We start from the raw sequence: 230,686 nt of genomic DNA, 5'->3' as shown, positions 1-230,686 counted from the left end.
GCCGATTCCGGTTCCGTGGCAGTGGAAGTGAGTTTGAAAATGGCGCTGCAATACTGGCACGCCAAAGGAGAACAGCGCCCAAAATTCCTCACCCTGCGTCACGGCTATCATGGGGATACCTTTGCTGCGATGTCGGTCACTGATCCGGATAACTCAATGCACACGCTGTACAAAGGATTTCTCCCTGAGCATCTGTTTGCCGAATCACCCAACACCGGCTTTTGGGAAGAGTGGAATGAACGCGATATCGAAGATTTTCGCCATCAACTAACCGAGAATCATCGCCAGATCGCAGCCGTCATTCTAGAGCCGATTGTGCAGGGTGCGGGTGGCATGCGCATTTATCACCCAGAGTTTTTGCGTCAGGTACGCGCGCTGTGTGATGAGTTTGGCGTGCTGCTGATCCTCGATGAGATCGCCACGGGCTTTGGTCGCACCGGCAAATTGTTTGCGTGTGAACATGCGAACATTCAGCCGGACATTTTATGTGTCGGGAAAGCGCTCACCAGCGGCTACATGACCTTATCGGCCGCACTGACCACCAAGGAAGTCGCTGATACGGTCTGCGGCGGCGAAGCGGGCTGCTTTATGCATGGTCCAACCTTTATGGGCAACCCGCTAGCGTGTGCGGTCGCCTCGGCCAGTCTGAGCCTGATTGAAGAAGGACATTGGCAGCAACAGGTGAAGCAGATTGAGTTGGGCTTTGCCGAGCGCTTGCCGCTGCTCAATCGCTACCCGCAAGTCAAAGCCACGCGCTGGCTCGGGGCGATTGGTGTGGTTGAGACGCATCAACCGGTCAACATGGAAGCGATTCAGGCGCTGTTTGTGCAGCATGGCGTGTGGATTCGTCCATTTGGTCGCTTGATTTACATGATGCCGCCATTTATCAGTGAGCCACAGCATCTGGATCAACTGATTCAAGCGGTGGAAGCGGCGCTCCAATCCCCAGAATGTTTTTTGAGTGATACCGACTGATTGAGTCAGATTCAATGGCGCGTTTGAGCGGTGTTTTTTGAGAAAAGATCCCGTCATTCGTAGAAACAACAAAAACCTGGCGACTGAGGCCAGGTTTTTGAGTTAACTGTTTGATTTGTCAAGCGAGCGCCGTTTCACTCAGCAGCACGTACACCTGCCCCTCTTCCACCAACACACGCCAGGTCTTCAGCGCCACATCCGGTTTTTCCACACACTGCCCTGTCAGTAAGCTGAAATGTTGTTTGTAGAGCGGCGAGGCAACGCACGGCTCTCCTTTCACATCACCGACAATGCCGCGAGCCATCACATAAGCCTTGCCAATGGGGTCCCAGTTTTGCAGCGCATACACGTGCGGCTCATCACCGGGCAGATAAAATAGCGCTGCTTGTTGATCGCCAATCCACGCGCCACATCCTTGAAATGGCGTCAGCTCGCTCAAATGACACACTTGTTGTTTCATGATGATATCTCCTCGCTAACCGGAATACGCTGCCCACGCAGGCGCTGATATGGCAGGCTCACGCTGCCCTGTTCGTGATTAATGAACGGACGGAACTTACGCAGTTTGTCCTCATTTTCAAGCGTACTTTTCCACTCGCATTGATAGGTATCGACCACACGCTGCATCTGGTTTTCCAGTTGTTCACCCAGTCCGAGCGAATCCTCCAGCACCACCTGTTTGAGATAATCCAGACCGCCCTCCAGATTGTCGAGCCACACCGATGTGCGTTGTAGCTTGTCAGCAGTGCGGACATAGAACATCAACACCCGATCAATCAAGGTCACAAGCTGCGATTTGGTTAAGTCAGAAGCCAGCAGGTCGGCATGACGGGGGCGCATACCGCCATTACCGCACACATACAGGTTCCAACCCTTTTCGGTCGCAATGACACCGATATCTTTGCTCTGCGCTTCAGCACATTCGCGTGTACAACCCGAGACGGCAAACTTGAGTTTGTGCGGTGCGCGCAAGCCTTTGTAGCGATTCTCCAGCTCAATCGCCAGCCCAACCGAGTCATCCACGCCATAGCGGCACCAGGTTGAACCGACACACGATTTCACCGTTCGCACCGACTTACCGTACGCATGGCCGGTCTCAAAGCCGGCGTTAATCAAGGTGCGCCAGATCTCAGGAAGTTGCTCCATTTGCGCGCCGAACAAGTCAACCCGCTGACCACCGGTGATCTTGGTGTACAGATCGTACTGCTTCGCCACTTCCCCCAGCACGATCAGTTTTTCCGGCGTTATTTCGCCGCCCGGCACGCGTGGCACCACAGAATAAGAGCCGTCTTTTTGCAGATTCGCCATAAAGGCATCGTTGGAGTCCTGCAGCGCACTCAGCTTCGGCTCCATAATGTGCTCGTTCCACAAAGAGGCAAATACCGAAGCCGCGGTCGGTTTACACAAATCACAACCCAAGCCGTGGCCGTGTTTCTCCAGCAAGGTGTCGAAATCTTTGATTTCTTCAACCTGGCAAATGTGGAACAGCTCCTGACGGGAGTATTCAAAGTGTTCACAAATATGATTGTTCACTTCCACGCCCATGGCCACCAGTTCAGCGTCCAGCACCGATTTCACCATGCTGGAACAGCCGCCACAGCCCGTGCCCGCTTTGGTGACGGATTTGAGTTCATTGAGCTCGGTCGCGCCAGCATGAATCGCAGCCACCAGCGCGCCTTTGGTGACGTTGTGGCACGAACAGATCATGGTGTCGTCCGATACTTCGCCGCTCAGCATCGACGTATCAAACAACAGGTGCGCCGGATGATCAGGCAGCACGGTTTGGTTGAGATACGCCTGCAGTAACGCATCGTAGTCGCTGTTGTCACCCACCAGAATCGCGCCGAGTAATTGGGTACCACTCGCATCGACTATCAGTTTTTTGTAGGTTCCCTGTACCGTGTCCTGCAACACCAGTTCCTGCGCGCCCGCGGTTTGCATCTGCGCGTCACCAATTGAGGCCACATCCACCCCCAACAGTTTGAGTTTGGTACTCATGTCCGCCCCCGTGAAACTGCCGCTATGTCCCATCAACTGGTCAGCCACGGCGCGCGCCATGGCGTACCCCGGTGCCACCAGGCCAAAAATCCGTTGTTGCCACAGCGCACATTCGCCAATGGCGTAGATGTTCTCGTCGCTGGTTTGGCAACTGTCGGAAATGACAATGCCGCCACGTTCGCCCACCGCTAAACCGGACTGACGCGCCAACGCATCCTGCGGGCGAATGCCGGCAGAAAACACAATCACGTCCACTTCCAGCGGCTCTGCATCTTTGAATACCATGCGATGCTTGGCGCTTTCGCCGTCAATGATGCGCTCAGTACCCGTTGAGGTATGCACCGTCAGACCAAGCTGCTCAATTTTCTGTTTCAGCACACCACCCGCACCATCATCGAGCTGAACCGGCATGAGTCGCGGCGCGAATTCGATTACGTGCGTTTCTAATCCCAGCAGACGCAGCGCGTTGGCCGCTTCTAATCCCAGCAGACCACCACCGATCACCGCCCCCGTGCGAGCATGTTCACACGCATTGCGAATCGCAGACAGGTCGTCCAAAGTCCGGTAGACAAAGACGTTGTCACGCTCTGAACCCGGTACGGGGGGCACAAACGGATAAGAACCGGTTGCCAGCACGAGGGAGTCGTAACCCAGCACATCTTCGTCATCCAGAATAATGCTTTTCTGCACTCGGTTAATGGCCGTGACCTGGCTACCCAGAATCAGATTGATCCCGTGTTTTTGATACCACTCTTCGCTGCTCAGCATCAGATCATCATGCGATTTACCGGAGAACAGCGACGAGAGTTGTACGCGGTCGTAAGCGATAAAACGCTCCTCGCCAATCACGGTAATCCGTTTTTCAAGGTGGGCTTGTTTTTCCACCAGCTTAGCAACCAGATGGTGACCGACCATTCCGTTGCCGATAATGACAATATGTTCCATCATTTTGCGTTTCCTTATGCAGTTTTGGCGACCGTTGCAGTAGCAGGTTGACGACCTTCAGATTTCGATTGTTTCTCATACAAAAAGCGCAGTACCGACTGACGATATTTCTGATACGTCGGGTCATCCGCCAATTGAACGCGATTGCGTGGGCGCGGCAGTTCAATGTTGAGCACTTCGCCGACCGTCGCAGCCGGGCCGTTGGTCATCATGACGATTTTGTCCGACAGCAGCACCGCTTCGTCCACGTCATGGGTGATCATGATGACGGTGTTATTCAGATCGGCTTGAATCTCCATCAGCGCATCCTGCAAACGAGCACGGGTTAAGGCGTCGAGTGCGCCGAACGGTTCATCCATCAACAACACTTTCGGTTGCAGTGCCAGCGCGCGGGCAATACCGACGCGCTGCTTCATCCCACCCGAGATCTCATCCGGCTTCTTATCCGAGGCGTGCGCCATTTGGATCAGGTCGAGATAATGTTCAACCTGCTGTTTAATTTGGGCTTTACTTTGTCCTTTGGCGACCTGTTTCACCGCCAGCTCAACGTTTTGGTACACCGTCAGCCACGGCAGCAGCGAATGGTTCTGAAATACCACCGCGCGCTCTGGCCCAGGGCCATCGACTTCGCGTCCATCCACAATCACTCCGCCGTCGGTGGGCATGTGAAGGCCCGCGACCAGGTTAAGCACGGTTGACTTGCCGCAACCTGAGTGGCCAATCAGTGAAATGAACTCGCCTTTTTGGATCTGCAGGTCGACGTTTTTCAGCGCGACAAACTCACCTTGTGGCGTGGGAAAGCGCATGCCGAGTTGGGTTAAATCTAAAAATGCTTTGGACATATGCCGTTCTCCTTAACGCAGCGCTTGCTGTTTGTTCCAAGACAGATGTTTTTGCAGTTGCAGCATGCCGCGATCCAACAGCAGCCCGATAAAGCCAATCGCAATCACCGCCACCATAATTCGCCCCAGCGACGCAGAGCTGCCATTTTGAAATTCATCCCACACGAACTTGCCGAGGCCCGGGTTCTGCGCCAGCATCTCTGCGGCAATCAGCACCATCCAGGCAATCCCGAGCGACAACCGCAGCCCGGTGAAGATCATCGGAATCGCTGAGGGCAACACGATGGTGCGAATATGTTGCCACCACGACAGGCGCAGCACCTTGCTCACGTTAATCAGGTCTTTATCCACACTGGTGACGCCAACCGCGGTATTGATCAGCGTGGGCCACAAGCTGCACAGCGCCACGGTAAACAGCGAGTTGACGAACGATTTGGCAAACATCGGGTCATCGCTGACGTAAGTCGCACTCACCACCATGGTGACAATCGGTAGCCAAGCCAGTGGCGATACCGGTTTCAGCAGTTGAATGATGGGGTTGAATGCCTGATACAGTCCGTGGTTGAGCCCCAGTACAATACCAAGCGGTATCGCAATCAAAGACGCCAGCGCAAACCCCGCCGCCACCGTGACCAGGCTGGTCCCGATCTGATCAAAGAATGTCGGTTTACCGGTGTACGGACGAATGCGGACATCCGCATTGGGGTCTTTGGCCAATTTGGCAGCGTTACGCTTCTCCTGGCGTTCAATAAAAGCGTGCTCTTTTTCTCGCTCTTTGAAGTGTTCATTAACCAAGTTGCTGAACTGGGCGAACGTCTGCACCGGTCCTGGCAGCGTACCGAGTGACGTTTCGACTTGTCTGGCGGCGAGGTGCCAGAACATCAGAAAGATAAGGATTCCAATCAGTGGCATCAGCATCACTTTACTGCGGCTGACCACTTTTTCGCGACTGGGGATCAGTGAAATTACATTGCTCGACATAGCAAACTCCTTGCGCTATTGCGTCTCGTCCCTGTGAAGGCTGGTCTGGTGCAGCCGTGTGGCATTGACCCAAAGCACCAGACCCCGTGTTTTATACTTTGTCGTTACCCTTCAGACCGATAGCGAACTTGTTGAGGTAAGCGTTCGGTTGATGGCCGTCGTAGACGATGTCATCGATGAAGTGTTTCTGTGGCGCACGGAAACCGTCTTCATGGTTGAAATCCGGAAAGTCTTTCGCGCTCATCACACCATCTTCAATCAGAGATTCCGCCGCCTGCTGATAGATATCCGGACGGTAGACCTCTTTGGCGATATTCATGTACCAGTCGTCCGATTTGGCATCCGCAATCTGGCCCCAGCGGCGCATCTGAGTCAGATACCAAATCGCATCGCTGTAGTACGGATAGGTTGCGTTATGACGGAAGAACACGTTGAAATCCGGCACCTCACGTTTGTCACCTTTTTCGTACTCAAAGGTGCCTGTCATGGAGTTGGCAATCACTTCTTTATCGGCACCGACATACTGACTTTTCGACAGCATCGCCACGGCTTCGCTGCGGTTGGCGTTGTTGTTTTCATCCAGCCAGTGCGCAGCACGAATCAAGGCTTTCACCACGCGAATGTGCGTATTCGGATATTTCTCCGCCCACGCTTTTGATACGCCAAACACTTTTTCCGGGTTGTTTTTCCAGATCTCGTAATCCGTGACCACCGGAACGCCGATGCCTTTGAACACCGCCTGCTGGTTCCACGGTTCACCCACGCAGTAGCCTTTGATGGTGCCCGCTTCCATGGTCGCTGGCATTTGTGGTGGTGGGGTGACGCTGAGCAGGACGTCGGCTTTCAACTGACCGCTGTTGTCCCCCGATTGCGGTGCGTAGTAGCCCGGATTGATACCGCCTGCCGCCAGCCAGTAACGCAGCTCGTAGTTGTGCGTCGAGACCGGAAACACCATACCCATGTTGAAAGGTTTGCCTTGGTCGCGATATTGCTGCACCACAGGTTTCAGAGCATCCGCTTTAATGGGGTGAACGATTTTGCCGTCGCTCTCTTTGCTCAAAAACGGCTTCATCTGCTCCCAGGTATCATTGGAAACGGTGATGGCGTTGCCGTTAAGATCCATACTGAACGCCGTGATGACTTCTGCTTTGGTGCCGATACCAATCGTCGCACCCAGCGGCTGGCCCGCCAGCATATGCGCGCCATCCAGTTCGCCGTCAATCACGCGATCAAGCAGCACTTTCCAGTTCGCCTGTGCTTCGAGCGTGACGTACAGTCCTTCGTCTTCAAAAAAGCCTTTTTCATAAGCGACGGCAAGTGGTGCCATATCCGTCAGTTTGATAAAGCCGAACTTCAAATCTTCCAACTCTGGCTCACCCACCTGAGCATAGGCTCCGGCGCTCAGCAGTGAAGCGCTCAACAGTAAGCTGCGCATCCATGGTGTTTTCGATTGCATCGCAATACTCCCTTTCCTTGATTACAAATCCTGTCTGATTCCAAAACTTGCTTGATTCAAAAAGCCACAAAAAAGGCGCTACTGCTTCTCAGAGCAGTAGCGCCTTTGCTATTTCCGTCATCACCGCCGTTGATGATGTGGGTCAGCAGCCTTGCGGCTTATTCCAAATTGTCGGATGTACTTCATTTCCGTTACTGAAGATGACAATCCAAGTTACATGCCAGTTTTTATAGTTATTATTTATCAATAGGTTAAGTTGAACTTCTGAGATATTTACTGTTTTCGTGCTTTGTTTATGTGCAAAGTGCACCAGTGATAAGAATTCCGCCTAACCCCAAAGTATTATCAAACACCCAGACCTTCCATAGTGTGAATCACGTTCTTCGCCACCTGCGCCAGTGACAGGCTCGATTGCATCGCGCTACTGCGCAGTGCGCGATACGCTTTATCTTCATCCAAACCATGCAGACGCATCAGTATCCCTTTGGCCTTTTCGACCCATTTACGCTCTTCCAGTTTTTGCGTCAACGACTCGATTTCCTGCGCCATCGCCATACTGGTCTCACGCACCTGCTTGGCATAATCAATCCAGGGCTTGAGCTCAAACGCCGAGTCAAAAGGCAACAAAACGAAATCGTGATGTTGCGGTAAGCGATTGATATCGTTCACCTGAAGCTGTTTAAGAATCACCAGAAGCGGCACCTTGCGCTGGGAACAAAACTCAACAATGAGCCGCAGCTCTGCACTCGGTTGACGCCACGACACCACCACGGTGGGTGAAGATTCTTTGTCGATCATGCGCTCCAACTGAGCCAGTTGGCAGAGCAGGATCTGGTCGTAGTGCAACGCAAGTTTGGCACTGATCCCGGCCTGATCGCTGACGCTGTCACAGCACACCACAATGGATTGAGAAGAGTGAGAAAGAGACATAGCCATTCCTTGTTGTGTTCAAACTCTATGGAATGAAACTGCAAGGAGTGCGCCATGTTGAAGGCGCGAAATTTAGCTCAATAAAAACAATAAGATAAAGTTAATATCTGACAATTTATAACTCTTTAGGGCTAGATTGGTCGGTGCACCCAAAAGTGCTCACGACCTTCCCGGCGCCCTCTTGTTACAGAGAAGCGCTCAGGAACGGTGACACATGTTGACTTCACGATGTGATAGTTTAATGACTTAGTCGCTTTGTTGCGTCAATCCGCCATTTGATGTGGCAGAGGAGAAAAACGCAGGGGTGAATCAGTGCGTATCGACATAGGTTTGCCAATAGCGAAAGGCCGTCGCCATCGCGGTATCGCGGTCGAGCGTTTTCGCAAACAGCACAGCGGTCATGGTCGCAACGACACTGTTCGCCATCTGGACCCACTCTTCTTGCGGTGTACCCAGTGGGCAAGTGTTAGGCAGCGCGATGTCTGAGACAAACTGCTCAGGCCAATAGTAAGAGTGCACGCCATCGGTCTGGCTGAGCCACACCGTCTGGCTCACCTTCGGATTGTACTCCGACTCACCGGACTGGCCTTTAAATGAGACAACCGCATGGGCAGTTTTGCCAATCACGTGCTCAACTTCTGCGTGCAGTTGTTGAAAACCCGGATGGAAACTGCCTCGCAGACCAATTTCACCGCCGCCAGGATTCAGCGCCCGCACTACCGTGTTGATCGGCGTGCGCAGGCCGTAGCGGTTTTTCCAGCCAATCATCACCTCGGCTTGCGGCGCAAAATGACGCAGCGGCAGATACGCAATGTTGCCTTGTTGCAGCAGCGCTTTGGCCTGCTCTGCATCCTTGGCAAGCGGAACCTCACACGCGGCCAAATAAGCTTCTGCATGCTCACGTGACGCCGGTTTGTCGTTGTAGCCGTGCATCAGTACTTTGTGTCCGTTGTCAGCCATGATTTTGGCGGCCAGCAGATGCCAGGGTTTACCCGCCGCGGCACGTTTTCCGGCGTAACACGGCCAGTCAATCTCCGCGCCAATACTCGGCACTCGGGACTGAAACGCTTTCACAAATCCGGCGATCTCAGCATTGGTTTCGTTTTGCACTCGGATCAGCATCAGCAGCATCGCCATCTGATCATCGCCCACGTCTCCGTTCAGGTAGTCATCCATCACCTGAAATGCCTGCTCAAAACTGAGCGGTTTGCGGCCGCGTTCACCGCGGCCGACAGTACGAATACAGTCCAGAATTGTGCTCATTGAGTCCTCTTAATAAGCCGGGGCGCGTGCAGGTTGCGAATGTGACTGGGTCACCGCGTGCGCCGTTTGCATCAGTTGCTCCCGAAGTTTTACCACGTCTCCCATAATGATCAATGCCGGACTGAGACCTTTGAGTGCATTTGCTGTTTGTGTGAGCTGATTGAGCTCAAAGGTCACGACCGTTTGCTGCTCAGAACAGCCTTGGCCGACCACAGCAACCGGCGTTGAACCACTGAGACCCGCGGACATTAAACCCTGTTCAATCGCGTCTGCTTTTTCCAGCCCCATGTAGAACACCAGCGTCTGACCGCTGCTCACCAAACCCGCCCAGGCAGGCAATGCACCCGTGACGACTTGGCCGGTGATTAACGTCACGCTGCGCGAGACCTCTCGATGTGTCAGCGGAATCAACGCGCTTGACGCACAACCGATAGCGGCTGTAATGCCCGGTACCACTTGATAAGCAATGTTATGTTTGACCAGCGCCAGCGCCTCTTCACCACCGCGGCCAAAGATGAACGGATCGCCGCCTTTCAGCCGCACTACCTGTTTACCTTGCTGAGCGAAATCGACCAGCAGCGCGCTGATGGCTTCCTGTTTCATACTCGGCTGTCCGCAACGTTTACCCACATACACCATCTGCGTATCGGGATTGGCGAGTTCGAGAATATCGCGGCCGACTAAGCGGTCATAGACCACCACATCAGCGTGTTGCAGGACTTTCACGGCTTTGACGGTGAGTAAGTCCGGATCGCTCGGCCCCGCGCCGACCAGAAACACAAAGCCTTTTTGACCAGCAGGTTGGCTTGTCTTCGGCGCGCTTGGGCTGTTCTGATAGAAGCGATCATGCACCGTAAAGGAGGTCGCGTCAGAGCGGGGACTGCGCGCAAATCGTGGGGTTGAATCGGTTTTCATGGCTCGACTCCTGAGATTAAGGTTTCGCCATCACCAGCACAGAACGGCTGGCCAGCAATTTGTTGACTTCCGGCAGGCAGGAACCGCAGTTCGTGCCGCACTTCAATTTGCTCTGTAACTGGTTGAGCGTCACGCAGCCATCCTGCGCCATCGCGTGTTGAATCTGTTTGTCCGTGACGCGAAAGCAGCTGCACACCAACTGGCTGGTTACGGTTTCCCCGGCAAGTGCGAGCACAGAACCCAGCTGCAATGGCTTGCCAATCAGCGCCACCATCGCGGTGTACTCCTGCTCGACGGGTTGGGTGGAGACCATCAGGATGCCAGTCACTTCCATCGCAGGTGTATCAGCTTTTGCGCGCCCGATGACCATCATCCAGCCTTGCGGCAGATCCCAACGCAGCACCTGCTCGCCGCTGAGCAATTCAAACTGACCTTTGCCCAGCTCCGTTAGTGAGGCGAAACGCGTCACACCAAGGCGTTCTTCCTGCTGATAGCTGACATAATCACATTCTGGTAGCGTGCGGGACGCGCCGACATACAGGCCGTAACTTTGCATGGTGACGGGCGCAAGATGCACGTGAGCCGACTTAAACGCAGGCTGACCGGAGATGGGGTCGGCCGCGCGCAGCACGGCACGATTGACCTGAGAGTGCGCGCTGTAACGCCCGGCCCAGTGCATGGACATAAATAGCTGCTTTCCTTTCAGCCCCTCATCAAACGCCACGCGCGCGAACACGCACTGAGTTTGGCTGTCACTGCGCAGCGCGGCGATTTCCCCTTCCTTGAGGCCAATCGACTGGCCCGCAAGTTTGTTGACGTAGAGCGTCGGTTCGACTTCTGCCGCTGCCAGTTTGGCAATGTGTCCGGTGCGGGTCATGGTGTGCCATTGATCGCGCTGACGCCCGGTATTGAGCCACCACTCACCGCTTGGCACCTCATGAGGCTCAACGGCGATAAAATTGGCACGTCCGGATGGCGTTGAAAACTGGCCGTCGCGATATGGCGCACTGCGTGTCAGCGGCCATTGCACCGGCGTCCAGCGCTCATACTCATCGTCACTCATCGTTGCAAACATCGACAGATCGAGCAGATAGGGCGTACCCCGGTTGATGCCCGTCAGCCCCGCGTATTCGCGAAACACATCCGCTACGCTTTGAAACGCAAACCCGTCAGCGATGTTCAGGCGTGAACATAACGCACTCCCGACTTGGCTCACCGCCCACCAATCCGGTTTGGCTTCTCCGGGCGCGGCAAGAAAGGCGCGCTGACGCGACAAACGGCGCTCGGAGTTGGTGACCATGCCCTGTTTTTCACCCCAACCTGCGGCAGGCAGCAACAGATCCGCATACTCGGCAACATCGCTGCTGGCGGTAATATCCGACACAATCACAAAGTCGCAGTGTTTCAAAGCTCTACGGATACGATCGCTGTCTGGCAACGAGACAACCGGGTTGGTGGCCATGATCCACAGCACCTTAATGTGCCCAGCTTCGACGGCATCAAACAGATCCAGCGCTTTCAAGCCCGGTTTATCCGCGATGGTTGGCGATTGCCAGAACGTCTGTACTTGCTGGCAGGCGATGTCATCAAAACCGCGGTGCACAGCGAGTTGATTCGCCAGCCCGCCGACTTCGCGTCCGCCCATCGCATTGGGCTGACCAGTGAGCGAGAATGGCCCGCAGCCTTCGCGACCGATTTTACCGCTCGCCAGATGTGCATTGATGATAGCGTTGCCTTTATCCACCCCCGATACGGACTGGTTCACACCCTGGCAAAACAGCGTCAACGCCGTCGGGCTGGAAGCAAACCAGCGGTAAAAAGTGCGCAGCGCCTCATCGTCAACATCCAGCGCTCGGCTGACGTGACTGAGCTGGTAACGCTCATCGGAAATTTCCGTTAATAAGGCCTCAAAACCCTGCGTGTGCTCGTCGATATACGTCTGATGGAGCGTGCCACTGTCTTTCATAAAGCGCAGCAGGCCGTTATACAGCAAGACATCACCATCATTTGCGATCGCCAGATGCAAATCGGCCTGCTCAGCGGTGACGGTGCGCCGCGGGTCAATCACCACCAGCTTGAGTCTGGGATTTTGTTCGCGCGCCTGCTGAATACGACGAAACAGCACCGGATGCGTCCAGGCACTGTTGGCCCCCACCAGCACCAGTAGGTCCGTTTGATCGATGTCATCGTAATTAACGGGAACCACATCTTCGCCAAAAGCGCGAACATGCGCGGCCACCGCCGACGACATGCACAGACGGGAGTTGGTATCGATGTTGGCGCTGCCCACGTAGCCTTTCATCAGCTTGTTGGCGACGTAGTAATCCTCAGTCAGGATCTGACCTGAGACATACATCGCCACCGAATCCGGTCCGTGCTGCTCAATTGCCTGATGAATACGAGTGGCAATATCGTCAATTGCCGCATCCCACTGGATTTCTTGGCCTCTGAGTTTGGGATACAGCAAACGGCTGGGCATATTGAGGCTTTCAGCTAATGCAGAACCTTTGACGCACAGCGCGCCCTGGTTCGCCGGGTGTGTTTTGTCCCCAACGGTCGTCTCGCGGTTGGCTGACACGCCACACCCGACACCACAGTATGGACACGTTGTGAGAATATTGGCTTGAGTCATCATCACTTCCTTGTGCTCAAGGCAAATAAAAAGCGCCTTACTTCCGAGAAGTAAGGCGCCTTTGCCTAGGTATTAACAAATATCTTTAATCGATATAGACAGAGCAAACCTTATACCAACTTTTGCGCTTTTATCTTTCAATAAGTTAGCAACATACGTCTGTTTTCGTTGCACCAGTGAAGTGCAGACTGCCCTGAAATTCAACACCAATTCGAGCAACCAACTAACTACGGGTTTGACAATAACGGACAACGCTTAACCAGCCATTTAGACGTCTAGACGTTGACATTCATCAGCGAGGCGATTAGTCTTCACGCCTTTCTATATTTAAGTTTGTCGTTTACATGTCCGGTTCCCAGCACACTACGAAAACAGTTGCACCGTCCGCGGTCGCGCTGATCCCACTGATTATCTTTCTTGCACTGTTTATTGGTGTAGGTACTTACTTGTCTTTGCAAGGCGTTGAGTTTGCCTTTTATCAATTACCTGCACCGATTGCGATTCTGCCTGCTATCATCATCGCTTTTCTGTTGAGCAAAGATAAGCTCAGCCGCTCTATTGAGCACTTTATGCATGGCGTCGGCCATCAAGACATCATCGCGATGTGCATGATCTATTTACTGGCGGGTGCCTTTGCCGCCGTTGCTAAGGCTTCTGGAGGTGTGGATGCGACCGTCAACCTCGGTTTGTCAGCCATTCCAACCAACATGATTCTGCCTGGTTTGTTTCTGATCTCCGCCTTCATCGCCACCTCAATGGGTACCTCGATGGGGACCATCGCTGCGGTAGCACCGGTTGCACTTGGCATTGCGCAATCGGCCGGAATGAGCTTACCAATAACTGCCGGCGTCGTCCTGAGCGGCGCGATGTTTGGTGACAACCTGTCGATCATCTCGGACACCACGATTGCGGCAACGCGCTCGCAAGGCTGCGAAATGAAAGACAAGTTCAAAGAGAACGTTCGCATCGCATTACCAGCCGCGCTGATTGCGTTGGTCGTGTTCGCTTACCACAGCACCGCGACACAAGTGCCGCAAGCCGGCCCGATTGAGTGGCTGAAAGTGCTGCCGTACATCACGATTCTGGTGTTGGCTGTCTCTGGGATGAACGTCTTTGTGGTCCTGACTATCGGTATTTTGCTTGCAGGCGGTGTGGGTCTGGCGTCGGTCGATGGCTACGCGCTCACCAATCTGGCTCAGGATATCTACGCCGGATTTGGCAACATGCAGGAGATCTTCCTGCTGTCTATGCTGATTGGTGGATTGAGCGAACTGATGCGTCGTCAAGGCGGACTGGCTTTTCTGACTAATCTGGTCAGCCGTTTGATCAATACCTTTGGCTCACGCCACTCAAAACACGCGAACAGCCGTGCGAGTGAACTGGGTATTGCCGGACTGGTTTCGCTGGTGAACGGCTGCACCGCGAACAACACCGTCGCGATTATTGTCTCAGGCAGCGTGGCTCGTCAGTTAGCTGAGGAGAACGATGTCTCACCCCGCCGCTCAGCAAGTTTGTTGGATATCTTCTCGTGCGTGGTACAAGGCATTCTGCCTTATGGCGCTCAGGTACTGCTGCTTGGCTCTGTGTTTAAGCTGTCACCGCTGGAAATCGTCGCAAACTCCTACTACTGTTTTGCACTGGCGATTGCTGCCATCGTTGCCGTGTTCCTCAAACACCAGCCGCGACAAGCCACAGTGAAAGCAGAGAGCTAACAAGCGCTCTCAGCCCCGCCTGCCCGACCATTGATTGGGCAACGCGGCTGAAAGTAACGTTGCCTTGCTGTGTTCAGCACATAAAAAAACGGAGTGTTTACACACTCCGTTTTTTTGTACCTGTTCACTCAGACTGGCTTAGCCGATGTGAGTCACGCCGCCCATGTACTTTTGCAGTACCGCTGGGATTGCGATGCGACCGTCAGCTTGCTGGTAGTTTTCCAGAATCGCAACCATGGTACGACCAACCGCCAGACCAGAGCCGTTCAGCGTGTGAACCAGTTCAGGTTTTTTCTCGCCTTTACGACGGAAGCGTGCTTGCATGCGACGAGCCTGGAAATCCCACATGTTTGAACAAGAAGAGATTTCACGGTAAGTCTTCTGAGCCGGAACCCAAACTTCCAAGTCGTAAGTCTTGCATGCGCCAAAGCCCATGTCGCCAGTACACAGAACCACTTTGCGGTATGGCAGCTCAAGCAGTTGCAGAACTTTCTCAGCGTGGCCCGTCAGTTCTTCCAGTGCTGCCATTGAGTCTTCAGGCTTAGTGATCTGAACCAGCTCAACTTTGTCAAACTGGTGCATACGAATCAAACCACGCGTGTCACGACCGTATGAACCCGCTTCAGAACGGAAACATGGTGTGTGCGCTGTCATTTTCAGTGGCAAATCCGCTTCTTCAGTGATGGTGTCACGAACCAGGTTCGTTACCGGCACTTCAGCAGTTGGGATCAGAGACAGGCGACGAGGTTCTTCATCGCTGGCTTTTTCTGCCAAAGGTTCAGTATGGAACAGATCTTTACCAAATTTTGGTAGCTGGCCAGTACCAAACAGCGTGTCTGAGTTGACCAGATAAGGCACGTACAGTTCAGTGTAACCGTGTTGCTCTGTGTGCAGATCCAACATGAATTGCGCGATTGCACGGTGCAGACGAGCAAACTGACCTTTCATGATCACAAAACGTGCACCAGTAATTTTGGTTGCGCTCGCAAAGTCCAGACCGTCGCCCATTTCACCCAGGTCAACGTGATCTTTCACATCGAAATCGTACTCTTTGGGTGTACCCCAACGAGACACTTCAACGTTGTCGTTTTCGTCTTTACCGTCTGGCACAGAATCGTCAGGCAGGTTTGGCACGCTTTGAGTGATCGCGTCAAGCTGGCTTTGAATCGCATCCAGTTCCACTTTCTTCGCGTCCAGATCGTCACCCAGAGTACCGATCTGTTTCTTCACTTCTTCCGCGCCTTCTTTGTCGCCTTTCGACATCAGTTGGCCAATTTGCTTGGAGATGGAGTTACGCGTGGATTGTAAATTTTCAACTTCTACTTGAATGGACTTACGTTGTTCTTCAAGTGTACGAATTGTGTCCACGTCGAGTTTAAAACCGCGACGCGCCAGTTTTGCAGCTGTTTCATCCAGCTCAGTACGAAGTAATTTAGAATCCAGCATTGCTAATCCTATGCTTTAAGAGTTGCGAAAAAACGCGTGTGCTTCCTTTTTAATCAAAGCCACGCGTATAGAAATTTAACCCGTCAACGATAACGAAAAGCCGCTAATTTTCATAGCGCTTTTGTGGGCTTTTTGCGTCTAAATCCGCCAGATAATCTAACTTTTCACCAATCTTGGTTTCTAAACCCCGATTCGTCGGCTGATAATAGCGAGTTCCTGTCATTTCAGGAGGGAGATAGCGTTCACCCGCCGCATACGCGCCGGGTTCATCATGGGCATAACGATACTCTGCGCCATAGCCAAGATCTTTCATCAAACTGGTTGGTGCATTACGCAGGTGCACGGGCACTTCATACTCGGGCAAATTCTGTGCATCACTCAGTGCCTGCTTCCAGGCGGTATAGACCGCATTGCTTTTTGGCGCGCAAGCGAGATAGACAATGGCCTGGGCAATCGCGCGATTGCCTTCTGCCGGACCAACCCGAGTGAAACAGTCCCACGCCGACATCGCCACTTGCATGGCGCGCGGGTCGGCATTACCGACATCTTCAGAAGCAATCGCCAGCAGGCGACGTGCGATATAGAGCGGATCGCAGCCCGCTGAGATCATGCGCGCGGCCCAATACAGTGCACCATCCGGATTCGAACCACGAATCGACTTGTGTACCGCTGAGATTAAGTCGTACCAAATGTCGCCTTTGTTATCAAAACGCGCCACTTTTTCGCCCGCGACTTCCGCCAGCAGGCTGAGCGTGATCTGCTTTTCGCCCTGCTCGTTCTCTTCTGCCATGTCATACAGCAGTTCAAGATAGTTGAGCGACATGCGCGCATCACCATTGACCAACTCGGACAGGCGATCCAGAACATTGTCATGAAACTGCGCGGCTTGTTTACCCAAACCCCGCTCGGTGTCTTCAATGGCCTGATCCAACGCCTGACGAATTTCCGTCTGGCTGAGTGACGTCAGTTTGTACACGCGCGCACGGGACAGCAGTGCGTTATTGAGTTCAAAAGAGGGGTTTTCAGTAGTGGCGCCAATGAAAGTCACCGTGCCGTCTTCGATGTGTGGCAGAAAAGCATCCTGCTGCGATTTGTTGAAGCGGTGGACCTCATCGACAAACAGTATGGTGCGCCGGCCTGCAAGCTTGTTTTCACGTGCTTTCTCTATCGCGGCGCGTATCTCTTTCACGCCTGAAGTGACTGCCGAGACACGCTCCACTTCAGCATTGGCGTAGTTCGCGGCAACTTCTGCCAGAGTGGTTTTGCCTGTGCCGGGCGGGCCCCACAGAATCATCGAATGAATGTGGCCAGCTTCCAGCGCCCGGCGCAGCGGTTTACCGGGGCCAAGAACGTGTTGCTGACCAATATATTGTTCAACGGTTTGTGGGCGCATTCGCGCAGCAAGGGGACGAAAATCTTCGTCCCCGGCAAAATCAAAACTGTAGTTGCTCACGGTACTCACTTACCGGGTATGTGTAACCCGATTTAATTACGTTGGTCGTCGACTTCCACACCGTCAGGAACATCGAACTTAAAGCGGCTTGCCTGCGGCTTTTGTTGTTTCACATCATTAAACGTGAACAGACTCTTCTGTCCATCCTGCTCAATAACATTAAAACCTTTTACCACACCTTTGCTGTCGATGGTGATTTGGAACTGACCCTGATTCGAATCGACCGCTGTTGGCGTCAGAGTAAAAACATCGCCTTTCTCTTCAACCTGGTAGGCATCCCAGTCACTGGCGCGATTACGGGTCAGCAGGACAAACGGCGTTTGCTCGGTCGCTTGTTCCTGATTGTAAATGGTCACCTGTTCAATAAAAGGGCTGTAATACCACAGCGATTTACCATCCGACACCAGCAGATTCTCGTCCGGCGCCAGTGTCTCCCAGCGGAACAGACTCGGGCGAGCAATATCGACCAGACCATTGCCTTCCATGACGACGTCACCGTCGGGGCTGACAACCTGCTGCTCAAACTTGGCACTGAAGCCATCGGCCAGCGCCAAACGCTCGCTGAGCGTCTCTTTTGGCGTCGCGAATACGGAAAAACTACAAAAAAACAGTGCGAACCATTTCTTCATTCTGTTACTGCTCCTAGCAATTGGGGATAAGGAAGTTATAGGCTTTTCGCTTCCTTATTGTGTCAATCCTGTGTGGGAAAAGTTCGATTATTTGCCGGAAAAGTTACTGCCCGCAGCACTGTTTGAACTTTTTACCGCTACCGCACGGGCAAATGTCGTTACGGCCAATCTCCTTGAACGGGTTGACGCTTTGCGCTTTGTTACCCAACATCGCTTCGTCTGCCGCCAACGCGACCTCATGCACCATCAAATCGAGCTGTTCGATCATATTAGCCAGCATTGGCAGTGATTCATAACCGGCTTCTCTCATCTGAGCGTGCGTCTGCTCTTCGTCGATCGCCAACATCAGCGTGGTCAGCAGAGCTTGAAGCATACGCATAGAACCATCGGAAAGACTGACCGACTGCCATTGTGATTCGACTTGCGGCCACACACTCATAAAGCCTTCAGCGAAATCGGCCAACGCCGCTTCACGCGACATCTCCTGATGGGCAAGCAAAGCCAACAAAGCATACTCATTGCGTTTGAGCTGGTGATATTGGGCATGAATCTGAGCCACGATGACCGCTTCCAACGCGGGTGCCTGTTCACCGAATACCACCGGGATCCACATCTCTGGATCCAGCGGCTGAGTCGCCAGATTGGCCGCGTACACGGCACCTTCAATAAACAACGGGGATTCATTGCACTCAATCTGAGCCAAATTCACTAGCTGGTAACTCATGAAATCTCTTTTATCATAATGACTGGTTAGCCGAGCATTATACCCCAGCCTGCCGATTTGGCGAGTTTGACGGGGAAAATCATCGGGGCAACATATTTTTCTTTTAAAAATTTATTCATAAGAGCATTATTTCAGAATAATTCAAATAACAACCCATAACTCACTATGAAACGTCACTTTGGCTTTACTTTAATCGAGTTGATTGTCGTCATTGTTATTCTCGGCATTCTGGCCGTTACGGCGGCGCCTCGCTTCTTTAACCTTCAGAGAGATGCGCACGAAAAACGCGCCGCCGCGGCTTTTGCCAGTTTCCGCACCTCGGTGACTATGTACAATGCCCAATGGCTGGTTGACGGTGAACCCGCTATTTCTCAAGCCGTTGGTTATGGTCAAGGCGACATCTATCCTTCAACAACGGGCTATCCGATTTCCGTTAATCAAATCCCGTACAACGAAGGCAACTCGATTCGCGGCGAGGATTGCGTGGCACTCTGGCCAGCGCTCCTCAATACCGACCTGACGATTCGTTCGCAAATGGATACGGGCTATGTGTTGCCTTCCGATAGCGACATCGTGAGTTGGTACACTGGCAGTAACGAATGTTATTACTACTACACCTCCGGTTACGGCGCAGAAGATAATCTGCCGATACTCTATTACTCCCCTCTGACTGGCGAGATCAGTGTCACAACCGAGAGTCCTACCGTCACGCCATAAGCCTTCGTGACATTGCGCCCGCTTCCAACTACAATCTCGCCTCAATTTTATTTGGCGAAGACAAAAACAGAATATGCGAGTCATTTTAGGCCCGATGGAGGGCGTGCTGGATCACCTGATGCGTGAAATGCTGACACAGATTAACGATTACGATTTCTGTGTCACCGAGTTTGTTCGTGTGATCAATCTGCCGCTTCCGGATCATGTGTTTTACCGTCTTTGCCCAGAGCTGAAACAAGACTCGCGCACCAAAGCGGGTGTTCCCGTGAAAGTTCAGTTGCTGGGTCAAGAGCCACACTGGATGGCGGAAAATGCGGTACGCGCCGCTGAACTTGGCGCATGTGGGGTTGATCTGAACTTCGGCTGCCCAGCTAAAATGGTTAACCAAAGCAAAGGTGGCGCGGCACTGCTGCAACACCCTGAACTGATTTATCAGGTGATCAAAGCGTGCCGCGATGCAGTTCCTTCTGATATTCCGGTCACCGCTAAAATTCGCCTTGGCTGGGAAAACCCGGATGACTGTTTTGAGATTGTCGACGCCGTACAACAAGCCGGTGCGGATGAACTGACCGTACACGCCCGAACCAAAGCGGGCGGCTACAAAGCCAGTGAGATCAAATGGGATTACATTGATCAGATTCGCCAGAAAACCACCGTTCCTCTTATTGCAAACGGTGAAATCTGGAATTATGCCGACGGTCAGGCGTGCATTGAAACGACTGGCGTGGATTCTTTGATGGTGTGTCGCGGCGCATTGAACGTGCCCAACTTGGGCAACATGGTCAAACACAACCACAGCGCAATGCCATGGCATGAGGTGGTGGATCTGCTGCTGGAATACTCAGCGTATGAAGTGCGTGGTGACAAAGGTAAATACTACCCGAATCGTGTAAAACAATGGTTCTCTTACCTACGCCAATCTTACCCACAAGCAGCCGATCTGTTCCGTGAAATCCGCACTATGACAGAAGTCGACCCTATCGTGAGCCATTTTCAGCGTTACCGCGACACGCTTGCTTAAATCTAACAGCTGGTGTCAAAACACCAGCTTATCTTTCCCTGTGGTTTTCGCCTCATACAACTTCTCGTCTGCCAGTTTGAACAGCTCATCGAAACTCCAGTCCGGGTCGCTTTCAATGACTTCTACTCCGCCTGAAATGGTGAAGCCGTTCGACACAACCTGCTTGGAATCTTTGGTAATGGCATCTTTGATTCGCTGCATGACGGTTTTCAATTGGGCTGCATCTTCGCCGGTCAGATACACAACAAATTCCTCGCCGCCAAAACGTGCAACGGCATCGGTATCACGCATGCTGTGTTCAATCCGTTCGCCCATGTAACAGATCACGTCATCTCCTACGTCATGGCCGTGAGTATCGTTAATAGACTTGAAATTATCGATGTCCAGCACCGCAATAGACAGATAACGACGATGTTTTTGCGATGTCAGGAACTCTTTCATTCCCCGTCTATTCAGCAACCCTGTCATCGGATCTCGAGACGCCAGATTCTCGTAGTAGGATTTCTCGATGCGGGTGTTGAAGTAGAACAGAGCCACCACTGACACCATGTAAGCCAGCAGCAGCGCAATCAACGCTGACTGTTTCTCCGCTAAAAACTGCTTCGCTTCCGCAGCCCAATTCCACTCGTAGTAAAGATAGTGATCGAGATTGACGTAGTTGGCTTCCAGACGATAAGGCTGATACGCCGTGCCATCGGCGGGAAGGTCTGCCGTTCTCACCAACTGAATTTTACCCTGCAAACGTGAGTCGCTACCGATGAGCTTGTCGACACTGACGTCCAGCACAACCACTCCCTGAAATTCATTACCCTGAAAGACGGGCATGGTTAGGGTCATATTGTTGCGCTGGTGCAGCACCTCACTGAACGCACTTGGCCCAACCACACTGATGACATCGGGGTGGCTTGACGCTTCCTGCCAGAATTCCCGTAACTTGACGGTGACCAGCTGCTCTTTAGAGATGTCTTTGATCACGCTATCCGGAGCTGAGATGACATAACCGTGGTTATCAATGTAGTGCACGCCAATAATGTAATCATCGAGGTCATGCAAAAACGAGATGATTGGCGCAAGCGACACTTTGCGCAGCATCGAACGATACAGGGGATGGTGTTCATCACATAAGGACTCATCCCCGACCAACATGTAGCTGATACTGATAGGCGGTGAAGAGTTCGCTTTCTTATTGGAAATGATCAGCGACTCTTTCGGGGTGATACGACACAGGCCATCGCTCACCCCTTGGTTGAAACCGGAGGACAGAATTGGCGGCGATTCAAAGTAATTGGTGAAGCCGTAATCAAGAGCCACCACTATTTTGCTCGCGCGCTGCAGCATGGCTCCCACACTGTGATACTCATCGTCAATATCGTTGTTCAAGACTTGCATGTAGGAGTAAATCATGGCAGCAAGCATCACCAATACGACGAGAAACGGTCCCAAGATTGCGTTTTTTTTACTGTAGTTCTTCTTTGGCTTCATTTGAGTAATCTGAGATTGAGCGGAGAGCGACCTGCTCACTATATACACATGGGTGGATATGATACAGCAGAATCACAGCAATACTATAAACCAATCATTGCTTCTTCAGCGCTTCCATCAGTGACAGTTATCAAATGCTGGCTAGCGGATAGATGCAGACATGCAGCTACCCACAGTGGCTATGGACCAAAACAAAATAAAAAACCTCCCGTTGATTGAACACCAAACGGGAGGCTCGCTTTATGTTGTACGCGTTGATTAACTCAGCAACAGACTATCATCGCTCAGCTCTTCGCCACGCACTTTAGAGAACATTTCAAGCAAGTCAGGCACCTGCATATTGGCACGCTGCTCACCTGCCACATCAAGAACGATTTGTCCTTGGTGCAGCATAACGGTGCGATCGCCACAGGCTAACGCATCTTTCATCGAGTGCGTGACCATCATGACGGTCAGGTTAAACTCTTTCACGATCTTTTTAGTCAGGTCGATGATGAAAGCCGCCATACGCGGATCCAGTGCCGCTGTATGTTCATCAAGTAATAACAGTTTGCTGTCTGATAGCGTTGCCATCACCAGACTCACGGCCTGACGCTGGCCACCGGAAAGCAGGCCAATGCTGTCACCTAAACGGTCTTCCAACCCAAGCCCGAGGATACTGATACGTTCCTGAAACAGCTTACGGCGATTGGAAGAGAGTGCATGCGTCCAGCTGCGGCGTTTGCCTCGCATATAGGCCAACGCCATATTTTCTTCGATGGTCAGAGCGCCACAAGTCCCCGCCAACGGGTCCTGGAAAACGCGCGCACATAAACTGGCGCGTTGGTCCACACTCTGGCGAGTTACGTCCGTTTCATCAATCAGGACTTTGCCACCTACCATTGGCGTTTCCCCGGTAACGGCGCCCAACAGTGTCGATTTACCCGCTCCGTTCGAACCGATAACGGTCAGGAACTGATGCTCAGGCACCTCCAGGCATACGCCTCTCAACGCTCGGTTTTCCAGAATAGTGCCAGGGTTAAACGTAACTTGAATATCTTCTAAACGGATCATACTGCTTCTCCTGACGACTTACCCTGCTTAGATACCTCTATCTTCTGAGCAGGTGCACTACCCTTTTTTAATTTCAGATTCCTTTTCATTTTCGGCATGATCAGCGCCAGTGCTACCAGCACCGCGGTTACCAGGTTGAGATCCGATGCCTGCAAACCAAACATGCCAGTACTCAGCGCAAAAGCCACCGCAAGACGGTACAACACCGAGCCTACAATCACCGCCGTGACTGCAACCCAAATTTTTCGCCCCGGGATCAGTGTCTGACCCAGAATTACCGCAGCCAGACCGACCACGATCGTACCGACACCAGAGGTTACGTCAGCGAAACTGTTGGTTTGTGCAAACAGAGCACCGGCAAAGCCAACGAAACCGTTCGACAAAGCAAGACAGAAATAAGTGTAAAACGCGGTGCTGGCACCTTGCGCCGCAACCATACGCGCGTTGACGCCCGTGGCACGAAGACCCAGACCGAAATCACTGTTCAACAGACGAACGACAAACAGCGCCGAAATCAATACCAGTACCGCGACCACTAACGGGCGAATATACATGGAATCGCCCATGGCTTCGAACGGCGTGAGAATCGTGTCATCCCCGAGAAGCGCCAGGTTTGGTCGGCCCATAATGCGGATATTGATGGAAAACGCAGCAATCATAGTAAGAATCGATGCGAGAAGATGCAGGATGCCACATCGAACGGTGAGGAAAGCGGTTACCCAGCCTGTCGCAGCGCCGGCTAAAATCGCCATGCCCGTTGCCACCCAAGGGTTAATGCCTGAAACAATAGCGGTTGCGGCGACCGCAGCTCCCATCGGGAAACTACCGTCCACACTCAAATCGGGAAAATCAAGAACTCGGAATGTCAGATAAACACCCAGAGCAACCAACCCGTAAATAAGGCCTACTTCCAAAGCCCCAAAAAATGCAAAAGCAGACATACAAACTCCCTTTCTGCTTAACAATGCCGGCATGGCGTCATACCGGCATGATTAATCTATTATTTTACGCTGGTCGCACGGTCCAGAACGGACTGAGGAATGGTCATGCCTAACTTGTCAGCCGCCGTCTTATTGATGACGAGATCAGAACCTTTCGCTACTTTCACATCCAGAGTACCTGGATCAGCACCTTCAAGGATCGCCGCTACGTAATCCGCAGTCTGTACACCAATCTGGTAGTAGTCGAAGCCCAAGCTCGCAACCGCGCCACGTTCAACGTATGACGTTGCGGCACCAAATACCGGCGTTTTCGCCTGATTTGCGGCCACAATCATGCCTTCGATGGCACTCGCAACTGTGTTGTCAATCAGTGCATAGATGATGTCAGATTTTGCAGCAATCGCTTGAGTCGCTGATTGTACATCCGCACTTTTCAGCGCTGTTGCTTCAACCAGCTGCACGCCATTTTTCTTCGCGGCCACTTTCAGAAGCTCCATCAGGCTAACCGCGTTCGCTTCACCCGGGTTGTAAACGACACCAATCGATTTCACATTTGGCATCAGTTCTTTGATCAACTCAACGTGTTGTTCAACCGGAGAAAGGTCAGACAGACCCGTAACGTTTTTGCCCGGCTGTTCCATCTTCTTCACCAGTTTTGCGCCGACAGGATCAGTGACTGCTGTGAAAACGACGGGAATAGATTTGGTCGCAGCGACTAATGCCTGAGCAGTTGGTGTGGCAATGCCCACCAATACATCTGGGTTTTCACCCACAAATTGACGTGCAATCTGTACGGCAATCGCTGGGTTACCTTGAGCGGTTTTGAAGTCAAATTCTAGGTTTTTGCCTTCTTCATAGCCTTTCGCTTTCAAACCGTCCAGAAGCCCTTGACGAGCCGCATCCAAAGCAGGATGTTCAACGATTTGCGATACAGCCACTTTAGCGACATTGGCCAGAACAGTGTGTGAAGAGAGTAATGCAGCTCCGGCTAGAACGGCGGTAGCTATAGCTTTGCCTGCTTTCATCTTAACTCCTTGATTTAAGCATTATTATTTTGGATGTTGTGTTGTGTTGTGTTTGTTTTTATCGCGCACAGAGTGTGCAGCTAACGACATTATTACCAGTAAGTTTGGGGAAAGGGAAGCAAGAGTTAACAGGAAAGTAACAAAAAGAGAGATGGGAATATGGTATACAGCGCAAAATCAAGAGGAGTTCACTATTTGCACTTTTTCACTTGAAGAAAAGGCCGTCTTGAACTAGTCAAAACGACCTCTCAGAGGAACTAGAACCAGCGTTCGAGCGCGGCCTTATCCAACTGACGGAACGCTCGGTTGAGCACCATCGCCAGCTCTTTATAACGTGGTTGAGACTTAATGGGTTCGAGTGCAAATCCGGTTTCAACGATTTTCTGATACAGTTCGCGATACCAACTCGCGAGCGCTGGCGGCAATTGTGTGTTGGCGCGGTTGCCCAACCACCAGATACCTTGCAGCGGCAAACTGATTGCAAACAGGGCGATGATGATGGATTGTGGCATCGCCTGCACATTGTGGAATGTCATCTGGGTCAGCACACTGATTGCGGCAACCGCAGGCATCACTTTAATACCAAAGCGGGTTGCTTTAATGATGCGCTGCTCCGGGAACAGAAGGTTCAACTCTTTTCGCATCGGCCAGGTATCCATGTACTTCTGACCATCTTTTAGGCTGTGAACGATTCCGGCTCTATTACTCATACCATTTCCCCTCACTGTCTGGCGATCATTTCACTAAAAAATAGTTGAATGATTCAACAAATGGCGTAAAAATTTGACAAAAGCTAATATTGTTTCAAATTTTTTTTGTTATATTGGCCCATTATCGCTATCCTTTGCGGACTCTCAATCTCATTGTTGCCGTTATTTACAATTTAGGCAACTCCGAGGCGAATGCTGCACGGAACGCACCGACGATTTCACTGACACTGTCACGTCTTACTATACGGAAATTGAAGTTTTATTGACCAAGATTAGTACGCACTCTTTGGTGGGTCGTCTATTCTTGTGATTAATTTTTATCCTAACCGATTATTACAGGTAGTTACTCATGTCTAAGCTAGTTTTAGTTTTAAACTGCGGTAGTTCTTCACTGAAGTTCGCTATTGTCGATGCACAAAATGGCGACGAGTTCCTTTCAGGCCTTGCTGAATGTCTACACCTTCCAGAAGCACGAATCAAGTGGAAACTTGATGGTAAGCACGAAGCACAATTGGGTGAAGGCGCTGCACACGATGAAGCTCTGACTTTCATCGTTGAAACTATTCTTGCTTCTAAGCCAGAACTGGCAGAGCAACTGAAAGCCATCGGTCACCGTGTTGTACACGGCGGTGAGCAGTTCACTCAATCAGCACTGATCGACGAAACCGTTCTGAAAGGTATCGAAGACGCAGCAAGCTTTGCACCTCTGCACAACCCAGCACACATCGTGGGTATCAAAGCAGCACAAAAAGCATTCCCTGCTCTGCAGAACGTTGCGGTATTCGACACGGCTTTCCACCAAACTATGCCAGAAGAAGCGTACCTGTACGCTCTGCCATACAAACTGTACAAAGAGCACGGTATCCGTCGCTACGGTGCACACGGTACTTCTCACCTGTTCATCGCTCGTGAAGCGGCTGAGCGTCTGGGTAAACCAGCAAACGAACTGAACATCATCAACTGCCACCTGGGCAACGGTGCTTCTGTTTGTGCCATCAAGAACGGCCAATCTGTAGACACTTCTATGGGTCTGACTCCGCTTGAAGGTCTGGTTATGGGCACTCGTTGTGGTGACATCGATCCTGCGATCATTTTCCACCTGCACGACACTCTGGGTTACTCAGTTGACGACATCAATAAGATGCTGACTAAAGAGTCTGGTCTGCTGGGTCTGACTGAAGTGACTTCTGACTGCCGCTTTGTTGAAGACAACTACGGCGCTAAAGAAGAAGCAACTCGTGCGATGGATGTATTCTGTCACCGTCTGGCAAAATACGTTGCTGGTTACACTGCGAGCATGGACGGCCGTCTGGACGCTATCGTGTTCACTGGTGGTATCGGTGAAAACTCTGCACCAATCCGTGAAATGGTTCTGAACCGTCTGGCTATCTTCGGTATCGAAGTAGACGGCGACGCAAACCTGAAAGCACGCTTCGGTGGTGAAGGTGTAATCACCACAGCAAACAGCCGTATTCCAGCGATGGTAATTTCTACCAACGAAGAGCTGGTTATTGCTGAAGACACTGCACGTCTGACTAACATCTAATCATATTCATCTGGCTAACTGCGAAGTTAGCCAGTGTTTTATAGGGGCTCAACTCCTATTCATTCTGAATACGCAGTTGGGCTTTGTTCCTTTCAATCTAAGTCCCTTAGATTGCAATCAATAGTGTTGAGGTACTTTACGAATGTCCCGTACTATTATGCTTATCCCAATCAGTGCTGGCGTTGGTTTGACCAGCGTGAGCATGGGTCTTCTGCGCGCTATGGAGCGCAAAGGTGTAAGCGTTTCTTTCTATAAACCAATCGCACAACCTCGCAGCGGCGGTGACCAACCAGATCTGACGTCCACTATCGTGGGTCGTAACAGCGACATGAAAATTGGTGAGCCAATGTCTATGTCGTCTGCAGAAACTCTGATCGGTAGCGAAAAAATGGACGTTCTGCTGGAAACAGTGGTTGAGCGTTACAACCAAATCAACACTGCAGAGGTCACTCTGGTTGAAGGTCTGGTTCCAACTCGCAAACACCCATTTGCTAACCAAGTGAACGCGGAAATCGCGAAAACTCTGGGCGCAGAAATTGTGTTCGTTGCGACACCTGGTACGGACAACCCAACGCAGTTGAAAGAGCGCATTGAAGTTGCGTGTTCTAACTTCGGCGGCACTAAGAATAAGAACATTTCAGGCGTCATCATCAACAAGCTGAATGCACCGGTTGATGAAGCTGGCCGTACTCGTCCAGACCTGTCTGAAATCTTCGATGATGCAGATGGCGCAAAACAAGCCAATGTTGAAGTGATGCAGATCTTCAACACCAGCCCAATCCGTGTTCTGGGTTGCGTGCCTTGGAACGTTGATCTGATTGCAACTCGTGCCATCGACATGGCGAAACACTTGAACGCTGAAGTGATCAACCAAGGCGACATCAACACTCGTCGTATCAAGAGCATCACTTTCTGTGCGCGTTCAATCCCGCACATGATTGAACACTTCCGCCCAGGTTCTCTGCTTGTGACATCTGCAGACCGTCCTGACGTTATCGTTGCAGCCTCTCTGGCAGCAATGAACGGCGTTGAAATCGGTGCTGTACTGCTGACTGGCGGTTACGATATCCCTAAAGAAATCGTGAGCCTGTGTAAACCAGCGTTCGACACTGGTCTGCCAATCTTCAAAGCTCAAGGTAACACCTGGCAAACGTCTCTGAACCTGCAAAGCTTCAGCCTGGAAGTACCGGCAGACGACCGAGAGCGTATCGAATTTGTTTGCGACCACGTTGCAAGCCACATCGACGGTCCTTGGATTGATACTCTGACTGAAGGTACTCAAGGTACTCGTCGTCTGAGCCCACCAGCGTTCCGTTACCAACTGACTGAGTTTGCACGTCGTGCCAACAAACGTATCGTTCTGCCGGAAGGTGACGAACCACGTACAGTGAAAGCGGCAGCCATCTGTGCTGAACGCGGTATCGCGACCTGTGTACTACTGGGTAACCCAGATGAAATCCGTCGTGTTGCAGCACAGCAAGGTGTTGAGCTGGGCGCTGGCGTTGAAATCATCGATGCAGATTCAGTTCGTGAAAACTACGTTGCTCGCCTGGTTGAACTGCGCGGCGCGAAAGGCATGACTGAAGTTGTGGCACGTGAAAAACTGGAAGACTCCGTATTCCTTGGCACCATGATGCTGGAAGCGAACGAAGTTGACGGTCTGGTTTCTGGTGCGGTTCATACCACAGCAAACACCATCGTACCTCCGTTCCAGATCATCAAAACAGCACCGAATGCATCGATTGTATCGTCTGTATTCTTCATGCTGCTGCCTGATCAAGTACTGGTTTACGGTGACTGTGCAATCAACCCGGATCCAACCGCTGAACAACTGGCTGAAATCGCAATCCAGTCTGCAGACTCTGCAGCGGCATTCGGTATCGACCCACGCGTAGCGATGATCTCTTACTCTACCGGTACATCTGGTAAGGGTGCAGACGTTGATAAAGTACGCGAAGCAACACGTCTTGCTCAGGAAAAACGTCCTGATCTGATCATCGACGGTCCTCTGCAGTACGACGCAGCAATCATGGAAAACGTAGCGGCTTCTAAAGCACCTAACTCTCCAGTTGCGGGTAAAGCGACCGTATTCGTGTTCCCAGACCTGAACACAGGTAACACCACTTACAAAGCGGTACAACGTTCAGCTGACTTGGTATCAATCGGTCCAATGCTGCAAGGCATGCGCAAGCCGGTTAACGACCTGTCTCGTGGCGCGCTGGTTGACGACATCGTCTACACCATCGCTCTGACTGCGATTCAGGCAGACCAAGAGCAGAAATAATCGCTCTTAGTGCTAAGCAAAAAGCCTTCGGACTCCGAAGGCTTTTTTGTATCTCTTACCCTGTCAATCGCCATCTCACACTCAATGCAGTATCAATAGCGTCACCGCGCCCGCGACAACCGACAGCACCATCGCTGGTGCAACCCTAACCCACAAGCCTCGATCCCCGATACTGATCACCATCCCCATTTTTACCAACGTATTGACCGAAGCAGCGATAATGATCCCCATCGCAGCGGTATAAGCATCCAGCGAGTGAGTACTTTGCCGGCCTAAAGCCAGCGTGATCGCATCAACATCCGTAATACCGGAGACCGCAGACAGTGCTAGTGTCCCCGCCTGCCCAAACCAATCTGACAGCGCATGTGCGAGCAACATGATAATGGCCAGAATGACACCAAACCAGAGTGCAGATTGCAGCGCTAACGGGTTTTTATGATTGGCCGACTGGTCTTCATTAAAATCCACATCCGTCGAGCGCCAGATAAACCAGGCCGGAATATAGAGCCCAATCATCATCACGACGATGACAGGCCAGAGAATCGGGGTTAATTCGGTATTGATCAGAGAAGCCACAATCAATAAACGCGGAAACATGGTACCGCAACAAAGCAGAATACCCGAAGCAAGGAGTGGGCTGATAGTGGGCTGATCGCGCGACAGATTGGAAAATTGTAAAGTCAGAGCGGTTGAAGAGCTGAAACCAGCAAACACGGATGTAAATAACACCCCGCGTTTCGCACCACCAATTTTAATCGCAAAGTAGCCGAGAAAGGAAATGCTGGCGATTAGCACCACCATCCACCAAATCTCATACGGATTGAGTGCCTGCCAAGGCCCGTAGCTTTGATTGGGTAGAAGCGGCAACATGACAATAGAAATCAACATCAGACGCAGCGCCGCGTCTAACTCGTACTCTTGCAGTTTTTGCAACGCTTCGTGCAGCTCTTTCTTGTTATCCAATACCACGGCCGTGATCACCGCCGCTGCGGCCGCAAGCACAGGTTCCCCAGACACAGCCAGACTACCAAGCACAAACGTCACCAGCAAACTGACCACCCCGGTGATACTGATGTCCTGACTTTTGCGTTGCTTGAGTACAAACGCGATGCTGGCTAATACCACCAGCGCCAGTAACGCAAAGCCAAGCAACAGCGGAGAATAATGAGCAGCCAGTATCGCAGACAAGCCACCGTAAAGACCGACCAACGAGAAGGTGCGAATACCCGCGACCCGACTGCCTTCAACATTGTTGCGAGCCACCCAACCACGTTGCGTGCCGACGATCGCTCCAAGTAGCAGTGCGACGAGAAGATTCCAGACAACACTCTGGCCGCTGACAATTTCGTTTAAGTCCATCGCCCTCTCCTTATCTCATCACTTACCTTCAGTGTATGCGATTTACCCGGTTAATCCGTGAGCGAGGCAAAATTGTGGTTATCTTTCAGTGCACTGAAAAAGGGGTATAAAAAAGCGCAGCCAGATGCTGCGCTTTTCTTCACGTAATGCGGGTTACATTTTTTCCCGGCCATGTGGCGATTCCAGATCCAGTTCAGGACCAACCGGCACCACTTGTGTTGGGTTGATGGTTGTGTGACTGAAGTAGTAATGTCGCTTAATGTGGTAGAAATCCGTGGTCTCTTTCACACCCGCTACCTGATAGAGCTCTTTCATGTAGCCATTCAGATTCGGGTAGTCGGCGATACGCTTCTTGTTACATTTGAAATGGCCAACGTAAACCGCATCAAAACGAATAAGCGTGGTAAACAAACGCCAGTCGGCTTCAGTAATTACACTTCCCGCCAGATAACGATGAGTAGCCAAATGCGCTTCCACTTTATCCAACGCATCAAACAGGGAATCATATGCTTCTTCATACGCTTCTTGTGTGGTAGCAAAGCCGCAGCGATAAACCCCATTGTTGATGTTTGGATAAATGAACGTATTCCATTCATCGATCAACGGGCGCAGATGCTGCGGATAGTAATCGTCATCGTTGCCAGTCAGCTCGTTGAATGCAGAGTTGAACATGCGAATGATTTCTGAGGATTCGTTACTCACGATGGTCTGAGTTTTCTTATCCCACAACACCGGGACAGTTACACGGCCTGTATAATCTGATTTAGCCTGAGTATAAATCTGGTGCATTTTTGTATGACCAAACAACGGCTCTGGGATGCCAAATTTCCAGCCTTCGCTCATCATATCCGGACAGACGATGGTCACATCAATATGTTCCTGAAGCTGCTTCAATGAGCGGAAGATCAGGGTACGATGCGCCCATGGGCAAGCCAAAGACACGTACAGATGATAACGACCTGATTCCGGAGCAAACTGTGCATCTGCTTTGTTTTCGATCCACCCACGAAAGCCCGCATCCTCACGCACAAAGCGTCCGCTGCTGCTTTTCGTGTCGTACCAAACGTCTTGCCACACGCCTTCGATCAGTTTACCCATGACTCACCTCGTTCTAATTCAAGTAATGCTTTAATTAAGTCCATTATAGATATTGAAAAATAGGATATAACCGGAGAGTTCTGGCTTAGTTATTCGAAAAATTTGAACTAGGTGCAACACCAGCCTTTAAGGCATATCAGGGTTCTCTAAGCAGTTAAAACCGACCCAAAACTGGGTCTTCATCCCGATCGATTTTACATCAACAATCTCACCGGGCTGTTGAGGGTAATGCACCCATCGGTCATAAAGACGATAGCTACAGGTTGTGATGACGCCTAACGCCAACATCACCGCTATCACGTGACTGAGTAGCGATGGTGCTACTGCGGACAACTTAGGCTTTAACGATGCCCAAAATGCCGCCAATGAGATAATGGCCAGCAGTTGGCTCATCGGCGAATCCAATACACCGGAAACCAGACTGTACAGTAAGCCTGTCAATACACTCGCGCCCAGCACTTTAGTGACGCGGGAAGCAGCCGTAGCAACCTTAAACAACAGTAAAAAGCACAACGCAACATAGCAAACAGCCGATATCCAACCCCAATGGACTAACACGTTTAACACTGAATTATGGGGGCGACCAAACGCAAAATTCTGACAGACAAACGCTCCTCCTCCGTTTCCCCAAAACGTTGTCATACTCCAGGCATCTTGCCATAACGCAATCCTACCGGATGAAGTTGTTCTAAATAAGAAAGCTTCGGTTTCAATATCCAGTAGGTACGACGGCAGTGGATTCAAAAATGCAAATGAAATACACGCTCCAAAAAAGGCGGCGATTAACAGCGTCTTGATCCATTGGCGCCACAGCGCCCTGTCCACCAGAGACATCAGAATAAAACCGGACAATACGGCCAGAACGACTCCCCTGCCGTTGAGGGTAAAGCAGACTGAAAACGCCATTGAAACCGAAAGCAATGGCAAGAAGGCAGATTTTTTTCTTCTCAGAGCGCGCACGGCCAAATATGCCATGGGCAAAATTAACCAGACTTGCACCTGATTAATAAATCGGGGATTAGAAAATCCGTAGAAGGTTGTCGTACCAACTGGAACTCGATGATAGAGAAGCGTCCAGAACGCCACTGCGACACTCAAAAATAGCAAGACATTAAGCAACATCGCTAAATTGAATAACACTGAGCGAGAAGACTGAAAATAGGAATTGAACAGTCCTAGCAGTAAAAACAAGCCCATCAGATAAAACCATTGGGTTGGCGCACTGATACTATAGTGGCTCAATGCAGTGGCAATCATACTGGATACGATAAACACCACTGCCAATCCTTTAACTGGCTGTTCAAGCGATTGATAAACTTTGATCACAGGCTGACGAATACGTGCCGACACAACCAATCCTGCCGCAAATAAAATGAGCAACAGACTGACAACTAGACGTTTAGAGTCATAGATAAACAACAGTTGGTTGCGCGGAATAAAGACATTAAAACTAAAGACAATCAGCGACCACAAAGTCAGTTTGACGATTAAGGTTTCCCATAACGAATTACGATTCACCGTTTGCGCCTTTCATTATTATTTTCAATAACCTGAGTATTGTTGATATTTTACAAATGGCAAACTTGGCTTGGCGTTTTGAAAATTGAGAGCAACGAAGAACTTGGAGCGAGAAATAAAGACAAAAAAAGCGCGACCCAATTAAGGAGCCGCGCTTAAGCCCGTCACAGGCTGAATTTACGCACTAACGTGCAAGCAGGATACGGAATGCGTATCGGTGCCTTCGATTTGTGGTTTGGTCTTCGCACATTCCGCGGTTGCTTGCGGGCAACGAGTACGGAATACACAACCTGATGGTGGATTGATTGGCGACGGCAAATCACCTTCCAACATCTGAATTACTTTGGCGCGCTCCAGGTTTGGATCCGGAATGGGTACCGCTGACATCAACGCTTTGGTGTATGGATGCAGAGGGTTAGCAAACAGTTCATCGGCTTCGCCCAGTTCCACCGCATTGCCCAAGTACATCACCAATACGCGGTCAGAAATGTGTTTTACCACTGATAAATCGTGCGCGATGAACACCAGGCTGAGGCCCAGTTCTTTCTGTAGCTCTTTCAGCAGGTTGACCACCTGAGCCTGAATTGAGACGTCCAACGCTGATACAGGTTCGTCACAGATGATCATCTTAGGTTTCAGAATCAACGCGCGAGCGATACCGATACGCTGACACTGGCCACCTGAGAACTCGTGCGGGTAGCGGTTAATCACGTTAGGCAACAGGCCTACTTTAGCCATCATTTCCTTAACGCGATCTTTGACTTCCTGCTTAGACAGCTCTGGATAGAACGTCTGCAATGGTTCAGCAATGATGTCGCCCACCGTCATACGCGGGTTCAGAGAAGCCAGCGGATCCTGGAAAATCATCTGAATTTCTTTACGCGTATTGCGGCGTTTCACTTCCTGCATGCGAGTCAGATCCTGACCCAGCCACACCACTTCACCTTCGGTTGACTGAACCAGACCGATGATCGCGCGGGCAAAGGTGGATTTACCACAGCCGGACTCACCCACAACGCCCAATGTTTCGCCTTCGTAAAGACGCACGTTAACGCCGTCTACCGCTTTCAGGGTAGATGGTTTAGTCCATGGCCAGCCCGATTTAGCCGCGATGCTGAAGTGAACTTTCAGGTTTTTTACATCTAACAGTAATGGTTTATCTGCGCTCATTTTGTCCAAGTCTCCCAATCAGAAAAACAAGCACGCTGACGACCATCACCAAATGGAGTCAGAATCGGTGCTTCACGCTTACAACGGTCCATCACACGATGGCAGCGCTCTTGATAAGGGCAGCCAACAGGCAGACGCAGTAAGTTTGGCGGGTTGCCAGGAATGGTTGGCAGAATTTCGCCTTCTGTATCCAGACGAGGAATCGCTTTGAGCAGACCTTCCGCGTATGGGTGACTTGGGTTATAGAAAATCTCGTTAACGCTGCCGTACTCCATGGTACGACCCGCGTACATCACCAGCACTTTGTCACACGATCCTGCAACCACACCGAGGTCGTGAGTGATCATGATGATTGCCGTGTTGAATTCGCGCTTCAGCTCGTTCAGCAGATCCATGATCTGCGCCTGCACGGTCACATCCAGTGCAGTGGTTGGTTCGTCGGCGATCAGCAGTTTCGGACGACACAGCAGTGCCATCGCGATCATCACACGCTGACGCATACCGCCCGAGAATTCGTGTGGATACATGGTGATACGTTTACGTGCTTCAGGGATTTTCACCGCTTCCAGCATGCGTACTGATTCTTCAAACGCTTCCGCCTTGCCCATGCCTTTGTGCAGCATCAATACTTCCATCAGCTGATCGCTGACTTTCATATATGGGTTCAGAGACGTCATCGGGTCTTGGAAGATCATCGCGATCTGCTCGGAACGAACTTTGTTCAGTTCTTTCTCAGGCAGGTTAAGAATCTCTTTACCTTCGAATTTTGCACTGCCCGAAATCTTACCGTTTTTCGCCAGCAGGCCCATGATCGCGAATACCGTCTGAGATTTACCCGAACCGGACTCACCGACAATACCCAGTGTCTCACCTTGTTTAAGTGAGAAGTTCAAATCGTTGACTGCGGTTACGATACCATCTTGCGTGGTAAATTCGACGCGCAGATCTTTGACATCTAATAAGCTCATCATTGCTTCCTTAATCTTGCTCTTTTCTGATTATCTGTCTTTTGGATCCAGCGCGTCGCGCAGGCCGTCACCGACGTAGTTAAAACAGAACAGGGTAATCACCATGAATGCGGCTGGGAAGAGAAGCTGCCAAATCGCGACTTCCATTGTGTTCGCACCTTCTTGTAGCAGTGCACCCCAGCTGGTCATTGGTTCCTGTACACCCAGACCAAGGAATGAGAGGAAAGATTCTGTCAGAATCATGCTTGGGATCAGCAGCGTTGAGTAAACGGCTACGATACCCAGTACGTTAGGCACGATATGACGGGTAATGATTCTCCATTTGCTAACACCACATACGTGGGCCGCTTCGATAAATTCTTTGCTGCGCAGGCTCAGCGTCTGGCCACGCACGATACGCGCCATATCCAGCCAGGCAATAGCGCCGATAGCAACGAAAATCAGAATGATATTACGACCGAAGAATGTCACCAGTACGATAACCAGGAACATGAACGGAATTGCGTACAAAATTTCCAGAATACGCATCATGACACGGTCAGTACGGCCGCCGATGAAACCAGAAGCAGCGCCATACAGCGTACCAATCAGAACCGCCACCAGCGCGCCCATGATACCGACCATCAGAGAGATACGGCCACCCACCAGAGTTCGCACCAACAGGTCACGACCCAAAGCATCGGTACCAAACCAGTGCTCAGCCGTTGGCGCTGCGTGCATTGCGTACCAGTCCGTATCTTCGTAGGTGTAAGCAGAGAACATCGGCACAAAAATAACGGCCAGTGTAATTAAAGACAGAATGAACAAGCTGACCATCGCCGCTTTGTTGCGCATGAAACGAATGCGAGCATCCTGCCATAGGCTGCGACCTTCAATTTCCAGGTTCTCAGTGAACTTTTCGATCGCTTCTAAGTTTTCTTTTTTGGTTAACATAATATCCGTGTCCAATTAGTAGCGAATTTTAGGGTCGATATACGCGAGCAGAATATCCACAACCGCATTGAAGAGAATGAATAGGAAACCGATAAGGATCGTTACACCCATAACCAGAGAGTAATCACGGTTAAAGGCAGCGTTAACGAACAGTTTACCAATCCCTGGCAGACCAAAAATCGTCTCGATAACCACTGAACCTGTAATGATGCCGACGAATGCCGGGCCCATGTATGATACAACAGGCAACATTGCTGGTTTCAGCGCGTGTTTAATCACGATGTAGCTGTAGCTCAGGCCTTTCGCACGTGCGGTACGAATAAAGTTACTGTTCAGTGTTTCAATCATTGAACCACGGGTAATACGCGCAAAAGTTGCAACGTACAATAGCGACATACCAATCACAGGCAGCGCCATATAGTGGAAGGAGCCATCTTGCCAACCACCCGCCGGGAACCAGCCAAGGTTGATGGAGAAGATGTAAATCAGCACCGGCGCTAATACGAAGGATGGCATGACCACCCCGAGCATGGCCGTCGACATGATCGTGTAGTCTATCCAGGTGTTGTGCCTTAGTGCCGCAATGGTGCCAACCGCTACCCCCATAATGACGGTAAAGATGAACGCCGCAAAACCCACTTTGGCAGACACGGGCAGCGCACTCGCGATAAGCTCGTTCACCGAATAGTCTTTGTATTTGAATGACGGACCAAAGTCACCCTGCAGGATGTTGGTCAGATACGTTAAATACTGTTCAGATACTGGTTTATCCAAACCGTATTTCGCGTTGATGTTGGCCATTACCTCTGGCGGCAAAGGACGCTCAGAAGAAAATGGGTTACCTGGTGCAAAACGCATCAGAAAGAAAGATATTGTGATCAGCACCAACAAGGTTGGAATCGCTTCAAATATCCTTTTTGCAATGAATTTAATCATAAACTCACTCTTTCAGTCTGTGACAATAGAAAATGAAAAGACGCTGTATGTGCGCTGCACATACAGCGTCTATATATTTATAGTTTTAAATGCTCAGGAATTACTGAGCTTTGATGTAAAGATCTTTTGCGTAGATCTTATCTTCCGCGTTACCAGCTGGGTAGCCGCCAACAGTCGGAGATACTAGACGTGATTTAACGTACTGGTAGATAGGCGCGAGTGGCATATCACGAGCCAGCAGTTTCTCAGCATCAACGTACAACCCTTCACGTTCAGCGTCTGAAGTAGTATTCATCGCTTTTTCCATCACTGCATCGTATTCTGCACTGTGGTATTTCTGGTCGTTTGAGCTGTTGTTAGACTGCATCAGTGACAGGAAGCTTGATGCTTCGTTGTAGTCACCACACCAACCTGCACGAGTCACGTCGTAGTTACCTTGACGACGAGTATCCAGGAAGGTTTTCCACTCTTGGTTTTCTAGCGCTACGTCAACACCCAGTGTGGTTTTCCACATTGATTGGATCGCAGTTGCAATCTTCTTGTGGTTTTCTGAAGTGTTGTACAGCAGTGTGAATTTCAGAGGGTTTGATTTGTCGTAACCCGCTTCAGCCAGAAGTTTCTTCGCTTCAGCAATGCGCTCTTTCTGAGTCATCTTGCCGTAAGCTGGCATTTCTGGGTGGAATCCTGCCGTGATTTCTGGCGTCAGGAAGTAAGCAGGTTTCTGGCCTTGGCCAAGAATCGCGTCGGTGATGATGTTACGGTCAATCGCGTAAGACAGTGCTTTACGGATACGAACATCGTTGAAAGGCGCTTTCTGGTTATTGAAACCGTAGTAGTAAGTACACAGGTTACCTTGTACTTGAACTGACTCTGGGTGCTCTTTCTGCAGACGTTTGAAGTGCTCAAGTGGCAGTTCGTTGGTGATCTGGATTTCGCCAGATAGGAAACGGTTCATTTCCGCAACTTGGTTTTCAATCGGCAGGTAAGTCACTTTGTTGATGACTGTGTGCTCGTTGTCCCAGTAGTTCGGGTTACGTTTCAGCTCCATGCGTTCGTTCACAACCCATTTGTCTAGAACGTATGCACCGTTACCGACGAAGTGATCAGGTTTAGTCCACTGATCGCCCCATTTTTCAACCGTTGCACGGTGAACTGGCTTCACAGTAGTGTGGCCCATCATTTTCACAAAGTATGGAACCGCTGATTCAAGTTTGATCTCCAGCGTGTTTGCATCCAATGCTTTCACACCCAGAGTTTCTTTGTCTTTTTTCCCTGCGATGATGTCAGCAGCGTTTTCCATCGTCGTCATCTCTAGGTACCAAGAGTATGGCGACGCGGTTGCTGGATCAACTGCACGTTTAAAGCTGTATACGAAGTCTTCAGCAGTCACAGGATCGCCGTTAGACCATTTCGCATTTTTGCGCAGGTGGAAAATAAAGGTTTTGTTGTCTGTCGTTTCCCAGCTTTCAGCCACACCTGGAATAGTGTTGCCAGCTGCATCCTGGTTCACCAAGCCTTCTAGCAAATCGCGGATAACGTTTGACTCAGGCACACCTTCCGTTTTGTGCGGATCGATAGACGCAACTTCAGTACCGTTACCGCGTACGAGTTCTTGTACATCCGCCAATTTGGTGCCTGCTGGAACGTTAGCAGCGATGGTTGAGAAAGAAGTGGTTGCCACTGCAAGGCTAGCGCCTAGAAGAAGGGCTTGTGTGATTTTATTTTTATACATGCATAAACTCCAAGTTTTCATTTTGCATCCATGACTTCTCTGGAGAGCATCTAGAACGAAACGGCTAGCACTCAGGTTGCTTAGTGCAAAAACTAAACTAAAAAAACCTAAACCCTCACAGAGAATGCGGCACACATTAGCAATCATCGAAGTAATTTGCCATAAATTTGTAGCAAAAACTGAATATATTCTGAGCCAACTTCAATAATTAGCGTAATACTTCAAGCTTGTTCTATAGGCTAGATTATTAGAACAAAGAACAACTTACGCGTAGACCATAGTGCCATTTCATCTAACTAAGATTGCATTTATAGAATCTTATGCTAGAAATTACTCAAAAATTTAACATTTAGTGTACAAGGCGTCTAATTGAAAGTGATGATCCACTCGTCAGATGACAGGATTTGTGAAGATAATCACCTCTTGCACTAGGATGATCAGGACTGCACTTCTTCGGCGCAGCCAGTGCATAAATATTGAAAGGATACTTCGGCAGGAAACGGGAATATGCAGCGACCCACTTTTGTATCAGTGGGCGCTGCAATTAAGCATTATTGAGCGTCGCGAATCAGTTCAGCGAGGCTGGTTAAACGGCGGCGGGAATCTTTCACATACGGATTTTGAGTATCCCAGGCATAGCCAGCCAAAATAGAACAGATCATCTGTTTGATACGCTGATTGGGCTTGTCATAGTAGATAACATCCTGAAGCGAACCGTCATACCACCCTTCTACATAAGTGCGGAACGTATTCACGCCCACCATCAACGGCTCGGCATATTCTTGCTGCCAATCAACGGTTTCACCGCTCAGTTGACGCTGCACGCAGCGCACCGCAAATTGCGCAGATTTCATGGCAATTGTTACACCGGATGAAAAGACCGGATCCAAAAATTCGCCGGCGTTGCCAAGCAAAGCATAATGGCGGGTAGCAAGGTGCTTCACGTTCGCAGAGTAACCACGCAATTCACCAGCCGCATTTGGGTATTCCGCCTGCTTGAGCAGCTCTGCCAGGCCAGGCTCTTCACTCACCAGTTGTTGCAGTGCGGTGAGTTTGTCCTGCGGATAACGTTCAAAGAACGCGGGCTCACCAACCACACCTAAAGAGCATGTACCGTTAGAGAATGGGATCAACCAGTACCATACGTCGCTGTTCTCCGGATGAACGGAAATCAGAATTTTATTGCGGTCATAAGGCAGGCTTTCGGACTGAATATGATCAACCACGTGAGTAAAAATCGCTTTACGTGGCGGCAAGCAAGATGGTTCTTCCAACTCGAGCAATTTTGGCAATACTCGGCCAAATCCACTGGCGTCCAATACATAGTCCGCTTCTACCTGATAGGGTTGGCCCAACTCGTCTGCAATCGTCAACCAAGATTTTGAACCTTCAAAAGCTACCGCCAGCACTTCATGACCGTAACGAATCTCAACACCCTGTTCTGCCGCGCTGTCAGCCAGTACTTTATCAAAGCTGGCGCGTTGGACCTGAAACGTCGTGCCCGGTCCTGGCGTAAATTTATCGGTGAAATCAAACTCGGTATACACGCCTTGCTTGCGAAACGCCGCCCCATTTTTAAATTGGAATCCCTCAGCTTGCACCGCGTCGGTCATACCCGCTTCTTCAACCACTTCCATACACGCTGGAAGCAAACTTTCGCCGATGGAAAAACGCGGAAACTGCGCTTTTTCGACCACCAGCACATCAATTCCTTGCTTGAGCAACAGTGCTGCAGCCGTCGAACCTGACGGGCCTGCACCGATAATAACCACTTGACGCTGCTGAATATTCATTGTTTTTACTGTCATTCTGACTTTGCTTTGAGTTTAAGTAAGGTATGGCCTAAACCAATATTGTCGGTACGTTCTTCAATGACCAACCCCGCCGCTTCGATAAGTTCAAGGAAGTCATCACTGCGGTAGAAACGGCTGTTGCCGTTGGCAAGGCAGGTGAAATAGAGTGAAGTCGCATTCAGACTGTATGACGCCGCATCATATTTCTGTGCATCCCAAAACAGTTCGAGAATATACACCACGGCATCTTCGGTTAACTGAGCTCGTACCCGTTGCAGGATACTGAGAATTTCCATTGGTGAAAAGCAGTCAAGAAACTGGCTCATCCACCATACGTCGGCTTTCTCCGGCAGCGCTTGCGCTTTGTCGAGCATATTGGCCGGATACGGATGAATACGCTCGGCAAATCCTTGCTCGGACGCATTACGCATCGCCATTTCCAGTTGCTGTGGTAAGTCGACAATCGTTACCTGCACCTCTGAATCATAACGGCAGCATTGCAGTGCCCATTTTCCGGTGTTGCCGCCAATGTCGACCAGATGTTTCGGCTTGTCGGCAAACACCCGTTCCAACAGAACCGGGAACGAGCGATCGGAGTAAAAATGGTCGAACTGGAACCAGCTCTGTTTGGCTTGTTCCGGCAGGCGTGACAACCCTTGGTAAATAGTTTCCCAATCCCCCAGCTCTTTCAGCCCCGCAGGCTTTCCCTCTTCTATCGCCTCCGTTAAGTGCATCATCGCGGCGTAACAGACGTCAGCGGTGAAATCCATATTGGCGCGGGTCATGCCGTCATGCAGCAGGAAAAAGCCCAAATTAGCAAGACGATAGTGCGGTTTAGTCCACAAGACGATGTTGGCGCTAATCGCCATGTCGAGCAGCACTTTTACGCCGTACTCGGATACGCCTGTCTGCTGATGAATTGCCTGCGCGGACAAACCAGTGTCACCCGCCTCATCCAGTGCTTTTAAAATCCCCAAATCACGCAATGTTCTTGCGGTATGGAATACGATCGGGGCAAATGAAAGTTTTTGGGCTTCAGTCTTCGCTTCGAGAGCGTTAAAGGGGTCAAGTTGTTCCATCAAGAGAACCTAGCTGTTATTAGTGTGTTCGGAAATTCACCTATTGAGCCGCCGCAGCTTGCGCAAGCTGTTTCTTAATATCGACGTTTAAGTTGTTGACCCAACGGTTATAATTGCGGTGAATGCTACCATCGTCCGCTTTTAAGTTTTCTGACCTAACGTAAAGAATTGAGTAGTATTTTTCGTTATAAGGAATATGAATTTCAGCGAAATGGTTACGCACACTAATTTTGGCATCCAAAAGGCCGGGCTCTATCTCTTGAATAACCCAGCCGCGTTGAAGTGCTGCTTGAGTAATTGCTAATTTAATTTGATCACTTTGAAGATTATAAGCAACTGGAGTATTCTCCACATTCAGAACAGGCTGGACGCGACCACAAGCAGCTAACAAAAATATTAATAAAACTGATAGGGTTAATTTAATTACCTTCATGGCTTATCCTTATTTTCAGGAAAATGAAAAGTCGGCCATAGTATTTAATCCCCTCGGCAACAAATCAATCGTTTATGTCAAATCAATTGCAATTCATGTCGTTCAATATCGACGCCTGGTCAGCCAGCGCGCAGGGAATTCATCAATGCGATGAATGGAAATCATGGAGTCAGGATGGAATCTGGCCAGAAGGGCCGATTGAAGCCGGACTCATTCCACCAATGATGCGCCGCCGCATGAGTCCGCTCAGTAAATTAGCGGTTCAAACGGCACTCTCTTTAATGAATGAGCATGCGGTTGATTATCTGGTATTTTCCAGCCGTCATGGTGAACTGCATCGCAGTGCCGAGTTGGTGAAAGAGATTCTACACGGCGAAGAAGCCTCTCCGATGAACTTTTCGCAGTCGGTGCACAACACCGCAGCCGGACTATCAACCATCGCCAGCAAACAAGCCATTCCAGTCACCTCGATTGTGGCGGGAGACAACACTTTTCACAGCGCACTGACTGAAGCTTGGTTGTATCTGTGTGAGCATCCTGAGCAACGTGTGCTGCTGGTCGATTTTGATCTACCCCTGCCACAAGCCTATCAGGAATTTGAAGACAAGCAGTTCAGCGGATACGCATTGGGGCTGGTTCTTTCTGCGGGCGGCCAGTGGAACGTGACCGGATTGGCAGCAACTTCAGAGGTCGATATCCTGCCTCAGGCACTGGTCGTGCTGAAACATTATCTGGCTAGTGAAACACAGTGGTTGGTTCAGGGCGAGCGCAACACTTGGCAATGGCAGCAGAAATGAAAATCATCAGCCAGTATTGGCGAATATTCGCCACCGGTTTCTGTTTCAGCGTGTTTGGCCTTGGCGGCCTGACCCTGAGCTTTATCATCATTCCGTTGATTCGGCTGACAACGCGCGAGCAAATTAAACGAGAATATCGGGTACAAAAAGTGATTCGTGCCACCTTCAACTTCTTTTGCAAGTTAATGAAGGCCACTGGCGCAATTGATTATCGAATTGACGGAGCGGAGATCCTCAAGCAGGACCGCAACTGTTTGATTGTCGCCAACCACCCAAGCCTGATTGACTATGTGCTGATAGCTTCGCAGTTACCGCAATGCGACTGCTTGGTGAAATCGGCCATTTGGTCCAATCCGTTTATGAAGCACATCGTCAAAGCGGCTGGCTATATTCCTAACGAAACACCGGATGATCTGCTGAGCCTGTGTGATGAGCGTTTTGAGCGCGGTAACGTGCTGCTGGTCTTTCCGGAAGGCACCCGCACCACGCCGGGAGTAGAATCCAAATTGCAACGCGGCGCAGCGCAGATTGCGATTCGTACTGAACGCGATTTACGCGTCATTCACATTACAGTGACACCCAGCTTTCTGACGAAACAGAAAAAGTGGTATCAGGTTCCCGATACACGTCCATTTTTCCTGATAGAAGTTAAGGATAAAGTTGAGGTCGCGCCCTTTATAGAGCAAACTAACAATCCAACTTCGGCGGCTAGGCGATTAAATCGACATTTAGCTGAAGTGATTTTTCCAGTTGATAAATAACAAAAAAAGTAGGTCCCAGTGGAAACACTACACAACGACATTAAACAATTGATCATCGATGCCCTGAATCTAGAAGACATCAGCATTGATGATATTGATACTGAAGCTCCTCTTTTCGGAGATGGTTTAGGTCTAGATTCGATTGATGCGCTTGAGCTTGGCTTAGCGATCAAAAAGAAATACAACATTGTGATTGACGCGGACGACACCAACACTCGCCAACATTTTTCATCCGTCGCCAATCTGGCTCGTTACATCTCATCTCAAACCAGTAACTAATTGATAGACATCGCTATGACAGACACAAATAAGCAGCAAGTATTTGATCAGGTTAAAGACGCTCTGGTAGAGCTGTTTGAGATCGACGCCGACGACATTCAGCCAGACGCGCATCTTTATCAGGACCTGGATCTGGACAGCATTGACGCCGTGGATTTGGTGGTTCATCTGCAAAAAGTTACCGGCAAGAAAATTAAGCCGGAAGAGTTTAAGGCCGTACGCACTGTTGAAGACGTGGTTGAAGCGGTAACCGAACTGCTCAAGGACGCCTGATGCGCCAACTGCTGACAGCCCTGTCTGCAATTGTTCTGCTCGCTTACCCTTTCGCTGTCTATTATGGCATCGATAAACTTGGATTAAGTGTCATTGGGCTGTTACTTGCTGTGATGTTCGCTTTACGCATCATCACAGCAAGTCGAACCAAACTAAAAGAATTCAAACAGTTAGCTGCAATTAGTGGTCTCATTGGGATCACTTTGATTATTTTGGGCGTGGTGTTTCGCAAAGAAGGGTGGCTGATGTTCTACCCGGTGGCGGTTAACGCCTGCATGCTGCTGTTTTTTGCCAGTAGCCTTAAGCAACCACAGACCCTGATTGAACGTCTGGCCCGTTTACAAGAACCCGATTTACCTGCCAGTGGCGTGCGATATACGCGCAAAGTCACGCAGGTGTGGTGTCTGTTTTTCCTGTTCAATGGAATCACAGCGCTGTACACCTGTTTTTTGCCGCTGGAAATCTGGACGCTGTACAACGGTCTTATCAGTTACTGCCTGGCTGGCGCACTGTTTACCATTGAATGGCTGGTTCGCCGCTCTGTTCGTCAACACGATTGAACACCAAACTGTTTGCCAGAATAACTGTTCGCAAGGACTGATAAAGCATGAATCACAGCAACACTCCTTTCTGTTCCCTGTCACAACTCTTACTAACATCACGTGACAAGAACGTGGTGGCCTTTCAGGGCGATGAACACATTGGCTGGTCGCAGTTTGTTCAGAATGTGAGTGATTACACACATCTTCTGAATCGCTACCCGCAACCAACCGTCGCCCTGTGCGCCCGTGACAGTTACTGGTTCGCCGTCGGCTTTTTTGCTCTGTGTCACAGTGGAAAATCCATAGTGCTGCCTGGTAATTATCAGCCTCAGGCGCTGGCTGAATTGAGCGCCCATTTTGATCTTTTGCTGCACGACAGTGAACTGAACGATATCGCCAACTGCCCGAATATCGAATTGGGCAAAGTGACGGAGCCATCGCCGCATTTCGACTTTGATCCGCTTGATCTTGATGCGACCAAACTGACCCTGTTTACGTCCGGTTCGAGCGGCGTACCAAAAGCGATTCATAAAACGTTGCGTCAACTGGATGTCGAAGTCAGCATTCTGCAGTCTTTGTGGGGCGAAGCCCTCGCAGGGTGCCGAATTGAAGCGACCGTATCGCATCAGCACATTTATGGCTTACTGTTTCGCCTGTTATGGCCTTTGTGCGCAGGCCGACCGTTTGCACGTCACAATCTGGAGTTCCCAGAGCAAGTGAGCGCTCACGCAAGCCCTGACGTGGCGTTAATCAGCAGCCCTGCGTTATTAAAACGCCTATCGGAAGAACATCAGGCAAACACTCTGCGCATGACGTTTTCATCCGGCGGCCCACTGCCCCACTCTGCGGCTGTCCACGCCCACGAACTATTTGGCTCGCTGCCCGTCGAAGTGTTTGGCAGTACGGAAACGGGCGGTATCGCGCATCGTCAACAAGCCCATGCAGTGACACCTTGGCAGCTGTTTCCGCGTGTTGAAGCGACACTCAATCAAGAAAACTGTCTGCGCCTGCGTTCTGCGCATGTCGATCCACAAGGGTGGTATCAAACTGCCGATGAGTGCGAATTTGTTGATGAACGCCACTTTGTGCTCAAAGGACGGACTGACCGCATCATTAAAGTGGAAGAAAAGCGGGTTTCTCTGGTCGAAGTGGAAAAACGTGCAGAGCAACTTAGCTATATTGATGAGTGCGCCGTGATCCCGGCCAGCGAAGGTGAACGCACCGTATTGCTGGCGGCGATTGTGCTGACCCAAGACGGTCACCAAAGCGTCGCAACATTGGGCAAAGGTAAATTCTGGCTGCTGCTGCGCAACGAACTGCGCCAATGGCTTGAACCGATTGCCGTGCCGCGCCGCTTTCGCATCGTCACGGAAATTCCGCTCAACAGTCAGGGCAAAAGACAAAATACCGAAATCGAGCGACTGTTTGCCGATGCGCAGACTCGCGATTAGATAACGAGCACTATGATCAAAAGAAAACCGACGTTACTGGCTACCGACATTCAACCATCGCAGGCAACATTGTCCTTGCGGGTGGATGCCGACATTCTGGATTTTTCCGGCCATTTCCCACAGTTTGCTCTGCTGCCGGGCGTATCGCAGATCGACTGGGCAATTTTCTACGCTTGCGAACTGCTGTCGACGCCCGACCAGTTCAAAGGGATGGAAGTGATCAAGTTTCAGGAGCCGATTTTGCCAGATATGGAAGTCACCCTGACCCTGAACTGGGATGCCGACAAACAAAAACTGGCGTTTCAATATCGCTCCGAACGCGATGGTCACCCAGTGGTGCATTCCTCGGGCAAAATGAAACTGGGAGAACGCAGTGACTGAGAATTCCTTCGCTCCCGCGTATCATCCCTGCTTTTTGATCCCCTGCTACAACCACGGCTCAACCGTAGCCGCGGTGCTTGATTCGCTGGCTCGTTTTGAGTTTCCGGTGCTGCTGGTCGATGACGGCAGTAATCAGGAAACCAAAGCCGCGCTGAGTGAAGCCGCGCAACGCGATAACGTGCATCTGCTGACGCTGCCAGTCAATCAGGGCAAGGGCGGCGCGGTGATGGCGGGCATCCGTCAGGCGCACTGGCTTGGTTTTAGCCACGTGATCCAGATTGATGCTGATGGCCAGCACGATATTGAAGCGCTGCCAACACTGATTGAAGCGTCTCAGGCCAATCCGCAGCATCTCATTTCCGGCCAACCGGTGTATGACGAGAGCGTACCAAAGGCGCGCCTTTATGGCCGTTACGCTACGCATATCTGGGTATGGATTGAAACGCTGTCGTTTGCTATCAAAGACAGTATGTGCGGTTTTCGCGCCTATCCTGTGGCCAAAACCGTCGAGGTACTAAGCCGTTTTGATATTGGCAGCCGCATGGATTTCGACATCGAAATTCTGGTGCGTATGTACTGGCAAGGTGTCGACATTGATTTCGTCGAGACACGGGTGATTTACCCGGAAGGCGGCATTTCTCATTTCGATGCGCTGTGGGACAACGTCAAAATCAGTTGGATGCATACCCGTTTGTTCTTTGGCATGCTGCCAAGAATTCCGGCACTGCTGGCCAGAAAAAAACGTCGCCAAGCAAGCAGCGACGCTCACTGGTCAAAACGTCAGGAGCGCGGCACGGTACTTGGCATCAAAACACTGATGTGGGTTTACCGCCTGCTGGGTCGCGGCGCGTTTCAACTGATCCTCAGAGGGGTAATGGCTTATTACTACCTGACGGGCAAACAGGCACGCCGCGCGTCTGAGCACTATTTGCAACAGTTGACCCATTACGCTCACAGCAACCACATCACGCTGCCTGCCAAGCTGAACAGCTATCGGCATTTGCTTTCGTTTGGCGAAACCATGCTCGATAAGCTGGCGGCCTGGCGCGGAGATTTTAGTGCCGACAACCTGACCATTCATGGCCAGGAGCAGTTTCAGTCGATGGTGGAAAAGCAGCAAGGTGTGCTGATTTTAGGTTCGCATCTTGGCAACATCGAACTGTGTCGCGCGCTCGGCCGTCGTCACGCCAACATCAAGATTAATGCTCTGGTGTTTACCGAACATGCTGAACGCTTCAACGCGGTGATGAAAGCCATCAATCCGAGCTCCGAACTCAACCTGATTCAGGTCTCGACACTCGGCCCAGACACCGCCATTCTGCTGCAACAGAAAATTGAGCAGGGCGAATGGGTAGTGATTGTCGGCGATCGCACTTCCACCAGCAAAGAGAGCCGCGTGGTCTGGGCCGATTTCCTTGGTCAACCTGCACCGTTCCCGCAAGGGCCATTCATGCTGGCATCCGTATTAAAAGCGCCGGTTTACCTCTTGTTTGGTCTGCGTGACGACACAAAAAAAACACCGCATTTTGACGTTTATTTCGAACATTTCAGCGATGGTATTGAGCTACCAAGGGCACGCCGACAAGCCGCGCTGCAAGAAGTGGTTCAGCGCTATGCTGAGCGCCTGCAACACCACACGCTGAATGCACCGCTACAGTGGTACAATTTTTTCAACTTTTGGACATTAAGCAAACAACACCATGACGATGAACAACAACAATAAGATTCTCTTTGGCGCGGAGCGCCTGACCATCGAAGATGTGGTCGCTATTGCCAATGGCGCACAGGCGGCAATTAACGATTCTGACGCCTACAAAGCGCGCATCGATCGCGGAGTGGCGTTTCTTGAGCGTCTGTTGAAAGAAGAAGGCGTGATTTACGGCGTGACGACCGGTTACGGCGACTCATGCACCGTGGCCATTCCACCCAGTCTGGTTGAAGAACTGCCGCTGCACCTGACCCGTTTCCACGGTTGTGGCTTGGGTGAAATTCTGACTCATGAGCAGTCGCGCGCAGTTCTGGCCACGCGTTTGTGTTCGTTGGCACAAGGTGTTTCTGGTGTGTCGCACGATGTGCTCAATCAACTGATCAATCTGATTAACTTTGATATCGCGCCGCGCATTCCTCAGGAAGGCTCGGTTGGAGCCAGTGGCGATTTGACGCCTCTGTCCTACGTCGCCGCGACACTGATCGGTGAGCGCGATGTACTGTACAAAGGCGAACTGCGCGAAACCCGCGACGTGTTTGCCGAACTGGGGATTGCGCCGATCAAGCTTAAACCCAAAGAAGGTCTGGCGCTAATGAACGGCACGTCAGTGATGACCGCGCTGGCCTGTCTGGCGTACAAACGCGCCGAATATCTGGCACAGCTCTCGACCAAAATCACGGCGCTGGTCTCGGTGGGCATGCACGGCAACGACTTCCATTTTGATGAAGCGCTGTTTGCGGTGAAACCTCATCCTGGTCAACAACAAATTGCCGCTTGGCTGCGTGACGACCTTCAGGCTGAACGTCCACCACGCAATAGCGACCGTCTGCAGGATCGTTACTCGCTGCGCTGCGCACCGCACGTCATTGGTACAGTGCAAGATGCTCTGCCGTGGTTGCGTCAGCTGATTGAAAATGAACTCAACAGCGCTAACGACAACCCAATTATCGATGGCGACAACGAACGCGTGCTGCACGGTGGTCATTTCTACGGCGGCCACATCGCCATGGCGATGGACACGTTAAAAACTGGCGTGGCGAACCTGGCCGACCTGCTGGATCGCCAAATGGCACAGCTGATGGACTACAAGTTCAACAACGGCCTGCCGTTTAACCTCACCGGAGCAGAAGGCGCACGTAAACCGATTAACCACGGTTTTAAAGCAGTACAAATTGGCATCTCAGCCTGGACAGCAGAAGCGCTGAAACACACCATGCCAGCGAGCGTTTTCTCCCGATCCACGGAGTGTCACAACCAGGACAAAGTGAGCATGGGCACCATCGCCGCGCGCGACTGTTTACGTGTTCTGCAATTGACCGAACAGGTGGCGGCGGCTTCACTGCTGGCGGCCACACAGGCGATTGAGCTGCGTAAACGTCATCAGGAACTGGATGAGCAACACATGAGCCACAGCCTGAAGCAGATGGTTGACGCGGTGCAGAGTGAGTTTGAATTTGTGGTAGAAGATCGCCCGTTAGAAGCCGATCTGCGCTTGTTCATCGAACGCATTCAGACCCAACACTGGGCCTTGTATTAATCATTGAGGAGAAAGTATGAGTGATGTGACTTTCCCGCTGGAAACTGAGGTGACACTGGTCACCTCTTTTCAGGACGCCGACCCGATGGGCGTGGTGTATCACGGCAACTACTTCCGCTATTTTGAAGAAGCACGCCGTGAGCTGTTGGATAAAATTGCCTATGGCTATCTGGCGATGAACGATTCCGGCTACATGTGGCCGGTTATCGATACTCGCGTGAAATATGTGAAAGCGATTCCGTTTAACCATAAAATTCGCGTCCATGCTCGCCTGACTGAATGGGAAAATCGCCTGCGTATTGACTACGTCATCTTTGATGCCGAAAGCGGTCAACGTATGTGCAAAGCGCACACCACTCAAGTCGCGGTCGAACGACAAACGCAAGAAATGTGTTTCGTCTCCCCAACGGTTTTCACCGACAAAGTGTCCCACTGGCACCAAACCGGAGAGTGTCTGGCATGATGGCAAAAAAGACGTATCGCTTACTTACCCTGCTGGCGCTCAGTGCCGCCAGTCTGTTCTCAACAGCCATAGCTCAGGTCACTGATCTAGCGTCCCTGCAGACTCAGTTGCAACGCTTTGAGATTGTGCGTGGTGACTTCACGCAAAGCCGCAAAATTGAGATGTTTGCCGAGCCACTCTCTTCGCAGGGCACATTTCTGCTTGATAAAGCGCATGGTCTGTTGTGGCAACAAAGTACACCTTTTCCGGTCAATCTGGTGCTGACGCAAGACAAATTGCGCCAGACGTTTGCCGGCCAAGCGCCGCAAACCATCACCGCCAAAGAGAACCCGATGGCATTCTATTTCAGCCATATTTTCCTGTCGGTGTTCCACGGTGACACCGAGCAACTGCAATCTGAATTTGACCTCGATTTTTCTGTTCAGGATGAGCAGTGGACGCTGGTTCTGACTCCGAAAGGCGCTCCGCTCAACGCGGTGTTTAAACACATTACGTTGCAGGGTCAAGACGATATCAACGCTCTGTCACTGCAGGAAGTGCGTGGTGATAACACCGAGATCCGCTTCAGCGCGCAAACGCACGAGCCGCAAACGTTAAGCCAAGCGGAACAAGCGCAGTTTGAGTTTTAATATGCCAGACTTGCCAAGCTCCCGATCCATTGCCTCTTCGCGCCTCGCCTTCTTCTGGCTGGCGCTCGTTGTGCTAGCTTCAGCATTGCTCGTGAAACAATGGGCCTTTTCGGCTAGCTCGCCGATTGAAACCGACATCATGAAGCTGCTGCCGCAGTCACGGCAGAACCCGCTCGCTCAGGCCGCGTTTGATAAAGTGACTGACAGTATGAGCGATAAAGTCGCTTTTGTTCTGACTGGTAAGGATTCCACGTCCCTGTTCGCTGCCGCGCGCGACCTCGAAACCAAACTCCGTCACCAGAGTGAACTGACTGAAGTCACCGGACAGATTGACGTAGCCAAGCAGCAAGCCTGGGCGAGTTATTACTTTCAGCACCGTTTTCAATTTCTGACTGACGCGCAACGTAACCGTCTCAACACGGCACCAGAACAGCAGGTACAAAGCGTCATCCAGGCGCTCTACAATCCCTTTTCCGGCGTGACCGGACAGGAGCTCGCCAGCGATCCGTTTCTGCTGTTTCGTGATTACCTCAGTCACCTCAATCAGTTGTCGACCCAATTTCAATTGCACCAAGGTTTCCTGACCACACAAAAAGATGGTCAGACGTACGTACTGCTCACCGCCTCACTGACTGATTCGCCTTATAGCCTGCAAGCTCAGCAGATCGTGGCTCATGTGAATGAGTGGCAACAAGCAATCAAGCTGCAGTATCAGGTCGAGATGGCTTACACCGGCGTGGTGTTCTACGCAGATTTCGGGACCCGCAGCGCCAAATCTGAAATCAGCACCATCGGCAGCGTGTCGCTGCTCGGCATTGTGCTGTTGGTTATGCTGGTGTTTCGCAGCGCGGCGCCACTGCTGCTGGCTTTGCTATCGGTATCGGTCGGATTATTGGTTGCCTTAGCGACGACCACTGCCATTTTCGGCAAGGTGCATCTGTTCAGTTTGGTGTTCGGCGCCAGCTTGATTGGCGTTTCCATCGACTACGCGTTCCATTATCTGACTGATCGTCTGGCTGCCGGTAGACGTTGGGACAGCGTTGCCGGGCTCAAACACATTCTCGCTGCCATCACGCTGGGATTAATCACCAGTTTAATTGGCTACTTGGGCTTGCTCGTTGCGCCATTCCCGGGCTTGCAGCAACTGGCGCTCTTCTCCGCGATTGGTTTGCTGGCCGCCTACGCTACCGTGGTGAGTTGGTATCCGTTACTGGCGCGCACGCCAACGCCCTCTCGTCATTTGCCCGCCATGGGCTTACTCAGTCGATGGCTCGATTGGTGGCAAGGTCGCACTATACGCATCGCTCTGCCTTCAATGCTTCTGGTGCTCAGTGCCATCGCTCTGACGCAGGTGCACTACGATGACGACATTCGTCAACTGCAAGCCATGCCTCAGGCATTAAAGCAGCAGGAAACGCGGGTCAGTCAGGTCACTGGCATGAATTCGTCACAGCAGATGTTGGTCGTTTCAGCCCATGATGACGAGGCTCTGATGCAGAAACTCGAACAGCTCGATGACACACTGCAAAACTGGCAGCAGGATCAGGTATTACAGGGTTACCAGAGCCTGCATCAATATCTGGCGTCACAGCAGCGCCAGCAAAGCGACTTTGCGCTGGTTGAGCAACTCTACCAAGGCTTTGCCCCGCAACTGAGTCAAAGCTTGCGACTGGCTAGCGAGCCGACGTTGAGCGCCTCATTTATCCCCGTATCGCCGAGTGATTATCTGAGCGCAAGTGTCTCTGAGCCGGTGAAGTTTCTCTATCTTGGCCGGATTGGCGAAGCGGTCGCCGCGGTCATCATGTTAAAAGGCGTGCAGCATGCCGATGTGATTCAGGCGTTTGCTGCCAATGACGCACATCTGGCTTATCTGGATAAAGCAGCCGAAATCTCGCAGCTGTTTGGCGAGTACCGCGTCAAAGTGATGGAGCTGCTGGCGGCTGCCTTGGCCGGAATCGCCCTGCTGCTGATGTGGCGTTACGGCTGGCGACACACGCTGCGCATTCTGTTCCCCTGTGTGATTGCGTGCATGGTCGGACTGGCGGTTACTGTGCTGACGGGTTCGGCTCTCAACCTGTTTAACCTGCTGGCCTTAGTGCTGGTGATTGGTATCGGTATCGACTACACACTGTTTTTTGCCGAGCAGGCTCGCAGCCATAGTACGTTGCTCGCGATTACATTGTCGGCGATAACCACTCTGCTGTCGTTTGGTCTATTGGCTCTGAGCCAGACTCACGCGATTCACAGCTTCGGTGTCACCACCTTAAGCGGCATTTTTATTGCCTGGCTGCTCTCGCCGCTGGCGATTCAGCCACCACCACCTTCGGAGTCAAAATCATGAAGTGGTTACTGACCAGTCTGATGAGTCTTTGGTTGTGCGCTTGCAGTTTGCAACCCCAGATCAGCGCGACACAAGTCGAAATCAGTCCGGATGTTTGGGTAGAACTGCCTAAGCCGGCTCAGCTTAGTCAGTCGTTTACCGCCAGTCAGCTGATTTCAGCGACCTGGCACAACGAAACTGGCCACAGTCAAAGCCAGCAGTTACCGGTGCAGCTTCAGGTCAGTGATCAACAAGTGCTGCTGGCGGGCTTTTCCTCGTGGGGCACACGCATTCTTTCTCTCGATTACGATGGCGAGCAGATTCAGACTCAGGTGCTGTCCGGTTTAGAGAACACCGTTCCAAAGCCAGAACAGGTACTATTTAACCTGATGATCACGCTCTGGCCGCGAAATGCTTGGGAAGCCCCGCTAAATAAGGTAAGGTGGCGAATTATTGATGACGCTAATCAGCGCACTGTGATCAATGAAAAGGGTGAAACTATTCTGGCTATCACCTACTCCGGCGACACTCCGCTTAGCGGCGATATTCATTTTAAGAATCTGCCTCTGAACTACGACATCACGATTCAGACGCTGACTCTTCAACCGACACAAACAGCATCACAACAGTAGATAAGCCATGATGAATTCCCATTCTTCATTTCCAATTTTCATTCATGACTGTGGCTTTCACTCCGCTATGGGGCGCGAAGCAGCGCAAATTCATCACACGTTGGCCAGTGGTCAATGCGCGCATATGTTGCGCGACGATGAAATTCTTAACACAGGGACATCGACCATCATCGGCCGGGTCACGGAGACATTACCTGACGTTCCGGCGACACTGGCACGTCATGACTCGCGCAACAACCAACTAGCGTTGTCAGCCTTACAGCAAATTGAACTCAGCGTGCGAAGCGCAATCGAGCGCTTTGGATCTGATCGGGTCGCCGTGATTGTTGGCACCAGCACCTCAGGCATTTCGGATGGCGAACACGCCTACGCCCAGAAGCTGGACCAAGGTGCTTTCCCTGCTGATTATCACTATCGCAAACAAGAACTTGGCAACACCAGCGAGTTCGTTGCGGATTACTTTGGGATCTCCGGCCCGTGCTACGCTATCTCCACCGCCTGCTCCTCCAGTGGCCGCGTGTTTATCAGCGCCAAACGGATGCTCAAAGCGGGCTTGGTCGACGCAGTGATTGTGGGCGGCGCCGATACCATCTGTAAGCTCACTCTCAACGGTTTTAATGGCCTGGAAGCGCTGTCAAACTCGCTTTGCCAGCCATTCAGCGCTGAGCGCAGTGGTATCAACATCGGCGAAGCGGCCGCGTTTATGCTTCTTTGCCGCGAACCGAGCGACATCGCCCTGCTCGGCGTAGGCGACAGTTCCGACGCACACCATATCTCCGCGCCTCATCCTGAAGGCGTCGGTGCGTTTGATGCGATGCAAAAGGCGCTCGACGATGCCGGTTTAACCCCACAGGACATCGGCTATATCAATGCCCATGGCACCGCCACACCGCTCAATGACAGTATGGAAAGCAAAGCGATATTCCGTTTGTTTGGCGACGGCGTTCCGGTAAGTTCCACCAAACCGTTAACCGGACATACGCTCGGTGCCGCCAGCGCTACCGAAGCCGCCATCGCCTGGCATTTGCTGCGTTACGATCTGCCGCTGCCACAACAGCGTTGCCACAACAAAGCGCAAGACATTGAAGTCTCCTTGGTCGAATCAGACCAAACGCTGCATGGAAAAGCCATTTTAAGTAACTCGTTTGCCTTTGGAGGCAACAACATCAGTTTGATTTTTGGATACGTCAATGCGTGAATACCCAGCCATAGAGCAACTGCTTCCGCACGCCAGACCGATGATTTTGGTCGATCGTGCTCTCGACATTGGTGCTGAGTCGATTCACTGTCAGGTGGATATCGGCGATCACCTGATGTTCTTTGATAAAGAGACGCAAACCATTCCGGCGTATGTCGGCATTGAGTTTATGGCTCAGTCTATCGCCGCGTGGTCCGGTTTCCATGCCCTTGAAAAAGGAACCGAGCCACCGATCGGATTTCTGCTCGGCAGTCGCCGCTATCAGGCAGAGTGCGATCATTTCACTCAGGGACAAACGTTGGATATTCATGCCGAGCAGGTGATGGAAGATAACGGCATGGCCGTCTTCTCCGCCCGTCTTGAGCATCAGGGCCAGTTAGTGGCACAGTGCCAGCTTAATGTGTACGTGCCATCAGAAGAAAAATTACAAGAAATGAAAATCAGGAGTCACGCATGACCCGACAAGTTCTCGTCACCGGCGCCAGCAAAGGCATCGGCAAGGCCATTGCAATTCAGTTGGCAAAAGATGGGTTTACCATTGTTGTGCATTACATGGGCGATGAAAAAGGCGCGCAAAACACACTCGACACCATTTTACAAAACGGCGGTCAGGGCCGTTTGATTCAATTTGATATCAGTGACCGAGCTGCGTGTCGCAGCAAAATTGAACACGACATTGAACAACACGGCGCCTATTACGGCGTGGTGAACAATGCTGGTATCACCCGTGATACCGCGTTCCCGGCCATGACCGAAGAAGAGTGGGATGGCGTAATTCACACCAACCTCGACAGTTTTTACAACGTGCTGCACCCGTGCGTGATGCCGATGGTGCAACTGCGCAAAGGTGGCCGCATCGTCACGCTTGCTTCAGTGTCCGGCATCATGGGCAACCGTGGCCAGACGAACTACAGCGCAGCGAAAGCGGGTGTGATAGGCGCAACCAAAGCACTGGCGCTCGAACTGGCTAAACGCAAAATCACCGTCAACTGCGTGGCTCCGGGCCTGATTGATACGGGTATGATCGACGAACACGTCAAAGAGCATGCCCTGCCTCAGGTTCCTCTGCGTCGTATGGGTGAACCCGAAGAAGTGGCCGGTTTGGTCAGCTACTTAATGTCGGATATTGCGGGCTACGTGACCCGTCAGGTTATTTCAGTCAACGGAGGTCTGCTATGAGCCGTCGTGTTGTTGTCACCGGGATGTCCGGTATTACTGCTTTTGGTAACGACTGGCAGGCCATTGAGCCTAAGCTGCGCGACTGTCAGAACGCTACCCAGTACATGCCGAGCTACGAACAGTATGAAGGTTTGAACACCAAACTGGCGGCGCCGGTTATTGGATTCGAACTGCCGAAACATTACAAACGTAAGCAGGTACGCGGTATGGGCCGCGTCTCACAACTGGCTACCGTTGCGACCGAAAACGCGCTGATTCAGGCCGGGCTGATTGGCAACGACGTTCTGACCAACGGCCAGACGGGCATTGCTTACGGTTCATCGACTGGCAGTACCGACGCCATCGGCGCGTTTGGTGTCATGCTGAATGAGAAAACCACCAAAGCAATTACTGCTACCACCTACGTACAGATGATGCCGCATACCACTGCGGTAAACGTTGGACTGTTTTTTGGTCTGCGCGGCCGCGTCATTCCCACCAGCAGCGCTTGTACTTCTGGCAGTCAGGCAATTGGTTATGCCTACGAAGCCATCAAACATGGTTACCAGACCGTGATGGTGGCTGGCGGCGGCGAAGAGCTGTGCCCGACTGAATCGGCGGTGTTTGACACCCTATTTGCCACCAGCCTGAAAAATGACGCGCCGAAGACCACGCCACGCCCATACGACAGCGAACGTGATGGTCTGGTGATTGGCGAAGGCGCCGGCACGTTGGTGCTGGAAGAGTACGAACACGCCAAAGCACGCGGGGCAAAAATTTATGCGGAAATCATTGGCTTTGCCAGCAACTGTGATGCGGCACACGTGACGCAACCACAGATGGAAACCATGCAGATTTGCATGGAAATGGCGCTGCGTGACGCCCAATTGGATCCGGCGAAAATCGGTTATGTGTCGGCGCACGGCACCGCTACCGACCGCGGTGATATTGCCGAGAGTAACGCCACCGCGAATGCGCTGGGCAAAGTGCCAATCAGCTCGCTGAAGAGTTATTTTGGTCATACGCTGGGGGCCTGCGGCGCAATTGAAGCGTGGTTAAGCCTCGAAATGATGCACACTGGCTGGTTCCACCCGACGCTTAATCTGGAAAGTCTCGATCCCCAATGCGGCGATCTCGACTACATCACAGGCACTGGCCGTGAGATGACAGTCGATTACCTCATGAGTAATAACTTCGCATTTGGTGGCATCAACACCTCGATCATCTTTAAACGCCACGCCGAGTAACGCCGATAGCGCACTCGCAAATGGTCAAAAGCCGTCCCTCTGGACGGCTTTTTTGTCTCTATTTTTCGTCAGGAAAAAAGATTTACGCCACCGCCCGACTGAGTATTTCCACAATCTGCGGGCGGAAGATAAAGAACACGGCGCCGAGCAGGCACAATCCCGCCCAGACGAAATCCATTCGAAACGGCTCTTTCATGTAAATCAGCGCAAAGGGTACAAACACCGACAGCGTGATGACTTCTTGCAGGATTTTCAATTGGCCTAGGTTCATGACCGTGTAACCAATGCGGTTTGCCGGCACCTGGAACAGATATTCAAACAGCGCGATACCCCAACTGAGCAGCGCAGCAATCACCCACGGCTTGTGGCCCAGCTCACGCAGATGGGCATACCAGGCAAATGTCATGAAGACGTTACTGATCAGCAACAAACCAATCGTGATCAGCATAGGAGGAAGAGCAAACATGCGGGACTCCGAAAAACAAGATCGAAAACGCGCGCAGTGTGCGCCGAGTTGCGTTGGCCGTCAATCGGATTCATCGCTTTGACGCAAAACTGGGAACGATACCGAATTTAAAATCAAAATGCCTCCTGATCTGTTTATTTCTCCCTAATTGATCACAAATCTGAATGACAACATCAGGCGCAGCGGCTTTGGCACTGTTCATCAGCAGCACTTGGATTACACTGAGGCAAATTTTATGGAGAGATACGATGAGCAAAGTATGGGTCACTGGCGACGCAGTCGTCGACTTAATTCCTGACGGTGAAGCGCACTACCTGAAATGTCCGGGTGGTGCACCTGCTAACGTGGCTGTGGCGATTGCGCGCCTTGGCGGCAACAGCGCATTTTTCGGTCGGGTCGGGAACGATCCCCTTGGCCGTTTTATGCAGCAAACGTTGAACCACGAGCAGGTTGACTGCCAGCATCTGGTTCTGGACGACGAGCAACGCACGTCGACCGTCGTCGTGGATCTGGACGAGAGCGGCGAACGCAGCTTTACATTTATGGTCAAGCCAAGCGCCGACCAATTCCTGCAACCCACAGATATTCCTACGTTTCATGCCGGAGACTGGTTACATGTCTGCTCGATTGCTCTGGCCAATGAGCCAAGCCGCAGCAGCACCTTTGCAGCGATTCAGCGCGTCAAACACGCGGGCGGCTTCTTCAGTTTTGACCCGAATCTGCGTGAAGAAGTGTGGGCCAAGCCGGAAGAGCTTACCGAAGTGGTGATGCGCGCGGTGGCGTTGGCGGATGTGGTGAAATTCTCCGAAGATGAGCTGATGCTACTGACAGGTACTCATTCGATTGAGCAAGGCCTGCTGTCGTTAGCGCCGTTGTCACTGCCTCTGGTTGTGATTACTCAAGGTGCCAAAGGTGCTCTGGTGGTAACTTCAGGCAGCCAAACGCTGGTGAGCGGCAAAGTCGTCAAACCGGTGGATACGACGGGGGCGGGAGACGCGTTCGTGGGTGGTTTGTTGTATCAACTGTCGGTCAGTGAACACTGGCAATCAAACGATGCAATTGCTCAAGCCATCCACTTAGCCCATGGTTGCGGAGCCCTCGCCACGACGCAAAAAGGCGCGATGACAGCCCTGCCCGATTTAGCGGCATTGCAACACTTCCTTAGCGAATAACTCTGAATGTGTCCGTCAGGCGAGCCTCGTGCTCGCCTTTTTTATCGCCAATAGAACGTGACTTAGCACATATACCCAGATCACAAATCTTATTCAGATCGTGAATCAGCTAAAAGTTTTCAATATTTTTTCGGGATCGTTCCCTATCAATTAGATATAGTCCAACCCACACAATGAGTGATGATTCATCAGGTGTTAGGTCATTTATATTTGAACACTGCCAGATAATTTTTACTCATACATCCACGCTGCCTCGTGATTAATTGGGAACGTTTGCAAAACTATCAAATTATCATCCAATGTGGAGAAACAGAATAATGAAAACTAAAGCATTGACGCTGGCCGTTGCCGTAGCCCTCTTCCCTGCCACAGCCGTTTGGGCAGATTCTGATATTGCGACGCTGGAAGCGCGTATCAATGATCTGGAATCGCGCCTGGCACAAACTGAGCAAACCGCGCAGCAGGCGCAAGAATCCGCGTCTTCGTTTGAGTTCCACGGCTATGCGCGCGCAGGCCTTTTGATCAATGACAATCTCAATGGCGCAACAGGCACTGGCCCTTACATGACCGCCGCCGGTGCACTGGGTGCACCAGTTGGCCGCCTTGGTCTGGAAGACGACAACTATCTTGAAGCTAACCTGATTCACAACCGAACGCTTGATGACGGTTCGACCGCCCGCTTTCGTATCATGTTGGCTGACAGCGTTGAAACCAACAACGAATGGACCGCAGACGACAGCCAACTCAACGTGCGTCAGGTGTATGCCGAACTGGCGAACTTAAGCTCGTTCTCCGGTGCGTTTGAGCACTCGACCCTGTGGGCCGGTAAACGCTTCGACCGAGATAACTTTGACATCCACTTTTTTGACTCTGACATTGTGTTTCTCTCTGGTACCGGCGCTGGCATCTACGATGTTCAGTTTACCGACAGCTGGAAAGCCAACTTCTCTGTCTACGGCCGAGACTTTGGTGAAATCGACAGCTCAAGCACCGACGTGGAAAACTACATTGCGACCATGAATAACCGTTTTGGCAACTTCCAACTGATGGTCAGCGGCATGACTTCGTCGGATAACCAAGGCCGCGACACCGACAGCGCCTCACCAAGCAAACGTGCAGAAAACGGTGTACACGCGCTGTTTGCCTACCATGGTGAGAGTTTCTATGGCCTGAGCGACGGTTTCTCCAAATCCGGCGTGTTGATCGGTCAGGGCTTGGGTGCTGAACTGAAAGGCATCGGCTCAAACGGCGACCTGAACGATGACGCTAAAGCCATGCGTTTGTTCAGCTACGGCGTGACCCGCTTTGCGGACAACTGGCGCATCGCCCCGGCCGTCATGGCGGAATACAGTCAGGACCGCATCAAAACCAATGACGAATTCAAATGGGCTTCGGTCAACGTTCGCCTCGCGCAGGAACTGACCCAAAACTTTGAAATGGTGTACGAAGGTTCATACCAGTACATGGATCTGGACAACAGCGTCGATAAAGCCAAAGGCAGCTTCTACAAAGCGACGATAGCCCCGACTTTCAAACTGGCGACGTCAGCGGGCTTCTTTGACCGCCCGGAAATTCGCTTTGCCGTGAGCTATGTCGACTGGAGCAGCGCGCTGGATGATTACGCCGTCAGCCTCGACAGCGATGCCAGCACCATGGGCAGTGGCGGCGAAACCGTCTTTGCCCTGCAAATGGAAACCTGGTTCTAAACCACACCTCCCATCAACCCGGCTTCGGCCGGGTTTTTTGTTGCGTTAAAGATAGCAAGCCGTCAGTTGCAGAGCCTAAAGGAGCCAGCTAACCTTTAGTCTGGGTTTACAATTAGGTGGATGTAATGGGCGAAAAATCAGAACATTGCGAAAGAATAGTCTGCCAGCAATGTGCGGCAGAGCGTGCGTTGGACTTCGATTTTACCATGGCATTTCAGCCTATTATTGACTGTCAGGCGCAACGTGTATTTGGCTACGAAGCACTGGTGCGAGGTCTCCACAATGAGCCTGCTCCTGTGGTGATAGCACATGTAACCGAAGAAAATCGCTACCTCTTTGACCAGCAATGCCGCATTAAGGCCATTTCTCTTGCCGCGAAGCTGGGTATTGACGGCATACTGAGTATCAACTTTTTGCCCAATGCGGTCTACCAGCCGGAACGCTGTATTCGCACCACCCTGGAGGCGGCGAAAACTTATCAGTTTCCCACCCAGAACATTATGTTTGAATTCACCGAAGGCGAGCAAATTTCCGACAGTCGTCATATCAAACGCATTATTGAATACTATCAGTCGCTGGGGTTTAGAACGGCGATTGACGATTTCGGTGCCGGCTATTCGGGGTTAAATTTGTTAGCTGACTTTCAAACCAACATCGTCAAACTTGATATGGCGCTGATACGCAGCATCGATAGCGATTTCGCGCGCCAAGCCATTGTGCGCCATTGTCTGGCGATGTTTGCCGAACTCAATATTACGCCGCTCGCTGAAGGGATTGAAACGCTGGCTGAATATCAATGGCTCAAGGAAGCGGGTATTTCTCTGATGCAAGGCTATCTTTTTGCCAAACCCGGTTTTGAGTGCCTGCCTGCGGTAAATTTTATCCGTTGATCGTTACCTTGGTCTGCAAAGACAAAAGCCACCTTGGCGGTGGCTTTTTAGCATGCGGTGAAATCACCAACGTAATGATTAACGCGGTGCAAATGACCATTGCATGGCGTTGAACGGGGCAAACGTGGCGCTGGCTACCGCATGATTCAGCGAAATATGCGTCGCGTTTGACGGCGTAAATACGCGCCCGGTCATCACGTGCTCACCATCATTGATGAAGATTTCCAGCGATGAGTTGTCCGCCAGAATCCGCAGCTTCAGCTCGCTTGATGTCAGTGGCAGTTCACGAATGGTATCGCCCTGACGAATCTGGGTGTGGCTTCGGTCAAACCGCAGCACGCCTTGCTCCCCGTCAAGAGTCAGCACCACAGCGTGCTCATCATTGTGCAGTAAACGCAGTTCACTGCCCCAAGGCAGTGTCACTTCCAGATCGAAGCTTTTGCAACCCAGATCCAGCGGCTGCTGATTGAGCGTCAGTGCGCGAGTCTCACCACGCAATTGCGCCAGTTCTGCAATAGGTTGTTGAATGATTTTGCCGTTGTGCCAACTCAGCTCGCGCAGCGCAGTAAACTGATGAATCCAGCCATTGTCGCAACTCGGGTGTTGAACCTCGTCCGGCAATCCCATCCAGCCGCACATCACGCGGCGGCCATCGGCGGTTTGCATCGATTGCGGAGCATAGAAATCGAATCCCGCATCGAGTTGCCAGCCTTGCAGAAAATGAAAGCCGCCGTTGTCATCCTGATGAATGCGAAAGATGCGATTGTGATGAACGATGGTGTGATGCGGATTATCCGCATGAATCCCTTGCGGACCAAACACCACAAACTGCTCACCTGCCATCTCAAACCAATCCGGACACTCCCACATATAACCGTAGGGCGCCAATTCTTCGCCATACAGCTTATCAAACTGCCAGTGCTGCAAATCCGTTGAATGGTAGACGGCCAGACGACCTTGCAAATCCTGAGTCTGTGCACCGAGCAACATATGCCAGCGCCCCTGGCGTTGCACCACTTTCGGGTCGCGAATGTGTTCCGTGACGCCCGGCGGTAACGTGCGAATCTGCGGGCCTAATTTTTCAAACTGATTCTGTTGATTGAGGCGCGCTGCACACTGCATTGTCTGGCGTTGACGGTCGTGTCCAAGACGCGTGTTACCGGTGTAGAACAGCCATAAATCGTCACCATCACTGACAGCATGACCAGAAAATACCCCGTGGCTGTCGAACCAATCCGACGGCGTTAAGGCAATGGACTGCCACGTCCAGTTCACCAGATCCTGGCTTTTCAGGTGCACCCAGTATTTGTCTTTGTGCTCACAGGCAAACGGATACCACTGATAGAACAGATGGTAGTCGCCTTGGTGATAGATAAAGCCGTTCGGATCATTGAGTAATCCCTGCGGCGGTGAAATGTGCCACTGTGGGCGATACGGACAAGGCGTCGGCTGCAAATACGCTGAAGCGGCCTGACGCTGCGCACTGGCGATGGCCAGACCAAGCTCGGCGAGATCAGCATCGGTGATGTCGCTACCGCGCGCCATACACAGCTGCCACTCGCCCAGTACTGACTCAGCACTCACCTCTTGCGGCAGCGGATGAACACGCTCAGCATCACGCACCGCCACCGTCACCCGCCCTACCGGGGCTAAAATTCGTTGAATATTATCGACCCCGCCCGCGAGATCAATAAGTCGCTGTAGTGACATGAACTTACCTAATATCAAATTCGGGAACGTTCTCAAAAATATAAAACAAACATCGTTTAGGCAAGTTTTTCCGTAATAAAGCGAGGGATAATCCGGTTGAGTGTGAAGCCGGGCACAGAAACCCGGCAACAGCAGAGAGGAATGTGAACGTGAGTTTTAGCAGGTTTCGCGGGCTACATTCTGGAAAGTGAGCACAACTTTACTCATCTCCTGGCCGCGTCCGGCAATGCGTTCCAGAAGCATCTTTGCTGCATTTTCTCCAGCTTTATCAAAGGCATAATTAAAAGTCGATAACGAAGGTGTGCTCACATAGGCCAGTTCGTCATTGCCGACTCCGAGTAGTTTCACCTGTTCACCAACCTTTACGCCAGCTTCTTGCAGCGCTTTGATCGCGCCGACGGCCAAACGGTCGGTTGCACAGAACAGGCCATCCATTTGCGGATATGATTTGATCTGCTCTTTCGCCAGACGATAGCCGGATTCAATCGAAAAATCGCCCCGCACATGAAACAGCAGCGGCTTATTGTGAAACGCCAGAGCCTGCTCCAGACCTTGTGAACGTTGGACATCCACCGCAATGTCATCACTCTGCACGCCGATAAAACCGATCTGTTCGCAGCCCGCTTGCACTAAGCGGTTGCCCGCTTCAAAGCCAACGCGCGTATCATCGTGCACCACACTCGGAATATTGTGCAGCGAGCCGTCCTGTCCCACCAGCACCACCGGCACCGCCGATTGCTGAATCGCTTTAACGAGCGGCGCGTCCAGATGGGTGGCATAGAACACAATCCCTTCGACACGCTTTTGGTTAAATATTTGAATATATTCAAGTTCTTTTGCATGAACCTGATGAGTATTGGCAAGCAATACATGTTTGCCCGCTTGTTCGAAGATCGCCGTCAGGCCATCCACGCCTTGTGCAGTCGCATGGGACGATACCCGCGGCACAATCACACCAATCAGGTTAGTTTTCTGTGATTTAAGATCTTTCGCCACCTGGTTAACGACGTAACCACACTCAGAAACTGCCTTTAACACTTTGATTTTGGTCGACTCTTTTACGCCGTACTCATCATTAATTACGCGAGAGACGGTCGACTTTGACACGCCAGCCAACCTGGCGACGTCATGCAAACTTGCCATAAAGCATCCTATTTCACCTTCCAATTGGGATTGATTGCAGAAATACCCGATTCCAACCCCGGCATTAGCGTGATTTTACCCTTGTTTTGTTGTTTCTCGATCCTGCTTTTGGCGATCATTCTCACAGAATTCATCACGATCTTTTGACCGAGCGGAATTAATTGACAAGAATCGCTTTTGCAAACGTTCCCAAAAGTATAATCATAAAGCAGTACACAACTAAACCCAGACACATTGAAGCGGCCGACACCGCGCAACTTCAGACAGGACGGGTATACTGACAAGTAACAAGAACCGGGGTGAGTTATGGACTATCCAGTCATAGCAAAACAACTTCTCGAGCACTTGGGTGGCAAAGCCAACATCCAGGCGCTGGCACACTGCGCAACACGACTACGTCTGGCAGTGAAAGATGAATCACAGATTGATGAAAGCGCAATCGAAACGCTGGATGGCGTCAAAGGCCAGTTCAAGGTCGCGGGCCAATACCAGATCATTTTTGGCTCAGGTATCGTCAATCAGGTGTATGCCGAAATGGCGAAACTGACCGGCATGGCCGATATGTCGACCAACGATGTCGCCAGCGCTGGCGCGCAAAAACAGAACATCGTGCAGCGCGCGGTAAAAGGCCTATCCGATATTTTCGTGCCTATCATTCCGGCCATCGTTGCGGGCGGTCTGCTCATGGGGCTGTTCAACGTACTGACCGCCAAAGGCTTGTTTATTGATGGTCAATCGCTAATTGATGCCAACCCTGGCCTGGCGGATTTGGCCAGTATGATCAACACCTTCGCCAACGCCCCGTTTGTTTACTTACCCGTTCTGCTGGCGTTCTCTGCGTCACGCAAATTTGGCGGAAACCCGTTCCTTGGCGCGGCGCTGGGTATGCTGATGGTTCACCCGGATCTGCTTAACGGTTGGGGCTTTGGTAGCGCGACCGTGGCTGGCACTGTGCCGACGTGGAATATTCTCGGGCTGGAAATTCAGAAAGTGGGCTATCAAGGCTCGGTTCTGCCAGTGCTGGTTTCGGCCTTCATTTTAGCCAAAGTTGAGCTCGGTCTGCGCAAAGTGATTCCGTCCGTGCTCGATAATCTGCTGACACCGATGCTGGCGATTTTCATCACCGGTTTCCTGACGTTCACCTTAGTTGGCCCAATCACGCGTGATGTCGGCTTTATGCTGGGTGACGGCCTCAACTGGCTGTACGATTCGGCAGGCTTTATCGGCGGCGCGCTGTTTGGTTTTATCTATGCTCCGTTCGTAATTACCGGTATGCACCACAGCTTCATTGCGATTGAAACTCAGCTGCTGGCGGATATCGCAACCACTGGTGGCACCTTCATTTTCCCGATTGCGGCCATGTCTAACGTGGCACAAGGCGCCGCAGCGCTGGCGGTCGGCTTTACCACCAAAGACATCAAGCTCAAAGGCATTGCCGTGCCATCGGGCATTACCGCACTGCTGGGCATTACGGAACCGGCGATGTTTGGTGTGAACCTGAAACTGCGTTACCCGTTCATCGCCGCCATCACAGGTTCTGCGATTGCCAGTGCGTTCATTACTCTGTTTAACGTCAAAGCGCAAGCACTGGGTGCGGCAGGTTTGCCAGGCATCATCTCCATCAACCCGGAGAAAATCGGTTACTACGTGGTGGGCATGGTGATTTCGTTTGCGGTTGCGTTTGGTCTGACTCTGATGTTGGGCATGCGTGAAAAAGCAAAACAAGGCGTTCGCGCTACAGCGTAATATGTGCCCCCTATAACGATTACGCTTTGCCCACTCGATTGAGTGGGCATTTTTTATTGCCAGAGGAAGTTGATCGTTACCTCGCGACCATTGTCGCGTTCAATGGTGTGATACTGCCATTTATAGTGACGAATAATGCGATTGGTCAACTCAAGGCCCAGACCGAAACCGAGTGTATCCTGAGTATTACTGCCACTGTGATCCTGATTGGAAATGGTCACCTGAGCCCCTTGCTGAGTGATGAGAACTTTGCCAAACAGCGTGTGTTGATAGGCATTGCGAATGAGGTTACTCAACACAATGTGACACAGCGTTTTGGGCAGTAAAAACTGACCGGGAGAGAGATGCACTTCCACCTCTACCTCTTTGTTTTGCACCAGATAACTCAGTTCCTGACTGATGTGTTCAACCAATGTACACAGCTCCACTTCACTCAGCGGTGGTTCACTCTCGTTGCCGCGATTGAGCCATAACAGCGTTTCAGTCAGGTCGGTCATTGTAACCCCTGCACGTATTATCCGTTCCACCACTTGTTTCTGCTTGTCCAGGCTGTCCGGTTTATCAAGCAGCTTAGCCAGCAACTCAGCGTTGCTGCGCACCACGGCGATCGGTGTGCGCAGCTCATGACTGGCATGAGCTAGGAACTTCTGTTCACGGCGCAATGAATCTTCCACCGATGACACGCTATTGCGCAGGACATCTGCCAGACGGTTCAACTCGTTGTACTGAAAATCCGGCAGCGGCTCATTGAGCTGCGCAGGGGTCAGGTTTTTCGCCCAGTGGCCCAGTCTCTCCACTGGTTTGGCGACCAGTTGCATCAGAAAATACATACATAACGCAAACAGCGCGATACCCAGCGCGCCGTAGCTCATCAGTTTGACAAAATGGGGCCACTTGCCTTTGGGCATACCATGGTCAATTTTGGCGTGCGTAAAGTCATCCATCACGCGCGAAATGTAGAGTGTTTCGGTCGTGCCCTGATCGTAACGCATCAGAAACAGCGCGCGCTCCGGCACCGAGAACCAGCTCGAACTGTCGACACGTTTGCTAAAGTCGAGATGTTCACCGGGCACGGCAAACACTTCGCGAATCGCGGGTTGTACATCCTGCCAGCGGCGAGCGACCTGAAAGCCGAGAATCATCTTTGGCTTACCGTTCTCCAACTGCGCGTGGCGGCCGATTTCAACCATGGTCATGCGCATGCCGCCATCAAGTCCTTGCTCGAAGTAGTTGGCAGCCAGAGTGGAATAGCTCAGCACCGTGATGGTGCCCATCGCCATTACCGCGCAGGCAAAGAATATTTTCAGGCTACGACGCAGTTTCATCATTGCCCTGCCGTTGTATGGCGAATCCGTAACCGGGAAGAGTGTGAATCAATGGTTCTAATCCCTCTTTGTCTATCTGTTTACGCAGGTTGAACATGTGTACTTTGAGGCTGTTGCTGTCCGGTTGTTCATCACCCCACACATTCAAGGCAATTTTTTCCCGTGATACGCCCGATGGGTATTCACGCATCAGCAATTCGAGAATTTTAATCGCAATCGGTGAGAGTTTGATCTCCTGACCGGCGCGCGTCACTTTGCGCTGCGCCATATCCAGCTCCAGATCGGCGACACGCAATTTCGACACCTGTCCGCTGCGGCGCTTCGCCAACACCTGAATGCGCACCATCAGCTCTTCCATCGCAAACGGCTTGACCAGATAGTCGTCCGCACCATGGCTAAAACCTTGCAGTTTATCGTCCAACGTATCGCGCGCGGTCAGCATCAATACCGGTGTTTCAATTCCGCGCTCACGAATGCGCTCGCATACCACCAAACCTTCTATTTTGGGCAGATTGAGATCGAGCACAATCACGTCGTAGCGATTTGCCATGATCAGGTTGTAGCCAACTTGTCCGTCGGCGGCGAAATCGCATTCGATCTCTTCCAGAGACATATAGTCAATCAAAGCGGTGGCCAGATCGATATCGTCTTCCACCAATAACGCCTTTAACATTCCTTTTTACCTACTGCTGTTACGGATAAGGGCTTTGCTGAATCTTTCGACCTGAAGGTCACTGTGCAAGGCCGAATGGCGCGCGTGACGCTTCATTCTTGCGCTTTGCTTTACATCATAGCGTAACTGAATGATGCCAAAGAAAAAGGCAGGTCAAAGCCGACGAATTTTTTTGTCGTACTCAAGCGTAATGGAACGTGGGTTAAGACCGGGTTAACCGAATGCAAGACGCCCGGTCAAAACCGGGCGCTTGAGATACTGGCAGATTAGAACTGATAACCGAGTTTCAGCTCGATGGTGCGTTCCGCGCCATACCAGCAGTTCATGTTGTTGTAGCAGGTGTAGTACTCCCGATCGAACAGATTACTGGCGATAAGATCCGCACGCGCCCCTTGCAGACGCTCACTCACGCGGCCGAGATCGTAACCCAGTGACAGGTCAACCACGGTGTAATCCGGCACTTTGCCTTGAGTATTGGTCGCGTCCATGTACATTTCACCGACATAGCGCGCGCCGCCGCTCACTCTGCTGCCGCCCAACATCCCTTCATCAACTTGGTAAGTGCTCCATAAGGTGGCGCTGTGTTTGGGTACATAAATCGGCGTAGTCCCTTGCAAACCATTGGTGCTGTCTTTGGTCACTTCGACGTCAGCGTAAGTGTAGCTTGCCGCGATGTCCCAGTTTGGTATCAGCCACCAGCGGCCTTGAACTTCTACGCCTTGTGAGCGCACTTCTCCCACCTGAATATCATCCTGATAGTTAGCCGAGCTTGGGTCCGTCACCACTACATTGTTTTTCACAATGTGGTAGAGCGACACGCTGGCCTGCTTGCTCATGTCCGCCGACTGATATTTCACGCCCACTTCCATCTGCTCGCCTGTTTCCGGCTTGAACGGCTGACCGAACTGACTGTCGGTGCCAGCCACTGGTGAAAAACTGGTGGCGTAGCTGGCAAACGGTGCGAACCCGGAATCAAACTGATACAGCGCGCCAACGCGATAAGAAAACTCGTTGTCGTCGGCTTTGGTGCTGTAACCGGACACCACGCTTTCGCTGGTGTAGTGATCGAAACGCCCGCCGGCAATCAGCACCCAGCGATTCCAGCGCAGTTGATCCTGGAAATAACCGCCAAGCTGTTTGATTGCGATATCGTAGTCGTATGCATACTGCGCCGACACTGTGCTGCTATCGAGCAAATTGTTGTTGGGATTGAACAGGTTAAAGCTGTAAAAATCGCTGTCGGTGGTGGTGTAGGTTTTATACAGCGAGTCGCCTTTCAGGCGTTGGTAATCAACACCGAACAGCAGATTGTGTTCCACGCTGCCCCAGTTGATCACGCCAGACAGTTGGTTATCGACCACCAAACCGTTGTAACTTTCATCGGTGCTGTAAATGTTGCGCGTCAGTACGCCCGTGGTTTCATCAAAACCGCCACTGCTGTGATAGAGGTTTTTCTGGCTCAGCGACGCATCGGTGTAACGCAGGTTCTGTAAGAACGCCCAGTTGTCGGTGAACTGATGCTGCACTTTATAACCCAGCATCAGAATTTCACGCTCGAATGTGCTCCAGTTGGTGTCGCCAGCATAGGTCGAGGAGGACGTTGAACCGTTGGCGTTGGACGTCACGGTGCCCGACGCGGGCAAGGCCGAGTTCATGCCCATCGACGGATCGTTCTGATAATAGAGGTTAAGATTGATCAGCGTTTTGTCGGTGACTTGCCAGTCGAGTGACGGCGCAATCAAATAGCGCTCTTCCTCAGTGCCATCGACCTGACCGTCCTGTTTGCGCGCTTTGGCAATCAAACGGTAAGAGAGTGCATCGCTCAGTGGCCCGGTGGTATCGAGCGTCACCTGCTGCAAATTGCGCGAACCCGTGGAGGCCGACACTTCGGTACTGCGCTGCTTTTGCGGCGCTTTGGCAATCACGTTCACCATGCCGCCCGGAGGCATCGCGCCATACAACACCGATGTTGGCCCTTTGAAGATCTCCAGTTGCTGCATCGCAATCGGGTCAATCTGTGGCTGCAAGTTCCAGCCTTTGAGGTATTGCAGTACCAAGCCGCCGTAATAGCTTTGGTCGACCTGAAAACCACGAATGTAGAAGTTGTCGTACATGGTGACCGAACCGCCTTTGGTTTCCGTCACCACGCCAGGTGCGTAGCGCAGCGCCTGACCAACCGATGGCACACCGCGCTGCTCAAGCAGTTCACCGTCAATCACGGTGATGCCTTGCGGCGTCTCTTCCGGCGCCAGCGCGGTTTTGGTCGCGGTGTTGCGATAAGTCTGACCTAAAATGGTCACCGTTTCCGTTTCTGAGCCACTTGGCTCATCGGCGGCAACACTGGTGGTGGGCATCAAAAGTGACAGGATCGCCAACGCGATCGGCGAAAATGTGGCGTGTGGATTCAAATCCATGATGTTTAACTACCCTGCTTTTCTTTTGTGAGAATAACTATCATTTGTATTTTATGAAAAGTGCAGGTCGAAAAGTTAACAATTTGGAGCATGTTAAGTTTGCTCAGGCAATTTCAACCGGTAGCCAGTATTCCATCTCAGCATTCAAAGCCGTGCCGTCGTAGCCATCGGGGTAACGCTCCAGTTCAAACCCATCCACACCGCGATAGTTCGATTGCGGCAGCCAGTCGAAGATAAACCACGCCAGCGTTTGTGGCAGCAAGGCAATCGGCCCGCGATGTTTCACGACTGCGTAAGTTTGCGCTGGCACAGTGACTGGCTCGCAGCCTGCTAGCGATTGGCCACAGGTTGCCCAATAGATTAGGGGCTGCTCATTGTGAGCGGCAGCAGTCACGTCGATAACGCCGGTCAGTGGCTGCGTGGCTTGATGCTCAATCAGCGGCGAAAACTGCGCCCACAGACTTGGCACCTGCTCAGCAAAATCAGGCTCTGCAGCCAGCAAGCCACGAATCGGCGTCGCAAGGCCATAAAAGGTTTCCGATTCAGCCGATTCGACCCGCAACTGCATCAGTTGCGGCGCTTGGCTTACCTGAGGTGGGCGCTGCGTGGTTTGCAACGGTTTGCGCAGCCCGGTGCGACGACCGAGCTTGCGATAGTCACGCGGGCTTAGCCCAAAATGCTGCCGAAACGCGCGGCTAAAACTGATTTCAGAGCTGAAACCGTTGGCGAGCGCAATATCAATCACCCGCTCTGAGCCGCCAATCAGGTTTTCGGCGGCTTCGCTCAGTTTCAGCTCACGCACGTAGTTAGCCACGGTCAGTCCGGTTTCACTCTGAAATACTCGCTGTAATTGCCAGCGTGACCAACAGCTTTGCTGCGCCAAATCATCCAGCGACAACGGCTGATCCAGATGCGCATGGATGTAGTCCAGCAGTTTGCAAAGGCGATTAAACGATAAAGAAGGACGAGTCATGACAGCAAAACACCTCAAAAACAGAGGGCTTAGTGTCGCACAAACTCGCAGTTAATGAGAAGTATTATCAACTAATAACTCAACAACCGTGAGTTCGATTTAGGTAGGCAAATTAAAAAAGGGGGCTGAAAGCCAGCGAGAGTCCAATTCCTGACAAACAGCCCCGTGGATTAATTCGTTTAATGCATGTTATTTAGTGCGCCGCGGACGGGTCCACCGCGTGTTTCGGTTTCGGCGCAAACCAGATCATGCACGCAGCAACGGCAAAAATTACCGCGATCACAAAGAACAGTTGGTTGGTCGCGACCATCACACTCTGCCCTTGCAGCATCCAGTCCATCGCCGAGCGGGTTTGATCGGCGCTCATGCCCGCGTTTTGCATCGCTTGCGTCGCCACACCTGCTTTGTCGGTCAAGCCCGCCAATTCAGCATGCACGTAGCGCGATTCGTGCTCCCAGGAGGTGTTGATCATCGAGGTGGCAAACGCGCCGGATAAGGTTCGTATGAAGTTCATCAACCCCGCCGCCGATTCCATCTCATGGACTTTGACACTGCCGAGCGCAATCGCCGTCAGCGGCACAAAGAACAGCGGCATACCAATCCCCTGCACGAACATCGGCCAACTGATTTGCTCAAAGGTCATATCAACCGTGTTGAAACTGCGCATAAAGGTCCAGAAACCGAGCCACATCACGCCGACAAACACAAACGGCCGCGGATCATATTTCGACGACAAGTTGGCGATGATCGGTGCAAGAAACACCGCCAGTATGCCCATGGTCGCCGTCGCGTGCCCCGAGATGGTCGCGGTGTAACCCATGTAAATTTGCAGCCACAACGGCGTCAATACCGAGATACTGAAGAAGGCGCCAAACGCCAGTGACAAGGTCACCATGCTCATGGAGTAGCCGCGATGCCGGAACACTTTCAAATCCACCACCGGATTACGCTCGGTCAGCTCCCAAATCAGGAAAGCGACAAAGCCCACCGCGGCAATCACCGCCAGCGTGACAATACGTGACGATTCAAACCAGTCGTGATCTTTACCTTCATCCAGCATCAATTGCAGTGCGGCAACCCACACCACCAGTAGCGCCAAACCGACTTTGTCGATTTTCGAATGGGCAGTTTGAGTTTCAAATTTCTTCAGCAGCTTCCAGCACAAAATCGCCGCCACAATCGCAAAGGGCGTTTTGACGAAGAAGATGTACGGCCAACTGAACTGGTCACACAGTACGCCGCCCAAAATCGGCCCCATGATCGGCGCCACCAAGGTGGTCATCGACCAGATACCAATCGCCGCGTGGCTCTTGTTTTTGGGGAAGATACGAATCATCAGCGTTTGTGACAGCGGCATCAGCGGACCACCAGCAAAGCCGAGGAACACACGGAACATCACCAGCATATTCATGCTGGTCGCCATGCCACACAGCAACGAAAACACACCAAACAGCAGAAAACAGGTAACGAAGACGCGAATCGACCCAAAACGCCGCGCAAGCCATCCGGTTAAGGGAACCGAAATCGCTTCAGCCACCGCATACGAGGTGATCACGTACGTGCCCTGACTGGTTGAAGTGCCTAAGCTGCCAGCAATGTTCGAGACCGACACGTTGGCAATCGTGGTATCCAAAATGGCGAGAAAGTTCGCCATCGCCAGACATAGGGCGCCGAGAAACAGCGCCCCACCTGACAAAGGTTTGATCTCATTGTCAGAGGAATGACTCATGGCTTCACCTTAGCCTTGCTCTGACGCTTTCGCTGCGCGGAACTGAGCAATCGCCTGCTCATTGGTGTCAGCGGAAGTATCCACCGTGACGATCATCGACAAGCCCACTTGCAGCGGATGAGACTGCAAATCTTTCGGGTCGAGTTCAATGCGCACCGGCAGACGCTGCACGACTTTGATCCAGTTACCCGTTGCGTTTTGCGCCGGAATCATCGAGAACGCTGAGCCCGTGCCACCAGAAAATCCTGCGACCACACCGTGATAAGTGACATCGTCACCATATAGATCGGCGGTCAATGTTACTGGCTGCCCCACTTTCACGTTGCGCAGTTCCACTTCTTTGAAGTTGGCATCGACATAAATGTTGTTCACTGGCACCACGGTCATCAGCGGCATACCGACTTGAACACGGCGGCCCACCTGAACCTGACGCTTGGCGATGATGCCGCTAATCGGCGCGCGAATCACGGTGCGTTCCAGATCGATCTGCGCCTGTTCATAACGCGCTTTCGCCAGCAGCACTTCCGGGTTGTTTTCGACCGTGGTGTTATCGGTCAGCGCGGCATTGGCTTTTTGTGAACCAATGGTCGATAGCTTGGTGGCCTGTGCCTGTGCCATCGCCGCTTTCGCCGCATTCAGGTTGGCCTGCGCTTGTTGGAAACCGGTTTTGGCGTTGGTCAGCTCTTCGCCGGACACCGAACCACTGCGCACCAAGTCTTCACGGCGCGCAAGGTCTATCTTAGCGCGCGCAAAATCGGCCTGCGCGGCTTTCAGTTGTGCCTCGGCACGTTGCTCGCTCGCTTCCTGCGCTTCAACCATCGCAGTCAAACCTTCGTCATTGGCGAGATAGCTGCGTACGCGGCGCGTAGCCAGCGCCAAATCCGCTTCCGCCTGGCTGAGCGCCAAACGCGCATCGGTATCGTCGATTTGCACTAACACGTCGCCTTTATTGACGTATTGGGTATCGACCACGCTCACGCTGGCAATGATGCCACCCACCGCCGGGGTCACTTCGGCAATTTCTGCCGCCGCATAGGCGTTGTCGGTCGACACATAGCGTGAACCGATAAAATGCCAGTAGGCGCCGTAACCGCCACCCGCCAGAATGACTGCGGCTGCCAGTGCCAGAAACCCTTTTTTGCGCGACTGCTTGGCTCGCGCAGCATCAAATTCTGTTGTTTCTGTATTGGTATTGTCTGATGAACTCATGGGATAGAAACCTTTTTAAAACCGAATCAAGACTGTGTTGATTGAAAACCGCCGCCCAAGGCATGGATCAGAGCGAGGTCTAAGCTGAACGCACGTGACTGCAAGTTCACCAGCGCTCGTTGATTATTCAATAGCGACTCTTCTGCCACCAGCACGTCAAGGTAAGTAGCGAGACCACCCTGATAACGGTTGCTGGCAATCTGCAACGCGCGCTGCGCCTGCTCGACCGCTTCCTCTGTTTTGGCGATGCGCATATCCAATGCCTTGGTGCTGGTCACCACGTCGGCCACGTCATGCAACGCTTGGGTGAGCGTGGCGTTGTATCCGCCGACCGCTTCCTGATAACTCGCCTGCGCCGACGTCAATTGACCGTCCAATCGGCCGCCGGTAAACAGCGGCAAATAGATAGCCGGACCAATACCGCCCGCGTCGTTGCCGCTGTTAAACAGGTTATCGAGGCCAAACGCCTGATAGCCGATAAACGCAGACAACGTCACATCCGGATAAAACTGCGCTTCGGCAATGCCCACGCGCTGAGCAGCCGCTTCGGCGCGCCAGCGCGCGGCGGTAATGTCGGCGCGATGCCCGAGCAAACCGATACCAGCATCCGTTGGCAATCCGTAACGAGCATTCAGTGCCACCCGGGGTTCCTGAATCGTCAATGCGCGATCCGGCCCTTGACCCGCTAAGGCCGCCAGTGCGTTTTTCTGCAATTGAATCGACTCATTCAGGCCCAGCAATTCCGCTTCAACGCTGGCTGCAATTGCTCTGGCCTGACTGACAGAACCTAAGGTTTCCAGCCCGTTTTCATAACGCTTTTGCAGCAGTTCGACGGTTTTGTTGCGCACATCCAGCGCCGCTTCCACCGTATGTTGGTTAGCATACAGACGCGCCAGTTCGGCATAGGCATTGGCGATAGAGGTGGCGAGCATCAGACGTGCCGATACCCCTTCGGCTTCCGCCGCTGCCAGCTCAGATGTCGCTGCGGCAACTCCCGCTCGGTTCTTACCCCAAAAGTCAAAGTCATACTGGAAGTTAAGAGTTAGCGAACCGTAGTCATTCCAACCGTGCGGTGGCATTGCCGCCTGATATTGGTAACTCACTTTGCTCTCTGTCGCCGACGCGGAAAGCCCGACATTCACCGAACGCGCCGCGCCTGCTTGCTGCGCAATACCTTGCGCATTTTTCATACGCGCCATGGCAATTTGCAACGTCGGCGATTGAGCAAAGGCTTCGTTGATCAATTGATTCAACTGCGCATCCTGATAACGCTCCCACCAATGATCCGATGGCCAGTCCATCTCGGCATGATTGGCAAAGGTTTGTTGCGATTGAAGGTCGGCCGCATCGGCGACCGTGCCCAGTTCACTGCTGTGATTAGGCGTAGAACAGCCCGCCAGAATCAGCGTGCTGAGTAATGTCATGGAGAAATAAGGGACTGTTTTGCGCACTATCCCTTGGCGTTTGGCACTGCTTTTCACATTTGGAAACCTTATAACTAAACCGTACCGTACAGTTATACTCTTGACAGATTTGGATCGTCAAGAGAAACTTATCCACAATTTTCCACGGGAATAGACGAGTTCATGCGAGTAAAAAGCGAAGAAAAAAGACAGGCCATTTTGGAAATTGCGAAAAATTCCTTTACACAGCAAGGATTTGAACAAACCTCCATGTCCCATATTGCCAAGGAACTGGGTGGATCCAAAGCGACGCTCTACAACTACTTCAGCTCTAAGGAAGAGATCTTTTGTGCGGTCATGAAGTCTTCAGCGACCGAACAAATTGCTCAATCTTTCCTCTCTCTTGACCCGAATCGTGAAATTCGCACTTCACTTTTAGAATTTGGTTACAATTTTTTAAGCTCTGTTCTGACGCCGGATGCCATGGCCATTTACCGCATGGCGATTCACGAAGCTGACCGATCATCGATTGGCCGTCACTTTTATGAAAATGGTCCGAAATGTGGTTGGACACACCTGAGCGATTACATCGACAGTCAGGTGAAAAAAGGCACTTTGAAGGCCTGCGATACCTGGATTGCTGCAATGCAGTTCAAAGCATTACTGTCGGCGGAGCACATTGAACCGTTCGCCTTAGGTGCGATTGAAAAACCTAAGCCAGCAGAACTCAAAGCCACCACCCTGCGCGCAGTCGACACCTTCCTGACACTCTATTCCGCCTGATTTTCTCAGCTCAAACCGGCCTGATGCCATGCTCAGGTCGGGATATTATTTCCTGCTAACGTTCAATTTGTACTAGACATGAGAACCATTCTCATGCTGCAATATTGTTATGTTATAACATTTCAGCATGGAATTATGAAAAAGCTATTGATACTCGCTCTGGTGTTGGGCGTGGGCGCGACTCTATTTTGGAAACCTTCTGCCACGACGCACGACACACTCTCTATTTCTGGCCCGTTTGAATTCAACAGTCAGGATCTGTCGAAAGACGGGTTTGTGTTTTCCCGTCTACAAGTGGTGGAATCGTTGGTTGGCATCAACGATGACGCCGAACCTTACCCGCTGTTGGCACAAAGCTGGCAGCAAAGTGATGACGGCCTGAGCTGGACATTCACCCTTCGTCCGAACGTGCATTTCCACGACGGCACACTGCTGAGTGCGCAGGCGGCAGCGCAGTCGCTTAATATCGCGCTCGCCAAACCGGGCGTGATTCGCCAAGTACCGATTCAGTCGATCAGCGCGCTGAACGATCGCGTGGTCATCACGCTGGATCGCCCTTACCGCGCGCTGCCCTCAGTGCTGGCGCACTACTCCACCGCGATTATCGCGCCAAGCTCGATGGACGCCAGCGGCAAAGTGATTCAATTACAAGGCACCGGGCCTTATCAGATTGCAACCCTGCAAGCGCCGCACAAAGCTAAAGTGACACGCTTTGACGCCTATTGGGGTACGCCTGCCCATATCGACACGGTGGAATACCTTGCCGGCCATCGCTCAGAAAGCCGCGCCTTGTTGGCACAAAGTGGTCAAGCCGATTTGGTCTACACCCTCGACCCCATCAGCATCAGCACACTGCAAGCGGCAAAAAATATTGACCTGCATGTGGAATCGATGCCGCGCACGGTGTTGGTCAAACTCAACAACGCGCACCCGTTTCTGAATGACAAAACCGTGCGACAAGCACTGAGTTTGGCTCTGGATCGCGAAGGCATCGCGCAATCGGTGCTCCGCCTGCCAGGCTCTGAAGCCTACCAACTGTTTTCGCCTGCGCTGGGTGCATGGCACATCGCGCAGCGCGATCATCAACCCGGTACCGCTCACGTCAACAATCAGCACGCGGACAAGCTGCAACAAGCGAAAGCGTTGCTGAGCGCACAAGGGTGGCATGCCAATGCGCAAGGGCTGATGCAACGCGACGGCCAGATGTTTCGCGTGCAGTTGGTGACTTACGCGGACCGCCCGGAGCTGCCGCTCATCGCCACCGCGCTGCAAGCCCAATGGCGCGAACTGGGCATTGATGTTCAGATCTCGATTGATAACTCCAGTGCCATTCCAGCCAAGCACCACGACGACAGCTTGGAGATGGCACTCATCGCCCGCAATTTCGGCACCTTGGCCGATCCCCTGCCGCTACTGATGAACGATTTTGCGACCGAAAAAGGCTCCGACTGGGGGCCGATGCACTGGTCATCCAACACCTTTAGCACGTTGCTCGAACAACTGTCTGGCGAAGCCGACCCGGCGCAGTATCGCCAGTTAGCACAGCAAGCCGCCACGGTACTGGCCGACGAAATGCCGCTGATCCCGGTGACCTATTACCGCCAGATTGTCGCGGTCAATCGCCACCTCGACGGCTTCTCATTCGACCCGTTTGAAATCAATTACCGCGTGTCGGAGATGCGTTTCCATGACTAAGATTTTGCTATCCCGTTTGTACCAGGCGCTGTTTGTGGCGTGGTCGGTCGGCACGTTGACCTTCGTGTTGATGCGGCTGATTCCGGGCGACATCGCCTACCGCATTGCCGCAGGACGTTACGGTTATGACTACGTGAACGCCGAAGCTGCGCAAGCGGTGCAGGCAGAATTGGGGCTGGATCGCTCTGGATTTGAGCTGTATTTCAACTGGTTGTGGGACCTGCTGCATTTTAATCTCGGGAATTCTCTGGTCAGCGGTGAGCCGGTGATCGCCGCACTATCGCACCAGTTGGGGCATTCCTTGCTACTGGCTGCGGCCGCGACCGCACTGTCGCTGCTGATCGCCATTCCGGTGGGGCTGTATTGCGGTCGCCGCGCCAATCAGTGGAGCGATCACGCGGCGCTGTTTGGTTCCATCATCATCAAGGCGCAGCCGGTGTTTCTGATTGGTTTGCTGTTGGTGTTGGTGTTTGCACTCCATTTCAACCTGTTCCCCGTTGCCGGGTTTGGCAGCGTCGAATATCTGGTGCTGCCTGCATTGGCACTGGCGCTGAGCATGGCTGCGATGTCGAGTCGAATGATTCGCAACGCGACGCATCAGGTACTGAACTCGCCTTATTTTCAATTCGCGCGCTTAAAAGGGCTGAGCCATCAACAAGCGTTTACCCGTCACGCGCAGCTCAATATTGCGCTGCCGGTAATGGCGTTTGTCGGCATTCAGGCCGTCAGTTTAGTCGAAGGCATTGTGATGATTGAATCGCTGTTCTCTTGGCCGGGCATCGGCCACGCATTGTCGCACGCGATTTTTCGCCGTGATATTCCCATGATTCAAGGGGCGGCGCTGTTGATGGGGCTGCTGTTTGTGGCCATCAACACGCTGGTCGATGTCGCGCAATACTGGCTCGACCCACGTCAGCGTTTGGCGACCAAGGCGGTGATGGCATGAAACAGTTCTCGCGCAGTCAATGGGCAGGCATGAGCATTCTCGCCGCGTTGGTGGTTTTTGCTGCCTTTGAAGCCCTGATTTACCGCGGCGATCCCGCGCAGCAATCCTTGGCGCAAGCCTTTGCCTCGCCCTCATGGCAAGAGCCGCTGGGACGCGATCATTATGGCCGCAGCAACTACGCCCGCTTAGCGAGCGCCGTGAGCACCTCCCTGCTGATGGCGGTAGTGAGCGTGGTCACCTCGGCCGCTTTGGGTTTGCTGGCCGGCGTGACCGCCGCTTGGAAAGGCGGCTGGTGGGATAAATCGCTCTCGTGGTTGGTCAATATGTTACTCGCCATGCCGGGGCTGATTCTGGTGCTGCTGTTTGGCGCCATGGTGCCGGGGTCGTTTTTGATCCTCTATCTCGCCATCTCGTTGATATTGTGGGTGGAATATTTCCGCGTCGTGCGCAGCCGTACTTTGAGCTTGTTGCACTCACCCGAAATCGAAGCCTCGCGTTTGTACGGTTTTGGCGTTTGGTATCAGTTCAAACGCCACCTGTGGCCGGAGCTGCGCACCGACCTGTTTACCCTCGGCTGCTTTGGCGCTGGCAACGCGATTCTGGCGCTGGCCTCCATTGGCTTTTTGTACGTCGGCCTTAAGCCGCCTGCGGCCGAACTCGGTTTGATGATGGTAGAGCTGTTCCGCTATTACCAACAGGCGCCGTGGGTGCTGGTTCAACCGATTGTGGTGGTGTTTTTCTTAGTGATGAGTTTTCACCTGTTGGCGCGAGGGAAGCAGGCATGAGTGTGTTATTGAACGTCGAGCAGTTATCGATTCAAGCCGGTGAGCAAACCTTGGTTGAGCCGCTGTCATTTGAGCTTCGTCGCGGTGAAGCGGTCACGATTTTGGGCGAAACCGGCTCGGGTAAAAGCCTGATGGCCAACGCCATTATCGGCACCTTGCCGGAAACGCTGACCATGCAAGGCGACGTGACGCTATTTGGCGACACGCAGCGCGACCTCAGCCACGACGCTCGCCAACAGCTGTGGGGAAAAAAGCTGGCCGTTTTGCCACAAGAACCGTGGTACGCGCTAAGCCCATTGATGGCGGTGGGCGAACAGGTGCGCGAAGTGCACGAGATGGTCAATGGCGATCCCGCGCAAGCGCACACCCATACCCACGCGGCATTTCAGGGCGTTGAACTGGGTGACGACATGGCGAAATTCCCGCATCAATTATCCGGCGGGATGGCGCAGCGCGTGGCCTATTTGTGCGCGACCCAAGCCGGTGGTGAACTGCTGATTGCCGATGAGCCAACCAAAGGCCTGGACGTCAGCCGCCGCGACCAAATCATCGCGCAGTTGCTGAGCCATAAACAGCGCGGCGCGGTGCTGACCATCACGCACGACATTGAAGTCGCGCAGCAATTGGGCGGCGAAATCATCGTGATGAAAAAAGGCGTGGTGCAAGAGCGAGGGCCTGCGCAACAAGTGATGAGCGCGCCACAATCGGACTACGCCAAAGCGCTGATCGCCGCGGACCCACGTTTCTGGCCAAGCGTATCGCTACCGACAGTTGGTGAGCCGGTGCTGCACGTAGAAAACCTGAGTATGCATTACGGCGATCGCACGCTGTTTGAGCAGCTCAATTTTTCCATTGCGCAGGGCGAAATTCTGGGCATCAGCGGAGACAGCGGATGTGGAAAATCCACGCTGGCGGACATTCTGGTCGGCCTAAAACGCGCCACCGGCGGCACGTTGCGGCACACCACACCGTTTGCGACAGGCGATGTGCTCAAGCTGTATCAGGATCCGCCAAGTGCGCTGCCGAAAAGTGCAACGCTGCACACGCTGCTGAGCGATTTGTGTCAACGCCACACCATCGACCCAACCCGCATTGAGCCGCTGATGGCCAAGCTCAAATTGTCGATGCAGCTGCTGGGACGAAAAGTGACTCAAGTGTCCGGCGGCGAACTGCAACGCTTTGCAATTTTGCGCGCGTTGCTGATGAAACCCAAACTCTTGATTGCCGATGAGCCCACCTCACGCCTCGATCCCGTGACGGCCGCCAGCACATTGCAATTGATGACCACATTGACGCAGGAAATGGGCTGCGCGCTGGTGCTGATCAGCCACGACAAAGTGGCACTGGAGAAAACCTGTCACCACATCATTCGCCTCTAACCTGCCCGTTGCCGCTGATTCCTGCACGTTCAGCGGCAATGTCACACGAACCTAGCTCCGAGCGCCACACATCTGCTATCATCGACGCCTATAGTCGGGGAGCCACAAGGCTGAGATCGCCCCCCACTGCCCTGCGGCAGCGGCGCGAGACCCGTAGAACCTGATTCAGTTAGCACTGACGTAGGGAACTATTTACGTTTCGCGATGCTCCCGCTTTGAAAAGTGGCACTATCACCAAGCGTATGGCTGCCAGCCCGGCAGCCGTTTAGCCACCAGCGGTTGACTTCCACTGTGCTAAACCGGTTCCTGATTGTCGGAGATTAGGAGCCCAAATGCCTCAATCAGACATTCAATGTAACACCCCTATCGTTCTCACTATTGCCGGCTCAGACAGCGGCGGCGGTGCGGGCATTCAAGCTGATATCAAAGCCATTTCTGCCACCGGCAGCTTTGCGTGCAGCGCGATCACCGCCATTACGTCGCAAAATACGCTTGGCGTGTCTGCCATTCTGCCCATTCCGATTGCTCACGTTGAAAGTCAACTGGACGCCGTGTTCAGCGACCTCAACGTCGTCGCCGTCAAAATCGGCATGTTGGCTGACAGCGCCATCATCCAAGCGGTCGCGGGTAAACTGCGCCAGTATCAGCCTCAGTTTGTGGTGCTCGATCCGGTCATGGTTTCCACCAGCGGTGATTTGCTGCTGGAAACCGAGGCGATCAGCAGCCTCAAAACCGAGCTGCTGCCGCTGGCGACCGTGATCACCCCCAACTTGCCGGAAGCCGCCGCGCTGACCGGCCTGCCGCTGGCCGAAACTGAATCGGATCTGGCCGCACAGTTCGCTGCGCTGCGTGCGCTGCCTTGCCAAGCGGTGCTGCTCAAAGGCGGTCATTTGGCGTCGGCCACCCACAGCGATGACTGGCTCATCCGCGCTGGCGATCACCACACTTTTCGCGCCGAGCGAGTTGCCACACGCAATACGCACGGCACCGGCTGCACGCTCTCTTCGGCGATTGCTTCATATCTGGCCCAAGGCGTTGCACTGACTGACGCGATTCAATTGGCGAAAACCTACATTTCGCAAGCCATCGCCCATGCCGATGAACTGGATATTGGCCGCGGCCATGGCCCGGTTCACCATTTCTTTGCTTTGAATGCTCAACCTACTTCCGCCCAGGAGATCGCATGAATACACTATTGATCGCCGATACCTTCCGCACTCTGCGTGCCACCAAACCGCTGGTGGTGAATATCACCAACTATGTCGTGATGAATAACAGCGCCAACGCGTTGCTGGCTGCGGGCGCCTCACCCATCATGGCGCATTCCCGTCAGGAAATGGACGAACTGATGCAGTTTGCCGGCGCGCTGGTGATCAACATTGGCACGTTGGATGAAATCTGGCTGGCACGCATGGAATACGCGATTGAAGCGGCCAACCGCAACCACAAACCCGTGGTGCTGGATCCGGTGGGCTGCGGCGCAAGTCGCCTGCGCACCGATGCATCGCGCAATCTGGCGGCCAAAGCCGATACGCTCATCATTCGCGCCAACGCATCGGAAGTGATGGCCATGGCCGGCGAAGCGGCACAAGGCCAAGGCGTCGACGCGCGCGATTCCAGCCACAGCGCCATTGCTGCCGCCAAAGCCTTGGTGAATCGCTATCAAGCCAATGTGGTGATTTCCGGTCCGCAGGATTTCATCGTCACCGATTCGCACGTGTGCCAGCTCAGCAATGGCGACAAGTTGATGCCGCTGGTGACTGGCATGGGGTGCAGCCTGAGCGCGCTTACGGGTGCCTGTGCCGCTGCAGGCGATCTGACGGGCTTAACGGCCGCCGCAATCATGGGGGTGGCTGGTGAACTGGCTGCACGCCGCGCCAAAGGCCCGGGTAGTCTGCAAATGGAACTGCTCGATGCGTTGCATCAACTCGATGAAGCAACGCTGCTGCAACTACTGCGTTTTGAAGACGTCAGCGAGGCGATGGCATGACTCCCTACACACTCTATTTGGTCACCGATGACCAGCAAGATCTGAGCACCCTGTGCCATGTGGTCAAACAAGCGATCGCAGGCGGCGTTTCGCTGGTTCAAGTACGCGAAAAACAGGGCGACGTGCGGACTTTTATCGAACGCGCGGCGGCGGTGAAAGCGGTGCTGAGCGGCAGCGGCGTCCCCCTGATCATCAATGACCGCGTTGACGTGGCCTTGGCCGTGGATGCCGACGGCGTACATCTGGGTCAGAGCGACATGCCCGCCACGCTGGCGCGCCAGCTGCTCGGCCCAGATAAGCTGATTGGCCTGTCAGTCGAAAACGAGCAACAATTTGAACAAGCGCAGTCGCTTCCGGTCGATTATCTCGGGCTCAGTGCGATTTTCGCCACGCCAACCAAAACCAATACCGTCAAGCATTGGGGGCTGGATGGTCTGAACTGGGCGATGGCACGCAGCCGTTTGCCCATGGTGGCGATTGGCGGCTTGAATACCAGCAATATCGGGGCTGTCGCTCAAACTGGCGTGCACGGCATCGCGTTGGTGTCGGCCATCAGTCATGCGCCTGACCCACAACAGGCCGCTCGCGATCTGCGTTTGCTGATCGAACAAAATCGCCCGGCTTCGCTTGTTCGAAATTATTGAATGACCACAACAAGCTGCGCGGCTGTTGACGCCTGTCCGAAAGGGCTAGACTTCGTATCAAGCATGAGGGAGTGAGCGATTCCCTCCCCCAATACCAAGAACGATTTGGTCCGCCAAGTCGAAGGAGCAGAGCATGATTGAAGTAAGAAAAGCAGAGCAACGCGGCCGCGCAAACTTTGGCTGGTTGGATAGCAAACATACCTTTTCATTTGGTAGCTACTACGATGCGAAGCACATGGGATTTTCAGAACTGCGCGTGATCAACGACGACAAAGTCACACCCAGTGCTGGCTTTGAAACCCACGGTCACCGCGACATGGAAATCATCAGCTATGTGCTCAGCGGCACTATCGCGCACAAAGACAGCGCTGGTAACGTCAAAACTTTGCCCGCGGGCGAGTTCCAGTTAATGTCCGCTGGTCGCGGTATTTACCACAGCGAGTTCAACGCTTCCGACACCGAATCACTGAGCTTTCTGCAAATCTGGATTCAGCCGAACCGCTTTGGCGGTGAACCGGGTTATCAGCAAAAAGACTTTGGTCAACAGCCGGGCCTGACCACCATCGCCACTCCAACCGGTGAAGATGGCACACTGCACATCAAACAGGATGCGCGCTTATTACAACTGATTTTGGAGCCCCATAGCGCGCTGACGTACGACGTGCCTCAAGGTCGCCGCGTCTATGTGCACCAAATTGACAGCGCATTGAGCATCAACCAAGTCGAGCTGAATCCGGGCGATGGCGCAAAAATCGCTGACGAAACCCAGCTTGTACTGCGCAACGACAGTGACTTGCCAGTGAAAGCCCTAGTGTTCGATTTACCATAAGTAAGTTCAAACCCTATAAACCGCAAGCCATCTGATACCGAAACGCCGCGTGTATGACGCGGCGTTTTTTATTGCTTCCGCTCCATTGCCATCACGTTCAAACCACCTTCATCTCTCACAAACCTCCAATGTCTGTTTCATTTTGAAACCGGTTACAGAAACCGGTTCCATTTTGAAATTTACTGATCTAGAATGCGCTTAAATTGACTATGATTGATTCAGATTTGTTCATGGTTGGGGTCGGTGGATTCGCTGGCGCGACAACCTCATCAACACCAATAGAACACGGCACAAAGGGGTAACGAAATGTCACAACAAGGTTTTCCAAACGATTTTCTGTGGGGCGGCGCTGTCGCAGCGCATCAGGTTGAAGGCGGCTGGAACAAAGGCGGGAAAGGCGTCAGCGTCGTTGACGTGCTGACCAAAGGCGCACACGAAGTACCACGCGTGATCACCGACACCGTGGAAGCAGACCAGTTTTATCCTAACCATGAAGCGGTGGATTTCTACGGTCACTACAAAGGCGATGTGGCGCTGTTTGCAGAAATGGGCTTTAAGTGCTTTCGTACCTCGATTGCCTGGACACGTATCTTCCCGAACGGCGATGAAGACACCCCTAATGAAGCGGGCCTGCAATTCTACGATGACCTGTTCGATGAACTGCTGAAATACGGCATCGAGCCGGTGATCACCTTGTCGCACTTTGAAATGCCGAACCATTTGGTCAAGCAATACGGCAGTTGGCAAAACCGTCAGGTGATGGATTTCTTCGTCAAATTCAGCCAAACCGTAATGCAGCGTTACCAGCACAAAGTGAAATACTGGATCACCTTCAATGAGATCAACAATCAGCGTAACTGGAAACTGCCGATTTGGGGATATTGTAACTCGGGCATGATCTACACCGACCATGAACATCCGGAACAAGTGATGTACCAAGTGCTACATCACCAATTTCTGGCCAGCGCCAAAGTGGTCAAACTGGGCCATGAGATCAACCCGGACTTTAAGATCGGCAGCATGATCCACATGATGCCGCTCTACCCGGCGACCTGCCGCCCGGAAGACATGCTGTTGGCGCAAGAGTTGATGCGCGAGAAATACCTGTTCAGCGACGTTCAAGTGCGCGGTTACTACCCAAGCTACCTGCTGAAAGAGTGGCAACGCAAAGGCATTCAGGTGGAGATGCAAGACGGCGATGATCAGATTCTGCGTGACGGCTGCGCTGATTATCTGGCCATCAGTTACTACATGACTAACATCGTTTCCGCGCAAAAAGATGAGGAAGGAGAAACCACCTCACTGTTTGAAGGCAGCCGTTTGAACCCGTACCTACCGGCGTCAGACTGGGGTTGGCAGATTGACCCGGATGGCCTGCGATTTGCGTTGTCTGAGCTGTACGAGCGTTACCAAAAACCGATCTTCATCGTCGAAAATGGCCTTGGCGCCGTCGATCAGGTGGAGTCCGATGGCACCATCAACGATGACTACCGCATCAACTACCTGAGCGCGCACATTCAGGCGGTGAAACAAGCGATCAGTTACGATGGTGTCGAGGTGATGGGTTACACCCCTTGGGGCTGTATCGACTGCGTTTCGTTCACCACTGGCGAATACAAAAAACGTTACGGGTTCATTTATGTGAACCGCCATGATGATGGCAGCGGTGACATGGCGCGTTCGAAGAAGAAGAGTTTTTTCTGGTATCAGAACGTGATCGCGACTAACGGCGAAAGCCTGTAACCCGGCTGGCCAGCAGATAACTGTTTCAATCTGCTGGTGAAGTTCGCTAAACTCGCCATCCGGCCAGGGAATTTTGCTCTCGCCGGATGGTTTAATTAAGGAGCAGCGATGGCCACAATCAATGATGTATGTAAAGCCGCAGGTGTATCGAAAGCGACAGTGTCACGTGTTTTGAACGGCAGCGGACAGGTGAAAGAAGCCACCCGTCAGGTCGTGATGAAGGCGATGAGCGATCTGGGCTATCAGCCCAATGCGCTGGCACAAGCGCTGGCCACCAATACTTCTCACTCCATTGGTCTCATCCTGCCACAATTTCAAAGCAGCTATTTCGGTAGCGTGCTGCATCACGCCGAACAAGGCGCGCAGCAGGCGGGCAAAAAGCTGTTGGTGGTCAACAGCAAAGATACCGCAGACGGTGAACGAGAAGCCGTCGCGACGCTGACCAACCAACGCTGCGACGCCATCATGCTCTACAGCCGTCATCTGTCACAGGATGACCTCGACCAGCTGCAACACTCCATTGCCGTCCCTTTAGTGGTGATCAACCGCCAACTCTCTATCGATTCTGTTCCCAGTTTTGGCCTTGATCAGTGCCAGTTGGCGACCATTGCCATGCAGCATCTGTTGGATTTGGGCCATCAACGCATCGCATGTATCACCTCGCCACTGCAAAGTGAAACGGGCCGATTACGTTTTGGCATCTATCAGGATATGCTCACTCGACATCACATTGAATGTCAAAACGAATGGGTAGCAGAAGGCAACAATACGCTGGAGCGCGGTTATCAGGCAGCGCAAGAATTGCTGGCGCATGGCTGCTCGTTTAGCGCCATTTTTGCTTGTAACGATGACATGGCGATTGGTGCGATTCGGGCGCTGCACGATGCGGGCCTGTCGGTGCCACACGATGTGTCGGTGATTGGGATTGATAATGAACCAGCCGCCGCTTATGCCATTCCGAGCCTGTCAACTGTCTCTCTGCCTATCACCAAACTGACTCAGGACTCGGTTGCACTGACGATTGCTCTCGCCAACAAACAGCAACAGGCCCCGCAGCATCAAACCTACTGCGGTGAATTGGTGAGACGCGAGTCAACCCGCGCGGTAAAGTGAGTGAGTTAAGAATAAATCGAAGCGAGCGCCCTGCTCGCTTCTTTGTTTTCACTCAGGATGACGCGCGGCATTGCGCCAGCGTGATGACGCGCTGTTCATCCCAGAGATAATGCACCTCAAACACCCATGCGCCGCCAGCCAGTTCCGCAGCGCGCTGCACCAATTGCAACGTCAATCGCCCATTCGCTTCATCCCATGTCAGCAAACACGAATCGTGAAAATCAAGGTATTGCCCCACGCGAGAATACAGCGCTTTGAATAAGCTCTCTTTGGCCGAAAACAACGTGGTGACGCACTGCGCGGCATTGAGAGATACCCGTTCCAAAATGGCCGCTTCCTGCGCAGTCGCAATCGTGCTTTGAATGGCGGGCAGTGAACAGTCATCAATCCGGCTTTCCACATCCACGCCAAGCAGCAACGCGTCAACGTCACTGTCGACCCGCTGCGCTACCGCCAGCGCGAGGTTTTCGTTGTGTGAAATCGAGCCCACCACACCTTGCGGCCACCGCGGCGCGCGATGCTCGCCCACCGCCAGCATCTGCGGCGTCACGCCCGCCGCTTGCAGCGCATCACACGCAGCCACGCGGCCCGCGAGAAATTCCGCTTGGCGTTTTGCCACCGCGCGCTGTAAATCCTCCGGCAGCGTTAACCCATACGGCATGCGCTCATGCGATGCCGACGGGGGCGCGACATAACGCGCCACCTCAAACTGACGCAAATGCAACGTATACCCGCCCAACTCACATTGCATCGGCGCGCTGAGAAAAGACTCATTCATGCCGTTTGCGACCGCGTGGAATCACCAACGGCGTGTGGCTGACCGGATCTTCAATGATCACGCTTTCCAGGCCAAACACGTCACGCACCAAGTCAGCGCTGATCAGTTCGCTCGGATTGCCTTCCGCGATGATTTTGCCATGTGCCATCGCAATCATGTGGTCGGCATAACGACACGCCTGATTGAGATCGTGCAGCACCGCGATCAGCGTGTGGCCGCTGTTGCGGTTGAGATCGCGAAACAGTTCCAGCAGCTCAATCTGATGAGCGATGTCGAGATACGTCGTCGGCTCATCGAGTAGCAGCAGCGGTGTTTGCTGCGCGAGCACCATCGCAATCCACACCCGCTGACGTTGACCGCCCGAAAGTTCATCCACTTGGCGTTCGGCCAGCGCGTCAATGCCCGTCACCTGCATGGCCGCGCGCACCGCGCGTTCATCGCCCAGACTCCATTGGCGAAACAGTTCCTGATGCGGATAACGCCCGCGCGCCACCAAATCGACCACTCGAATGCCATCGGGCGCCGTGGCGCTTTGCGGCAACAGTCCTAACTGGCGCGCCAGCGCTTTGGTCGGCAGCCCATGAATGTCCTGCCCATCGAGGCAGACCTGCCCTGCTTTGGGCTTGAGCAAGCGGCACAGCGTGCGCAGTAAGGTCGATTTTCCGCAACCATTAGGACCGACAATGACGGTAAATTTGCCATCGGGAATGCGCACATCAATGCCATCAAACACAGTGTACCCTTCATAACCTAAACGCAAGTTGCGGCCCGTCAGGCGCGCTTCAATGTCGCTATTCATGTCGGTTTCTTTGTACTCCATTCAGTTGTGTTCCTTGATGAGTTCGCTCAAAGCGGTGTGTTCGGCATTTGGCTCAGCAAAACGTGCCAACATACGTTGCGTGGCCTCGGTCAGGGTGTTCACCTGCGCGTCGCCATATTGATCGCTGCGATAACTCATCAATACGCGCACTCGGTCTTCACCGCCCACGCGCTCTTCCATCACTTCAAATTGCAGCCCAAGCGCCGACTCACTTTTTTCCGGGTCGACCTGCTCAAAACGCACCGCCTGCTGCGCGCTCACCAGCTCGCCGTGCAGTTTGTTTTTGGCATGCAGTTGAATCATCACCTCAAACAGATGATGTTTGTCGGTTCGCTCGCCAAGCAACGCATCTTCAACCCAATCAATCGGTACATCGGAATAATCCAACGATTCGTTGATGGTGTTTTTCACCTGTGCGATGAGCTCTGCCACCGACTCGGCGCGATCAAAATGCACCACATGCATCGCCAGCGTGGTGAAATAACCCACGGTATCGAAGAATTCCGCATCCAGACGCCCGGAGGCCGGCGTGCCGACAATCAGTTGACTTGGCGCGCCCAGTTTTTTCAGCGCCAGCGAAATCGCCGCATACACCACGTTAAACAGCGACGCGCCCTGCTGGCGTGCGAGCTGATTGAGTCCCAATGCCACGTTGGTATCGAGTTTAAATTCCACCCAGCCGCCGGCATCGGACGGCTCGGCATCCGGCTGATTTTGCAACTCTGGCAGCAGCGGCGCATTCAGCGGCACACCGTCAAACTGCTTCAGCCAGTAGGCTAAATGCGACTCATCAAAACCCTGCTCATGTTGGCGGGCGGCGTATTCACTAAACGGCAGCGGCTGCGCGCGCCACTGCGGCGTGGATCCTGATGCGCGAGCCTGATACGCCTCACGCAAATCATCCATCAGCACGTTCACCGACCACTCATCCAGCACCACATGATGGAACAGGAACGACAGATATTGCAGCCCCGAGTTTGGATCGCGCACAAAGCGCAGCCTGACGGGCAGCTCACGGCTCAAATCAAAGACATGGGATGCTTCCTGATTCAGCGCGGTTTGTCGCTCGACGTTGCCGGTGTCTTCTGAGCGCCAGAACCAGCGATACTGGCTGAGATCAGCTTCCGGCACCACATGTTGCTCAACGGTATCGCCCTCGGTCACAAAGCGAGTCCGCAGCACCGAATGACGGCGCATCACATCTTCAAACGCCAGACCAAACAGCGTTTCATCCACCGGGTCTAAAAAGCGCAGCGCAAACGGAATGTTAAACAGTTCGTTGTAACCAAAGGCCGCGTACGCTTTCCACAACGATGCCTGCGCAAACGACAGCGGCACGTGATGGCGCATCGGTTGCACCTCATTTTGCGCTTGAACAGGAAGCGAGTGGCTGTGCGAAATCGCGTGTTCTGCCAATCCCCACGCCGTCGGCTGGCTGAACAGATCGTTAATGTGCACTTCGACCTGATGCTCGGTTTTAAGTTGACCAATCACGCGCGTGGCGATCAGCGAGTGGCCACCGAAATCAAAGAAATCATCATGAATCGAGAAGTTGGCTCTGTTGAGTGCAGCGCCAAATGCTTCGGCGATCAACGCCGCAATGCGTTCACGTTCGCCGCGCTGCGGAGTGAGCTCATTCACCACCGATTCCGTTGGTGTCGTCGTTACGGCAATATTGATGTCATGGCCGAGCGAAGCGGTAAACTGCTCCAGCAGCCAACCGGCGATATAAGGCGAGAGACGCTCGCCGGTGGTCAATTCCAGCAGCAGCTTGTTGTCGCAGCTGATTCCCAGTGCCAGTACCAGGTCAAAATCACAATGCAGCGGCGCCAGACGTACGGTTTCCGTCTGTACTTTTCCCAAGCGCAGATGCACGGCCGGATCGACGCTCCAGGTAACCAAGATCGCCAAGTCATCGGGGTTAGCGAGACCGCAAGCGTTCGATTCACCGACTCGCCATTGGTTTTCGACGTTATCGAACAATGTCTTCCGAGGTTGATTGGCGGTATCGAGCGTGAGACGCAATAAGCCACTTTGCACTACGCTGCCGTTGAGTTCATGATGGCGCTGAACCACCTGTTTGGGCGCAAACACCGTTTGCTGCGTTTTACCACTCAGGCGAGCGATGAAGCGGGCGAACTCGGTGACGGCCGCGCACAGCATCACGCCGTGATCAAGACTTGCCTGCGCCCCTTTATGTTCGGTCAGTTGCGTTAACGCATGCACCGGCAGCGATACACGCACTTTTTCTGCGCGACGCTGGGTGGTTTTGATTCGTTCGCTACCCAACCATTCGATGCTGCTGCGCGCTGAACTCTCTCTGGCTGCGAGCCATAAGTAGGCCGAATTTAAAGGTTGCTCGCGCGAATAGAGCGGATGCGCCAACGGCAACTCAGTTTGATGTGACTGCGTCCAAGCCTCGGCATTGAGTTCGCCCTGATAAAAACTGCTCAGTGAGTTAAGCAGCGTCTGCCAGTTGATGTTGTGCGCGAGAATACGGTGGTGGCGAGCTGCCAGAATCAGTTCATCGCCAAGCAGTAAGCGAAATTGCATCGGCGGTTCGAAGGCTAAATCGATGCGTTCGTTTTGCCAGTTAAGCAAATGCTGCACCGCTTCGGTTCGGTCAGCGACCTGCACCAACTCCACTCGCTGACCGGGCGACGTAGAGAACAACTTGATCAGGTCAAACTCATCATTGAGCTGGTAGCGCACATTCAGGTCTGGCAGTGATTGCAACATCGACTCCAGCGCTTCAAGCAACAGAGAAAGATGCACGTCGCCACTCAAACGAAACGCACTCAGCCATTGATGCGAACTGTCGCCACACTGCTCATGGTGCAGCCACACCTGCTGCTCAAATTCACTGAGCTGGTGCGGCTGTGCGGCGCTGTCTGCCGAGCGCTGAGGCGCAAAAGAATGGTATTCACTCATGATTCGTTCCTTGTGACTGAGAGTGGTCATCGGTTGGGGATTTAAGGGCGCGCTGAACCAGCGCAATCCACTCATTTAATGTCGGTCGAGATGCCAGAGGAAGATAGCCGATATAGCTGCCGTACTCGGCGCTGAAACGTTCGCTCAGGCGCAGGATCAGCAGTGAATGCAGGCCCATTTCGTAGAGGTTGGTGTCAAAATTGAAGGCATGAGAAGGCAGCGCGAGCGCTTGGGTCACTTCGTTGATCACCAGTTGTTTTGCATCGACCATTGTTGAGCTCCGTGGGTGTTCGCAAAGGTTCTCTGGTGCGCGGTTGCCAACTACGGTTTCACTCGCCAGAGGGTGAAAATAGCGGTGCCCGCTACCGGGCACCGGGGGACATCAGAAGTCCAGTTGTAGAGAAACACCCACCAGACGTGGTTGCTGGGTCACAGCGGTATACACATCGTTGTCGGTGATCATGGTTGGTTGCGTAGAGTTGAACAGGTTGGTCGCAAACAGCGTTGCACGGCCCATGCTGAAGTTGTAAGCCAGCTGCACGTTGGTGATCCAATCTGCATCGATCTTACCCATCTCATCGTTGTCGTAGTACGAGTAGTAGGTATCGGTGTAGTTAACCGTCGTACTGAACACGAAATCGTTGAAGAAGGTGTAATCCGCACCAAAGTTCATGCTGTAAGACGGCGCACGTGGCAGTTCATTGCCTTCGTATTCACTATCGCTGAACTTGTTGATCTTGGTTTTCAGCAAGCCCACCGCTGCCGACAGTTCCAGATCCGAGATTGGCAACCAGCGTGAGCTGAATTCGGCACCGTAAGTCTGGGCTTTCTCGGCGTTGATGATTTTGGTGGTACGCGCACTGATGTAGAACGGCAGTTGCAGATCATCGTAATCGTTGTAGAAGAAGTTCGATGTCAGCTCGACTTTGCCATCCAGCAGGCGGTGGCGCGTGTACATCTCGTAACTCCACACATACTCTTCATCGTAGGTATATGCTGTGTAAGGGGTATCAAAGGTCATACCCGCGCCGCCCGCGTTGTAGCCTTTGGCGACCATAACACCGACCGTGTGGTCACGATTCAGCTTCCACGCCACATCCGCTTTTGGCAGGAACACGTTGTAGGTTTCGTCAAAATCGACTTCCACCGTTGAACTGCCGCCCTTACGGGTGCGGTGTTCGCTTTCCAGGCGTCCTGCGAGCGTCAAATCAACCGCTGGCAAGACCGCGTAAGTGACTTCCGCAAATGCTGAACCGGTCTCGGTTTTGTCGTCAAACGTGCTGCCGCCAAACAGGTAAACATATTCGTCTTGCGAGGAGTGGTAGTAACGCAAGCCCGCTAAACCGCGCCACTGCTCATCGTTGGTGGCAAAGTGCACCACTGGTTCAACATGGAATTCCGCACCATCAATATTGGCGTAAGGCAACGTGGTGGCCGTGCGGCGGTTGATGGTGAAATCGGTGTAGGCAATTTGGTTTTCAAAGCGCAAATTGCCTGCGGTTTGATACTCCAAATCCCAGATACCGCTGGTATTTTTAGTTTCGAATACCGGGCGACGTTCATCATAACGCGCACTTTGATGTTCAGCAGACGGGATCAACGCTTCGTTTTGCGGCGCTTTGCTGTCGAAGTGGTTGATCGTCAGCTTGGTGGAGAGACCGGGCAGCGCAGAAGGCTCGTACAGCAACTTACCGCGTGCAGTGATGGTTTCGACGTCACGCGGGTCGCCAACCGGATCGTACGATGGCATGTCCACGAAGCTTTCACGAGTTTGGCGGTCAATCGACAGACGGAACGCGAGTTCATTGTCGATGATCGGGCCAGACACTACAGCCGCCGTTTGTGAATAACCCTGCTCACCATACGAACCGCGAATGGAACTTTCCCATTGATAGGTTGGATCTTTCGATTGCAGCACCACAGCGCCTGCCATGGCGTTACGGCCCTGAATATAACTTTGCGGACCGCGATACACTTCAACCTGTTGCAAGTCCCACAGCGATTGCGGGCCAAACGCCAGTTCATTGTAAGTCAGCGAGCGGCCATCAAGAGACACGTTCAAACGTGGACGCGTACCGTTGAGGAAAGCGTTCGCGCCGCGCGCCGCGCCAGAACCGTCAATACCGCGAATCGCAGGCACATCGTTGCCGACACCCACATCGACAATGTTCGGTGTGTTTTGCAGCAGGTCGATCACGTCGGTGGCATTGGGCATCGAGTCGATTTTGCTTTCATCATACACTTCGACGCTGGCACTAGTTTCCTGCATCGAACGCGCCACTTTCTCACCATACACAGTGATGGTGGAAACCGCCGAAGGCTGGGTCGCGTTGGTGTCTTCAGCCAGCGCCAAAGGGGCGTGGCACAGGCTCATGATCATGCCCGACAAAATGCAAACCTTTGTATTGAGAGTTGTAGACGGTTTGTTTTGTCGGACAAGGTGTGATGCTGTCATTTTTTTCTCCTTTCGTCAGCATAAACGTCACACACTCACGTCGTGTTTGCAGATCAGGTTTAAGCCCACTGCGAGGAGAAAAAGCCTGCAAGTCAGCGACGTGGATTGTTCTGTTTGACTACATTCCAAACCAAACAGGGAGCCTACTTTAGAACTGAGAAAATCAAATGTAAAGGATTCTCATTTACATTTGATAATAATTTTCATTATTTTGTTACTTATCACCTAATCAAGAAGAATAGCTCTATAAATAATTTAATTATCAATAATATAGTTTAATTGCATGAACCTCTGTGAATGAACGTCACGCAAGAAATCATCACAGTTTTGGTGAACGCGTGAGCAGCCAGATCAGGTACAAACCACCGACAATACCGGTCATGCGACCAATCGGTAGTGTCAGATTGAGCGGTTGCAGTTGCGTGATGAGATCCGCCACCACCATCAGCAGCGCGCCCATCACCGCCGAGCCATACACCGGCAGTTGTGAGGTACGCAATAAACGGCTGATCAACTGCGGCGCGGCCAAGGCGATAAATGCAATCGGCCCTGCCGACCCCGTCGCAATCGCCGCCAAAATCACCGCTGCCAACAACATCACCAAGCGCACGCGCTCAACACGAATACCCAACTGCGTCGCCAGATCGTCGCCCATTTCCATCAGGGAAAGCTGCCTTGCCAACAACATGATCAACGGCACCAACACGATGACGCCGACCATGACCGGAATGGCGTGCGACCACGTACGCGCATGCAGCGATCCCGCCAGCCAGAGATTGGCGGTAACTGCGTTGTCGATGTTGCCTTTGACCAACATCAACCCATTGAGCGCACTGAGCACCGCACCAATGCCGATCCCGGTCAGGATCAAGCGATAACCGCCGACCACGCCAGCTTTGCGCGACAGCAAATACACCATCACCGCGGTGACAATCCCACCGAGGATCGCCGCCAATGCCACCTGCACCGGCCCTTGCTCAAACAACACAATCTGCGCAATCGCGCCAGTCGCCGCGCCAGTCGTAAAACCAATCACATCTGGCGAACCCAGCGCATTGCGCGACACCGATTGGAAAATGCCGCCCGAAACGCCGAGCGCCGCCCCCACAAACACCGCGGTGACAATGCGCGGCAGACGAATATTCCAAACAATCCGCTCCTGCACCGCACTGCCCTGCCCGAAGAGAACTTGCCATAAGTCCGGCATCGAGATGATGTAGCGACCAATCGTGATTGCATAGGCGGCAAGGCCCACCACCAAGACCGTCAGCAGCAATAACCACCCCATCGACACCGCCGAATAACGCAGCGACCAGCCGCCACGACGCCAGACTTGATACACCGGTTGAGAACAACGATTCATAACTGCGCGATCTTCCATTTTCGAACCAACACCACAAAGAATGGACCACCAATCAGCGCTACCATAATGCCCACACTGATTTCATCCGGATAACCGATCACACGGCCAAGCATATCCGCCACCACGGTGAGTAACGCCGCGATCAGCATTGAATAAGGCAGCAACCAACGGTGATCCGGGCCGACCAGAAAGCGGGCCAGATGCGGCGCCGTCAACCCGACAAAACTGAGCGGCCCAGCGGCCGAAGTCGCCGCGCCCGAGAGCACCACAATCACACTGGAAGCCAACAGCCACACTCGCTGCGGATTGACACCCAGCGCTTCCCCCAAATCTTGTCCCAACGAAACAGTATTCAGCGCTTGGCGCAGCGCCATGGACAGCGCCAGCCCGAACGCCACCAGCAGAGTGACCGGCCACAACACATCGTATCCACGACCTTGCAATGACCCGACCGCCCAGTGACGAAACTGGTTAAACACATCTTGATCGCTGTTGACGGTGATGATGTGCGTGAGCGCGAGTAACACCACCGACAGCGCCGAGCCAGCGAGCACCACGCGCACCGGATTGATGCCACGGCGCAGCCCCGCCAGCAGATACACCGCGCCACCAGCGATGGTGGCACCAATCAAACCAAACCACATGTAACCAAACACATCGGTGATGCCAAATAGCGCAATCGCACTGACGATCGCCACCGTCGCACCCGCGTTCACCCCAAGAATGCCCGGGTCCGCCAATGGGTTACGCGTCAGTGCCTGCATCATCGCTCCCGCCACACCCAGCGCGCCGCCCACGACCACCGCCAACAACGTGCGGGGCACGCGCAAATAGTGCACGAGCAGATGCTCGCTCTGGGTCGGGTCAAAGGCGGTGAGCGCTTGCCAAGTCACCGCAGGCGCCACAAAACGCGTGCCGATAAACACACTCAAGCAGGCGCAGCCAAGCAACGCCAACAGCAAACCCACAATGCCCCATATTTTGGCTCGGTCGTGACGGCGAAGGTTCATCCGATCAGCGGCACAGGTGGTCATGGTGCAACGCGCACTCCAAAGCGCGCGCGAATGCCATCCACGATTTCATGCGCGCTGAAATAATCAATGCGAAACGAATTCGCCCCCAAACCATACACCTGACCGGTTTTTACTGATGGCAAATTGGCAAGCACCGGATCGTTTAAAAACTGCGGCACTTTGGCATCAGTGGCGTTAAATAAGAATGTGGTCGGCGCGGTCAATTCGGTCAGGTGTTCGTAGTGAGCGCGGACAAAATCGTTGAGTCGGCTCGGCCCAGTTTGCCAAGCGGGATTGGGGCCTTCGATATCGAAACCGAGTGATTTCAGCAGCATGCCGTGTGAGCCGTGTGGCGTCGCGATGGGGTTGGTGACCCCAGGGCCGTTGTAACTGATGATGTTCGCCTGCCCTTTCGGCAGCGTCAGTGCCGCGCGAGTTTGCGCGATGTAATCATCAAACTGAGAAATTTTAGCGGCCACTTGCTGCTCAATTCCCACCACTTCGCCGATTTTCTCTGCGAGTTGTTGCCAGTTTTGGCCGCCGTAATCAAGCACCACCGTCGGGGCGATTTGGCGCAGCTCATTCAACTGACCGAGCGCAGAATCCGCACCGCCCAGCGACACGATGATCAAATCCGGTTCAAACGCATACGCCATTTCCAGATCCACACTGCCCGCAGGCCAAAGGCGCTCAACCCCGCGCTGCTCAGCAACCGCGCGCCACTGCGCAAAGTAGTCGCCACTGGTCGTGGTGGCACTGGCAATCACCGGCGCATCGACCGCCAATAGAGTGCCGGTGATGGACACGGAGGTGGAAAGAATACGTTTCGCGGGCGCGTTCAACGTGGTGGAGGAACCGTCAGCATTGAGGAACGTGCGCGGCCAACCTTGCGCCTGTACGGCGCCACTGACGAGGAGCGTGAACAAAAATAATTTTCTAATGATATTTATTATCATTGTGATTCTCATTACATTAATAGACTTCAATATCGCGTAAAAAGACGTTTATACCTGAAATTTATGGGAATTTTCACAGAGCGAGGTGATGGCTCTGACTAAGGGAATCTTTCACACGAGACCGACATGCGAGTGCGCAATCCGGTTCCGACACACATGAGTGAGCCCTCATGCTACACACAAGTTCCCCATAAGTTCAAGAAGTGGGCGTGAAAAACGCCAAGTTTGCTCCTCAGCATCACGCTGAGTGGTGCTGGATTGCAAAGTCATACCCCAGCACGATCCATTCGCAATAACAGCCCAATTTAGAAGGACCCGTGATGAGTTCCCCCCAACCTTTGTTCATTGGCATGGCCTTGGCCATCAGTTGGCTCACCAAGAACGGCTGGCGCCGCGACGACAGCGGTGTCGAGCGCATGTATGACACCGATGTATATGTCGAGCTGGCCCAGCGCGCCGAACGCGCCAAACTGGATTTCCTGTTTCGCCCCGACACCCTGTTTCTCGCGACACACGCTGTCGCCACCGAACCCGGCTTTAGCAGCTTAGACCCCATGGTGCTACTGGCCACATTGGCACGTGAAACCACCCACATCGGTTTGGTTTCAACCGCCTCCACCACCTTCAATCCACCTTATGTGGTGGCGCGTCAGTTGCAATCGCTCAACTGGGTGACCCAAGGACGTGCCGGGTGGAACATCGTCACTGCGATTGACGGCCAGCAGAACTTTGGCCAGCAGACCATGTTGCCGTCCGAAGCACGCTACCAGAAAGCGCGCGAGTTTACCGACGTGGTGCTTAAGCTGTGGGACAGCTACCCCAGCAGCGCCATCAAAGCCGATAAACAAAGTGGCCAGTACGCGGACATTGACCAGATTCAGCCCATTGCCCATCACGGTGACTACTTCGACGTACAAGGGCCGCTTAATGTGCCCAAGCGCCCCGGCGGCGACATACCGCTATTTCAAGCCGGCGCGTCTGAATCCGGACGCCAATTTGCCGCCAGTATCGCCGATGCGATTTTTGCCGCCACGCCCGATATCGATGCTGGCGTTGAGCTGCGCAACGATCTGCGTCGCCGCGCGTTGGCACATGGTCGCCCCGCCAATGCGGTGAAAGTGCTGCCGGGGTTGTCTCTCTATCTGGCCGACACGCGGGAAGAAGCGCAGGCGCTGCACCGCGAGACGCACGCCAATATCGGTAGCGAGCGCAAGTTTGCCTACGTCAAAGAAGCGCTCGGCCTTGACCTAAGCCAGCTCGCCCCTGAGCAGCGCATCACGGCCGATATGCTGCCCCACCCAGAGTATCAAGTACGCAGCCAAACCCATTCAAACTTATTGCGTCGTTTGATTGAGCGCGAATCGCCCACCGTGGCCACGCTGATCGAGCGCCCGGAAGTGATTGGGTCTGCCCACTGGATTGTGATTGGCACGGTTGATGATGCGTTTAACGCCATCGTAGAACGCGTGAACGCGGGCGCGGCGGATGGTTTTATTGCCGTTCCGGGCGGCTCATGGCAATCGGTCGATCTGTTCTTTGATGAACTGATACCAAGATTATCGCAAGCCGGACTGTTTCGTTCCGACTACCAAGGGCGCACACTTCGCGATCACTTAGGGCTGTGATTGGGTCAAATTTTGACATTGATGCAAATGATAATAATTGCCATTATCAAATTTAACGCTAAACTTATTTGCGTGAGTGGCTGTTCTTTCGCCTCCCTAGAATCCTGAAAGAACAGGCGCTCACGCAAACTCCTCTTGAAAAGGCACAAGCTTCACGGCTTGCGCCTTTTTCTTATCACAACAATAATTCAAGGCTTTTTACATGTCAGTTACTGGTTCGGCTCTTCATTGGATGCCCCTTACTCTGCCCCAGCTCGATTTCTGGGAAGAATTTTCCCTTCACCCGGATGAGCCTCTCTCGACCGTCGCTCACTACATTGAACTCAAAGGCACGGTGAATGAAGCGGCGCTGTGCCGCGCCATTGCGCAAACCGCGCAAGAAACCGATGTACTGGCGCTGCGTTTTCGACTCGATGACGACGGCAAAACACCGTTGCAAGCCCACGATCCAGCGCGCAGACCGCAGGTGGAGATCAAAGATCTGCGCGGCAGTTCGCAGCCACTGGCGGATGCCAAAGCGCTCATGGATGGCGATGTGAATGCGCGCCTCAATTTGCTGCGCGATCCGCTGTCAGCGCAATGGCTGATCAAACTGAGTGACAACCATTACCTGTGGTACATTCGCGCCCATCACATCGTGATGGATGGCTTTGGCATGACGCTGTTTGAACAGCGCTGCGCCACGCTGTATCAGCACTATTTGGAGCGCACCGATGCGGGCAAACCGTTTAACGCGTTCGTCAGTTTCTTTGATGAAGAGCAGAGCTATCAAGCCAGCGTGCGCTATCAGCAAGACAAAGCGTTCTGGCGCGATTACCTGTCGAACCCAGCGCAACTGACCGTCCTCAACAAGGAGGATGATTACGGCGAAGAAACGCTGCATGTTGCCCATGAACTAACGCCCGCAATGAGCCACGACATTCGCCAGTTGGCGCACCAAGTCACCATGGGCTGGCCGGATTTATTGGTAACGCTGTCAGGTCTCTACATGCATCGTTATTTGGCCGACGCGTACTTGGGCCAAGGCAACACCATGCCGTTGTGGATCCCGTTTATGAGCCGCTGGGGCAGCGTGGGCGCTTACATGCCTGCCCTGCTGGTCAACATTCTGCCGTTGTATGTGCAAGTGGATGAGAACACATCGCTGCGTGATTACCTGACGCAGACGGGTAAAACCCTGCGCCAACTCTACGCGCGCGGCCGCTATCGTGTGGAGCAGATCGCCCGCGATCAAGGCGTGACAGAAAACAGCCGTTACTTCTTTTCGCCTTTTGTCAACGTGCTGCCGTTCGATCCGCCGCAATTTGCTGGCTGCCAGGTCAAACATCATGTCATCACCAGCGGACCGGCCGACGGGTTTAACCTTACCTTCCGTGGGCAGACCAATGCCGATGGCTTAGTGCTGAGCTTGGATGCCGATTCTGCCGCGCACCCGCATGACGAGTTTGATCAGCACGCGCAACGCGTGATGACCTTCATGCAGCGGGTATTGGACGAGCGCTACCTCGACCAACCCATTTCAGCGTTGTATGACGCGATTGATCACGCCTAAGCCCTAAGCACCCGAGTGAAAAGGTCGCGAACACGTTCGCCAAAACATCGTCAAAAAAAAAAAAGCCGCTTCAACGAGCGGCTTTGTTATTTCGACAGGGCGAAGTCATTTCGTTAACTCACCGGACAGCACGTCAACTTAGTTCGAGCAGTTTCGACACCTGCCCGGCGTTCTTGCAACCCAAGAGCTGGCGCGGCTGCACCGATTTGCCAAAGGTTTGACTGAGTTTCTCCGCCACAGCTTTCACGTGGGATGGCATCAAGCCAGCCTGAATAAACTCGGCATGTTCCGTCAATGAAGCGGCGCGCTCCCCCAACACCTGCTGATAGACATCAACGATGGATTGCCAAGGCGGCGTTTTTTCTGGCGTCAGCGAAGTGGTTTGAGACTCACCGAATGGCGCCTCTACGCTAGCCGCCGCATTGCGCGGCGATTCACTCGCTGCCGTGAGCATGGCCAAAAGCGCGCGTTTGTCTTTCTTCCCATTGGCAGAGAGCGGGAAACGCTCCAACGGCACAAAACGCTGCGGCAGGTGCGATGCGGGCAGCCGCTGCCCTACGATGTCACGCCACTGCGCCGCATTTTTCACAGCGCCGTCAACCGGGACATAAAACAGCGCCAAGCCAACATCGCCGGTGATCGGGTCGTTAAAATCAATCACTGCTAAATCTTGCACGTTCGCGACATTCATCAGCACTTTCTCCACATCAGGCAGCGAGATGCGTACGCCGCGCACTTTGACGTAACCGTTAATCCGCCCAGCGAAGATGAGGCGCCCATCGTCGCGATAGTAGCCCAGATCACCAGTTTTAAAGGCGCGTACACGCTCACCGTGTGGCGTCTCGATGGTCATGAAATCGGTTTGAACCACCTCGCCATCAACCAGATACCCCAGCGACAGGTTCACGCCCGCCGTGACGATGCGCCCCACCACACCTTGGGGGCAGTGTTGGTGCTGCTCATTCACCACGTAGTATTGCGTGCCCGGTAGCGGCGCGCCGTAAGGAATAACAACGCCATCCTCAGGTTCAAGCTCATGCCAGATGCTCCAGATGGTGGTTTCCGTCGGCCCGCCAAGCGAGAACAAGCGTGCGTTAGGCAGACGCTCGCGCAGCGTCTGAATAGTCTGCGGTTTGATGTAATCGCCGCCCTGCGCAATCAAGCGCAGCGATTGCCCTTGCGAAGTCGACTGGCAGGCCAGCAGCATCTCCAAAATGGCGGGCACCGAACACCACAACGTAACGCAGTGCCGCTCGACCAAGGTGTTCCAGTGCAGCGCATCCTTTTCGGCCTCAGGTTCCGGAATGACCAAGGCAGCGCCCGCGCACAACGACCCCAGCAGATCAAACACCGACATGTCGTGATGCTGCGGCGTCACCGAGAGCATGACGTCACGCTCATTCACCTGCCACGTCGCTAACGTGTGATGGAGCACATTGGCGGTCGCGTGGTTGTTAAGCACCACACACTTGGGCTGCCCCGTCGTGCCAGAGGTATAGAGGTAATAAGCGGGTGCCTCACTGTGACTGCGCGCGCGCAGCACCTCTTGGCTTGGTAAGCGCGCCGCTTTGAGCGCTGGCTGCAGCAGCTCACGCATCGCGACACAATGCGGGTGTTCAACATTTTCCACATCGTCGCTGGCCACAATCACCAGCGCTGGCTGGCAGTGCGACAGCAGATACGTTTTGCGCTCCGGCGGACTGGCGGCATCAATCGGCACCCAAATAACGCCCGACAGCGCGCAGCTCAGTGTTGCGATGACATGTGCTGCGCTGCGAGGCAGGCAAATCGCCACCACGTCGCCAGCTTCAACACCGCGCGCCTGCAGATGGGCCATCATGTTAGCGACCTGCTCTCCCAGTTGCTGATAGGTCCAGCGCTGCTCACCGCAGAAAAGCGCAGTGCGCTGACTCGGCATGTCCCACAGGCGCTCCGCCAGCGTGGTCAAAAACGGCGCCGTCCCGTCATCCGAGTCTTCGGTGTTGCGGTGATAGTGGCTTAAATCCAGCGCTTCGCGGCTCACCCACTGCAAACTCTGGCGTTCAATCATGCTCAGCGCCGCTCGCTTGCAACTGGTCAACCACGCGGCCACCTGCGCCTGACTCAACGCTTGCGTGACATAATCGGCGCTGATGACCAGATTTTTATGTGCGTCGTAAGCAAGGCGAATATCGAGCGCGATCTGCGGCGTTTGGGTCAGCCCATCATGCTGCTGCAACGTATTGTCGGCTCGCAGCGTTTCCCACCCCAATCCATTGGTGATCACCACGGGCAGCGGCAAGGTGCGCGCTGGTAACTGGCTCATCAATTGGCGGTTAAGTTCAATGCCCGAAAACGCCAGATGCGCCATGCCTTCGGCTACATCGCGTTGCACACGCCGCGCTTGCGTAGCGAAGTCCGCTTCATCCAACGCGTAGGTCAGCGCTATAAAGCTGGAGCGATTGGTCAACTCTCCGGCCTGCGGGGGCGGCGCAACCGGCAAACCGATGCACAAAGGCGTACCCGGACACCAGTTCGCGAGGGTGTGCATGGCCAGCGTTGTCAACACGCTGTTCGGAAACAGTCGTTCACTTGCCGCCAATTTCAGCAGCGCGCGCGTTTCGTCGCGGCTCAGCGTGACGCTTTCTCGCGCGTAACGCGGTTGGTAGAGGGTATGAAGCGGCGCTTGCCACGGCAGCGCCATCGGTTCGGTCACACTGCCCAGCTTTTCGCGCCAGTAAGCTTGCGCCGTTTCGCGCGCGTTGGCTTCTTGCTGCTGAGTGACGTTTTGTTGAGTGGTGTGTTGCTGAGAAAGAGGCTTCGCTGACACCTCGCTCATGGCACCCCACGCAGGGGGCGCGGCGACGTGCTTGGGGTGATTTTCCAGCAAGCGAGCCAACAGATAGGCAATGGAATGGCCATCGGAAATCAGCGCATCAAAACTGGTGAGTACAATGTGGCGAAAAGCGTCAGTTGCCAGCGTGTCCGGTTCAGCTTCGGGTAGCGACACTAACCAGATTTTCCACGGTGAGCGCGATAAATCATGCCGACTGTGCGAGACCTGCTCGATCAGTGCCTCCGCTTGGCTTAATGCCTGCGCCCGACTCCGATCACGCAGGTCGCAATGCTGCCAGTTGAGGATTCGCTCATCACTCACCCATTGCGTGAGCGTAGTGTCGTCGATGCGAGTGCGCAGCACGGGCAGTGTGTCCACCAGTTCCACCAACCGTGCGTGCAGCTGATCAGCGTCGACGGTACCGCGATAAACACGAAAATCCTGCATCGCCACGCCACCCAAAGGTAAGTGCTCACTGCGCCCAACCAGATACGCCTGTTGCAATCCGTTCAGTGGTATTTGGTGAGGGCGTTGCGCGCTGCTGGCCGCATTTGTCGTCTCAATACTTGTCGCCTTAATAGTGCATGGCTGCAACACACGTTCGGCGCGCTCAGCCAACTCACTCAACAGCGCTACATAACGGGTGAACAGCGACTGATAGAATTCGCGCGGCACACTGTCCGTGCGCACATCCCAGTTGATCAGAACGCCGCGCTTGTAAGGCACAATCTGCGCGTCCAGCAGCACATGCGCGCCCTGAGAACAGGCCCATACCATGTCGCCCAGCGTGTCGTGCACCCGCTGAGAATAGAGATCGCCGCCGATGTCCCAGCCCGAGGTGAACACCACTGGCGAGGTTTGCAGGGAACCCTGCTGGCGCGACAGATCGCGCATGACATTAACGCCGCTGTAATGACGATGCTCCAAGCACGCCATCAACTGATGTTGGGTTTGTTCAAACAGCGTTAAAAGTGGTACGTTCGGCGCACAATTAGCGCTAAATAGCGTTAAATTAGCAAAATCCCCCACCGTATCGTCAAAGCCTTGCGGGCGATAAAACAGCGGCACGTTGATACGAAACGCTGGCTGTTTAAGGGCATCCGCCAACAGCGCATTGAACGCACCGAGCGACACAGCGCTCAGGCTGAGGTGATGTTGGGCGGCCAACGCTTCGAGTTGCGCGCGCTGCTGAGCCGACAGTTCAAACGCCAAGCGCTCAGTATGCACAGCAGCCGTATCTGGATTAACGGGATCACGCTCGGGCAACTTGGGCGCAGGCGCAATCGTGCTTTGCAGCGCCTGCCAGTAACGGCGATCGCGCGCTGCTAATGCCTGCTGCGCAGCCGTCGTCATTTGACGTTGAAACTCAGCAAATGGCGCGCTGCGGGCATCACTCAGTTCACCATGATAAGCCGCAACCAGCGCTTCTATCATCAGACGAAAACTTTGCGCATCGGCGGCAATCATGTCGACATCCACATGCAAACGAAAGCGATCGTCAGGTAACTGAGTTAAAACAAACTCTGCGCCTTGCCCTTGATTCAATGCCAGCTTTTGATGGGTTTTCCGCTCACGCATGATCCGAAGTTTTTCGTCGCAATCCGCAGCGTCGAGCGCACGCCAATCCAACACCTGCAATGCGTGAAATTCGTTGAGTTCACCGACGGACCATTGGCCGTCCTCGCTGACCGTAACGCGCAGAAGCTCATGGCGAGCAAAGAGCGTGTGAACCGCCGCGGCCAGTCGCGTTTCACCGATTCCCTGCCCTTCAAATTCGATATACAAATGGGCCGCATCGCCAGCCCTTGGTGTGGTGGATTGCCTGCCTACCCAATAGGCCGCCTGTAACGTTGTCATCTCGTGCATGATGTTTTCAACACGCCTCTTGTTGTGTTGTGATTATTTGTTAGTCACCATTATTGTTACAATTAAATACACATAATGACAATAATTATCATTTACAACAACCAGCATTGGCATCACTGCACGCCTACAAAGGTTATTAAAATCATTGTGTTAAAAATTCGTTGTTTGGCCCACCTCCTCCTATTTTCTCGCCTCAACATCACATTCCAGCGTGAATCGCCGCTTGACAACAAAACCGAGCGTTGCCGATAATCGTCAATATCAAAACTGATAATAATTATCATTTGCAAAATATAACAACGATGATTCCGCCCGTTTTACTGCCCGTCTTGAGGGGGACGAATGCAAATCCTTAACAACGTCATACGCTCAACCACTGTCGGCCAACTGCCGTTTGTCGAAACACTGCTTGGATCAATTCCCACCAGTGCCACCCAGCAAGCCCTGATTACCCAGCGCCGCCAAGCGATCGCCGCCATTCTGGAGGGCCAGGACCCGCGCCTGCTGGTGATTGTCGGACCATGTTCGATTCACGATCCGAAGCAAGGGCTTGAATACGCACGTAAACTCGCCGCGGTACAAGCCGATTACGCCGACCAACTGCTGATTGTGATGCGCACCTATTTTGAAAAGCCGCGTACACGCACCGGCTGGAAAGGCTTGATTGTCGACCCCGACCTCGATGGCGCGCACAACATGGCGAAAGGTCTGAGTGTTGCCCGCATGTTTTTGCGTGACGTGACCGATTTAGGGCTGGCGACGGCCACCGAATTTCTCGACACCACCGTTTATCCGTACATCAGTGATCTGATTTGCTGGGGCGCAATCGGCGCGCGAACCACCGAGTCACAAATTCACCGCCAAATGGCGTCCGCACTGCCCTGCCCGATCGGGTTTAAAAACGGCACCGATGGCAACGTGTCCATCGCGATTGATGCGATTCACGCTGCGCAGGCCGAGCACGTGATGAGCGTACCGGGCACTCAAGGCGCCCCCGCCTTGGTGATGACACACGGTAACCCGCACGGACACGTGATTTTGCGCGGCGGCAAAGTACCCAATTATCACAGCGATGATGTGGTGTCGGTGTCGAAACAGTTGGAGGAAAGCGGCCTCAATCCGCGCTTGATCATTGATTGCAGCCACGGCAACAGCCTGAAGAAAGCACACAATCAACTCGGCGTAGCGCAAGATATCGCGCAGCAGTTGCTGGCGGGCGAAACCTGCATTGCTGGCGTGATGTGCGAAAGTTTTCTCAAACAGGGCAATCAGAGCCTGGGGAACGGGGACTTGGAGCCGGGGCTATCGATTACCGACGAATGCCTGAGTTGGGACAACACAGTTAAACTGTTGGATACGCTGGCGGAAGCAATGAATGGCGTGCTCTCGCAACGCTATTCCACCGTCGCCTGATTCGGCAATATCACGCACAACAAAAACCCCGCGAATACGGGGTTTTCTTATATGTACGAGATTTTCTTATGTGTGTGAAAGGCCTCAGTTGTCGAGCGTCGCGCCTCCGTCAACGCGCAAATCGTGCATGGTGATGTGATTGGCCGCATCCGACAGCAGAAACAGAATGGTTTTGGCAATGTCCGCCGGCTCTGCGATTTTCTGCAGCGGGATTCCGAGGCGATAACTACCCGCATCTCCGGCGATGGCATTGGCTTCGCCATAATGTTCGTTCCACAACTGCATTTGCATATCGGTCCGTGTGGAGCCCGGGCTGACAATGTTGCACCGCACACCAAACGGCGCCAGCTCGATGCCCATGCACTTCACCAGCATGTGCAGCGCCGATTTCGACGCCCCATACGCCCCCATATTCGGGCGCGGCGTGTTGGCCGCGTTAGAACCGATGACCACCATCGCACCGCGTTTGGCCGCTTTCATCGACGGGCTGAGCGCCTGCATCACACTCAGAATACCAAAGGTGTTGACCATAAACGTCTCATGCACCTGAGCATACGGCATGTCGTTGATGGCGCCCAAATGCAAAATACCCGCACAACTGACCAAATGATCGATCGGACCGTGTTGCTGCTGCAGCGCCCCAATGACGGCCGCCGTTTTATCCGTCTGGGTCACATCCAGCTCGGCACATTGCAGTTTTTCCCCATACCGGGCACGCAACAGTTCGGTGTGACTCAACAGGGTTTCGATACGCACATCGGTGGCCACCACGCGCGCGTTTTGCGCCAGCAAATGTTCTACAACACTTAAACCAATCCCTCTCGCGGCTCCGGTAACCAATACCATTTGCTCATTTAATGACAAATCCATCGTTATAACCTTTTATTTAGCATGAATATAGCCAGCACTTACTGACTGAACTGTGAATTAAGCACGGTAAAAACTGTGACCTTTAATCAATAATGATATTTATTATCAAATGACAATGATAAACGTTATCATTAAAAGTGTTATAACTGTATCGATTGCCCAATGAAATGGCAAATGATCTCTACCTCGGTGGTGGGCCACTGTGCATGACGCGGCCGACCGCTGAGTCACATCAGAAAATAAGTAGTCACGTCAGAAAGTAAAAGAGGGATTCAAAATGCAACGTGAAGTGATTGGCTATACAAAAATGGAGAGCGAACTGCTGAGCGATCAGCTTGAACGCGCGCCGTTTTTCTTCGCTTCTCCTAATAATACGATGCTGGGTATCGGCATCGAGCAAGAAATCCACCAGCCTATACCCTTTGCTCAGTTGGCAGAGCAAGCGCAAACCATGCTGCAAGCCGCAAAACAGCACGAATCGGATAACCCGGTGCTGTTTGGCATCGTGCCATTTCGCGAAGAAAATCCGACCCGATTTGTGATTCCGCAGCAGCTGTTTGTCTCCAGCAGCACACGCGGCTCCGCCAACACGGCGGCCAACCAAGCGGCGCAGGCCAAGGTGATTTCCTCCCCATCTGGACAACATTACCGCCAAGGCGTGAGCGATTTGCTCAATCTGTTCGCCACCACTAACCTCGCCAAAGCGGTGCTATCACGTGCGGTGGAAGTGGAAACCGACACCGACATTCACCTGCCGGGCCTGCTGCGCAACTTGCTTGCGATCAATGCCAAAGGCTACACCTTTGCCGCCGACACCTTGCCGGGCGTGAAGCTGATGGGTGCAAGCCCTGAACTGCTGGTGGCGAAAAAAGGCAGTTACGTGGTGTCGAACCCGTTGGCTGGCTCACGTCCGCGCTCAGCCAATGAGGTACAAAACGACGATTCACGCCTGTCGCTGCTCAACACGCAAAAAGATTTGCACGAGCACGGCTTGGTGGTGGAAGAAGTGGAACGCGTGCTGAGTCAGTACTGCCACAACCTGTATGCGCCGATGATTCCGTCGGTGATCGAAACCCAAACCATGCTGCATCTGTCAACGCTGCTTGAGGGCCAGGCGAACGACGCCAACCTCAATGTGCTGAAGATTGCGGCCGATTTACACCCGACGCCGGCGGTATGCGGCTATCCGCGCGCCAATGCCTATGAAGCGATTCGCAACATTGAACAGTTTGATCGCGGTTATTTCACCGGCATGGTGGGCTGGTGCGATTCGCGTGGAAACGGCGAATGGGTAGTGACCATCCGCTGCGCCGAAGTGCAAAAACGCCAAATGAAGGTGTACGCCGGTGCGGGCATCGTCCACGAATCTGTACCGCAAAGTGAACTGGATGAAACCGGCGCCAAGATGGGCACCATTTTATCCGCCGCTGGCATTCAGCTGAACGAACTCCTCACCGCCTAGGACGCCCCATGAACGCACAACGAGAATTAGATTACACCCCTTGGCCGCAGGAGCTGGCCGACCATTACCGCACGCTGGGTTATTGGCAAGATAAAACGCTGTTGGATTACCTGCTGGAAACCGAAGCCAAGTTTGCACAGCGCGAGGCCATTGTGTGTGGCCAACGCGCGATCAGCTATCGCGAACTGGTCAACAGCGCGGCACAACTGGCAGCGGCATTTCGTCAGCTCGGTTTGCAGCGCGGCGACAACGTCGTGTTGCAAATGACCAATATTGCCGAGTTTTATCAGTGCTTCTTCGCCCTGCTGCAAATTGGCGTGCGCCCGGTGCTTGCGCTGCCCGCGCATCGCCAAATGGAAATCAGCTACTTCTGTCAGCACGCCGATGCCAAAGCGTATCTGATTGATGGCGAGGCGAGCAGCTTCAATTATCAGGCATTGGCAAACGACATCGTGGCACAGTGCCCGACCATTGAGCATGTGATTGTTCGCGGCCAAGTCACGGTGGACGACCACCGGTTCGTGGCGCTTGATGAATGCCGTCAACCTGCGCTGCAAGAGCAGGATGCCGACGCCAGTGATGTTGCGTTTTTCCAGCTGTCGGGTGGCACCACAGGCACGCCGAAACTGATTCCGCGCACGCACAACGATTACGCCTACAGTGTTACCGGCAGTGTGGAGATTTGTCGTTTCGACCATACGACGCGCTTTTTGTGTGCGCTGCCGGTCGCGCATAACTTTCCGCTCAGCTCTCCGGGCGCTTTGGGCGTATTCTGGGCGGGAGGCTGCGTGATTCCTACCCAAGATCCAACGCCACAACATGCGTTTGAAATGATTGAGCGTCACCGTGTCACCGTGTCTGCGCTGGTGCCGCCACTGGCACTGCTGTGGATGGATTACGCCGAGAAGGCCACACACGACATTTCCAGCTTGGAACTGCTGTTGGTTGGCGGCGCTAAGTTTAGCGAAACCGCGGCGCGGGAACTGCCAAGCCGGCTTCACTGCCGCCTGCAACAGGTGTTTGGTATGGCCGAAGGGTTGGTGAACTACACTCGGTTTGACGACAGTGATGAGGTGATTGCAAGCACCCAAGGCCGCCCGATTTCACCGCACGATCAAGTGCGCGTGGTCGATGAGGACGGGAACGATGTCGCCATCGGTGAAGAGGGATTTCTGCTCACGCAAGGGCCGTACACTATTCGCGGTTATTATCGCGCGCCAGCGCACAACGAGCGTTCGTTTACCCCAGATGGCTTTTATCGCACTGGCGATCTGGTCAAACGTACTGCGGAAGGCAACATCATTGTGACTGGCCGCGACAAAGATCAGATTAACCGTGGCGGCGAAAAAATCGCGGCGGAAGAGATTGAAAACTATCTGCTGCGCCACGAGGCGGTGCACGACGCGGCGCTGGTGGCGGTGCCGGATGATTATTTGGGCGAGCGCAGCTGCGCAGTGATCGTCAAGCGCGAAGGTCATCAGGTCAAAGGATTGGAGCTGAAACGCTTTCTGCGTGATTTAGGCTTAGCGGATTTCAAACTGCCGGATCAAATCCAGTTCATCGATGTGTTGCCGAAAACGTCAGTCGGCAAAGTCGACAAAAAAGGACTGCGTGCGCTGTACAGCTAAGCAATCAACGCACGCAAAAAAGCCCGGTTGACCCGGGCTTTTTCATGCCTCTTTTTTCGCTCTATACCGCCATATCAGCAGCATTGGCTTCGCCGGTGCCGTGCGGATTTCGTTGCCCCATAAAAAAGGGCTTTGCCAGTGGTAAACTCGCAAAGCCCATCAACCGGTTTGGCCACCATGACGTTATGCCATGGCAGGTTCCGCCTCCGTTCGCGTGGTCGGTTCACCGATAAGCATCCACCACTCCTGCAACGTCACTTTCTCAATCAGTTGCGCGAACGTCACATTCACACCGTACGGACGCCACTTCTCCAGCAGCACCATGGCGCGAATCGAATCCAAGCCGAGGAACAGCAGGTTCTCGTTCACATCGACTTCATCGAGATCCAGCGACAGCGCTTCAGCCACATCGATACACATTTGATCCAGCGTCAGTGATGGCTTGCGGGCAAGCGTCTGCTCCACCGCGTGCAGTGTCTGCACACTTGCAGCGCGACCTGCCAGATAGTTAAGGGTATGAATGTGATCCTGCTGACTAAAATCGGCAATCGCATCGCCAATCACAAACGGTTTGATATCCAGCATGAACGCTTCGAGCGCAGTCGACAAAATACCGATGTGGCCGTATACGCCGCAGATGATCAGTTGATCTCGACCCTGCGCCTGCATATCTTCCAGCAGCGAGGTCTTCTTAAATGCGCTGTAACGCCATTTCACGTATTCCAGGTCATCTGCTTCTGGCGCTAATGCTGCAAGAATCGCCGTTTCTTCTTGTAGTCCAGGCCCCCAGAAATCGGCCAGCAGCGCACGCTCTACAGGATCTTGATTGGCTGGCTGCGCCGTATACACCACCGGAATGCCGGCTTGTTTAGCCGCCGCTTTCAAACGTTGAATATTGTTGATGATGTCGCTCATCGGCGACTGAGTGGTATCAAAGAAGTTAACGAAGTATTCCTGCATATCGTGGATCAGCAGCACAGCCTTGGCGGGGTCAATCTGCCACTGAGTTTTGTTGAGCGGGTAGTGTTCGCTGGCAGGCAGTGAGTAACCTGCAATTCTTGGGATTGCCATTAATCCGAATCCTTAATTCTTGTGAACCTCGACCATTCCAACTGACCGCGCTCTTCGCGGCCACTCGGGTTGGACAGATCTCTTTTTTTAGATGCTGACGTTGTTAGCGCGCCCGCCTTGTTGTTTTGAAATATTCCCAGAACACTTCAAAACTTCAGCCACAACAAGGCGGCGCGTTAAGCTGACTGCATACTAGCAACTCACCAACATCATGTAAACGATATTCATTCTCATTATTATTCATCATGATAAAAATGAATGCATTTTGGAATCGGATTCGAGTTTTTCATGCCGTTGTGATGGTTTTGCAACCAGCTCTCGTCTTTCGCGGACAATAAAAAAGGCAGCCACATGGACTGCCTTTTTCGCATTTAACCATCAACGAATCGATGGGAATTTTTTCAGCAAGGTCACAATCAGCAACAGCGCCAGCAGCGCAAAGCCGGAGCCAACATAACCAATCGCTTCCAGTGAGCTGAAATGAATGACTTTAGCGCCAATCAACGCGCCAGCGCCAATACCCAAGTTGATGATCCCGGAGAACATCGACATGATCATATCGGATGCATTGGTGTCGATATTGAGCACCTTAACTTGCATCGCAAGACACACGATCATCAATGCTGTCCCCCACAGCAACAACAATGTGCTCACACCCCATGGGCTGCTGGCCGAAAGCAGCAGTAATACCATGCACAACATGACCACGGCAGTATTGCTCACCAGCAATTTGGTGTTGGCGCGCTCACCCCAGTAGCCAAAAATTACACTGCCCAGAATACCTGCACCGCCAAATAGGAGTAGCAGGAAGGTGGTGAAGTTTTCACTCACTTGGCCTACCACTTTCACAAACGGTTCAATGTAGCTATACGCGGTGTAGTGCGCGGTGAACAGCAGGAAGATAAACAGGTACAAACCGAGCAGCGTTGGTTTACGCAGCAGCTCCGGCAGTTTTTTCATCGAGCCTGAGAACAAACTTGGCAAGGTTGGCAACAAACGGAACAGCGCAAACATGATCAGCAATGCCGTCACACCGATGACACCAAACGTCACGCGCCAGCCCAGCCACTGCCCGATAATCCGCCCCAGCGGCACACCCAATACCATCGCCAAAGAGGTGCCTGTTGCCAGTACGCTCAGTGCCAGCGTTTTCTTACCCGGAGGCGCAACGCGTATCGCAATCGACGCCGTGATCGACCAGAACACCGCATGCGCAAACGCGATACCAATCCGGCTCGCCACCAGCATTTCAAAGTTCCACGCAATGACGGAGAAACCGTGGCTGACAATAAACAGCGTGAACACACTCAACAGCAACGTTTTGCGTTCCATTTTACTGGTCAGCATCATCATCGGCAGAGACATCGAAGCCACAATCCAGGCATAAATGGTCAGCATCCAACCCGCCGAGGCAAGCGGCACATCGAAGTCTTTCGCAATATCGGTCAGCAAGCCGACCGGAACGAATTCTGTGGTGTTAAAAATAAAGGCACTGAAGCCCAGCGCAAAAACGCGTAAATATTGGTTGTGGCGCGAATTGTCATTCGCCGCCGAAGCGGTTTGAGTCATATGCAAACAGGATGTTCTAGGAGGAGGACAAAGAGTGATCATTGTCTCGCTTTTCTTACATAAAGAAAAGAATTTATACAACTTATTTTATATCTCGTTATTTCTTTTACATTTGGGCTACCTGACCGGGCTTTCCCCTGCCACATCTGAGATCAAATAGGTGTAAATTCTTATGCATACGCCAATATTCATTTGAATGCAGTGACGAATTGGATAACTATTTTAACACGCTCAACCACACGCCAAGATTCTATGACCAGCCAACGTATTCTGATCCTCTACGCCCACCCTTGTCAGCACAAGAGTGAAGTCAACGCACGCCTGTTTAAAGCCGCCCGTTACGCACGCAACGTGACCCTTGTCGATCTCTATGGCGAATACCCGACGTTCAATATTGATGTCGACAAAGAACAGCAACGTCTGCTGGAACACGATGTGATCATTTTTCAGTTCCCGATGTACTGGTACTCCACTCCGTCGATTCTCAAAGAGTGGCAGGATCTGGTGTTGGAGTATGGTTTTGCCTATGGTCAGGACGGCACGGCTTTGCACGGTAAAACGCTGCTGTGTATCACGTCAACGGGCGGAAAATCCGAGAGTTATCAGGCCAGTGGCTATAATCACTATAATGTGCGTGAACTGCTGCGCCCTATTGAGCAGATGGCCGGCATGACCGGCATGCATTATCTTGCGCCGTTGGTGCTGTTTGATGCCCGCGCCGCATGCGACGACGAACGTCTCAACGCGCACATCAAACGGTACATGCAGGTTCTGCAGGCCTTAGGCGATGATCGCATCGATATCGAACGCGCCGGCGAACTGTCGACACTCAATCAATACTTCCGCCCTATGGAGCTGAGACACTCTGCATGACCAGTTATTTTATTCAGGCCTTCATCTATCTTGTCGCTGCGGTGATCGCGGTGCCGCTTGCCAAGCGTTTTGGCCTCGGCTCAGTATTGGGCTACCTGATGGCAGGCGTGGTCATCGGTCCGGTCGTCGGACTGGTTGGCGATGAAACATCCACCATTCAGCATTTCGCCGAATTTGGCGTGGTGATGATGCTGTTTCTGGTCGGTCTGGAACTGGAACCGAAAATGCTGTGGGCGATGCGTACACGCCTGCTCGGTCTGGGTGGCTTGCAGGTCGGTGTCACCACGCTGGCGACCATGGGCATGTGTTTACTGTTTGGCCTCACCTGGTCTGTGGCGCTCACCATCGGTTTGATTTTCTGCCTATCTTCGACCGCGATTGTGCTGCAAACCTTTAACGAAAAGCGCCTCAACCGGACTGAAGGTGGTCAAAATGCGTTTTCGGTCCTGCTGTTTCAGGACATCGCCGTCATTCCGATGCTGGCTTTTATTCCGCTGTTGGCGTTGCCTGAGCTGATTGAGCAAGCGCAAACAGCGGCCAATGCCGCCGCCGCGCATCACGATGAACTGACGCTGATCGCCGACCTGCCGGGCTGGGCATACGGTCTGGTGATCACCGCAGCAATTGCCACCGTGGTGGTGGGCGGTCACTACCTCAGTCGCCCGCTGTTTCGCTTTGTAGCCAGCGCGGGCGTACGCGAAATCTTTACTGCTACGGCACTGATGCTGGTGGTCGGTATCGCAACGTTGATGAATGTGGTGGGCTTGTCTCCGGCACTGGGCACTTTCCTTGCCGGCGTTGTCCTCGCCAACAGTGAATTTCGCCACGAACTGGAAGCCAACATCGAACCGCTGAAAGGCTTGTTACTCGGGCTGTTTTTCATCACCGTGGGCGCTGGCATCAAATTCGACATTCTGTTCAGCCACTTCTTTATCATCATCGGCGCCACCCTCGGTGTCATGTTACTCAAAGCGTTGGTGCTCTATCTGTTGGCGCTGATCTTTCGTATCAAAGGCAGCAACCGCTGGCTGTTTACCCTCAGTCTGGCGCAGGCGGGCGAATTTGGTTTCGTACTGTTAACCTTCACTCAGCAACGTCATGTTCTGCCTGCCGATTTAGCGCAGATACTGTCTCTGGTGGTCGCGCTGTCGATGTTCCTCACTCCGGGGCTGTTCATACTGTTCGACAAAGTGATTCTGCCGCGGTTTGAGCAGGTGACCAACGAACGTGAAAGCGACACTATCGACGAAAAAGGCACCGTGATCATCGCAGGTATCGGCCGTTTCGGCCAAATTGTTAATCGTCTGCTGGTTGCCAATGGCGTTCAAACTGTGGTGCTCGACCATCAGGCGGTGCAGGTTGATAACCTTCGTCGTATCCGAACCAAAGCGTACTTCGGTGACGCGACCCGCCCAGACCTGCTGCATACCGCCGGCATTGAGGAAGCAAGCTTGCTGGTGGTGGCGATCGACAATCAGGAGAGCAGTGTTGAGCTGGTGAAATACGTCAAACACACCTACCCCCATGTCAAAGTGCTGGCTCGGGCGTTTGACCGTGGTCATGGCTATCGTCTGCGTCAGGCTGGGGTCGATATGGCGGTCTCGGAAACCTATCACTCTGCACTGGAAGTGGGGGCAGCGGCAATGAAGACTCTGGGCTTTCACCCCTTCTTCGTCGAACACCAGAAAAATATCTACAAGAAAGTGGAAAGCACGCACTCCGATGGCTTATACGCCGCCTGGAATGCGGAGACTTTCGGTAAGGAGCGGCTGGACAACAACTACATCAAGCTATTTATTGAACTGGAAGAGCGCCTGAAAGCTGAAATGGCGTTCGACCGCACTGATCGTCGTTTTGATACCGAACGTCACTGGACGCCACCGCCCAAAGAAACGGCTAGTGACAATATGCAAAAATAGCCTTGGATGACTAAAAATAACGTTTAAACGAATTTCTCCTTTCGCGTTTAAACGTTATTTTCCACCAACCCGACTTTCCCTTTCGAGATATTTCATTACCAATTTCAGCCTATATAACCCACACTAAAACTCGCCACATTCTGAAGCAAAATCAAATATTAATATCACTTACCCTTACTCACCTCTCTTTTTCTATCCACCATCAATTTTGCAACCATAATTACCGGAACAATAAATTGATGCGCATCAACAAAGTTATTCGAAATAATTGTTCATCATCGCCAACAGCGAGCGTGCAACTATTTCGTAATTCGATGCTAAGTTAATAAAAAACCACTCGGGAAAATCATTATGAAAGCGCTACTAAACGGATTAGATTCATTGTTGGACAAAGATGACCTGGGCAAGCTGATTCTGCGAGTCAGTTTCAGCGTAATGTTCCTGCTGCACGGCATCCATAAAATCTACGGCGGTACAGAGTTCATTCAGGGCTTGTTTGTGAAGCATGGTTTACCTGCATTCTTTGCTTACGGTGTCTATCTGGGCGAAGTTGTCGTGCCTATTCTGATTATTCTCGGCGTGTTGACCCGCTTGTCCTGCATTGTGTGGATCGGCACCAGTTTGGTCGTGATTTGGCTGATGCATTCCGACAACCTGTTTACCCTGAATAAAGTGGGAGCATGGGCCGCTGAAGGTATTGGCGTGTATCTGTTTGTTGCCATCGCCATCATGCTGATGGGGCCTGGCAAATACGCGCTGGAAACACGCAATAAGTAACGCGGTTTACTTTCTGCCGATTCAAAAGCTTCGCATCCGCGAAGCTTTTTTGTTGTCAACTCGAATGCACGTCATTCACTATGCAACCCGTTGTTTTCAGGAAAAATAAACTTTTCTCTACCCTGACTTTAGCCATGGCAAACCCGCGATTTCAAACCTCAGGTGTCTGCCCAGTCAGAATTCCGTCATAAGCGCCACCGATAGCTTGCGGGCTTCCTGATTCGCTTCTTTAATAGCAACTGATGGAACCAAGCAGGACTATCGTATGTTGAATAAATGGTTATTAATGGGCGCCGCATGTTTGCCTTTCGGTATGGCGCAGGCTGATGTTTCTGTGCGTCAAAGTGGAGTCACTGTGGAAGCAGACTGTCTGCAGATCAAAGTGGATGGTTTAAGTATTGGCACTGGCGATTGCCGCCCGACACGCTATTACCGGGAGAGCGTGAAGCACTATGATGTGCATCACTACTACCATGAAGACGAACGCCCATGGAAACATCCGGGTAACTGGAAAAAGAAGGCGAAATGGAAGGATAACCCCGGCCATTGGAAAAAACGTGAAAAGGTCACTTACGAAGAAGAATGGGTTTACGAGCGCAAACACCGTCACTAATCCCTCATTCCAACCTTGACGGTCAAAAGATCCGCGGAGCCAATCACGACGAATTAAAACCACAAAGGTCACCTAGTGTGACCTTTGTTTCGTTTGCCAACCAGTCAGTTACACATTGAGATTCGTTGAGCTGTTGAACGAAAACATGCGCACTTCGTCACGCGCAAACCAGCCTAATTTCTGATAAAAACCTTGCGCGCTTTCATTGGTGTTAAACACAAACAGGTGAGTTTTATTAATACCCTGAGCCGCCAGAGCATCAACTGTTGCGTTGACCAGTTGTTCACCAATCCCTTGGCCACGCAAGCGACTGCTGACCGCCAGGTGTTGCAGATAACCACGGCGACCATCGGTGCCAGCCAGCACAGTACCGACAATCACATCTTCCTTGATGGCAACAAAGCTACAACCCGGATTTCGGGTCAGGTAAGCCGCAATGCTGTCGCGTGAATCGGCATCACGCAGGGATAAATGTTCAGTTTCACTCCAAATCGCGATGACTGCATCGTAATCTGAGATATCCATTTCTCGAATAGTGACCACATAAGCTCCTGATTTTTCAATTATGCGCATTTGGCAAGGTATGCATCATGGCACACTTTATCGCCAGCGGTACAGTGGCAAACCTTGATTTCATTGAGCTGCGGCGATTCACGGACGGAAAAATTCGGTTCGAAATCGCGCGTTTTTTATGTTCAAATAGTGACCTTTGCGTGATCTATTCCACTTATTAAACAGAAAAACAGGACTCGTGGATAAACGCCCCTTGCTTTAAGGGATAAAAAGCCCAATAAATGGGGAAATAAGGCAGAAAACGTGCTTTTCATGAATTCTTGATTCACCGCAATACACCTTCTTCCCTGCCAGTTTAAGTATTAGGCTTCTGTTTCGAAGCCCCATTCTAAGGATCTTTATTATGTCTGACCTAACGACGAGCATTGACTCTATCCAACCTGTTGTCGAATCTTCCGGCTCCTCTATCTGGGGCTATGTGATCGGCGGTATCGTCCTGGTTCTGGCTGCTGGCTACTTTGGTTTCAAAAAAATGAACCAACCTGCTTTCGTGATTAAGCAGCTGCGCAAACGCAACCGTAAAGAGATGCAAAAACAAGGCGTTGAAAGCGCAGAATCGATGGCGGATCTGGATCTGCTACTGGATTCTGTTCAAAAGTACGCGACTGAGAAAAAAATGACGGGCACCGCTATGGTTCAACTGCTGGCGCCAATGAACGACAAAGCGAAAGTGAAATCGGGCACTGATTTTTACCATGCCATGGCGTACATCGCGAAAAACATCGACGATGCCCAGCTGGCTCGCAGCTTCCAGAACAAATCGAAGCAAGTCAAATCCAGCTCTCCGCTGATGGCGGGTCTGCTAAAACGTGCAGGCGTATAAGCACCACAACCACTCTTTCCGATAACCCGCCAAGTGCGGGTTATTTTTTTGCTCTCAAACCACACTCAGATCCAATCGGCATCACTCTCTGGTGACAAACCCCACTTTTGCGATGGCATTTCTTGAGCTTTGCCAGTAACGTCATGATTCCCTCATAAGAAAAATGAAAAGGAAGTCATGACCAGTCTTGTGAACCGCCTTAAATCCAGCCCGAAAAGCACGTTGTGGGTAACGCTCTGTTTGCTTGCGCTGCCACCGCTCTTCTGGGCAGGTAACTTCATTGTCGGCCGCTCGGTGCGCGGCGATATTCCCCCGCTCACTCTGTCGTTTGATCGTTGGTTGATTGCCAGTCTGGTGCTGCTGCCGTTTACCTACAAAATCTTGCGCCGTGAATGGCGGCTTTACTGGCAATACCGCACGCGGATTGTCATCGCTTCCATTACCGGCGTCGCGGCGTTTAACTCGCTGATCTATCTTGGTTTGCAAACCACCACCGCCAGTAATGCGCTGATCCTGAACTCGTTCATTCCGCTGCTGATCATGCTGTTTGGCTCGCTGTTTTTTAAACTCACCCTCAGCGCCAAACAGTGGCTGGGGATGAGCATTTCGTTTGTCGGCGTGCTGAGCATTATTTCGCGCGGTGAGTGGTCAGTGCTCACCTCACTGAGCTTTAATCAGGGCGATATGATTGTGTTTCTGGCAATGGTCAGTTGGGCTATCTACACGCTGGTGATTCAGCGCATGCCGAAAGAAATCAACCGGATTGGTTTGATGTCGGTGCAGATGTTCCTTGGCTTGTTGGTGGTGTTGCCGTTTTACCTGTGGGAAGTGCACTCCGGCGCGTTGCCGAACTGGAACAATCACACGCTGCTCGCGCTGGCTTACGTGGGGATTGTGCCGTCAGTGCTGGCATATCTGCTCTACACTGCGGGCGTGGAACGTTTGGGGCCGGCTAAAGTCGGGTTATCCATTCACCTCATTCCGGTGTTTGGCGTGTTGCTCTCCATCGCGCTGCTCGGCGAGAGCTTGCATCTGTATCAAATCAGCGGCATGGCGCTGATCTTCCTCGGCATTCTGCTCAGCTAGCGCTGACAGGAAGATTTTTCCCATAAAAAAGTCCCCGGCGAAGCCTCTTGCCGGGGACAAAGAGCTAAAAGTAAGCTCTACACTTCGGTTAAGCCCTGAGACCGGCTGCGGTCATCAAGGCTCGAAACAGCGTCGCGACAATGCCCAGCGCCGCCACGCTGACACACCAAATGCCCGCCAGCCACAACCACTGTTTCCATGTCGCGGGCGTCTCAGACGCCTGTTGTGGTCTGTTCAATGGTACGCCTCCCCGTCTTTCACTTTGCCGCCGAACACGGCATAGCTCCAAAAGGTGTACATCAAAATGAAGGGAATGATGAACAGCGCGCCCACCAGCATAAAGCCTTGGCTTTGCGGCGGTGACGCAGCCTGCCACAAAGTGACCGACGGCGGAATGATGTTCGGCCACAGGCTGATACCCAAACCAACAAAGCCCAGCAGCACCATGCCCAGCGTAGCGACAAACGGCAGGCGATCCGCATGGCGCGCCAATGCGCGATAGGCCGCCCAAGCCAGTAAACCAGTAGCCAGCGGCACCGCAGAGAGCCACAACACGTTCGGCACACTCAACCAGCGCGTGGCAATACTCGGTTGCGCCAACGCCGTCCACGCACTCACCGCGATCATCACTGCCAATTGCATCGTCAGAATACGCGGCGCCATGCCAAAGAATCGCTGCTGTAAATGGCCCTCGGTTTTCATGATGAGCCAGGTCGCGCCAAGCAGCGCATACGTCACCACCAAGCCTAAGCCACAAAACAGCGAGAACGGCGTCAGCCAATCAAACGCGCCGCCCGCGTAGTGGCGATGTTCAACCGCAATGCCCTGAATCACGGCGCCCACCACCATGCCTTGGCAGAAGGTCGCGGCAATCGAGCCGACCATAAAGGCGCGATCCCAAAACACGCGATGATGCGCCCACGCTTTAAAGCGAAACTCAAATGCCACGCCGCGAAATATCAGCGCCACCAGCATCAGCGTGAGCGGTATGGTCAGCGCATCAATGATCACGCTGTAGGCGAGCGGAAACGCACCAAACAGCGCCGCGCCGCCCAACACCAACCAGGTTTCGTTGCCATCCCACACCGGCGCGACCGAATTCACCATGGTGTCGCGCGCTTCGCCGCGCGTCACCATGGGCATCAAAATGCCGATACCCAAGTCAAATCCATCCATGACGATGTACATCAGCGTGGCAAACACGATGATGCCAAACCACACGATTGATAAATCAAATCCCATCTCAGGCTCCTTGAATTAAATGCGACCGGACAAAAACGGCTGTTCGTGTTCAGGCAAATGCGCAGCATCCGGCCCCTGTTTGATTTGGTGAATCATGTACAGATAGCCAAAACCAAACACCGCGCCATACACCAGCACAAACCCAATCAGACTGATGCTCATGTGCAAATCACCATGGGCGGACACCGCATCTCGCGTGCGTTGCAGCCCATACACCACCCATGGCTGACGGCCCACTTCGGTGGTAAACCACCCCGCCAGAATCGCAATTAACCCGCTCGGCCCCATCCAAATACACAATCGCAGAAAGCCACGATGTTGATTGAGTGTGCCTCGCCGGCGCAGCCACACGCTCCAGAGCCCTTGCAGTAACATCAACATGCCGAGCCCAACCATGATGCGAAACGCCCAGAACACCACGGTGGCATTCGGTCGATCTGCTTTGGCAAATTCTTTCAGCGCCGGAATCGGTTTACTCAGGCTGTGATTGAGGATCAGGCTGCCCAGATAAGGAATTTCCAGCGCGTAATCGGTGGTCTCGGTCTCCATATTCGGCATGCCGAATAAAATCAGCGGCGTCGGTTCGCCATCGCTGTTATCCCAATGGCCTTCCATCGCAGCGATTTTCGCGGGCTGATGTGCCAATGTGTTTAAGCCATGCAGGTCGCCAATCAGGATCTGAATCGGCGTCACCACCACCAGCATCCACAGCGCCATGGAAAACATTTTGCGCACCGCGCTGCTGGCATTGCCGCGTTTTAAATGCCACGCCGCCGAAGCTGCGACAAACAAGGCGGTACTGAGAAACGCCGCCACGCCCATGTGCAGCAAGCGGTATGGGAAAGAGGGGTTGAAGATCACTGCCAGCCAATCGACTGGCACCACGCGGCCATCGACAATCTCATAACCTTGCGGCGTGTGCATCCAGCTGTTGGACGCCAGAATCCAGAAAGTGGAAATGATGGTGCCAAGCGCCACCATGCAGGTGGCAAAGAAATGCAACTGTTCCCCCACCCGCTTCCAGCCAAACAGCATCACGCCGAGAAATCCGGCTTCGAGGAAAAATGCCGTCAGCACTTCGTACGTCAGTAACGGGCCGGTGATCGATCCAGCGAAGTCTGAAAAACCACTCCAGTTGGTGCCGAATTGGTAAGCCATCACCAAACCAGACACCACACCCATGCCAAAGTTGACCGCAAAGATTTTCGACCAAAAATGGTAAAGGGTTTTGTAATCGGGATTGCGGCGTTTCAGCCACAGTCCTTCGAGCACCGCCAGATAGGTCGCCAGACCAATCGTAATAGCGGGAAAAATAATGTGAAACGAGACAGTAAACGCGAATTGAATGCGAGCAAGCATGAAAGCGTCGAGACTGAACATAACTTCCTTCCAGTATCTTTTTAATTGTGGCGGCATGGTAAGTCGCCACGAAAATTGCGAACAGATACAGAAACTCGCCGCTTTTCTATAACAGTTAATAAAACCAAGTGTTATATTCCGAGTGTCAATAAAAGGAATAAGTAATGGCGAAATACGAACAGTTGGTGGAGCAGATCAAGCACCAAATTGACGCAGGCATCTGGCAGGCGGGCGATAAGTTGCCGTCGCTGCGCAAGCAATCTGAGCACTCGGGTTTGAGCCTGATGACGGTACTGCATGCCTACCAAGTGCTCGAATCGCAAGGCTGGATTCAATCGCGCCAGCGCAGTGGTTACTGCGTGTCGCCACAATCGGCTCCGACAAGCAGCAACGTGCCGCGCGCCATCGAATCGATGGAGCAGATCGACATCAACGATTTTATCTTTGATGTACTGCAAGCGGGACGCAATCCGCACATGGTCACCTTCGGTCACGCCTATCCCGATCCCAGCCTTTATCCACGTCATCAGGTGAATAAATCGCTGATGGCAGCCGCGCGCAGCATGCCGGTGTCCAGCGCGCTCGATAACCTGCCGCCGGGTAACGATACGCTGCGCTCAATCATCGCCAAACGTTACGCCGCCCGCGGCATCAACATCTCACCGGATGAAATCGTGATCACCGCAGGCGCATTGGAGGCGCTCAACCTCAGTCTGCAAGCGGTGACGCGTCCCGGCGATTGGGTGGTGGTGGAATCGCCCACCTTTTACGGCGCGTTGCAAACCCTTGAACGCTTGGGGCTGAAAGCGCTCTTCATTCGCACCGATCCGCAGCACGGCATCGACCTCGACTCCCTTGAACGTGCGCTGCAATCGCATTCGGTTAAAGCGTGTTGGTTGATGAGCACGCTGCAAAATCCGCTCGGATTTACGCTCAGCGCCGAGAAAAAGCAGCAACTGGTGCAGCTACTCAGCCGCTATCAGGTGGCCTTGATTGAGGATGATGTCTACAGCGAACTTTACGCAGGTAAGGAAGCGCCGCTGCCCGCTAAAGCGTGGGATCGCAGCGCCAACGTGATGCACTGCTCGTCGTTTTCCAAATCCTTGGTCGCCGGTTTTCGCATCGGCTGGGTTGCCGCTGGTCAGCACGCCCTGAGAATTCAAAAACTGCAACTGATGAGCACCCTGACCACCAGTGTGCCGATCCAACTTGCGCTGGCGAACTACCTCACCACGCGCAATTACGAACAGCATTTGCGCCAACTGCGACGCAAACTTCACGAACGAAAAAAGGCGATGCTGGACCAGCTTCATCAGGCGTTTCCGCCCGGAGTGAGTATTACCGACTCCGATGGGGGGTATTTTATCTGGGTTGCACTGCCGATAGGCATGGATGCGATGGCGCTGTATCAGCGCGCGCTGCAAGAAAAGATCACCATCGCGCCGGGGAAAATGTTCAGCCCAGGCGAGCAGTTTGCCCACTGTTTTCGCCTCAACAGCTCGTTTGAACTGACCGAGCAACGCCAGCGGGCGATTTCTCGCTTAGGGGAATTGATTCGTCAGCAGATGGGCAAAGTTTAAGCCACGGCTTTAAGCGACGACGAGGCAGTTTTTGCCCCGGCGTTTGGCCTGATAGAGCGCATTGTCTGCCTCCACCAACAGCGACTCAACACTGGAACCGTGTTTCGGATACACCGCGGCGCCGATACTGATGCCGATCCGCAGGCTTTGACCGTGAATGACAATAGGCTGGCCGATGGCATCGATGATCTGCTGCGATTTATGGAAATGTTCGTCGTCGGTATCGGGCAAAATCGCCACAAACTCATCGCCGCCAAAACGGGCCATAATGTCGCTGGAACGAACCGTCGATTTCAGGCGCTGGGCAACAACCTTCAACACCTGATCGCCAACGGCGTGCCCATGGGTATCGTTGATCGCTTTAAAGCCATCAAGATCCATGAAATAGAGCGTAAACGGCTGCTGATGCGCGACTGCTGTATCGAAGTGATTGTGCGCCAACTCATAGAAGTGTCGGCGGTTGGTCATACCCGTCAAATCATCCTGCGTTGCGAGGCGACGTTCCAATTCCGCGACTTCCTGGCGGCGTTCCACTTCTTGCTGCAAATGCTGTGTCGCCGCCTTGACCGCTTTTCTGACATACAGCTTGTGGCTCAGTATGCGGTACAGACCAATCGCTATCACACCTGTCGACAACAACAGATAAATCCAATACCAAGAAGACAAAATAAAGCTGGTGTGGTTGCTGTACGCGTCTTTGCGGCCAGCCATCGATAGCACCCAGCGGCTGTTGCTTAGCTGAATCTCGGTTTGCAATACCGGGTTAGCATCGGTATCGATATCCCCCAGTACCAGCGTATTCACATCGCCAACCGGGTTGATGGCGCGGACCGATAAGGAAAACTCTTTGGAGAATTCGGTGATGATTGCCGATTTCAACAAGGCTTCCATATCGATCAACACCGTTGAAAAGCCCCAGAATGTATTGCGCGGCCCCCCCTTTTCCGATGGCAGATAGATCGGTGCGCGAGCAATCAGAGCCTGACCGCCTTGCAGCAAAGTTAACGGGCCATCGACGATGGTGCGTCTGCCAGAAATCGCTTTTAAGACACTCGCTTTGCGTTTTGGATCTTGCAGCAGATTGTGGCCAAGCGCTTTTTGGTTGCGATCCACATCGGTTACATAAGTCACAATCCCTTTCGGCGCGAGTTGCAAGCTGGTGATGTAAGGCGTTTTCTCTAACACACGGTTGGCGAACGTGGTGAACTCTTCGTCAGTAAAATTGGGGCGCGACATCACAAACGCTTCGAGGCTGTCTGTCAGCCGCAACTTGCTTTCCAGTGTCGCGTCGAGTGTGATAGCCAGACCTTGCAAACGCTGTTTGTAGAGGTAGAGATCGTCACGCTGCTTCCCTTCGTGTTCGATATAACGAAGACTGATCGCAATCGTCAGCCAGATAATGCAAGCCAGCACAACGATAGTAAGATGCAGTGGGTTAGCGTGATAAAGCGTGTTGCGGGCAACATTCTTGTCGGCAATGATGCCGCGGTAAAGAAAGTAGTTGGACGCCAGTCGAATCAAATGGCCGGCAGCATTGGCGTCGCCGTACACTGACGCGTATTGGGTAAAGCAGAATTCGGCCAACATTGTCAGCGCAAAAGAAATCAGCAGATACTTCATCTGACTTGCCGGGTAGCTTTCGCGTCGCCACCACACCCCTATGGCGGCCAGTAACACAAAACTGATCACCGCATATTCGCTGTAGATCTTAAACGGCGTCAGTCCCTGACCTTCAATAAAAGCCTGAGGGAAAATTTCCAGCGGATAAATCGCGCACACCCCAGCCAGCGTGACCAGCACCAGGGCTTTGATGTAGTGCTGCACGTAACGGCACTGAAATGGACAGATAAACACCACAGCAAGTCCGACCGCTTCCACCAAGCGTGCCAGCACCCAGAATTGCGTCGGCGGGTTCGCGCCCAGACCTTCAGCAAACAGTGATCCTTTGTAGCTCATCATATGCGCGAGGTCGACAAACGCCACGCACAGATAGAGTGAACTGAGCAGCGCCAACGGGCGCGCGTCACTTTTTGCCGACGCTTTATAGCCAGCAAGAGCAATCAGTCCGGAGACAAATACCGTAGAGAGTTCAATAACTGCATGAAAAGTGACAAAGTCTCGGCGCGACAACATCCATAACAGGCCTAAAACCAAAGCCAGTATCAGAGATTGTGTCGTCCTGACAAACGAGCTTTTGTCAGTGAATGGCATACTTTCCAACGCTTCCTATCCTACGCAATTGGTTTTTCGACAGACCGATGTTGAGAATCTAAGTATTCATTGCCGCCAAACAGCCACCGATAATCGGCTCACGTGAGTTGGGCGAGCAAATTAATTTCAGGATAGACGACTTAGTAATAATTCGAATAGTAACGTCGTTCATAAAAGCGGGTCAATTCATTGACAGCAGAAATGTTGTGGCTATCGCCGATGTAATGTAACCACAGCCTCAGTTACATCATTGAAATATCAAATATTTGACGCGGGATTAATCTCATGTTCAGCAAGACTATTCAACTAAAGGGTTAGGAGAGAAGCACGTTGCGCGGCTGTTTATTATTGACGAGTTTAATGTCTCAATCCCGCCAGTTTTCCCCTTAAGTGGTGTGGTGATGTCTACCGCTTGACCATTAAAATAGCCTCTTTATTCCAAGGGGTTAACATGTCCAACAAACCCGACCGCCTCACCGCTATGCAGCAGATCATCGACGCGGTGCAACAGGAATTCCCGCTGTATCAACAAGACACCTTTGTTTGCGGCCCAAACAATACCTGTGTCGGCTGCCCGAAAAAACTGATGGAACTGGTCGACAGCGAACTCAGCTACTGGCAACACCAGGTGAAGCGCGGCTTACCGCCCTCGTTCGACGAACTCAACCGATTTGGCAAATTGTGCAAAAACGTGCGCCGCGCTCTGGTGCGCAATGGTCGAATCGCGTTCACTGAGCGGTAAAAATCCACCAGCAGATCTGGTGGTTGAAAATAGAGAAAAAAGCGCTCGAATGAGCGCTTTTCAATTTAGTTGACCGTACCGCTGGGAAACGCTTTGCTGCCCAAGCGATACCCCTCAACCGTTTTGCCGTAGAAGCCATCATGGGCGTGGTACTGCTTGAGGTTGGCATCCAGATCGCCTTTATATCGTGGATCTTGCGGACGCTCGTGACTGTTGACGTACGCCGCCACATCCCACGCTTCTTGCACGGTTAGCTGAACGCTCTTACCCAGCGGCATGTTTTCATAGATAAAAAACGCCGCCGTGTTGATACGGTGCATGCCTGCGCCCCAGTTGTAGGCATACTCGCCCCACAGCGGCGGAATGTAAGAACGTCCTGTTGCATCGGCCATGCCCTGTCCGTCTGCCGCATGGCAGGTTGAGCAGTTTTTGGCATACACGTCTGCGCCACGTTCGCGCGACGGTGCTTGCTCTGGATTGGCGAGCTTCGGATAGCCACGCCCGGCCAGATTGCCACGTTTCTCGACCGGCAGCGCTTTGGCAATCACGTCCGGCAGCGGGAACGACTCAATTTTGCCACCCGTTTGTAGCTGCTTGGCATCCAGCGCCGGAACCGGCTGATCGCCAAGACCATACTGATCCATCAAACCGCCCATCGCCAACCAGTACGCATAAGCGCTCAGCGCCACCAACTCCGGTGAATCGTACTCAGGCGGCTTACCATTCATCGAATACTGAAAACAGCCCTGAATGCGGTCGGCGTAGCTGTTTACCCGGTCGTTCTTTTTGCGATAGGCCGGATACGCCATGTACGCCGCCCACAGCGGCGCCGCGTTCGGTTTACGTCCCGCCTGCATGTGGCAGTTGACGCAGTTCTGATCGTTGCCGACATACTGGCCACGCATCTGCTGTGAATTCACAAACAGCGAATAACCGTGTTTGACCTGACGGCCAAATTCATCGTCGGGAATCGTGCTCAAATCGCGCGGCACCAGATACTCGGCCTGCGACGATTTCTTTACCGCGGGGAGTTCTGTCTGACGATCAGGCAGCTCTGTCGTGGCTATAGCCAGCGCTGGCAACAGACTGAGCGTTAAAAGGGAAAATGCAAATTTCACGAGCTCTCCTGCAGCAATCAGTAACGGAACGACGCGAAGTAAAACGCCAGATTCTCAATTTCATCATCCGTCAACTTGCCAGCAATGGTCGCCATCATGTTGAGCGGGTCGCCTTGACGCGTACCGTTTTTCCAGCTGTGGAGCTGATTTTTCAGGTAATCGGCATGCTGGCTGGCCAAACGCGGGAATGTCGCTACGCCCATTCCGCTGGCACCATGACACGTTGAACACGCCGGAATGTTGCGGTCCCAATCTCCCTGATAAATCAGCTTGCGATAGGGGTTGCTGATGTCGGCCTGATCGCCGCGCTGTTCAAGATGAGTAAATTGGTACGTCGGCAGTGCTGAGTAGTAATCCAGCACACTTTTGCGCACCGCAGGATCGCTCAACCCTTGCGCCATCGCCGTCATCATCGGGTTCTGACGCTCGCCAGAAATAAAGAGTGCTATTTGGGTTTGCAGGTATTGGCTATCCAGCCCGGCTAACATCGGTGCCACATTGGGCTGGCCTTTGCCGTCGGCGCCGTGACAACTGGCGCAGACTTCGCCTTGGACAGGCATGGCAGCCGCGTGGACACCGCTGGTCGCGGCAAACAGTAACAGCGCCGCGGCGGAAAATAATTTGGACATGCTGACTCACTATGACTTTATTGCTCTCCTCCCTATTGTCAACTTTGACACTAACGTCAGCTATTGTGGATTTCCACATATTTACCAAGCAAGCCGAGTGACCACAGATACGTATTTACCGTGGAAAAAAGGCGCAGTGGCTTAAGTCCACTGCGCCGGTGTGGTGTGCAGGGTTTCCTACGCTTTGCGAATCCGCGCTGGCAGGGATTGGCGAGCCGCCGCGCCGACCACCCAGTCGAGCAGCACGCCCGGGCTTTGCCGGGTTGGGTCAATCAAGCCGATATCGTTGATGTTGACGCCATCGCTGCGCTTCATTCTGACCGGTTGCTGCTTGTCGCCAATCCAGTGCGATCGCTCGCCGAGTTCAGTATGGCCAAAGCCGTGCTCGAAACCGAGCGTGCCGGGGCGAATACCCTCCAGCACCATCGCCACCGCCGTCATCTGCGCGCTCGGGGTTTCAATCACAAACCGATCACCCGTTTCAATCCCCGCCGCCTTGGCATCGTGTGGATGCATGTAGACCGGGTTGTCACCTTTGATCGCGTTGAGACGGGGCGACAAATTCGACACTGCGCTGTGAATGTTGGATTTAAAGTTGGTCAGACTGAATGGCCACTCGTGCGGCGGATAACGCGCTTCCAGCGGCGTGCCGTCTGCCAGTTTTTGCGGATACCAGGTCGGGCAACCGCTGTAGCGCTCGCCGGTCATGGTATTGCGCGACGTCGCCAGTTTTTCGTTCCATATCGCAACCGGATTGACCCATTTGTATTTCATGATGTCGCCTTTGTAGGCTTCGGTTGCATCCTCAAACCGCCCGCCACGCGCAAAGATGTACGCCACCCGCTTCATTTCGTCCACCGTCAATGCCTGCTGCATGGCGGGCATCAGGCGCTCCAGCCCTGACCACGCAATGTCTTCCGCCGTCACTTCCGGTACGCCGCCTTTGACATACGCCAGGTTGGCCGCCGAACGTAGATAGAAATCTTCCGCACTGTGAATGCCGTGCCAGTTGCCATCAGCATCGGCAATGGCATTATCACCAAAACCGCCGAGCTGCATTTTCTTTGCCACGTCGATCAAAAAGTTTTCCAGACAGATCGAGCGCCCATCCGCCGTTTTGGCCGTGCGCGGCGCAACAACCGGCCAGCGCGCCGTGACGGTTTTAACGGGCACGTCATGCCACGGCCCGGCCATGCCCCAGCTTTCGTACGTGACGGTATCCGGCACGATGTAGTCCGACAGCGTGGTGGTTTCGTTGATGAACGCATCGACCGATACGATCAGCCCCAACTGTTTCGGGTCTTTGAGTTTTTCTTCCAGCAGCGCTTTGAGCCCCGGCACCCCGTAGATCGGATTGGCAATGTGGTTGATCCACGCTTTGATGCGATACGGATAACCGTCCATCGCCGCCGATAAGTGTTCGGTCAGCAGCGGCGCGGAAATCGGATACCACGGCGCGCGCGTCGGGTAAGGCGACTCGCCGGCCGCTACGCGACGCCGGTATTCACTGCTTTTGTGATACGGGAATTTACTCCGTGACAGGAAAACGCCTTTGGGTGCAACCTTGCCGGCAAACTGGTTGAAGTTGTAACGCGGGCCGTCTCCCGACGTCGGATAACCGCCCGCTTTGGCCATTGCGCCGCCTTTGCGATTGATGTTTCCCACCATCGCATTGAGCATCATGATGGTGAACGCGTTGTAAAACCCGTTGGTGTGCATGTTGCCGCCGTGGGTGTCCACCACCGCTTTGGTGCCATAGCTGGTAAAGCGCTGTGCCAGCGCGATGATTTGCTCCTCGTTGATTCCGCACTGCTGGCTGTAATAGGCCAGATCGTATTTAAACGCCTGCTCTTTGAGGTGCTGCAACGACGATTTGACCGTGACGGGCTTGCCCGCCAGCATCACCTCGCGCGTGACAAACAGCGCCGCTTCGTGTGGTTCGGTATTAAGCGCGAACTCGTCACTGCTTGCATTGACCACCACGTACGGATCGCTGTCTGAACGCGCTTCACCGTCAAACGGCAACCCGACATCCGATGCGCGCAGGAAGCTGCCGCAACGCGGATGCTGCTCGTCACTGATCACCAAATGGGTTGCGTTACACCAGTGCGCCGTGCCGGCACGCTGCATCGCAGCCACACCCGGCTGAGCCAGAAATGTTTGGTTGTAGCGCTGATTGGCGATGATCCACTGAATCATACCAAGCACCAACGCAGAATCGGTGCCCGGTTTGATTGCCAGCCAATCGTTACGATCGCCCGCCGCTAGGCTCGACGACCCCGCTGGCAGGCTGGGCGTGACCACGGTGTATTCGAGTTTGCCTTCGCTGCGCGCATTGGCAAGCTGGCGCGCCTGACGCTTGAACGGGTTACCCGCCTGCGCTGGCGACATGCCGATAAACAGAATGTACTCGGCGTGGTCGAAATCCGGTTTGAGGTGAGCGTATTTATCCAAATCGTTGAGGAATGCGCCGCTGCCGGCACGAAACGCGTAACCGCAATACGAGCCGTGATGGCCAAAGTTGCGTGTACCGAAACTGTTAAACGCAAAGCGTTTGATAATGTCATCCCGCCCTTCATTACTGGCATTGGTCACCAGCAACTGGTTGGCTTTCGGACCATATTCCGGGTTGTCGGCATCCAGCGGTGTGGTGAGGTCGCGAATGGCACGCAAGCCCTCAACATGCCCTTCGCCAAACAAGTCGCCCCCTTCGACAATCTCCTCAATCAGCTGCTCGTAGCTGATCGGCTCCCAGCGCCCTTCACCACGTTTGCCAACCCGTTTCAGCGGCTGCGTGATTCGGTAAGGGCTGTTTTGCATGTCCAGCATCGCATTGCCGCGCGCACATGCCGTTGAACGGCCTTGCAACCCCGCTTCGCCCGCCATACTCAGGTAGGCATCTTTGACTGGCGTCGCAAACGGAATCGCATTTTGCTGTGACAGCGGATGATACGGGTTACCGCTGATGCGCAGTATGTCATCGTTGCGATTGTCGATGCGCACGCGCAGGCCACACAGCGTCCAGCAACCAAAACACATTGAGGGGGCAACGCGCTGATTCGGATTGGGGATCAGATTGCCGTTGCGATTAACGCGGTATTCCGGCTCCAGCGAATTACCATGATGCGGATCGCGGGTGGCCTGCCCGGCTTTGCCTTCCACAATCCCTTCCACCATGTGTTTGGTGGTGGTTGCGTAACCGGCGGCAAATGCGCCCACACCACCGACGGCAAGGCCCGACTTCAAAAACTGACGGCGTTTGTTGTCCATGTTCTGTTTCTCCTACTCGTGGTGTGTCAGTACGGATGAGGGATGGGTTTGCGCGCGGTGTTGCACCAGCTCACTGCCCAGCAGTGCCAGCGCCAGCCACAAACCGAACATGCCCGCGATGCCGAGCGCGCCATTGGCGCCCCAGGGCAATTCATACGGATAAGGCCCGACATCGAACTTAGGAATGGTCTGTACCTGCATCATGGTGACCCAGCGCACCAACCAAGCGGCGACAAGGCTGAGTGCCATCATGCCAATCAAACCCAACCCGCGGGTTCGGTCGTGCAGGCTGAAAAACGCCCATGCGATACAGCCCAGCAGCGCCGCGGTGAGCAGCGCCAGATGCTGCGTCCATTGCGCATTTTCATACAGCGAAAACGTTGGGTTATTGGCCGCCCAAATCGGCACTAAAATCAGCGCCAGCACCGCACTGAGCGACACGGTTTTCTTCAGTAAGCTGAGATCAAAGCTGCTCAGTTGCGCCGAAATGGCTTTCGGCACCAGCAGATAAACAAACAGGCTAAAACCGACGGCCGCCAGAAACGCGGTGACAAACCACAGCAGCGGCGCGGCGGGTTGATGCCACAGCGGACGAGCGCTCACGGCGGCAATTTCCGCGCCGGTATAGAGCGCAATCGACAGCCCCGAAAGCATGGTCAGTGTCGCCACCAGCAGCATCAAACGGCGTGAGGTGCGCCACTGGCCGAGCGACAGTTGACCAACCCAGCGCAACACCAAACCACGGCTTTGCTGCAGCGCAATCAAATCGGCGCGCAGATAAAGCCAAGCCGTCGCCACCGCCAACGCTGAAAATAGCGGCAGAAACAGCGAGCCCAGCGACATCCACGACCACGGCGTGATGTAAGCGTAGAAGTGCCACGCTCTGCCGGGTTGATGCAAATCGCCGGTCAGTGCCAACGGGCCAACCATGGCGCCAATCGCCAGCGTGAGCACCAGCGCGGCACGCAAACGGTGACTGCTGCGCCTTTCAAACAGCAACGCAATCAAAAAGAGCATGGCCGCGGCGTACGCCGAGCCAATGTAGAAGAAATACTGCACCGCCCACGGTAACCAGGCGATCGCTTGCGACGGAACCAACACTTCGGTGATGTTCATGCGTGGCCTCCTTGCGGCTCGTAAATGGCGGCTTTGCCTTGAATGTGCGAGGTAAAGCGTTCATCCATGCCGAGATAAAACACATGCGGCTGGGTATTGGCTTCCGGTTTCAGCACTTTCAGTTCGCCTTGATGCTGAGCCATCAACTGGCGAATCTGGCTGGTTGCATCGTTCAAATCGCCGATAATGCGTGCGCCGCCGACACAGGTTTCCACGCACGCCGGCAGCAAGCCCTGTTCCAGACGATGCGCACAGAAGGTGCATTTATCCGCCGTCAGGGTCTGTTCGTTGATCACTCGCGCATCGTAAGGACACGCCTGCACACAATAGGCGCACGCCACACAACGACTGTTGTCCACCATCACAATGCCATCCTCGCGCTGAAAGGTGGCCTGCACCGGACACACCGCCACGCACGGCGGGTTATCGCAGTGGTTGCACAAGCGCGGCAGCGTGAACGCTTTCACCTGCTGAGTCGCCTGCGAGCCATCGGTTAAGGTCACTTCGTACTGTTTGACGGTGGTGCGAAACTGGCCGATAGGCATCTGATTTTCAACACTGCACCCGACCGTGCAGGCCTGACAGCCCACGCATTTGCGCAGGTCAATCAACATCGCATAGCGTTTGCCTGTTTGACCTTTACGGTCCGGCGCCTGGTTATTGCGTATCACGGTGCTGGCCGTTGCCGTGCCAATCCCGGTCACCGGGATTAACGCAGCACCAGCGGTCACCGCGCTGAGAAAACGTCGTTTGGTGGAATCCATCACTCACCTACTGAAGTTGGTTGGGTGAGTTGATTGTCAGCAATGCGCCGCGCGGTCGGTATTGTGGTTTTCCACATACCCGGCGGTTCATTGATCTAAAACAAATGGGGCGTGGTACGGGTTGCTGTTATCCTAGTCGCCAATTGATGTATTCAGGGATGAAGGCCGCATGTTCACTTCGTTAGTTCGCCGTTTGATGTTCCCCATACTGCTGGGGTTGTGCTTGTTGAGCGCGCAAAGCATCGCGGCGCAAGAGGCGGCCAATCAAGTTAAGTCTTCCAAAATCAAGCCTGTCGTTGATGTTGGAGTGTTGGCAATTCGCGGTAATCTGGCCGCGGAGCAGCGCTGGCAACCAACCATCGAATGGCTCAATCAACACATTCCGGATGCCGAGTTTGTGCTGCATCCGCTCGATTTAGACGGCATGCTGAATGCGGTGAAATCGCAGAGCATGGACTTTATCGTCACCAACCCCGGTCAGGCGGTGCGCCTCGGCAGGCAGTACGAGCTGTCGTGGATGGCAACGCTCACTAATCGCGCGCCGAGCCATTCTAACTACGCCATCGGTTCGGCACTAGTGGTTCGGGCCGATTCCCCTTATCAGCAACTGGCGGATATCGCCGGACATCCGATGGCCGCGGTCTCCGAGCGCGCTTTTGGTGGCTACCTCACGCTGCGCTATCAGGTGTTAGAACTTGGCTTTCATCCGAATGATTTTTTCGCCAACGTGCGCTTTTTAGGGTTCCCGATTGACGCCAACCTCTATCAGTTGCGTGATGGGTTTGTCGACGCGGCGGTCGTACCCGCGTGTTTGCTGGAAACCATGACCCGTGAAGGGCTGCTGGAGGCCAATCGCTATCGCGTGCTCAACGTCGACACCAACGCAGATTTCCATTGTCAGGTATCGACTCACCTTTATCCGAATTGGTCGTTTGCCAAAACCGACCGCGCATCGGCGCCTCTCGCCAAACAAGTCACCCGCGCGCTGCTTGCCATGCCTGCCGAAAGCCCGGCCGCCATCGCCGCAGGTGCGTCCGGTTGGACCTCGCCCGTCAGCTTGCTGTCCATCGATAAACTCTATCAGGCGCTCGATCTGCATCCATTGCAGGAGCCGTGGTGGAAAGAGGCGATCCGCTGGTTACGTTTTCATCAGGAGTGGGCTTGGGCGCTATTTATCGTCGTGGTGGTATTGAACGCCTACCACTTCTGGCTCGAATACCGGTTTAGCAAAAGCCAACAAGCACTGGAGAAAACGCAGCTGCGCCTCAAAGAGAAAAGCGAACAGTTGGAACACGCGCAGCGTGTAGCGATTGTGGGCGAACTCGGCAGCAGCTTGGCGCATGAAATCAATCAGCCACTCGCGGCAATTCGCAACTACAGTGAAGGCGGTTTGCTGCGCGTGGCAAAGCAGCGCCCGACAGAAGAGATCACGCCGGTGTTTGAGAAGATTCAGGCGCAGGTCGATCGCGCCGATGCGATCATCAATCGCCTGCGTAACCTGATCAAAAAACGCAGCCTTGAAAAGCAGCCGTGCAACATCGAAACCCTGCTCGACGAGACACTGGAGCTGATGCACTACCGCTTGCAAAAATACGAGGTGGCGATCAGCCGCAGCAGCGAAGGCGACGTCATTGCCGTGGAAGCAGACCGCGTCGGTATGCAGCAAGTGCTGGTGAATGTGCTCAGCAATGCCATCGACGCCTGCCTGCTGTATCAAGAGCGTGAAGCATCCGGCAGTTATCAGCCCAAAATCGCGCTACATACTGATTATCAGCCCGAGACGCTGTACATTCGCGTGGTCGATAACGGCACCGGACTGGAACACGGCACCCCGAGTGAAGCGTTTGTCAGCCACAAAGCGCATGGCCTCGGATTGGGGCTGGCCATTTGTCGCGATGTGATGGAAAGCCATGGCGGGCAAATCAGCCTGATGTCCGTCCAGCAACACGGCTGCATCGTCAGCCTTTCTCTGCCCTATTGGGCGTAAATTCAGGAGCGCATGAATGAGTGAATCGAATCCACACCTGCCCGTCTATGTGGTTGATGACGATGAATCGGTGCGTGATTCTCTGCAATTTATGCTGCAAGAGCACGGTTTCCACGTCACCACCTTTGCCAGCGGCAAGGCGTTTCTCGACCACATCAATCCGCTCAAACCTGGCTGCGTGATTTTAGACAGCCGCATGCCCGAACTGCGCGGCCAGCAAGTGCACCAACGGCTCAACGAGGCCAACAGCCCGCTGGCGATCATCTATCTGACCGGTCACGGCGATGTGCCGATGGCGGTGGATGCGCTACAAGCGGGCGCGATTCACTTCTTTCAAAAACCCGTCAAAGGCGACGAACTCGCCGCCGCCATCACGCAAGGGCTGCAACAGTCGGCGTCAAAGCTGGATCTGCTGGCGGCAAAAACCGCGTTTGAATCGCTGACGACACGCGAGAAAGAGATCCTCAAACTGTTGATTGCCGGTAAACGCAATATTCGCATCGCCGACGAGCTGTGCATTGCGCAGCGCACTGTCGAAGTGCATCGCGCAAATCTGATGAAAAAGTTTGCTGCCAGTACCGTGGCCGAACTTGCCTACGTCTATGGCCAACTGGCCAAGGTGATGCGATGAACACCAACGGCGCGGTTCCTTGTCTGCTCACCACCTGGTCGCGCAGCGAGCAGATGCTGTTTCGCTGGCTGGTGAAACGCTGTGGCGATCGCGATCTGGCGGTGGATGTTTTACAGGAAACGTTTCTCAAAGCACTGCAAATGAATCAGTCCTTTTGTGAAATCGAACATCAGAAAGCCTGGCTGTTCCGCGTGGCCGCCAATGCGCTCACCGATGAGTGGCGCCGCCATCAGCGTGATGATGAACTGTGCGATGCCGCCATACCGACGTTAACAGCAAACACTGATGAACCTGAAGCGGTTGACGGGCTGACACAGTGTCTACCCACCGCGCTGGAGAGGCTCAGCGAGGACGATCGTGAAATTATTCAGGCCTGCGATCTCAATGGCCTCAGTCAACAAGCCTTTGCCGAGCAAAAGCAGTTACCGCTCTCCACCGTCAAATCCCGTATTCAGCGCGCCCGCGCTAAGCTGCGTGATCAGTTGAAGACACACTGTCACATCCGCTTTGATGACAACCACAAAATCTGCTGCTTTACTCCTTCATCCCTAAAATAATCACTTATTTTTGCGTCTTTTTCCGGCCTGCGCCGTCTTGTCTGTGAGATGAGTTTTTCTCCAACAATCATGACAAGGAAACAACATGTTTGCGCTTTTTACCGCTCTCGCCGACTGGCTGACCTATTCTATCTTGGCACTGTCACCGCGCACGCAACTGGCCGAGGCGGTGCACTTTTTCATTGAGGATGTCAGCAAGATTTTTGCACTGCTGCTGGTGATGATTTATTTCATTGCCCTGCTGCGCGCATCGATGAATGTTGAACGGGTACGCGATTACCTTGCGGGGCAACATCAGTTTCTTGCTTATGGCTCTGCCAGCGTTTTTGGTGCCGTAACGCCGTTCTGCTCCTGCTCCAGCATTCCGGTCTTTCTGGGTTTCACCACAGCGGGAATCCCTTTGGGGATAACGATGGCGTTTCTGATCACATCGCCACTGGTTAACGAAGTGGCCGTGGTGCTGCTATGGGGTCTGCTCGGCTGGAAGCTGACCCTGTGGTATGTCGTCATCGGCATCACTATTGGCATTCTGTGTGGCTGGCTGCTGGATAAAATCCGCGCGGATCGTTGGTTGCAACCCTTTGTTTCGGATGCACTGAACCAAGGTCATTCCGCGCACACAACCAGAGCGTCGAGCGACGCAATCCAAATGACACTGAACCAGCGTCACCAGTTTGCCAAGGGCGAAGTACGCGCGATTGTCAGCCGGGTGTGGAAATGGGTCATCATCGGCGTTGGTGTCGGGGCTGGTTTACACGGATTTGTTCCCGCAGGCTGGCTCACTGACAACCTCGGAAGCGGTCAATGGTGGTCGGTGCCAGCCGCGGTATTGGTGGGCATTCCACTCTATTCCAATGCCACTGGCATCATCCCGGTAATGGAAAGTTTACTGACCAATGGCCTGCCGCTTGGCACTACGCTCGCGTTTTGCATGAGTACCGTCGCCGCCAGCGTGCCGGAATTTGTCATGCTCAAACAGGTGATGCAGTGGCGATTGCTGGCGTTGTTATTCGGCTTATTGCTGGCGGCCTTTACTCTGATCGGCTGGCTATTCAACCTCATCATTTTGCTCTAAGGAGTTTTATCATGCGACATTTCAAAGTATTAGGTTCTGGCTGCACCAACTGTCAGAAAACCGCGGCACTGATTGAACAGGTAGCCAATCAACTGGCTATTGAGGTCCGTGTGGAAAAAGTCACGGATCTCACCGCCATTCTGCACTATCAGGTGATGTCGACCCCGGCAGTGGTTGAGAATGAACAGGTCATCCACGCAGGCAGTGTACCCAACGAAAATATGATTCGCGGTTGGTTAAACGAGCCGGGAAAACCATAGCACTCCATCCCCATGGCTGAAGAAGCAGTATTCACTCAGCCATGGAACCGAACCCTGAATACATTGATAAAACGCACCAATAACAACACTTATGTTACAAATATTAATGTTTTGTTTCACAGAATGATGTTCGATTTCTTAATATGCAACACGCGCAACGTGATTGACACTGCAAAGCTGTAAACCCTGAAAAAACTTAAAGAGTCTTAAGCTAATCTTAAGTTTAGATTTGCATCATGCGTCCACAGTTTCACTTTCGGGTTCTTTTTGATGTCGAACTTCAGCCGTTTTACTTTTCCTCGTATTCCGATGAGCATGACCACGCTCATTGTCGTATTCGCAGTGTACTTTGGTACGGTGATGAACTATCCCGTGCTGAAAACTATTTTTCATTTAAGTGCGGATGTCTCTAATCCGCTGTTTGCGTATACGGCGCCTCTGCTGCTGACCTGCGCTTTTATCATTATTTTCTCAGCGTTCGCCTGGCCGTATTTCTTCAAACCGTTTATGGCGTTTGTGGTACTGACGTCTGCCGCTGCGTTGTATGCGGAAGTGAACTTTCAGACTCTGTTCGACACCACCATGATGGAAAGCGTGTTTGAAACTAACTCGTCTGAAATTTCGTTCTATCTCAACTCAGCAACGGTGCTTTACCTGTTGGGTTTTGGCGGACTGCCTTGTCTGTTCCTCGCAATGGTACGCATCAAGCCATACCGTACCTGGACGCGCGCAATCGTCTCTCGCGTGGGCGTGGTGCTGATTGCGGTCGCGGGCATCGGTCTGGTCGCCGGAACCAGCTACAAAGATTACGCCTCGGTGGGTCGTAACAACCATTACCTGAATAAGATGATCATTCCGGCGCACCTGTACAACGGCGCGAAATACCTGAATAAAACCTACTTCGAAACCAAACTGGCTTATCAGACGCTTGGCTCAGATGCCAAAGTGACCGCAGCACCAAACGGCAAACCCACTCTGATGGTGGTTGTACTGGGTGAAACAGCCCGTGCAATGAACTTTGCGTACAACGGTTACAACCGCGACACCAACCCGTACACCAAAGACATGGGCTTGATTGCGTTTCAGGACGTCTCTTCCTGTGGTACTTACACGGCGTTATCAGTGCCATGCATGTTCTCGAACATGACTCGCGACACGTACAACAAACCTCGCGCAGCCGCGCAGGACAATGCGCTGAATGTGCTGCAACACGCAGGGGTTGATGTGCTGTGGATCGATAACGATGGCGGTGACAAAGGCGTGGCCGACAAACTGCCGTACATCTCTATCGATGCGTCCCTGAAAAACAACGACTGTAACGGTTCGACCTGTTTTGACGTGGCGATGATGACCGATGCGAAGAAATTCATCGACGACGGCTCTCATAACAAACTGCTGGTTCTGCACACGATTGGCAGCCACGGCCCGACTTACTGGCAGCGTTACCCGGATGCTCAAGCGCCGTTCCAACCTGCCTGCAACCGCAGCGACATCGAAAACTGTAACGACAAACAGATCGTCAACGTCTACGACAACACGCTGGTGTACACCGACTACGTGCTGGCCCAAGTGATCAACGAGCTGAAAAGCGTGTCGAACGATTACAACGTAATGCTGACCTACATTTCAGATCACGGGGAATCTCTGGGTGAAAGCGGCCTGTATCTGCATGGCACACCGTACGCGATTGCACCAAAAGAACAGACTCATGTGCCTTGGCTACTTTGGATGCCAGAGCAATATGCACAGCAGAAAGGATTGAGTACTCAGTGCATCAAAGACAAAGCGCAGAACAGCACCTTGTCGCACGACAACTTGTTCCATAGCTTGCTCGGCTTATATGGAGTGCGTTCACAAGTTCAGAATCCAGAGCTGGATATTACGCAAAGCTGCCTATTAAATTCATAGTCCAGATTTATAGAGTACTCATTAAATGCAACAAGAAGTAATCATTAAGCGTACTGGTGTTCACCGTATTGCTTATACCTTTGTTCACAGTTTCAACGGATTTAAATGGCTTTGTAAGCACGAAGCCGCTTTTCAACAGGAGTTGATGCTCTTTGTTCCACTGACGATTTTTGCCTTCTGGCTGGATTTGCCAGCCATGCACACCTTGCTGGTGATGCTGAGCATGGTGTTCGTGCTGTTTGCTGAAATGGTGAATACAGCGATTGAAGCCGTCGTGGATCGCGTGGGTCTGGAATATCACACCTTATCTGGCGTAGCGAAGAACATCGGTTCTGCGCTGGTGCTGCTGAGTATGGCCTGTTCACTGGCCGTTTGGGGTACTGTGTTATGGCTACGCTGATTTCTGTCCTGACGGGCGAGCGTTCGAAGTTTAAATTCGGCGCTCTGCTGCCGCTGCTGTGCTTTGCGCTGATTGATCTGGTCCTGCTGAGTTTGTCACGTCTGATGCTTTCGGTATGGCAGAGCGAGCGTGTGTTCTCCACTACCGACTTCGGCCAGATTTTTATCGGTGGCCTGCGCATCGATATTTCCTCAATTGGCTATCTGTTTGCGCCCGCTTTGCTGCTGGTAATTGCCGCAACCCTGCTACGTGCAACCCGTCATATTCGTGTTCCACTTAAAGTTTATTTGGTCGGCGGCAGCCTGCTGTTCCTGTTCTTTGAACTGATCACCCCCACCTTTATTCTTGAGTACGATCTGCGTCCGAACCGTCTGTTCATCGACTACCTGATCTATCCGAAAGAAGTGTTTTCGATGCTGGTTTCCGGCTACAAAACCGAGATTCTGGTGACATTCGTTGTTCTTTTCGTTGCCGCCCGACTGTTGGGTAAAGCGTTTGACGCGGTGTGGAGCTCAGATGTGAAAGGTGCGCTGGTATCGCAAATCGCGATGCAGTTGGTACTCACCTGTCTGCTGGTGCTTGGCGCTCGCGGCACGTTGGAACACCGCCCAATCAACCCGGCGTTGGTGGCGTTCTCTACCGACCACTTACTGAATGACCTGAGTCTCAACTCGGCTTACTCTGTGGCCTTTGCCTGGAAACAAGCGAAGAGCGAAATGTCGAGCTCCGATTTTTACGGTCCAATGGATCAGAAAGCGCTGCTGAGTGAAATTCACCGCACGCTGCAAAACCCGAACGCGGATTTTGCCGACCCGAATGCGCCGACCAAAACCATGCATACCACCAGCTTCCCGGGTCGTAAAAAGAATCTGGTGATCCTGTTGCAAGAGAGCTTGGGTGCCCGTTATGTGGGTAAACTCGGCGGCCTGCCGCTGACACCAAACCTCGACAAAATCATGGATGAAGGTTGGAACTTCACTCGCCTCTACGCCACGGGTACACGTTCAGTGCGTGGTATCGAAGCGGTGGTCACCGGTTTTACGCCAACACCTGCGCGTGCAGTGGTGAAGCTGGGTAAATCACAGCAGAACTTCTTTACTCTGGCGAGTTTCCTGGGCAATCAGGGTTACCACACCCAGTTTATCTACGGCGGTGAAGCGCACTTCGACAACATGAAAACCTTCTTCCTTGGTAACGGTTTTCAGGACATCGTTCAGGGCAGCGATTTCGACAAAGTCGACTTCACCGGCTCTTGGGGTGCGTCGGATGAAGATCTGTATGATCAGGCCAACAAAGAATTTACCGAACTGCATCAGCAAGGTAAGCCGTTCTTCAGTCTGGTGTTCACTTCATCGAACCATTCACCTTTCGATTACCCGGACGGCAAAATTACTCCGTACGATAGCGACAAACAGACCCGTAACAATGCAGCAAAATACTCTGACTACGCACTGGGCGAATTTGTGAAGAAAGCCAAGCAGTCGGAATACTGGAAAGACACCATTTTTGTGGTGGTGGCAGACCACGACTCACGTGTGTACGGTGCCAGTTTGGTACCTGTGCGCCACTTCCACATTCCCGCAGTGATTTTCGGTAACGATGTTCCGCACAAAGTGGATGATCGTCTGGCAAGCCAGATTGACCTGGGCCCGACGCTGCTGTCCCTGATTGGTGCCTCTGGTGAACACCCGATGCTGGGCAATGACTTTACCAAGCCGCTGACAGAATCTCAGCCGCGTGCCCTGCTGCAATACGACAAGAACTTCGCTTACCTCAAACAGGGCAAAGCCGTTGTCTTCCAGCCGGATAAAGCGCCGCAGACCTTCCTGCTGGACGGTGAAAACCTCACACCGACTCAGCCGGATGAAGCACTGGCTCAGGAAGCGCATGCCTACGCCAACTTCGGCAGCATGGCGTATCAAAAAGGTTGGTACGCACCTTAACCAAAGCCCTGAATAGCAAAACGCCAGATAGTCACTATCTGGCGTTTTTGTTTCTGGCCTTGAATCGAATTAACGATTGGCGTCTGCAGTTTGGCGAGCGCGTGGCGCACCATTGCCATTGTTGTAGCGTCTTGGCTTGTTCGCTTTCGCAGCCCCTGAGTTCTGCTCACCCGCTTTGCCCGAACGCGCACCGTTGCGCTGTTTTGGTTTCGCGCCTTCAGGCTGTTCTTTCTTCGCCTGAGGATTGCCATGGCGTGGCTTACCTGATTTAGACCCGGCGTTTGCCTGACCTGATTTTTTACCATTGCCCGCCGGCTTATCGCCTTGCGCTTTGCCTTCACCCTGCACGGCAGGCTTCTTCGGTTTCTTTGGCTTTTTCGGTTTGATTGGACGAGTATCCAGTTTAGATTCCGGCACTGCGTTGGTTGGTTTAAAGCCTTCCAGTTCCACACGTGGCAATACTTGCTGAATCAGACGTTCAATGCCGAACAGATCCGGCGCTTCAACGGCACACACCAACGAGATGGCACGACCCGCTTCGCCCGCACGGCCCGTACGACCAATGCGGTGTACGTAGTCTTCCGCCACATTTGGCAGTTCAAAGTTCACCACTTGTGGAAGCTGTGGAATATCGATGCCACGCGCGGCGATATCAGTTGCCACCAGTACACGCAGTTCACCGGATTTAAATTCAGCCAGTGCCGTCGTGCGTGCGCCCTGACTCTTGTTACCGTGAATCGCAGCAGCTTTGATGCCCTCTTCATTCAAAAACGCCGCCAGCTTGTTCGCGCCACGCTTGGTGCGGGTAAACACCAGCACTTGTTGCCAGTTGCCGTCTTTGATCAGTTTCACCAGCATCGGTGCTTTCTTTTTCACGTCCGCCGGATACACACACTGCTCAACGGTTTTTGCCGTCGAGTTCGCCGGGTTGACCGAAATCTCCACCGGATCGTTCACCAGACCTTTCGCCAGTGCGCGAATTTCATCAGAGAAGGTAGCCGAGAACAGCAGGTTCTGACGTTTCTTTGGCAGCAGTTCAAGAATCTTACGGATATCGCGGATAAAGCCCATGTCCAGCATGCGGTCGGCTTCGTCCAGCACCAGCACTTCCAGTTGGTCAAATTTGACCGCGTTCTGGTTATACAGATCCATCAGACGGCCCGGTGTTGCTACCAGTACATCCGCCCCTTTACGCAGGCGCAGCATTTGTGGGTTTATCTTCACGCCACCAAACACCACCGCACTGCTCAGCGGCAGATGACGGCTGTAGGTAAACACGCACTCTTGTACCTGAGCCGCCAGTTCACGGGTCGGAGTCAGGATCAGGGCACGTACCTGGTTGCCACGTACACGCGGGCCTCCGCTCAGGCGTTCCAGAATCGGCAGGGTAAATCCGGCGGTTTTACCTGTACCTGTCTGAGCCGCGGCCATCACATCCTTGCCTTGTAGCACAGCAGGAATGGCTTGTGCCTGAATTGGAGAAGGCGTTTCGTAGCCTTTTTCCTTGATAGCTTGGAGGATTGGTGCAGACAGACCTAACGAGGTAAAACCCATAGTTGATTCTCAATAGTTAAATAGAAAGGAGATTCGCAGCCAAATGTGACCACGAAAGTCCGGCATTCTGAATCTTTTAAGCTTCGGGTTCAACCAGTAATTACAAAGCCGCAGTCTGTGGTGAATAACCACACGCCAGCTTGTTGAATTTGTTCATAAAACAACCAAAGACAGTCAAGAAAAAATATTTCTGATAATTTCATCATTTTTTCATTCACCGTGCTCATCCTAAGCCAACGCTAAGTAACGCCCAATATGATGGAGAGACTTAATTCAGTCTCATTTGGGTAATTGGAGGTAAGGTTATGATGCAAATGGTCAGTGAGAATCCAAAACTGCGAATCAAAAATCACTTACGTAAATTTGATCGCTACCGTAAGAACAAGATGTCCAACATCGCGAATCTGATGCTGTCTGCTGTCGGTAACCACCGTTATTCTCAGTCGTCATTGATTGCCGCCGATGAGGTTAAGGAAATTCTGATCGTCAGAAGTAATGACCGTGTTGGCAACACCGTATTCCTGATCCCGTTTATTCGTCAGGTTCAACACCACTACCCGAATGCCAACATTACACTGCTGCTCAATAAACGCTGGCAGCAAGATGTGTTTGCCAATATGGGGATTGAAACCTTTGAGTTTGCTAATCTGTCGTTTTCCAGTTTGTCGCAGTGTGTGAAATCCGTGCGCAACCTGAGAAAGCGCGTATTTGATCTCTGCCTGTCACCAAGTGTGTCGGCGCAATCTTCCGTACTTTGCTCGCTCATGAGTGCGCGCAATAAGATTTCCTACACCAGCCGCTACGACAACGCCTTCACTCACACTTTCCCGGTGCACAAGGTGTATTCGCATGCCGCGCTGTGTAACTTAAGCCTGCTGCCGCAACTGCACAGTTCAGAGTTACTGGTTAACCCGTGGAACAGCCATCAAATCAGCATCAGCGAGGAAGAGTGTCGCCAAGGGTTTGAAGCCAAGGGCGCGCTGGCTGGTGATGATTCACTGTGCCTGACTTTCTTCCGTGGTGCGCGCGGCGATAAAAAACTCACGGATGTCGAGTGGCTCAATATTCTGCGTCAGTTCGAACGCGCTCATCATCAACCTATCACCTGGATTGAAATCATGGGGCCGGAAATCGAAGCGCCACTGTGCCACAATATTCAAACCTACCGCAGTAAAAGCCTGCGTGAACTGGCGTGCTTCCTGCGTCACACCGATGGTTTCATCAGTTGCGATACCGGACCACTGCACCTGGCCGACGCCGCGGGCGCAAGCTGTATTGGTTTGTACACGCACACGGATCCTGCGGTTTATGGCCTGCTGGGCGAACGCTGCTTCCATGTGACAGACCTAGACAACATTGACGCAGCCACCATTCTGCGCGCACTGGAATCGGCTAAGGTTCTGCCGCAAGCCGCCTAATCTTGGACAGACTCCTCACGTTAAAAAAGCAGCCTGATGGCTGCTTTTATTTTGCTTGGCGTCCGGTTCAGTTCGTAAAACTGGTCGGCGGCTTATCGCGCCCGACGCAACACTACGCGTTCTAAGCTGATCAAACCATTCAACAGAGGTGTAAACCGCGCGGAAAGCCATTGAAAATAGCCCCAAACCACTGCCCCACTGACTAAGTACGCACCGAGGATATCGAACGGATAATGCACGCCGACATAGACTCGCGCCCAACCCGTCAGCACCGAGAGGGCTAAAATCACTCCGGCGAGCAGCCGATAAGTTTTATCCCGACCGATAGCGAAACCAATGCCCGCCATGAGTGTCACATGATCGCTGGGAAATGAAGAGTCAGTTACATGGGCAATCAGTTGTAGCCCAAGATGATCCGCGAACGGACGATTGTGATACCACAGCAGCGAAATAAGCAGGTTCGTCGTCAGCGCCAACACCGTCGCCAATGCGGCGTGAAATGCCACCGCTTTGCCACGCGAGCTGGTAAACCACAGCGCCAGCAGGCACAGTGGCACGATAACCAAAGGCATTTCCGCAATGCCCTTGGTTATACTCATTAAAAAAGAGCCGGGCTGATGAGCCGCGTTGATAAGCAGGAATAATTGTTGATTTAAACTGTCCATAACATCGAGTCTTGATAAGAAATTCAATCCTCCAAGGGTAATAGCCAATACTTAGCAATGGCTTAGCACCCGCTGACTAAGTCAACGCTAAGTTTACAGCGCTAGCCTTAGCCAAAATCGCACTACAGCGCGGAGAAACAATGAGAATATTGCTGGTCGAAGATGACCACATGATTGGCGAAGTGGTTGAGCAAGAATTGCAGGAACAACACTTTGCCGTGGATTGGGTCAAAGACGGCAACAGCGCCACTTTGGCCGCTGACACCCACCATTACGAGGTGGTGCTGCTTGATCTCGGCCTGCCACAAAAACACGGTTTTGACGTGCTGCGACATCTGCGTGGCAACGGAAATCATGCAGGCGTGATCATCATGACTGCGCAGGATGCCACCGAAGACAAAATCAAAGGACTCGATCTCGGCGCCGATGATTACCTCATCAAGCCATTTGAGATGGGTGAACTCATCGCGCGCATCAAAGCGGTCGCCCGACGTAAAGCCGGACATTCAGGCCCCATTTACTCCAATGGCGTCATCAGCCTCAATCCGGCGACCCACGAAACGGACGTCAACGGCGAGAGCATTCGCCTGACCGCAAGGGAATTCTCGGTGTTGCAGGCTCTGTTACAACGGCCGGGGACCATCTTGTCGCGCTCGGATTTAGAAGAGCGTATCTATGGCTGGCATCAGGAAGTCGAGAGCAACGTGATTGAATTCATCATCAGTTCTCTGCGCAAAAAGCTGGGTTGCAAAACATACATTATTAACGTCAGAGGTGTCGGATGGATGGTCTCCAAAAATGGCTGAATCGCTCGGTTAAAGCTCGTCTGTCCTTTTGGATGTCGCTGATCATCATCGTGATGTCCGTGTTCAGTGCCGGGTTGTCGTTCACCTTCTCCTTTTATGAAGCGCATCAGTTGCAAGATGATCAGTTGCGTCAGTTTGGCGCGCTGATCAATCATCAGGGTTTGATTTCTGCCAGCCAGCCGTTTGATCTCAAGCTGTCTGAAATCGACAAAGACGCGCGCATTTTTCTGCGCGTGCTTAATGAGGATAATGCCAACTCAAACTCCGCCTTTACCCCACGTATGGCAGAAGGGTTTACGACTCTGCGCGACAAAGGCCGCACCTGGCGGGTGTATGTGTTGACGACCGATGCTGGCCAGAAAATTTCCCTCGCTCAGGATATCGATTTACGCAACGAATTTGCCCGTGAAGGTGCGCTTTACTCATTGCTGCCGACCCTGTTTCTGATGCCAATTCTGCTGATCCTGACCAATCTGCTCATCAACCGCATCTTTTTGCCCGTCAGCGCCTCGGCCAACAAAATCAATCGCCTCTCCACCGAGCAGCCATGCGTGATTGACCTGGATTCCGTGCCGCTGGAAATAAAACCGTTTGTCATGTCCATCAACTCCCTTCTGGCACGGTTATACCATTCCATGGAGCAGCAGAAACGTTTCATTGCTAACGCCGCGCATGAACTGCGCACGCCACTCACGGCGCTGAGTTTGCAGGCGGAAAGTTTAGGTTCTCAGCAATCCACGCCCGCGCAGCAGAGAAAAATCAGCCGCCTGCAAGATGGGTTGAATCGCGCGCGCAATTTGTTGGAACAGTTACTGACTCACGCCCGAATGCAGGAAAACGGCCGCGAGCCGGAGCAACCTTGTTCCGTACAAGACACGCTGCGTTCGGTGCTGGCGGATACGATTGTTTACGCGCAGCGCAAAGGGGTCGATGTCGGGCTGACCTCCAGTACTGATGCCACGCTCCGCCTCGCGCCGATCGATCTGTACACATTGCTGAAAAATCTGGTCGATAACGCCATTCGCTACACACCAGCGCAAGGTACGGTCGATATCTCCGTCCATCAGCGCGACTACTACGTCGAAATCAGAGTCAGTGACAGCGGACCGGGCATTCCACAACAGGCGTTGAGCCAGGTATTTGAACCGTTTTATCGCGGTGACAACCATTCGGAACCGGGATCCGGGCTGGGGCTCTCGATCGTCAGCACCATTCTGAAACGGTTGAAAGGTAAAATCGTGTTGCGGAACAAAGATCACCAGCAACAGGTCACCGGGCTGGAAGTCTCGGTGTTTCTGCCCACACATCAGCATTTCAACCGCGCGATAAGCCTATGAATTAGGTCATTTAGCTTGACCTTACCCTAGGGGTAAGGATTATAGTCTCACCACTTTTGATGTAATTCCGTCTGTTTAAATTTGGTTTGTATGCGCCTGAACTTCATGACGACAACCTGGATAACGCTGCTGACATTAGCTTCACTGCTGATGTCAGGCTTTGTTGCAGGTTCGCCAGCCATGAATGTCGCGATGGCGACGCAAATACAAACGAGCATGCCAGCCCGCTGCACAGAGGCTTCGGTCATCACACACACCGAGCATCATGCCGATAACGCAATGCAGACGCTCATGCAAGCCAATACCAGTCAGTGCGATGTCAGCCATGACATGGTGCACAGCTGCTGTGATACGACCTGCACTAATGCGTTAGCTCTTATGGGTTACCCCTCGGCTGTCGCTTCTCTTGTCACCACTCAAACGCAATACCAACGTTCTGTTGTCGGTGATGTTATTCACCGCACGCAAACCCTTTATCGGCCCCCCAGCGCTTAAATCCCAACTCTCGAATCTCGGCTTCCGCCCCTACTACCTGTGAACAGGTAACAGGCGGAGAAGTTTTCGTGCGCGTTACGCGCTCAGTTGTGGATGAACAATGTGAAATTAAAACCATGCCTTTTGGCGCTGTCTGTCAGCGCGGCGGCTTGGGTGAGTTCTCTGGCGATGGCGAGCGAAACCTCGCCTGCCAGCCCATCACCTCAGCCAGCACAGGCGTTGTCTCAACTTATTGAGACGGCGCTGTCGAACGACGGAATTCGTCGTCAGTATTACGCACAAGCGCAAGCGATGCGCGAAACGGGTCGTGCCAGTGCGACCTTAATGGATCCCAAACTCAAAATGGGCGTCACCGGTCTGCCCGTCGACAGCTTCAAGTTCGATGAAGATGCGATGACCAACATTTCCGTCGGCCTGATGCAGCAGTTTGAGCGGGGTGACACGCTCGATCTGCAAAACAAAAAAGCCACGCAACAGGCACAAGGCGTCGAAGTTCAGGTCGTCGGTCGCGAGCTTGAAGTCGCCAACGCGTTGACCCAATTGTGGCTTGAACTGGGCTATCAGCAGGTGGCGCAAACCATTCTGCTGGAAAATCGCAGCCTGATGAATGAGATGGTCAATTTCATTCAAACCAATTACGCGATTGGCAAAAGCGAAGCGCAGGATCTGCTCAATGCGCAGCTGCAGGTCTCGCGCCTGGACGAGAAGTTACAGGCTAACGCGCAGATGCAGCAGCGCCTGACCGCTCAGCTCTCCGAATGGCTCGGTTCAGACTGGCTGCTTTCAGCCCATCGCCTTCAGGCATCGAACCAGTTGCCGTGGCCTAAGCTGGAGCAAACCCTCACTCACCCGTCGACCGACAACGCTTATTACAGCGATCTGAGCCGTCACCCTGCGGTGCGCATGGCAGATTCATCGATTGAAGCTGGTCGCACTCAGGTGGATATTGCGCGCGAAGCCTACTCGCCGCAGTTTGGGGTGGAAGTGATGTATGCCTATCGCCAAGCCAATAACATGCGCGGTGAGCCTGCATCGGACTTGGTCAGTGCCTATCTGACCCTGGATATTCCGCTGTTCACCGGCAACCGCCAAGACCGAAACCTCGCGGCCGCTCAGTATCAGGTCGGCGCAGCCCAATCGCAAAGAGACACCTTACTCCGTCAGATGAACGCCAAAGTGAACGCGCTACGCGTCGATCGCGACAACCTCGCTCAGCGTTTGGCGCGTTTCAACTCGACCTTGCTACCGCAAGCCAAAGCGCGTGTTCAGGCCACCGAGCGCGGCTATCAGAACAATACCGCGCAGTTTAACGACGTGATTTCGGCCAGTACGGATGAATTGGCGTTGCAACTCGAGTATCAGCGCCTGCTCACCGATCGCAATCTGGTCAACAACAACCTCGCGGCGCTGCTCAGCAGTTACGAATACCAAGTCAGTCAGCCACAGCTATCCCTGCCATCTGCCGAGCAGGAATAAGGACAAACGATGAAAAACAGTCACATAGCGATTCTCGCGCTGGCCATCGGCGCAGCTCTGGGCGTAGGTGTCCAAACTTATCTCGCGGGCATGAACGCCGAACATAACGCAATGAACAGCGCCGCCAGTGAAGGCAGCAAAGAACCGCTGTATTGGGTTGCGCCCATGGACCCGAACTACAAACGCGACAAACCGGGCAAGTCACCGATGGGGATGGATTTGATTCCGGTGTATGCCGAAGAAACCGCGAACCAGAAACCGGGCACGGTGACCATCGACCCGTCGGTCGAAAACAACCTTGGCGTGAAAACCGCACAAGCTTTGCGCGAGCCACTGTCACCCAGCATTGAAACCGTGGGCTACATCGCCTTTGATGAGAGCCGTTTATGGCAAACCAACGTGCGCGTGGCAGGCTGGGTCGAAAAGCTCTACGTCAACGCGGTCGGCGATCGCGTGCGTAAAGATGACGTACTGTTCACCCTCTACTCTCCCGAATTAGTAAAAGCACAAGAAGAGTTGCTCAATGCCTATCGCACCGGACGCAGCGCGCTCGTGAAAGGGGCGACCGAGCGTCTGGTGACACTCGGCGTCGACCGCGCGCAGATTCAGACCATCCTTAAACGCGGCAAAGCCTCGTCGTCCGTCGACATCAAAGCCAAAGCCGATGGCATCATCGCCAGCCTGAATATTCGTGAAGGCGGCTATCTCTCTCCGGCACAAGCGGTGATCAGTGCTGGTCCGCTGGATAATGTTTGGGTCGATGCCGAAGTGTTTGAGCGCCAGTCACACTGGGTGACCGCAGGCAGTAAAGCGATGATGACGCTGGATGCGATGCCGGGACGCGAATGGCAGGGCGAAGTCGATTACGTCTACCCGATTCTCGACCCACAAACCCGCACGCTGCGTATGCGCCTCAAGTTTGCCAATCCACAGGGCGATCTCAAACCCAACATGTTCGCCAACATCTCGCTGCAACCGGTCACAGAAGACGCGGTATTAACCATTCCAAAATCGGCGGTGATCCATTCTGGCGGCATGAGCCGAGTGGTGCTGGCCGAAGGTAAGGGTCAGTACCGCTCAGCGCGCATTGAAGTCGGCCGTGAAGCGGGCGATCGCATTGAGGTGCACCACGGGCTCAATGAACAAAGCCGCGTGGTCACTTCAGCGCACTTCCTGCTCGATTCAGAATCGAGTCAAACGGCTGATTTGTCGCGCATCGATGGCCTGCAAGCCGCCAGCGAAGCGATTTGGGCCAAAGGTGAAGTGACCGATGTGATGGAAAAAACGCGCATGTTAACCATCAGCCACCAGCCTGTCGCGGAGCTGAACTGGCCGGGTATGACCATGAATTTCACTCTGGCCGATAGCCTGACAATAGAACCTTTCAGTCGCGGACAGGCGATCGAATTCGCGCTAGAAAAAGGCGATGACGGCCAATACAAAGTGGTCGATTACCGTATCGGTGACACGGTTATTCCCGGCGAACTGTGGCTGACGGGTGAAATCAGTATGCTGATGGCCGATTTTGGCATGATCACCCTCAAACATATGCCGGTTGCCGAGTGGAGTTGGGATGCGGGCGAAATGAATTTCAGCGTCGGTGATGACGTTGACCTCAGCGGGCTGAAGGAAGGTCAGCCGGTTCGGTTTCTAGTGCAGAAAAATGGCACCGATTATGTGCTGAAAGCGATTGAACGCAGCGGAGGTCAGTCATGATCAACGCCATTATTCGCTGGTCGCTGCACAACCGCTTTCTGGTGTTGGTCGCGACGATTGCGCTCATCGCAGGTGGCCTGTTCAGCGTTAAGCAAACGCCGGTGGACGCGATTCCTGATCTGTCCGATGTGCAGGTGATCATCAAAACCAGTTATCCCGGCCAAGCGCCGCAGGTAGTGGAAGATCAGGTCACTTATCCGCTCACCACTGCTATGCTGGCCGTGCCCGGGGCGGTCACGGTGCGCGGTTATTCGTTCTTTGGTGATTCCTACGTTTACATCATCTTTAACGACAAAACCGATATGTACTGGGCGCGCTCACGTGTACTCGAATACCTCAGCCAAGTAGCACCTAAGCTACCAGCCAACGCCAAACCCACACTCGGTCCCGACGCCACAGGCGTCGGCTGGGTCTACAGCTACGTGCTGCAAGACAAAACCGGGCAACACGATTTGGCGCAGTTGCGCAGCCTGCAAGACTGGTTCCTCAAATACGAGCTGCAAACCGTGGCTGGGGTGTCGGAAGTTGCGACGGTGGGCGGCATGGTCAAGCAATATCAGATCCAGATCGATCCCGCCAAACTGCGTGCCTACAACCTGACCCTGCAACAGGTCAATGCCGCCATTCAAAACGGCAATCAGGAAACGGGCGCCTCAGTGATCGAAGTGGCCGAAGCCGAGCACATGGTGCGCACCACTGGCTACCTGACCGGGATTGAAGACATTCAATCGCTACCGCTCAAAGTGACCAGCAAAGGTACGCCGCTGCTGTTGGGCGATATCGCCGACATTACCCTTGGCCCACAAATGCGCCGTGGCATCTCAGAACTGAATGGTGAAGGGGAAGCCGTCGGCGGCGTCATCGTCATGCGCTTTGGCGAGAACGCCAGTCAGGTGATCGCCAACGTCAAAGCCAAGCTGGACAGTCTGCAAGGCAGTCTGCCGAGCGGGGTAGAAATTGTGCCGACTTACGATCGCTCCACACTGATCAATTCTGCGGTCGAGAACCTATGGAAAAAGCTGGCGGAAGAGTTCATCGTGGTCGCGGTTGTGTGCGCGCTGTTCCTGTTCCACATTCGTTCGTCACTGGTGATTGCGCTCAGCCTGCCCGTCGGCATTCTGTCGGCGTTTATCGTGATGCACTGGCAAGGCATCAACGCCAACATCATGTCGCTCGGCGGCATCGCGATTGCCATTGGGGCCATGGTCGACGGTGCGATTGTCATGATCGAAAACGTGCACAAGCACATCGAGCGTAAGCCGCTGACCGACAAAAACCGCTGGCAAGTGATTGGTGATGCGGCGCAGGAAGTCGGCCCACCACTGTTTTTCTCACTGCTGATCATCACCCTCAGCTTTGTGCCTGTGTTTGCACTGGAAGGTCAAGAAGGCAAGATGTTCTCGCCGCTCGCCTTTACCAAAACCTACGCCATGGCGGCATCGGCTGGTCTTGCCATCACATTGGTTCCGGTGCTGATGGGCTATTTCATTCGCGGAAAGATCCTGCCTGAGCACAAGAACCCGGTGAACAAATCACTGGTGGGCTTGTACCGCCCGCTGCTCAACCTCAGCTTGAGTTATCCGAAAACCATGATTGTGATAGCGATGACGTTGATGGCATCGGCCTACTACCCGACCAGCAAGCTCGGCAGTGAATTCATCCCGCCATTGGATGAGGGCGATTTGATGTACATGCCGACCACCTATCCGGGCATTTCAATTGGTAAAGCACGCGAGCTGTTGCAGCAAACCAACAAGCTGATCAAAACCGTACCGGAAGTGAACACCGTGTGGGGCAAAATCGGCCGCGCCGAAACCGCAACGGATCCCGCGCCGCTGACCATGATCGAAACGGTGATACAGCTTAAACCACGCAGCGAATGGCGTGAGGGCGTCACGACGGAATCGCTGCGCAAAGAGTTCGACAATCTGGTGCAGTTTCCGGGCCTCACCAACGCTTGGGTAATGCCGATCAAAACCCGCATCGACATGCTGGCGACCGGGATCAAAACTCCGATTGGCATCAAAATCGTCGGGCCGGAACTGGCGACCATCGAACGCATTGGCGCAGAACTGGAACCCATTCTTAACGGTGTGGAAGGTACGGCATCGGTGTATGCCGAACGTGTGGCTGGCGGCCGTTATGTCACGGTCGACATCAAGCGCCGTGCCGCCGCGCGTTACGGGCTGAACATCAAAGACGTGCAGCAAGTGATTGCTACTGCGGTCGGCGGCATGAATGTCGGAGAGACGATTGAAGGGCTGGAACGTTACCCGATCAATGTGCGCTACCCGCAGGATTACCGCGACTCGGTAGTCAAACTGCAAAACCTGCCATTGGTGACACCCAACGGCGCACGCATTGCGCTTGCCGATGTGGCTGACGTACGTTACGAAGATGGCCCGCCGATGATCAAAACCGAGAATGCTCGCCCCAATGGCTGGGTGTTTGTCGACATCGAAGGGCGCGATCTCGGTTCCTACGTGGCCGAAGCGCAACGCGTGGTGGCCGATCAACTCAAGCTGCCTGCGGGCTATTCGCTGGCGTGGTCAGGGCAATATGAATACATGGAGCGCGCCAAAGACCGCCTCAGTGTGGTGGTGCCCATTACGCTCACCATCATCATGTTGCTGCTCTACTTCAGCTTCCGCCGTGTGGGTGAAGTGCTGATCATCATGGCCACCCTGCCGCTGGCGATGGTCGGCGGCTTATGGCTGATGTATTCGCTTAACTACAACCTGTCGATCGCCGTCGGTGTGGGCTTTATTGCTCTGGCTGGTGTCGCGGTCGAGATTGGCGTCATCATGCTGGTTTACCTCAATCAAGCCTGGCATTACACCAAGCTCAAGGCTCAAGAACGCAAAGCCACTTTGACGCTTCAAGACCTCAATGACGCCATTCGCGAAGGCGCCGGGCTGCGCGTGCGCCCGGTCATGATGACCGTGATTACCGTCATCATCGGCCTCATTCCCATTATGTACGGTGAAGGCACCGGTTCTGAAGTGATGCAACGCATCGCCGCGCCCATGATTGGGGGCATGGCATCCGCGCTGCTGCTGACTCTGCTGGTGCTGCCCGCCATTTTTAAGCTGTGGAAACAGCGTGAAACTCAACCGACGACCACTACTGAAAAGGAATAGATCATGAAAATCACTGTATTAGCTTTGGCACTAAGCCTCACTTCCCCACTGGCGCTGGCAGACATGACACACGGCGACAGCCAGCAATCCGGAATGGATCACAGCATGATGTCTTCAGACAAGATGCCGCAACAAGGGATGGACCACTCCGGTATGATGAACATGGGCGAAATGTCGGACGTTGGCATGTCCGCCACAGGATCCAAGCCAACAAAAGTGGTACATGTGCTACTTTCTGACGACATGAAGATCACGTTTAAAAAAGAGGTCGACATTCAACCCAACGACGTAGTGCAATTTGTGATCATGAATACCGGCAAAATCGACCACGAATTCTCGATTGGTTCCGCCAAAGAACAGTTGACGCACCGCGAAATGATGCGCTCAATGAATGGCCAACACATGCATGATTCCGGCAGCACGGTGACCGTGCAACCGGGCAAAGCCAAGCAATTGATGTGGCATTTCCAAGGCGATAACCACGTCGAGTTCGCCTGCAACATTCCCGGCCACGCCGAAGCTGGCATGGTGAAAAAAGTGACGCTGTAAACATCGCAACCTGCGATTAAATCACATTAAAAAAACGCACCGATGGGTGCGTTTTTTCTCTCAATATCAGCCCGCTCTGGCGCCATTGGGTAATTCCGATTCCGGGCAGGCGAGGCACGGTGTCAGCCGATCTTCGTAGCCAATATCAAACAGCATGCCTTGAGAAACTTCGCCCGCCATTGTACGCTCAGGCAGATTGACCACAAACAACGCCTGCTTGCCTTCAATTTCTTTCGGGTTGGCCCTTTCCTGTTTGATGCCTGCCAATATTGAACGGGTGTGATCGCCAAAATCGACGATCAGTTTCATTAACTTGTCGGACTTTGGAACGTCCAACACTTCCACAATACGCCCGACGCGAATGTCCACTTTGGCAAAATCATCAAAGCTGATCTCAGGTTTAATCGGTGCAGGTGTCATCCCTTCTCCTCGTTCTAAAGTAACATGGTGGCTAGAAAATCGGGTTGTTTAGCATTCGAATCATGCGAGAGAACGCTTCACCGCCACCACGGAATAGGTATGCCAGTGTTTCATTCTGCCCAATGCGGTTTTGGCGCTTTCGTCACGTTCAAAGAATCGGACGACATCGAAATGGGTAAATAGAGACGTCACTTGCGATTCGGTGAGGGGTGTCGTCGGGCCGCGATAGTTGTTCGCCCAACTGTCTTTTTCACCCATGAAATCACCAGCAAATACGCCGCCAGCCTCCAAACACGCTTCGATCTTATACCAAGCCTCCTGAAACTGGTCAGGGTTGGCAAAGAACAAACTGGAGTTGGCAATCACGATGCCCGCTTTGGGGTAGTCGAAAGACTCAAAAGCGGCCTGCTCAATTTCAACCAACGCATTTTCTGCAAACCTTGCTTTGCATAGCGCTGTTGCATCGGAATTCACATCGAAACCGTGCACCTGATATCCCTGCTGCGCCAGATACTGGATATCGCTCCCGGTGCCGCATCCGCAATCCACCGCAACACGTGTGCGGGACTGATTAAGTTTGACCGCCAACTCTGTTCGCTGGAGATGCGGACGTGAAATGGCCTGTTCGTAATATTCCCGCCAAATCTTAGTGTTGTCTTCCATCACAGCTCATCGCTAGTGTCGAGTTCATCAGGGAACAGGTATTCCATGTTGATTTGGCCTTCGGGGCTGAGGGTAAAGCGAATGTGGTCGTGCCCGATGCCAGACTGATTGATGTCCGAACACCCCAGAAACAGCTCCCAATCGTAGCTGTATTCAATTTGATAGCGGTTATCCGCCAAATGATGCACCGACTGAATCTCGATGCCATTGACGTTGTGCGCCATGTCATCGATGTAGGAGAGATCGGGGATCAACTTGTCCTGAAAGGTACTTTTATGGGCGATGAGGAAGTCTTTCAGCGCGTCGCACAGCGCAGGGCCATTTTCCATCGGTTGAGATGAGGGAGTAAAAATCACGTCTTGTTCTCCAGTTAAAATCGCGCAGATTCAGTAAATAGAAGGACGGTTCAAAGTCAGTTTAAATTCAAGGACAAACGCAGCATATCCTGATGCTGAATGCCCTGCTCGAAAATCGGCTCCGGATAGTGCTTGAGAAAGTGATCTTTCAGCACGCCGTCCACCCGAAAACCGAGCCGTTGATAATAGGTCAGTTGATAACCAAAAGTGCCCGTGCCCAGCTCAACACGCTGCACGTTGCTATCTTTCAGCTCATGCAACGCAAACCGCAGCAGCTCAGAACCAATCCCCCGCTGCTGAAATGGTGCAGCGACCGACACATTAAAAATCTCAGCGGTAATCTCATCCAACGCTTTCACCACGCAAGCGCCAATCACGGCGCCGTGAAGCGTGACGGCAAAACACCACGCGTCCTGCAAATACGTTGCGATGTTTTGCGGCGACGGATCAGCTTCCAACAGCAGTGACATCGGAATGTCATCAGGTTCAACACGTAAGTAATGCATGTGGCCTCAAGTCAATGGTCGACAGGAAAAGTACCCGACCGCGAGCATATGCAGCGGCGTGAATCTCACACTTTACTGCAATCGGCTGGTGACGGCACTCGTTTCATTGCCATCCAAGGTTTTGACATACCCTTTGGGCGAAATACCAAACTTATCTTTAAAGCGCTGGCTAAAGCGGCCTTCCGACTGATACCCACACAGGCTTGCGATCATCGCCACGTTGCTGTGCCCTTCTTGCATTAAACGAAGGGCGTGATTCAAACGCACTTCAGCCAGCACTTCACGATACTGAACGCCCTCCTGGCGCAGTTTTCGAATCATGGTAGCGCGACTCATGGCAAAGCGGCGGGCCACATCATCCAGCAGATGGTCGTGGCTGGGCGAATGCGACAGATAGCGACTGAGTTTTTGAGTCAGTGAATCCTGCGACGTGGCAAAGAGGTGATGCAATACACCCCGCTCCGCCAGTTGCTGATACAAGCCCAGCACCCAATAGTGCTGGGTTTCAGCGCTCAACGCTTGGCGGTCAAACGCATAGAGCGCATTAAGCGTGTCGCGCAATGCAGTATCGTGAAAAAGCATGAACGAGGTGCCTTGCTCGGCATTGTGCAGACTCAGTTCAAGCATGGCGGGCGGCGGCGTGCAGAAAAAACTGAACATGCGCGATGAAAACCGCCCTTTGTGTGGCATGTTTTCAAAACTCAGCGACATGCCTGAGCTGCACAGCAAGATCTGAGTCGCGCCCAGTTCACTCGTTTCATCCTGCCAAAAGAGTCGTTTACTGCCTGCCGTGATCTGAATCAGACTCGGGGAATGGATTCGAACATTACGCAGCGGCTGCTGCTGTCCGGCCCGAAACACGGTGACTTGATACTGATGATTCATCCATTCCCTCGCTGAATTTATTGACGCGTATACGTGGCGGTCAGTCTGGCTTTGCCCAGCGCCATGCTGTTGAGGGTAAAACCAAATACGGCAGGCGGCGTGTTGGCATCCAATTGCAGTGATGCTTGCGGTAGCGCCCAAACCGTAAATTGATAACGGTGCATGCCGTCGTTGACTGGCGGACAAGCGCCACCAAAGCTTGCTACTCCGTAATCGATACGCGCTTCTTTACCGCCCAGTTTTTCGATATTGGCACCGCGCGGCACGGCATTGACCGATGCAGGAATATCAAACGCAATCCAGTGCCAGAAGCCACTTTCTGTCGGTGCATCAGGATCATACGCTGTAATGGCAAAGCTTTGAGTGCCTGCTGGAGCATCTTTCCACATCAGTTGTGGTGACAGGTTGCCGCCATCGCATCCCCACCCGGCATACTCAAAGGTTTTTGCCATCGGGTGGCCTTCCTGAATGTCGTTGCTGGTTAATTGAAAGGCTTGAGCGGAACCTGCTGCCAGTAAACTGACCGTCATGATGCTGTTGATGAAAAATCTCATTGCTGTTCTCCTTAGTTGGTCTGACTAAGTGTAAGCAAGCTTCTCGAATAAGACCGACCATAAAGTATCAAATTAACAGGAATTATGTCTTAATTTGATACTTATTAGTCAAAAAGCAATGATGACCTTTATCTCCATAACATCATTGTCAGCACACGCGCTGGTAGCTGCCTTGTTTGAGCAAGGCGTAAATATCACCACGGCCATAGTTCTCAATGCTACGCGCCTTCTGCTCATTCATGATCTGATCAAATGTCGGCCGAATGATTTGGCGAAATATACCGACTGGCACCGGAAACTCTGGATAACATAAATTGGCCAGCGCGTATGCGTACTGAGGGTTGTCTTCATGAGGTGCATGTGTGATCAAACTTGGTGTTTCTGCTGTCACGACTTGAAAACCAAATCCCTTGTTCGTCAGTGCCTTGGCATGATTTTTACCAAACAAAAGAGGTTCATTCTGCTTGAGGTAAATAAGATGTTCATTTCTATTGGTCGGCCCGTTATAAGGCTCATGAACTTTGTCGTTAAAAATGACACAGTTTTGCAGAATCTCGACCACTGCCGTTCCTGAATGCTCAGCCGCCGCTTCCAATACCATTGTCATATGGCCGGGATCATTGTCTGAGGTTCGCGCAATGAAAGTAGCACCCGATGCGGCCGCTATTGCCAGAGGTTGTAGGGCATGATCTGGCGAGCCTTCAGGGCTTGATTTTGAGATAAACCCCTGCTGACTCGTTGGTGAAAACTGGCCTTTCGTAAGCCCATAGACAGCATTATTAAACAGCAAAATCTTGATGTCTTGATTGCGTCTAATCGCGTGCATAAAGTGATTACCGCCAATGCTTAAGGCATCACCATCACCTGTTACAACCCAGACATCAAGCTCAGGATTAGCGGCTTTTACGCCTGTTGCAATAGCGGGTGCACGGCCGTGAATGGTATGGAAACCATAAGTGTTCAAGTAATACGGAAATCGTGAGGAACACCCTATCCCCGAGATAAACACCGTGTTTTCTCGTGTTCGCCCCAATTTAGCGAGCACAGATTGCATTGTTTTCAATACGTTGAAATCCCCACAGCCCCGGCACCACTTAACCTCGACATCCGATGCGAAATCTTTCCGGTTCAATTCATTCTTCACCACGGTTAATCTCCTCTAAGTAGTGTTCGATGGCATCTGCGACATCGCGAACTTTGAATGGCAGTCCATTCACTTGGGTAACACTGCGCGCTGATATGCCAAATTGTGAGCGGATGACTTTAACAAGCTGTTGGTTGTTGAGTTCAAATACCAAAACGTGATCAAAGTGCTTAATGATCGTCTCTAAGTTTGCGGGGAAAGGATTCAGATACCGTAAGTGGACGTGAGCCACTGCCGCCCCTCTTTCGCGCAGGTGTGCTATCGCTGTCGCCACGGAACCAAGCGTCCCTCCCCAGCTCATCACCAATACCGAGTCGTCACAATTGCCTGTTAAGGTCTGCTTCGGAATGAAGTGGCGAATATTGTTAATTTTTTCTGCTCTTTCCTCCGTCATACGCTGATGATTCTCAGGATCATGAGAAGGTTCCCCCGTTACAGACTGCTTTTCGAGTCCGCCAATGCGGTGCATTTTGTCTTTTGTGCCCGGTATGACCCAAGAGCGGCTCTTATAACTTTCGTCACGTTGATACGGGTGGAAAGGCCCGGCCTTCACTTCTACGGATTTCAAAGCGAAATCCATCTCGTCAGGGTTAGGGACTTGCCAAGATTCAGAACCATTCGCAAGGTACCCATCACTGAGTAAAATCACAGGCGTCATAAACGTTGTTGCAAGGCGACAGGCTTCCAAAGCCATATCGAAACAATCGGCCGGAGAGGCCGCCGCTAAGACAGGTAGTGGAGAGTCGCCGTTCCTGCCGTACATGGAAAGCAGTAGATCGGACTGTTCTGTTTTGGTCGGTAACCCTGTTGATGGGCCGCCACGTTGCACATTGATCACGACTAAAGGAAGTTCAGCCATGACTGCAAGGTTGATGGTCTCAGTCTTTAGGCACAGTCCAGGCCCAGAGGTTGAGGTTGCTCCCAAAGCGCCAGCGTACGATGCGCCCAGCGCGGAGCATGCCGCCGCTATCTCATCTTCCGCCTGAAATGTTGTTACCCCAAAACGTTGGTACTGAGCCAACGTATGCAAAATATCCGATGCCGGTGTAATGGGATAGGAACCTAAAAAAAGCGGACGTTTTAGCTTGTCTGCCGCGCAGACTAAACCCAAAGACAACGCTTCATTCCCTGATACCGTGCGATACAAACCACTTTTTTCAGCAACCGCCGCCACTTGAAAACAATCGCTGAATATTTCTGTTGTTTCGGCGTAATTAAAACCTGATTTAAGTGCGAGAATATTCGCTTCCATCACCACCGAATTGCTGGCAAATTTCTCTCGAATCCAAAGCAGAGTCGACTCTAGCGAACGGCTGTATATCCAAAACACAATACCCAGCATAAAGAAGTTTTTGCTTCGTTTGACTAACTTAGAGGAAATCGTGAGTTCCGCGAGTGCTTGAACCGTCAAGCGAGTGAAATTATCGGCAATGACCCGATAAGGAGACAGACTATTATCCGTCAAGGGATCCGATTGATAACCCGCAAGCTCCAGATTCTTCTGGCTAAAACCATCGAGATCAATCAACACTAAGCCTCCTTGTGCGAGTTGAGCCAGCTTGCTCTTTAGTGCTGCTGCATTTAAAGCAATGAGTACAGAAAACTCATCTCCTGGGGTGAATATTTCGGAAGACGAAAATTGCAGTTGGAAGGCAGACACACCCGAGGTAGTCCCAGAAGGTGCTCGAATCTCGGCTGGATAATCGGGTAAAGTCATCACATCGTTACCCTGTTTCGAAGAATTATCGGAAAATCGCTCTCCCAACAATTGAATACCATCTCCAGAATCGCCAGCAAAACAAATTACTTCATGTTCAAGTTGAATTACAGTCATAAGAACCTCTGATTATGCGGAGATCAATCCTGCATGTCATTGTGTCATCATTCGTAATAGAGTATTTAAATGGGTGCGATGCGTTATATTCACACCAGAGGTAATCTGTTGTTTTATTTTTCATTTAGATAATATCAATTGCGAACTAATCGCTGATATTTACATAGGCACTAGGTTACTTTATTTATTTCCCATTGAATTAATTTAGATAAAGCAATACAAATAATTAAAACCCAGCATCGTCATGACAATTTCAGTTCATAGAGTTCGCACCCCGTTATTTACCCTGAATAAAATCGCATAGCACTGAGAATAAATAACCATAAAAAATGGGAAACTTTTAATCGATGATCATCCTATCTAATATTTCACCGCAGAAGGTGATTTGTATGTTAATGTCTGTTCTACTCACATGACAGATCCAATCTTTGTCATAAATTTAGAACCACTTTTCACTTTGATTTGGATAGAGAATGTCACTATCGCTCAACCTTAAGCCTGGAAAGATCACCAGCAAAAGCCTCTACGCGGCCATACGCCAAGGGATAGCCGACGGTAGGCTGCAACCCAATGAGAAGCTGCCTTCGACCCGTCAACTCTCTAAACAACTGGGTATCGCAAGAAATACCGTCATATCGGTATATGAAAGGATGCACCATGAAGGTTGGGTGATTCAAAAAATGGGTTCTGGCACTTATGTAGCCGAAACTGAGCAAAATCGATTGCATGCAGCGAAAGAAGTCACCAAGAAACACCCGGTCGGCGCGTTCGCCAAGCGCCTCACTGACAACCCTAACATTCTAGACGCCAAAGGTTTGGCTTACGACTTTGCGTTGGGAGTACCTGAACATCAACATATCGCGAATCATATTTGGCGCCATTCACGTCTGAGCAGATTAAACCGATTAACTCCGGAGTTCGCGCTGAATAGCGACGTACGAGGCTTGGCTTGTCTCAGAGAATCGATATGCGAATACGTCAGGCACTCTCGCGGAGTCCATTGCACACCTGACAATATCATTATTACTCAAGGGTGCCAGCAGGCATTAATGATAACGTTGATGACACTACTCTCGCCGGGTGAAGTGGTCGCGATGGAAGATCCTGGATATCCGGTATTCCGGCATCAAGCCAATATGCTTGGCGCACATGTCGCAGACGTCCCCATGGATGAGCAAGGCGTAATTCTTGAATCCATCGCTGCCAATGCGAAAATACTGTACACCACACCCAGTCACCAATTTCCGCTCGGGTTTGCCTACACCAAAAAAAGAAAATCAGCGCTACTTCGTTGGGCTGAGAGCAACCAAGCCATCATTATTGAAGATGATTACGACGCGGAATATCACTACCTAAAAACCAACAGACAGGCTTTAAAGTCCCAAGACAAAAAGGACTGCGTCGTAATGATAGGTAGTTTTTCGAAAATACTTTTTCCTGGAATACGCATTGGATACATTATTCCACCTGAATCACTCCTTAAACCCATGACCAATATATTGTGGCATTTAGGAAGAAATACCTCTGTTGTCTCTCAAATTCTATTGGATGAATTTATGCGAGATGGTCATTTTAGCCATCACTTACTCAATATGAATAAGGTTTATTCCGAAAGATATCACAAGCTAACGGCACTTATTGATAGCATCGATGGTTTAAATCGTATTCCAAGTCAGGGCGGGTTACATGTGGCTGCGAATGTTTCAGGAAGTGCGCTTACATTAGCGAATAAACTGGCTTTGTCGGATATCGGTGTCTATCCCTCTTCACACTTTTCCAACCAAAGCCAAAGCAATGCATTGCTGTTTGGATTTGGCAGAATATCGACGGAAAAAATAGAGAAGGCATTTTCACGAATTAGAACCATCGTAAAATAAATAGGATGGACATTTATTGATGTTTAAAAGCATAGCATGTACTTGGGTAATAATTTAATCACCGCCGAATGTGTCGCTGGAAGCATAACGCGTTATCTTGGTTACAGGAAACTAAACTTAATTATTGCATTGGAATAAAGTGGTTTATTTCCACTAGCATCGCGTGAGACATTGACTGAGTTGGCATCAAAGAGGAAGTCATCATTCATTTTAACCAATCTGCAAAGCTAGTCGTTGAGTTGACCATTTTATTTCTGCAATAGTTTCTTTATATATTGCTTAGGTGATGTTCCTTTTATTCGGGTAAATGCTGTCGTAAAACTGCTCGTACTTTGGTAGCCAACGTCAAAGGCGACAGCGGTGATACTTCGACCAGATATCAACATTTCAATGGCCACGTTGATTCTCAGTAGCTCTTTCCAGCGAGTGAATTTCATGCCTGTTTCTTTTTCGAACAGCCTAGCCAGAGTGCGTTCACTTAACCCCGCTCGCGATGCGAGCTCTTTAAGAGTGTGGTCCTCGCCCGGCGCAGATTGCATTTTCTCAGTGACCGCTTTTAATCTCGCGTCAGAACCGCTAGGAAGATGAAGGTCCTTGTAAATAGTATCTTTGTTCAAGTAACGAAGTATCAGGGCTCTAATGAGATCATTTTCGGGCTGATTCATTGATTTCAATTGAGTATTTGTTTGCGCATACTCACGTATTAGTTCGCTCATCAGTGAAGTGCAATGTATAAGCGAGATGTCACGCTCGATAAGGTCAGCACTTTCTTTTAGGTATAGCGTCAACACTTCGGAATCTTCACTATAACGCGCTTCATGTTCAATATCGGGAGCGACCCACAATGCACAATGTGGCGTCGCTAACCACCAACCACTCTCTACCCTGAGCCACATTGTCCCTTTGACAACATAGGCTAATTGACCCTCTCCGTGGACATGCCGCGTTACCTTTCTACCTGCCGGGTGAAGCCTGGTAATTGAGTAATCTTGTTCTCTTTGGATTTGGGCTGGCGTTTTCACGAAATACCTTGTCAGTTTACGTAAAGTTATTAGTTGAAATTTATCTCATATTACAAACCAAGTTCACAGATAAAAATATAAAAGGTATTTGGATCATGAAAAAAGCAAATGTTGTTTGTATCTCTGGTAGCTTACGAAGCCACTCAAATTCTCAAGCCATACTCAATAGCGTCATTGAACTGCTACCAGCAAATACATCAGCGTGGCAGCTCTCCATAGGTGACTATCCCCTCTATAATGTTGACGAAGAGCAAGCATTGGTTCCTCATTCCGTTCAAAATGATAGAGATAGAATTAGTGCTTCGGATGCGGTGATCATTGTAACGGCCGAGTATAACCACGGGATACCTGGCGCCCTTAAAAACGCACTTGATTGGTATTCTCGCCCCGTTCACCAAAGTTGTATGAAGGACAAACCTGTTTTCTTTATTACTCAGTCTTCTGGTGCGCTTGGCGGCGTAAGAGCGCAACACCATCTCAGAGAAAACTTAGCGTCTATGCTTTGTATTCTTCCTCCGCTCGCAGAAATTGCGGTAACCCACGTGGAAACCAAAATCTCAAATAGTCGGCTGGTGGATAGCGCCTCGCTAAGTTTCATTTCACATCAACTCAATGAATTTTTACTCATCACTCAGCAAGTGATGCATGTATGAACTATTTGATTTCTCTCGGTACCGGAATAGCCGTAGGGCTTGTATTTGCACTTCTTAAATTGCCCATACCCGCCCCCCAAGGGCTTCAAGGCATTCTTGGTGCTATTGGCATATTTTTGGGGCCGGTACTTCTTCAACTGTTCAAATAGTCATTTAAGTAAATTATTCAAAGGTCGCGATTATGAATAAAGACATTGCCAAGCTCATGAGCTTTATCGCGGGTTTTGCCGATACTACGGGCTTTGTAGCATTGCACGGGCTTTTTCTCGCGCACGTCACAGGCAACTTTGTCACTTTAGGAGCCGCTGTTAGCCAAGGTACGTCAGGGATGATCGGAAAGTTATTAGCTTTACCCATTTTCTGCATTACGTTACTGGCGACTCGATTTTTGGGAAATGTCTATGAACGTGAAGGTAGAAGCGCTTTTATGCCTCTCTTTGCCTTTGAAGCTTTGCTGCTTACTTTTGGCGCCTTTCTAGCGCTCTATCACGGCCCATTTATCGAGGCTGATGAGTCACCGTTACTTATCGTTGGGATGCTATGGGTCATGGCGATGGCCATCCAAAATGGAATTCATCGTATCCATATGAAAGGTTGCCCACCGACAACTGTAGTGACTGGTTCAACAACGCAGATAATGCTGGATTTCACCGACCTACTCATGGGTAAGCAATCCAATATACAAGCAACAAAACAGCAGTTAAAAGGCCTACTTAGTAGCGTATTTTTCTTCGCTCTGGGATGTGCTTCTGCTGCGGTTTCCTATTCATTCGTTAGTATTTGGTGTTTTGTCGTACCGCCTGTTTTATCGGTTATCACACTCTATTTATTACGAAGAAATCCGTTACACAACTCAGACTAAGAAGGTATGTATGAATAACGTCATTCGAAACTTACTGATATCTGACCCACTTTGGCTTTTCTCTCGATTGCTCGTCACTTTTGTCTTTTGGTATGACGCAGCTGGCTTTATCGTCAACTTTAACGGTACCAAGGCGATGATGGCTGGATTTGGATTTCATCCCGAAACGCTCTACGCCCTACTGACAATCGTGGTAGAACTGATTGGCTGCCTCTTCATCCTATTTGACCGGTATGTATGGCTAGGCGCAGGAATGCTGAGTGTGTTCACGTTCCTGACAATTATCCTGGTTCACGATTTTTGGAATATGAGCGGTATTGAAGCACTCAACGCCAAGCTAGAATCAGAGGAACACCTCACCGTGATCGGTGGAATGATTGTTGTCTCAATACTGAGTGTTATTCGAAGGGAATGGTGTTTGTTGAAGGACGCTCGACCGGCGCGCTAGGGGTCTTTAAATTTTTATATCATCGAAAACGATGAATCGGTTTACGCCGCAAACACATCGTAAGATGTCATAGCGTAAGTTGAAAAACAGCAGACCCAAGAGCCAAGCTGCTGGGTCTGCTGCTGAAAATGTTCATCCTTTACAAGATTATAAAGGCTTAACGTTAGTGGCACACGGTCCTTTCTGGCCTTTGCCAACTTCAAATTCTACTTTTTGGCCATCACTCAGTGATTTATAGCCTTCCATCTTGATTTCCGAATGATGAACAAATAGGTCTTTGCTACCGTCATCCGGTGTAATGAAACCAAAACCTTTGTCACTATTAAACCACTTAACTTTACCTGTACTCATTTTTCCAATCTTCATCTGGGGACTAAATAAACAGCAATTCGAGCCGCCATATCGGCAAGAATAGCCCGAGTTATCAACGCTCTACGAAGTATAGTAGAAAGCATCACGACTAATCATTGGTTAGATTTCGCAAATGAGCAAGGGCGACGTTCAATAAAAGTCGGCCAATTGCGTAAATTGGGATAAATGACCGTTTAATTGCGAATTTTGAGCCCGTTAAACATGGTAAGTTTCCAGAATCAGGACGAATTTCGACCAAGTGGATATGACCAGCCACTGACCTGATCGCCACATTTTAGTTAGAGTTTGGACAGAACCTTACCAGACCTTCAGCTTAACTCACATCGTTTCGAATAGTTTTTTAGTATCGCAAACCGGCATTAACAGCCAGTGAATGAATAAAGGAATATTGAAGCAACTGTTCGTCATTGCTCTGCTAACAGTATCTTTCTTAACAAATTTGCCAACTGTTCTTGTTCTTGGCTACTAAGTACGCTCAGCATATTATCCATATTGGCAACGTGTGCATTCAGTGTAGTGTCCACCAACTCAATCCCCTTTTGAGTCAGAATAACTTTACAGCTGCGTCTGTCCTCTTCACTGGCAATACGTTGGACAAAGCCACTTTTCACCAAGTGTTCAATACGCGTACTGACCGCTCCAGAGGAAAGCATCAGAGTCTGATACAACTCAGTAGGAGTGACTGCAGTATCACTGCGGCGCATGGTGGCCAAAATATCAAACTCAATGCTGCTCAGCCCGTACTCTTGAAAAACCGAATCCAACTTCTTCTTCCATACAGCACTGGTTCGACGCAATCGCCCGACAACCCCCATAGCTGAGCAATCCAGATCCGGCCTGACAGCGAGCCATTGAGCAAGAATTTTATCGACTGTGTCTGATGACATGTTTATCTCTCCAATAAATATCTTTCAAAAAAGATACTTGATAAAAAATCATAACTCCATTACTTTCTAAAAAGTATCTTTTTTAAGAGATACTTTTGGGGATGATTAACGATTCAGTCAAGGTGAGTTATGAACAGGATTCAGCAAATTAAAACAATAGCGTTAACCGCAATTGCACCTATTGTCTGGGGCAGTACCTATATAGTGACAACGGAAGCGCTGCCACCAGAAAGTCCGCTTATTGCTTCAACAATTCGTTCGCTGCCAGCTGGTGTATTGCTGGTACTTATTAGCCGAGCGTGGCCAACTGGATTGTGGTGGCTTCGTATGGCAGTGCTAGGTTTTCTGAACATCGGGCTATTTTTCTACTGCTTATTTTTCGCGGCAACCTACCTACCGGGAGGCATGGCATCGATGGTGATGTCTATCCAGCCGCTGATTGTCATGATCATGAGTTGGTACCTTTTGAGTGCCAACTTCTCTTCACAACAACTGATCGCCAGTGGATTAGGAATTCTCGGCGTAGGTCTGCTGGTGCTTAACAGTTCAGCCGAACTCAATATCGAAGGTATGTTGACCGCCATACTCGGAACGCTGAGCATGGCTTTAGGTGTGGTACTGACAAAAAAATGGGGACGTCCAACGGGCATGACAATGATCGGATTTACAGGTTGGCAGCTGTTATTTGGCGGCATCATTTTGTTGCCTGTCTCGCTTTGGCTGGAAGGCATTCCAACCCAACTTACGTCTATCAATTACCTAGGCTATGGATATTTGAGCTTGATTGGTGCCATTTTGGGTTACTTTCTCTGGTTTCGCGGAATCGAAAAACTGCCTCCTGTGACCGTCTCTTTTCTCGGTTTTCTAAGCAGTGTTTCTGCCTGTTTTCTTGGATATCTAGTCCTAAATCAAACCCTGACTTGGCCCCAATTACTTGGAGCGTTAGCCATTTTGTTTTCAATTGTGCTGGCTACGCCTCGCTCATCCGCACAAACCGATCATCGACTACAACTTCAGACCGTAAAAAGGAATTAATATGAACATTACTATCGTATCAGGAAGTCAAAGAGCGCATTCTCAAAGCCTAAATGTCGCCTATTACCTACAAACACTGGCTGAGCCCCATTTTGACGAGGCAACTGTTCTCGACTTACACCAATTGGATCTACCGCTGTGGAATGAGGGGGTATGGCAGGACAGTGAAGAATGGCAACAATGGAAACCAGTTGCTGAAATTCTTCAGCGATCGGATGCATTTATTTTTATTACCCCTGAATGGCACGGCATGGCGACGCCTGCATTGAAGAACTTTTTGATGCTGACTACCGACGAAGAATTAGCGCACAAAGCCGCTCTGCTGGTGAGCGTTTCAGCCAGCGTGAATGGTGTCTATCCGATCAGTGAATTACGCATGACGGGTAACAAAAACAATCATGCGTGTTTTCTGCCGGATCATCTTATTTTTCGTGACTGCGAAGAGATTCTGACAGCAGAACATAAATGTACCGACCAGCATCTGCATGCTCGCAGCGAATATACCATGAAGCTGCTTGCTGCTTACGCCAGCGCATTAGCTCCTGTACATCGTGATATGGTCAATATAGGTAAAACGTTTCGCTATGGAATGTAGCGACTGTCATACAGAAAGCATCTGCCCCAAACAGGTGCTTCTTGTTCAGTTTGTAGCTGCATAGTCATACAACCTGCTTAACATTATCCAAATTAGTGGATGTACAGTATTGGGATAAAGTGAGCATAGTACCCTGCGCGTCTTCGTATTAGCTCTGTATTGAAAGCTCAATTAACAGCCTAATAATGGGTATTAGCATTGAGAAAAAGGGGCAGAGATGATCTACCAAACAACGTGTTTTGCAATTGTGTAGCAGCTTGTTGCATAAATTAATCTCATGGTGATTTTCTGCTCTCTAAACGCGTTTTGGACATATCCAAGTTAGGGCGTCGGCATTATCAGAAGAATTTCGGATAGAGATTTCTATGGGGTAACGCCCGGCTTAGCGGCGGACTTGGAGTTGTTTGTGTTGTGCTAGCGTAGCTATAAGCACAAAAGCAAACAACGGAAAGGCCGCCCCAGAAATACGCCTTTTTGCATATCGACTACAGCCGCTTGTTAAGTTTTATATTTCTTTCGGAGCGATTCAATTTTTTGCGCTCTCTCCGAAACCACCCTTAAAAAACCCCTATATGCATTATCAGGATACGCCAACTCCCAACGAGCAGGACATGCCGCGCACTGGAAGTCATATAAATTCAACGACTTAAGTTCACCAGATGCCTTCATTTCTTCAATTTTTGCTTGAGCCCTCAAGAAATCATCATGTGTGGGAAAGCCACCACATTCAAAAGGCTTCAGCTTGTGGCAATTTGTACATTTCATAGAGAAACTTAACGTTTTATTATTGCGCATGCGCTTATCTCATTAGACCAGTAAAAACGTGCACAGTTAACTACTTGTATATAATGAACTTATCAGAATTTTGCTAAATTCACCATCTGGAAAAACGCGCATGCGCGTTTCCCAAACCTATTATCTAACCCATAGGTTTTATAATTGTATGACTTTAAGAACATTTATTCATATCGGAATGTGAAAACGCGCACGAAGTTGGGATAGAAATCGTCTTGATTTCAATATGACTGTATACGTGCCCAGCTTTTAGGCATTGCAAAGAGAATGGCAATATTTGTGTTAAATGGATGACAATTTGTAGGCAAGAAAGTATGCGTTTGACTGCGCCACAAACAACGAGTTAACTCTTTTTGGGGCACTTCTGTGTTATGAAGTGCCAACTGTGAAGGTTCTGGACGATTCCAAGTTAGACTTTCAAGCCTAATTGATAGGATTTAGATTTTATGGATTAACGCCCCAAATAACCGGACGAAAAATATGTGCAGCAGCAATTTTTCATCCGAGTTAATTTACGATGTTAGATATAATCACTTGTTAAATAATATACCGATAAACTTTCTGATGATTTCTGGCTATTGGGCTCTTAAGAGAGTTCCAGATTTATGTTTGATACGAAACATAAAGTAGAGCATTGAGGCCAAAGCCGCGATTAGGTTGCCGAGCCCCATAAAAAAGACCACATTAAGAACGGGATGATCGAAAGTGGTGATAAATAAAGCCCCAGGTAAACCAATAAAGATCATCGCGAGTCTAAATAGCGGTGGGAGTTGAGAAAAGCCCCTGACTCTTAACCAAGAAATAAACACTAGGGCAATGCCATCAATCGCGATCACAGCAACTGAGAGCTTTAATGCTTCTACCAACTCATTTGTCGCATTGGGCGTGTATATCTGAGAGATAGTGTCTGCAAGCACGACCAGCCCTAATGCACTCACGAGAATATAACTTAGCGTAAGTGTGAGCATCGAGTATGGTTCATCATCAGTTTTATCCATTTGAGACAACGAAATGGATAGAGATATTACCAACCCAACGTAGAGTACAGAAAAGCTGTTCATAAAGTTAAGAGCGAAGCCGAGGTAAGCCGTTTGCTCTTGGCTGTAAAGATTGGAAAATGTGAGCACTAGAATTGAAATGCCACCGGTGAAGAAGACACTAGTTAATGCTTCTGTGCGGCCAAAATTAACCAGCATTCCAATCTTTTCCTTGTTGATTTTTGGTTGAGCAATGAGGGCATGTTTTAGGCCTAAATATATAACTGGTACCAAGATTAAAATACGTATAGCCAGAGTTGACATCGATACAGCTACAGAAGCATTTTCTATGTTGGATATCGCGATATAGTTAAAAACAACATTTGCTATTGCGCTAGCAATCGTAACACCGAGTACTTTTTTTTCTAAACCTTGTGTTTCTAGTATATTGCATACCCCGATATAGATAGCTAAAGGGAAAATACTGGCAGAAAGTAAAAAATAACTCTGAGTCGCGTGGTTTGAAGCGTCAAAAAACTGGCCGACGATAAGGCTGATAAATAGTAAAACACCACCCAGGCAGACTGAATAACCAAGTATTTCTTGAGCAGTTTGACGAGCTGTGTCTTTGTTCTGTCCAATGACGATATTAATACCAATGCTTAGTACAACAGCCAATATGACGAAAACCTGTATAACTTGCGACGCCAAGGTGTAATCTTCGACTGCCATCATGTTTGTGTGCCCTAGCATGACCATGTCGACCATAGCGAGAGACAGTGCAACAAACCTTGTTGTTGAGATGACGAGAGCCCGCTTTAAGAAAGTTGCGATCATATTAAAGTTCCTAGTGACGTAGGGAAGTCGTTATCATTTTCAAGTATCCAGTACATAAAAGCCTGTTGACGTTGACTGGTTCTTAGAAACGCGTCAAGTTGATTGGTTTCGAAGTAAAAGACTTCACGAAAGTTTTCGGCTCGTAGAGACTTATTACTGCCAAATACACATGAAGGTAATGAGGTGTGACACAACACGAAGGTTTGATTGGCGCTCTTGTCATTGTATGTCCACTGAGAGCAAGCTAAGAAAATCAGCTCCTTATGCGCTTCCTCAGTGACAAGTTCATTTGAATCAATTAGATAATCGTAGAACGAGAGCGAGAGTCTCCAGTCCATCTTTTTGTGATTTACGTAGCACCAATTAACGAATCCAGCATACAAGTGATCTGAGCATAATACTTTATTTTCCTTTAAACTCGGACACCCGCTTAAGATTTGGTTGGATGATGCATCGATGATGAGAGAGCTATACAAAGCTTCTTTGTGGTTAAGATGCTCGCTAAAGAAGGGGGCAACGACAGAATTTAAGATGTTATCCATGAATTTGACAACCTCTAACATTATCGACGTCTCTCATCCATTCACGAGCGTTGAAGTTGTCATCTCTTTCAACTGAGATAGTCTGGATGTCATGCTCTCGCGCGAATTGCACAAGGTAGTCGAGTACTAACTCGTTAATACATTGATTATGTGTATCTACTAAAAACTCACCCTCCGGCCCATCTTCAAAACCTGCGATATGAAAGTGTTGGCATTCTTTGGTTAACTCATGCCAAGCCTCTTTTTTTTGACCTGTATTTTTTTCAGCTATAAATGCGTTAGAAAGATCAAAAAGAAGACCACATTGAGTTTTAGACAGGATTTCTTTGAAAAAGCTCACCTGCGTTGTGGATTGCGGTATTATCGATGGATAGTTTTCTAATAATAATTGACCATGTAAAAGACTAGACCAGTATGTTAGTTTTTCTAGGACCCACTCAGTATCTTTTACGTAGTTAACCTCTAGCATTTGGGGCAGTGCTTGCTCGTTATGATAGAACTTACCGATATGATCAGATATATATATAGGTTTTAGGTCTGCTATTAAGGTATTTATTATTTGTGCCATGTTTTTTAACTCAAGTTCATCTCTGTGAAGAAACTGAGAGTTCATGATATGAAACGCACAGGGACGCCCTTTAAGGATCTCTTTGATTGAGTTAACATCTGTCGTTAAAAAGTTATCTATTAATAACTCAACAAACTCTATATCTCTATTCTCGAATAATTCTTTTATACAAGTCAGTTCTCTTTGTCCTGACCAGTTAATGCCTACTTTCATTGTTGTTTATAATCTACGAAATCTGTAAATGATTGAATAAAGTGTATTGAATTTTTCTCAATTAGTGAATCCATGTCGTCAATTGAGAGTGCAACTCTCTTATCTACACTAACGACGTAATCCATCCACTCATTCAAAAGCTCTGAGGGTGTAATATTAAAGAAATCGGATATATCTTTGATATTCTCTACCTCTTGGTTTAATAACTTTTTTAGATAAGATTCGGCATACACTCGAGCATATTCTGCTTTGCTGATTTCACTCAGTGGTTCACTTAGTAGTTTTTTAAGTATATCGAAATCACTTTTGTAAAGATCTGTTTTTTCCGCCCAAACATCATCGCTGTGCTCTATATTGATAAAGACATTTTTATCCACTAACTTTAACTTTAAGATCTGTCGGAGTAATTCCCATACAGAAGGATGGACTTGAGTGCCGTGACCATCATGCAAAGCTCCATCTTTACCCTCGATAATCCCAGATAAGTGGATTTCTATAACGGAGTCCCAATCAATGAAGCCAATCATGGAAGTTGGATTTATATCATTGTTCTTACAGTCAATAATTAAATGAGATAGGTCGATGATAGCACCAGATCCGGACTCTTTAACTACACGATTAAAGCTCTTCCAATTCGTTATGATTTCATTTACTGAAGAGGAGTAAAAATTCGCATTTTCCAACCATACCGGTTTTTTTGTCACTTGACGCACTTTAGTCAAAAAACGAATCGCATTGTCTTCACTGCCATGATCATGATTATAGTGCGAGGAAAACCCAAGCTTTCCTATATTATCATTTCTATCACCACATAAATGAAAACCAAGGCTGATAATTCTATTATCATATTGTGTATCAATTAGTTTTTCATTGATGAAACGATCTTGGTATATCTCATTTTCGGTTATTGGTGATCTTGATATATGTAGTGATATTGGAGTGTGTTTAACTTTCTCTGGTGGAGTATTTTCAACAAATAAACTACGATAAGCCTTGAAACCAAGTTCGATAAGTTTAACTTCGTCTGAAGGATAGAGTTTTCCTGTGGAAAAGTGATGATTATAGCTACAAGCAAAATTCATAAAGATACCTTTAAGGCCCTTTATTTCTAAAGGGCCATATAAAATTACTTGTTGTAGCTACCGCAAGTCATTTCTTTATCTTTAACTTTAACTACTACTTTCTTTTCGTTTTTCATGATATTAATCCTTTATTGTTTAATTTACCTTCCTAATAAGGTGAATTAAAATTAAGTTTCTCAGGATTTTTTGTCAACATTATTCATACAAAAAAGCAACAAGATTATTGAAAGATTAAGTTTTATCTAAAAAAATTCGAATTTTATTATACAAAAACATCAAGATTGCTGTTGTTCCACAGGTAATCTAAGAATAAAAATAATATTTTCTAGTGTTGTTTATCAGTCAAAACTGGTTCAGTCGCAAACTTTAAGGCTTTGAGTAAATATTTAAACGAATTCCATTCACGCCCTAAGAAAACCAACTTTCCACAAAGTGCTCATTCATTAAATTTGGTATCAAAAAATACTTATCTATCGGCTTGATCTTACATTGGTACAAACTCACTTTGGGGCAAATTCGTGTTACCAATGGCGTCAGCCGTAACTCTGTACGCATGACCAAAAGCATGGAAAAACTCTATATACGTGGCCAGTTTTAATTAATCACTACAAGATGTCTGGAACATCTTGACCAGAATTGTGGCCCCTAACTGGCTTAAGGTTTTAGCTTGGGTTTATCTTGGTAGGGTCATAGGGGGCGGTGTGTGTTTTGATTCTAAAAGCCGACCAGATTTCAGCGTGGTTTGATAGCTATCTACTGAAAAAAGACAAAGAGTAGACGTGATTGTGAAGCTCTAATATCGGTCTTTAGCATGATAAAAGCGAGTAGCCAAATAAAATGGATCTCGCTTTTTTAATCAATTACGACGTTCGATTCGAGATAAAAATTACCCAGTAAACTCTTCAGAATCGGGACGATTGGTAAACTGCACACCATTTAAGAAGTCGCACAGCAGTTGGTCTTCACACTGTTTGTAGTTTTTGTTGTTTGGCTTGCGGAAATACGCACCAATTTCGTATTTACTTAAACTAGTACCAACCACTTCTAATACGTCCAACACATCTTCTGCTTTCATGTCTAGCGCAATGCGCAGCTTCATGAGAATCATGTTGTTGGTCAACGTGACTTCTGGCTTAGGTTGCTCGCCGTCTTTTTTTCCTCGCTTGAGGTTAATAAAGCCATTTAAGAATACCGCTAACTCTTGATCCTTCATCTTAACGCAAGATTTGTCACTTTCATCTTTTAACCAATTTGCCACTTTATCGTGAGCCACAGTGACTTCGGCCTGCCCGAAAGCTTTCATTATCTGCGCGTTTTTAAGGTTTAACGCGTGTTGGATACGACGTAAAATTTCGTTGTTAGTCACTAGGGATTCCTAAAATGAGTTCTAAGGGTGAATAAAAATCCATCAATGACATGCGATCTGTGAGTGTCTTTATTCAATAGCGTAGTTGACGGTGACTCTAACAGAGAACACGTTTCTTCGGTAGGTTAAAAATAGAAATAAGACGGCCTATTCGAACTAGTTGGCTAAGTTGGTAAGACCCCACTTTCATAGACACTATGCTGATTAGAAGAAGTAGGTCAAACCACCTCACTGTGATTTGTGAGGTAGAAGGTTACTGGTAAGGAATGGGGCAAAAGTGGATTACAGTTATTAAATGGGAAATGTTTTTCCTCATACTCTTCAACTAATACAGCTAACTTTTCAAATTCACCACCTTCAGGAGTCTCTGGTTTGGCTGCGGCCTACAGAAATCATCTCCGACTCAAACCAATGCATAATTGTTTATTGATTTGCCTGATTTATAATTTCTATCAATAACAACAATGACATGATGAGCTCACAAGATGACCAATAAGGTTCTATTTCCAGCGTTACTATTGCTCACCGCAATGTTAACGGGCTGCACCTATGGGATGCACCAGGCAATTTGGGGGCACAGTGATGAACCCACTGAAACGCCTGAAGAGATGACCAAATCCTCTCAATACGTTATCAACCGTATGGAACAGTACTGCCTAGATTCCACCAAAGCGTGGAAAGGTAATTCATGCCGCTTTACGTTCAACACACAATGGGATTTCTGGGGGCGTTCAGGAGATTGGTTTGAAGCAATGACACGCGGTATCGGTACGTTCGATCAAGTTCTTAAGGAGCACTACCCTATCGTCGCGGGTGGACACGTGGTGAGTTACTACTTTAGAAGAGGTTGGGACAGCACTCAAACTCGCTCTTGGCGATATGTCCTTGGTGATGGCTCAACGATATTGACGATCGACAGAACGTGGAAAAACCTTCCCAACGAAGTTGAAACCGCAATCGTTGAAGAGCAGATTACCTTTGTCATCGGGTTTGAATCGAGTCACCCATGCCTTAAGTCATCATCCTACCTTTCGATGAGAAAGTGTGAGGGCTTTATGGACTCACTGCACAAAACACCAGAACAGTTTCAGGAAGCGGATTTATCCCGAACAGCCGCGTCTATTAAGCGCGTTAATACCTCACTCGCTTATCTGGCAGCCAAAGGAGATAAGAGTTCCGAAGCATCTAAAACCTACAACCAGATGGTTGCAGAACAGAAGAAACGAGATAGTGAAGCGGTCAGCGCAGGTATCCGCCAAGGGTTGGCAAACTTCGATACTAGCGTTAAAACGCTGCCTACATACAGCCAATCGAATACTAACAACTATGTTCCCCGACCGAACCTGAGTAAGCAGTACGCGCAAATCCAACCGACTTACATGGATCGCATGGAAAAGAGAGAGCAGGCTCTGGCTACGATGAAAAATGCTACCCAAGCCGGAAATAAAACAACGACGGCACCATCTGTCGCGTCTGCTGCTTCAAGTCAATCGTTAACCAACGGGACAACCGTTCAGGCTAACCCAACTCAACAAACCGGTGCGAATGCTAAACCTATAAGTACAGCACGAACTAAAGACTTCAAAGAGGCGATTGCCTACTGCTGGACGCTCAAAGAGCCGAAGAGTGGCCAAAAGGACATTTGGTTCTGCCACGGCCCCATCCAAAAAACATTAGTTGCGACCACTCTCCCGAAAGCTATGGAGTTAGTCGGTTGTGATTACCCAAATGCACTGAGAAAGTGGGATTTTAAAGATGGTGTGGTTCACGCCTGTGACCTTGGTTTGGAAAACTACGATGAAGACGTCGCTAATCTCTACCAGGTACCTTCGGTCATCACTAAGAATTTGCATCAGTATCGATGCAATCTACCTTACCAAGGCAGATGCAGAACAACTCACTGAACTCAAGGGCGCTCGATTGGGCGCCTTGTTACTAATTTCGATTTCTGAGGTAGTTTTACTATGCTTCATGAGTTGCGGCAGGAAATGCATGTAGGCGTATTGTTGAGAATAACCATTGTCCTCCATTATTTTATCGATTTTAGGTTGGAGGATTTACTTTTGAGCGCTTTAAACTGCATTCATTGCACGTCCAATTTATCGCAGAGCAAATAAAGGCAACCAAGAGCGTGGTCATGTATAAATGCACTGAGCCTGGTGAGATGACATCCAGATAAAAGTCATTGTTTAGAAACTCCAACCCAAACACGAATGCAAATGCGCAAGCCAGCCCCTTAGTGTAAACATAGTGAAGAAAACCGTTGCGTCTTTGTAACAACCACTCTTGTCGCTGTTTCCTGTCCATACCTAACTCTTCCTTGAAAATTTCATAGAATGATGCGCTACAATGACAACAGCGTGAGTGTCATCGTCCATCGCAGTAAAGCCCAGAGTCTGCGTTCAAGATGGTGACACTCACGTGCTGTGCTGTGCTGTGCTGTGCTGTGCTGTGCTGTATATTTTAGTTTCTGCGCTGGTTGCACACAGCAAAGAATACGGGCTTTCCCGGTTGACGATACGCGTTCGCAGCAACGGGGACGACTCATTACGCGACTCCTCCCCCTACAGAGCAGTAATATGACCTCTGTGGCACTCGGCATTTATGTTAACTCGGGCCAGAGAAGTACGTTAACGGAAACACGCTAACCATAGCAGTACCACGGTGATGGTGACATCATTCATCTTCAGTCACATCGACTTTCTCTTCCAGGTCTCTGATTAATGCATCAGCAATATGCTCAGCCGTAAACGCGAAGATATTCAGCTCTGATGTTGCTAGCATCCCTTCAACCGGTCGCTCGAGATGAAAAACCATATCCCAGTATTGATAGTCAATCCAAAGCTTGAGCCAGTCATTCGTCAACTGTAAGCGAGCGCAGACCGGCTTATCGTCACTGAGACGAGTCTGCATATCGTCAATCGTCGCGATGATAAACTGTCTGGTATCGTCACAAATGAGCATCACACTCTTTCTCCATTCTAAACCGTGAGTGCTAGAAAAAGAGTAGTCAACGAACCGAAGAATTGCTTATGGCCTGTCAGGGTCTATTTGCTCAACGTTATTTTCAACCCTCCTCAGGTGGAGTTCTCATTTAGGAGAGCGGCTATGTGGCAGGTTCACTGCTATCGGCGTTTCTGCAAAGTACGCAGTACTGCGAATCACCATACAATCGACGCGCAAACACCAAGGCCATCGTCCCTGATGGGAATACGCCCAAATAGATTCGGCTTTCTATTTCAGCCTGCAGAGCACAGCCCAATCGGTGAACCTCATGGTGCCCTTGTGAATTCACACATTTATTTACGTAATATCGATTCATCCCTGACTTCCAGCACAACGCAAACGAAAGACAACGCTACAATTTTAGCCGCTTTAAGAGATAGTGTGTAATGTCCGTTTCCGTCACCAAGCCTTTATAGCGATTATCGGTGACCAAGACGATGGGCAGAGAAAGCGCGCTCTCTTTGAGTAACGGGAGCACATCCGTGAGCAGCGCCTGTGCGTCCATGATGGTCAACTGCGTGTTCATCATACTGGCAACAGGCTTATTCCAGATGCCCGCTTCTTTCATGGTTTCATGTTCAGTTCCCATGGCCGGAGTCAGATGAAGATTGAGCTGAGCTTTGTCCACCAATCCGACACATTCCCCTTTGTTGATAACGGGGATCACATTAATGGCGTCGGGTTTTAAGTATTCGTTAGCCAGGATGAGCGGCTCACCGGGGTCTAAACGAGGCAGGCTTTTGCTGGCAATATTGAGTAAGGTGATGGCTTCTTCATCCGCATCCGAGCTATCCGTCAGGCCATCGGCATGCAGCTGTCGAAGTATCGTCTCAAGCTGTTTCTCTGCCTCCTGCAGGTCGCCATAATCAACCGGCTTAGCAAACAGGTACCCTTGCATATAATCCACCCCCAGGTAAGACAGCAAACGGGCTTCGTCCGGCGTTTCGATACCTTCAGCAATCACCTCAACGTCCAGGCGGTGGCATAGTCTGACCAACAGCTTAATGACCTGGTAGTATTCCCCGCGCTCATGGCTGCGTTCAATCAGCTCGCGGCTGACTCTGAGGTACTGAAATTGCCCTTGGCTCAATAAGTCAGCCAGTCGGAATCCCTCGGACAAGTCGTCCAGCGCAAACTGTACGCCCCGCTGACGAAACTCCGGGAGTAGCGTTGAGACATCGAGCGTTGCCGCAGGGCTTTTGACTTCATTCATGTCGATGACAATGTGCCGTGGCTCGACCTGCTCCTGCTTCGCAAGCAGCACCATGCATTCCAGGACTTCGGACAAACTCTGTTGGGTATTCGGCGAAAGATTGAGATTCAGGAAACGGCCGGACTTTTTCAGCCACGGTGCACACTGGGAAAACGCATTCTGGTACGTCAGTAAATCCAACTCTGAGATGAGATTTAAATCCTCAGCCAGCCCAATCAGCTCCGTGGTTGTTGCGTTAAGCGCTGCGTCCAGGTTAAAACGGCACAGCGCCTCATAGCCTGCCACCGCCCAGTCCTGACAATGTATAATAGGTTGGTACTGAACGCCTATCGCGCCTTTCTCGATGGCATCTCGTACAAGGTCCTCTAACAGCACGTAGCGCTTAATCGTCAGTTGCAAATCGGTATCGTAGAACTGTATACGGCTTTTGTGCCCGGCTTGCTGAGCCAATGTCGCCTGAGAAGCATGCACGACGGCCCTTTTCATGGAGTGGGTGTCCTTCCCCAACACCGATACACCAACTTTCCCGGAAATTAAAAACCGATACATGCGCTCATCGGCCTGCTTCACTTCAGAAAAGAAATGACGAATGCTGAAATGAATCGCGCGGGCCTGGTTCTGGCTAATGCATATCGGTTCGCACACGTAGACCAACAGGAAACTCTGATTCAGATTCCCGACCACCTGAGCACTTTTCACGGTTTGCATGACTTTGTGGAAAACGTCAAACGCTCTGGGATCCAGACTGGCGGGCTTGATGGCAAGCACCAGCGAGATGTTCTGATATCGTGCGGTGTGCATTTTGGACTCCGCCGCCGAGATAAAGGCAGCCTGGCCCATGGTGCGTGACGATTCGGATTGAGTTGACGTTGATACGGGGGCCATCAGTGACTCCTTCGTTCTGCTCTCAGCCGCAAACTTCCATCGCGAGCTGGTGACGTAAAATTCGGACTTGTCGCTCTGCCGAGAGTTTCAAACTCCACGCCAGTTCGTACACTTCCTGAGAAACCTGACCTTGAAGATAACGGTGCTGCGTATGGTTATAGCTGGCTTCGAGCAGTGCCAGGCGTTCGCAGGCAGCATGGTATCGGTCCCAACTGTCAGCATGGCTGTGCATCATGGTTCACCTCTTACATCCATGTCGGTCGTGAGTGGTTATGCATGACTGTAAACGAACGGCATTCTGTTCGTAAATCAATTTTGGAAGAATGGCGAGAGAACTGTGCGCTTGGTCATTGAAAAAAAGAGCCGCCAAACGGCGGCTGCTTTGAGGTTTTATCAATCGTGGTAGTGAATAGAGGTTGGGTAGGGCCTCTATTCCCTCAGTATAGGCAAACGTGCATGACACGATGAACGGAGATGCGGAAATGTGACTCATGTCCTAATGACTCTGGTGATACAAACCGCGCGGAACATGGGTTCGTTAATTGGTTCAACGGCGATAGTACCAACTTAAGTTGCAGTCAGGATTAAATTGGCAGCCTTGCCACACCGCATCGCACCTTTGAGTCAGTTCGCGCAACAACCGATTCGCGCCGGACAGGCTAACGCTCCCGGACATCCCACAAAGCTGGCATTGCTGGATAAAGTCTCTCGTGCAAAAAGCCGCGGGATACCGAGTGTCAGGCGCAACCAGCGCCTGAATAACCAGCAGCGCTTCATGGTAGACTCTTTCTTTCATCTCAAATCTCTCACATTGCATGAGCACTTTTTAAAAACCCACCGCAACGTTGGCCGTAATACTGAGGTGGACAATAGAGGCAGGATACCCACTTAAGGGTAGTTCGAGAGGACCTACTTGTCAGTTTTACAATCATGGCGTTGATTATTCTGCAACTTTGTTTTAGTACAGGACATTCACTGAACAACCCCAGAGAAGCGCATGATTGTTAACTTTTATGAAGTGGCGCCCGATGGCTCGCTATCTATCCGAAATCGAATTACGTCTGTCGACAATACCACTCCGCTATTGCCGAAACTGGATGAAACGGTTTTCTTCAAGGCACCCAGCGCTGGGTGTTATCGGGTGGCCAATATCGTCCATATTGTCGAACAACCCTCAGATGAGCCCACTTTTGCTCGACTCTCGGAAGTCGATGTTCATTTGGTGAAAATTGAAGATATTTCACCAGACTATGCGATTTAGCCTGAAGACGTTTTTGCGCCTTTAGCGTCAACCTCTCAAAGGATGCAGCAACAGATGAAGCTGCTGAGTGTCAGCGTTCCATTCCTTGGTTTCCGCAATAAAGCCACCATGTTCATTCACCACAGACTCAAGTCGGTGCGCTTGGTCCGATTGAAGCAACATCGACAGCGGTGCCACTTGCTGCTTGTGGTCGTTGAAGCCGTGTTGGATTTGCTCTTCCAGCATATAGAGGATGTCCGGACTCGGTTCTTGTCCTTCAAGAAAGACTTCGGACTCTACTCCCAACCTCTCATTCAGATACAACAATAAAGCATGCAACTTAGCCATATCGGTCGTATTCGTCATAGTCATGCTGTCATGTAGACCTAAAAGCTTGGCTTCTAAATTGCCGTTAGAACTGCGCCCTAACTGAATCATGGCTTTGATGTCCTTTTTGAACTGATGACCGTGCCGCGCGTTCAACTTGTGCTTGAGATAACGAACCAATATGTCGTTTCGCTTTGAGACAGGCACAAACCGAGGTGTCGCGGAGACTTCCATAAAAAGATGAAGCAATGCATGGCACACTAACGCTGCCAGTTGTGAGTAGTAATCGCTATCGTGTTTCATACGCGTTCGTAAGAGCCAAAGAAGCCCTCATTTAACCCCCTTTTACTCGCAATAACAATGCACCATGCCGCTGGCTTTCAGACCGCGTGACGTGACGGCTGCTCTCACTCTTTGTCCTGAAGCTGATAAGCATAATGTGGCGTATTGTTATTTCTAATACTAAAGTTAAGGTATACAGCGACTATGTGAAGATTCGCGATGAACACAAAGAATCAGTTGGCCCCGACCTTCAGCCTCGATGGTCTTCAGTACCATTTCTCTCTGAGGGGTGAAACCATACTCTCCATCGACAGCAACGCTATCAGTTACGAGCAAGCGGAAGACATCTACATTGCTCTTCTTAAAGCCATGGAGATATCGTTAACGCAGTATTGTCCTGATTTGGACCGCGCCTTTCAAAGGGAGTGTCGGGCGAGTTTAACGTGCGATTAAGGCCGTGAATGCCATAACCAGGCGATGACAACACGGACGCCCCCTCTTTCCATGGGTGAGTGTTTTATTGCTACGTTGACGGTTATCACAATTCGCCACATCCCTCTTGAGACACAAAATCATCGCGTTAGAGTAATAGACAACGTATTGCCTATATCGAAAGGTACCCATGAACTATCCAGGCATCCAGAACGCCCTGCTTTTTTCAGAAGAAAGCCTTACGTCGACCATGCTCAAAGAAACTCTGGAGCGAAACCTTCCTTTGTCGGTTGAGTTACAACGTTTCAGCCAGTTGAGCATCGAGAAAAGTACCTGCGCAAAATACATTTTTATTGATTTTGCCCACATTACGGATGAGTTCGAGAACAACTACTACAACATCAAATATCAGATAGGATTACACGCCAAAGAAATACTGATTAACTGCCCGAGAGACATCAGCGTGGCGTACTTATTCAAGTGGCCCAATTTGTATGGGGTGTTTTATGCCGATGACTATATTGACAAGATTTTGCAAGGTACCCATAAAATCATGCAAGGTGAGATGTGGCTGTCCAGGCAACTCTCTCAGGACTACATCCTACATTTTCGCAGCAATATCCCTGTGCTCTCCAGCCGAATGCTAGGCGCCGTGCTGACCAAACGTGAGCATGAGGTCGTTAAACTATTAGTGAAAGGACAAACGAACCCTGAAATCGCTGAGCATTTTGGCGTAAGTCTGAATACCGTAAAATCCCATCTGCACAACCTCTTCAAAAAAATCAACGCGAAGAACCGGGTTCAGGCCGTCATTTGGGCAAAAGATAGTTTAGGGCTGGATGTCCCCTTCGATGACAGGATAACTTGAAACATCGAACGCCCTTTCACGGCGTCAAGAATAGGTTTTAAGTGGCTTTTACACTATAAAAACGCATCGTCATGCCTTGATATTGTAAAGGAATTCAATGAGGTCTGATTGAGTCACCATACCTTTAAGTCGGTTTCTATTATCGACAATAGGTATATGGTGATACCCTGATGTTAGAAGAGGAATCGTTCGCGCGATATGGGTATCCGTACGCATAAACACTGGCGCTGCATTCATAAATTGGCTTACCTCTTTCTTGGCTTTTTTCTTTGCGTGCAGGTAAAGCGCGATAAATGAGTCAAACTTTCTATTCTCAACACTTCTTAGAAAGTCAACCAAGGAAAATATCCCCACAAGCTCATGCTCATCATCAACCACAGGTAAAGCCGTATATTGATTCTGCTGAAGTAGTTCCAATGCTTTATGGATAGTGTCATTCGGCTGCAATGTTATCAACCGGCTCGTCATTACATGTTCACAAGTCAATTTTTGATGCCGATGTTCCAGCGCAAGTAAATGAGTCTGTTTGAAAATATCGTCTAGCGTTCTCTCGTCGATATCGAGCCACTCATTCCTCGTTGCAATGGTTTCATGTAACTCACTAAAAAAGATAGAGCTTTTGTTGTGAGCGAGTGTTGATGTTGAGCCTGATGACTCTTTTTTAGATGCCCTGTGGTTGAGGTACCAACGGTAAAAATAGCCACAGATGATAAGCGGGATAATATTGAATAATACCGGGTCTAGAAGAAATGAGAGTCCCATTGCTGGCTGCGTACTTTGGCTTATTGCTGGCACCAGTGCTGTGGCCACACCTGGCGGATGAACGCACTTGAAAATAACCATCGTAATAATGCTCAGCGTTATCGTCGTTAAGCAAAGTATTGTCGCATCGTCTATCAAAGATGTAAGACATACACCAACTAATGCCGGCAGCAGATGGCCTGCCAAAACAGGCCAAGTTCTCCCCATTGGACTACTTGGCACAACGAATACGATTGTAATGGAAGCGCCTATCGAAGCGATCATCAATGGCGTTGTGGGCAGGTGGTGCATTAGGGTCGCAAGGTATGAAACGATAGATGCCGTTAATAAAACTGGCAGAATCAATGATAGAATTTGTCTAATTTCGTTTTTTATGAACATAAGATAATGATTACATTAGCAAACTTAGCACATCATATAATTGTGATTTAAGAAAGTTTACAGATTTGTTGAGCAATAAGTTGGGCATTCTATGAGATGTGTAAATAGAAGTGAAGTTAACCCGGAGACACGCAAGCTGCCACGTATCGAGCAGGTCGCTTTTGGAGATCTCTGAATTACATGCATATCTAATTTAGTATTTAATGTATTACAGGGCGTATTGAAAATAACTCTAACCTAGTGAGCATGTTCACTATGCTACAACAATATAAGTAAGACGATTGAAGTTGGCTTATTTACCGCTAGCCCAGCGGATATGGGTTGCTTACTTCCTGATCTATTCTTGGCCGCCTACTCGGCGGAACACTGATAGTGATTCTGGTTCTGACTATCTCTTTTATTCTTAGCCGCCTACTCGGCGGAACACAAGCTGCCAGTTTTGCGGCAAAAAAGCTCCAAATTCTTAGCCGCCTACTCGGCGGAACACTATAAATAATAGGCTATAACTGACTGAAGTTACTCACTATCTACTACTTTCATACAAAATATCCTTTCTTTCTCATACCTTTCATAACCATCTGATTTAATTAAACTAGTTGTCTTTCAATAAAAATAAGGTCAAATAGTGGCAAGCGGGACAGTTCCTCTCCATTGCTGATTTGACGCAAAGCCATAGCCATTAAAATGCTGCTCTATTTCTGCTACCACTGGATATTGCCGTTGTATATGTAAAACGAAGTCATGTCCTGATGATTTACTGCTGATAGGTATTTCGTGGAACAACTCAAACTCCCGTTCTTCAACTGAGATAGGTGTGAAAGCATGTCCAAACTCTTCAGCACGTTTCATTGCTCGTTTAATTCTTCGTTTTTTCGAACCATTGAAGATTTTTTGAATTGTTTTATTGAATACAAATCGAACTTCCTCTGCGTCATCAGGGACAGCCTTAATATCCGAAATTTCAAAGAGATTTTCATTCACCATTCTAGAAAAGTAAGGCTGGTACGATAAGCCAGTGAGGATACTTTCATTGGTCGATACAAAAGTAATCACATTGCCAACGGTTTGTTCATTCCACACAGGAAAGCAAATACCGACACTATTTTTGAATGGCTTATTGCGTTCATGAGAAAGAAAGCCATGCATATTTGAAATACACCGACCTGCCAAGAGCTCATTATCAGCATAATCAGGAACATATCTAATAGAGAAATAATATCGTGATCCCATTACTCATCCTTCTTGCCTTTCTTGCTTGCACCACTGAACACACCGCCTTTAGCTAATACTGCCATGATAAAGTGCACGTCATCTGGAATCAGATTCGTTTCTCGCATCGATTCAACGTAGCTTTCAGTTTTTACAACCAATGAGTAAAAGTCACGTTTCAGTGAACTATGCCGCCTTGCGATTACATATTCTTTGTCTGCACCATATTCGTTAACTCGTAGCGGTTTATCGGCATTTTCATCCCACCAATCATCGATTCGTTGAATCGCGGCTCCAACTTTCTGCGAATGAAAGGCTGCTGACTCTTCGCCATTGACAGTTACCTTGGCCAACTGTTTAGTTGGTTTACCTGCTTCCTTCACATCTAAGAATTCTTGGCTTGGGTATACCTCATCACCCCAACCAACAGACAATTTGGCTTTAATATCCATGTTAAAGTAGCCCGAACGATCTGATAAAGCTTTAGTTAGATAATCGGTAAGCTCATCTAAGGCTGTTTGAGAAGCAATATCCCAATCTCCATACCAGTCTAGAAATCTAACATCAGCAATTTTCCATTTTTGAGCTTCTGTAATGACTTGTACCTCAATGTTCCGGCAATCTCTATTACGCTCCCAAACCCACGTCGCCATCAAAATATTTTTAGCGTAACGCCTTGCCAGTTCCTGATATCCACCCAATTCCTTATAAACCATAGCAAGGTCACTGAGAGTATCTCTGACCTCATTATCAACACATACTTCTGGTGATAACGAATTAGCTCGAACTCTTAACGAGAAAGCACAATAGATATCATCTACTCCGGGTGGCACGTAACACTCTTCAATGAATTGTGGGTTTGAATAGGAAAGATCTTGAGGGGCAATATTTTTGGATTTGAAATTACCCGAGAAAGCTTCTGAATAGCCACTTTTGGGTGCTCGTAAGTGAGTCCGGTCTATCTGGAGTGGCCGCATCTTATTATCCTCATCAAGATAATAAAAATATGCTTTGCCTGGTGATAACGAGCGAAGATAATTTAACTGACTGCAGAGTTCCATAAGCGGTTAGATCCTTTTTTTATAAGGATAGTCTGCTCTGTCACTTCCAACGACCAAAACACCTGTTCAAAAAAGTGATCTCTTCCGGCAATTCTTACTTCGATTGGACTAACCCGTTTCGCTAACGCAATGTTGTTTTCCGCATAACAATGCAAGTTCGTCAATGCTCCCTCTCGTTCCTGGGGTAGCTCAAGAAAATGAAAGCCATTTGCTACAGGAATCAACGAACCGTCATTAGACAAACGTTCTTGTAGCTCCATCAGATTTTGAGGCTGAAAAGAATATGGTGATAGCCAAGTACCATAGCCCGGTAAACCTTTCACCGCTTGGAACAGATCTGACTTACTTACGAAAACTCTTAACCAATCAATCCCTAAAGAAGTCTCCGGTTGAAACAAAGTACCACCGGCAAAGTTAGTTGGTAATGCGGCTCTTAACTGGTTTAAATAATCAGAGAGACGTTGGTCACTTTCTATTGTAATCACAATATCAAATACCAAATCAGAACGGTCTTCACGAATGATCGTGGTTCTCTTAACTGGTGAAATACTCCGCGCTTTAGCTATTACACTGGGTTCGGTCAGTTTTGCGCTGGTTTGAACTGATTCATCACGAATAAAAATAGCAAAATCTTTAAACTTTAACTTTCCTTCCTTATCAGGTAGTAGATCTCTTAATTCTCGTTGGTAGCGATGAACAAATCCAAACACCGCTGTTAATGACGGTGCACCTGATAAATATGGACAACTCAACGCTGCGGCATCAAATACCCTCATCGATGGAAGGTAAAGGTACTGCACGGTACTATCGGAAGTGGCAGAACACGCAGGTTCAGGACGACTTAGCTGAGTTAGCACCCATATGAGCTCCGTCTTTAACACTCGCATCAGTTTTGGATGGTAGGCAAAACGAGAAGCAAAGCGATTATTCTGTAAAGCAAAGTGCAAACGCTGATTTAAGCTCGTTGTAAGATCTAAAAAATCGAACTCATTGATTGATAAGAACCGCTTCACCAGTTCATCATCTGGCCCATCAACAATGCTTATTTGTTCTGTGACTGAACTGTCACGTAGTTCGATGAGCGGTAGTAACCACCGGGCGATTTGTTTACGTATGATTTTCAGTTGATATTGGCGAACATGTATTTGCGCTTTGCGGGTTTGCGGTTGTTCAAAACCTGTCAGATGAGCCAATACATTACAGGTTCTTTTTGAGGTTAATTGAAAATCATCAAAGTAGCGGTTGGTTCTACTGCGGCTTGCACTGAGTGTTTGATGTCGATTCGCTGTTACATCAATCGGATAGTTGAGCACGTCCATGTCCCCACCCAGCGCACCGCATAAGTTCCCGATACTAGCTGAATGCGGGAAATTCATAGTCTTAAAGTGAAGTGAACATGAATGTTGACGAGACAAGACAGAGAGTTGCTGACCTGCCCCCGAGAACTAATCCAAAACTTCATTAGTAATGCTTGTTAAATTACCACTGTTTCGTGCCGTTCTTGTTGTCGCTGCAAACTCAGAAGGAGTTAAGTAACCTAGAGCTGAGTGGGGGCGATTTTCATTGTAATCCATTCGCCAGAGGCTGATTAGGTCACGAGCATGACTCAAATCCCTAAACCAGTGCTCGTTTAAACATTCATCTCTGAACTTACCATTAAAACTTTCAATATAAGCATTTTGTGTCGGTTTTCCTGCCTGGATTACTTTTAAAATCACACCATGCTGATAAGCCCATTGGTCGAGCGCTTTCCCTGTAAATTCTGGGCCTTGATCCGTTCGTATCGATGCTGGATAACCGCGAAACGCAGCGATAGACTCCAGCGTGATCACGACTTCATCTCCCGAGATCCCCGTAGCAACAGGAATATCTAGGCACTCCTTTGTGTAATCATCCACAATCGTCAGGCATTTAATCCGTCTGCCGTTACTGAGCGCATCCATCACAAAGTCCATCGACCAAGTGTGATTTGGTACTGAAGGAAGCAAGAGAGGCTCTCGCTCAACACACTGTGATTTTCTACGTCTCCGTTTGCTGACCGTTAAGCCTAATTCGCAGTACAAGCGATAAACTCGCTTATGGTTAACATCAAAACCTTCTCGCCTCAGAAGGCGATGGATCCGACGATAACCGAATCGACGTCGTTCCAATGCCAGCTCTTTTATACGAGCCTGAAGCTTATCATCCTCGCGATTAGCTTGAGGTTGATATCGCAGTGACGCGCGTTGAATACCGACGAGTAGACAGGCTCTGCGTTCTGAAAGCTGGGTGCTTTTCTGAATGACTTTAACAGCCTTGCGCTTGTCCTCGACGGTCAGTACTTTTGGCTAAGAGCGATTTTAAGTGCTTCTGCATCCAGCAGTGTCTCAGCCAGCAGCTTTTTGAGCCGAGCGTTCTCGTCTTCCAGTGCCTTAAGGCGACGGGCTTCAGAGACATCCAGTCCTGAGTATTTTTTGCGCCATGTGTAAAACGTCGCATCCGATATCCCATGCTTGCGGCAAAGCTCTCTGGCGGGGATACCTGCTTCCGCTTCCTTTAAAATGGCAATGATTTGTTGTTCATTGAATCGCTTTTTCATGTTCATCATCTCCTTGGTTGGATGAACATTACTAAGTGTAGACTGGACTAGATTAAGGGGAGCAGGTCATTGCTGCTGTATGGCATGGCTAACCACAGGGGTTACTGATAAGTACTCACCCTTCCAAGGGAAACGGAGCTGCTTACTATAGCGATTCACTTCGTCAGGGAAATACGCAGACGGTAGCTGACGTTCAATTAGTTCTTTAATCTGCAGTTGTACTTCGGGTTTTAATCCTATATCAGCTAAAAGCTCCAGCCAAAAATGCTCACCAACACGAATGAGGTTAAGCAGATTCTCCACTCTTCCACGCCACCGGAACTCATTTAATAACCAAATAGTATGTTTATAAACGGCGGAATTGTGCGCCCAGCCATAAACTCTGTTTAATGACTGACTAGTGAGTGTTGGTATCTCGCTATACAGTGGCATCGCTATAATTCGTTGCTCAGAAACTCTGCAATCAGGAAACTTAAGGTTGTGAGTATGAAACCACTTAATTTCGTGCTTAGCCGTTGTTAGATTATCTGAATTGACGAAATAGCCCATAGCCCGAGATAGATCGAGCCAGTCTTGAGCTTCTGGTTTACTCAATGACAAATTGAGTAGCACAATTAATGCCTGTTTTTCATTCCCATCAATTTCGACTGGTTGTGTATAAGGCATGAATGCCTTTTTGATTGCTATAAATCGGAGCTTTGAGTCTTCAATATCGATTAAATCTTGCAAAGTCGACATAGCTTACCACTCTGGCAAATAATGGTTTAGGCCATCGGTTTCACTGCACATTCTGGAAAACTTAAGCTCGATAATGCTACGAAGAGTGAAAACTGAATGATGGTTTTCAATTTTAGTGTGTAATTTGGGCGTGAGCTGCGCTTTAAGCTCTCCAAACTGGTAAAGGCGATATATTTCATCCGTGCTGCATGAAACTAGTGTAGACGCTTCTAACGGACTTACTAACACATCACCGATGTTAGCTGTCCTGTCTCTGGGATAATTAGCGACCAACCTACTGAAATACTGAACTATGCTCTGCAAAACCGGATTCTTGCTTAGCTCACGACTCGGAAGATTTCTGCACTCTTTAAGTAAAGGACCAAATACTTCACCAAAGTAGGTTTTACTCCAAGTCCGGGTTCGCACTATGTCAGCCTTTAGCACAATTGAGTCTAAATCAGCATCAAGTTTTTGCGGCCAAGTTTTACAACACTCAACAAAGTTGTCGAAACTAATCTCATCAAGTTCACTATATCGGTTTATATACCAAAGCAGAAAACCATACCGACTCGATAGAGTCAGTTGCTGACTCATTAAACCAGGTTCTATGTACTTTTCGCCCGCTAACCATCGCGCAACAATAAACGTAGAGTCACTTTCCTGCTCTGGTTCAATATTCGTCAAAGATAGTCCGCATTCACAATGTTCTATCAATTCTGATGATTGGTAATCAAACAGCTTACCGCATTCAGGGCATCGCTGAACGAGTTGACCATGGTGTTTATGACAAGCTTGGTAGGGAACAAAATGCCACAGTTGACGAATATAAGGTGCTTCATCTAAGCATTTGGGGCAAACAGGTATGAAACGTTTTCTTAGAAAGGCTTGGGGATAATCGACCCCATAGCGATGCACAGCTTTGTAATCAGAAGAGAAATTCGCATTGGAATGAGCAAGCGCTAATCGCAAAATACCAAAATCACTAAGTTTCAATCGCCTTTCTAAATCTATAAGTACTCGAACCCGCATTTGGCTCGTTGTTTGAGCCTTATAAATGTTGATTCGACTGAGTTCGAAAGGGAAAGCGCCAGAAATAGCTTGATGTTGTTGTATCGTACTCTGCCAGATATCTTCAGCAAAATGAGAGAATCGCTCATAGCCTTGATACTTACTTAAGCGTAGTAAGAAGCTTTCGAGAGATTCATCAGGGTAAACTTCAATTTCCGTATCCATGGGCAACCAAAAACTTAGATAGTCTAAGTTTTAGTATGAACTCTGACTTAGCAGATTTCAAATGTGCATATTTGAAAATTGAAAGTGCTCCCAAATCATTTATGCCCCAAGACGTGTTTAGAGCGCATGAAACCAACATGAGATTTATTTGTGCAACAAGCTGCTGCACAATTAGGAAATTGCCTGCTTCATCGAATGTCCAACAGGCTGTTGCAAAAATCACTATGAAGCACTTCTGCCCCATTATGTGCTGGAGCAAAAGCTATAAACACGAGAATCAATACCTGCTTCTCTGGATGGTGTGTTTGTTATGTGTTTGATAGTAATCTTGTTTTACAGTGATTTTGTTTGTTTTTAGTTGAACTTTAACTATTCATCTATATAACATAAAACTCTCCCCCCTAGTTTTTGCAGAGTGTGGCATGTTAAGAGTTGTTGAAAAAGATGCATTAGCGAGCGTCATCGAAAATAGTGACAATGACATAGTTGTTTTGTTTGGTTCTCCATTGTCGTATGACTCATCTACTGGTGACGGAGTGCCAAATGTCAATGGTGTAATGGAACTTGTAGAAAGTGTTCTAAAGGAGAAAAAACTACTTGATAAGTTTAATGATTTACATGGCCACTCTCGTGATGGGGAGCGCTATCAGCAAGCTTTTACGTTCTTAGCTGATTATACGAGCCCAAATACTGTCAATGGTATTATTCGAAGGGCTGTGCTTAAGGCTTTTAATAGAGATACATCTTCAATCGATTTGAATGATACCAACCAATTATTGGGGCTTCAGGAAGAGCTAGATAGCTGGTGTATTCCAGAGGCTACATCGGCTTTAGCTAGGCTTTTGGTTAGTAATCCTCGTTTTTATAACACAGTTCTAACGCCTAACTTTGATCCGTTGTTGGCAGTTGCTTTGTCAAAGTTGGATTTTAAACCGAGCCAAACTGTACTGCACGGCGATAGCAGTTTGGAACAGTATAGGCCTACAGGTCATCATATTGTACACCTTCATGGACACTGGGTTGTTACAGATACTCTTCATACCCCAGCTCAGTTAACAATCGACCGCCCTAAGCTAAAAAATTCCTTAGCTCATCTTCTAAGGAATAAAACACTACTAGTCATAGGGTATAGTGGTTGGAATGACGTTTTTACTCAAGTTCTTTGTGAGCTAATGAACGACACTAGCGCAAATATCGATATTGTATGGGCGTTTTTTGAAAGTGATAGTGAGCTTATTACAAGTAAATACTCAGCTCTTATTGATGCAATGCATCCAGCGATACAAAGAAATAGATTTAGAGCTTATGGTGGAATTGACTGTCACGCTTTTTTAAAGGAGCTATCGGAGACAGTCCCTCAGAATGATATTGAGATTAAAGAGGGTGATAATGTAGAAGGAAAACAGGACTCACAGAAAGAAGAGCAAATTTTAGAGCAGGTTAGTGTAGAACTACCTATATGGCGAATGCCGTTTCAGCAAGCACATCTCCATATTCGGGGGGTGGAGAAAGAGCGATTAGCTGAATTATTAGAATCTAACCATGTTGTAAATGTGTGTGCGGACTGGGGCTTGGGTAAAGAAGAGTTTATCCAATCATTTGTATACGATATCAATTCTCCATATCATGGCGTGCCTACGTTCTATCTTGATCTGGAAGGGGTAAAGGACAAGAAGGAGCTACTTACAAGAGTTGAGAGTATTTACGGTTTCGGACTTCAGACACTTGTTAGCTCTTTACCTAACTCACGTTCAATCTTGTGTATTGATAATGTTGATTCGCTCGTAAATGGAGCTAAAGGTTATGCTGATGTCCTTGAGCCTATTGCATCATTGTTTAGAGATTATAGCCCTTCAACTAAATTACTTGTTTGCTCGAAACAACCGATAGTTACGTTATGTTGTTTAACTGTGCCTAGATTAGAAGAATATGACATTCGAAGTTATGTTAAGCATCATGAAAAAAGAGTGGATACATCGAATGAAAGGGTAATGGAGCCCTTAGTGAAGCTTTCTCACGGAGTACCAAGCCTTTTAGATAAATATATTGATGAACTAAAACTTTTTTCTATTGATTCAGTTTATGAGTCTCACTACACCCCAGAGTCATACAAGCAGGATACAGACAATAGGTTTCCACCCGAATTAGTAACTAGAATCGAAAACCTCAAAAACAGCGATGATCCTCATGGAAAGTTAAGTTTAGAGCTTCTTACGGTGTTATCCATATTAGAGTATGGCGATTGTTTCACAAATTTAAAAAAAGCTAGTGAACGCTCTGTATTTAAGTCTTCTCACGTAAAAGAACTCAATGGCTTAGAGCTAATTGAAACACTGCCTATTGATAGTGGTTATTTTAGCAAAGGTGGGATCAACGGCGAAGACAAGATTATTACCTTGCCAATTCTCGTTAGACAGTATGTGTATGCCCAGCTAACAACAATTGAAGTTTATGAAGTAGTAAAACGGTTAGCGGATATTCATTTAGGGAATCAATGGAGAGTTGGACGACTAAAGCTTTGTACTTTTGCTAAACAGCTTTTGAAGAAAAGCTCGAAAACCGTAGGTAGTACAAGAGTGATTCTAATGCACTTGCTTCGTTGTGCTGTCGAGCTCGATGTAGAAAGGGACATTAATGCAGCGGTTAGAATTTGTAAATCTTATTGTCATCTACTATCCAAATATAAGAAGCATCAAGAAGTAATCAGTTTTTGTGAAGAGCTCCATGCGATTGCTAAAGAATCTGACAAAGTAGGGTCTTTTGCACATTTCAACTACTGGGAAGGCAAATCGTTACGATTAGTTGATCTCGATGAGCGAGCTGGAGAAAAACTACAACTGGCGTTGGAAGAAGATGATGAACTCAATCGTGCGCAAAGGGTTTCGCTGTACTTGAATTTAGCATGGTACTATCAGAATGAGGGCGATTCTGATAACGCGAATCTTATGGTGGATAAAGTTCTAGATTTAGAACCCAAGCATAGGAATGCAAGGCTAATTAAGATTGAACTAAGCGGCGTGGACGACATATCTGGTCTCAAAGAGCTGGAACTAAACGCAAGAAATAATAATTCTATTACTTCTGCAAATAATACGGCCTTAAAACTAGCTGACTTAGAAGTTTCAAATCAAGCAAAGCTTGGCTGGCTGAACAGAGTCATTAGAAGTGTTGGAGACGAATACAACCAGTATAGAGCAGTTGTAAGGAAAGGACGGCTTTTAATTGATCAAGATGAAGGGGAGCTATTGACTAAAGAAGAGCTTCGTATAGTCATGGCATGCTATATCTACGGTTTTTCACAGAGAGTTCAAGGTCTATTTAATAGTGCTCATCGAATTCTTTGGCATTCTTTTTACCAGAATCGTGACTTTGTTCCGATGCTCAACCTGTACAGGCAAAGCTCTTTATATTGGAGAATATATGATGATTATAAGAGTGAGCAGATGTACAGTGAACGTATAGCCGATTTGATGGCAAGGTTTTTGCCTGATGATATAGATATTAATCAGCATCAATATGTTGTTATAAGGGTTCGGCAAGTAACAAAAGTATGACTTGTGAGAGAAATTACTTTTCTAATAATATAATGCAATCATACGCCATAGACTTGTGGCGTATGAATCTATTTAGCTATTACCTAGCTTAAAGTAGTGACAGTTTTTATGTCTACACTTGATTACATTGATGACTAGTCGGTTCAAAATTGGATTCTACGAAATTTAAAAGTATCGAGTAGCTTAAACTTTTTCTCTTTAGTTGCATAAACTGTCATTGACACTCGACTCCCAACTTTACGACAAATATCGGAGTGAGTTAGGCGTGCAACGCAGTGGGGCTAGGCCGTGCCTTTTGCCTATCGGAGTTTTTCATACTTGAGATAATTCATGAAGTGATAATGTTAGATTCTACGTAACTCATTTTTGTCCAAAAACGATTCAGCATGCCTCCTTGCTGAATCGTTTTGGAACACTCAAATACTCATGCTTAGATAACTGAGTTTTGGATTACGTTAAGTGCACTAGTTAAAGCATTTATTCTTCCAAGTGTTGTTTCTGAACGTTCCCTCGCCTGAACATAGATCGGCATCAGTAGCTCCTTTTTATCAGGGAAGCGATTCATCAAACGGCTGTATTCCTGCTCTTCAGCATATGTGACAGACAATTCAGTCTTGTACTGAAATCGTTCTTTTTCTAGCGCTTCTATGTATTGGGCCGTTTGAACGCCCTGCACACATTTTCCATCTTCCGATGACCTGCGCTTATATCTTTTAACCGTTTTCTTGGAAAAAGAACCTAAATTAAAGGCTTCCGTTTTTATATAGAGCTTTGCTCTGCCTTCGCCCAACGTCTTCAAGTAGCCGTTAGAGACCAGATGATTGATCTGCCGATATATATACTTTCTCGCTTCATTGTCATCTTCAAACCGATCTGATGATTGCTGCAGTTCATCCCGGGCCTGTATCACTGTAAAGCGATCCAAGCCTCTATTTATCAAAAGGTTATAAATTGGATGACTGAGCTTTTTGGTTCTTTTCACTGCAACCTCTAAACAACGCAAAAACTTAGGATTGCTAAGTATACAAAAATAAGTAAAACTTAGACAATCTAAGTTATCTATAGGTACTAAAAAGAATGTCTAAGTGGAAAACCCAATCCCAGAGAGGCTCAAAGCAGCGCGTAAAAAAGCCAAAATCACCCAAAAAGATCTTGGGGTAAAAATTGGAATGGAAGAAAGCTCTGCAAGTGGTCGAATGAACCATTACGAAAAAGGTCGTCATGTCCCCGATATCGGAACGTTAACCCGTATGGCTGAAGAACTGGATGTACCGCTAAGCTACTTTTTTTGTAAAGACGAAGTGACGGCTGAATTGGCTTGTCTTATTGATAAGCTGAGTGATGAAGATAAAAAAAGTTTACTAGATAAATTATCAGCTAAAGCAAATAGTTAACGTAGTAATTCTGTTAGTGGTATATCTTCAAATATCTGATGAGTAAATTTGATATCCCCACTATCTGAATCCAAAATATAGCCTTCATACTCAATAATCTGCGAGATTAGTAGTTTATCGAGCTCAATCTCAAATGGGTTGCTAATATCGGGGCCAAAGATCGATTTAAATGCCTGAATAAACTCGTTTTGAGTAATCTGACGTTTACCTTCGAGTAAAGCCAGTTCAAGCGCATAACCAACAAGTTCTTTGATTAAACCGATCATCCCTTTACTGGCAGCTAATAAACGCATAGCCATGTCCATATCAGACAGTTCCGGAACGACTGAAATAGATAAGGTCTTTTCAAGCCCCTCAAGCAAGGCAATATAGATATCTAAAGACTCTTCGTTCGTTATTCGGATATATGGCAAGTCTCGCTTCACCATAATTCGTCTGTCCCATTGTGAGTCCTCCAAGATAAGTTTGGCGGTAGGAATACCAATAAAGACGATAGGTAACCGGCATTCATCACTGATCATCTTTAGTCGGTCGCGTATTTTTTGCCTCTCTTTGGGAGATGCACACTCAAACAGTTCTTGAGCTTCTTCTATAACCAACAGCTTAAGTTTAGATTTTTTAACGCTACTAATGAAATAATCTTGTAGACCAATCTCAGAGCGTTTCGACCGACTGTTGTAAGGAACATTCAGCTTTTCAATTGCCCAAACTAATGTTTCAACAAAACTTGGCCTGACTCTTGTGACTAACACCTCTGAAGCGGAAAAATGGTTGTTCAAATAGGTTTCAACCACTGAAGTCTTACCCGCTCCTGTCCCGCCTGTAATGAGCATAGAAGGCGCAAATTTACCGAACTGGCTGCGACGAACAATCCAATCTAAACCTTCAAAAACCTTTTCAACATCAGGATAAACGACAAATGACTGATGGAAATCAGCTAGTAATGTATCGACGTCATTATTCGTTGGTTGAAGCAATGTCATTTGCTCGACTTCCTTAATGCCCTGCGCTTATTCCAAAGTGATTGGAGATCATCGACAGGTGTAGATTCGTGTGGTTGTATGATGTCTTCTATCGGATAATCGGTTGTTATGGATTTAGGGCTATCGCTGCTAACGCCAGCTAGTTCAGCCATTTTCTTACCGTTTTTAGCCTTTTTAGCACGCTGAGGTAACGACATCTGACGTAAGTTTTCATGTTCCTGCTTGATTCTCTCATGCAAGGCCTGACGTGCTTTGGCTAGTGATAATGAATCAACTTGCCCTTTTATAAAATCACGATGTACTTTTACCGTTCTTAAATGCTCACAAAGGCTAAGTTTTTTGGTGTAACCAAGCGGATCACACTTACAAGGGACTTCTATATAACCTTCTCTTTCTTCAAGAAACACAAAGATACGAGATAAGTCATCAGGGTCAATCTTGATCGTTTTTATCCTGCTATCTTTGGATTGCGGATACTGTTTACGATAGTGTTCTAACGCCACATTGTCGTACATTAAGTGCTTAAATTTTATCCCTTTACTGGTTAATGCCCCTTTATGAACCACACCCATAATTACACGGAATTGTATCTCGTCACGCTCAGTCAAAGCAGGAGGTGGCATAACTTCTTCACTCTTTTTCCAATGATAATTAGGTATCCGCGTATGTCGACTATCCGCTGAAGCGTTATGCACATCAATAATCCAGCGATGTAACTCTTCAACGAAAACACTAAAACGCATCACAGCATCTTTTTGAGGGTCATAATCTTCTTTCTCAAGAACATTGGAAAATGTTCTGCCAGGAATCCATCCCACTATACCTTGAATTAGTTCACCAAATTTTCTCTCTACAAAGGGCTTTAACCAAGGCTTACGAACTTTGTTATAGATGATGTTGATACCAGCCTCAATACATGCTTGGTCTAAACTTTTCGACCAAAACTCAGCACCGTTATCAACAACAAGATTTTCTATTTTTCCATGACAAATCCATTGGTTCGACAATCCAATTGGCAATTCATTAACGTATTCCTTTGATTTAACTGAATGGATAATTGCCTTTGAAACCGCAGTATAACTTGGTGCTTTGAAGCCGAGATGAAATCCAATTATACAACCACTAAACACATCAACTAATAAAGTTAAATAGGCTCTCCCCAACGGCACAAGCAACTCATCATCAAGTAAGATTAAATCTAGAGGAGTATGGTCAATCTCTACCCTTTCCAGTATACGCGTAGGCATCTTGACTGCTTCATAGTAGTTAAACAGTTTGTCGGCGTAATATTTACCATGACGCTTGAGAGCGATGGTATATGGAGGGAGTTTTTTGATCCGTTTCTTGAAAGCTTCATAGCTGACTTTCGCTATCTCACCTGAAACGATACTGCTATTTTCAATTTCAATTCGGTCACAGTAAACCTGATAAGCCTTAGAGTAAGAAGGACGAACAGCATCTAAAAAACGTTCAACAGCCTCTATAAAAAGCGGTTCATCGTCTTCAATTCTGGGCTGCCGGTTACCCTTTAAGTGATGACTATCAACCAAACTCTTAATATCACCATCGCTTTCACAAAAAGCTTTATACCAGCGCTTTACTGTACGATCACTTGGCTTCGGTATAGAAAGTTTTTCTATATGCTTATCTATCAAGGGGATAAGATTTTTAGGTGTCCAACCACCATTTATTTCCTTAGCGATCAAAGAGATTAATTTGTAACGCTCCAGCGCTTTTAGTTTCTGCTCTTCAGGAAAAGAAGATAGATCTCGCTCAATAACCTTGGAGCTTTCAAGAGGTGAATACTTCAGGCGAGATAGCTTAGCTTCAGGGCTTGCATCATATTGTTGCTGTACGTCATTTGTTATTGAACCGAACTCATCTTCAAATGGCCCAAAAGACATATTAAGCCACCGAAATTAAAGAGTTTTCATCCAGTAAAACGTCCAGTTTTGTCTTGGCTTTTCCTAAACCAATAAGACGTAGCACTGACGCAAAGACTTCACCAATAGTTAAGTTCAGTATTTCTGGTAACGCCTTAATACAGATCGATGACGATTGACTAACGGCTGACCAAACACTTTCCAAATGGCTAGAATTTTCAATAAAACCGCTATAACGATGTACGAGTTTTAAATTATTAAGGTGCACATCGTTCCGAATTTGGCGGTCTGTCACGAGTAATAGTGGTACCCCCAATTCACTTGCCATGATTTGTTTTTGGTGAAACATATCTTGGAATTCGGAGCTAAATGTCTTTGATAGTGGTTTTACTTCGAGGAGATAAGACGTTCCATCTTTCTTATGGACTAAAAAATCAGGGGTGTATGGATGTTGTTTACCTCGATAAGGAAAACGGTAACCTTTCGGCTGAGACTGGTAACGAACAACATCATCCGAATATTCTAAATAGTAGCAACAATCATATTCCAATGAGCTTTCGCACATGATGGTGCAGCCATTTTTTAAACTAACAAACTTATAAACGTTTTTGTTTGCTGAAGGTTTTCGAAGATTGCGAACGTACATAACCTGTCCTTTTTTCGTTGTAAAAAAACAACCAAAATAAGTTTAGGACACTTTATGGGTTTTATTGGGACATTTTATGGTTTTTTTGGGACGCTTAATGGTTTCAGCGACAAGATGGGTGGAAGCCCCAGCCACATCCCGGCACACACGTCATTCGCTGTGGCTGCTTCCTTCCGGACCTGACCAGATTCACGAACTAGTGTTGCGGGAGGACCAGGGCCCCCATAGGTCACTTCAGCTTGCTGCCGAAGAGTGGTGAGGATTATCCGGTATCGCCCCCGCTATTGCAACCCCAAATCGGGCGAAAAGCATTGATTTACCTTCAACTGCCCACCATTTGAGCAATTTGTTTATTTCACTTCCATCGGCTCTTTAGCCGGACGTTCCGCTTTTGCCAGCGGGCGTTTGCGTTTCTCCTGATACATAGCGATATCCGTTTGATGCAGGACTTCCTGCAGCGACATATAGCGTTCACGCTCAGTAGAGATCCCCACAGCCACCGTCACATCAAAGCTGACATCACGCTCGGTACAGATAAACAGGAAGCTTTGTAGCTGATCAATAATGGCTTGTAACTCGTCCCCGCGCGCTTCACCAACCAGAATGAATTCGTCGCCCCCGATGCGGTACGATTTTCCTTTCCACACCTGATTGATCCGTGCGGCTAACTGCTTGAGAACTTTGTCGCCAATTTCATGGCCGTAGTTATCGTTAATCGGCTTGAACTGATTCATATCCAGATACACCAACGTGGTTTTACCCGGTAAACCGCGGCGGAAACGGCGGTACAACGAACGGCGGTTACGCAGTTTGGTGAGATTATCGGTGTTGGACTGAAAATTCAGATACAGCGCCACGCTCAACAAAAACAGCACCAGTAAGATAAACAGCCACTGGCTATGACGAGCGAAGCGCTTTTCCGTCAATAGTGTTGCACGCCAGTCCGGTTGATAATCGTATTTTTTGATGATTTTCTGGGTATCGATAATTTTGATTGCGCGCGTAAACAGCGGTGCCAGCGCCGCGCCGACTTGGTTCTTAGGGAAACCAATCGCAATATCGTAGGCATAGAAACTGCCGATCATCGAATCTTCCACGATTGGCAACAGTGAATCCGCATCACGCAAAATCTGGTTAAAGTTCGCCTTACTCAGCACGATGTAGTCGACTTGCTTATCGAGCAATGCCTGAATCTGCTCTTCCTGATTAGAGAAGGTGATCAGCGCTTTGTTAGGCAGCATGCGCTGCATCAGCTCTTCAAAGAAGTCATCTTTGATCACGCCGATGCGCTCCACGACCAGTTCCGAGACATTGCTGTACACGTTGTCTTTATAGCCTTCGCATTTCACCATCACCGCTTGCGGGTGGTAATAGCTCTCGCTGAAATAGACCATTTTTTTACGCTGCTCAGATATGGAAATCGGCGCAATGATATCGATGTGCTTGTCCTGAATGTCAGTGAACATACTCTCCCAGGTTTCATCCGCGGCGCTGACCAAATCGCACTTAAGCAGCAAGATGTCACACGCTTGGAATACTACGTCTGCACTGATGCCTTTCACTGACCCATCATTGCCGTATCTGGCAAACTGAGTCAGGTTTTCAAGCTTCACCTGCAACGGACGTTGCTGGTTGACGCCGCTGTCGATGACCGCCTGACGCAGCGCCTGTTTACGGATGTCGAACTGATATTTCTGAATCGATTCACGCAGCAATTTTTGCACTTTGGCTGAGTGAATGAATGTCTCGAACTCATGCAGCAGTTCACCATGTTTGCCTTTCGGAACAATCAGCGAGACAGGTTGAATCGAAATGCGATCATTCAGCAGCTGAGCGTCGAGGCCGCGCGTTAACATCGGTTTGAGTTGGTTGATCGCATCGACCACACCATCAACTTGCGCACTTTCCAGCAGCACTTTCGCTTCGCTGAAACCATCGTATTCCACTTGTATGAGGTGTGGGTAGTTCTCCCGAATCAGCTCACCATAAATCGTCCCTTTCGGCACGCCGATACGCTTGATTTCGTCCAATGTGGCATTGGTATAGCTGTAGAGATAGGTATATTCGATATTGGTGGGTGCCGAGTAATCAAACCGCTTCGCGCGCGCTTCCGTATAGGTGACGTTGGCGGCAAAATCGCTTTCACCCGACTCCACCGATTTTAAAATCGCATCAAAACTTGGGTAGTTGACGTACTGAATGTCGATATTGAATTGGTAGGCAATGGCGTCGAACAACACACGTGTGACGACGTCGTCCGCTTCAGTCGCGACTAAATAAGGTTGTTCGTTATGTGGTGGCTCGGCATGTGCGGGTACTGCGAAACAATACAGTAACAGCAACATCCAGCCCCGAACTGCTAGCATTTTGAACATTGACGTTGTTTTTTATAGAATTGTAATTTTAGTAATTGCTGATAATAGCGAATCTCAGCGCGTATGCATAAGGACTTATTTCAATGACCTTCATAAGTTTGCACTGGATTCGATTTTCTGTGCATACGTTTACAATGGCTGCTCTTCGGTATTTTTGAGAATGTAGTCGGTCATCCAGGCCGTCGTCAGCAAGCAGATCCACACCACGAACACAGGTTTGGGCACGTCGATGTCTGGCGATAGCACCACCGCCATGAAGCTGACGGAAGGCAGAGTCCAGCACAAAAGCTTACTCCAGCTAAACGATTTAACTTGTGACAGGCTCTCCATCACAGCCACCAGCCCGGTCAGGCACAGCGCAATCACTGCAGCAAACGTCAGCCCCGCTACCCATAACGGGATAATCAGCCCCAATGCCCACCAGCTATGGCTATGACTCGGTTTCCAACTCGATGCCGCCCACCAGATAGCGACCACCGCCGCAAGCTGCACAACCGTCATCCAAGGTTCACCGTCTAATTTACCCGCCGCTTGCGTCACCATAATGCCGACTTGCAACGTGATCACGATAAGCGCGCTGATCGCCATGATGCCTTTATTGCTGCCGCGTGAAAACGCTACCATCATCATCGGGAACAGTACCCACATACTGACCGAGAGCGAGGCTGGCTGATAAGGAAGCGTAATGCCGTACGCGGCCATCCCCGCCAGCAACACGAAACCCGTGATCCCACCGCGCGGCAGTATCCACAGAGCAGGGATGACGAAAGTGATGAATGGAACATCGCCCTCGCTCAGACCGAGCGCCCGGGCACACACCATCACCAATAACGTTGTGATTACAAATTGAAAAGCGGAGAATACCAATTCCAGCTCCTTATACCTATCCGTGGTAACAATTGAACTAGGACACTGTCATTATGGACCAATTTCTGGCACAGATCTTTGCTGTCATTCACCAAATCCCACACGGGAAAGTTTCGACCTACGGCGAAATAGCACGTATGGCGGGTTATCCCGGTTATGCGCGCCACGTTGGCAAAGCGCTGGGAAACTTGCCCAAAGACAGCAAACTGCCTTGGTTTCGGGTCATCAACAGTAAAGGGGAGATTTCGTTAACCGGCCCTGATTGGGACAGGCAGCGGGAACGATTGGTCGCGGAAGGGATAGCCGTGAGCAGTCAGGGAAAGATCTCACTCAGAATATACAAATGGCAGCCTTAGGCTGCCATTGCTTTTTATCGTCACTCTCAAAGCATTAGTTTGCGCTAACGCCAACCAGCTTCAAATCAACCTGGTTAGTGTTATTATCATCAGTAATCACACCGTAATGGGTATCGGTGATAAAGCGCAGTTTTCCGTTCAACTCGATACGAGCGCTGACACTGTAGGTATGACGCGCGTCGATTTGGGCGCTGTCGTATGCCAGTTCAAACGCAAACGGAACTTGCTTGCCTTTCGTCTCAAAAGTTTGAGTCGCGATCACTTTCGCTGGCGCATCCATCAGAGAAACGTCTTGCAGCGTCACTGTCACCACCGCATTTTCTGGCAGCGCAATGCGCTCACGATACGCGAGAGTACCCGTTACCGTCTTCATGGCTGCGGGTGTGGTTTGTGTCATGGTCGTTGAGTCCTCAGAAGTCTGGCAACCCACCAGTACCGAACCTAACAGAACCGATGACGCCAGAAGTAGTGCCTTTTTCATAGTGCCTCACTTGAATTAAGGTAATCGCAGCTATTATAAGATCCGTTTCATAAACTGCTATGACCCTCAGTTGGTCTTGACAGTTATTTGACGTAACTCACAAAATAACAACGAACATAACCAATCAGGTGAGGAGCCATGAGCAAACCATTAAAAGAGCTGCTGAGCTTGCTGCAGCTAGAAAAACTGGAAGAGGGTCTCTACCGCGGCGAAAGCGAAAACCTCGGCTTACCGCAGGTGTATGGCGGCCAAGTGATCGGTCAGGCACTGTCCGCAGCGCGCTACACGGTTGAATCTGACCGTACCGTGCACTCTTTTCACAGTTACTTCCTCTACCCTGGCGATCCTGAAAAACCGATCATCTACGATGTTGAAAACCTGCGCGATGGCCGCAGTTTCAGCACGCGCCGCGTGAAAGCGATTCAAAACGGCCGCCCTATTTTCTACCTCACCGCGTCTTACCACGGTGAAGCGCCGGGCTTTGAGCATCAAAAAACCATGCCGGACGTTCCTGGGCCGGAAAACTTTGCGTCAGAATCCGAACTGGCGGCGCAAATTGCTCATCTGCTGCCAGAAAAAGTGAAGAAAGTGTTCTGCGGTGAAAAGCCGATTGAGATGCGTCCGGTGACCGTTATCAATCCGCTCAAACCACAAAAGGCCGAACCGAAACAGTACCTGTGGATCCGCGCCAACGGCGAGATGCCAGACAATCAGCTCATTCACCAATACCTGCTGGGTTACGCCTCAGACTGGGGATTTCTGGTAACGGCGCTGCACCCGCATGAAGTGACGCTGATGACGCCCAATTTTCAGGTCGCCACCATCGACCATTCGATTTGGTTCCATCGTCCGTTCAAAATGGACGAATGGTTGCTGTATGTGATTGAAAGCCCGACCGCCAGCAACACACGCGGCTTAGTGCGCGGGGAAATCTACAACCGTGAAGGCCACCTGGTCGCCACAGCGGTGCAAGAAGGCGTGATGCGGTTTAAAAACGCCTGAGTTTTTTCGCAGCGACGCTTTACCTTCACCCAAGGTCAGGCTTTACAGTGCTACCGACATTCACTCAGGAGGGGACATTATGGGATGCTGTAATCAACCACCCAATGGCGGCAGCACGGACATCAAACCGCTACTCAAAGCATTCGCGGTACTGCTGGCCTTAGTTTTGCTGCTCGCTTGGCTGTTCGGCTAAACACCAGCCATAGCTTCAACGACCTGATATCGCTTCACCGCTGGTATCAGGTCGTTGAGCGTCAAAGCGGTAGCTCGGTGGTGTACTTGAGCGATTCCATCGCAAAGGTCGATGTGACGTTATTCAGCCCGCCAACGCTGTTCACCAGCTTTTTGTAAAACTGGTCAAAGTGCTTCATGTCTTTGACCAGCACTTTCATCATGTAATCGTACTCCCCCGCCATACGGTAGAACTCCATCACTTCCGGGTATTCATCCACCGTCGCCACAAAACGGCGATACCACTCGTGCGAATGGTCGCTGGTTTTGACCATCACAAAGGCGATAAAGGACAAGTCGAGTTTTTCCGGATCAAGCAGCGCGACCCGTTTGCTGAGAATGCCGGATTCTTCCAGCTTTTTCAGTCGCTTCCAGCAAGGCGTGGTGGTGAGATTGACCGCTTCCGCCAAATCGTTGAGCGACACCGTGCTGTCCTTTTGCAAAATTGCCAAGATCTGACGATCAATTTTGTCGAGTTGCATTTTTTAACCCCATTCGGGAGAAAATTATTCTCCAAACCTACAAAACAACAGGCAAATTAGCAAAGTTTTTCTCTCCTCTTACAGCTAAATTATTCCCATACCGAATTCACTTTTCCCAAACGTTGTGCGACCTTTCGCTGGGTTTGGGATTCACGCTCATGGAGAGACCTATGTGCACCGACCATCAATGGATTAACAGCGCGATTCGCAAAATTGAAGCCGACTTTCAACGCTCTGCCGACACGCACCTGATTAAACTCGACCTGCCGTGCGTGGCTGGCCTCGACATCTATCTGAAAGATGAAAGTACCCACCCGACCGGTTCGCTCAAACACCGTTTGGCGCGTTCACTGTTTCTCTACGCCATTTGTAACGGCTGGGTTGGTCCGGACACACCGATCATCGAATCGTCTTCCGGCAGCACCGCAGTGTCTGAAGCGTACTTTGCGCGCCTGCTCGGTCTGCCATTTATTGCCGTGATGCCTAAATGCACCGCGCGTAAGAAGATTGAGCAGATTGAGTTTTACGGCGGCAAAGCCCATTTGGTCGACCGCTCCGATCAGATTTATGACGAGTCGCGCCGTCTGGCCAAAGAGCTGAATGGTCATTACATGGACCAATTCACCTACGCCGAGCGCGCCACCGACTGGCGTGGTAACAGCAATATCGCCGACAGCATTTTTCATCAGATGAAGATGGAAGATCACCCGATCCCGAGCTGGATCGTAATGAGCCCGGGAACGGGCGGCACGTCAGCAACCATTGGCCGCTTTATTCGCTATCAGCAGCACAACACCAAGCTGTGTGTGGTCGATCCGGAGAATTCGGTGTTTTACGATTTTTACCAAACCCGCAATCCGAACCTGACACTCAAGTGCGGAAGCAAAATTGAAGGCATTGGCCGCCCTCGTGTTGAGCCAAGCTTTATTCCGAATGTGGTGGATGAGATGCGTGTGGTGCCGGATGCAGCAAGCATTGCGACCATTCAATGGCTGGAAAAAATTCTCGGCCGTAAAGCAGGCGCCTCCACGGGCACCAACCTGTATGGCGCGCTGCAACTGGCGAGTGAGATGAAACGCCGCGGAGAAACCGGCTCTATTGTGACGCTGCTGTGCGACAGTGGTGAGCGTTATCTGGATACCTACTACAACCCAGCCTGGCTGGCGGAGAATATCGCCGATCTGTCACCGTATCTGGCCAAGCTGGAAACGTTTCAGGCCACCGGCGAACTGGCGTAAGCTCCCGTTCGCCGCCCCGTTCGAGTCACAATGCGCGCTTACGATGGCGCGCATTGAGGATATCTTCGATCTGCTTCTGCTCTTTGCGCGCGCGCTCAAAAGCCTGCTTTTTGCGCCAGCGCTCCAGCACCTGTTCCAACCCTTTGACCCGCGCGTGTTTACTCTCCAGCACCTGCTGCACCGAATGACACTGCGCCTCCATCACCGCTTGTTCCTGCTCATGGTGACGCAGCAGTTTTTGCAGCATGTGGTCGACACGATTGAGGTTCATCAGCAGCGCACTGTTGAGCGTTGGCGCGTGCAGCGTTGAATCGCCAGCGCTGGATTTAAGACTCGCCAATTGATCGAGCTGCGCTTGCAGATATTGATGCCGCTGGCGCATCGAATCGAGCTGCTGCCCGATGCGGTCGCGGGTTTTCTCTTCGACCTGTTGCAGTTTGCCGACGGCGCGAATCTTCTCTTTCATGGCTTATCTCACGGCATTTGAAACAGCTGAGCCAGTTGGGTCAGGCTTGCGGTGTAATCGACACGTTCTTTGGCCGACTGTTGCAGAAATGCTTTGAGATGAGGATACATAGCGACGGCGCGATCCAGCTCCGCATCCTGCCCCGGCTGGTAACCGCCGAGCGGCAGCAGCTCTTTGACCTGCAAATAGTTGGCGTAAAGCTGACGAAACTGATTGGCGACCGTGACGTGCGCCTCCGGTGTCACCGCCGACATACAGCGGCTGATCGAGGCGTTGACATCAATCGCCGGATAGTGCCCCTGTTCGGCCAACTGACGTGACAGCACCACGTGACCATCGAGAATCGCGCGCGCTGAATCGGCGACCGGATCTTGCTGATCGTCGCCTTCGGCCAGTACCGTATAAATCGCGCTCAGGCTGCCATCCGGGTTATCGCTGTTGCCCGCGCGTTCAAGCAGTTGCGGCAACACGCTGAATACCGACGGCGGATACCCGCGCGATGCAGGCGGTTCGCCAAGGGACAAGGCAATTTCACGCTGCGCCATCGCATAGCGGGTCAGCGAGTCCATCAACAGCAAAACGTCTTTACCCTGATCGCGAAAATATTCCGCCACGCGGTGGCAAAGCAGCGTCGCGCGCAGTCGCATCAGTGGCGACTCATCCGCCGGAGCGGCAATGATAATCGCTTTGCGGCGTGCTTGTTCAGTCAGGTTGCGCTCGATAAATTCACGCACCTCGCGGCCACGTTCCCCAATCAGCCCGACCACAATCACGTCCGCTTCGGTGTTCTGGGTGATCATCCCCATCAGCACACTTTTACCCACACCGCTGCCGGCCATCAGGCCGATGCGTTGGCCTTTGCCGACCGTCAGCAGGCCATTAATCGTGCGGACTCCGACGTCGAGCGGCGTGTCCACCGGGCGGCGTTTGAGCGGGTTAATCGGCTTGGGTTCGAGCGACACGCGGTCGCCACCACGCAGCGGCGCGCCGTCATCAAGTGCTTCGCCTAACCCGTTCACTACCCGGCCGAGCCATTGGCTGCTGAGCTGCACCGTGCTGTCGCCTTCCAGCGGCACCACTTTCGCCCCCGCAAACAGACCGCCCAAGCGGCGAATGGGCATTAAATAAGCGACATTGTGGTCAAAACCGACCACTTGTGCTTCGATCATGTCACCTTCAGCTGTTTCGACCAGACAGCGCTGTTCGAGTTTGAAGCGGCAGCCCACTGCTTGCAGCATCAGGCCGTTCACCTTCACCAGTCGCCCGGTCACCCGCGCCACCGGCACAGAATCGAGCGACGCGATGGCATCGTTGAGGCGGTCCGTCAGCATTCCGCCGCTGTGCGGATTACTCATCCGCCACCTCTTGCCCTGCGGTGACTTCATCCAGCAGATGCTGTTTCACATTGTCCATGCACGCTTGCAGGCGTGAGTCACAGCTGGCATCGGCTTCGGCATCGTCCGTGACCAGATGGCAACCACCCACGGGCAGCTCTTTGTTCGCCACCAGTTTCCAGTTCTTCGGCAGATCGGCATTGATGTCGCGAATGCGGTCCAGATCCTGCGGATTCAGATGCACAGTCACACTTTCCGCTTTGCCCGGCATCGCATCGAGAGTTTCACCCACCAGCGACAAAATCTGCTGTGGCATCAGCGTCAGTTCGGCGCGAATGACCTGCTGTGCGACTTTCTGCACCAGCTCACAAATGATGTGACGCTGCTGCTGCTCGCGTTCCGCCTGCCAGCGCGACAGGGTTTGATACAGTTCGTTGACCGGCTTGGCGGCTTCCAAAAAGTGCTGCTTACCGGACTGTTCACCGGAGACAAAGCCTTTCTGAAAACCCTCTTTCTGGCCGTCAATAATGCCTTGTTGCTTGCCCTGTTCCAGCCCCTGACGCAAACCTTCGTCATAGCCCTGCTGCAACCCTTGCTGAAAACCTGCTTCGAGCTGCTGCTGAATATCCACCTGCGTGTCCTGCCACTCGTCATCGAGCAACCGATCGTCCGGCGCCTTCACTGGCTGAGCCAGTGGCGGGAAACGGTGCAGACGATAACTGCCCGTAGGCAGACGCATAATTTTTTCTGCTGACATGGCTTACTCCACCGTCGGTTCCTGATAAAGCAGCAGTTCGATTTCGCCTGCTTCACTCAGTTCACGCACAATCTGCATGATGTCCTGACGCGCGCGCTCAACCCGGCTGAGGGCCACCGCACCACGCACCTGCATATCGTCTTCCAGCGCCTTGACCATACGTTGCGGCATCGAGCGTTTGATCGCCTGTTGCAACGTGATCTCCGCTCCCTTGAGCGCAATGCCCCACAGCTCCATCGGTACCTGTTGTACCAGACGGTCCATGGTCTCTTCGCGCTGACGGCCGAGCACCATAAAGTCAAACATGTTCTGTTCGATTTCACTCACCACATCTTCATCATGCAGTTTGAGCATTTCCATCAGTGTGGCGCGATCGCCTTCAAAGCGGTTAATGATATCCGCGACCTGCTTCACGCCGGACAGCGGCGCGCTTTGCGTCACCGAGACCTGTTCGATGCAACGTTCAATCAGCTCATTGAGATCATTCGCGACCTGATGGTCGATGTCCTGCAGACGCGCGATGCGGTACAGCAGCTCATCGTGATAATCCTGCGGCAGGCATTTCAGCACCGCTGAAGAGCTGTCCGGCGGCAGATAGGCGAGGAAAATCGCCTGCATCTGCGGGTGTTCGTTGCTGATAAAACGCGCCAGCATTTCCGCGTCCACCCATTGCAGACGCTGCATGTTGTTGCGAATCTCATCGCCATACAGATTGTTGAGCAGGCCTTTGGCCAGGTCATTGCCCAGCGCTTTGCGCAGCGTGTTGGACAAGTATTCTTTTGACGCGCCACGAATGCCACTGTGCTGACGAAAATCATCAAAGAACTGCTGAATGATGTTTTTCGCGTTGTCGCTTTTAATACCGCTGAGGCGCGCCATCGCTTTGGTCACGCGCTGCGTTTCATCGCGGCTGAAATGGCGCAGCACTTTCGCCGCGGCATCTTCGCCCATTCCGAGCAGAACCAGTGCGGTCTGCTCGACATGATTAAGCTCTTGGTTCTGCGTTGACTGTGCTGTGTTCATTCACATTTACCCACTGTTTCAAGACTTCTGCGACGCGTTCTGGCTCTTCATTGGCAATCAGCTGCAGATGTTTCAGTTGAATTTCTAACGGCGATCCCGGCGGTGGCAACATGTCGCTGCTCACGTCCAGACCGCTGGATGCTTTGATGCCTTTCTCTTCCAAGCGGCGGTTAAGCGCCTCTTCACGTTCACGCTCTTCGCGGGTTTGAAGATTCTCGTAGTAAGGCTCTTCTGGCGGCGGCGCAAACTCCAGCTCTTGGCTGCGGCGATCCGCACCGGTGAGATGCATGATCAGCGGACGCAACACGAAGAAGATCATCGCCATGCCCAGCATGCCGCCAATCACATAACGCAGAGGCTGCTGCACGGTCGGATCCTGCCACCATGGAATGCTTGGCGGCGCTTCAATCTCAATCGGCGTAAAGTTAAAGCTCATCAGGCTCAGGCTGTCACCGCGCGCGGCGCTGATGCCAACGGCATCCATCAGCATGGCGGAGATTTCTGTCTTCTCTTGGTCGCTCCACCCGGTGCCATTCGGCGCAGCCGCCGAGTTCAACAGCACAGAAACGTTGAGTTTTTTCACCTGACCTTGCTGGTACTGCGTGCGGCGCACGCTGCTGCCCACGGCGTACTGGCGGTTGATTTCAGAACGCGCGTTCGAGTTCTGGCTGTCCTGAGTCGGCTTCTCACCAGTCACTGGCGGCTGGTTGCTCAGCGACCCCGGAATGCCGAGCGCAATCTGGTCAATCGAGTTGTTCTGAACGGTGTGCTCGTTTTGCACCACGGGGGTGTTGTCGAGGATTTCCTGAGTCTCTTCCACACGGCTGAAATCCATGTCGGCTGCCACCTGCACGCGGAAGTTGCTTGGACCGACAATCGGCGTCAGCATGTCTGCCGCGCGCTGAATCACCTGCTTCTCCAGGTTCTTCTGGTAATCAAGGTATTTGGCGTTCACTTTGCCCGAATCGCCCGACGCCACGTCGGCGCTCAGCAAGCGGCCATACTGGTCAATCACCGAGACGAATTCCGGCTTCATGCCCGTCACACTGCCCACCACCAGATTGATGATCGCTTCCACCTGCTCCGGTTTGAGGTCTTCACCCGCTTTGAGTTCCAGCATGACGGACGCCGACGGCGCTTCGCCGTTCTGACGCACAAACAACGTTTGACGAGGAATGGCCAAATGCACACGCGCATTCGATACCGCATTAAGCGCGATGATAGTGCGCACTAACTCACCTTCCAAACCGTGGCGGTAACGGGCGGTTTCCATAAACTGGCTGGTGCCGAGAGAGCTGTCTTCTTGCAGTGAATCAAGCCCGGTCGGCAGCTTGGCTTTGATGCCTTTGGCGGCCAGCAGCATGCGTACGCGCGCCACTTCCCCTTCCGGCACCAGAACCTGGCCATTCTGCTCCTGCAGGCGATAGCTGATGCTTTCCGCTTCCAGCACCGAGACGATGTCGCCCACATCAAACTGCTCTTGCTGACCATACAGCGGACGGAAACTCTGCGAAGAACTCCACAGCGCGACCACAATCAGCGCCGCCACAATCGCCGCCAGCACCGCCGAGAGCACCAGATTGCGCTGACTGCTTGACCACAGCTGTTTCAATTTACGGCTGATATCGTCCATGCCCCTGACTGAAGAGCCATTCGGGCTGATGCCACTGGCACCCGCCACTTGAGTAGTAAGTTCAGACATGATTTACACCGGCATCTTCATAATGTCTTCAAACGACGCAACCACTTTGTTGCGCACCTGCATCAACGCGTTAAACGACAGGCTGGCCTTCTGGCTGGCGATCATCGCCCCCACCAGATCGTCGCTCTTGCCGGTTTCCACCGCGGTCATTTTGCTGCTTGCGACCGCCTGATGCTGGTTCACCACATCCAGAACCTGCGTCATGGCCGATGAAAACGACAGAGGCGGATTGACCGCTTTGACGTCCAGCGGGTTAGCACTGACGACGAAATCCGGCGTCGCCTGTACGCGCATTGCGTCCATTTTGGTGAGCATTAACTGCTCGGCGGACATTGCATTACCGATAGGTTGATTTGCCATGTTTACCTCTCCTTTAGGCGGCTGAGCCTAGTACTGACTGAAGGTCGATGCCCTGTTCACGCATCGCCGCCAATTTGTAGCGCAGTGCGCGGGTCGATACGCCCAGAGCATTCGCCGTTTTCGTCCGGTTACCACCGAACTGACGAAGTTTGTCCAGAATGTATTGGTATTCCGCCTGTTTCTTTGCTTCGACGTGACCAAAGGCCGCATCAGATACCACAGGCTGTGAAGGTGACTGGAACTCCACCGGCAGCATCAGATCCTGCGCAGTGATGTAGTCGCCGTGACGCATCACCAGAGCACGCTGAATCACGTTCTCCAGCTCACGAATGTTGCCCGGCCAATGGTACTGGCTGAGCGCCACGCGCGCGTCCTGAGACAGATGGCATCTGCTGCCATCCTGATATTTGGTAATAAAAAACTGACTGATCGGCAGGATATCCTCTTTGCGCTCACGCAGCGGTGGCCAGTGCAAAGGCAACACATCCAGACGGTAATAGAGATCTTCACGGAACTGGCCTTTCTGCACCTCTTCGCGCAAGTCTTTGTTGGTGGCGGCAATCACACGAATATCCAGTTGAATCGCTTTGTGACTGCCCACCCGTTCCACTTCCCGCTCTTGCAAAACACGCAGCAACTTGGCCTGTACTGCTGGTGACATTTCGCCGATTTCATCGAGCAGAATGGTGCCGCCGTTGGCCTCTTCAAACTTACCGCTTTGCGACGCCAGTGCGCCGGTAAACGCGCCTTTGACGTGACCAAACAGCACCGCTTCCAGCATCGACTCCGGAATGGCGGCGCAGTTGACCGCCACAAACGGACCGTCTGCACGGTTAGATTGTTGGTGCACGTAACGCGCCAGCACTTCTTTACCTGTGCCGGACTCGCCGGTGATGAGTACGCTGGCGCTGGTGCAGGCGGCGCGATGCGCCAGTTGCAGCACCTGCTTACTGCGCCAGGATTCAGCGACGATGTTGGCCATCGGTTTACCAAGCGCTTCCACGCGGCGCAGCAGATTCAATAACTGATTGGATTCAAACGGACGCAGCAGATAATCGGTCGCGCCCGCTTTCATGGTTTCTGCCGCCAGAATGCCCTGATCCTGATCGACAATCGCAATTGCCACCCCCGCGCCTGCTTGCTTCTGATGACACGCGACCCACTCACGCACGCCCATGTCCGGTAAGTTGGCACTCACCACCGTGATGGCGGCGGCCTCCTGTAATAACGCACTGCGGCCGGTACGTGCATGGCGCACGCGGTAGCCGGCTTCGATCAAAACATCGATGACGGGTTGAGCTAGAAGTTCGTTTGGCTCAACCAACAAAATATCTGACTTCGTCATTACTGAACCTTCATTGAGTCGTTGGTTGGAGGAGTGGCGGCCACCACGCTTTCGTCGTCACGGACTAAGCGGATCACCACGCGGCGGTTTTGGGCACGGCCGGATTCGGTCGCGTTGCTGGCCACGGGATACCGCGAGCCGTGAGCGCGAATTTGAATTTTGTCAGCCGCGACCCCGAGTGTTTCCAGCACCGCGGCAACCTGATCGGCACGGCTGCGCGATACACTCAGGTTGGCTAAACGCGAACCGACATTGTCGGTGTGGCCGTCAATCAGCAGATACGTCACCCGTTTGTCACGCTCAACATAAGAAATCAGGTCACGCAGTGTGCGTTGCTGAGCAGCGCTCAGCGACTGCTGACCCGAAGCAAAATGGAGAGAAGTATCGCGCGCCTCGGTAAAGGTGATCGCCGGCAGCCGTTGCTGACAAGCTTTGAACTGAGTGATGACGTTGTGCACGCGAATGGAAGGCAGCGTGACCCGCTGCGACTCGGAAGGGGTGCTTCCGCTCAGCGACAGTTGTAGCCACTGCCCTTGGTCTATCGCGTGCAGTAACGCATCAATATTGGTCGAAAAAGAGAAGCGGTTGCCTTGGTGGCGAATCCCCTCACTAATTGGGGTCGCCTGCTGCGGCACAATCCACGGCGGAGTAAGCAAAGACAGGTCTGCCTGCTGCCAAGTTACCGGGCTATTATTAAAGCGAAATTCAAAGGATATTTTATTATTTGTGACTGAGCGGAAATAAAACTTCCCATGCGGAACTTCCGTATGCATCAAATTGCAATTAAATACATCACCTTTATATATCCAAGATGACAAATCCATAGGAACTTTTATCTCTTGCTCAGCAAAAGATGGCATAGTTAGAAATAAACCTAAAGCGCAAGAAGTGATTGAACATATTTTTAACACTTGGTGATAGAAATATTTTTTACCTTCTATTGACACTTTCCTGTCATTTAAATATGCCACCGAATTATCATAACTGGCATACATTTTCATATTGATGTCCCAATCTGATTCAATGTCCACCACGTTACAAGCCTTTGTAAATCAAGAAGTAAACGTGCTGAGACTGATGAATAAACAACCAACTAATACAAAAAGTTATCTTCCGTGACGTCTTCTGCAGCGATTCATTCGCCGTCTTAAACACGAAAAAACAGCCTATAAATTAGGCTGATCATTTTTTATTCATTTATATCTATAATTATTTAGCGACCAACCTAACCGCTTTCGTATTTTTATTGAAGAACTAAATTGGCGGTTCAAATCAACATATGAACTAACGTCACAAAGTTATAATTAGGCACTAAAAATAAATAAAAAATTCTGTGTAGACTGTGCTCCACAAAGAAAACACTCTCTGTCAACGCACGGTAAAATATAAATGGAAAATCAAATCCAGACGCCTATTCCCGAGGTGAAGACCTTAAACGTGGAACTACTAGGAAAGCCGATTCATGTTATTCGGGAAAAACTGGACACCATTATCACCGACTCCTGTAACGGCCTGACCAGCGAGCTGCAGAACTGGCTGACCACGCACCATATCGATGTGGAGCTGGAATCGGTGGAACTGCACAGCCTCAAGCCTTCAGACATCGACAAGAGCTGTATGACCCAGTTTCGTCATCAGGACGGCGGCGCGCTGTTTGTGCGCCTTGAAAGCAGCATGCTGATCAAACTGGCCGATCGCTTTTACGGCGCCAACATTGAACGCAGCCAAAGTGTGCTGACCAGCAGCGACCGTCGCCTGCAAGAACGCATCGGCAAAGTGACCACTCAGTGGGTCGCGCCGCAAGAGATGTGGCAACTGCACGACGGCGACATCGGCAGCGGCGTCGGCCTGAAAGCCGAACTATCACTCCGTTATGCTGACCAGCGCGGAGTGTTGACGCTGATTTTTGAAAGCCAGTTGGTGCAAACCCTGATTGACCAACTGGATCTGCAACCCAATGCCGAACTGAGTGAGCAATTTCACCGTTCGCTGCAACACGCCCCAGTACGTCTCAATGTACTGCTGAGCAAGAAAACCATGCCACTCAGCGATGTGCTGAATCTGGCACCCAATGACATTCTCCCCATCGACTTACTCTCCACTGTTCCGGTCAGTATCGGTAATGAGCGCCTGTTTTCAGGCCGGGTTGCCGAGCAGGAAGGACAACTGGTGTTGATTTTAAACCAAGATAAGGAATCCCTAAGATGAGTGACGCTCTAGACAATGCAAGCTTTGATGGCGAAGAGCTCAATTTCGATGATTTTCATCTGGAAGATTTGGAAACAGAAACCGTGGTTGAGGCAGCGCCAAAAGTGGAACGTGACCTGAGCTTCTTTCGCAATATTCCGGTCACCGTCACGCTGGAAGTCGCCAGCAAAGAGATCGCGCTCGGCGATCTGATGAAAGCGGGCGAAGGCAGCGTGATTGAACTGGACAAGCTCAACGGCGAGCCACTGGATGTGAAAGTGAACGGCTCGCTGCTGGGTCACGCCGAAGTGGTGGTGGTGAACGACAAGTACGGCCTGCGCCTGATTGACGTGCTCGACAGCGCCCTCACCGCTGTGGGCCAATAACAGGTTTTTGTCATGACTCAACCGCGTTCCCTGCGCTGGATTGGTGCGCTGGCGCTCGTGCTGATGCTGTTTGCATGGCCGACACTGGCGGCCGATAACGGCCTGACCCTTTTCACGGTGTCCGACGGCAGCACTCAGGAAGAGTACAGCGTCAAACTGCAAATTCTGTTGCTGATGACGGCGCTGAGTTTTCTGCCGGCGTTCATTCTGATGGCCACCAGCTTTACCCGCATCATCGTGGTGCTGGCGATTTTGCGTCAGGCGCTCGGCCTGCAACAGAGCCCGCCCAACCGCGTCCTGGTCGGCATTGCGCTGGCGCTGTCGCTGCTCATCATGCGTCCGGTGTGGAGCGATGTGTATGAGCATGCGTTCAAACCGTATGACCAAGGCCAGATTACGCTGATGCAGGCGTTTTCCGTCGCGGAAAAACCGGTGCGCAATTTCATGCTTGCGCAGACACAGCAAAGCTCGCTGGAGCAGATGCTGCGTATCGCTAACGAACCGCTGGATCAGAACGTCGACGACATTTCGTTTGCCGTGGTACTGCCGGCGTTTGTCATCAGTGAGCTGAAAACCGCGTTTCAAATCGGCTTCATGCTGTTCATTCCGTTTCTCATCATCGATCTGGTGGTCGCCAGTGTGTTGATGGCGATGGGGATGATGATGCTCTCGCCACTGATCATCTCGCTGCCGTTCAAACTGGTGGTGTTTGTGCTGGTCGATGGCTGGGCGATGACGGTCGGCACCCTCTCGGCCAGCTTCGCGCAGTAGCGTGACTCGGCACATTTAAGGAACGCTGTATGACTCCAGAAACTGTCGTGACCCTGATTTCCAACGCCGTATGGATGGTGATCCTGATTGTCGGTGTGTTGGTGGTGCCGGGTCTGATTGTCGGCCTCGGCATTGCGATTTTTCAGGCCGCCACCCAGATCAACGAACAGACGCTGAGCTTTCTGCCACGCCTGATGGTGACGTTGCTGATGGTCATCTTTGCCGGTCACTGGATGCTACGCAAGTTCATGGAACTGTTTGATTTTCTGTTCCATAACATTCCGGGGATGATTGGCTGATGGAGCTGAGCTTTGCCGAGATTTCCAGCTGGTTAGGGCAACTGTGGTGGCCCTTTTTCCGTATCGGCGCCGTGTTTGTTTCGATGCCGTTTTTCGGTGACCTACTGATCCCGGTTTGGGTGCGCAGTCTGCTTGCCCTCTCCATCACCGTGATCACCGCGCCTTTGATGCCCGCGATGCCCGCGGTCGATTTGATGTCGATGACGTCGCTGTTTCTCGCGTTTGAGCAGGCGGTGTGGGGGCTGATGTTCGGCCTGATTCTGCACATGCTGTTCACCGTGTTTACCATGCTCGGCCAGATTGTTTCGCTGCAAATGGGTCTTGGCATGGCGATGATGAACGACCCGGTGAACGGCCTGTCCGTCGCCATTCTCGGCCGCATTTTTCTGGTGTTCACCACCCTGCTGTTTCTGGCATTGGAAGGTCACTTAGTGGTGATTGATGTACTGATCCAGAGCTTTACCGTGTGGCCGGTCGGCTCCGGGATCACCATGTTGTCGCTGCAAGGCATCGTCAACATTTTCAGTTGGATGTTCTCGGCGGCGCTCGCGTTGGCGCTGCCTGCCATCGTCTCGATGCTGCTGGCCAACATCAGTTTTGGTGTCATGAACCGCGCCGCCCCCAGCCTGAACGTTTACGCACTCGGCTTTCCGATGACCATGTTGCTCGGCCTGTTCAGCGTGCTGATTTCCGTCTCCGGTGTGCCGGGACGCTACGGCTCGCTAGTGCATGACACGCTGCGCTTTCTCCATCAGTTTATGGCGGGGGGCGCATGAGCGATCAAGCTTCGTCTCAGGACAAAACCGAGAAGGCCTCGCCGCAGAAAGTCAAAAAGGCGCGCGAGCAAGGCCAGATTCCCCGCGCCAAAGAGTTCACCACCGCGGTGATTTTTCTCGCCGTGGCCATCTACTTCTACGCCCAGCTGCCCGCCATCTGGCAATCCATCGCGGGCGTGTTTCGCTATAACCTGTCGCTGACCCGCGCCGATCTCGACAATCCGATGCAGATGATTGAACAGTTGGGTCACAGCCTCGGTATGGTGATTGAGCTGTTGATGCCGATGTTTCTGGTCATCATCGTGGTGACTCTCGCCAGCAGCATGATTCTCGGTGGCTGGCTGTTCCGCCCAGCCAACCTGCTGCCAAAGCTGAGCAAACTCAATCCGATCAGCGGTATCAGCCGCATTTTCTCCACCCGCTCGCTGGTTGAACTGGTGAAATCAACGCTCAAAGTCAGCGTCATTTTCGCCGTGCTGTACGGCTATCTCGATAACCATCTGCAACCCATGCTGGGCATGCAGGGGCTGCCACTCAATCAGGGCTTTATCCTGATCATGAAAATCCTGTTTGAAGGCTTACTGCTGATGGGCTTTGCCCTGTTGGTGTTTGGTGTGATTGACATTCCTTACCAGCGCTGGGAACACCTCAAAGAGCTCAAAATGACCAAGCAAGAGCTGAAAGAGGAATACAAAAACAACGAAGGCCGCCCGGAAATCAAACAGCGTATTCGCCAGATTCAGCAGCAGTTCGCCCGTCGCCGCATCGACAAAATGGTGCCCAAAGCCGACGTGGTGATCGTCAACCCGACCCACTACGCCGTGGCGTTGAAATACGATCCGGCACTGTCAGACGCGCCGTTTGTGGTCGCCAAAGGGGTGGATGAAACCGCGCTGCACATTCAGCGCCTCGCGCGTGACAACCAGGTGGAGATTATCCACTCGCCGCCGCTCACGCGTTCGATTTACTACACCACTGCCATCGAGCAGGCTGTGCCCAGCCAGCTGTATGTGGCGGTGGCCCATATTCTGACCTACGTCCTGCAGCTGAAAGCGTTTCGCAGTGGCAGCGGTGAACAACCGTTGCCACTGCCACACTTTTCGATTCCGAAACATCTGCAGCACTGATTTGCATTGAATGAAGGACTGATAACCATGCTCAACCGGTTAAAACAATGGCAAAACTCCGGCAAGGGATACCTCGGTATTCCGATTGTGCTGCTGATGGTACTGGCGATGGTCATTCTGCCACTGCCACCGCTCCTGTTGGACGCGCTGTTTACCTTTAACATCGTCCTGGCGATTCTGGTGCTGCTGGTCAGCACGACCGCCAAGCGCCCACTCGATTTCTCCATCTTCCCGACCATCCTGCTGGTCGCAACGTTGCTGCGTCTGACGCTCAACGTTGCATCTACCCGTATCGTGCTCTTGGAAGGTCACAACGGCGGTGATGCCGCCGGTAAAGTGATTCAGGCGTTCGGTGAAGTGGTGATCGGCGGCAACTACGTGGTCGGTATGGTGGTGTTCATCATCCTGATGATCATCAACTTCGTGGTGATCACCAAAGGTGGCGAACGGATCTCCGAAGTCTCGGCGCGCTTTACGCTCGATGCCCTGCCGGGCAAGCAGATGGCGATTGACGCCGACCTCAACGCCGGCCTGATTGACCAAGATACCGCGCGCGATCGTCGCCGCGAAGTCGCCAATGAAGCGGACTTCCACGGTTCGATGGACGGTGCGTCGAAATTTGTGCGCGGTGACGCGGTCGCCGGTTTGATGATTCTGTTCATCAACATCATCGGCGGGATCAGCATTGGCGTATTCGAACATGGCCTGCCTGCCTCAGAAGCGTTTAAAACCTACGCACTGCTGACCATCGGTGATGGTCTGGTCGCGCAGATCCCATCCTTGCTGCTGGCAACGGCTGCGGCGATTATCGTGACGCGCATTAACGACAGCGACAACGACATGTCGCAGACCATGCACAAGCAACTGCTGGCCACGCCGGCCACGCTGTTTACCGTCGCGGGCATCATGGTGGTGATGGGTATTGTGCCGGGCATGCCACATCTGGCGTTTTTCACCTTTGCGGCGGCGCTGGCCTTTGCCGGTTGGCGGCAGGCCAAAAGCCCGGTGGTCGACACCTCGCTCGATGAAGTCGAAGCGATTTCGCAGGCGATGCAAAACGAAGGCGACGCGCCACTCAGCTGGGAAGACATTCCCCACGTGCAGACCTTGTCGCTGGCGCTTGGCTATCGTCTGGTGCATCTGGTCAATAAAGATCACGGCGCGCCGCTGACGCAGCGCATTCGCGGTGTGCGGCGTAACCTCTCCGAGCAGGTTGGCTTTTTGCTGCCGGAAGTGGCGATTCGTGACAACCTGAGCCTCAAGCCCAACCAATACACCATTTCGCTCAATGGCGAGCTGGTCGAACAGGGCTTTATCGAACCCGACCGCCTGATGGCGATCGCCGTGGGTGAAACCTATGGCGACATCGACGGCATTCTCGGCAGCGATCCGGCCTACAACCTTCCGGCGGTGTGGATTGAACACCCGCAGAAAGCACGCGCACTGAACATGGGTTATCAGGTGGTGGATGATGCCACCGTAGTGGCGACCCACATCAGCAAAGTAATGAAAACGCATCTGGCGGAGCTGTTTAACCACGACGATGTCGATGCGATGAATCAGCGCCTGACTGCGCAAGCGCCGAAACTGGCGGAAGCGCTGGCCGCAGCGCTGCGCCCGGCGCAGCAGCTCAAAGTGTACCGTCAGCTGCTGCTCGATCAGGTGCCGCTGAAAGACATCCGCACCATCGCCAACACCATGCTTGAATCGTCGGAAAACACCAAAGACCCGATTCTGCTTGCCGCCGATGTACGCTGCGCCTTGCGCCGCACGCTGATTAACCTGCTGGCAGGGCAGAAGAACGAGATTCCGGTGTATGCCTTGTCCGACGAACTGGAACAGATGCTGATGACCTCGCTGCATCAGGCGCAGGCGAGCGGCAGCGTGATGCTGGACAGCTTCCCGGTCGAACCGAATATTCTCGGCCAGTTCCAGCAAAACCTGCCGCTGATTAAGCAGCAGTTGAAACAGCAAGGCATGGCACCGATTCTGTTGGTGATGCCGCAACTGCGACCGCTGATTGCCCGCTACGCGCGTACTTTCTCGCACGGACTGGCGGTGCTGTCGTACAACGAAATTCCTGAAAACAAACAGATCAACGTGGTAGGAAACCTTGGCTAATCTCTCATCTCATCAAGCGCTGTACCATTATCTGCGCGACCTTATTGAGCAGCACATCGTCACGGAGGACGACGCGCTGGTGTTTGACGCATTTCAGCGCAACGACATTCGCCACGCCTGTCAGGCGATTCGCGAGGCGCAAAGTGGCGAGGTGGAATATCAGCACCTCACGTTGCGTTTTGGCAGTCAGGGCGAACAGAGCGTGTATCAGTTTGAGCTGTCAGAGCCGATGGCGTTCTGTCTCGATCTCTACAGCCTGTATCTGGCGCTGCGTCAGTCGCGTTTTCAGATGGAAACATTTCATCCGGATCTCATCAGCAACGTGGTCGTGCCGATTCGTGCCGATGCGTTGCTGTGGCCAGCGGGCGCGCTGTTTCTCGACCAGATATTGCAGTTTCATCGCGCCGCGTTTGCCCACGTGGTGCCGTCGGTGCAGATCAACTTTGCCAACCCGCTGCACCCAGGGTTGGATGAACTGGTTGAACAGGTTCGCGAGAACGCGTATGCGCTGTGGTTTGAACTCTACACCGCGGCAGAAAACTTTGAGCAGATTGCGCGCTATAAGCCGGACATGCTCAAGCTCGCGGTGTCGCTGGAGAACAAAGAAGATCGCAGTGCCTTTCTGCCTATCGTGCGTTTTTTGCGTCAGCACCGCTTTAAATGGGTCGCCGGCCGCGTCGCCAGCCAGACCGAACTGAACCAGTACAAACTGCTCGGCGCGAGTTATTACTTCGGTTACTTCAGCGATATTCCGACGTCGTTGTCCTTTAAAACCTTCGATGAAGCGGATAACGACAGCTGGTAACGCCTTGCTTGCCCCTCAAAATAGGGTGATTTCTGGAATAGACTTCACCTTATTCCTCCCTTTTTCGCCCTTTTCTCAATTTTTTTAAATTTCTGATTAATTCTCGCCAGCAACCATCCGCCTCTAGTTAGTGAGCAGGGAATATCCCGAAGAGCCTGAAGATAGCGACAACCAAGGAGACTAAGATGGCTTTATCTATGCACACTAACTACGCATCGCTAGTTACGCAAAACACTCTGAACAGCACAAACAACCTGATGACTACTGCGATGGAACGTTTGAGCACTGGCCTTCGCATCAACTCTGCAGCGGATGACGCAGCGGGTCTGACTATCGCGAACAAACTGGAAGCACAAACTCGCGGTATGTCAGTAGCGATGCGTAACTCTCAGGACGCTATCTCTATGCTGCAAACAGCAGACGGCGCACTGGAAGAGCTGACTAACATCGCTTACCGCATGAAAGACCTTGCCACTCAAGGCGCGAACGGCACCAACGGTACCACTGAACTGGCAGCGCTGGATTCTGAATACCAAGAGCTGGAAGCAGAAGCAACACGTATCCTGACGCAAACCACTTACGGTGCAGGTCAGCAACTGCTACAAGGCGGCAAACTGGCTGCAGCAGTGGACTTCCAAATCGGTGCGTCAGCAGCAGAAACTCTGACTGTGGATATCTCAACTAACCTAGCGGCAGTTGACTTCACCACAACAGGTGCACTGACAACGAACGCGGCATCAAACGCTGAAATCACTGTGATTGACGGTCTGTTTGACACCATCAACACCGTACGTTCAACACTGGGTGCGAACATCAACCGTCTGGACCACACAATCAACAACCTGGCTAACGTGTCTGAAAACACCGCAGCAGCGAAAGGCCGTATCACTGATGCTGACTTCGCGGTTGAATCGTCAAACATGACGAAGAACCAGATGCTGATGCAAGCAGGTACAACAGTACTGTCTCAGACTAACCAGATTCCTGGCATGGCAATTTCACTGCTGCGCTAAGCACTTACGCCATACAATCTGTACGTTTGTATTTGCCTCCCGCTGGTCGGGAGGCTTTTTTCCGTTTACTTTTTCGTGGCGCCTGTCCTCTTCCTTCCGACAACATAGCCGGCGCCTTTTTTCTTGCCTTCCCTGACTTAATTTCCTCGCCCAAATGGTCGCATTACCCCTTTGAGAAACCCTTATTTCCAAGGAATTGATTTCTGAGGAAAAGCGGAACTGCCGATGAGGAAACACCGCTTCCGTTTTTCGCCCATCAATTAACTAACATATTGTTTTACATACATTTAATCAGTGGCACACATCTTGCGAACTTAGCGACAGGTTTATCAAACCCGATCACGCTACCGCTACGTCAGGTGTGAGCGCAAAGGTAAGCAGACTGAGCAACAGGGAGCGCCCGAATGAGTTCATTAGATCCAATCACCATGGCAACACAGCTGGCTACATACGATGTGCAGCCATTTCAGCAGCGTTTGAACACGCAATCGTCCCAGTACCAGTCACAATTGACCGCACTGGGCAAAGTGGAAACCGCACTGCGCGCTTTCCGCACGGCGATCACTGAAATGAACAGTTCCACCAGCAGCATCGTGAAAAACAGCGCCACCGTATCGCAAGAAGGTTACTTCTCCGCGACGGCCGACGCCAACGCGCTGGCGGGCAGCTATCAGGTGTTTGTTGAACAAGTTGCGACCGCGCATCAGGTGTCGGCCAGCATGCCCGCTAACCTGGATTCCACCACGCAAGTACCAACCACTGGCACCATGGATTTCACCATCAATGGCACCACCATGACGTTGGATCTCTCGACCCTCGACAGCGACGGTGATGGGATTGCGACGGTGGCGGATCTGGTGTCGGCCATCAACAACGACAGCAACAACCCGGGCGTGAACGCGACGCTGGTGCGCTCGAACGGCCAAACCTATTTCATGCTGTCGAGTACCGAAACCGGTGTGGCCAACTCGGTCAACGTTTCCGTCTCCGGCACCGGTCAGACCTGGTTTGAAGATGCCTTTACCAACCTCAACGAGATCAGCGCGCCGCAAGATGCCGTGATTTGGCTTGGCGCCCAAGGCACCGGCCTGCAACTGACCAACAGCAGCAACACCTTTGAAGGCGTGATCAACGGCGTCGACCTGACCGTGACCAAAGCGCAAACCAGTGGCGAAGCGCCACTGAGCCTTTCCGTCGGTGCGGATCAGGAAGGCACCAAAGAGCAGATGAATAAGATCATCGAGGCCTACAACAGCCTGATGAAAACCATCGATTCTTACACCTCGATTGGCGGCGAAGATTCTCAACGCGGTGTGCTGGCGAGCGACCCGACAATTCGCTCAATTGAGAGCCAACTGAAAACGTTAGTCCGTGGCGAGTTTGAAGGCATGCGCCTGAGCGATCTCGGCATCGAAATCAGCCGCGACGGCACGATGAAAATCGACGCCGACAAGTTTGAAGAAGCGCAGACCACCAATACCGCGGCGCTGGAATCTTTCTTCAACGGCGATGGCAATCTGCTCGACAGCCTGGATTCGCTGCTTGACCCGTACCTGCAATTTTCTAACGGCCTGTTTAAGTCACGTAAAGATGCGCTGCAACAGAACATCAGTCGCATTGAAGACAAACAGACGGCACTCGAGCGCAAATACGACATGGCGTATGACCGCTACCTGAAACAGTTCACTCAAATGAACCAATTAATTACCAAGATGAACCAGACAATGTCGATGTTCGGCTAAGTCTGGCGAGGAGAAGTTTTATGTTAATGGACTCGGGCTACGACTCTTATCAACAAGTCGATTTAGATGCACAAGCCGCCGCCGCGACCCCTCATCAGTTGGTGGTCATGCTCATTGACGGCCTGCTGAACGAGATTGAACGCATTCGCGGCCACATCAGCGTGGGGCGATTAGCAGAAAAAGGCGCGGGCATTAACAAGTGCATGAACATTCTGATCGGCCTCGACAGCGCGCTCGATATGGAGAGCGGTGGCGAGCTGGCAGCCAACCTGCACCAGTTGTACGACTTCTGCCAGGTTGAGCTGTATCAGGCCAGCGTGCAGAACGATGTGGAGCGCCTGAGCACCGTTGAAACAGTCATGGGCAACATAAAAGAAGGATGGATGAATTTTGGTCAATACGCATAAGGTTTCTCCTGAGCGATTCCGCCATCTTTCTCAGCGGATCACCATCGCGACAAAATTACAGGACTGGAGCGCGCTCGCCCGCTACGACAGCGAGCTGCGTGAACTGCTGCAATACCACAAGCCGTTTCTACGCGACACTCAACTGGCGCCACAAATCGCCAAAGCAAAAGCGGCGCATCAGGCTGCTTTGGAAGCGCTGCAAGCCGCGACCTCTGAGCTGGAATCGGAAATGGCACAGGTCAGCGCGCAGCAAGAGCGCGCCCTTGCCTATCAGCTCGCCATGACCATGGAGGGTTAACATGCAAGCGATGACGTCTTCCTCTAATTACTCGGCAGCGAGCTATGCTTCACCCGGCAAAGCCTCACAGGCTGGTTCATCGTCCGCCAGCGGCAAATCGGATGCGGCGCCGGATATTCATCAGGCGCGTTCGTTTGGCGACGCGGATGCCAGCAGAGCGGCCAGCTTTACGCTTGGCCAGCCTGCCCGGTCATTGCCGTCATTCAGCGACGAGCAGCCAGAGCCGGAGCTGACGACTCAACACCAAGATGAACAAGACGAACTGACCGCGCTGGTCGCGCTGCTGAACGCCAATCAACCTATCCCAACGCAGGCTCAGTTGGTCAAAGGGTTCGCCGAGAGCCACAGCGTAAGCGGCGTAAAAACTGCAAATACCGTCGCGGCGCAGAACCCAAGCGCAAACTCTGCGGCGCTATCGGCAACAGGACAATCGGCAGCGGGGCTACTTAACGCGCAATCTGCGCCGTCCATCACCGAGAGCCAGCCCGTTGCGACCAAAGCGGCGGTCACTCTCGACAGCGCGTTAAACGCGGCGCTCAATCAGGTCATCAACCCGGCATCTGGTGCGGCAAGCAACGGTCAAGCGCAAACTCAGGTTAACGCGCCGAGCGCCGCGACCACGGTGGTCAATGCGCCGGAATGGGCCAGCGTGCGCATTGATAGCCAAGCGGGCAAATGGGGCGAACAGATGCTGCAAGTACTGCACGATCGCGTCACGCTGCAAGCGCAGCAGAATCTGCAGGAAGCCAAGATCCGCCTCGATCCACCCGATCTCGGCAAGCTGGATTTGGTGGTACGCGTGGAAGGCGATCGCCTCAGCGTGCAGATCAACGCCAATGCCGCGGCGACCCGTGAAGCCCTGATGCAGGTGTCTGATCGTCTGCGCGCCGAACTGCAAAGCCAGAACTTTGTGCACGTCGATGTCAATGTCGGCTCCGATCAGGGCGGCCAGCGCCAATCATCGTCTCAGGATGACGCCGCTGCCAGCACCATTTTCGCGGCGCGCGACTCTGCCGACGAGCCGTTTACCTCTTCTCTGTCTGAGCACTGGCTCAGCACTCACGCCTAAGGTTTCAACGAGGAATAAAGGTTATGACCAAACAGCAACTTATTACCGTGTTTATCATGATGATCATCACCAGCGCCCTCGTCTCTGCGGGAACCGTGTTTGGCGGCATCTGGTATCTCAAGCAGCAGAGCGCGCAGCAAGAGCAACCGTCCGGAGACTGGCTGGCGAACTCGCCGCTGGCGTTTTTAAGCGAAACCAACCAGTCACCGAAAGCGCCGAGCTTTCATTCGCTGGATAAAGTCGTGCTGAGCGTGAAGGGCAAGAATCAGAACCACTTTCTGATGCTGGAAATCGCGGTCGAAACCCGTCATCCGGAACGCATCGCCAACATCGGTGATTACATGCCGGTGGTGCGCAATTCGCTGATCAAACTGTTCAGCGACAAAACCTATGAAGATTTGCAGCAGGACGGCGCGATTGAGCACCTGCAAAACGAGGTCAAGCTGACCATTCTCAACGCCTTTGAGAAGACCGACATTCTGCGCGACATCGATGATGTGCTGCTGACCAAATACGTCGTGCAGTAGGGACGCGCTTATGTTGGATATGCAATACCAGGAAGGGTATGACGTGTCGGACGAGGTTGCCTCGCCGACACTGCCGATCGACGAAAACCGCCTGCTCAGCCAGTATCAACATCTGGTGAAGCGGGTTTCTAACCAATTGCGGGTGCACGCGACCACGCATTGCAGCATCGAAGATATGCAGCAAATTGGCCTGATTGGCCTGCTGGAAGCCGGGCGCCGTTACGGCAACATTGACGACCCGAACTTTCCCGCGTTTGCGGTGTGCCGTATTCGCGGTGCGATTCTCGATGAACTGCGCCGTCTGGACTGGCGGTCACGCAAAACCCGTCAGCAAGCGCACGAGCTCAACGACGTGACCCGCGACCTGACCCGTAAACTGGGCCGTCAGCCGAATGACAACGAAATCATCGCTGCCCTTGGCACCGATGAGCAGGACTACTACGCGCGCCTGAACGCGTCACTCGCCGGGGAAATGCAGAGCCTGGATCAGCTGATTGAAAATGGCGTCGAGCAATTTGCCGACGGCCATTACGACGGCATGACGCAGGAACACATACGCCGCAGTTTAGAACAGGCGCTCGGCCAGCTGTCAAAACGCGACCAACTGCTCCTGACCCTGTTCTATCAACACGAACTCAACTTACACGAA

General features: G+C 51.3%; 204 protein-coding genes, 1 other RNA gene, 1 pseudogene and 1 riboswitch (2 of these 207 running past the window's edge). Of the genes and pseudogenes, 97 read left to right on the top strand and 109 right to left on the bottom strand.

The window, feature by feature from the left end; all coding sequences use genetic code 11:
• Positions 1 to 975, top strand: partial view of an adenosylmethionine--8-amino-7-oxononanoate transaminase gene (gene bioA / locus DYA43_RS05515; protein WP_061056396.1) — the 3' portion only. It extends 315 nt beyond the left edge of the window; 975 of the gene's 1,290 nt are visible here — the last part of the coding sequence; its start codon lies beyond the left edge, outside the window; the stop codon is at positions 973 to 975.
• A gap of 118 nt (positions 976 to 1,093) precedes the next feature.
• Here the strand turns inward: bioA and nirD are convergent, their stop codons facing one another.
• The 9 genes from nirD to DYA43_RS05470 all read right to left on the bottom strand — a co-directional run bounded on the left by nirD (position 1,094) and on the right by DYA43_RS05470 (position 12,937).
• A complete protein-coding gene (gene nirD, locus DYA43_RS05510) occupies positions 1,094 to 1,435 on the bottom strand; it encodes a nitrite reductase small subunit NirD (protein WP_055453075.1) in 342 nt (113 codons plus the stop codon).
• Positions 1,432 to 3,918 carry a nitrite reductase large subunit NirB gene (gene nirB, locus DYA43_RS05505; protein ID WP_061057203.1) on the bottom strand — a complete coding sequence of 829 codons (2,487 nt, stop codon included), beginning with the start codon at positions 3,916 to 3,918 and terminating at the stop codon, positions 1,432 to 1,434. The genes nirD and nirB overlap by 4 nt, the downstream gene beginning before the upstream one ends.
• A gap of 14 nt (positions 3,919 to 3,932) precedes the next feature.
• Complete coding sequence (locus DYA43_RS05500) at positions 3,933 to 4,760, bottom strand: ABC transporter ATP-binding protein (protein WP_061056395.1); 828 nt, start codon at positions 4,758 to 4,760, stop codon at positions 3,933 to 3,935.
• Positions 4,761 to 4,772: 12 nt separating this feature from the next.
• On the bottom strand, positions 4,773 to 5,741 hold the full coding sequence (locus tag DYA43_RS05495) for an ABC transporter permease (RefSeq protein WP_004725329.1): 969 nt from the start codon (positions 5,739 to 5,741) through the stop codon (positions 4,773 to 4,775).
• A 91-nt stretch (positions 5,742 to 5,832) separates the two neighbouring features.
• Positions 5,833 to 7,176 (bottom strand): CmpA/NrtA family ABC transporter substrate-binding protein, encoded by a 1,344-nt coding sequence (locus tag DYA43_RS05490; RefSeq protein ID WP_172465287.1) that lies wholly within the window; start codon positions 7,174 to 7,176, stop codon positions 5,833 to 5,835.
• Positions 7,177 to 7,542: 366 nt separating this feature from the next.
• Positions 7,543 to 8,127, bottom strand: a complete 585-nt coding sequence (locus tag DYA43_RS05485; RefSeq protein ID WP_020330177.1) for an ANTAR domain-containing response regulator — start codon at positions 8,125 to 8,127, stop codon at positions 7,543 to 7,545.
• 309 nt (positions 8,128 to 8,436) lie between these two features.
• Positions 8,437 to 9,390 carry a glycosyl transferase family protein gene (locus DYA43_RS05480; RefSeq protein ID WP_047458219.1) on the bottom strand — a complete coding sequence of 318 codons (954 nt, stop codon included), beginning with the start codon at positions 9,388 to 9,390 and terminating at the stop codon, positions 8,437 to 8,439.
• A 9-nt stretch (positions 9,391 to 9,399) separates the two neighbouring features.
• Positions 9,400 to 10,305 (bottom strand): uroporphyrinogen-III C-methyltransferase, encoded by a 906-nt coding sequence (gene cobA / locus DYA43_RS05475; protein WP_061056394.1) that lies wholly within the window; start codon positions 10,303 to 10,305, stop codon positions 9,400 to 9,402.
• A gap of 16 nt (positions 10,306 to 10,321) precedes the next feature.
• On the bottom strand, positions 10,322 to 12,937 hold the full coding sequence (locus DYA43_RS05470; RefSeq protein ID WP_061056393.1) for a nitrate reductase: 2,616 nt from the start codon (positions 12,935 to 12,937) through the stop codon (positions 10,322 to 10,324).
• Positions 12,938 to 13,281: 344 nt separating this feature from the next.
• On the opposite strand from DYA43_RS05470, the gene DYA43_RS05465 reads away from it, so the two are divergent.
• Positions 13,282 to 14,649, top strand: coding sequence for a Na+/H+ antiporter NhaC family protein (locus DYA43_RS05465; RefSeq protein WP_020330173.1), 1,368 nt, complete (start codon positions 13,282 to 13,284; stop codon positions 14,647 to 14,649).
• Between the two features lie 138 nt (positions 14,650 to 14,787).
• Here the strand turns inward: DYA43_RS05465 and serS are convergent, their stop codons facing one another.
• The 4 genes from serS to DYA43_RS05445 all read right to left on the bottom strand — a co-directional run bounded on the left by serS (position 14,788) and on the right by DYA43_RS05445 (position 18,901).
• Positions 14,788 to 16,095 carry a serine--tRNA ligase gene (gene serS / locus DYA43_RS05460; protein ID WP_004725316.1) on the bottom strand — a complete coding sequence of 436 codons (1,308 nt, stop codon included), beginning with the start codon at positions 16,093 to 16,095 and terminating at the stop codon, positions 14,788 to 14,790.
• Positions 16,096 to 16,198: 103 nt separating this feature from the next.
• Positions 16,199 to 17,548 carry a replication-associated recombination protein A gene (locus tag DYA43_RS05455; protein ID WP_055453071.1) on the bottom strand — a complete coding sequence of 450 codons (1,350 nt, stop codon included), beginning with the start codon at positions 17,546 to 17,548 and terminating at the stop codon, positions 16,199 to 16,201.
• A 32-nt stretch (positions 17,549 to 17,580) separates the two neighbouring features.
• Positions 17,581 to 18,177, bottom strand: a complete 597-nt coding sequence (gene lolA / locus DYA43_RS05450) for an outer membrane lipoprotein periplasmic chaperone LolA (RefSeq protein ID WP_020330170.1) — start codon at positions 18,175 to 18,177, stop codon at positions 17,581 to 17,583.
• A gap of 103 nt (positions 18,178 to 18,280) precedes the next feature.
• Positions 18,281 to 18,901, bottom strand: a complete 621-nt coding sequence (locus DYA43_RS05445; protein WP_061056392.1) for a YecA family protein — start codon at positions 18,899 to 18,901, stop codon at positions 18,281 to 18,283.
• Positions 18,902 to 19,066: 165 nt separating this feature from the next.
• Here DYA43_RS05445 and DYA43_RS05440 point away from each other — a divergent pair, with 165 nt between their 5' ends.
• Together DYA43_RS05440 and dusC are read left to right on the top strand one after the other, a co-directional pair.
• Positions 19,067 to 19,618 carry a type II secretion system protein gene (locus tag DYA43_RS05440; protein ID WP_055453069.1) on the top strand — a complete coding sequence of 184 codons (552 nt, stop codon included), beginning with the start codon at positions 19,067 to 19,069 and terminating at the stop codon, positions 19,616 to 19,618.
• Between the two features lie 73 nt (positions 19,619 to 19,691).
• Entirely contained in the window at positions 19,692 to 20,639 is a 948-nt protein-coding gene (dusC, locus tag DYA43_RS05435; protein WP_061056391.1) for a tRNA dihydrouridine(16) synthase DusC, read from the top strand.
• Positions 20,640 to 20,654: 15 nt separating this feature from the next.
• Here the strand turns inward: dusC and DYA43_RS05430 are convergent, their stop codons facing one another.
• From DYA43_RS05430 to yfbV, 5 genes are all read right to left on the bottom strand, one after another.
• Positions 20,655 to 22,082 (bottom strand): GGDEF domain-containing protein, encoded by a 1,428-nt coding sequence (locus DYA43_RS05430; protein ID WP_225869432.1) that lies wholly within the window; start codon positions 22,080 to 22,082, stop codon positions 20,655 to 20,657.
• A 297-nt stretch (positions 22,083 to 22,379) separates the two neighbouring features.
• Positions 22,380 to 23,174 (bottom strand): ABC transporter ATP-binding protein, encoded by a 795-nt coding sequence (locus DYA43_RS05425; protein WP_020330163.1) that lies wholly within the window; start codon positions 23,172 to 23,174, stop codon positions 22,380 to 22,382.
• Positions 23,171 to 24,115, bottom strand: coding sequence for an ABC transporter permease (locus tag DYA43_RS05420; RefSeq protein ID WP_020330162.1), 945 nt, complete (start codon positions 24,113 to 24,115; stop codon positions 23,171 to 23,173). The genes DYA43_RS05425 and DYA43_RS05420 overlap by 4 nt, the downstream gene beginning before the upstream one ends.
• A 59-nt stretch (positions 24,116 to 24,174) precedes the next feature.
• Positions 24,175 to 25,140, bottom strand: a complete 966-nt coding sequence (locus DYA43_RS05415; RefSeq protein WP_020330161.1) for an ABC transporter substrate-binding protein — start codon at positions 25,138 to 25,140, stop codon at positions 24,175 to 24,177.
• A 257-nt stretch (positions 25,141 to 25,397) separates the two neighbouring features.
• Positions 25,398 to 25,850: a terminus macrodomain insulation protein YfbV gene (gene yfbV, locus DYA43_RS05410; RefSeq protein WP_024373408.1), complete on the bottom strand. Its 453-nt coding sequence runs from the start codon at positions 25,848 to 25,850 to the stop codon at positions 25,398 to 25,400.
• Between the two features lie 349 nt (positions 25,851 to 26,199).
• Between yfbV and DYA43_RS05405 the strand changes: the two genes are divergently transcribed.
• Positions 26,200 to 27,396 (top strand): acetate kinase, encoded by a 1,197-nt coding sequence (locus DYA43_RS05405; protein WP_032079900.1) that lies wholly within the window; start codon positions 26,200 to 26,202, stop codon positions 27,394 to 27,396.
• A 142-nt stretch (positions 27,397 to 27,538) separates the two neighbouring features.
• Entirely contained in the window at positions 27,539 to 29,680 is a 2,142-nt protein-coding gene (pta, locus tag DYA43_RS05400) for a phosphate acetyltransferase (protein ID WP_020330158.1), read from the top strand.
• Between the two features lie 81 nt (positions 29,681 to 29,761).
• Here pta and DYA43_RS05395 read toward each other — a convergent pair whose 3' ends face one another.
• From DYA43_RS05395 to DYA43_RS05345, 11 genes are all read right to left on the bottom strand, one after another.
• Positions 29,762 to 31,039: an MgtC/SapB family protein gene (locus DYA43_RS05395; protein WP_061056389.1), complete on the bottom strand. Its 1,278-nt coding sequence runs from the start codon at positions 31,037 to 31,039 to the stop codon at positions 29,762 to 29,764.
• Between the two features lie 153 nt (positions 31,040 to 31,192).
• Positions 31,193 to 32,137 (bottom strand): glutathione S-transferase family protein, encoded by a 945-nt coding sequence (locus DYA43_RS05390; RefSeq protein WP_020428800.1) that lies wholly within the window; start codon positions 32,135 to 32,137, stop codon positions 31,193 to 31,195.
• Positions 32,138 to 32,263: 126 nt separating this feature from the next.
• Entirely contained in the window at positions 32,264 to 33,655 is a 1,392-nt protein-coding gene (locus tag DYA43_RS05385) for an O-antigen ligase family protein (RefSeq protein ID WP_061056388.1), read from the bottom strand.
• A gap of 177 nt (positions 33,656 to 33,832) precedes the next feature.
• Positions 33,833 to 34,825, bottom strand: a complete 993-nt coding sequence (gene oppF / locus DYA43_RS05380) for a murein tripeptide/oligopeptide ABC transporter ATP binding protein OppF (protein ID WP_020330148.1) — start codon at positions 34,823 to 34,825, stop codon at positions 33,833 to 33,835.
• Positions 34,822 to 35,793, bottom strand: coding sequence for an ABC transporter ATP-binding protein (locus DYA43_RS05375; protein WP_020428807.1), 972 nt, complete (start codon positions 35,791 to 35,793; stop codon positions 34,822 to 34,824). Before DYA43_RS05375 ends, oppF begins: the two co-directional genes overlap by 4 nt.
• Before the next feature lie 30 nt (positions 35,794 to 35,823).
• Positions 35,824 to 36,726 carry an oligopeptide ABC transporter permease OppC gene (gene oppC / locus DYA43_RS05370; RefSeq protein WP_020330146.1) on the bottom strand — a complete coding sequence of 301 codons (903 nt, stop codon included), beginning with the start codon at positions 36,724 to 36,726 and terminating at the stop codon, positions 35,824 to 35,826.
• A gap of 15 nt (positions 36,727 to 36,741) precedes the next feature.
• Entirely contained in the window at positions 36,742 to 37,662 is a 921-nt protein-coding gene (gene oppB / locus DYA43_RS05365; RefSeq protein WP_020330145.1) for an oligopeptide ABC transporter permease OppB, read from the bottom strand.
• A 100-nt stretch (positions 37,663 to 37,762) separates the two neighbouring features.
• Complete coding sequence (locus tag DYA43_RS05360) at positions 37,763 to 39,394, bottom strand: ABC transporter substrate-binding protein (RefSeq protein ID WP_020330144.1); 1,632 nt, start codon at positions 39,392 to 39,394, stop codon at positions 37,763 to 37,765.
• A 551-nt stretch (positions 39,395 to 39,945) separates the two neighbouring features.
• Positions 39,946 to 41,187, bottom strand: a complete 1,242-nt coding sequence (locus DYA43_RS05355) for an NAD(P)/FAD-dependent oxidoreductase (RefSeq protein ID WP_061057202.1) — start codon at positions 41,185 to 41,187, stop codon at positions 39,946 to 39,948.
• An 11-nt stretch (positions 41,188 to 41,198) separates the two neighbouring features.
• On the bottom strand, positions 41,199 to 42,266 hold the full coding sequence (locus DYA43_RS05350; protein ID WP_020330142.1) for a methyltransferase: 1,068 nt from the start codon (positions 42,264 to 42,266) through the stop codon (positions 41,199 to 41,201).
• Between the two features lie 40 nt (positions 42,267 to 42,306).
• On the bottom strand, positions 42,307 to 42,699 hold the full coding sequence (locus DYA43_RS05345) for a hypothetical protein (RefSeq protein ID WP_032079906.1): 393 nt from the start codon (positions 42,697 to 42,699) through the stop codon (positions 42,307 to 42,309).
• A 74-nt stretch (positions 42,700 to 42,773) separates the two neighbouring features.
• On the opposite strand from DYA43_RS05345, the gene DYA43_RS05340 reads away from it, so the two are divergent.
• The 17 genes from DYA43_RS05340 to DYA43_RS05260 are packed head-to-tail and all read left to right on the top strand — an operon-like array spanning position 42,774 to position 58,075.
• Positions 42,774 to 43,496 (top strand): beta-ketoacyl synthase chain length factor, encoded by a 723-nt coding sequence (locus tag DYA43_RS05340; RefSeq protein ID WP_061056386.1) that lies wholly within the window; start codon positions 42,774 to 42,776, stop codon positions 43,494 to 43,496.
• Positions 43,493 to 44,257, top strand: coding sequence for a lysophospholipid acyltransferase family protein (locus DYA43_RS05335; protein WP_020330138.1), 765 nt, complete (start codon positions 43,493 to 43,495; stop codon positions 44,255 to 44,257). Before DYA43_RS05340 ends, DYA43_RS05335 begins: the two co-directional genes overlap by 4 nt.
• An 18-nt stretch (positions 44,258 to 44,275) precedes the next feature.
• Positions 44,276 to 44,536 (top strand): phosphopantetheine-binding protein, encoded by a 261-nt coding sequence (locus DYA43_RS05330; protein ID WP_020330137.1) that lies wholly within the window; start codon positions 44,276 to 44,278, stop codon positions 44,534 to 44,536.
• Positions 44,537 to 44,551: 15 nt separating this feature from the next.
• The gene (locus tag DYA43_RS05325; RefSeq protein WP_020428819.1) at positions 44,552 to 44,809 is read left to right on the top strand and encodes an acyl carrier protein; all 258 of its coding nucleotides are present in this window, start codon (positions 44,552 to 44,554) and stop codon (positions 44,807 to 44,809) included.
• The gene (locus tag DYA43_RS05320) at positions 44,809 to 45,369 is read left to right on the top strand and encodes a COG4648 family protein (protein WP_020330135.1); all 561 of its coding nucleotides are present in this window, start codon (positions 44,809 to 44,811) and stop codon (positions 45,367 to 45,369) included. Before DYA43_RS05325 ends, DYA43_RS05320 begins: the two co-directional genes overlap by 1 nt.
• Positions 45,370 to 45,416: 47 nt before the next feature.
• On the top strand, positions 45,417 to 46,802 hold the full coding sequence (locus DYA43_RS05315) for an AMP-binding protein (RefSeq protein ID WP_061056385.1): 1,386 nt from the start codon (positions 45,417 to 45,419) through the stop codon (positions 46,800 to 46,802).
• Between the two features lie 12 nt (positions 46,803 to 46,814).
• Positions 46,815 to 47,183 carry an ApeI family dehydratase gene (locus tag DYA43_RS05310; RefSeq protein ID WP_020330133.1) on the top strand — a complete coding sequence of 123 codons (369 nt, stop codon included), beginning with the start codon at positions 46,815 to 46,817 and terminating at the stop codon, positions 47,181 to 47,183.
• The gene (locus tag DYA43_RS05305; RefSeq protein WP_061056384.1) at positions 47,176 to 48,906 is read left to right on the top strand and encodes a glycosyltransferase family 2 protein; all 1,731 of its coding nucleotides are present in this window, start codon (positions 47,176 to 47,178) and stop codon (positions 48,904 to 48,906) included. Before DYA43_RS05310 ends, DYA43_RS05305 begins: the two co-directional genes overlap by 8 nt.
• On the top strand, positions 48,884 to 50,428 hold the full coding sequence (locus DYA43_RS05300; protein WP_061056383.1) for an HAL/PAL/TAL family ammonia-lyase: 1,545 nt from the start codon (positions 48,884 to 48,886) through the stop codon (positions 50,426 to 50,428). The genes DYA43_RS05305 and DYA43_RS05300 overlap by 23 nt, the downstream gene beginning before the upstream one ends.
• Before the next feature lie 16 nt (positions 50,429 to 50,444).
• Positions 50,445 to 50,891: an acyl-CoA thioesterase gene (locus tag DYA43_RS05295; protein ID WP_020330130.1), complete on the top strand. Its 447-nt coding sequence runs from the start codon at positions 50,445 to 50,447 to the stop codon at positions 50,889 to 50,891.
• Positions 50,891 to 51,520 carry an outer membrane lipoprotein carrier protein LolA gene (locus DYA43_RS05290; protein WP_161624196.1) on the top strand — a complete coding sequence of 210 codons (630 nt, stop codon included), beginning with the start codon at positions 50,891 to 50,893 and terminating at the stop codon, positions 51,518 to 51,520. The genes DYA43_RS05295 and DYA43_RS05290 overlap by 1 nt, the downstream gene beginning before the upstream one ends.
• 1 nt (position 51,521) lies before the next feature.
• Positions 51,522 to 53,861: an MMPL family transporter gene (locus DYA43_RS05285; protein ID WP_081094758.1), complete on the top strand. Its 2,340-nt coding sequence runs from the start codon at positions 51,522 to 51,524 to the stop codon at positions 53,859 to 53,861.
• Positions 53,858 to 54,472, top strand: coding sequence for a DUF3261 domain-containing protein (locus DYA43_RS05280; protein ID WP_020428828.1), 615 nt, complete (start codon positions 53,858 to 53,860; stop codon positions 54,470 to 54,472). The genes DYA43_RS05285 and DYA43_RS05280 overlap by 4 nt, the downstream gene beginning before the upstream one ends.
• 10 nt (positions 54,473 to 54,482) lie before the next feature.
• Positions 54,483 to 55,670 carry a beta-ketoacyl-[acyl-carrier-protein] synthase family protein gene (locus DYA43_RS05275; RefSeq protein WP_061057200.1) on the top strand — a complete coding sequence of 396 codons (1,188 nt, stop codon included), beginning with the start codon at positions 54,483 to 54,485 and terminating at the stop codon, positions 55,668 to 55,670.
• Positions 55,663 to 56,127 carry a hotdog family protein gene (locus DYA43_RS05270; protein WP_020330124.1) on the top strand — a complete coding sequence of 155 codons (465 nt, stop codon included), beginning with the start codon at positions 55,663 to 55,665 and terminating at the stop codon, positions 56,125 to 56,127. Before DYA43_RS05275 ends, DYA43_RS05270 begins: the two co-directional genes overlap by 8 nt.
• Positions 56,124 to 56,849, top strand: a complete 726-nt coding sequence (locus DYA43_RS05265; RefSeq protein WP_020330123.1) for a 3-ketoacyl-ACP reductase FabG2 — start codon at positions 56,124 to 56,126, stop codon at positions 56,847 to 56,849. Before DYA43_RS05270 ends, DYA43_RS05265 begins: the two co-directional genes overlap by 4 nt.
• Complete coding sequence (locus DYA43_RS05260; protein WP_020428833.1) at positions 56,846 to 58,075, top strand: beta-ketoacyl-ACP synthase; 1,230 nt, start codon at positions 56,846 to 56,848, stop codon at positions 58,073 to 58,075. The genes DYA43_RS05265 and DYA43_RS05260 overlap by 4 nt, the downstream gene beginning before the upstream one ends.
• 82 nt (positions 58,076 to 58,157) lie before the next feature.
• Here DYA43_RS05260 and DYA43_RS05255 read toward each other — a convergent pair whose 3' ends face one another.
• On the bottom strand, positions 58,158 to 58,541 hold the full coding sequence (locus DYA43_RS05255) for a DMT family protein (protein WP_024373193.1): 384 nt from the start codon (positions 58,539 to 58,541) through the stop codon (positions 58,158 to 58,160).
• 248 nt (positions 58,542 to 58,789) lie between these two features.
• Between DYA43_RS05255 and cscK the strand changes: the two genes are divergently transcribed.
• The 3 genes from cscK (at position 58,790) to DYA43_RS05240 (ending at position 62,309) form a co-directional block, all read left to right on the top strand.
• Complete coding sequence (gene cscK / locus DYA43_RS05250) at positions 58,790 to 59,713, top strand: fructokinase (protein ID WP_020330118.1); 924 nt, start codon at positions 58,790 to 58,792, stop codon at positions 59,711 to 59,713.
• A gap of 317 nt (positions 59,714 to 60,030) precedes the next feature.
• Positions 60,031 to 61,419 (top strand): carbohydrate porin, encoded by a 1,389-nt coding sequence (locus DYA43_RS05245; protein WP_020330117.1) that lies wholly within the window; start codon positions 60,031 to 60,033, stop codon positions 61,417 to 61,419.
• A 125-nt stretch (positions 61,420 to 61,544) separates the two neighbouring features.
• Positions 61,545 to 62,309: an EAL domain-containing protein gene (locus DYA43_RS05240; protein ID WP_047457064.1), complete on the top strand. Its 765-nt coding sequence runs from the start codon at positions 61,545 to 61,547 to the stop codon at positions 62,307 to 62,309.
• 78 nt (positions 62,310 to 62,387) lie between these two features.
• Here the strand turns inward: DYA43_RS05240 and DYA43_RS05235 are convergent, their stop codons facing one another.
• Positions 62,388 to 64,019 (bottom strand): glycoside hydrolase family 32 protein, encoded by a 1,632-nt coding sequence (locus DYA43_RS05235; protein WP_061056382.1) that lies wholly within the window; start codon positions 64,017 to 64,019, stop codon positions 62,388 to 62,390.
• 156 nt (positions 64,020 to 64,175) lie between these two features.
• Positions 64,176 to 65,162, bottom strand: a complete 987-nt coding sequence (locus DYA43_RS05230) for a LacI family DNA-binding transcriptional regulator (protein WP_020330112.1) — start codon at positions 65,160 to 65,162, stop codon at positions 64,176 to 64,178.
• A 306-nt stretch (positions 65,163 to 65,468) separates the two neighbouring features.
• Here DYA43_RS05230 and DYA43_RS05225 point away from each other — a divergent pair, with 306 nt between their 5' ends.
• Positions 65,469 to 66,908, top strand: a complete 1,440-nt coding sequence (locus DYA43_RS05225; RefSeq protein WP_061056381.1) for a sucrose-specific PTS transporter subunit IIBC — start codon at positions 65,469 to 65,471, stop codon at positions 66,906 to 66,908.
• 53 nt (positions 66,909 to 66,961) lie between these two features.
• Here DYA43_RS05225 and DYA43_RS05220 read toward each other — a convergent pair whose 3' ends face one another.
• The 7 genes from DYA43_RS05220 to DYA43_RS05190 all read right to left on the bottom strand — a co-directional run bounded on the left by DYA43_RS05220 (position 66,962) and on the right by DYA43_RS05190 (position 76,655).
• Positions 66,962 to 68,236 carry a sensor histidine kinase gene (locus tag DYA43_RS05220; RefSeq protein WP_225869431.1) on the bottom strand — a complete coding sequence of 425 codons (1,275 nt, stop codon included), beginning with the start codon at positions 68,234 to 68,236 and terminating at the stop codon, positions 66,962 to 66,964.
• Entirely contained in the window at positions 68,217 to 68,906 is a 690-nt protein-coding gene (locus tag DYA43_RS05215) for a response regulator transcription factor (RefSeq protein ID WP_047457072.1), read from the bottom strand. Before DYA43_RS05215 ends, DYA43_RS05220 begins: the two co-directional genes overlap by 20 nt.
• Positions 68,907 to 69,172: 266 nt before the next feature.
• Positions 69,173 to 71,314: a TonB-dependent siderophore receptor gene (locus tag DYA43_RS05210; RefSeq protein WP_370446009.1), complete on the bottom strand. Its 2,142-nt coding sequence runs from the start codon at positions 71,312 to 71,314 to the stop codon at positions 69,173 to 69,175.
• Between the two features lie 109 nt (positions 71,315 to 71,423).
• Positions 71,424 to 72,293, bottom strand: a complete 870-nt coding sequence (locus tag DYA43_RS05205) for a helix-turn-helix domain-containing protein (protein WP_020330092.1) — start codon at positions 72,291 to 72,293, stop codon at positions 71,424 to 71,426.
• A gap of 193 nt (positions 72,294 to 72,486) precedes the next feature.
• Complete coding sequence (gene vceB, locus DYA43_RS05200) at positions 72,487 to 74,022, bottom strand: multidrug efflux MFS transporter permease subunit VceB (RefSeq protein WP_020330091.1); 1,536 nt, start codon at positions 74,020 to 74,022, stop codon at positions 72,487 to 72,489.
• A 9-nt stretch (positions 74,023 to 74,031) separates the two neighbouring features.
• Positions 74,032 to 75,231: an HlyD family secretion protein gene (locus tag DYA43_RS05195; RefSeq protein WP_014204819.1), complete on the bottom strand. Its 1,200-nt coding sequence runs from the start codon at positions 75,229 to 75,231 to the stop codon at positions 74,032 to 74,034.
• Positions 75,232 to 75,257: 26 nt separating this feature from the next.
• Positions 75,258 to 76,655, bottom strand: a complete 1,398-nt coding sequence (locus DYA43_RS05190) for an AdeC/AdeK/OprM family multidrug efflux complex outer membrane factor (protein WP_267959280.1) — start codon at positions 76,653 to 76,655, stop codon at positions 75,258 to 75,260.
• Positions 76,656 to 76,817: 162 nt separating this feature from the next.
• Between DYA43_RS05190 and DYA43_RS05185 the strand changes: the two genes are divergently transcribed.
• From DYA43_RS05185 to DYA43_RS05135, 11 genes are all read left to right on the top strand, one after another.
• Positions 76,818 to 77,417: a TetR/AcrR family transcriptional regulator gene (locus tag DYA43_RS05185; protein WP_020330088.1), complete on the top strand. Its 600-nt coding sequence runs from the start codon at positions 76,818 to 76,820 to the stop codon at positions 77,415 to 77,417.
• A 135-nt stretch (positions 77,418 to 77,552) separates the two neighbouring features.
• Entirely contained in the window at positions 77,553 to 79,112 is a 1,560-nt protein-coding gene (locus DYA43_RS05180) for an ABC transporter substrate-binding protein (protein ID WP_061056378.1), read from the top strand.
• Positions 79,105 to 80,058 carry an ABC transporter permease gene (locus tag DYA43_RS05175; protein WP_014204815.1) on the top strand — a complete coding sequence of 318 codons (954 nt, stop codon included), beginning with the start codon at positions 79,105 to 79,107 and terminating at the stop codon, positions 80,056 to 80,058. The genes DYA43_RS05180 and DYA43_RS05175 overlap by 8 nt, the downstream gene beginning before the upstream one ends.
• Entirely contained in the window at positions 80,055 to 80,843 is a 789-nt protein-coding gene (locus DYA43_RS05170) for an ABC transporter permease (RefSeq protein WP_061056377.1), read from the top strand. The genes DYA43_RS05175 and DYA43_RS05170 overlap by 4 nt, the downstream gene beginning before the upstream one ends.
• Positions 80,840 to 82,222 carry an ABC transporter ATP-binding protein gene (locus DYA43_RS05165; RefSeq protein ID WP_061056376.1) on the top strand — a complete coding sequence of 461 codons (1,383 nt, stop codon included), beginning with the start codon at positions 80,840 to 80,842 and terminating at the stop codon, positions 82,220 to 82,222. The genes DYA43_RS05170 and DYA43_RS05165 overlap by 4 nt, the downstream gene beginning before the upstream one ends.
• 85 nt (positions 82,223 to 82,307) lie before the next feature.
• Positions 82,308 to 82,426: riboswitch (TPP riboswitch) on the top strand.
• Positions 82,427 to 82,554: 128 nt separating this feature from the next.
• The gene (gene thiD, locus DYA43_RS05160) at positions 82,555 to 83,409 is read left to right on the top strand and encodes a bifunctional hydroxymethylpyrimidine kinase/phosphomethylpyrimidine kinase (protein ID WP_061056375.1); all 855 of its coding nucleotides are present in this window, start codon (positions 82,555 to 82,557) and stop codon (positions 83,407 to 83,409) included.
• Positions 83,406 to 84,212 (top strand): hydroxyethylthiazole kinase, encoded by an 807-nt coding sequence (thiM, locus tag DYA43_RS05155; RefSeq protein WP_061056374.1) that lies wholly within the window; start codon positions 83,406 to 83,408, stop codon positions 84,210 to 84,212. Before thiD ends, thiM begins: the two co-directional genes overlap by 4 nt.
• A complete protein-coding gene (thiE, locus tag DYA43_RS05150; RefSeq protein WP_061056373.1) occupies positions 84,209 to 84,856 on the top strand; it encodes a thiamine phosphate synthase in 648 nt (215 codons plus the stop codon). The genes thiM and thiE overlap by 4 nt, the downstream gene beginning before the upstream one ends.
• A 133-nt stretch (positions 84,857 to 84,989) precedes the next feature.
• Positions 84,990 to 85,685 carry a pirin family protein gene (locus DYA43_RS05145; RefSeq protein ID WP_055452855.1) on the top strand — a complete coding sequence of 232 codons (696 nt, stop codon included), beginning with the start codon at positions 84,990 to 84,992 and terminating at the stop codon, positions 85,683 to 85,685.
• Between the two features lie 306 nt (positions 85,686 to 85,991).
• Positions 85,992 to 87,428 (top strand): 6-phospho-beta-glucosidase, encoded by a 1,437-nt coding sequence (locus tag DYA43_RS05140; protein WP_061056372.1) that lies wholly within the window; start codon positions 85,992 to 85,994, stop codon positions 87,426 to 87,428.
• Positions 87,429 to 87,536: 108 nt separating this feature from the next.
• Complete coding sequence (locus tag DYA43_RS05135) at positions 87,537 to 88,541, top strand: LacI family DNA-binding transcriptional regulator (protein WP_061056371.1); 1,005 nt, start codon at positions 87,537 to 87,539, stop codon at positions 88,539 to 88,541.
• 52 nt (positions 88,542 to 88,593) lie between these two features.
• Here the strand turns inward: DYA43_RS05135 and DYA43_RS05130 are convergent, their stop codons facing one another.
• The 8 genes from DYA43_RS05130 to fepB all read right to left on the bottom strand — a co-directional run bounded on the left by DYA43_RS05130 (position 88,594) and on the right by fepB (position 98,857).
• The gene (locus DYA43_RS05130) at positions 88,594 to 89,319 is read right to left on the bottom strand and encodes a 4'-phosphopantetheinyl transferase family protein (RefSeq protein ID WP_061056370.1); all 726 of its coding nucleotides are present in this window, start codon (positions 89,317 to 89,319) and stop codon (positions 88,594 to 88,596) included.
• Positions 89,312 to 90,139, bottom strand: a complete 828-nt coding sequence (locus DYA43_RS05125; protein WP_225869430.1) for an ABC transporter ATP-binding protein — start codon at positions 90,137 to 90,139, stop codon at positions 89,312 to 89,314. Before DYA43_RS05125 ends, DYA43_RS05130 begins: the two co-directional genes overlap by 8 nt.
• A complete protein-coding gene (locus DYA43_RS05120; RefSeq protein ID WP_061056369.1) occupies positions 90,140 to 93,070 on the bottom strand; it encodes a condensation domain-containing protein in 2,931 nt (976 codons plus the stop codon).
• Entirely contained in the window at positions 93,063 to 93,341 is a 279-nt protein-coding gene (locus DYA43_RS05115; RefSeq protein WP_061056368.1) for a phosphopantetheine-binding protein, read from the bottom strand. The genes DYA43_RS05120 and DYA43_RS05115 overlap by 8 nt, the downstream gene beginning before the upstream one ends.
• A 111-nt stretch (positions 93,342 to 93,452) precedes the next feature.
• Positions 93,453 to 95,525 carry a TonB-dependent receptor gene (locus DYA43_RS05110; protein ID WP_225869429.1) on the bottom strand — a complete coding sequence of 691 codons (2,073 nt, stop codon included), beginning with the start codon at positions 95,523 to 95,525 and terminating at the stop codon, positions 93,453 to 93,455.
• A 319-nt stretch (positions 95,526 to 95,844) separates the two neighbouring features.
• On the bottom strand, positions 95,845 to 96,888 hold the full coding sequence (locus DYA43_RS05105; RefSeq protein ID WP_061056367.1) for a FecCD family ABC transporter permease: 1,044 nt from the start codon (positions 96,886 to 96,888) through the stop codon (positions 95,845 to 95,847).
• Positions 96,885 to 97,922 (bottom strand): FecCD family ABC transporter permease, encoded by a 1,038-nt coding sequence (locus DYA43_RS05100; RefSeq protein WP_061056366.1) that lies wholly within the window; start codon positions 97,920 to 97,922, stop codon positions 96,885 to 96,887. Before DYA43_RS05100 ends, DYA43_RS05105 begins: the two co-directional genes overlap by 4 nt.
• Complete coding sequence (fepB, locus tag DYA43_RS05095; RefSeq protein WP_061056365.1) at positions 97,919 to 98,857, bottom strand: Fe2+-enterobactin ABC transporter substrate-binding protein; 939 nt, start codon at positions 98,855 to 98,857, stop codon at positions 97,919 to 97,921. The genes DYA43_RS05100 and fepB overlap by 4 nt, the downstream gene beginning before the upstream one ends.
• A 320-nt stretch (positions 98,858 to 99,177) precedes the next feature.
• On the opposite strand from fepB, the gene DYA43_RS05090 reads away from it, so the two are divergent.
• Both DYA43_RS05090 and DYA43_RS05085 read left to right on the top strand, forming a co-directional pair.
• A complete protein-coding gene (locus DYA43_RS05090; RefSeq protein ID WP_061056364.1) occupies positions 99,178 to 100,482 on the top strand; it encodes an NtaA/DmoA family FMN-dependent monooxygenase in 1,305 nt (434 codons plus the stop codon).
• A 202-nt stretch (positions 100,483 to 100,684) separates the two neighbouring features.
• Complete coding sequence (locus DYA43_RS05085; protein ID WP_061056363.1) at positions 100,685 to 102,034, top strand: condensation domain-containing protein; 1,350 nt, start codon at positions 100,685 to 100,687, stop codon at positions 102,032 to 102,034.
• Positions 102,035 to 102,167: 133 nt separating this feature from the next.
• Here the strand turns inward: DYA43_RS05085 and DYA43_RS05080 are convergent, their stop codons facing one another.
• A complete protein-coding gene (locus tag DYA43_RS05080) occupies positions 102,168 to 106,715 on the bottom strand; it encodes an amino acid adenylation domain-containing protein (protein ID WP_061056362.1) in 4,548 nt (1,515 codons plus the stop codon).
• Positions 106,716 to 107,057: 342 nt separating this feature from the next.
• Here DYA43_RS05080 and DYA43_RS05075 point away from each other — a divergent pair, with 342 nt between their 5' ends.
• Complete coding sequence (locus DYA43_RS05075; RefSeq protein WP_061056361.1) at positions 107,058 to 108,128, top strand: 3-deoxy-7-phosphoheptulonate synthase; 1,071 nt, start codon at positions 107,058 to 107,060, stop codon at positions 108,126 to 108,128.
• 84 nt (positions 108,129 to 108,212) lie between these two features.
• Here DYA43_RS05075 and DYA43_RS05070 read toward each other — a convergent pair whose 3' ends face one another.
• The gene (locus tag DYA43_RS05070; RefSeq protein ID WP_061056360.1) at positions 108,213 to 108,998 is read right to left on the bottom strand and encodes a 2,3-dihydro-2,3-dihydroxybenzoate dehydrogenase; all 786 of its coding nucleotides are present in this window, start codon (positions 108,996 to 108,998) and stop codon (positions 108,213 to 108,215) included.
• A gap of 277 nt (positions 108,999 to 109,275) precedes the next feature.
• Between DYA43_RS05070 and DYA43_RS05065 the strand changes: the two genes are divergently transcribed.
• Positions 109,276 to 110,460, top strand: coding sequence for an isochorismate synthase (locus DYA43_RS05065; protein WP_061056359.1), 1,185 nt, complete (start codon positions 109,276 to 109,278; stop codon positions 110,458 to 110,460).
• A gap of 89 nt (positions 110,461 to 110,549) precedes the next feature.
• Positions 110,550 to 112,088 (top strand): annotated as a pseudogene (locus tag DYA43_RS05060) ((2,3-dihydroxybenzoyl)adenylate synthase); the annotation flags it as partial.
• A gap of 183 nt (positions 112,089 to 112,271) precedes the next feature.
• On the opposite strand, the gene DYA43_RS05055 reads toward DYA43_RS05060, so the two are convergent.
• Positions 112,272 to 113,159, bottom strand: coding sequence for an isochorismatase (locus DYA43_RS05055; RefSeq protein ID WP_061056357.1), 888 nt, complete (start codon positions 113,157 to 113,159; stop codon positions 112,272 to 112,274).
• 378 nt (positions 113,160 to 113,537) lie between these two features.
• Positions 113,538 to 114,728 (bottom strand): sugar transporter, encoded by a 1,191-nt coding sequence (locus tag DYA43_RS05050; RefSeq protein ID WP_020330058.1) that lies wholly within the window; start codon positions 114,726 to 114,728, stop codon positions 113,538 to 113,540.
• A gap of 252 nt (positions 114,729 to 114,980) precedes the next feature.
• On the opposite strand from DYA43_RS05050, the gene DYA43_RS05045 reads away from it, so the two are divergent.
• The 4 genes from DYA43_RS05045 (at position 114,981) to DYA43_RS05030 (ending at position 118,910) form a co-directional block, all read left to right on the top strand.
• Positions 114,981 to 115,601 (top strand): NAD(P)H-dependent oxidoreductase, encoded by a 621-nt coding sequence (locus tag DYA43_RS05045; RefSeq protein WP_061056356.1) that lies wholly within the window; start codon positions 114,981 to 114,983, stop codon positions 115,599 to 115,601.
• Complete coding sequence (locus DYA43_RS05040) at positions 115,598 to 117,520, top strand: monovalent cation:proton antiporter-2 (CPA2) family protein (protein WP_061056355.1); 1,923 nt, start codon at positions 115,598 to 115,600, stop codon at positions 117,518 to 117,520. Before DYA43_RS05045 ends, DYA43_RS05040 begins: the two co-directional genes overlap by 4 nt.
• A 351-nt stretch (positions 117,521 to 117,871) precedes the next feature.
• Positions 117,872 to 118,297, top strand: coding sequence for a DoxX family protein (locus DYA43_RS05035; RefSeq protein ID WP_020330055.1), 426 nt, complete (start codon positions 117,872 to 117,874; stop codon positions 118,295 to 118,297).
• A gap of 265 nt (positions 118,298 to 118,562) precedes the next feature.
• Positions 118,563 to 118,910, top strand: coding sequence for a hypothetical protein (locus tag DYA43_RS05030; RefSeq protein ID WP_020330054.1), 348 nt, complete (start codon positions 118,563 to 118,565; stop codon positions 118,908 to 118,910).
• Positions 118,911 to 119,018: 108 nt separating this feature from the next.
• Here DYA43_RS05030 and DYA43_RS05025 read toward each other — a convergent pair whose 3' ends face one another.
• Positions 119,019 to 119,453 (bottom strand): GNAT family N-acetyltransferase, encoded by a 435-nt coding sequence (locus DYA43_RS05025; RefSeq protein ID WP_061056354.1) that lies wholly within the window; start codon positions 119,451 to 119,453, stop codon positions 119,019 to 119,021.
• A gap of 373 nt (positions 119,454 to 119,826) precedes the next feature.
• On the opposite strand from DYA43_RS05025, the gene DYA43_RS05020 reads away from it, so the two are divergent.
• On the top strand, positions 119,827 to 120,306 hold the full coding sequence (locus DYA43_RS05020) for a hypothetical protein (RefSeq protein WP_014204782.1): 480 nt from the start codon (positions 119,827 to 119,829) through the stop codon (positions 120,304 to 120,306).
• Positions 120,307 to 120,483: 177 nt separating this feature from the next.
• The gene (locus DYA43_RS05015; protein ID WP_061056353.1) at positions 120,484 to 121,392 is read left to right on the top strand and encodes a DMT family transporter; all 909 of its coding nucleotides are present in this window, start codon (positions 120,484 to 120,486) and stop codon (positions 121,390 to 121,392) included.
• Positions 121,393 to 121,480: 88 nt separating this feature from the next.
• Here the strand turns inward: DYA43_RS05015 and DYA43_RS05010 are convergent, their stop codons facing one another.
• From DYA43_RS05010 to DYA43_RS05000, 3 genes are read right to left on the bottom strand one after another with little or no spacing between them, the layout of a single operon-like run.
• Positions 121,481 to 121,630 (bottom strand): DUF2474 domain-containing protein, encoded by a 150-nt coding sequence (locus DYA43_RS05010; protein WP_081094757.1) that lies wholly within the window; start codon positions 121,628 to 121,630, stop codon positions 121,481 to 121,483.
• Positions 121,627 to 122,634: a cytochrome d ubiquinol oxidase subunit II gene (cydB, locus tag DYA43_RS05005; protein ID WP_024375334.1), complete on the bottom strand. Its 1,008-nt coding sequence runs from the start codon at positions 122,632 to 122,634 to the stop codon at positions 121,627 to 121,629. The genes DYA43_RS05010 and cydB overlap by 4 nt, the downstream gene beginning before the upstream one ends.
• A 15-nt stretch (positions 122,635 to 122,649) precedes the next feature.
• Positions 122,650 to 124,014: a cytochrome ubiquinol oxidase subunit I gene (locus tag DYA43_RS05000; RefSeq protein ID WP_061056352.1), complete on the bottom strand. Its 1,365-nt coding sequence runs from the start codon at positions 124,012 to 124,014 to the stop codon at positions 122,650 to 122,652.
• A gap of 143 nt (positions 124,015 to 124,157) precedes the next feature.
• Here DYA43_RS05000 and DYA43_RS04995 point away from each other — a divergent pair, with 143 nt between their 5' ends.
• Entirely contained in the window at positions 124,158 to 125,573 is a 1,416-nt protein-coding gene (locus DYA43_RS04995) for an aminotransferase-like domain-containing protein (RefSeq protein ID WP_061056351.1), read from the top strand.
• 9 nt (positions 125,574 to 125,582) lie between these two features.
• Here DYA43_RS04995 and DYA43_RS04990 read toward each other — a convergent pair whose 3' ends face one another.
• Positions 125,583 to 127,784, bottom strand: coding sequence for a sensor domain-containing diguanylate cyclase (locus DYA43_RS04990; RefSeq protein ID WP_061056350.1), 2,202 nt, complete (start codon positions 127,782 to 127,784; stop codon positions 125,583 to 125,585).
• Between the two features lie 451 nt (positions 127,785 to 128,235).
• Between DYA43_RS04990 and DYA43_RS04985 the strand changes: the two genes are divergently transcribed.
• Positions 128,236 to 128,526, top strand: coding sequence for a hypothetical protein (locus DYA43_RS04985; protein WP_020428936.1), 291 nt, complete (start codon positions 128,236 to 128,238; stop codon positions 128,524 to 128,526).
• Positions 128,527 to 128,591: 65 nt separating this feature from the next.
• Here DYA43_RS04985 and DYA43_RS04980 read toward each other — a convergent pair whose 3' ends face one another.
• The 5 genes from DYA43_RS04980 to dsrO form a co-directional block, all read right to left on the bottom strand.
• On the bottom strand, positions 128,592 to 129,644 hold the full coding sequence (locus DYA43_RS04980) for a c-type cytochrome (protein ID WP_047457173.1): 1,053 nt from the start codon (positions 129,642 to 129,644) through the stop codon (positions 128,592 to 128,594).
• A gap of 17 nt (positions 129,645 to 129,661) precedes the next feature.
• A complete protein-coding gene (locus DYA43_RS04975) occupies positions 129,662 to 130,273 on the bottom strand; it encodes a c-type cytochrome (protein WP_020428940.1) in 612 nt (203 codons plus the stop codon).
• A 177-nt stretch (positions 130,274 to 130,450) separates the two neighbouring features.
• Positions 130,451 to 133,543: a tetrathionate reductase subunit A gene (locus DYA43_RS04970; protein WP_061056349.1), complete on the bottom strand. Its 3,093-nt coding sequence runs from the start codon at positions 133,541 to 133,543 to the stop codon at positions 130,451 to 130,453.
• 12 nt (positions 133,544 to 133,555) lie between these two features.
• On the bottom strand, positions 133,556 to 134,659 hold the full coding sequence (nrfD, locus tag DYA43_RS04965) for an NrfD/PsrC family molybdoenzyme membrane anchor subunit (RefSeq protein WP_061056348.1): 1,104 nt from the start codon (positions 134,657 to 134,659) through the stop codon (positions 133,556 to 133,558).
• Positions 134,656 to 135,423, bottom strand: coding sequence for a sulfate reduction electron transfer complex DsrMKJOP subunit DsrO (dsrO, locus tag DYA43_RS04960; protein ID WP_061056347.1), 768 nt, complete (start codon positions 135,421 to 135,423; stop codon positions 134,656 to 134,658). Before dsrO ends, nrfD begins: the two co-directional genes overlap by 4 nt.
• A gap of 169 nt (positions 135,424 to 135,592) precedes the next feature.
• Here dsrO and DYA43_RS04955 point away from each other — a divergent pair, with 169 nt between their 5' ends.
• The 8 genes from DYA43_RS04955 to DYA43_RS04920 all read left to right on the top strand — a co-directional run bounded on the left by DYA43_RS04955 (position 135,593) and on the right by DYA43_RS04920 (position 144,184).
• Positions 135,593 to 137,410, top strand: coding sequence for a sensor histidine kinase (locus tag DYA43_RS04955; RefSeq protein WP_061056346.1), 1,818 nt, complete (start codon positions 135,593 to 135,595; stop codon positions 137,408 to 137,410).
• 16 nt (positions 137,411 to 137,426) lie between these two features.
• On the top strand, positions 137,427 to 138,041 hold the full coding sequence (locus DYA43_RS04950; protein WP_024375251.1) for a response regulator transcription factor: 615 nt from the start codon (positions 137,427 to 137,429) through the stop codon (positions 138,039 to 138,041).
• Positions 138,038 to 138,598 carry a sigma-70 family RNA polymerase sigma factor gene (locus tag DYA43_RS04945; RefSeq protein ID WP_055452884.1) on the top strand — a complete coding sequence of 187 codons (561 nt, stop codon included), beginning with the start codon at positions 138,038 to 138,040 and terminating at the stop codon, positions 138,596 to 138,598. Before DYA43_RS04950 ends, DYA43_RS04945 begins: the two co-directional genes overlap by 4 nt.
• An 85-nt stretch (positions 138,599 to 138,683) precedes the next feature.
• Positions 138,684 to 139,673, top strand: coding sequence for a permease (locus tag DYA43_RS04940; RefSeq protein ID WP_061056345.1), 990 nt, complete (start codon positions 138,684 to 138,686; stop codon positions 139,671 to 139,673).
• An 11-nt stretch (positions 139,674 to 139,684) separates the two neighbouring features.
• A complete protein-coding gene (locus tag DYA43_RS04935; RefSeq protein ID WP_061056344.1) occupies positions 139,685 to 139,933 on the top strand; it encodes a thioredoxin family protein in 249 nt (82 codons plus the stop codon).
• Between the two features lie 315 nt (positions 139,934 to 140,248).
• Positions 140,249 to 141,841 (top strand): phosphoethanolamine transferase, encoded by a 1,593-nt coding sequence (locus DYA43_RS04930; protein ID WP_024375247.1) that lies wholly within the window; start codon positions 140,249 to 140,251, stop codon positions 141,839 to 141,841.
• Positions 141,842 to 141,866: 25 nt separating this feature from the next.
• Entirely contained in the window at positions 141,867 to 142,241 is a 375-nt protein-coding gene (locus tag DYA43_RS04925) for a diacylglycerol kinase (protein WP_020330023.1), read from the top strand.
• The gene (locus tag DYA43_RS04920; protein ID WP_061056343.1) at positions 142,229 to 144,184 is read left to right on the top strand and encodes an LTA synthase family protein; all 1,956 of its coding nucleotides are present in this window, start codon (positions 142,229 to 142,231) and stop codon (positions 144,182 to 144,184) included. The genes DYA43_RS04925 and DYA43_RS04920 overlap by 13 nt, the downstream gene beginning before the upstream one ends.
• Before the next feature lie 69 nt (positions 144,185 to 144,253).
• Here the strand turns inward: DYA43_RS04920 and DYA43_RS04915 are convergent, their stop codons facing one another.
• The gene (locus DYA43_RS04915; protein WP_061056342.1) at positions 144,254 to 145,738 is read right to left on the bottom strand and encodes a DEAD/DEAH box helicase; all 1,485 of its coding nucleotides are present in this window, start codon (positions 145,736 to 145,738) and stop codon (positions 144,254 to 144,256) included.
• A gap of 305 nt (positions 145,739 to 146,043) precedes the next feature.
• On the opposite strand from DYA43_RS04915, the gene DYA43_RS04910 reads away from it, so the two are divergent.
• The gene (locus DYA43_RS04910; protein WP_225869428.1) at positions 146,044 to 147,156 is read left to right on the top strand and encodes a glycosyltransferase family 9 protein; all 1,113 of its coding nucleotides are present in this window, start codon (positions 146,044 to 146,046) and stop codon (positions 147,154 to 147,156) included.
• Positions 147,157 to 147,248: 92 nt separating this feature from the next.
• Here DYA43_RS04910 and DYA43_RS04905 read toward each other — a convergent pair whose 3' ends face one another.
• The gene (locus DYA43_RS04905; protein ID WP_162268963.1) at positions 147,249 to 147,755 is read right to left on the bottom strand and encodes an undecaprenyl-diphosphatase; all 507 of its coding nucleotides are present in this window, start codon (positions 147,753 to 147,755) and stop codon (positions 147,249 to 147,251) included.
• 206 nt (positions 147,756 to 147,961) lie between these two features.
• Here DYA43_RS04905 and DYA43_RS04900 point away from each other — a divergent pair, with 206 nt between their 5' ends.
• The 7 genes from DYA43_RS04900 (at position 147,962) to copI (ending at position 157,340) form a co-directional block, all read left to right on the top strand.
• Positions 147,962 to 148,627: a response regulator transcription factor gene (locus tag DYA43_RS04900; RefSeq protein WP_020330017.1), complete on the top strand. Its 666-nt coding sequence runs from the start codon at positions 147,962 to 147,964 to the stop codon at positions 148,625 to 148,627.
• Complete coding sequence (locus tag DYA43_RS04895; RefSeq protein ID WP_061056340.1) at positions 148,603 to 149,964, top strand: sensor histidine kinase; 1,362 nt, start codon at positions 148,603 to 148,605, stop codon at positions 149,962 to 149,964. The genes DYA43_RS04900 and DYA43_RS04895 overlap by 25 nt, the downstream gene beginning before the upstream one ends.
• Positions 149,965 to 150,054: 90 nt before the next feature.
• Positions 150,055 to 150,459, top strand: a complete 405-nt coding sequence (locus tag DYA43_RS22940) for a hypothetical protein (protein ID WP_062789261.1) — start codon at positions 150,055 to 150,057, stop codon at positions 150,457 to 150,459.
• A 93-nt stretch (positions 150,460 to 150,552) separates the two neighbouring features.
• Positions 150,553 to 151,935: a TolC family protein gene (locus DYA43_RS04885; protein WP_047461123.1), complete on the top strand. Its 1,383-nt coding sequence runs from the start codon at positions 150,553 to 150,555 to the stop codon at positions 151,933 to 151,935.
• Between the two features lie 9 nt (positions 151,936 to 151,944).
• Positions 151,945 to 153,651: an efflux RND transporter periplasmic adaptor subunit gene (locus tag DYA43_RS04880; protein ID WP_061056338.1), complete on the top strand. Its 1,707-nt coding sequence runs from the start codon at positions 151,945 to 151,947 to the stop codon at positions 153,649 to 153,651.
• Positions 153,648 to 156,791: an efflux RND transporter permease subunit gene (locus tag DYA43_RS04875; protein WP_061056337.1), complete on the top strand. Its 3,144-nt coding sequence runs from the start codon at positions 153,648 to 153,650 to the stop codon at positions 156,789 to 156,791. Before DYA43_RS04880 ends, DYA43_RS04875 begins: the two co-directional genes overlap by 4 nt.
• Before the next feature lie 3 nt (positions 156,792 to 156,794).
• Entirely contained in the window at positions 156,795 to 157,340 is a 546-nt protein-coding gene (gene copI / locus DYA43_RS04870) for a copper-resistant cuproprotein CopI (protein ID WP_047461131.1), read from the top strand.
• 66 nt (positions 157,341 to 157,406) lie between these two features.
• On the opposite strand, the gene DYA43_RS04865 is transcribed toward copI, so the two are convergent.
• The 8 genes from DYA43_RS04865 to DYA43_RS04830 all read right to left on the bottom strand — a co-directional run bounded on the left by DYA43_RS04865 (position 157,407) and on the right by DYA43_RS04830 (position 163,702).
• A complete protein-coding gene (locus DYA43_RS04865) occupies positions 157,407 to 157,760 on the bottom strand; it encodes a tRNA-binding protein (protein WP_004725142.1) in 354 nt (117 codons plus the stop codon).
• Between the two features lie 60 nt (positions 157,761 to 157,820).
• On the bottom strand, positions 157,821 to 158,423 hold the full coding sequence (locus DYA43_RS04860) for a class I SAM-dependent methyltransferase (protein ID WP_061056336.1): 603 nt from the start codon (positions 158,421 to 158,423) through the stop codon (positions 157,821 to 157,823).
• The gene (locus DYA43_RS04855; protein WP_061056335.1) at positions 158,423 to 158,779 is read right to left on the bottom strand and encodes a hypothetical protein; all 357 of its coding nucleotides are present in this window, start codon (positions 158,777 to 158,779) and stop codon (positions 158,423 to 158,425) included. Before DYA43_RS04855 ends, DYA43_RS04860 begins: the two co-directional genes overlap by 1 nt.
• A 56-nt stretch (positions 158,780 to 158,835) precedes the next feature.
• Positions 158,836 to 159,285 (bottom strand): GNAT family N-acetyltransferase, encoded by a 450-nt coding sequence (locus tag DYA43_RS04850; RefSeq protein ID WP_061056334.1) that lies wholly within the window; start codon positions 159,283 to 159,285, stop codon positions 158,836 to 158,838.
• Positions 159,286 to 159,357: 72 nt separating this feature from the next.
• On the bottom strand, positions 159,358 to 160,170 hold the full coding sequence (locus DYA43_RS04845) for a helix-turn-helix transcriptional regulator (protein WP_061056333.1): 813 nt from the start codon (positions 160,168 to 160,170) through the stop codon (positions 159,358 to 159,360).
• 17 nt (positions 160,171 to 160,187) lie between these two features.
• Positions 160,188 to 160,724 (bottom strand): YbhB/YbcL family Raf kinase inhibitor-like protein, encoded by a 537-nt coding sequence (locus tag DYA43_RS04840; RefSeq protein WP_061056332.1) that lies wholly within the window; start codon positions 160,722 to 160,724, stop codon positions 160,188 to 160,190.
• A 148-nt stretch (positions 160,725 to 160,872) separates the two neighbouring features.
• A complete protein-coding gene (locus tag DYA43_RS04835) occupies positions 160,873 to 161,871 on the bottom strand; it encodes a 2-oxoacid:ferredoxin oxidoreductase subunit beta (protein ID WP_104408476.1) in 999 nt (332 codons plus the stop codon).
• Positions 161,858 to 163,702 (bottom strand): 2-oxoacid:acceptor oxidoreductase subunit alpha, encoded by a 1,845-nt coding sequence (locus DYA43_RS04830; RefSeq protein ID WP_061056331.1) that lies wholly within the window; start codon positions 163,700 to 163,702, stop codon positions 161,858 to 161,860. Before DYA43_RS04830 ends, DYA43_RS04835 begins: the two co-directional genes overlap by 14 nt.
• 473 nt (positions 163,703 to 164,175) lie before the next feature.
• Here DYA43_RS04830 and pdxR point away from each other — a divergent pair, with 473 nt between their 5' ends.
• A complete protein-coding gene (gene pdxR, locus DYA43_RS04825) occupies positions 164,176 to 165,579 on the top strand; it encodes a MocR-like pyridoxine biosynthesis transcription factor PdxR (RefSeq protein WP_061056330.1) in 1,404 nt (467 codons plus the stop codon).
• Positions 165,580 to 165,827: 248 nt separating this feature from the next.
• On the opposite strand, the gene DYA43_RS04820 is transcribed toward pdxR, so the two are convergent.
• The gene (locus tag DYA43_RS04820) at positions 165,828 to 166,601 is read right to left on the bottom strand and encodes an AraC family transcriptional regulator (protein ID WP_061056329.1); all 774 of its coding nucleotides are present in this window, start codon (positions 166,599 to 166,601) and stop codon (positions 165,828 to 165,830) included.
• 95 nt (positions 166,602 to 166,696) lie between these two features.
• Here DYA43_RS04820 and DYA43_RS04815 point away from each other — a divergent pair, with 95 nt between their 5' ends.
• From DYA43_RS04815 to DYA43_RS04800, 4 genes are read left to right on the top strand one after another with little or no spacing between them, the layout of a single operon-like run.
• A complete protein-coding gene (locus tag DYA43_RS04815; RefSeq protein ID WP_061057194.1) occupies positions 166,697 to 167,254 on the top strand; it encodes an NADPH-dependent FMN reductase in 558 nt (185 codons plus the stop codon).
• Positions 167,251 to 167,403, top strand: coding sequence for a XapX domain-containing protein (locus DYA43_RS04810; RefSeq protein ID WP_075988373.1), 153 nt, complete (start codon positions 167,251 to 167,253; stop codon positions 167,401 to 167,403). Before DYA43_RS04815 ends, DYA43_RS04810 begins: the two co-directional genes overlap by 4 nt.
• Positions 167,404 to 167,435: 32 nt before the next feature.
• Positions 167,436 to 168,116: a YoaK family protein gene (locus DYA43_RS04805; protein WP_061056328.1), complete on the top strand. Its 681-nt coding sequence runs from the start codon at positions 167,436 to 167,438 to the stop codon at positions 168,114 to 168,116.
• A gap of 10 nt (positions 168,117 to 168,126) precedes the next feature.
• Positions 168,127 to 168,564, top strand: coding sequence for a DoxX family protein (locus DYA43_RS04800; protein WP_051141187.1), 438 nt, complete (start codon positions 168,127 to 168,129; stop codon positions 168,562 to 168,564).
• Between the two features lie 147 nt (positions 168,565 to 168,711).
• On the opposite strand, the gene DYA43_RS04795 is transcribed toward DYA43_RS04800, so the two are convergent.
• A complete protein-coding gene (locus tag DYA43_RS04795; RefSeq protein ID WP_020329995.1) occupies positions 168,712 to 168,915 on the bottom strand; it encodes a cold-shock protein in 204 nt (67 codons plus the stop codon).
• Positions 168,916 to 169,340: 425 nt separating this feature from the next.
• On the bottom strand, positions 169,341 to 169,823 hold the full coding sequence (locus DYA43_RS04790; RefSeq protein ID WP_020329994.1) for a MarR family winged helix-turn-helix transcriptional regulator: 483 nt from the start codon (positions 169,821 to 169,823) through the stop codon (positions 169,341 to 169,343).
• Positions 169,824 to 169,952: 129 nt separating this feature from the next.
• On the opposite strand from DYA43_RS04790, the gene DYA43_RS04785 reads away from it, so the two are divergent.
• Entirely contained in the window at positions 169,953 to 170,858 is a 906-nt protein-coding gene (locus DYA43_RS04785) for an EamA family transporter (protein ID WP_061056327.1), read from the top strand.
• Between the two features lies 1 nt (position 170,859).
• Positions 170,860 to 171,453, top strand: a complete 594-nt coding sequence (locus tag DYA43_RS04780; RefSeq protein WP_061056326.1) for an NADPH-dependent FMN reductase — start codon at positions 170,860 to 170,862, stop codon at positions 171,451 to 171,453.
• Positions 171,454 to 171,951: 498 nt separating this feature from the next.
• Here the strand turns inward: DYA43_RS04780 and DYA43_RS04775 are convergent, their stop codons facing one another.
• The 7 genes from DYA43_RS04775 to DYA43_RS04750 all read right to left on the bottom strand — a co-directional run bounded on the left by DYA43_RS04775 (position 171,952) and on the right by DYA43_RS04750 (position 177,833).
• A complete protein-coding gene (locus tag DYA43_RS04775) occupies positions 171,952 to 172,248 on the bottom strand; it encodes a hypothetical protein (protein ID WP_038128114.1) in 297 nt (98 codons plus the stop codon).
• A 575-nt stretch (positions 172,249 to 172,823) separates the two neighbouring features.
• Positions 172,824 to 174,062, bottom strand: coding sequence for an MATE family efflux transporter (locus DYA43_RS04770; protein WP_061056325.1), 1,239 nt, complete (start codon positions 174,060 to 174,062; stop codon positions 172,824 to 172,826).
• Positions 174,059 to 174,604 carry a hypothetical protein gene (locus DYA43_RS04765; RefSeq protein WP_123946160.1) on the bottom strand — a complete coding sequence of 182 codons (546 nt, stop codon included), beginning with the start codon at positions 174,602 to 174,604 and terminating at the stop codon, positions 174,059 to 174,061. Before DYA43_RS04765 ends, DYA43_RS04770 begins: the two co-directional genes overlap by 4 nt.
• Positions 174,597 to 175,385, bottom strand: a complete 789-nt coding sequence (locus tag DYA43_RS04760) for a multinuclear nonheme iron-dependent oxidase (protein ID WP_061056324.1) — start codon at positions 175,383 to 175,385, stop codon at positions 174,597 to 174,599. Before DYA43_RS04760 ends, DYA43_RS04765 begins: the two co-directional genes overlap by 8 nt.
• Positions 175,382 to 176,467: a multinuclear nonheme iron-dependent oxidase gene (locus DYA43_RS04755; protein WP_020329989.1), complete on the bottom strand. Its 1,086-nt coding sequence runs from the start codon at positions 176,465 to 176,467 to the stop codon at positions 175,382 to 175,384. The genes DYA43_RS04760 and DYA43_RS04755 overlap by 4 nt, the downstream gene beginning before the upstream one ends.
• 44 nt (positions 176,468 to 176,511) lie before the next feature.
• The gene (gene movA, locus DYA43_RS23305; RefSeq protein ID WP_425521005.1) at positions 176,512 to 176,583 is read right to left on the bottom strand and encodes a methanobactin-like peptide MovA; all 72 of its coding nucleotides are present in this window, start codon (positions 176,581 to 176,583) and stop codon (positions 176,512 to 176,514) included.
• 770 nt (positions 176,584 to 177,353) lie between these two features.
• The gene (locus tag DYA43_RS04750; RefSeq protein WP_020329986.1) at positions 177,354 to 177,833 is read right to left on the bottom strand and encodes a YehS family protein; all 480 of its coding nucleotides are present in this window, start codon (positions 177,831 to 177,833) and stop codon (positions 177,354 to 177,356) included.
• 485 nt (positions 177,834 to 178,318) lie between these two features.
• Here DYA43_RS04750 and DYA43_RS04745 point away from each other — a divergent pair, with 485 nt between their 5' ends.
• The gene (locus DYA43_RS04745; RefSeq protein ID WP_061056323.1) at positions 178,319 to 179,737 is read left to right on the top strand and encodes a hypothetical protein; all 1,419 of its coding nucleotides are present in this window, start codon (positions 178,319 to 178,321) and stop codon (positions 179,735 to 179,737) included.
• A 772-nt stretch (positions 179,738 to 180,509) separates the two neighbouring features.
• On the opposite strand, the gene DYA43_RS04735 is transcribed toward DYA43_RS04745, so the two are convergent.
• From DYA43_RS04735 to DYA43_RS04720, 3 genes are all read right to left on the bottom strand, one after another.
• On the bottom strand, positions 180,510 to 180,797 hold the full coding sequence (locus DYA43_RS04735; protein WP_055466259.1) for a hypothetical protein: 288 nt from the start codon (positions 180,795 to 180,797) through the stop codon (positions 180,510 to 180,512).
• Between the two features lie 394 nt (positions 180,798 to 181,191).
• A complete protein-coding gene (locus tag DYA43_RS04725; RefSeq protein WP_061056321.1) occupies positions 181,192 to 182,937 on the bottom strand; it encodes an EAL domain-containing protein in 1,746 nt (581 codons plus the stop codon).
• A 22-nt stretch (positions 182,938 to 182,959) separates the two neighbouring features.
• A complete protein-coding gene (locus tag DYA43_RS04720; protein WP_055453625.1) occupies positions 182,960 to 183,172 on the bottom strand; it encodes a hypothetical protein in 213 nt (70 codons plus the stop codon).
• A 762-nt stretch (positions 183,173 to 183,934) separates the two neighbouring features.
• On the opposite strand from DYA43_RS04720, the gene DYA43_RS04715 reads away from it, so the two are divergent.
• Positions 183,935 to 184,198, top strand: coding sequence for a hypothetical protein (locus tag DYA43_RS04715; protein WP_020328513.1), 264 nt, complete (start codon positions 183,935 to 183,937; stop codon positions 184,196 to 184,198).
• A gap of 27 nt (positions 184,199 to 184,225) precedes the next feature.
• Here DYA43_RS04715 and DYA43_RS04710 read toward each other — a convergent pair whose 3' ends face one another.
• Entirely contained in the window at positions 184,226 to 184,807 is a 582-nt protein-coding gene (locus DYA43_RS04710; protein ID WP_061056320.1) for a DUF2913 family protein, read from the bottom strand.
• Between the two features lie 601 nt (positions 184,808 to 185,408).
• On the opposite strand from DYA43_RS04710, the gene DYA43_RS04700 reads away from it, so the two are divergent.
• Positions 185,409 to 186,086 carry a LuxR C-terminal-related transcriptional regulator gene (locus DYA43_RS04700; RefSeq protein ID WP_218016640.1) on the top strand — a complete coding sequence of 226 codons (678 nt, stop codon included), beginning with the start codon at positions 185,409 to 185,411 and terminating at the stop codon, positions 186,084 to 186,086.
• A 69-nt stretch (positions 186,087 to 186,155) separates the two neighbouring features.
• Here the strand turns inward: DYA43_RS04700 and DYA43_RS04695 are convergent, their stop codons facing one another.
• The 7 genes from DYA43_RS04695 to DYA43_RS04665 all read right to left on the bottom strand — a co-directional run bounded on the left by DYA43_RS04695 (position 186,156) and on the right by DYA43_RS04665 (position 194,030).
• Complete coding sequence (locus tag DYA43_RS04695) at positions 186,156 to 187,229, bottom strand: HPP family protein (protein ID WP_061056318.1); 1,074 nt, start codon at positions 187,227 to 187,229, stop codon at positions 186,156 to 186,158.
• A 618-nt stretch (positions 187,230 to 187,847) separates the two neighbouring features.
• On the bottom strand, positions 187,848 to 188,459 hold the full coding sequence (gene cas6f / locus DYA43_RS04690) for a type I-F CRISPR-associated endoribonuclease Cas6/Csy4 (protein ID WP_061056317.1): 612 nt from the start codon (positions 188,457 to 188,459) through the stop codon (positions 187,848 to 187,850).
• Complete coding sequence (gene csy3 / locus DYA43_RS04685; protein WP_061056316.1) at positions 188,459 to 189,499, bottom strand: type I-F CRISPR-associated protein Csy3; 1,041 nt, start codon at positions 189,497 to 189,499, stop codon at positions 188,459 to 188,461. The genes cas6f and csy3 overlap by 1 nt, the downstream gene beginning before the upstream one ends.
• Entirely contained in the window at positions 189,478 to 190,818 is a 1,341-nt protein-coding gene (locus DYA43_RS04680) for a type I-F CRISPR-associated protein Csy2 (RefSeq protein ID WP_162268972.1), read from the bottom strand. Before DYA43_RS04680 ends, csy3 begins: the two co-directional genes overlap by 22 nt.
• 126 nt (positions 190,819 to 190,944) lie before the next feature.
• Positions 190,945 to 192,077, bottom strand: a protein-coding gene (locus DYA43_RS04675) for an IS3 family transposase (protein ID WP_370445993.1) whose coding sequence is annotated in 2 segments (ribosomal slippage) — positions 190,945 to 191,825 and positions 191,825 to 192,077 — 1,134 coding nt in all. Because the reading frame shifts where the segments join, the coding sequence is not laid out codon by codon here.
• Positions 192,078 to 192,143: 66 nt separating this feature from the next.
• Positions 192,144 to 192,815: a hypothetical protein gene (locus DYA43_RS04670; protein WP_061056314.1), complete on the bottom strand. Its 672-nt coding sequence runs from the start codon at positions 192,813 to 192,815 to the stop codon at positions 192,144 to 192,146.
• 3 nt (positions 192,816 to 192,818) lie between these two features.
• Positions 192,819 to 194,030, bottom strand: coding sequence for a TniQ family protein (locus DYA43_RS04665; RefSeq protein WP_061056313.1), 1,212 nt, complete (start codon positions 194,028 to 194,030; stop codon positions 192,819 to 192,821).
• Between the two features lie 422 nt (positions 194,031 to 194,452).
• Here DYA43_RS04665 and DYA43_RS04655 point away from each other — a divergent pair, with 422 nt between their 5' ends.
• Positions 194,453 to 197,584, top strand: a complete 3,132-nt coding sequence (locus DYA43_RS04655) for an SIR2 family protein (protein ID WP_061056311.1) — start codon at positions 194,453 to 194,455, stop codon at positions 197,582 to 197,584.
• A gap of 430 nt (positions 197,585 to 198,014) precedes the next feature.
• Here the strand turns inward: DYA43_RS04655 and DYA43_RS04650 are convergent, their stop codons facing one another.
• Complete coding sequence (locus tag DYA43_RS04650) at positions 198,015 to 198,566, bottom strand: VspR family transcription factor (protein ID WP_061056310.1); 552 nt, start codon at positions 198,564 to 198,566, stop codon at positions 198,015 to 198,017.
• A gap of 103 nt (positions 198,567 to 198,669) precedes the next feature.
• Between DYA43_RS04650 and DYA43_RS04645 the strand changes: the two genes are divergently transcribed.
• Positions 198,670 to 198,978 (top strand): helix-turn-helix domain-containing protein, encoded by a 309-nt coding sequence (locus DYA43_RS04645; protein WP_044366853.1) that lies wholly within the window; start codon positions 198,670 to 198,672, stop codon positions 198,976 to 198,978.
• Here the strand turns inward: DYA43_RS04645 and DYA43_RS04640 are convergent.
• From DYA43_RS04640 to DYA43_RS04615, 6 genes are all read right to left on the bottom strand, one after another.
• Entirely contained in the window at positions 198,975 to 199,961 is a 987-nt protein-coding gene (locus DYA43_RS04640) for a TniB family NTP-binding protein (RefSeq protein ID WP_061056309.1), read from the bottom strand. The genes DYA43_RS04645 and DYA43_RS04640 overlap by 4 nt on opposite strands.
• Positions 199,958 to 201,865, bottom strand: a complete 1,908-nt coding sequence (locus tag DYA43_RS04635) for a TnsB C-terminal domain-containing protein (RefSeq protein WP_061056308.1) — start codon at positions 201,863 to 201,865, stop codon at positions 199,958 to 199,960. Before DYA43_RS04635 ends, DYA43_RS04640 begins: the two co-directional genes overlap by 4 nt.
• 1 nt (position 201,866) lies before the next feature.
• A complete protein-coding gene (locus tag DYA43_RS04630) occupies positions 201,867 to 202,490 on the bottom strand; it encodes a TnsA endonuclease N-terminal domain-containing protein (protein WP_061056307.1) in 624 nt (207 codons plus the stop codon).
• A gap of 122 nt (positions 202,491 to 202,612) precedes the next feature.
• Positions 202,613 to 202,709, bottom strand: an RNA gene (ffs, locus tag DYA43_RS04625) — signal recognition particle sRNA small type.
• A 131-nt stretch (positions 202,710 to 202,840) separates the two neighbouring features.
• Positions 202,841 to 204,865 carry a GGDEF domain-containing protein gene (locus DYA43_RS04620; RefSeq protein WP_061056306.1) on the bottom strand — a complete coding sequence of 675 codons (2,025 nt, stop codon included), beginning with the start codon at positions 204,863 to 204,865 and terminating at the stop codon, positions 202,841 to 202,843.
• Positions 204,866 to 204,994: 129 nt separating this feature from the next.
• Positions 204,995 to 205,732 carry a VP0952 family biofilm-associated protein gene (locus DYA43_RS04615; protein WP_024373209.1) on the bottom strand — a complete coding sequence of 246 codons (738 nt, stop codon included), beginning with the start codon at positions 205,730 to 205,732 and terminating at the stop codon, positions 204,995 to 204,997.
• A gap of 53 nt (positions 205,733 to 205,785) precedes the next feature.
• Between DYA43_RS04615 and DYA43_RS04610 the strand changes: the two genes are divergently transcribed.
• Entirely contained in the window at positions 205,786 to 206,088 is a 303-nt protein-coding gene (locus DYA43_RS04610; protein WP_020329981.1) for a DNA base-flipping protein, read from the top strand.
• A 34-nt stretch (positions 206,089 to 206,122) separates the two neighbouring features.
• Here DYA43_RS04610 and DYA43_RS04605 read toward each other — a convergent pair whose 3' ends face one another.
• Entirely contained in the window at positions 206,123 to 206,569 is a 447-nt protein-coding gene (locus DYA43_RS04605; RefSeq protein ID WP_020329980.1) for a YbaY family lipoprotein, read from the bottom strand.
• 138 nt (positions 206,570 to 206,707) lie between these two features.
• Here DYA43_RS04605 and tesB point away from each other — a divergent pair, with 138 nt between their 5' ends.
• The gene (gene tesB, locus DYA43_RS04600; protein WP_020329979.1) at positions 206,708 to 207,571 is read left to right on the top strand and encodes an acyl-CoA thioesterase II; all 864 of its coding nucleotides are present in this window, start codon (positions 206,708 to 206,710) and stop codon (positions 207,569 to 207,571) included.
• A 254-nt stretch (positions 207,572 to 207,825) separates the two neighbouring features.
• Here tesB and DYA43_RS04590 read toward each other — a convergent pair whose 3' ends face one another.
• Positions 207,826 to 208,284 (bottom strand): Lrp/AsnC family transcriptional regulator, encoded by a 459-nt coding sequence (locus tag DYA43_RS04590; RefSeq protein ID WP_020329977.1) that lies wholly within the window; start codon positions 208,282 to 208,284, stop codon positions 207,826 to 207,828.
• Between the two features lie 170 nt (positions 208,285 to 208,454).
• Here DYA43_RS04590 and DYA43_RS04585 point away from each other — a divergent pair, with 170 nt between their 5' ends.
• Positions 208,455 to 209,522 carry a PLP-dependent cysteine synthase family protein gene (locus DYA43_RS04585; RefSeq protein WP_061056305.1) on the top strand — a complete coding sequence of 356 codons (1,068 nt, stop codon included), beginning with the start codon at positions 208,455 to 208,457 and terminating at the stop codon, positions 209,520 to 209,522.
• Between the two features lie 25 nt (positions 209,523 to 209,547).
• Here the strand turns inward: DYA43_RS04585 and fliJ are convergent, their stop codons facing one another.
• The 8 genes from fliJ to DYA43_RS04545 are packed head-to-tail and all read right to left on the bottom strand — an operon-like array spanning position 209,548 to position 217,333.
• Entirely contained in the window at positions 209,548 to 209,988 is a 441-nt protein-coding gene (gene fliJ / locus DYA43_RS04580; protein WP_061056304.1) for a flagellar export protein FliJ, read from the bottom strand.
• A gap of 8 nt (positions 209,989 to 209,996) precedes the next feature.
• Positions 209,997 to 211,343: a flagellar protein export ATPase FliI gene (gene fliI, locus DYA43_RS04575; protein WP_061056303.1), complete on the bottom strand. Its 1,347-nt coding sequence runs from the start codon at positions 211,341 to 211,343 to the stop codon at positions 209,997 to 209,999.
• Positions 211,336 to 212,079: a flagellar assembly protein FliH gene (gene fliH / locus DYA43_RS04570; RefSeq protein WP_024373212.1), complete on the bottom strand. Its 744-nt coding sequence runs from the start codon at positions 212,077 to 212,079 to the stop codon at positions 211,336 to 211,338. Before fliH ends, fliI begins: the two co-directional genes overlap by 8 nt.
• Positions 212,080 to 212,082: 3 nt before the next feature.
• Positions 212,083 to 213,102 (bottom strand): flagellar motor switch protein FliG, encoded by a 1,020-nt coding sequence (locus DYA43_RS04565; protein WP_020329974.1) that lies wholly within the window; start codon positions 213,100 to 213,102, stop codon positions 212,083 to 212,085.
• Positions 213,065 to 214,804 carry a flagellar basal-body MS-ring/collar protein FliF gene (gene fliF, locus DYA43_RS04560; RefSeq protein WP_024373213.1) on the bottom strand — a complete coding sequence of 580 codons (1,740 nt, stop codon included), beginning with the start codon at positions 214,802 to 214,804 and terminating at the stop codon, positions 213,065 to 213,067. The genes DYA43_RS04565 and fliF overlap by 38 nt, the downstream gene beginning before the upstream one ends.
• Positions 214,805 to 214,807: 3 nt before the next feature.
• Positions 214,808 to 215,164 (bottom strand): flagellar hook-basal body complex protein FliE, encoded by a 357-nt coding sequence (gene fliE, locus DYA43_RS04555; RefSeq protein ID WP_020329972.1) that lies wholly within the window; start codon positions 215,162 to 215,164, stop codon positions 214,808 to 214,810.
• 13 nt (positions 215,165 to 215,177) lie between these two features.
• Positions 215,178 to 216,509 carry a sigma-54-dependent transcriptional regulator gene (locus DYA43_RS04550; protein WP_020329971.1) on the bottom strand — a complete coding sequence of 444 codons (1,332 nt, stop codon included), beginning with the start codon at positions 216,507 to 216,509 and terminating at the stop codon, positions 215,178 to 215,180.
• Positions 216,509 to 217,333 carry an OmpA family protein gene (locus tag DYA43_RS04545; RefSeq protein ID WP_061056302.1) on the bottom strand — a complete coding sequence of 275 codons (825 nt, stop codon included), beginning with the start codon at positions 217,331 to 217,333 and terminating at the stop codon, positions 216,509 to 216,511. Before DYA43_RS04545 ends, DYA43_RS04550 begins: the two co-directional genes overlap by 1 nt.
• Before the next feature lie 565 nt (positions 217,334 to 217,898).
• Here DYA43_RS04545 and DYA43_RS04540 point away from each other — a divergent pair.
• From DYA43_RS04540 to DYA43_RS04470, 15 genes are all read left to right on the top strand, one after another.
• Complete coding sequence (locus DYA43_RS04540) at positions 217,899 to 218,717, top strand: FliM/FliN family flagellar motor switch protein (RefSeq protein ID WP_024373215.1); 819 nt, start codon at positions 217,899 to 217,901, stop codon at positions 218,715 to 218,717.
• Positions 218,714 to 219,082 (top strand): flagellar motor switch protein FliN, encoded by a 369-nt coding sequence (gene fliN, locus DYA43_RS04535; protein ID WP_020329968.1) that lies wholly within the window; start codon positions 218,714 to 218,716, stop codon positions 219,080 to 219,082. Before DYA43_RS04540 ends, fliN begins: the two co-directional genes overlap by 4 nt.
• Before the next feature lie 12 nt (positions 219,083 to 219,094).
• On the top strand, positions 219,095 to 219,853 hold the full coding sequence (gene fliP / locus DYA43_RS04530; RefSeq protein ID WP_047460233.1) for a flagellar type III secretion system pore protein FliP: 759 nt from the start codon (positions 219,095 to 219,097) through the stop codon (positions 219,851 to 219,853).
• Positions 219,854 to 219,882: 29 nt separating this feature from the next.
• Positions 219,883 to 220,152, top strand: a complete 270-nt coding sequence (gene fliQ / locus DYA43_RS04525) for a flagellar biosynthesis protein FliQ (RefSeq protein ID WP_004725108.1) — start codon at positions 219,883 to 219,885, stop codon at positions 220,150 to 220,152.
• Positions 220,152 to 220,928, top strand: a complete 777-nt coding sequence (gene fliR / locus DYA43_RS04520) for a flagellar biosynthetic protein FliR (protein ID WP_047460234.1) — start codon at positions 220,152 to 220,154, stop codon at positions 220,926 to 220,928. Before fliQ ends, fliR begins: the two co-directional genes overlap by 1 nt.
• Positions 220,925 to 222,055 carry a flagellar biosynthesis protein FlhB gene (gene flhB / locus DYA43_RS04515; RefSeq protein ID WP_044361999.1) on the top strand — a complete coding sequence of 377 codons (1,131 nt, stop codon included), beginning with the start codon at positions 220,925 to 220,927 and terminating at the stop codon, positions 222,053 to 222,055. Before fliR ends, flhB begins: the two co-directional genes overlap by 4 nt.
• A 27-nt stretch (positions 222,056 to 222,082) precedes the next feature.
• The gene (gene flhA / locus DYA43_RS04510) at positions 222,083 to 224,176 is read left to right on the top strand and encodes a flagellar biosynthesis protein FlhA (protein ID WP_061056301.1); all 2,094 of its coding nucleotides are present in this window, start codon (positions 222,083 to 222,085) and stop codon (positions 224,174 to 224,176) included.
• The gene (locus DYA43_RS04505; RefSeq protein WP_044362000.1) at positions 224,169 to 224,981 is read left to right on the top strand and encodes an EAL domain-containing protein; all 813 of its coding nucleotides are present in this window, start codon (positions 224,169 to 224,171) and stop codon (positions 224,979 to 224,981) included. The genes flhA and DYA43_RS04505 overlap by 8 nt, the downstream gene beginning before the upstream one ends.
• A 185-nt stretch (positions 224,982 to 225,166) precedes the next feature.
• Positions 225,167 to 225,994 (top strand): lateral flagellin LafA, encoded by an 828-nt coding sequence (gene lafA, locus DYA43_RS04500; RefSeq protein ID WP_020432054.1) that lies wholly within the window; start codon positions 225,167 to 225,169, stop codon positions 225,992 to 225,994.
• A gap of 404 nt (positions 225,995 to 226,398) precedes the next feature.
• Positions 226,399 to 227,736, top strand: a complete 1,338-nt coding sequence (gene fliD, locus DYA43_RS04495) for a flagellar filament capping protein FliD (protein WP_024373220.1) — start codon at positions 226,399 to 226,401, stop codon at positions 227,734 to 227,736.
• A gap of 20 nt (positions 227,737 to 227,756) precedes the next feature.
• A complete protein-coding gene (fliS, locus tag DYA43_RS04490) occupies positions 227,757 to 228,143 on the top strand; it encodes a flagellar export chaperone FliS (RefSeq protein WP_020329958.1) in 387 nt (128 codons plus the stop codon).
• A complete protein-coding gene (locus tag DYA43_RS04485) occupies positions 228,127 to 228,441 on the top strand; it encodes a hypothetical protein (RefSeq protein WP_020329957.1) in 315 nt (104 codons plus the stop codon). Before fliS ends, DYA43_RS04485 begins: the two co-directional genes overlap by 17 nt.
• A gap of 1 nt (position 228,442) precedes the next feature.
• Positions 228,443 to 229,510 carry a flagellar hook-length control protein FliK gene (locus DYA43_RS04480; RefSeq protein ID WP_061056300.1) on the top strand — a complete coding sequence of 356 codons (1,068 nt, stop codon included), beginning with the start codon at positions 228,443 to 228,445 and terminating at the stop codon, positions 229,508 to 229,510.
• 23 nt (positions 229,511 to 229,533) lie between these two features.
• On the top strand, positions 229,534 to 230,037 hold the full coding sequence (locus DYA43_RS04475) for a flagellar basal body-associated FliL family protein (RefSeq protein WP_020329955.1): 504 nt from the start codon (positions 229,534 to 229,536) through the stop codon (positions 230,035 to 230,037).
• A 10-nt stretch (positions 230,038 to 230,047) separates the two neighbouring features.
• Positions 230,048 to 230,686, top strand: the 5' portion of a protein-coding gene (locus DYA43_RS04470; protein ID WP_020329954.1) for a FliA/WhiG family RNA polymerase sigma factor. It continues 90 nt past the right edge of the window; the window shows 639 of its 729 coding nt (coding positions 1-639); its start codon is at positions 230,048 to 230,050; its stop codon lies beyond the right edge, outside the window.

The sequence above is a fragment of the Vibrio fluvialis genome (genome assembly GCF_900460245.1).
In the GTDB taxonomy this organism is placed as follows: domain Bacteria; phylum Pseudomonadota; class Gammaproteobacteria; order Enterobacterales; family Vibrionaceae; genus Vibrio; species Vibrio fluvialis.
The sequence above is the reverse complement of the archived record's forward strand: the minus strand, read 5'-3'. Positions and strand labels throughout refer to the sequence as shown.

Coding starts and splice junctions, on each gene's coding strand:
- DYA43_RS05130 (WP_061056370.1), bottom strand. CDS start 89,319: ATGAATGAGTCTTTTCTCAGCGCGCCGATGCAATGTGAGTTGGGCGGG.
- fliQ (WP_004725108.1), top strand. CDS start 219,883: ATGACTCCAGAAACTGTCGTGACCCTGATTTCCAACGCCGTATGGATG.
- DYA43_RS05290 (WP_161624196.1), top strand. CDS start 50,891: ATGGCAAAAAAGACGTATCGCTTACTTACCCTGCTGGCGCTCAGTGCC.
- yfbV (WP_024373408.1), bottom strand. CDS start 25,850: ATGAGTAATAGAGCCGGAATCGTTCACAGCCTAAAAGATGGTCAGAAG.
- DYA43_RS05485 (WP_020330177.1), bottom strand. CDS start 8,127: ATGTCTCTTTCTCACTCTTCTCAATCCATTGTGGTGTGCTGTGACAGC.
- DYA43_RS05225 (WP_061056381.1), top strand. CDS start 65,469: ATGGACTATCCAGTCATAGCAAAACAACTTCTCGAGCACTTGGGTGGC.
- oppF (WP_020330148.1), bottom strand. CDS start 34,825: ATGAGCGCAGATAAACCATTACTGTTAGATGTAAAAAACCTGAAAGTT.
- DYA43_RS04590 (WP_020329977.1), bottom strand. CDS start 208,284: ATGCAACTCGACAAAATTGATCGTCAGATCTTGGCAATTTTGCAAAAG.
- DYA43_RS05415 (WP_020330161.1), bottom strand. CDS start 25,140: ATGAAAGCAGGCAAAGCTATAGCTACCGCCGTTCTAGCCGGAGCTGCA.
- cscK (WP_020330118.1), top strand. CDS start 58,790: ATGAGCAAAGTATGGGTCACTGGCGACGCAGTCGTCGACTTAATTCCT.
- DYA43_RS05375 (WP_020428807.1), bottom strand. CDS start 35,793: ATGAGCTTATTAGATGTCAAAGATCTGCGCGTCGAATTTACCACGCAA.
- dsrO (WP_061056347.1), bottom strand. CDS start 135,423: ATGGATTCCACCAAACGACGTTTTCTCAGCGCGGTGACCGCTGGTGCT.
- DYA43_RS05190 (WP_267959280.1), bottom strand. CDS start 76,655: ATGACATTACTCAGCACGCTGATTCTGGCGGGCTGTTCTACGCCTAAT.
- DYA43_RS04540 (WP_024373215.1), top strand. CDS start 217,899: ATGGAAAATCAAATCCAGACGCCTATTCCCGAGGTGAAGACCTTAAAC.
- DYA43_RS05080 (WP_061056362.1), bottom strand. CDS start 106,715: ATGCACGAGATGACAACGTTACAGGCGGCCTATTGGGTAGGCAGGCAA.
- DYA43_RS04930 (WP_024375247.1), top strand. CDS start 140,249: ATGACCACGCTCATTGTCGTATTCGCAGTGTACTTTGGTACGGTGATG.
- DYA43_RS04915 (WP_061056342.1), bottom strand. CDS start 145,738: ATGGGTTTTACCTCGTTAGGTCTGTCTGCACCAATCCTCCAAGCTATC.
- DYA43_RS05090 (WP_061056364.1), top strand. CDS start 99,178: ATGAGTTCCCCCCAACCTTTGTTCATTGGCATGGCCTTGGCCATCAGT.
- DYA43_RS04935 (WP_061056344.1), top strand. CDS start 139,685: ATGCGACATTTCAAAGTATTAGGTTCTGGCTGCACCAACTGTCAGAAA.
- DYA43_RS04585 (WP_061056305.1), top strand. CDS start 208,455: ATGTGCACCGACCATCAATGGATTAACAGCGCGATTCGCAAAATTGAA.
- pdxR (WP_061056330.1), top strand. CDS start 164,176: ATGTCACTATCGCTCAACCTTAAGCCTGGAAAGATCACCAGCAAAAGC.
- fliS (WP_020329958.1), top strand. CDS start 227,757: ATGTTAATGGACTCGGGCTACGACTCTTATCAACAAGTCGATTTAGAT.
- nirB (WP_061057203.1), bottom strand. CDS start 3,918: ATGGAACATATTGTCATTATCGGCAACGGAATGGTCGGTCACCATCTG.
- DYA43_RS05140 (WP_061056372.1), top strand. CDS start 85,992: ATGTCACAACAAGGTTTTCCAAACGATTTTCTGTGGGGCGGCGCTGTC.
- cobA (WP_061056394.1), bottom strand. CDS start 10,305: ATGAAAACCGATTCAACCCCACGATTTGCGCGCAGTCCCCGCTCTGAC.
- DYA43_RS04710 (WP_061056320.1), bottom strand. CDS start 184,807: ATGAAACACGATAGCGATTACTACTCACAACTGGCAGCGTTAGTGTGC.
- DYA43_RS05295 (WP_020330130.1), top strand. CDS start 50,445: ATGAGTGATGTGACTTTCCCGCTGGAAACTGAGGTGACACTGGTCACC.
- oppB (WP_020330145.1), bottom strand. CDS start 37,662: ATGATTAAATTCATTGCAAAAAGGATATTTGAAGCGATTCCAACCTTG.
- DYA43_RS05015 (WP_061056353.1), top strand. CDS start 120,484: ATGACCAGTCTTGTGAACCGCCTTAAATCCAGCCCGAAAAGCACGTTG.
- DYA43_RS05345 (WP_032079906.1), bottom strand. CDS start 42,699: ATGAAGGTAATTAAATTAACCCTATCAGTTTTATTAATATTTTTGTTA.
- DYA43_RS04550 (WP_020329971.1), bottom strand. CDS start 216,509: ATGACGAAGTCAGATATTTTGTTGGTTGAGCCAAACGAACTTCTAGCT.
- oppC (WP_020330146.1), bottom strand. CDS start 36,726: ATGTTAACCAAAAAAGAAAACTTAGAAGCGATCGAAAAGTTCACTGAG.
- DYA43_RS05500 (WP_061056395.1), bottom strand. CDS start 4,760: ATGTCCAAAGCATTTTTAGATTTAACCCAACTCGGCATGCGCTTTCCC.
- fliR (WP_047460234.1), top strand. CDS start 220,152: ATGGAGCTGAGCTTTGCCGAGATTTCCAGCTGGTTAGGGCAACTGTGG.
- DYA43_RS04640 (WP_061056309.1), bottom strand. CDS start 199,961: ATGACATTGCTTCAACCAACGAATAATGACGTCGATACATTACTAGCT.
- DYA43_RS05405 (WP_032079900.1), top strand. CDS start 26,200: ATGTCTAAGCTAGTTTTAGTTTTAAACTGCGGTAGTTCTTCACTGAAG.
- DYA43_RS05245 (WP_020330117.1), top strand. CDS start 60,031: ATGAAAACTAAAGCATTGACGCTGGCCGTTGCCGTAGCCCTCTTCCCT.
- DYA43_RS04635 (WP_061056308.1), bottom strand. CDS start 201,865: ATGTCTTTTGGGCCATTTGAAGATGAGTTCGGTTCAATAACAAATGAC.
- DYA43_RS05180 (WP_061056378.1), top strand. CDS start 77,553: ATGAAAAAGCTATTGATACTCGCTCTGGTGTTGGGCGTGGGCGCGACT.
- DYA43_RS04735 (WP_055466259.1), bottom strand. CDS start 180,797: ATGCTCATTTGTGACGATACCAGACAGTTTATCATCGCGACGATTGAC.
- flhB (WP_044361999.1), top strand. CDS start 220,925: ATGAGCGATCAAGCTTCGTCTCAGGACAAAACCGAGAAGGCCTCGCCG.
- DYA43_RS04995 (WP_061056351.1), top strand. CDS start 124,158: ATGGCGAAATACGAACAGTTGGTGGAGCAGATCAAGCACCAAATTGAC.
- fliN (WP_020329968.1), top strand. CDS start 218,714: ATGAGTGACGCTCTAGACAATGCAAGCTTTGATGGCGAAGAGCTCAAT.
- DYA43_RS05045 (WP_061056356.1), top strand. CDS start 114,981: ATGACCAGCCAACGTATTCTGATCCTCTACGCCCACCCTTGTCAGCAC.
- DYA43_RS04475 (WP_020329955.1), top strand. CDS start 229,534: ATGACCAAACAGCAACTTATTACCGTGTTTATCATGATGATCATCACC.
- dusC (WP_061056391.1), top strand. CDS start 19,692: ATGCGAGTCATTTTAGGCCCGATGGAGGGCGTGCTGGATCACCTGATG.
- nirD (WP_055453075.1), bottom strand. CDS start 1,435: ATGAAACAACAAGTGTGTCATTTGAGCGAGCTGACGCCATTTCAAGGA.
- DYA43_RS04970 (WP_061056349.1), bottom strand. CDS start 133,543: ATGGACAACAAACGCCGTCAGTTTTTGAAGTCGGGCCTTGCCGTCGGT.
- DYA43_RS04985 (WP_020428936.1), top strand. CDS start 128,236: ATGTCCAACAAACCCGACCGCCTCACCGCTATGCAGCAGATCATCGAC.
- DYA43_RS05280 (WP_020428828.1), top strand. CDS start 53,858: ATGAAGTGGTTACTGACCAGTCTGATGAGTCTTTGGTTGTGCGCTTGC.
- DYA43_RS04920 (WP_061056343.1), top strand. CDS start 142,229: ATGGCTACGCTGATTTCTGTCCTGACGGGCGAGCGTTCGAAGTTTAAA.
- csy3 (WP_061056316.1), bottom strand. CDS start 189,499: ATGGAACTCTGCAGTCAGTTAAATTATCTTCGCTCGTTATCACCAGGC.
- DYA43_RS05220 (WP_225869431.1), bottom strand. CDS start 68,236: ATGATGAAACTGCGTCGTAGCCTGAAAATATTCTTTGCCTGCGCGGTA.
- DYA43_RS05035 (WP_020330055.1), top strand. CDS start 117,872: ATGAAAGCGCTACTAAACGGATTAGATTCATTGTTGGACAAAGATGAC.
- DYA43_RS05020 (WP_014204782.1), top strand. CDS start 119,827: ATGTCTGACCTAACGACGAGCATTGACTCTATCCAACCTGTTGTCGAA.
- DYA43_RS04940 (WP_061056345.1), top strand. CDS start 138,684: ATGTTTGCGCTTTTTACCGCTCTCGCCGACTGGCTGACCTATTCTATC.
- DYA43_RS04620 (WP_061056306.1), bottom strand. CDS start 204,865: ATGTTCAAAATGCTAGCAGTTCGGGGCTGGATGTTGCTGTTACTGTAT.
- DYA43_RS04975 (WP_020428940.1), bottom strand. CDS start 130,273: ATGTCCAAATTATTTTCCGCCGCGGCGCTGTTACTGTTTGCCGCGACC.
- DYA43_RS04610 (WP_020329981.1), top strand. CDS start 205,786: ATGGACCAATTTCTGGCACAGATCTTTGCTGTCATTCACCAAATCCCA.
- DYA43_RS05195 (WP_014204819.1), bottom strand. CDS start 75,231: ATGAGTTCATCAGACAATACCAATACAGAAACAACAGAATTTGATGCT.
- DYA43_RS04815 (WP_061057194.1), top strand. CDS start 166,697: ATGAAAAAAGCAAATGTTGTTTGTATCTCTGGTAGCTTACGAAGCCAC.
- DYA43_RS04880 (WP_061056338.1), top strand. CDS start 151,945: ATGAAAAACAGTCACATAGCGATTCTCGCGCTGGCCATCGGCGCAGCT.
- nrfD (WP_061056348.1), bottom strand. CDS start 134,659: ATGAACATCACCGAAGTGTTGGTTCCGTCGCAAGCGATCGCCTGGTTA.
- DYA43_RS05480 (WP_047458219.1), bottom strand. CDS start 9,390: ATGAGCACAATTCTGGACTGTATTCGTACTGTCGGCCGCGGTGAACGC.
- DYA43_RS05000 (WP_061056352.1), bottom strand. CDS start 124,014: ATGTTCAGTCTCGACGCTTTCATGCTTGCTCGCATTCAATTCGCGTTT.
- DYA43_RS04925 (WP_020330023.1), top strand. CDS start 141,867: ATGCAACAAGAAGTAATCATTAAGCGTACTGGTGTTCACCGTATTGCT.
- serS (WP_004725316.1), bottom strand. CDS start 16,095: ATGCTGGATTCTAAATTACTTCGTACTGAGCTGGATGAAACAGCTGCA.
- DYA43_RS05065 (WP_061056359.1), top strand. CDS start 109,276: ATGCAACGTGAAGTGATTGGCTATACAAAAATGGAGAGCGAACTGCTG.
- DYA43_RS05260 (WP_020428833.1), top strand. CDS start 56,846: ATGAGCCGTCGTGTTGTTGTCACCGGGATGTCCGGTATTACTGCTTTT.
- DYA43_RS05420 (WP_020330162.1), bottom strand. CDS start 24,115: ATGTCTGCTTTTGCATTTTTTGGGGCTTTGGAAGTAGGCCTTATTTAC.
- DYA43_RS05075 (WP_061056361.1), top strand. CDS start 107,058: ATGCAAATCCTTAACAACGTCATACGCTCAACCACTGTCGGCCAACTG.
- DYA43_RS05070 (WP_061056360.1), bottom strand. CDS start 108,998: ATGGATTTGTCATTAAATGAGCAAATGGTATTGGTTACCGGAGCCGCG.
- copI (WP_047461131.1), top strand. CDS start 156,795: ATGAAAATCACTGTATTAGCTTTGGCACTAAGCCTCACTTCCCCACTG.
- fliJ (WP_061056304.1), bottom strand. CDS start 209,988: ATGAAAGAGAAGATTCGCGCCGTCGGCAAACTGCAACAGGTCGAAGAG.
- DYA43_RS04840 (WP_061056332.1), bottom strand. CDS start 160,724: ATGAGATTTTTCATCAACAGCATCATGACGGTCAGTTTACTGGCAGCA.
- DYA43_RS04900 (WP_020330017.1), top strand. CDS start 147,962: ATGAGAATATTGCTGGTCGAAGATGACCACATGATTGGCGAAGTGGTT.
- DYA43_RS04830 (WP_061056331.1), bottom strand. CDS start 163,702: ATGACTGTAATTCAACTTGAACATGAAGTAATTTGTTTTGCTGGCGAT.
- DYA43_RS05310 (WP_020330133.1), top strand. CDS start 46,815: ATGATCAAAAGAAAACCGACGTTACTGGCTACCGACATTCAACCATCG.
- DYA43_RS04790 (WP_020329994.1), bottom strand. CDS start 169,823: ATGTCATCAGACACAGTCGATAAAATTCTTGCTCAATGGCTCGCTGTC.
- DYA43_RS05135 (WP_061056371.1), top strand. CDS start 87,537: ATGGCCACAATCAATGATGTATGTAAAGCCGCAGGTGTATCGAAAGCG.
- DYA43_RS04755 (WP_020329989.1), bottom strand. CDS start 176,467: ATGAATTTTGCTTGTAGCTATAATCATCACTTTTCCACAGGAAAACTC.
- DYA43_RS05085 (WP_061056363.1), top strand. CDS start 100,685: ATGTCAGTTACTGGTTCGGCTCTTCATTGGATGCCCCTTACTCTGCCC.
- DYA43_RS05165 (WP_061056376.1), top strand. CDS start 80,840: ATGAGTGTGTTATTGAACGTCGAGCAGTTATCGATTCAAGCCGGTGAG.
- DYA43_RS05240 (WP_047457064.1), top strand. CDS start 61,545: ATGGGCGAAAAATCAGAACATTGCGAAAGAATAGTCTGCCAGCAATGT.
- DYA43_RS05125 (WP_225869430.1), bottom strand. CDS start 90,139: ATGGAGTACAAAGAAACCGACATGAATAGCGACATTGAAGCGCGCCTG.
- thiD (WP_061056375.1), top strand. CDS start 82,555: ATGCCTCAATCAGACATTCAATGTAACACCCCTATCGTTCTCACTATT.
- DYA43_RS04990 (WP_061056350.1), bottom strand. CDS start 127,784: ATGCCATTCACTGACAAAAGCTCGTTTGTCAGGACGACACAATCTCTG.
- DYA43_RS04795 (WP_020329995.1), bottom strand. CDS start 168,915: ATGAGTACAGGTAAAGTTAAGTGGTTTAATAGTGACAAAGGTTTTGGT.
- DYA43_RS05255 (WP_024373193.1), bottom strand. CDS start 58,541: ATGTTTGCTCTTCCTCCTATGCTGATCACGATTGGTTTGTTGCTGATC.
- DYA43_RS05390 (WP_020428800.1), bottom strand. CDS start 32,137: ATGGGTAAACTGATCGAAGGCGTGTGGCAAGACGTTTGGTACGACACG.
- DYA43_RS05100 (WP_061056366.1), bottom strand. CDS start 97,922: ATGACCACCTGTGCCGCTGATCGGATGAACCTTCGCCGTCACGACCGA.
- DYA43_RS04775 (WP_038128114.1), bottom strand. CDS start 172,248: ATGCGCAATAATAAAACGTTAAGTTTCTCTATGAAATGTACAAATTGC.
- fliP (WP_047460233.1), top strand. CDS start 219,095: ATGACTCAACCGCGTTCCCTGCGCTGGATTGGTGCGCTGGCGCTCGTG.
- DYA43_RS05115 (WP_061056368.1), bottom strand. CDS start 93,341: ATGGTCGATGCAAAACAACTGGTGATCAACGAAGTGACCCAAGCGCTC.
- fepB (WP_061056365.1), bottom strand. CDS start 98,857: ATGATAATAAATATCATTAGAAAATTATTTTTGTTCACGCTCCTCGTC.
- DYA43_RS04605 (WP_020329980.1), bottom strand. CDS start 206,569: ATGAAAAAGGCACTACTTCTGGCGTCATCGGTTCTGTTAGGTTCGGTA.
- DYA43_RS04845 (WP_061056333.1), bottom strand. CDS start 160,170: ATGAATCATCAGTATCAAGTCACCGTGTTTCGGGCCGGACAGCAGCAG.
- DYA43_RS04875 (WP_061056337.1), top strand. CDS start 153,648: ATGATCAACGCCATTATTCGCTGGTCGCTGCACAACCGCTTTCTGGTG.
- cydB (WP_024375334.1), bottom strand. CDS start 122,634: ATGGGATTTGATTTATCAATCGTGTGGTTTGGCATCATCGTGTTTGCC.
- DYA43_RS04765 (WP_123946160.1), bottom strand. CDS start 174,604: ATGGATAACATCTTAAATTCTGTCGTTGCCCCCTTCTTTAGCGAGCAT.
- DYA43_RS05465 (WP_020330173.1), top strand. CDS start 13,282: ATGTCCGGTTCCCAGCACACTACGAAAACAGTTGCACCGTCCGCGGTC.
- DYA43_RS04745 (WP_061056323.1), top strand. CDS start 178,319: ATGACCAATAAGGTTCTATTTCCAGCGTTACTATTGCTCACCGCAATG.
- DYA43_RS05275 (WP_061057200.1), top strand. CDS start 54,483: ATGAATTCCCATTCTTCATTTCCAATTTTCATTCATGACTGTGGCTTT.
- DYA43_RS05495 (WP_004725329.1), bottom strand. CDS start 5,741: ATGTCGAGCAATGTAATTTCACTGATCCCCAGTCGCGAAAAAGTGGTC.
- DYA43_RS05285 (WP_081094758.1), top strand. CDS start 51,522: ATGCCAGACTTGCCAAGCTCCCGATCCATTGCCTCTTCGCGCCTCGCC.
- pta (WP_020330158.1), top strand. CDS start 27,539: ATGTCCCGTACTATTATGCTTATCCCAATCAGTGCTGGCGTTGGTTTG.
- thiM (WP_061056374.1), top strand. CDS start 83,406: ATGAATACACTATTGATCGCCGATACCTTCCGCACTCTGCGTGCCACC.
- DYA43_RS05040 (WP_061056355.1), top strand. CDS start 115,598: ATGACCAGTTATTTTATTCAGGCCTTCATCTATCTTGTCGCTGCGGTG.
- DYA43_RS04905 (WP_162268963.1), bottom strand. CDS start 147,755: ATGAGTATAACCAAGGGCATTGCGGAAATGCCTTTGGTTATCGTGCCA.
- DYA43_RS05350 (WP_020330142.1), bottom strand. CDS start 42,266: ATGGAACAACTTGACCCCTTTAACGCTCTCGAAGCGAAGACTGAAGCC.
- flhA (WP_061056301.1), top strand. CDS start 222,083: ATGCTCAACCGGTTAAAACAATGGCAAAACTCCGGCAAGGGATACCTC.
- DYA43_RS05265 (WP_020330123.1), top strand. CDS start 56,124: ATGACCCGACAAGTTCTCGTCACCGGCGCCAGCAAAGGCATCGGCAAG.
- DYA43_RS22940 (WP_062789261.1), top strand. CDS start 150,055: ATGCGCCTGAACTTCATGACGACAACCTGGATAACGCTGCTGACATTA.
- DYA43_RS04910 (WP_225869428.1), top strand. CDS start 146,044: ATGATGCAAATGGTCAGTGAGAATCCAAAACTGCGAATCAAAAATCAC.
- DYA43_RS05230 (WP_020330112.1), bottom strand. CDS start 65,162: ATGGCAAGTTTGCATGACGTCGCCAGGTTGGCTGGCGTGTCAAAGTCG.
- DYA43_RS05175 (WP_014204815.1), top strand. CDS start 79,105: ATGACTAAGATTTTGCTATCCCGTTTGTACCAGGCGCTGTTTGTGGCG.
- DYA43_RS04865 (WP_004725142.1), bottom strand. CDS start 157,760: ATGACACCTGCACCGATTAAACCTGAGATCAGCTTTGATGATTTTGCC.
- DYA43_RS05445 (WP_061056392.1), bottom strand. CDS start 18,901: ATGAGTTACCAGCTAGTGAATTTGGCTCAGATTGAGTGCAATGAATCC.
- DYA43_RS05325 (WP_020428819.1), top strand. CDS start 44,552: ATGACAGACACAAATAAGCAGCAAGTATTTGATCAGGTTAAAGACGCT.
- DYA43_RS04720 (WP_055453625.1), bottom strand. CDS start 183,172: ATGATGCACAGCCATGCTGACAGTTGGGACCGATACCATGCTGCCTGC.
- DYA43_RS04810 (WP_075988373.1), top strand. CDS start 167,251: ATGAACTATTTGATTTCTCTCGGTACCGGAATAGCCGTAGGGCTTGTA.
- fliE (WP_020329972.1), bottom strand. CDS start 215,164: ATGGCAAATCAACCTATCGGTAATGCAATGTCCGCCGAGCAGTTAATG.
- DYA43_RS05360 (WP_020330144.1), bottom strand. CDS start 39,394: ATGTATAAAAATAAAATCACACAAGCCCTTCTTCTAGGCGCTAGCCTT.
- DYA43_RS04665 (WP_061056313.1), bottom strand. CDS start 194,030: ATGGATACGGAAATTGAAGTTTACCCTGATGAATCTCTCGAAAGCTTC.
- fliH (WP_024373212.1), bottom strand. CDS start 212,079: ATGTCAGCAGAAAAAATTATGCGTCTGCCTACGGGCAGTTATCGTCTG.
- DYA43_RS05470 (WP_061056393.1), bottom strand. CDS start 12,937: ATGACTCAAGCCAATATTCTCACAACGTGTCCATACTGTGGTGTCGGG.
- DYA43_RS05110 (WP_225869429.1), bottom strand. CDS start 95,525: ATGACAGCATCACACCTTGTCCGACAAAACAAACCGTCTACAACTCTC.
- DYA43_RS04700 (WP_218016640.1), top strand. CDS start 185,409: ATGAACTATCCAGGCATCCAGAACGCCCTGCTTTTTTCAGAAGAAAGC.
- DYA43_RS04955 (WP_061056346.1), top strand. CDS start 135,593: ATGTTCACTTCGTTAGTTCGCCGTTTGATGTTCCCCATACTGCTGGGG.
- DYA43_RS05490 (WP_172465287.1), bottom strand. CDS start 7,176: ATGCGCAGCTTACTGTTGAGCGCTTCACTGCTGAGCGCCGGAGCCTAT.
- DYA43_RS04545 (WP_061056302.1), bottom strand. CDS start 217,333: ATGGATTTGTCATCTTGGATATATAAAGGTGATGTATTTAATTGCAAT.
- DYA43_RS05055 (WP_061056357.1), bottom strand. CDS start 113,159: ATGGCAATCCCAAGAATTGCAGGTTACTCACTGCCTGCCAGCGAACAC.
- DYA43_RS05320 (WP_020330135.1), top strand. CDS start 44,809: ATGCGCCAACTGCTGACAGCCCTGTCTGCAATTGTTCTGCTCGCTTAC.
- DYA43_RS05395 (WP_061056389.1), bottom strand. CDS start 31,039: ATGGACTTAAACGAAATTGTCAGCGGCCAGAGTGTTGTCTGGAATCTT.
- DYA43_RS04780 (WP_061056326.1), top strand. CDS start 170,860: ATGAACATTACTATCGTATCAGGAAGTCAAAGAGCGCATTCTCAAAGC.
- DYA43_RS05335 (WP_020330138.1), top strand. CDS start 43,493: ATGAAAATCATCAGCCAGTATTGGCGAATATTCGCCACCGGTTTCTGT.
- DYA43_RS05145 (WP_055452855.1), top strand. CDS start 84,990: ATGATTGAAGTAAGAAAAGCAGAGCAACGCGGCCGCGCAAACTTTGGC.
- DYA43_RS04860 (WP_061056336.1), bottom strand. CDS start 158,423: ATGGAAGACAACACTAAGATTTGGCGGGAATATTACGAACAGGCCATT.
- DYA43_RS04945 (WP_055452884.1), top strand. CDS start 138,038: ATGAACACCAACGGCGCGGTTCCTTGTCTGCTCACCACCTGGTCGCGC.
- tesB (WP_020329979.1), top strand. CDS start 206,708: ATGAGCAAACCATTAAAAGAGCTGCTGAGCTTGCTGCAGCTAGAAAAA.
- DYA43_RS04680 (WP_162268972.1), bottom strand. CDS start 190,818: ATGGACGTGCTCAACTATCCGATTGATGTAACAGCGAATCGACATCAA.
- DYA43_RS04670 (WP_061056314.1), bottom strand. CDS start 192,815: ATGTCGACTTTGCAAGATTTAATCGATATTGAAGACTCAAAGCTCCGA.
- DYA43_RS04630 (WP_061056307.1), bottom strand. CDS start 202,490: ATGTACGTTCGCAATCTTCGAAAACCTTCAGCAAACAAAAACGTTTAT.
- fliF (WP_024373213.1), bottom strand. CDS start 214,804: ATGTCTGAACTTACTACTCAAGTGGCGGGTGCCAGTGGCATCAGCCCG.
- lolA (WP_020330170.1), bottom strand. CDS start 18,177: ATGAAGAAATGGTTCGCACTGTTTTTTTGTAGTTTTTCCGTATTCGCG.
- DYA43_RS04895 (WP_061056340.1), top strand. CDS start 148,603: ATGGATGGTCTCCAAAAATGGCTGAATCGCTCGGTTAAAGCTCGTCTG.
- DYA43_RS05050 (WP_020330058.1), bottom strand. CDS start 114,728: ATGACTCAAACCGCTTCGGCGGCGAATGACAATTCGCGCCACAACCAA.
- thiE (WP_061056373.1), top strand. CDS start 84,209: ATGACTCCCTACACACTCTATTTGGTCACCGATGACCAGCAAGATCTG.
- DYA43_RS05425 (WP_020330163.1), bottom strand. CDS start 23,174: ATGATCCGTTTAGAAGATATTCAAGTTACGTTTAACCCTGGCACTATT.
- DYA43_RS05205 (WP_020330092.1), bottom strand. CDS start 72,293: ATGACTCGTCCTTCTTTATCGTTTAATCGCCTTTGCAAACTGCTGGAC.
- DYA43_RS05170 (WP_061056377.1), top strand. CDS start 80,055: ATGAAACAGTTCTCGCGCAGTCAATGGGCAGGCATGAGCATTCTCGCC.
- DYA43_RS04480 (WP_061056300.1), top strand. CDS start 228,443: ATGCAAGCGATGACGTCTTCCTCTAATTACTCGGCAGCGAGCTATGCT.
- DYA43_RS04565 (WP_020329974.1), bottom strand. CDS start 213,102: ATGAACACAGCACAGTCAACGCAGAACCAAGAGCTTAATCATGTCGAG.
- DYA43_RS04850 (WP_061056334.1), bottom strand. CDS start 159,285: ATGCATTACTTACGTGTTGAACCTGATGACATTCCGATGTCACTGCTG.
- fliD (WP_024373220.1), top strand. CDS start 226,399: ATGAGTTCATTAGATCCAATCACCATGGCAACACAGCTGGCTACATAC.
- DYA43_RS05300 (WP_061056383.1), top strand. CDS start 48,884: ATGACGATGAACAACAACAATAAGATTCTCTTTGGCGCGGAGCGCCTG.
- DYA43_RS04715 (WP_020328513.1), top strand. CDS start 183,935: ATGATTGTTAACTTTTATGAAGTGGCGCCCGATGGCTCGCTATCTATC.
- cas6f (WP_061056317.1), bottom strand. CDS start 188,459: ATGGGATCACGATATTATTTCTCTATTAGATATGTTCCTGATTATGCT.
- DYA43_RS04950 (WP_024375251.1), top strand. CDS start 137,427: ATGAGTGAATCGAATCCACACCTGCCCGTCTATGTGGTTGATGACGAT.
- fliI (WP_061056303.1), bottom strand. CDS start 211,343: ATGAGTAATCCGCACAGCGGCGGAATGCTGACGGACCGCCTCAACGAT.
- DYA43_RS04885 (WP_047461123.1), top strand. CDS start 150,553: ATGAACAATGTGAAATTAAAACCATGCCTTTTGGCGCTGTCTGTCAGC.
- DYA43_RS04785 (WP_061056327.1), top strand. CDS start 169,953: ATGAACAGGATTCAGCAAATTAAAACAATAGCGTTAACCGCAATTGCA.
- DYA43_RS04695 (WP_061056318.1), bottom strand. CDS start 187,229: ATGTTCATAAAAAACGAAATTAGACAAATTCTATCATTGATTCTGCCA.
- DYA43_RS05315 (WP_061056385.1), top strand. CDS start 45,417: ATGAATCACAGCAACACTCCTTTCTGTTCCCTGTCACAACTCTTACTA.
- DYA43_RS05355 (WP_061057202.1), bottom strand. CDS start 41,187: ATGAATATTCAGCAGCGTCAAGTGGTTATTATCGGTGCAGGCCCGTCA.
- DYA43_RS04760 (WP_061056324.1), bottom strand. CDS start 175,385: ATGAAAGTAGGCATTAACTGGTCAGGACAAAGAGAACTGACTTGTATA.
- DYA43_RS04770 (WP_061056325.1), bottom strand. CDS start 174,062: ATGATCGCAACTTTCTTAAAGCGGGCTCTCGTCATCTCAACAACAAGG.
- lafA (WP_020432054.1), top strand. CDS start 225,167: ATGGCTTTATCTATGCACACTAACTACGCATCGCTAGTTACGCAAAAC.
- DYA43_RS05105 (WP_061056367.1), bottom strand. CDS start 96,888: ATGAATCGTTGTTCTCAACCGGTGTATCAAGTCTGGCGTCGTGGCGGC.
- DYA43_RS05340 (WP_061056386.1), top strand. CDS start 42,774: ATGTCAAATCAATTGCAATTCATGTCGTTCAATATCGACGCCTGGTCA.
- DYA43_RS05215 (WP_047457072.1), bottom strand. CDS start 68,906: ATGTTAAAGGCGTTATTGGTGGAAGACGATATCGATCTGGCCACCGCT.
- DYA43_RS04655 (WP_061056311.1), top strand. CDS start 194,453: ATGTTAAGAGTTGTTGAAAAAGATGCATTAGCGAGCGTCATCGAAAAT.
- DYA43_RS04725 (WP_061056321.1), bottom strand. CDS start 182,937: ATGGCCCCCGTATCAACGTCAACTCAATCCGAATCGTCACGCACCATG.
- DYA43_RS05270 (WP_020330124.1), top strand. CDS start 55,663: ATGCGTGAATACCCAGCCATAGAGCAACTGCTTCCGCACGCCAGACCG.
- DYA43_RS05030 (WP_020330054.1), top strand. CDS start 118,563: ATGTTGAATAAATGGTTATTAATGGGCGCCGCATGTTTGCCTTTCGGT.
- DYA43_RS04800 (WP_051141187.1), top strand. CDS start 168,127: ATGAATAACGTCATTCGAAACTTACTGATATCTGACCCACTTTGGCTT.
- DYA43_RS05440 (WP_055453069.1), top strand. CDS start 19,067: ATGAAACGTCACTTTGGCTTTACTTTAATCGAGTTGATTGTCGTCATT.
- DYA43_RS05235 (WP_061056382.1), bottom strand. CDS start 64,019: ATGTCACTACAGCGACTTATTGATCTCGCGGGCGGGGTCGATAATATT.
- DYA43_RS05120 (WP_061056369.1), bottom strand. CDS start 93,070: ATGAGTGAATACCATTCTTTTGCGCCTCAGCGCTCGGCAGACAGCGCC.
- vceB (WP_020330091.1), bottom strand. CDS start 74,022: ATGAGTCATTCCTCTGACAATGAGATCAAACCTTTGTCAGGTGGGGCG.
- DYA43_RS04805 (WP_061056328.1), top strand. CDS start 167,436: ATGAATAAAGACATTGCCAAGCTCATGAGCTTTATCGCGGGTTTTGCC.
- DYA43_RS05185 (WP_020330088.1), top strand. CDS start 76,818: ATGCGAGTAAAAAGCGAAGAAAAAAGACAGGCCATTTTGGAAATTGCG.